218 protein-coding genes and 8 tRNA genes (2 of these 226 running past the window's edge) are annotated in these 227898 nt (G+C 56.4%); 117 read left to right on the top strand and 109 right to left on the bottom strand.

Translation table 11 applies throughout. The annotated features are described in order from the left end of the window. From AC2FH6_RS03385 to AC2FH6_RS03350, 8 genes are all read left to right on the top strand, one after another. Positions 1–210, top strand: the 3' portion of a protein-coding gene (locus AC2FH6_RS03385) for a nuclear transport factor 2 family protein (RefSeq protein WP_142633450.1). The gene continues 153 nt to the left of window position 1, outside the view; 210 of the gene's 363 nt are visible here — the last part of the coding sequence; its start codon lies off the left edge, out of view; it ends in the stop codon at positions 208–210. 74 nt (positions 211–284) lie between these two features. Next, positions 285–1064 carry an SDR family oxidoreductase gene (locus AC2FH6_RS03380; RefSeq protein ID WP_496701513.1) on the top strand — a complete coding sequence of 260 codons (780 nt, stop codon included), beginning with the start codon at positions 285–287 and terminating at the stop codon, positions 1062–1064. A 2-nt stretch (positions 1065–1066) separates the two neighbouring features. Continuing rightward, entirely contained in the window at positions 1067–2179 is a 1113-nt protein-coding gene (locus AC2FH6_RS03375) for a YhaZ family DNA alkylation repair protein (RefSeq protein ID WP_496701178.1), read from the top strand. 90 nt (positions 2180–2269) lie between these two features. After that, on the top strand, positions 2270–3316 hold the full coding sequence (locus AC2FH6_RS03370; protein ID WP_496701176.1) for a methyltransferase domain-containing protein: 1047 nt from the start codon (positions 2270–2272) through the stop codon (positions 3314–3316). A gap of 62 nt (positions 3317–3378) precedes the next feature. Continuing rightward, on the top strand, positions 3379–4482 hold the full coding sequence (locus tag AC2FH6_RS03365) for an ABC transporter ATP-binding protein (RefSeq protein WP_496691139.1): 1104 nt from the start codon (positions 3379–3381) through the stop codon (positions 4480–4482). A gap of 121 nt (positions 4483–4603) precedes the next feature. Then, positions 4604–5386 carry a 5'/3'-nucleotidase SurE gene (gene surE, locus AC2FH6_RS03360; RefSeq protein WP_496701174.1) on the top strand — a complete coding sequence of 261 codons (783 nt, stop codon included), beginning with the start codon at positions 4604–4606 and terminating at the stop codon, positions 5384–5386. After that, positions 5383–6033, top strand: coding sequence for a protein-L-isoaspartate(D-aspartate) O-methyltransferase (locus AC2FH6_RS03355; RefSeq protein WP_142633458.1), 651 nt, complete (start codon positions 5383–5385; stop codon positions 6031–6033). The genes surE and AC2FH6_RS03355 overlap by 4 nt, the downstream gene beginning before the upstream one ends. A 63-nt stretch (positions 6034–6096) precedes the next feature. Continuing rightward, positions 6097–7248, top strand: a complete 1152-nt coding sequence (locus AC2FH6_RS03350; RefSeq protein WP_496701172.1) for a peptidoglycan DD-metalloendopeptidase family protein — start codon at positions 6097–6099, stop codon at positions 7246–7248. 63 nt (positions 7249–7311) lie between these two features. Here AC2FH6_RS03350 and AC2FH6_RS03345 read toward each other — a convergent pair whose 3' ends face one another. Beyond that, the gene (locus AC2FH6_RS03345) at positions 7312–7983 is read right to left on the bottom strand and encodes a helix-turn-helix transcriptional regulator (RefSeq protein WP_142633463.1); all 672 of its coding nucleotides are present in this window, start codon (positions 7981–7983) and stop codon (positions 7312–7314) included. A gap of 21 nt (positions 7984–8004) precedes the next feature. Continuing rightward, positions 8005–8310: a hypothetical protein gene (locus AC2FH6_RS03340; RefSeq protein ID WP_496700470.1), complete on the bottom strand. Its 306-nt coding sequence runs from the start codon at positions 8308–8310 to the stop codon at positions 8005–8007. Between the two features lie 219 nt (positions 8311–8529). Between AC2FH6_RS03340 and AC2FH6_RS03335 the strand changes: the two genes are divergently transcribed. From AC2FH6_RS03335 to AC2FH6_RS03320, 4 genes are all read left to right on the top strand, one after another. Beyond that, on the top strand, positions 8530–8745 hold the full coding sequence (locus tag AC2FH6_RS03335) for a twin-arginine translocase TatA/TatE family subunit (protein ID WP_142633467.1): 216 nt from the start codon (positions 8530–8532) through the stop codon (positions 8743–8745). A gap of 6 nt (positions 8746–8751) precedes the next feature. Next, a complete protein-coding gene (gene tatB / locus AC2FH6_RS03330) occupies positions 8752–9210 on the top strand; it encodes a Sec-independent protein translocase protein TatB (RefSeq protein ID WP_496701170.1) in 459 nt (152 codons plus the stop codon). Continuing rightward, the gene (gene tatC, locus AC2FH6_RS03325; RefSeq protein WP_142633471.1) at positions 9207–10124 is read left to right on the top strand and encodes a twin-arginine translocase subunit TatC; all 918 of its coding nucleotides are present in this window, start codon (positions 9207–9209) and stop codon (positions 10122–10124) included. The genes tatB and tatC overlap by 4 nt, the downstream gene beginning before the upstream one ends. 117 nt (positions 10125–10241) lie before the next feature. Further along, the gene (locus AC2FH6_RS03320; RefSeq protein WP_496701168.1) at positions 10242–11084 is read left to right on the top strand and encodes an ATP-binding protein; all 843 of its coding nucleotides are present in this window, start codon (positions 10242–10244) and stop codon (positions 11082–11084) included. A 60-nt stretch (positions 11085–11144) separates the two neighbouring features. Here AC2FH6_RS03320 and AC2FH6_RS03315 read toward each other — a convergent pair whose 3' ends face one another. From AC2FH6_RS03315 to AC2FH6_RS03285, 7 genes are all read right to left on the bottom strand, one after another. After that, positions 11145–11789 carry an SDR family NAD(P)-dependent oxidoreductase gene (locus AC2FH6_RS03315; protein WP_496701166.1) on the bottom strand — a complete coding sequence of 215 codons (645 nt, stop codon included), beginning with the start codon at positions 11787–11789 and terminating at the stop codon, positions 11145–11147. Positions 11790–11831: 42 nt separating this feature from the next. Next, positions 11832–12080 carry a hypothetical protein gene (locus AC2FH6_RS03310; protein ID WP_496688283.1) on the bottom strand — a complete coding sequence of 83 codons (249 nt, stop codon included), beginning with the start codon at positions 12078–12080 and terminating at the stop codon, positions 11832–11834. Between the two features lie 251 nt (positions 12081–12331). After that, entirely contained in the window at positions 12332–13855 is a 1524-nt protein-coding gene (gene purF / locus AC2FH6_RS03305; protein WP_281994533.1) for an amidophosphoribosyltransferase, read from the bottom strand. Between the two features lie 616 nt (positions 13856–14471). Continuing rightward, complete coding sequence (locus tag AC2FH6_RS03300) at positions 14472–15077, bottom strand: CvpA family protein (protein WP_142633482.1); 606 nt, start codon at positions 15075–15077, stop codon at positions 14472–14474. A 41-nt stretch (positions 15078–15118) separates the two neighbouring features. Continuing rightward, positions 15119–16480, bottom strand: coding sequence for a DNA repair protein RadA (gene radA, locus AC2FH6_RS03295; RefSeq protein WP_496700467.1), 1362 nt, complete (start codon positions 16478–16480; stop codon positions 15119–15121). Positions 16481–16601: 121 nt separating this feature from the next. Further along, complete coding sequence (locus AC2FH6_RS03290) at positions 16602–17381, bottom strand: DNA repair protein (RefSeq protein WP_142633486.1); 780 nt, start codon at positions 17379–17381, stop codon at positions 16602–16604. 148 nt (positions 17382–17529) lie between these two features. Further along, positions 17530–17982 carry a paraquat-inducible protein A gene (locus AC2FH6_RS03285; RefSeq protein WP_271947376.1) on the bottom strand — a complete coding sequence of 151 codons (453 nt, stop codon included), beginning with the start codon at positions 17980–17982 and terminating at the stop codon, positions 17530–17532. 118 nt (positions 17983–18100) lie between these two features. Here AC2FH6_RS03285 and AC2FH6_RS03280 point away from each other — a divergent pair, with 118 nt between their 5' ends. Next, positions 18101–18511: a hypothetical protein gene (locus AC2FH6_RS03280; protein WP_496701164.1), complete on the top strand. Its 411-nt coding sequence runs from the start codon at positions 18101–18103 to the stop codon at positions 18509–18511. Here AC2FH6_RS03280 and AC2FH6_RS03275 read toward each other — a convergent pair. From AC2FH6_RS03275 to alr, 3 genes are read right to left on the bottom strand one after another with little or no spacing between them, the layout of a single operon-like run. Next, positions 18508–19254, bottom strand: a complete 747-nt coding sequence (locus tag AC2FH6_RS03275; RefSeq protein ID WP_496675882.1) for an ABC transporter ATP-binding protein — start codon at positions 19252–19254, stop codon at positions 18508–18510. The genes AC2FH6_RS03280 and AC2FH6_RS03275 overlap by 4 nt on opposite strands. Beyond that, positions 19251–20033 (bottom strand): MlaE family ABC transporter permease, encoded by a 783-nt coding sequence (locus tag AC2FH6_RS03270; protein WP_142633494.1) that lies wholly within the window; start codon positions 20031–20033, stop codon positions 19251–19253. The genes AC2FH6_RS03275 and AC2FH6_RS03270 overlap by 4 nt, the downstream gene beginning before the upstream one ends. Continuing rightward, complete coding sequence (gene alr, locus AC2FH6_RS03265) at positions 20030–21064, bottom strand: alanine racemase (RefSeq protein ID WP_496701162.1); 1035 nt, start codon at positions 21062–21064, stop codon at positions 20030–20032. Before alr ends, AC2FH6_RS03270 begins: the two co-directional genes overlap by 4 nt. A gap of 232 nt (positions 21065–21296) precedes the next feature. Between alr and AC2FH6_RS03260 the strand changes: the two genes are divergently transcribed. Beyond that, entirely contained in the window at positions 21297–21839 is a 543-nt protein-coding gene (locus tag AC2FH6_RS03260) for a GNAT family N-acetyltransferase (RefSeq protein ID WP_496701160.1), read from the top strand. A 3-nt stretch (positions 21840–21842) separates the two neighbouring features. On the opposite strand, the gene AC2FH6_RS03255 is transcribed toward AC2FH6_RS03260, so the two are convergent. The 6 genes from AC2FH6_RS03255 to AC2FH6_RS03230 form a co-directional block, all read right to left on the bottom strand. Next, the gene (locus tag AC2FH6_RS03255; protein WP_142633499.1) at positions 21843–23333 is read right to left on the bottom strand and encodes a replicative DNA helicase; all 1491 of its coding nucleotides are present in this window, start codon (positions 23331–23333) and stop codon (positions 21843–21845) included. A gap of 225 nt (positions 23334–23558) precedes the next feature. Next, a complete protein-coding gene (locus tag AC2FH6_RS03250) occupies positions 23559–24239 on the bottom strand; it encodes an orotate phosphoribosyltransferase (protein WP_496695630.1) in 681 nt (226 codons plus the stop codon). A 127-nt stretch (positions 24240–24366) separates the two neighbouring features. Then, on the bottom strand, positions 24367–25548 hold the full coding sequence (locus AC2FH6_RS03245; RefSeq protein ID WP_496701158.1) for an ammonium transporter: 1182 nt from the start codon (positions 25546–25548) through the stop codon (positions 24367–24369). Positions 25549–25696: 148 nt separating this feature from the next. Further along, positions 25697–26176, bottom strand: a complete 480-nt coding sequence (locus AC2FH6_RS03240) for a CinA family protein (protein ID WP_496695626.1) — start codon at positions 26174–26176, stop codon at positions 25697–25699. After that, a complete protein-coding gene (locus AC2FH6_RS03235; protein WP_496701157.1) occupies positions 26173–26670 on the bottom strand; it encodes a phosphatidylglycerophosphatase A family protein in 498 nt (165 codons plus the stop codon). Before AC2FH6_RS03235 ends, AC2FH6_RS03240 begins: the two co-directional genes overlap by 4 nt. Continuing rightward, a complete protein-coding gene (locus AC2FH6_RS03230) occupies positions 26667–27797 on the bottom strand; it encodes a bifunctional 2-C-methyl-D-erythritol 4-phosphate cytidylyltransferase/2-C-methyl-D-erythritol 2,4-cyclodiphosphate synthase (protein ID WP_496701156.1) in 1131 nt (376 codons plus the stop codon). Before AC2FH6_RS03230 ends, AC2FH6_RS03235 begins: the two co-directional genes overlap by 4 nt. Positions 27798–27981: 184 nt before the next feature. Here AC2FH6_RS03230 and dusB point away from each other — a divergent pair, with 184 nt between their 5' ends. The 5 genes from dusB (at position 27982) to ntrX (ending at position 35233) form a co-directional block, all read left to right on the top strand. Beyond that, on the top strand, positions 27982–28965 hold the full coding sequence (dusB, locus tag AC2FH6_RS03225) for a tRNA dihydrouridine synthase DusB (RefSeq protein WP_496695622.1): 984 nt from the start codon (positions 27982–27984) through the stop codon (positions 28963–28965). Continuing rightward, on the top strand, positions 28962–30029 hold the full coding sequence (locus AC2FH6_RS03220) for a two-component system sensor histidine kinase NtrB (protein ID WP_496701154.1): 1068 nt from the start codon (positions 28962–28964) through the stop codon (positions 30027–30029). Before dusB ends, AC2FH6_RS03220 begins: the two co-directional genes overlap by 4 nt. A 42-nt stretch (positions 30030–30071) precedes the next feature. Next, positions 30072–31439: a response regulator gene (locus AC2FH6_RS03215; RefSeq protein ID WP_282021919.1), complete on the top strand. Its 1368-nt coding sequence runs from the start codon at positions 30072–30074 to the stop codon at positions 31437–31439. 99 nt (positions 31440–31538) lie between these two features. After that, a complete protein-coding gene (locus tag AC2FH6_RS03210; RefSeq protein WP_496701150.1) occupies positions 31539–33827 on the top strand; it encodes a sensor histidine kinase NtrY-like in 2289 nt (762 codons plus the stop codon). After that, the gene (ntrX, locus tag AC2FH6_RS03205) at positions 33824–35233 is read left to right on the top strand and encodes a nitrogen assimilation response regulator NtrX (protein WP_496675862.1); all 1410 of its coding nucleotides are present in this window, start codon (positions 33824–33826) and stop codon (positions 35231–35233) included. Before AC2FH6_RS03210 ends, ntrX begins: the two co-directional genes overlap by 4 nt. 11 nt (positions 35234–35244) lie before the next feature. On the opposite strand, the gene AC2FH6_RS03200 is transcribed toward ntrX, so the two are convergent. Beyond that, positions 35245–35628 carry a hypothetical protein gene (locus AC2FH6_RS03200; RefSeq protein ID WP_282027378.1) on the bottom strand — a complete coding sequence of 128 codons (384 nt, stop codon included), beginning with the start codon at positions 35626–35628 and terminating at the stop codon, positions 35245–35247. 192 nt (positions 35629–35820) lie between these two features. Here AC2FH6_RS03200 and trkA point away from each other — a divergent pair, with 192 nt between their 5' ends. The 4 genes from trkA to hflX all read left to right on the top strand — a co-directional run bounded on the left by trkA (position 35821) and on the right by hflX (position 40372). After that, entirely contained in the window at positions 35821–37197 is a 1377-nt protein-coding gene (gene trkA, locus AC2FH6_RS03195) for a Trk system potassium transporter TrkA (RefSeq protein WP_496695617.1), read from the top strand. Further along, positions 37197–38735, top strand: coding sequence for a TrkH family potassium uptake protein (locus tag AC2FH6_RS03190; protein ID WP_142633526.1), 1539 nt, complete (start codon positions 37197–37199; stop codon positions 38733–38735). The genes trkA and AC2FH6_RS03190 overlap by 1 nt, the downstream gene beginning before the upstream one ends. A 126-nt stretch (positions 38736–38861) precedes the next feature. Then, positions 38862–39101: an RNA chaperone Hfq gene (gene hfq / locus AC2FH6_RS03185; RefSeq protein WP_010440340.1), complete on the top strand. Its 240-nt coding sequence runs from the start codon at positions 38862–38864 to the stop codon at positions 39099–39101. Then, a complete protein-coding gene (gene hflX / locus AC2FH6_RS03180; RefSeq protein ID WP_496691157.1) occupies positions 39101–40372 on the top strand; it encodes a GTPase HflX in 1272 nt (423 codons plus the stop codon). The genes hfq and hflX overlap by 1 nt, the downstream gene beginning before the upstream one ends. Positions 40373–40424: 52 nt before the next feature. On the opposite strand, the gene AC2FH6_RS03175 is transcribed toward hflX, so the two are convergent. From AC2FH6_RS03175 to hemB, 4 genes are all read right to left on the bottom strand, one after another. Beyond that, positions 40425–40817: an SgcJ/EcaC family oxidoreductase gene (locus tag AC2FH6_RS03175; protein WP_496701147.1), complete on the bottom strand. Its 393-nt coding sequence runs from the start codon at positions 40815–40817 to the stop codon at positions 40425–40427. A 106-nt stretch (positions 40818–40923) separates the two neighbouring features. Next, complete coding sequence (locus AC2FH6_RS03170) at positions 40924–43386, bottom strand: penicillin acylase family protein (protein WP_496701145.1); 2463 nt, start codon at positions 43384–43386, stop codon at positions 40924–40926. Between the two features lie 173 nt (positions 43387–43559). Then, positions 43560–44135, bottom strand: a complete 576-nt coding sequence (locus tag AC2FH6_RS03165; protein WP_142633534.1) for a lipid-binding SYLF domain-containing protein — start codon at positions 44133–44135, stop codon at positions 43560–43562. A gap of 141 nt (positions 44136–44276) precedes the next feature. Beyond that, positions 44277–45275: a porphobilinogen synthase gene (hemB, locus tag AC2FH6_RS03160; RefSeq protein ID WP_496701143.1), complete on the bottom strand. Its 999-nt coding sequence runs from the start codon at positions 45273–45275 to the stop codon at positions 44277–44279. Positions 45276–45394: 119 nt separating this feature from the next. Between hemB and AC2FH6_RS03155 the strand changes: the two genes are divergently transcribed. Together AC2FH6_RS03155 and mfd are read left to right on the top strand one after the other, a co-directional pair. Next, entirely contained in the window at positions 45395–45922 is a 528-nt protein-coding gene (locus AC2FH6_RS03155; protein ID WP_142633539.1) for a component of SufBCD complex, read from the top strand. A gap of 18 nt (positions 45923–45940) precedes the next feature. Continuing rightward, the gene (mfd, locus tag AC2FH6_RS03150; protein ID WP_496701142.1) at positions 45941–49396 is read left to right on the top strand and encodes a transcription-repair coupling factor; all 3456 of its coding nucleotides are present in this window, start codon (positions 45941–45943) and stop codon (positions 49394–49396) included. Here the strand turns inward: mfd and AC2FH6_RS03145 are convergent. The 5 genes from AC2FH6_RS03145 to AC2FH6_RS03125 form a co-directional block, all read right to left on the bottom strand. Next, positions 49393–50061 (bottom strand): SH3 domain-containing protein, encoded by a 669-nt coding sequence (locus AC2FH6_RS03145; protein ID WP_281972017.1) that lies wholly within the window; start codon positions 50059–50061, stop codon positions 49393–49395. The two genes, mfd and AC2FH6_RS03145, sit on opposite strands and share 4 nt — an antisense overlap. Next, entirely contained in the window at positions 50058–51722 is a 1665-nt protein-coding gene (locus tag AC2FH6_RS03140) for a hypothetical protein (RefSeq protein WP_282021926.1), read from the bottom strand. Before AC2FH6_RS03140 ends, AC2FH6_RS03145 begins: the two co-directional genes overlap by 4 nt. A gap of 57 nt (positions 51723–51779) precedes the next feature. Next, positions 51780–52988: a multidrug effflux MFS transporter gene (locus AC2FH6_RS03135; protein ID WP_496701140.1), complete on the bottom strand. Its 1209-nt coding sequence runs from the start codon at positions 52986–52988 to the stop codon at positions 51780–51782. Positions 52989–53063: 75 nt separating this feature from the next. Further along, complete coding sequence (locus AC2FH6_RS03130) at positions 53064–53723, bottom strand: DsbA family oxidoreductase (protein WP_496701138.1); 660 nt, start codon at positions 53721–53723, stop codon at positions 53064–53066. Next, positions 53720–55237 (bottom strand): class I adenylate-forming enzyme family protein, encoded by a 1518-nt coding sequence (locus AC2FH6_RS03125; RefSeq protein ID WP_496701137.1) that lies wholly within the window; start codon positions 55235–55237, stop codon positions 53720–53722. The genes AC2FH6_RS03130 and AC2FH6_RS03125 overlap by 4 nt, the downstream gene beginning before the upstream one ends. Positions 55238–55302: 65 nt before the next feature. Here AC2FH6_RS03125 and AC2FH6_RS03120 point away from each other — a divergent pair, with 65 nt between their 5' ends. After that, positions 55303–55926, top strand: a complete 624-nt coding sequence (locus tag AC2FH6_RS03120; protein WP_142633550.1) for a helix-turn-helix domain-containing protein — start codon at positions 55303–55305, stop codon at positions 55924–55926. Here AC2FH6_RS03120 and AC2FH6_RS03115 read toward each other — a convergent pair. Continuing rightward, positions 55915–56151, bottom strand: a complete 237-nt coding sequence (locus AC2FH6_RS03115; RefSeq protein ID WP_142633552.1) for a hypothetical protein — start codon at positions 56149–56151, stop codon at positions 55915–55917. The genes AC2FH6_RS03120 and AC2FH6_RS03115 overlap by 12 nt on opposite strands. 561 nt (positions 56152–56712) lie before the next feature. Beyond that, positions 56713–58539, bottom strand: coding sequence for an extracellular solute-binding protein (locus AC2FH6_RS03110; RefSeq protein ID WP_496701135.1), 1827 nt, complete (start codon positions 58537–58539; stop codon positions 56713–56715). 291 nt (positions 58540–58830) lie between these two features. Between AC2FH6_RS03110 and AC2FH6_RS03105 the strand changes: the two genes are divergently transcribed. Continuing rightward, a complete protein-coding gene (locus AC2FH6_RS03105) occupies positions 58831–59604 on the top strand; it encodes a 3-hydroxybutyrate dehydrogenase (protein ID WP_496701134.1) in 774 nt (257 codons plus the stop codon). Between the two features lie 18 nt (positions 59605–59622). Next, on the top strand, positions 59623–60648 hold the full coding sequence (locus AC2FH6_RS03100; protein ID WP_496701132.1) for a patatin-like phospholipase family protein: 1026 nt from the start codon (positions 59623–59625) through the stop codon (positions 60646–60648). On the opposite strand, the gene AC2FH6_RS03095 is transcribed toward AC2FH6_RS03100, so the two are convergent. From AC2FH6_RS03095 to AC2FH6_RS03080, 4 genes are all read right to left on the bottom strand, one after another. Continuing rightward, the gene (locus AC2FH6_RS03095) at positions 60649–61326 is read right to left on the bottom strand and encodes a DUF502 domain-containing protein (protein WP_142633557.1); all 678 of its coding nucleotides are present in this window, start codon (positions 61324–61326) and stop codon (positions 60649–60651) included. Between the two features lie 64 nt (positions 61327–61390). After that, positions 61391–62305: a pseudouridine-5'-phosphate glycosidase gene (locus tag AC2FH6_RS03090; RefSeq protein WP_496675820.1), complete on the bottom strand. Its 915-nt coding sequence runs from the start codon at positions 62303–62305 to the stop codon at positions 61391–61393. Continuing rightward, complete coding sequence (locus tag AC2FH6_RS03085; RefSeq protein ID WP_281972023.1) at positions 62302–63195, bottom strand: PfkB family carbohydrate kinase; 894 nt, start codon at positions 63193–63195, stop codon at positions 62302–62304. The genes AC2FH6_RS03090 and AC2FH6_RS03085 overlap by 4 nt, the downstream gene beginning before the upstream one ends. Positions 63196–63251: 56 nt before the next feature. Continuing rightward, complete coding sequence (locus AC2FH6_RS03080; RefSeq protein WP_496675816.1) at positions 63252–63872, bottom strand: thiamine phosphate synthase; 621 nt, start codon at positions 63870–63872, stop codon at positions 63252–63254. A gap of 153 nt (positions 63873–64025) precedes the next feature. On the opposite strand from AC2FH6_RS03080, the gene AC2FH6_RS03075 reads away from it, so the two are divergent. The 4 genes from AC2FH6_RS03075 (at position 64026) to AC2FH6_RS03060 (ending at position 68366) form a co-directional block, all read left to right on the top strand. Next, complete coding sequence (locus AC2FH6_RS03075) at positions 64026–64769, top strand: RNA methyltransferase (RefSeq protein ID WP_281972025.1); 744 nt, start codon at positions 64026–64028, stop codon at positions 64767–64769. A gap of 62 nt (positions 64770–64831) precedes the next feature. Beyond that, positions 64832–65977, top strand: a complete 1146-nt coding sequence (gene ctaA / locus AC2FH6_RS03070; RefSeq protein WP_496701130.1) for a heme A synthase — start codon at positions 64832–64834, stop codon at positions 65975–65977. Between the two features lie 5 nt (positions 65978–65982). Beyond that, positions 65983–67452, top strand: coding sequence for a carboxypeptidase M32 (locus AC2FH6_RS03065; protein WP_496701129.1), 1470 nt, complete (start codon positions 65983–65985; stop codon positions 67450–67452). A gap of 17 nt (positions 67453–67469) precedes the next feature. Then, entirely contained in the window at positions 67470–68366 is an 897-nt protein-coding gene (locus tag AC2FH6_RS03060; protein ID WP_496701127.1) for a CE1 family esterase, read from the top strand. A gap of 61 nt (positions 68367–68427) precedes the next feature. On the opposite strand, the gene gyrA is transcribed toward AC2FH6_RS03060, so the two are convergent. Then, positions 68428–71121: a DNA gyrase subunit A gene (gene gyrA, locus AC2FH6_RS03055; RefSeq protein WP_496701510.1), complete on the bottom strand. Its 2694-nt coding sequence runs from the start codon at positions 71119–71121 to the stop codon at positions 68428–68430. A gap of 224 nt (positions 71122–71345) precedes the next feature. Here gyrA and AC2FH6_RS03050 point away from each other — a divergent pair, with 224 nt between their 5' ends. Beyond that, positions 71346–71615 (top strand): usg protein, encoded by a 270-nt coding sequence (locus tag AC2FH6_RS03050; RefSeq protein WP_142633572.1) that lies wholly within the window; start codon positions 71346–71348, stop codon positions 71613–71615. Positions 71616–71718: 103 nt separating this feature from the next. Further along, positions 71719–72414, top strand: coding sequence for a lipid-binding SYLF domain-containing protein (locus AC2FH6_RS03045; protein ID WP_496691173.1), 696 nt, complete (start codon positions 71719–71721; stop codon positions 72412–72414). On the opposite strand, the gene AC2FH6_RS03040 is transcribed toward AC2FH6_RS03045, so the two are convergent. After that, the gene (locus AC2FH6_RS03040) at positions 72415–73368 is read right to left on the bottom strand and encodes a radical SAM protein (protein ID WP_496701125.1); all 954 of its coding nucleotides are present in this window, start codon (positions 73366–73368) and stop codon (positions 72415–72417) included. Between the two features lie 163 nt (positions 73369–73531). Here AC2FH6_RS03040 and zwf point away from each other — a divergent pair, with 163 nt between their 5' ends. The 4 genes from zwf (at position 73532) to AC2FH6_RS03020 (ending at position 79037) form a co-directional block, all read left to right on the top strand. Then, positions 73532–74980 carry a glucose-6-phosphate dehydrogenase gene (gene zwf, locus AC2FH6_RS03035; RefSeq protein ID WP_496701123.1) on the top strand — a complete coding sequence of 483 codons (1449 nt, stop codon included), beginning with the start codon at positions 73532–73534 and terminating at the stop codon, positions 74978–74980. Next, positions 74977–75648, top strand: a complete 672-nt coding sequence (gene pgl, locus AC2FH6_RS03030) for a 6-phosphogluconolactonase (RefSeq protein ID WP_142633575.1) — start codon at positions 74977–74979, stop codon at positions 75646–75648. The genes zwf and pgl overlap by 4 nt, the downstream gene beginning before the upstream one ends. A 4-nt stretch (positions 75649–75652) precedes the next feature. Beyond that, a complete protein-coding gene (gene pgi, locus AC2FH6_RS03025) occupies positions 75653–77266 on the top strand; it encodes a glucose-6-phosphate isomerase (protein ID WP_496701121.1) in 1614 nt (537 codons plus the stop codon). A gap of 151 nt (positions 77267–77417) precedes the next feature. Further along, a complete protein-coding gene (locus AC2FH6_RS03020) occupies positions 77418–79037 on the top strand; it encodes a long-chain-fatty-acid--CoA ligase (RefSeq protein WP_496691177.1) in 1620 nt (539 codons plus the stop codon). A gap of 83 nt (positions 79038–79120) precedes the next feature. On the opposite strand, the gene AC2FH6_RS03015 is transcribed toward AC2FH6_RS03020, so the two are convergent. The 4 genes from AC2FH6_RS03015 to AC2FH6_RS03000 form a co-directional block, all read right to left on the bottom strand. Further along, positions 79121–80584, bottom strand: coding sequence for a flavin-containing monooxygenase (locus AC2FH6_RS03015; RefSeq protein ID WP_496701119.1), 1464 nt, complete (start codon positions 80582–80584; stop codon positions 79121–79123). A 317-nt stretch (positions 80585–80901) separates the two neighbouring features. Beyond that, positions 80902–80976 (bottom strand) — tRNA-Asn (locus tag AC2FH6_RS03010). A 127-nt stretch (positions 80977–81103) separates the two neighbouring features. Then, positions 81104–81178 (bottom strand) — tRNA-Asn (locus tag AC2FH6_RS03005). 80 nt (positions 81179–81258) lie between these two features. Next, on the bottom strand, positions 81259–82173 hold the full coding sequence (locus tag AC2FH6_RS03000) for an MBL fold metallo-hydrolase (protein WP_496701117.1): 915 nt from the start codon (positions 82171–82173) through the stop codon (positions 81259–81261). A gap of 44 nt (positions 82174–82217) precedes the next feature. On the opposite strand from AC2FH6_RS03000, the gene AC2FH6_RS02995 reads away from it, so the two are divergent. Then, a complete protein-coding gene (locus tag AC2FH6_RS02995) occupies positions 82218–83537 on the top strand; it encodes an ATP-binding protein (protein WP_142633580.1) in 1320 nt (439 codons plus the stop codon). 245 nt (positions 83538–83782) lie between these two features. On the opposite strand, the gene AC2FH6_RS02990 is transcribed toward AC2FH6_RS02995, so the two are convergent. After that, positions 83783–83859 (bottom strand) — tRNA-Ile (locus AC2FH6_RS02990). Positions 83860–83966: 107 nt separating this feature from the next. Here AC2FH6_RS02990 and purM point away from each other — a divergent pair. The 3 genes from purM to rnd all read left to right on the top strand — a co-directional run bounded on the left by purM (position 83967) and on the right by rnd (position 86877). Beyond that, positions 83967–85013 (top strand): phosphoribosylformylglycinamidine cyclo-ligase, encoded by a 1047-nt coding sequence (gene purM, locus AC2FH6_RS02985; RefSeq protein ID WP_496701115.1) that lies wholly within the window; start codon positions 83967–83969, stop codon positions 85011–85013. Continuing rightward, the gene (gene purN, locus AC2FH6_RS02980) at positions 85010–85606 is read left to right on the top strand and encodes a phosphoribosylglycinamide formyltransferase (RefSeq protein WP_496695576.1); all 597 of its coding nucleotides are present in this window, start codon (positions 85010–85012) and stop codon (positions 85604–85606) included. Before purM ends, purN begins: the two co-directional genes overlap by 4 nt. 113 nt (positions 85607–85719) lie before the next feature. Beyond that, positions 85720–86877, top strand: coding sequence for a ribonuclease D (gene rnd / locus AC2FH6_RS02975; protein WP_496688199.1), 1158 nt, complete (start codon positions 85720–85722; stop codon positions 86875–86877). Between the two features lie 6 nt (positions 86878–86883). Here rnd and AC2FH6_RS02970 read toward each other — a convergent pair whose 3' ends face one another. Then, the gene (locus AC2FH6_RS02970) at positions 86884–87408 is read right to left on the bottom strand and encodes a hypothetical protein (RefSeq protein WP_496701114.1); all 525 of its coding nucleotides are present in this window, start codon (positions 87406–87408) and stop codon (positions 86884–86886) included. Positions 87409–87547: 139 nt separating this feature from the next. Between AC2FH6_RS02970 and AC2FH6_RS02965 the strand changes: the two genes are divergently transcribed. Beyond that, a complete protein-coding gene (locus AC2FH6_RS02965; protein ID WP_496700428.1) occupies positions 87548–87958 on the top strand; it encodes a SufE family protein in 411 nt (136 codons plus the stop codon). Here AC2FH6_RS02965 and AC2FH6_RS02960 read toward each other — a convergent pair. Further along, positions 87955–88617 (bottom strand): DUF1638 domain-containing protein, encoded by a 663-nt coding sequence (locus tag AC2FH6_RS02960; protein ID WP_496691185.1) that lies wholly within the window; start codon positions 88615–88617, stop codon positions 87955–87957. The two genes, AC2FH6_RS02965 and AC2FH6_RS02960, sit on opposite strands and share 4 nt — an antisense overlap. A 154-nt stretch (positions 88618–88771) precedes the next feature. Then, on the bottom strand, positions 88772–89470 hold the full coding sequence (locus tag AC2FH6_RS02955; RefSeq protein ID WP_271947279.1) for a corrinoid protein: 699 nt from the start codon (positions 89468–89470) through the stop codon (positions 88772–88774). A gap of 280 nt (positions 89471–89750) precedes the next feature. Between AC2FH6_RS02955 and AC2FH6_RS02950 the strand changes: the two genes are divergently transcribed. After that, positions 89751–90836, top strand: coding sequence for a PA0069 family radical SAM protein (locus AC2FH6_RS02950; RefSeq protein ID WP_496701112.1), 1086 nt, complete (start codon positions 89751–89753; stop codon positions 90834–90836). A 53-nt stretch (positions 90837–90889) separates the two neighbouring features. Here the strand turns inward: AC2FH6_RS02950 and gltA are convergent, their stop codons facing one another. Together gltA and gltX are read right to left on the bottom strand one after the other, a co-directional pair. After that, the gene (gene gltA / locus AC2FH6_RS02945) at positions 90890–92185 is read right to left on the bottom strand and encodes a citrate synthase (protein ID WP_281972039.1); all 1296 of its coding nucleotides are present in this window, start codon (positions 92183–92185) and stop codon (positions 90890–90892) included. Positions 92186–92306: 121 nt separating this feature from the next. Next, positions 92307–93707 carry a glutamate--tRNA ligase gene (gene gltX / locus AC2FH6_RS02940; RefSeq protein ID WP_496701109.1) on the bottom strand — a complete coding sequence of 467 codons (1401 nt, stop codon included), beginning with the start codon at positions 93705–93707 and terminating at the stop codon, positions 92307–92309. Between the two features lie 78 nt (positions 93708–93785). Here gltX and AC2FH6_RS02935 point away from each other — a divergent pair, with 78 nt between their 5' ends. After that, entirely contained in the window at positions 93786–95801 is a 2016-nt protein-coding gene (locus tag AC2FH6_RS02935; RefSeq protein ID WP_496701107.1) for a ComEC/Rec2 family competence protein, read from the top strand. 3 nt (positions 95802–95804) lie between these two features. Here AC2FH6_RS02935 and lexA read toward each other — a convergent pair whose 3' ends face one another. The 6 genes from lexA to AC2FH6_RS02905 all read right to left on the bottom strand — a co-directional run bounded on the left by lexA (position 95805) and on the right by AC2FH6_RS02905 (position 100629). Continuing rightward, positions 95805–96503 (bottom strand): transcriptional repressor LexA, encoded by a 699-nt coding sequence (gene lexA / locus AC2FH6_RS02930; RefSeq protein WP_282021212.1) that lies wholly within the window; start codon positions 96501–96503, stop codon positions 95805–95807. Between the two features lie 77 nt (positions 96504–96580). After that, on the bottom strand, positions 96581–97753 hold the full coding sequence (locus AC2FH6_RS02925) for a molybdopterin molybdotransferase MoeA (protein WP_496701105.1): 1173 nt from the start codon (positions 97751–97753) through the stop codon (positions 96581–96583). Next, the gene (gene moaC / locus AC2FH6_RS02920) at positions 97750–98223 is read right to left on the bottom strand and encodes a cyclic pyranopterin monophosphate synthase MoaC (RefSeq protein ID WP_282021214.1); all 474 of its coding nucleotides are present in this window, start codon (positions 98221–98223) and stop codon (positions 97750–97752) included. Before moaC ends, AC2FH6_RS02925 begins: the two co-directional genes overlap by 4 nt. After that, positions 98223–99035: an indole-3-glycerol phosphate synthase TrpC gene (gene trpC, locus AC2FH6_RS02915; RefSeq protein WP_282021215.1), complete on the bottom strand. Its 813-nt coding sequence runs from the start codon at positions 99033–99035 to the stop codon at positions 98223–98225. The genes moaC and trpC overlap by 1 nt, the downstream gene beginning before the upstream one ends. Next, positions 99032–100051 carry an anthranilate phosphoribosyltransferase gene (gene trpD / locus AC2FH6_RS02910; RefSeq protein ID WP_496700419.1) on the bottom strand — a complete coding sequence of 340 codons (1020 nt, stop codon included), beginning with the start codon at positions 100049–100051 and terminating at the stop codon, positions 99032–99034. The genes trpC and trpD overlap by 4 nt, the downstream gene beginning before the upstream one ends. Next, entirely contained in the window at positions 100048–100629 is a 582-nt protein-coding gene (locus AC2FH6_RS02905) for an anthranilate synthase component II (protein ID WP_142633613.1), read from the bottom strand. Before AC2FH6_RS02905 ends, trpD begins: the two co-directional genes overlap by 4 nt. A gap of 193 nt (positions 100630–100822) precedes the next feature. Here AC2FH6_RS02905 and AC2FH6_RS02900 point away from each other — a divergent pair, with 193 nt between their 5' ends. Beyond that, positions 100823–102214 (top strand): divergent polysaccharide deacetylase family protein, encoded by a 1392-nt coding sequence (locus AC2FH6_RS02900; RefSeq protein ID WP_496691190.1) that lies wholly within the window; start codon positions 100823–100825, stop codon positions 102212–102214. A gap of 50 nt (positions 102215–102264) precedes the next feature. Here AC2FH6_RS02900 and trpE read toward each other — a convergent pair whose 3' ends face one another. From trpE to fabI, 5 genes are all read right to left on the bottom strand, one after another. After that, positions 102265–103776, bottom strand: coding sequence for an anthranilate synthase component I (trpE, locus tag AC2FH6_RS02895; protein WP_281994570.1), 1512 nt, complete (start codon positions 103774–103776; stop codon positions 102265–102267). Between the two features lie 14 nt (positions 103777–103790). Continuing rightward, positions 103791–105632 carry a peptidylprolyl isomerase gene (locus tag AC2FH6_RS02890; RefSeq protein WP_496688185.1) on the bottom strand — a complete coding sequence of 614 codons (1842 nt, stop codon included), beginning with the start codon at positions 105630–105632 and terminating at the stop codon, positions 103791–103793. A gap of 81 nt (positions 105633–105713) precedes the next feature. Continuing rightward, a complete protein-coding gene (locus tag AC2FH6_RS02885; protein WP_496701102.1) occupies positions 105714–106889 on the bottom strand; it encodes an aminotransferase in 1176 nt (391 codons plus the stop codon). A 36-nt stretch (positions 106890–106925) separates the two neighbouring features. Next, entirely contained in the window at positions 106926–107435 is a 510-nt protein-coding gene (gene gpt, locus AC2FH6_RS02880) for a xanthine phosphoribosyltransferase (protein ID WP_496688181.1), read from the bottom strand. A gap of 3 nt (positions 107436–107438) precedes the next feature. Further along, positions 107439–108245 (bottom strand): enoyl-ACP reductase FabI, encoded by an 807-nt coding sequence (gene fabI, locus AC2FH6_RS02875; protein ID WP_496701100.1) that lies wholly within the window; start codon positions 108243–108245, stop codon positions 107439–107441. Positions 108246–108380: 135 nt separating this feature from the next. Here fabI and pdxH point away from each other — a divergent pair, with 135 nt between their 5' ends. The 4 genes from pdxH (at position 108381) to AC2FH6_RS02855 (ending at position 110229) form a co-directional block, all read left to right on the top strand. Continuing rightward, a complete protein-coding gene (gene pdxH / locus AC2FH6_RS02870) occupies positions 108381–108986 on the top strand; it encodes a pyridoxamine 5'-phosphate oxidase (protein ID WP_496700415.1) in 606 nt (201 codons plus the stop codon). A gap of 142 nt (positions 108987–109128) precedes the next feature. Beyond that, the gene (locus AC2FH6_RS02865; protein ID WP_282021219.1) at positions 109129–109635 is read left to right on the top strand and encodes a cold-shock protein; all 507 of its coding nucleotides are present in this window, start codon (positions 109129–109131) and stop codon (positions 109633–109635) included. Positions 109636–109641: 6 nt separating this feature from the next. Continuing rightward, positions 109642–110109: a DUF192 domain-containing protein gene (locus AC2FH6_RS02860; RefSeq protein WP_281972048.1), complete on the top strand. Its 468-nt coding sequence runs from the start codon at positions 109642–109644 to the stop codon at positions 110107–110109. A 43-nt stretch (positions 110110–110152) separates the two neighbouring features. Next, positions 110153–110229, top strand: a tRNA-Pro gene (locus AC2FH6_RS02855). Positions 110230–110241: 12 nt separating this feature from the next. On the opposite strand, the gene AC2FH6_RS02850 is transcribed toward AC2FH6_RS02855, so the two are convergent. Further along, a complete protein-coding gene (locus AC2FH6_RS02850) occupies positions 110242–110676 on the bottom strand; it encodes a hypothetical protein (protein ID WP_281972049.1) in 435 nt (144 codons plus the stop codon). 533 nt (positions 110677–111209) lie between these two features. Between AC2FH6_RS02850 and AC2FH6_RS02845 the strand changes: the two genes are divergently transcribed. Together AC2FH6_RS02845 and AC2FH6_RS02840 are read left to right on the top strand one after the other, a co-directional pair. After that, positions 111210–114830, top strand: coding sequence for a vitamin B12-dependent ribonucleotide reductase (locus tag AC2FH6_RS02845; RefSeq protein ID WP_496701097.1), 3621 nt, complete (start codon positions 111210–111212; stop codon positions 114828–114830). A 539-nt stretch (positions 114831–115369) separates the two neighbouring features. After that, positions 115370–115615 carry an EF-hand domain-containing protein gene (locus AC2FH6_RS02840; protein ID WP_271947247.1) on the top strand — a complete coding sequence of 82 codons (246 nt, stop codon included), beginning with the start codon at positions 115370–115372 and terminating at the stop codon, positions 115613–115615. Between the two features lie 53 nt (positions 115616–115668). Here the strand turns inward: AC2FH6_RS02840 and AC2FH6_RS02835 are convergent, their stop codons facing one another. After that, positions 115669–117213: a trimethylamine methyltransferase family protein gene (locus AC2FH6_RS02835; protein ID WP_271947245.1), complete on the bottom strand. Its 1545-nt coding sequence runs from the start codon at positions 117211–117213 to the stop codon at positions 115669–115671. A 394-nt stretch (positions 117214–117607) separates the two neighbouring features. On the opposite strand from AC2FH6_RS02835, the gene AC2FH6_RS02830 reads away from it, so the two are divergent. From AC2FH6_RS02830 to AC2FH6_RS02815, 4 genes are all read left to right on the top strand, one after another. Next, complete coding sequence (locus tag AC2FH6_RS02830) at positions 117608–118135, top strand: outer membrane protein (protein WP_496688174.1); 528 nt, start codon at positions 117608–117610, stop codon at positions 118133–118135. A 318-nt stretch (positions 118136–118453) separates the two neighbouring features. Then, a complete protein-coding gene (gene cysS, locus AC2FH6_RS02825) occupies positions 118454–119851 on the top strand; it encodes a cysteine--tRNA ligase (RefSeq protein ID WP_496701095.1) in 1398 nt (465 codons plus the stop codon). Next, entirely contained in the window at positions 119851–121485 is a 1635-nt protein-coding gene (cimA, locus tag AC2FH6_RS02820) for a citramalate synthase (RefSeq protein ID WP_496701093.1), read from the top strand. The genes cysS and cimA overlap by 1 nt, the downstream gene beginning before the upstream one ends. A gap of 2 nt (positions 121486–121487) precedes the next feature. Beyond that, complete coding sequence (locus AC2FH6_RS02815) at positions 121488–122264, top strand: squalene/phytoene synthase family protein (RefSeq protein WP_496701508.1); 777 nt, start codon at positions 121488–121490, stop codon at positions 122262–122264. 3 nt (positions 122265–122267) lie between these two features. On the opposite strand, the gene AC2FH6_RS02810 is transcribed toward AC2FH6_RS02815, so the two are convergent. Next, positions 122268–123494 carry an MFS transporter gene (locus AC2FH6_RS02810; protein WP_142633649.1) on the bottom strand — a complete coding sequence of 409 codons (1227 nt, stop codon included), beginning with the start codon at positions 123492–123494 and terminating at the stop codon, positions 122268–122270. Positions 123495–123590: 96 nt separating this feature from the next. Between AC2FH6_RS02810 and AC2FH6_RS02805 the strand changes: the two genes are divergently transcribed. From AC2FH6_RS02805 to AC2FH6_RS02790, 4 genes are read left to right on the top strand one after another with little or no spacing between them, the layout of a single operon-like run. Then, a complete protein-coding gene (locus AC2FH6_RS02805) occupies positions 123591–124223 on the top strand; it encodes a DNA-3-methyladenine glycosylase family protein (protein ID WP_496701091.1) in 633 nt (210 codons plus the stop codon). Continuing rightward, complete coding sequence (locus AC2FH6_RS02800; protein ID WP_496700409.1) at positions 124220–124885, top strand: alpha/beta hydrolase; 666 nt, start codon at positions 124220–124222, stop codon at positions 124883–124885. The genes AC2FH6_RS02805 and AC2FH6_RS02800 overlap by 4 nt, the downstream gene beginning before the upstream one ends. A 3-nt stretch (positions 124886–124888) precedes the next feature. Then, the gene (locus tag AC2FH6_RS02795; RefSeq protein ID WP_281972058.1) at positions 124889–125392 is read left to right on the top strand and encodes a GNAT family N-acetyltransferase; all 504 of its coding nucleotides are present in this window, start codon (positions 124889–124891) and stop codon (positions 125390–125392) included. Continuing rightward, positions 125386–125688: a putative quinol monooxygenase gene (locus AC2FH6_RS02790; protein WP_496701089.1), complete on the top strand. Its 303-nt coding sequence runs from the start codon at positions 125386–125388 to the stop codon at positions 125686–125688. The genes AC2FH6_RS02795 and AC2FH6_RS02790 overlap by 7 nt, the downstream gene beginning before the upstream one ends. 2 nt (positions 125689–125690) lie before the next feature. On the opposite strand, the gene AC2FH6_RS02785 is transcribed toward AC2FH6_RS02790, so the two are convergent. Together AC2FH6_RS02785 and AC2FH6_RS02780 are read right to left on the bottom strand one after the other, a co-directional pair. Next, positions 125691–126116, bottom strand: coding sequence for a VOC family protein (locus AC2FH6_RS02785; protein ID WP_496701087.1), 426 nt, complete (start codon positions 126114–126116; stop codon positions 125691–125693). Positions 126117–126147: 31 nt separating this feature from the next. After that, entirely contained in the window at positions 126148–126753 is a 606-nt protein-coding gene (locus AC2FH6_RS02780) for a pseudouridine synthase (protein ID WP_496701085.1), read from the bottom strand. A 210-nt stretch (positions 126754–126963) separates the two neighbouring features. Between AC2FH6_RS02780 and AC2FH6_RS02775 the strand changes: the two genes are divergently transcribed. After that, positions 126964–127551: an HNH endonuclease gene (locus tag AC2FH6_RS02775; RefSeq protein ID WP_142633663.1), complete on the top strand. Its 588-nt coding sequence runs from the start codon at positions 126964–126966 to the stop codon at positions 127549–127551. Here AC2FH6_RS02775 and AC2FH6_RS02770 read toward each other — a convergent pair. Continuing rightward, the gene (locus AC2FH6_RS02770; RefSeq protein ID WP_271947233.1) at positions 127548–128015 is read right to left on the bottom strand and encodes a disulfide bond formation protein B; all 468 of its coding nucleotides are present in this window, start codon (positions 128013–128015) and stop codon (positions 127548–127550) included. The two genes, AC2FH6_RS02775 and AC2FH6_RS02770, sit on opposite strands and share 4 nt — an antisense overlap. Next, positions 128012–128590, bottom strand: coding sequence for a YqaA family protein (locus tag AC2FH6_RS02765; RefSeq protein WP_496700406.1), 579 nt, complete (start codon positions 128588–128590; stop codon positions 128012–128014). The genes AC2FH6_RS02770 and AC2FH6_RS02765 overlap by 4 nt, the downstream gene beginning before the upstream one ends. Before the next feature lie 145 nt (positions 128591–128735). Here AC2FH6_RS02765 and AC2FH6_RS02760 point away from each other — a divergent pair. From AC2FH6_RS02760 to AC2FH6_RS02745, 4 genes are all read left to right on the top strand, one after another. Further along, positions 128736–128821 (top strand) — tRNA-Leu (locus tag AC2FH6_RS02760). Between the two features lie 398 nt (positions 128822–129219). Further along, positions 129220–130188 (top strand): TAXI family TRAP transporter solute-binding subunit, encoded by a 969-nt coding sequence (locus tag AC2FH6_RS02755; protein WP_142633669.1) that lies wholly within the window; start codon positions 129220–129222, stop codon positions 130186–130188. 101 nt (positions 130189–130289) lie between these two features. Beyond that, positions 130290–133028 (top strand): TRAP transporter permease, encoded by a 2739-nt coding sequence (locus tag AC2FH6_RS02750; RefSeq protein WP_496701082.1) that lies wholly within the window; start codon positions 130290–130292, stop codon positions 133026–133028. Further along, entirely contained in the window at positions 133025–133456 is a 432-nt protein-coding gene (locus AC2FH6_RS02745) for a universal stress protein (protein WP_496701080.1), read from the top strand. Before AC2FH6_RS02750 ends, AC2FH6_RS02745 begins: the two co-directional genes overlap by 4 nt. Position 133457: 1 nt before the next feature. Here AC2FH6_RS02745 and AC2FH6_RS02740 read toward each other — a convergent pair whose 3' ends face one another. Genes AC2FH6_RS02740 through AC2FH6_RS02730 form a run of 3 tightly spaced genes read right to left on the bottom strand, consistent with a single transcriptional unit; the run spans position 133458 to position 137546 of the window. Further along, positions 133458–134498 carry a lipocalin-like domain-containing protein gene (locus tag AC2FH6_RS02740; protein WP_496701078.1) on the bottom strand — a complete coding sequence of 347 codons (1041 nt, stop codon included), beginning with the start codon at positions 134496–134498 and terminating at the stop codon, positions 133458–133460. Further along, on the bottom strand, positions 134488–136902 hold the full coding sequence (locus AC2FH6_RS02735; protein ID WP_496701076.1) for an ABC transporter permease: 2415 nt from the start codon (positions 136900–136902) through the stop codon (positions 134488–134490). Before AC2FH6_RS02735 ends, AC2FH6_RS02740 begins: the two co-directional genes overlap by 11 nt. Next, positions 136899–137546 (bottom strand): ABC transporter ATP-binding protein, encoded by a 648-nt coding sequence (locus AC2FH6_RS02730; RefSeq protein ID WP_496701074.1) that lies wholly within the window; start codon positions 137544–137546, stop codon positions 136899–136901. The genes AC2FH6_RS02735 and AC2FH6_RS02730 overlap by 4 nt, the downstream gene beginning before the upstream one ends. 161 nt (positions 137547–137707) lie before the next feature. Here AC2FH6_RS02730 and AC2FH6_RS02725 point away from each other — a divergent pair, with 161 nt between their 5' ends. Beyond that, positions 137708–138142: an ion channel gene (locus AC2FH6_RS02725; protein ID WP_496701072.1), complete on the top strand. Its 435-nt coding sequence runs from the start codon at positions 137708–137710 to the stop codon at positions 138140–138142. On the opposite strand, the gene cls is transcribed toward AC2FH6_RS02725, so the two are convergent. Continuing rightward, complete coding sequence (cls, locus tag AC2FH6_RS02720; protein WP_496701070.1) at positions 138139–139551, bottom strand: cardiolipin synthase; 1413 nt, start codon at positions 139549–139551, stop codon at positions 138139–138141. The two genes, AC2FH6_RS02725 and cls, sit on opposite strands and share 4 nt — an antisense overlap. Before the next feature lie 59 nt (positions 139552–139610). Continuing rightward, positions 139611–140699 carry an AI-2E family transporter gene (locus tag AC2FH6_RS02715; RefSeq protein ID WP_496691208.1) on the bottom strand — a complete coding sequence of 363 codons (1089 nt, stop codon included), beginning with the start codon at positions 140697–140699 and terminating at the stop codon, positions 139611–139613. Between the two features lie 147 nt (positions 140700–140846). On the opposite strand from AC2FH6_RS02715, the gene AC2FH6_RS02710 reads away from it, so the two are divergent. Both AC2FH6_RS02710 and AC2FH6_RS02705 read left to right on the top strand, forming a co-directional pair. Further along, positions 140847–141710 (top strand): YihY/virulence factor BrkB family protein, encoded by an 864-nt coding sequence (locus AC2FH6_RS02710; protein ID WP_142633688.1) that lies wholly within the window; start codon positions 140847–140849, stop codon positions 141708–141710. 120 nt (positions 141711–141830) lie between these two features. Next, positions 141831–142016: a hypothetical protein gene (locus AC2FH6_RS02705; RefSeq protein ID WP_142633690.1), complete on the top strand. Its 186-nt coding sequence runs from the start codon at positions 141831–141833 to the stop codon at positions 142014–142016. Between the two features lie 2 nt (positions 142017–142018). Here AC2FH6_RS02705 and AC2FH6_RS02700 read toward each other — a convergent pair whose 3' ends face one another. Further along, positions 142019–142735: an RlmE family RNA methyltransferase gene (locus AC2FH6_RS02700; protein WP_142633692.1), complete on the bottom strand. Its 717-nt coding sequence runs from the start codon at positions 142733–142735 to the stop codon at positions 142019–142021. Beyond that, on the bottom strand, positions 142735–143847 hold the full coding sequence (locus AC2FH6_RS02695; protein WP_142633694.1) for a Ppx/GppA phosphatase family protein: 1113 nt from the start codon (positions 143845–143847) through the stop codon (positions 142735–142737). Before AC2FH6_RS02695 ends, AC2FH6_RS02700 begins: the two co-directional genes overlap by 1 nt. A 241-nt stretch (positions 143848–144088) precedes the next feature. On the opposite strand from AC2FH6_RS02695, the gene AC2FH6_RS02690 reads away from it, so the two are divergent. From AC2FH6_RS02690 to AC2FH6_RS02675, 4 genes are all read left to right on the top strand, one after another. Continuing rightward, a complete protein-coding gene (locus tag AC2FH6_RS02690) occupies positions 144089–144385 on the top strand; it encodes a virulence factor (protein ID WP_142633696.1) in 297 nt (98 codons plus the stop codon). 26 nt (positions 144386–144411) lie between these two features. Continuing rightward, a complete protein-coding gene (locus AC2FH6_RS02685) occupies positions 144412–145338 on the top strand; it encodes a methylenetetrahydrofolate reductase (protein WP_496691345.1) in 927 nt (308 codons plus the stop codon). Positions 145339–145347: 9 nt separating this feature from the next. Next, on the top strand, positions 145348–146409 hold the full coding sequence (locus AC2FH6_RS02680) for a methyltetrahydrofolate cobalamin methyltransferase (protein WP_496691210.1): 1062 nt from the start codon (positions 145348–145350) through the stop codon (positions 146407–146409). 132 nt (positions 146410–146541) lie between these two features. Next, positions 146542–146615: transfer RNA gene (locus tag AC2FH6_RS02675), tRNA-Gly, on the top strand. A 1-nt stretch (position 146616) separates the two neighbouring features. Here the strand turns inward: AC2FH6_RS02675 and AC2FH6_RS02670 are convergent. Then, positions 146617–147474, bottom strand: a complete 858-nt coding sequence (locus AC2FH6_RS02670; RefSeq protein ID WP_496691211.1) for a class I SAM-dependent methyltransferase — start codon at positions 147472–147474, stop codon at positions 146617–146619. A gap of 24 nt (positions 147475–147498) precedes the next feature. Then, the gene (locus AC2FH6_RS02665) at positions 147499–149544 is read right to left on the bottom strand and encodes an ASKHA domain-containing protein (RefSeq protein WP_496701068.1); all 2046 of its coding nucleotides are present in this window, start codon (positions 149542–149544) and stop codon (positions 147499–147501) included. A gap of 217 nt (positions 149545–149761) precedes the next feature. On the opposite strand from AC2FH6_RS02665, the gene guaB reads away from it, so the two are divergent. The 3 genes from guaB to AC2FH6_RS02650 all read left to right on the top strand — a co-directional run bounded on the left by guaB (position 149762) and on the right by AC2FH6_RS02650 (position 154844). Then, complete coding sequence (gene guaB, locus AC2FH6_RS02660) at positions 149762–151210, top strand: IMP dehydrogenase (RefSeq protein ID WP_496701066.1); 1449 nt, start codon at positions 149762–149764, stop codon at positions 151208–151210. A 78-nt stretch (positions 151211–151288) separates the two neighbouring features. Further along, on the top strand, positions 151289–152446 hold the full coding sequence (locus AC2FH6_RS02655) for an RsmB/NOP family class I SAM-dependent RNA methyltransferase (RefSeq protein ID WP_496701064.1): 1158 nt from the start codon (positions 151289–151291) through the stop codon (positions 152444–152446). Between the two features lie 106 nt (positions 152447–152552). Continuing rightward, positions 152553–154844, top strand: coding sequence for a hybrid sensor histidine kinase/response regulator (locus tag AC2FH6_RS02650; RefSeq protein ID WP_496701062.1), 2292 nt, complete (start codon positions 152553–152555; stop codon positions 154842–154844). A gap of 4 nt (positions 154845–154848) precedes the next feature. On the opposite strand, the gene AC2FH6_RS02645 is transcribed toward AC2FH6_RS02650, so the two are convergent. After that, entirely contained in the window at positions 154849–155442 is a 594-nt protein-coding gene (locus tag AC2FH6_RS02645) for a sulfotransferase family 2 domain-containing protein (RefSeq protein ID WP_281972075.1), read from the bottom strand. Between the two features lie 192 nt (positions 155443–155634). Between AC2FH6_RS02645 and recA the strand changes: the two genes are divergently transcribed. The 4 genes from recA to AC2FH6_RS02625 all read left to right on the top strand — a co-directional run bounded on the left by recA (position 155635) and on the right by AC2FH6_RS02625 (position 160830). Then, a complete protein-coding gene (gene recA / locus AC2FH6_RS02640) occupies positions 155635–156699 on the top strand; it encodes a recombinase RecA (protein ID WP_142633714.1) in 1065 nt (354 codons plus the stop codon). A 175-nt stretch (positions 156700–156874) separates the two neighbouring features. Further along, positions 156875–159547, top strand: a complete 2673-nt coding sequence (gene alaS / locus AC2FH6_RS02635; RefSeq protein ID WP_496701060.1) for an alanine--tRNA ligase — start codon at positions 156875–156877, stop codon at positions 159545–159547. Between the two features lie 4 nt (positions 159548–159551). Next, positions 159552–159839, top strand: a complete 288-nt coding sequence (locus tag AC2FH6_RS02630) for a DUF1330 domain-containing protein (RefSeq protein WP_142633718.1) — start codon at positions 159552–159554, stop codon at positions 159837–159839. 316 nt (positions 159840–160155) lie between these two features. Next, positions 160156–160830, top strand: a complete 675-nt coding sequence (locus AC2FH6_RS02625; RefSeq protein ID WP_496701059.1) for a transglutaminase-like cysteine peptidase — start codon at positions 160156–160158, stop codon at positions 160828–160830. Between the two features lie 78 nt (positions 160831–160908). Here the strand turns inward: AC2FH6_RS02625 and AC2FH6_RS02620 are convergent, their stop codons facing one another. From AC2FH6_RS02620 to AC2FH6_RS02610, 3 genes are all read right to left on the bottom strand, one after another. Continuing rightward, the gene (locus tag AC2FH6_RS02620) at positions 160909–161511 is read right to left on the bottom strand and encodes a hypothetical protein (protein WP_496701057.1); all 603 of its coding nucleotides are present in this window, start codon (positions 161509–161511) and stop codon (positions 160909–160911) included. A gap of 434 nt (positions 161512–161945) precedes the next feature. Beyond that, the gene (gene typA / locus AC2FH6_RS02615; RefSeq protein WP_496701056.1) at positions 161946–163763 is read right to left on the bottom strand and encodes a translational GTPase TypA; all 1818 of its coding nucleotides are present in this window, start codon (positions 163761–163763) and stop codon (positions 161946–161948) included. 76 nt (positions 163764–163839) lie between these two features. Further along, positions 163840–164175, bottom strand: coding sequence for a DMT family transporter (locus tag AC2FH6_RS02610; RefSeq protein ID WP_142633723.1), 336 nt, complete (start codon positions 164173–164175; stop codon positions 163840–163842). Between the two features lie 175 nt (positions 164176–164350). On the opposite strand from AC2FH6_RS02610, the gene AC2FH6_RS02605 reads away from it, so the two are divergent. After that, positions 164351–164482 (top strand): hypothetical protein, encoded by a 132-nt coding sequence (locus tag AC2FH6_RS02605; RefSeq protein ID WP_271947174.1) that lies wholly within the window; start codon positions 164351–164353, stop codon positions 164480–164482. 54 nt (positions 164483–164536) lie between these two features. Here AC2FH6_RS02605 and AC2FH6_RS02600 read toward each other — a convergent pair whose 3' ends face one another. Genes AC2FH6_RS02600 through AC2FH6_RS02590 form a run of 3 tightly spaced genes read right to left on the bottom strand, consistent with a single transcriptional unit; the run spans position 164537 to position 166589 of the window. Then, on the bottom strand, positions 164537–165694 hold the full coding sequence (locus tag AC2FH6_RS02600) for an HD domain-containing protein (RefSeq protein ID WP_496701054.1): 1158 nt from the start codon (positions 165692–165694) through the stop codon (positions 164537–164539). Continuing rightward, positions 165691–165936 carry a hypothetical protein gene (locus AC2FH6_RS02595; RefSeq protein WP_142633727.1) on the bottom strand — a complete coding sequence of 82 codons (246 nt, stop codon included), beginning with the start codon at positions 165934–165936 and terminating at the stop codon, positions 165691–165693. The genes AC2FH6_RS02600 and AC2FH6_RS02595 overlap by 4 nt, the downstream gene beginning before the upstream one ends. Then, positions 165936–166589, bottom strand: a complete 654-nt coding sequence (locus AC2FH6_RS02590; RefSeq protein WP_142633729.1) for an alpha/beta hydrolase — start codon at positions 166587–166589, stop codon at positions 165936–165938. The genes AC2FH6_RS02595 and AC2FH6_RS02590 overlap by 1 nt, the downstream gene beginning before the upstream one ends. Positions 166590–166767: 178 nt before the next feature. Here AC2FH6_RS02590 and iscR point away from each other — a divergent pair, with 178 nt between their 5' ends. The 9 genes from iscR to AC2FH6_RS02545 all read left to right on the top strand — a co-directional run bounded on the left by iscR (position 166768) and on the right by AC2FH6_RS02545 (position 174427). After that, positions 166768–167226 carry a Fe-S cluster assembly transcriptional regulator IscR gene (iscR, locus tag AC2FH6_RS02585; protein ID WP_142633731.1) on the top strand — a complete coding sequence of 153 codons (459 nt, stop codon included), beginning with the start codon at positions 166768–166770 and terminating at the stop codon, positions 167224–167226. A gap of 48 nt (positions 167227–167274) precedes the next feature. Then, a complete protein-coding gene (locus tag AC2FH6_RS02580; protein WP_496701053.1) occupies positions 167275–168354 on the top strand; it encodes a cysteine desulfurase family protein in 1080 nt (359 codons plus the stop codon). An 18-nt stretch (positions 168355–168372) separates the two neighbouring features. Then, complete coding sequence (gene sufB / locus AC2FH6_RS02575) at positions 168373–169893, top strand: Fe-S cluster assembly protein SufB (RefSeq protein ID WP_142633735.1); 1521 nt, start codon at positions 168373–168375, stop codon at positions 169891–169893. A 72-nt stretch (positions 169894–169965) separates the two neighbouring features. Further along, positions 169966–170721 (top strand): Fe-S cluster assembly ATPase SufC, encoded by a 756-nt coding sequence (gene sufC, locus AC2FH6_RS02570; RefSeq protein WP_496701052.1) that lies wholly within the window; start codon positions 169966–169968, stop codon positions 170719–170721. Beyond that, positions 170721–172001, top strand: a complete 1281-nt coding sequence (gene sufD / locus AC2FH6_RS02565; protein WP_271947165.1) for a Fe-S cluster assembly protein SufD — start codon at positions 170721–170723, stop codon at positions 171999–172001. The genes sufC and sufD overlap by 1 nt, the downstream gene beginning before the upstream one ends. Further along, positions 172001–172486, top strand: a complete 486-nt coding sequence (locus tag AC2FH6_RS02560; protein WP_282027397.1) for a YIP1 family protein — start codon at positions 172001–172003, stop codon at positions 172484–172486. The genes sufD and AC2FH6_RS02560 overlap by 1 nt, the downstream gene beginning before the upstream one ends. Next, positions 172483–173049 carry a YIP1 family protein gene (locus AC2FH6_RS02555; RefSeq protein ID WP_496695491.1) on the top strand — a complete coding sequence of 189 codons (567 nt, stop codon included), beginning with the start codon at positions 172483–172485 and terminating at the stop codon, positions 173047–173049. The genes AC2FH6_RS02560 and AC2FH6_RS02555 overlap by 4 nt, the downstream gene beginning before the upstream one ends. Before the next feature lie 14 nt (positions 173050–173063). Beyond that, positions 173064–174284 (top strand): cysteine desulfurase, encoded by a 1221-nt coding sequence (locus AC2FH6_RS02550; RefSeq protein WP_496701050.1) that lies wholly within the window; start codon positions 173064–173066, stop codon positions 174282–174284. Positions 174285–174350: 66 nt separating this feature from the next. Continuing rightward, a tRNA-Arg gene (locus AC2FH6_RS02545) sits at positions 174351–174427 on the top strand. Between the two features lie 165 nt (positions 174428–174592). On the opposite strand, the gene mepK is transcribed toward AC2FH6_RS02545, so the two are convergent. After that, positions 174593–175162, bottom strand: a complete 570-nt coding sequence (gene mepK / locus AC2FH6_RS02540) for a peptidoglycan L,D-endopeptidase MepK (RefSeq protein ID WP_142633747.1) — start codon at positions 175160–175162, stop codon at positions 174593–174595. 355 nt (positions 175163–175517) lie between these two features. On the opposite strand from mepK, the gene AC2FH6_RS02535 reads away from it, so the two are divergent. The 4 genes from AC2FH6_RS02535 to AC2FH6_RS02520 are packed head-to-tail and all read left to right on the top strand — an operon-like array spanning position 175518 to position 179758. Continuing rightward, positions 175518–177122 (top strand): L,D-transpeptidase family protein, encoded by a 1605-nt coding sequence (locus tag AC2FH6_RS02535; RefSeq protein ID WP_496701048.1) that lies wholly within the window; start codon positions 175518–175520, stop codon positions 177120–177122. Positions 177123–177158: 36 nt separating this feature from the next. Further along, the gene (gene lpxD, locus AC2FH6_RS02530) at positions 177159–178250 is read left to right on the top strand and encodes a UDP-3-O-(3-hydroxymyristoyl)glucosamine N-acyltransferase (RefSeq protein ID WP_496701046.1); all 1092 of its coding nucleotides are present in this window, start codon (positions 177159–177161) and stop codon (positions 178248–178250) included. Positions 178251–178282: 32 nt separating this feature from the next. After that, positions 178283–178540, top strand: a complete 258-nt coding sequence (locus AC2FH6_RS02525; protein WP_142633752.1) for an acyl carrier protein — start codon at positions 178283–178285, stop codon at positions 178538–178540. 9 nt (positions 178541–178549) lie between these two features. Continuing rightward, positions 178550–179758, top strand: coding sequence for a beta-ketoacyl-[acyl-carrier-protein] synthase family protein (locus AC2FH6_RS02520; RefSeq protein ID WP_271947157.1), 1209 nt, complete (start codon positions 178550–178552; stop codon positions 179756–179758). Positions 179759–179798: 40 nt separating this feature from the next. On the opposite strand, the gene AC2FH6_RS02515 is transcribed toward AC2FH6_RS02520, so the two are convergent. Further along, positions 179799–180416, bottom strand: coding sequence for an invasion associated locus B family protein (locus AC2FH6_RS02515; RefSeq protein WP_282027399.1), 618 nt, complete (start codon positions 180414–180416; stop codon positions 179799–179801). 433 nt (positions 180417–180849) lie between these two features. Here AC2FH6_RS02515 and AC2FH6_RS02510 point away from each other — a divergent pair, with 433 nt between their 5' ends. Next, entirely contained in the window at positions 180850–182391 is a 1542-nt protein-coding gene (locus AC2FH6_RS02510; protein WP_496701044.1) for a helicase HerA-like domain-containing protein, read from the top strand. Between the two features lie 36 nt (positions 182392–182427). Here the strand turns inward: AC2FH6_RS02510 and AC2FH6_RS02505 are convergent, their stop codons facing one another. The 7 genes from AC2FH6_RS02505 to AC2FH6_RS02475 form a co-directional block, all read right to left on the bottom strand. Beyond that, on the bottom strand, positions 182428–182679 hold the full coding sequence (locus AC2FH6_RS02505) for a hypothetical protein (RefSeq protein ID WP_142633761.1): 252 nt from the start codon (positions 182677–182679) through the stop codon (positions 182428–182430). A gap of 176 nt (positions 182680–182855) precedes the next feature. Then, positions 182856–184298 (bottom strand): branched-chain amino acid ABC transporter permease, encoded by a 1443-nt coding sequence (locus AC2FH6_RS02500; protein ID WP_496700311.1) that lies wholly within the window; start codon positions 184296–184298, stop codon positions 182856–182858. Then, positions 184295–185305, bottom strand: coding sequence for a branched-chain amino acid ABC transporter permease (locus AC2FH6_RS02495; RefSeq protein ID WP_496693159.1), 1011 nt, complete (start codon positions 185303–185305; stop codon positions 184295–184297). Before AC2FH6_RS02495 ends, AC2FH6_RS02500 begins: the two co-directional genes overlap by 4 nt. 1 nt (position 185306) lies before the next feature. After that, positions 185307–185855, bottom strand: coding sequence for a hypothetical protein (locus AC2FH6_RS02490; RefSeq protein ID WP_496701042.1), 549 nt, complete (start codon positions 185853–185855; stop codon positions 185307–185309). 2 nt (positions 185856–185857) lie between these two features. Continuing rightward, positions 185858–186688 (bottom strand): ABC transporter ATP-binding protein, encoded by an 831-nt coding sequence (locus AC2FH6_RS02485; protein ID WP_142633769.1) that lies wholly within the window; start codon positions 186686–186688, stop codon positions 185858–185860. Beyond that, positions 186685–187473 (bottom strand): ABC transporter ATP-binding protein, encoded by a 789-nt coding sequence (locus tag AC2FH6_RS02480; RefSeq protein WP_142633770.1) that lies wholly within the window; start codon positions 187471–187473, stop codon positions 186685–186687. Before AC2FH6_RS02480 ends, AC2FH6_RS02485 begins: the two co-directional genes overlap by 4 nt. 130 nt (positions 187474–187603) lie before the next feature. Then, positions 187604–188785 carry an ABC transporter substrate-binding protein gene (locus tag AC2FH6_RS02475; RefSeq protein WP_142633772.1) on the bottom strand — a complete coding sequence of 394 codons (1182 nt, stop codon included), beginning with the start codon at positions 188783–188785 and terminating at the stop codon, positions 187604–187606. A 153-nt stretch (positions 188786–188938) separates the two neighbouring features. On the opposite strand from AC2FH6_RS02475, the gene AC2FH6_RS02470 reads away from it, so the two are divergent. Beyond that, a complete protein-coding gene (locus AC2FH6_RS02470) occupies positions 188939–190036 on the top strand; it encodes a PQQ-dependent sugar dehydrogenase (protein WP_496701040.1) in 1098 nt (365 codons plus the stop codon). On the opposite strand, the gene AC2FH6_RS02465 is transcribed toward AC2FH6_RS02470, so the two are convergent. Continuing rightward, on the bottom strand, positions 190033–191037 hold the full coding sequence (locus AC2FH6_RS02465) for a GlxA family transcriptional regulator (RefSeq protein ID WP_496691228.1): 1005 nt from the start codon (positions 191035–191037) through the stop codon (positions 190033–190035). The two genes, AC2FH6_RS02470 and AC2FH6_RS02465, sit on opposite strands and share 4 nt — an antisense overlap. A gap of 169 nt (positions 191038–191206) precedes the next feature. Between AC2FH6_RS02465 and AC2FH6_RS02460 the strand changes: the two genes are divergently transcribed. Further along, positions 191207–192577, top strand: a complete 1371-nt coding sequence (locus tag AC2FH6_RS02460; protein WP_142633778.1) for a class II 3-deoxy-7-phosphoheptulonate synthase — start codon at positions 191207–191209, stop codon at positions 192575–192577. Between the two features lie 73 nt (positions 192578–192650). Here the strand turns inward: AC2FH6_RS02460 and AC2FH6_RS02455 are convergent, their stop codons facing one another. Beyond that, the gene (locus tag AC2FH6_RS02455) at positions 192651–193325 is read right to left on the bottom strand and encodes a PAS domain-containing protein (protein ID WP_496701038.1); all 675 of its coding nucleotides are present in this window, start codon (positions 193323–193325) and stop codon (positions 192651–192653) included. Between the two features lie 243 nt (positions 193326–193568). On the opposite strand from AC2FH6_RS02455, the gene AC2FH6_RS02450 reads away from it, so the two are divergent. The 12 genes from AC2FH6_RS02450 to AC2FH6_RS02395 all read left to right on the top strand — a co-directional run bounded on the left by AC2FH6_RS02450 (position 193569) and on the right by AC2FH6_RS02395 (position 205333). Further along, a complete protein-coding gene (locus AC2FH6_RS02450; protein ID WP_281972091.1) occupies positions 193569–194459 on the top strand; it encodes a YicC/YloC family endoribonuclease in 891 nt (296 codons plus the stop codon). 16 nt (positions 194460–194475) lie between these two features. Beyond that, the gene (gene gmk, locus AC2FH6_RS02445; RefSeq protein WP_496691230.1) at positions 194476–195117 is read left to right on the top strand and encodes a guanylate kinase; all 642 of its coding nucleotides are present in this window, start codon (positions 194476–194478) and stop codon (positions 195115–195117) included. After that, the gene (locus AC2FH6_RS02440) at positions 195114–195638 is read left to right on the top strand and encodes a gamma carbonic anhydrase family protein (protein ID WP_496691231.1); all 525 of its coding nucleotides are present in this window, start codon (positions 195114–195116) and stop codon (positions 195636–195638) included. The genes gmk and AC2FH6_RS02440 overlap by 4 nt, the downstream gene beginning before the upstream one ends. A 34-nt stretch (positions 195639–195672) precedes the next feature. Next, on the top strand, positions 195673–196719 hold the full coding sequence (locus AC2FH6_RS02435) for a sensor histidine kinase (protein WP_496701036.1): 1047 nt from the start codon (positions 195673–195675) through the stop codon (positions 196717–196719). A 195-nt stretch (positions 196720–196914) separates the two neighbouring features. Beyond that, complete coding sequence (locus tag AC2FH6_RS02430) at positions 196915–197955, top strand: substrate-binding domain-containing protein (protein ID WP_142633790.1); 1041 nt, start codon at positions 196915–196917, stop codon at positions 197953–197955. A 78-nt stretch (positions 197956–198033) separates the two neighbouring features. Next, positions 198034–199506 (top strand): phosphate ABC transporter permease subunit PstC, encoded by a 1473-nt coding sequence (gene pstC, locus AC2FH6_RS02425; protein WP_496695461.1) that lies wholly within the window; start codon positions 198034–198036, stop codon positions 199504–199506. Further along, the gene (pstA, locus tag AC2FH6_RS02420) at positions 199503–200864 is read left to right on the top strand and encodes a phosphate ABC transporter permease PstA (protein ID WP_496700305.1); all 1362 of its coding nucleotides are present in this window, start codon (positions 199503–199505) and stop codon (positions 200862–200864) included. The genes pstC and pstA overlap by 4 nt, the downstream gene beginning before the upstream one ends. Before the next feature lie 12 nt (positions 200865–200876). Continuing rightward, positions 200877–201674 carry a phosphate ABC transporter ATP-binding protein PstB gene (pstB, locus tag AC2FH6_RS02415; protein WP_142633794.1) on the top strand — a complete coding sequence of 266 codons (798 nt, stop codon included), beginning with the start codon at positions 200877–200879 and terminating at the stop codon, positions 201672–201674. A 16-nt stretch (positions 201675–201690) separates the two neighbouring features. Further along, positions 201691–202392 carry a phosphate signaling complex protein PhoU gene (phoU, locus tag AC2FH6_RS02410; RefSeq protein WP_271947126.1) on the top strand — a complete coding sequence of 234 codons (702 nt, stop codon included), beginning with the start codon at positions 201691–201693 and terminating at the stop codon, positions 202390–202392. An 11-nt stretch (positions 202393–202403) separates the two neighbouring features. Continuing rightward, positions 202404–203093: a phosphate regulon transcriptional regulator PhoB gene (phoB, locus tag AC2FH6_RS02405; protein WP_142633798.1), complete on the top strand. Its 690-nt coding sequence runs from the start codon at positions 202404–202406 to the stop codon at positions 203091–203093. Positions 203094–203214: 121 nt separating this feature from the next. Next, positions 203215–204444 carry an acyl-CoA dehydrogenase gene (locus AC2FH6_RS02400; RefSeq protein ID WP_496701034.1) on the top strand — a complete coding sequence of 410 codons (1230 nt, stop codon included), beginning with the start codon at positions 203215–203217 and terminating at the stop codon, positions 204442–204444. 121 nt (positions 204445–204565) lie between these two features. Further along, positions 204566–205333, top strand: a complete 768-nt coding sequence (locus AC2FH6_RS02395; protein ID WP_496701032.1) for an SDR family oxidoreductase — start codon at positions 204566–204568, stop codon at positions 205331–205333. Here the strand turns inward: AC2FH6_RS02395 and AC2FH6_RS02390 are convergent. Together AC2FH6_RS02390 and AC2FH6_RS02385 are read right to left on the bottom strand one after the other, a co-directional pair. After that, complete coding sequence (locus tag AC2FH6_RS02390) at positions 205330–206199, bottom strand: acyl-CoA thioesterase (RefSeq protein ID WP_496701030.1); 870 nt, start codon at positions 206197–206199, stop codon at positions 205330–205332. The genes AC2FH6_RS02395 and AC2FH6_RS02390 overlap by 4 nt on opposite strands. A 49-nt stretch (positions 206200–206248) precedes the next feature. Further along, positions 206249–207466 (bottom strand): serine hydrolase domain-containing protein, encoded by a 1218-nt coding sequence (locus tag AC2FH6_RS02385; RefSeq protein ID WP_496701029.1) that lies wholly within the window; start codon positions 207464–207466, stop codon positions 206249–206251. Positions 207467–207649: 183 nt separating this feature from the next. Between AC2FH6_RS02385 and AC2FH6_RS02380 the strand changes: the two genes are divergently transcribed. After that, positions 207650–208261, top strand: coding sequence for a 2-hydroxychromene-2-carboxylate isomerase (locus tag AC2FH6_RS02380; RefSeq protein ID WP_496701027.1), 612 nt, complete (start codon positions 207650–207652; stop codon positions 208259–208261). A 12-nt stretch (positions 208262–208273) separates the two neighbouring features. On the opposite strand, the gene AC2FH6_RS02375 is transcribed toward AC2FH6_RS02380, so the two are convergent. Continuing rightward, entirely contained in the window at positions 208274–209293 is a 1020-nt protein-coding gene (locus AC2FH6_RS02375) for a phosphotransferase family protein (RefSeq protein ID WP_496701025.1), read from the bottom strand. A 25-nt stretch (positions 209294–209318) separates the two neighbouring features. Then, positions 209319–210137, bottom strand: coding sequence for an SDR family NAD(P)-dependent oxidoreductase (locus AC2FH6_RS02370; protein WP_496701023.1), 819 nt, complete (start codon positions 210135–210137; stop codon positions 209319–209321). A 151-nt stretch (positions 210138–210288) separates the two neighbouring features. Here AC2FH6_RS02370 and AC2FH6_RS02365 point away from each other — a divergent pair, with 151 nt between their 5' ends. The 3 genes from AC2FH6_RS02365 (at position 210289) to AC2FH6_RS02355 (ending at position 212609) form a co-directional block, all read left to right on the top strand. Next, positions 210289–211284 (top strand): NADPH:quinone oxidoreductase family protein, encoded by a 996-nt coding sequence (locus AC2FH6_RS02365; RefSeq protein ID WP_496701021.1) that lies wholly within the window; start codon positions 210289–210291, stop codon positions 211282–211284. Between the two features lie 123 nt (positions 211285–211407). Further along, a complete protein-coding gene (aroQ, locus tag AC2FH6_RS02360) occupies positions 211408–211848 on the top strand; it encodes a type II 3-dehydroquinate dehydratase (protein WP_496701019.1) in 441 nt (146 codons plus the stop codon). A gap of 5 nt (positions 211849–211853) precedes the next feature. Further along, the gene (locus tag AC2FH6_RS02355) at positions 211854–212609 is read left to right on the top strand and encodes a LuxR family transcriptional regulator (protein WP_142633818.1); all 756 of its coding nucleotides are present in this window, start codon (positions 211854–211856) and stop codon (positions 212607–212609) included. Between the two features lie 394 nt (positions 212610–213003). Here AC2FH6_RS02355 and tsf read toward each other — a convergent pair whose 3' ends face one another. From tsf to AC2FH6_RS02330, 5 genes are all read right to left on the bottom strand, one after another. Then, positions 213004–213879, bottom strand: a complete 876-nt coding sequence (gene tsf / locus AC2FH6_RS02350) for a translation elongation factor Ts (RefSeq protein WP_142633819.1) — start codon at positions 213877–213879, stop codon at positions 213004–213006. A 77-nt stretch (positions 213880–213956) separates the two neighbouring features. Further along, positions 213957–214748, bottom strand: a complete 792-nt coding sequence (gene rpsB, locus AC2FH6_RS02345) for a 30S ribosomal protein S2 (RefSeq protein ID WP_142633821.1) — start codon at positions 214746–214748, stop codon at positions 213957–213959. Between the two features lie 167 nt (positions 214749–214915). Beyond that, positions 214916–215752, bottom strand: coding sequence for a lyso-ornithine lipid O-acyltransferase (olsA, locus tag AC2FH6_RS02340; RefSeq protein ID WP_271948058.1), 837 nt, complete (start codon positions 215750–215752; stop codon positions 214916–214918). 4 nt (positions 215753–215756) lie between these two features. Further along, positions 215757–216512, bottom strand: a complete 756-nt coding sequence (gene olsB, locus AC2FH6_RS02335; protein ID WP_496688091.1) for an L-ornithine N(alpha)-acyltransferase — start codon at positions 216510–216512, stop codon at positions 215757–215759. Positions 216513–216609: 97 nt separating this feature from the next. Further along, a complete protein-coding gene (locus AC2FH6_RS02330; protein ID WP_496701017.1) occupies positions 216610–216792 on the bottom strand; it encodes a DUF3553 domain-containing protein in 183 nt (60 codons plus the stop codon). Positions 216793–216834: 42 nt separating this feature from the next. On the opposite strand from AC2FH6_RS02330, the gene AC2FH6_RS02325 reads away from it, so the two are divergent. Then, positions 216835–217431: a histidine phosphotransferase family protein gene (locus AC2FH6_RS02325; RefSeq protein ID WP_496701015.1), complete on the top strand. Its 597-nt coding sequence runs from the start codon at positions 216835–216837 to the stop codon at positions 217429–217431. Here the strand turns inward: AC2FH6_RS02325 and AC2FH6_RS02320 are convergent. The 9 genes from AC2FH6_RS02320 to AC2FH6_RS02280 all read right to left on the bottom strand — a co-directional run bounded on the left by AC2FH6_RS02320 (position 217428) and on the right by AC2FH6_RS02280 (position 224804). Next, positions 217428–218690, bottom strand: coding sequence for a glutamate-5-semialdehyde dehydrogenase (locus AC2FH6_RS02320; protein ID WP_496701013.1), 1263 nt, complete (start codon positions 218688–218690; stop codon positions 217428–217430). The genes AC2FH6_RS02325 and AC2FH6_RS02320 overlap by 4 nt on opposite strands. A gap of 24 nt (positions 218691–218714) precedes the next feature. Further along, the gene (gene proB / locus AC2FH6_RS02315) at positions 218715–219821 is read right to left on the bottom strand and encodes a glutamate 5-kinase (protein WP_496701011.1); all 1107 of its coding nucleotides are present in this window, start codon (positions 219819–219821) and stop codon (positions 218715–218717) included. After that, the gene (gene obgE / locus AC2FH6_RS02310) at positions 219809–220843 is read right to left on the bottom strand and encodes a GTPase ObgE (RefSeq protein WP_496691244.1); all 1035 of its coding nucleotides are present in this window, start codon (positions 220841–220843) and stop codon (positions 219809–219811) included. The genes proB and obgE overlap by 13 nt, the downstream gene beginning before the upstream one ends. 37 nt (positions 220844–220880) lie before the next feature. After that, positions 220881–221417, bottom strand: a complete 537-nt coding sequence (locus tag AC2FH6_RS02305; protein WP_142633834.1) for a GNAT family N-acetyltransferase — start codon at positions 221415–221417, stop codon at positions 220881–220883. Next, on the bottom strand, positions 221414–222022 hold the full coding sequence (locus AC2FH6_RS02300; RefSeq protein WP_496688076.1) for a LysE family translocator: 609 nt from the start codon (positions 222020–222022) through the stop codon (positions 221414–221416). The genes AC2FH6_RS02305 and AC2FH6_RS02300 overlap by 4 nt, the downstream gene beginning before the upstream one ends. Positions 222023–222115: 93 nt before the next feature. Then, on the bottom strand, positions 222116–222385 hold the full coding sequence (gene rpmA / locus AC2FH6_RS02295; protein WP_120635433.1) for a 50S ribosomal protein L27: 270 nt from the start codon (positions 222383–222385) through the stop codon (positions 222116–222118). A gap of 11 nt (positions 222386–222396) precedes the next feature. Further along, positions 222397–223014, bottom strand: a complete 618-nt coding sequence (locus AC2FH6_RS02290; RefSeq protein WP_271947092.1) for a 50S ribosomal protein L21 — start codon at positions 223012–223014, stop codon at positions 222397–222399. Between the two features lie 210 nt (positions 223015–223224). After that, the gene (locus AC2FH6_RS02285) at positions 223225–224022 is read right to left on the bottom strand and encodes a DUF2059 domain-containing protein (RefSeq protein WP_281994622.1); all 798 of its coding nucleotides are present in this window, start codon (positions 224020–224022) and stop codon (positions 223225–223227) included. Beyond that, complete coding sequence (locus AC2FH6_RS02280) at positions 224022–224804, bottom strand: DUF2059 domain-containing protein (RefSeq protein WP_282021541.1); 783 nt, start codon at positions 224802–224804, stop codon at positions 224022–224024. The genes AC2FH6_RS02285 and AC2FH6_RS02280 overlap by 1 nt, the downstream gene beginning before the upstream one ends. A gap of 183 nt (positions 224805–224987) precedes the next feature. On the opposite strand from AC2FH6_RS02280, the gene AC2FH6_RS02275 reads away from it, so the two are divergent. From AC2FH6_RS02275 to AC2FH6_RS02260, 4 genes are all read left to right on the top strand, one after another. Next, positions 224988–225077: transfer RNA gene (locus AC2FH6_RS02275), tRNA-Ser, on the top strand. 344 nt (positions 225078–225421) lie between these two features. Further along, positions 225422–225943: a hypothetical protein gene (locus AC2FH6_RS02270; protein ID WP_281972111.1), complete on the top strand. Its 522-nt coding sequence runs from the start codon at positions 225422–225424 to the stop codon at positions 225941–225943. 201 nt (positions 225944–226144) lie between these two features. Beyond that, the gene (locus AC2FH6_RS02265) at positions 226145–227173 is read left to right on the top strand and encodes a zinc-binding dehydrogenase (protein WP_496701009.1); all 1029 of its coding nucleotides are present in this window, start codon (positions 226145–226147) and stop codon (positions 227171–227173) included. 74 nt (positions 227174–227247) lie between these two features. Next, positions 227248–227898, top strand: partial view of a branched-chain amino acid ABC transporter permease gene (locus tag AC2FH6_RS02260; protein WP_282027411.1) — the 5' portion only. The gene runs 225 nt beyond the window's last position; only the first 651 of its 876 coding nucleotides appear in the window; the start codon lies at positions 227248–227250; its stop codon lies beyond the right edge, outside the window.

The following is a 227898-nucleotide window of genomic DNA, read 5'->3' as shown; positions in this document are numbered from 1 at the left end:
ATCCGTGGCAAGCACGATTGGTGGGAGAGTTCGACCGAAGTGACGGGCGGAAACGTCAGTGACCCGATGGTGCATGGTGAAGACCGTTTTGCCGTGATCTTTGAGGTGCAGGGCAAGTTCAAGGAAAGCGGTGAGAGCTTCGATATGCGCGAAGTTGCGCTGTATCACGTCGCGGATGGCAAGATCGTCCGGGAAGAGTTCTTCTACTAACCCCTTGTCATCAATCTGTCTTCCCTATCTGCTGGGTGCAAGACATGCGGATAATCACAGATGGGGAGGAACAGATGGATCTGGGAATAGGTGGAAAGCGCGCGCTGGTCTGTGCCAGCAGTAAAGGTTTGGGTCTGGGCTGCGCCGAGGCTCTGGCGGCGGCTGGTGTGAATCTGGTGATGAACGCGCGAGGGGCCGACGCGTTAGAGGCTGAAGCCGCGCGTTTGCGCTCGGAATTTGGTGTCGAAGTGCAGAGTGTTGCGTGTGATGTGACCTCAGAAGAGGGGCAGGCGCAGGTGATTGCTGCCGCGCAGGGCGTTGATATTCTTGTGACAAATGCTGGCGGTCCGCCTCCGGGCCTTTGGTCGGATTGGCAGCGCGAGGACTTCATCAAGGCGTTGGATGCCAACATGCTGACCCCGATTGCCTTCATGAAGGCCCTGTTGCCCGGCATGATGGATAAGGGCTGGGGCCGGGTGGTGAACATCACCTCGCAATCCGTACGGGCGCCGATTGCAGTGCTGGGCCTGTCGAACGCGGCGCGGACCGGGTTGACCGGCTATGTGGCCGGAACCTCGCGGCAGGTCGCGCCGCATGGTGTGACAATCAATAACCTGTTGCCGGGGATACATGCGACGGATCGAGCGGATTCTCTGGACGGTGGTGTGGCTGCGCAGCAAGGCATTTCCGTTGACGAGGCACGCGCGCAGCGTGAGGCAACCATCCCCACGCGCCGCTATGGCTCGCGGCAGGAGTTCGGGGCAACCTGCGCGTTTCTGTGTTCGCAGCATGCGGGCTTTATCGTCGGGCAGAACATCCTGTTGGATGGTGGCGCGACCAATCTGACGATGTGACCATGGCGCAAGGATTTTCACTGAAGGATCAGCTGTTTAATGCGGAAAAAACCCGTTATCTGGCGGGGCTTTTTGCCGATGCTGATCCAGGGTTCGATGCACAGGCGTTTCAAACGCAGGTGATGTCACGCCTTCTCGAGCTTGAGTTGAAAGAGCGGATGGCGTGGATCGCCGAATGCCTGCAGCAACAGGTTCCGGGTGAGCTGCCAACTGTCGCTCCGACCCTTTTACGGGCCTTGCCGCCGCCGCTGGATCCGAACAAGACCGACGACGATTTTGGCGATTTCATCTTTGCGCCGCTGGGGGATTGGGTCGTGAATGTCGGCCTTGACCACCCCGACCTCGCGCTGGACGTGCTGGCTGAACTGACGCAGAGGTTTTCGATGGAATGGGCCATTCGCCCCTTTCTCAATCGTCACCCCGAACACGTCATGGAGCGGCTGGAGGATTGGTGCGGACATGACAGCTATCACGTGCGGCGTCTGGTGTCCGAAGGAACCCGCCCGCGTTTGCCATGGGGGCAGGCGGTGGGGCTGGAATTGACCGATCCGCTGCCTCTGCTGGATCGGCTGCATCAGGACCAAACGCGCTATGTGACGCGGTCGGTGGCCAACCATTTGAACGACATCTCCAAAAAAGACCCGGATCTGGTACTGGACCGCCTGCTTGACTGGTCTCGTTTACAGCGTCAGGAAACGGACGAGCTGCGGTGGATGACCTCTCATACCCTGCGCGGACTGATTAAGGCCGGGCATCCGCGCGCGATGAAGATGCTGGGCTATGACCCTGATGCGGACATACAGGTCTCAGTGATGATAAATGGTCAGGCGCGGATTGGCAGGGCGCTTGAGTTTGACGTTTCTTTGGCTGGCGCTGCAGATCATCCGGTTCTGGTTGATTATATCATTCATTTCCAAAGACCTGGAGGAAAAACCTCAGCTAAAGTTCACAAACTGAAACAGGCCGCCTTGCGGAATGGGGTTTTGACGCTGAGCAAGAAGCACAAGCTCAAAGGCGATGCGACGACGTTCAGGCTTGTTCCAGGCGCGCATCGTTTGGAGATACAGGTGAACGGCCGGGTGCGCGCGGATCTGGATTTTGAGCTGCTGGGCTAGCTCAACCTTTCGTCAGATTGCTCGGCTTTTTATTGCACGGTGCGCGGTGCTGGGTTAGCTCAACATCAGTCAGATCAGGGGATGACAGCGATGAAGCATGAATCGGTGCAGAACTATTATGGCGAGGTCCTGCAAAGCAGCGCGGACCTGCAGACCAACGCGTGTTGTACGCCCGACGATATGCCGGATCATCTGAAAAAGATCCTCGCCAAGGTCCATGATGACGTGCTGACCCGCTATTACGGCTGCGGGCTGATCGCGCCGCTGGATCTGGAAGGGATGAGGATCCTTGATCTGGGCTGTGGTGCCGGTCGGGATGTATACGCCCTGTCTGCCATGGTGGGCGAGAGAGGGCGAGTGGTCGGCGTGGATATGACGCCCGAGCAGTTGGATATAGCCCGCGCGCATCAGGAATATCACGCCGAAACCTTTGGATATGCCCAAAGCAACGTGGAATTCCATCACGGCTACATCGAAAAGCTGGATGAACTGGACTTAAAGGCGGGGTCTTTCGATATCATCGTTTCGAACTGCGTGATCAACCTGGCCACCGATAAAGAGGCCGTTCTGCGCGGCGCGCATCGCCTGCTTAAGGACGGCGGAGAGATGTATTTCTCGGACGTTTATGCGGATCGTCGCGTACCGCAGGCAATGGCCGAGGATGAGGTTCTGTATGGCGAGTGTCTGTCCGGTGCGCTGTACTGGAATGACTTTCTGTCGATGTCTCGCAAAGCCGGTTTCGGCGACCCGCGTCGAGTCACGCACCGCCCCTTGACCATCGAAAATCCGGTTCTTGAGGACCGCGTGGCACCGCTCAAATTCCTGTCAGCCACCTATCGTCTGTTCAAGTTACCTGCGTTGGAACCCGCTTGCGAAGATTATGGTCAGGCCGTGATCTATAAGGGCACTGTCCCCAATGCGGCGCACATGTTTGAGCTGGATGACCACCACGCAATCGCCGCGGGTAAGGTATTTCCGGTGTGCGGCAACACATGGATGATGCTCAAAGACACCCGGTTTGCACGGCATTTCGAGTTCATCGGTGATTTCTCAACCCATTACGGCATCTTCGAAGGCTGCGGTGGTGAAAGCCCATTTGAGGCGACCGGGCAGGCCGAAACGGGCGGCTGCTGCTGATCCCTTGCACCCAAAGGGAGGGGTTGCTATCCCCGCCCAAGCCCGATTGATTTGATCGGGTAATGCTACGGGGTCCATCGGTGACAGTAAACGCAACTCCTCCGCGTCTGGAAATTCGCAATCTGGTCGCCCGGTACGAAGGTCGGGTGGTGGTTGATGACGTCTCGCTGACCGTGCAAGCGGGGCAGGTGACATGCCTGTTGGGGCCGTCAGGGTGCGGCAAGTCGACGACGCTGCGGATGATTGCCGGTGTCGAGATGCAAGAGACAGGCCAGATCTATGTCGATGGCAAGCTGATCTGCGATACGGTGTTCCGTGTCCCGCCTGAGCGGCGCGAGATTGGCCTGATGTTTCAGGACTTTGCCCTGTTCCCGCATCTTAGCGTAGCTGACAATGTTGCCTTTGGCCTGAAGGGTAGCAAAGATGAAAAACGCGCACGCGTGGATGAGTTGCTGGCCAAAGTCGACCTGATGCGTTTCGCAGACAGCTTTCCACATCACTTGTCGGGCGGTGAGCAACAGCGGGTGGCTCTGGCGCGCGCATTGGCCCCACGCCCCCGGATCATGTTGATGGATGAGCCGTTTTCGGGGCTCGATAACCGGTTACGCGATGGAATTCGGGACGAAACTCTGGCGATCCTCAAGGAAGAGGACGCCGCAGTCCTGTTGGTTACCCATGAACCCGAAGAGGCAATGCGTATGGCCGATGAGATCGCCCTGATGCGCCGTGGCAGAATCGTTCAACAGGGTGCGCCTTACAACGTCTACACCCGTCCTGCGGACAAAGCTGCAGTTGCATTCTTTAGCGATATAAATGTGTTAGGCGCGCAAGTTAACGGAGCTTTGGCCGATACGCCATTTGGTCAGTTTCTTGCTCCGGGTGTGCCGGATGGAACGAATGTTGAGATTGTATTTCGGCCTCAGCACGTCCGTTTGGATTTTGATCGCAATGGCAAAGGTCCACTGCCGACACCGACGGACGGGGTAGCCGCGCGTGGTGTGGTCGAACGGGCGCGTTTTCTGGGCAACGAAAGTTTGATTGAATTCCGTATGGACTATGATGATTCAATCTTGAAAGCGACCGTTCCCAACGTGTTTGTCCCGCAAGCGGGGCGGGTCATGTGGCTGACCATTCGCCGCGATCGGTGCTTTGTATTCCCCAAATAGGGTCTAAAACTGCAGTTTAGGCGCAAGTGGTGCGTGAAAGCCTCAGATTGCGCCTGCGGGTTGCTTGCCGCAGTGCGGGGCTGGGTCTATCAAGGAAAAAACGCTGCGGTGGATGGGGCATATGCGTATTCTTCTAACCAATGATGACGGGATCAATGCGCCGGGGCTTATCGCACTCGAGGCGATTGCTGCCGATCTGGCCGGACCGGATGGTGAGGTCTGGGTCGTAGCGCCCGCGTTCGAGCAATCCGGCGTGGGGCATTGCATCAGCTACACGCACCCGATGATGGTTGCCAAGCTGGGAGAACGCCGTTTTGCTGCGGAAGGATCACCAGCTGATTGTGTCTTGGCTGGTTTGCACGATGTGATGAAGGACGCGCCACCCGACCTGGTATTATCTGGTGTGAATCGTGGGAACAACTCGGCCGAGAATACGCTGTATTCTGGCACAGTCGGGGGCGCGATGGAGGCGGCCCTGCAGGGCATCCCTGCGATTGCACTGTCTCAGTATTTCGGTCCGCGCAATCTGGGGCTGGATGACCCGTTCGAGTCTGCAACCCATTTCGGTGCCGATCTGGTGCGCAAGATTCTGGATGCGACGCCGACGGAACAAGGCGATTACCGTTTGTTTTACAACGTCAATTTCCCCCCAGTGCCTGCGGATGAAGTACTGGGCACCCGGATCGCCCCTCAGGGTTATCGGCGTGACACACATTTCTCGGTCGAGCCGCACAGCTCACCTTCGGGGCGGCGGTTTCTGTGGATCAAGGGCGGGTATCAACACAATCCGACTGCACCTGGGACGGATGCTGCCGTCAATCTGGCAGGCTATATCTCGGTCACACCAATGCGTGCGGATCTGACGGCGCATGACGCGTTGGAAGCGTTGAAGTCGATCGAATGAGCGGACTGGACCCTGAAACAACCATGCAGTTCCTGTTTGCCCTGCGTTCGCGCGGGGTGACGGATGCACGTGTGCTGGCAGCAATGGAGCAGATAGATCGCGGCAGATTTGTCAAAGGCCTGTTTGCAGAACGCGCCTATGAGGATACGCCGCTGCCGATTGCGTGCGGCCAGACGATCAGCCAACCGTCTGTCGTTGGGCTGATGACGCAGGCGCTGGAAGTACGTCCGCGTGATACCGTGCTCGAGATCGGGACCGGATCGGGCTATCAGGCCGCGATCCTGTCGAAACTGGCACGCCGGGTATACACGGTCGAGCGCCATAAGCGACTTGTGCGCGAAACCGGCCAGTTGTTCCGTGATTTGGGGCTGACGAATGTGACGGCAATGTTGTCGGATGGTTCGTTTGGTCTGCCCGAGCAAGCCCCGTTTGATCGTATCATCGTGACTGCAGCTGCAGAGGACCCGCCCGGGCCGCTCTTGGCGCAGCTCAAAATCGGCGGTATCATGGTTTTGCCGGTGGGGCAGTCGGATACGGTCCAGACGTTGATCAGGGTCCGACGCACCGAATCCGGTTTGGACTATGACGAATTGTTGCCTGTCCGTTTTGTGCCCTTGTTAGAAGGGCTTGGGAAGGATGGAGCTTAAAGGAATATTCTGCAAAATGCGCCGGAACCCCGATGAACAGGGGCAGGTGTCGAGGACAATAAAATGAGAGCAGTTTCCAAATCAGCAATGCGCCGCTGTGCGTTAGGAGTGGCTAGCCTTGCAATCCTGGCTGGGTGCGAAGGGCCGCTGGACTATGATCTTCGCGGACAGGTAGGCGGTTTTTCCACCGCCGAAGCAGCACAGTCGGCGACGACCAACCGGCCCGCACCGGATGCCAGGGGTGTCATCACATATCCGACCTATCAAGTGGCGATTGCTCGCCGCGGTGACACTGTCAGAGACTTAGCCGCAAGGGTTGGTTTGCCTGAAGGAGAGCTGGCGCGTTTCAATGGTCTAATGCCTACCGATTCCTTGCGCGAGGGCGAAGTTGTGGCACTGCCCCAGACGGTCGGTTCCGCAAGCTCTGTCGATATTGCGACGATAGCTGGTACGGCAATCGACGAAGTCCCCGCAAATGGCTCGGTCCGTACATCAACGCTTGAACCCGCAAAACCTGCGGCGGCACCGGCACCAACCGGTCCCGAACCGATCCGCCACAAGGTGAAACGTGGTGAAACGGCATTTACAATTTCACGCCTCTATGACGTTCCCGTTGAGGCGCTGTCAGACTGGAATGGATTGGATTCCGATTTTACCGTCCGCGAAGGCCAGTTCCTTCTGATCCCGGTGAAAAGCCAACCCGCACCGCGCAAAGCTGCTGTGCCTGCAACGAATGTGACACAGCCCGGCCAGGGGTCTCCGACACCGACGCCGCCCAGTGCTACGCAGCCCTTGCCTGACGAAACCATTTCCCCGGCCACTCCGGCGCCTGATGTGACCGCCGAGGCACCAACAAACCAAAGCAATTCGGCGCTTGGGCTTCCTGTGAACGGTACGATTATCCGCACCTATCAAAAGGGAAAGAACGAGGGGATCGACATCGCAGCGGCCGCAGGATCGCCTGTAATGGCGGCAGAGGCGGGAACTGTTGCGGCGATCACTGCTGATGCAGATCAGGTTCCGATCATCGTTGTTAAACACAACAGTGATCTGCTGACCGTCTATGCCAATGTGGCAGATATCACGGTCAAGAAAGGGGATCGCGTGCGACGAGGGCAGAAGATTGCCTCGCTGCGGAGCGGGGACAACGCCTATGTCCATTTCGAAGTGCGCAAAGGCTTCGAATCTGTAGATCCAGAGCCCTATCTGAAATGATAAGAATGGCCCCGTCAGGGCCATGCCGCTGGCAGGGATAATCCCAACCCGATGACGGCAGGGTTAAGCGTATGGGTCGTAATCGCTTAGACGCTTTCCCGGCTCGTCTGCAAAAATCTCGGGCAGGGGAAGGACGGTTTCGATCAGGTCAATTCGGAAGACCCGGAAACCATCGCGGAGTTCACACCAGGAAGTCAGCGTCCAGACTCGTCCCCAATACTCCATATGCAATGGCCGAATGGTGCGCTCGGTCAGCACGCCGTCGATCCTGCGGTAACTCAGACGTAATTTTTGTCGTGATTTGATGGCGGCGCGGATCGGGGCCATATGCGCCAGCCCGCGTGCGGCATCGGCAAAGGGGTATACCGCAAATTTCCAGCTGTCAGCCTCGGAAATCACCTGGGTCGGCAGCACGGCGTCGATCTTTTCAGCCAAAGACTCGGCGGCGGTTTTCAAGTCGGGGTCGGCGGCCTCGGCCACGATTGCCATGCCAAGGTTCAGCGCTTCCAGTTCGGCCGGGGTCAAATTCAGCGGGGGCAGGGTGATCTGCTCACGCACCATATAACCCACGCCGCGCTCACCTTCGACCGGAACGCCCGAGGCGGCCAACGTATCCATGTCGCGATAGATCGTGCGGACCGACACCTCGAGTCGATCCGCAATGTCCTGCGCACGGTGCAGTTTGCCGTCGCGCAGGATCTGGATAATGTCGAACAGACGATCAGTACGGCGCATGACACGCCGCTCTGACCGGGGTTATGCGGTCATGTTCCATAGCACGTTCTCGTGGCGCATCTGCATGCCTTCGGGGTTGATCGCTGCGATCAGTGCGGGCGCAAAACCCTGCTGCGGGAACTGCGCAGCTGCGTCCTGTGCGGCCTTCATATCGGTCCAGATCACGTAGTCAGTCCAGCGCCCGTCTTGGCCTTGACTGAGTTGACGATGGGCAAACCCCGGAGCTGCGCGTACAAAGGCTTCGGACGCTTGGCTGAGTTTTACAAACTCTTCCGGGGTTGTCCCGTTGGCGAGGGTGAAGGTGACGATTTCTGCAACATGGGTCATGTGAATCTCCGTTGACCAGGTTTCGATACCGCCTACCTAGCCCCTACCAACTGACACAAACCTGTCAGTTGATCAATCTGAGGCCGTAAAAAACATCGGATCGGATCAAATTTGAACGCAGATTTGAACCAACTCACTTTTGCAGGCGGGCCAGCGGGCGTAGACACGGACCCAGATCACATTTCCGGCGTACGGCGCCGATGTTATAGGAGAAGAGAGATGCTCAACAATATTGGCCTTCCCGGCATTCTGCTGATCGCAGTTGTGGTTCTGGTGCTATTCGGCCGTGGCAAAATCAGCTCGTTGATGGGCGAAGTGGGCAAAGGCATTACGTCATTCAAGAAGGGCGTCAAAGAAGGCGCAGAGGAACTGGATCAGGACGCATCCGAGCTGGCCAAGGACGTCACGCCCGAGACCGACAAAGACAAGGTCTGATCCGGTATGTTTGATCTGGGCTGGACCGAGCTTCTGGTCATCGGCGTCGTTGCCCTGATCGTTGTGGGGCCAAAGGATCTGCCGGTTTTGTTCCGTAATGTCGGTCGTTTTGTCGGCAAGGCCCGTGGCATGGCGCGCGAATTCAGCAGTGCCATGAACGATGCGGCGGATCAGGCCGGTGTAAATGACATCAAAAAAGGTCTCAACGCGGCCACTAACCCTGTAGGCAGCGCCATGGATGGTGTGAAAGAAGCCGCGCAGGACCTGGCCAAAAGTATCGACCCCACCAAGTTTGACCCCGATAGCGAGACCGGTAAGCTGGCCGCCGAACGGGCCGAACAGGCCAAGAAGATTCAGGCCTCGACCGCACGTGCTGCGGCTGAGCGTAAGGCGAGAGAAGCCGCCGAAGCGATGGCCAAGGCTGAAGAGGCCGAAGCCGCGCTGAAAACCGAAGGCAAATCATGACCGACACAGACGAGATCGAAGACAGCTCGGCCCCATTGATCGAGCATCTGGCGGAACTGCGCACCCGGCTAATCCGCGCGGTCATTGCCTTTGTAATAGGCATTGTCCTGGCCTTTACGGTCGCGGAACCGATCCTGCAATTCCTGGTCCAACCAATCGAGGCAACGCTGCGCGATCTGGGCGATCCTTCTCCGACTTTGCAATATACCTCGCCACAGGAATATCTGTTTACGCTGTTTCGAATTTCGATGGTGTTTGGGTTTGCGCTGGCCTTCCCGGTGATCTCCTATCAACTCTGGCGCTTTGTGGCGCCCGGTCTGTACAGGTCTGAGAAGGGCGCTTTCCTGCCATTCCTGGTCGCCTCGCCGTTCATGTTCCTGCTTGGGGCATCATTTGCACAATTCGTGGTAACGCCGCTGGCCATGCAGTTCTTTTTGGGCTTTGCGGATGTCAGTTCGATTTTCGCCAATCTGTTGTCGGCGACTACCGGAGATGTTCCAGAAGAGATCGTGGTTGTGCCCGAAACCACCGAGGGCGTGAAGATCACGTTCTTCGGCAAGGTGAATGAATCGCTGGATATCACGCTGAAATTCATCCTTGCCTTTGGTCTGTGTTTCCAACTGCCTGTGCTGCTGACCTTGATGGGTAAGGCCGGACTTGTCAGCGCCGAGGGTTTGGGCAGTGTCCGAAAATACGCCATGGTAGGTATTCTGGTGCTTGCTGCCCTTGTGACACCGCCAGACGTGATCACTCAGATCATCCTGTTTGTCGTGGTCTATGGCCTCTATGAGGTGTCGATTTTTCTTGTCGCCCGAGTTGAGAGAAAGCGCGAGGCCGAGTTGCGCGCAGAAGGATACTATGACGACGAAGAAGAGGCGGATGCCGATATCATCCACGAAGAAGACGGCAAATAAAGCTGCGATCAAGCAATGAACAGGCGCGCCCAGCCCGGCGCGCCTTTTTCATGCGCCGCTCTTGTCGCGCCGGGCGGAACATGGTTTGAGACCCTGCAGACACGACCGGAGGCCCCAATGGATGACCAAGCTCTGAACCGTATTGCCGACGCGCTGGATCGCATTGCCCCGGCGCCTCTGGCCGCGCCCGATTTTGCCGCAGCTCCGGCTTTTGTCTGGCATGTCGAACCCGACCGCCTGGAACCGGTTAAGCAGGTCAATCGGGTCGATTTGGATCTCTTGGTGGGTATCAACCGGTCTCGCGATACACTATTGGACAATACACGCCGCTTTGCCGCTGGATTTAAGGCCAACAATGCGCTGCTCTGGGGCGCGCGTGGTATGGGCAAATCCAGCCTTGTCAAAGCGGTCCACGGCACCCTGCAGAACGAACATCCTGATCTGAAACTGGTTGAGCTGCAGCGCGAGGATATGGGCTCGGTCGCGCGTCTGCTGAACCATCTACGTGCAGCGCCGCATCGGTTCATCCTGTACTGTGATGACCTGTCCTTCAGCCACGATGATCAGCACTACAAATCGCTCAAGGCAGTGCTGGACGGTGGCATCGAAGGTCGCCCGGAAAATGTGGTCTTCTACGCCACCTCAAACCGCCGCCACCTGATGCCGCGGGATATGATCGAAAATGAACGTTCCAGCGCCATCAACCCGTCTGAGGCCGTAGAAGAGAAGGTCTCACTGTCGGACCGGTTCGGGCTATGGCTGGGTTTCCATCCTTGCGATCAGGACGAATACCTTGCCATGATCGACCGCTATTGTGCTTCTTACGGCGTCTCGGTCGACGCAAACACCCTGCGCGCCGAAGCGATCGAATGGCAAGCCACACGTGGCGCGCGCTCGGGCCGTGTGGCATGGCAATTCTTCGTCGATCTGGCCGGAAGAAACGGTGTTCACATCGCGTAATCCGCCGGCTTCATCTGGCTAAAAATACCTCCGCCGGAGGCATGGCCCAATGGGCCATTCCTATAACAGAGCCAGAATGCGCGCCGCTTCATCTGCGGTGCTGGTCAACCCATCCCGATCCTCACCGGGATGAAACCGGGCACGCACGGCAGTAGGCATGGCAGCCGGTTCCACGATGCTCACACGCGGCCCGGTGCGCTCAGTTTCCAGCGCCCAGCTACGGGCCAGAGCCATCTGCGCCGCCTTGGTGGCACCGTAGATGCCATAGAATTTCTCGCCCGCCTTCGGATCATCGAAAAATACCGCATGGCCGGCCTCACCCAGCAAAGGCGTAACATAGGGGATCAGGACCGACGTGGCGGTTGCGTTGGTGTTGATGGCTTTGGTCCATTCCTTGGGGTCAATGAAATGGGTCGGCGTCAGGGCCGAAGTGTGAACCGCAGTATGCAGCCACAGGTCCACCTTGCCCCAGCGATCATGGATGCCACGACACAGTGTCGCCATCGCATTCGGATCTGCAATATCCATCGGAGCCAGGGTGGCTGAACCGCCCTTTACTTTGATGCGGTCGTCCAGTTCTTCCAACCCGCCGGTGGTGCGGGCGACAGCGACGATGTGGTACTCTGGTGCCAGCGCCTCGGCCAGGGCAGCGCCCAGCCCGCGTGAGGCCCCGGTGATGAGGGCGATTTTAGTCTGATCGGTCATGACTGCGGTTTGAACCCAAGCGCGCAGCGCGTCAAGACAGGATTAGCTGCCCGGGATCGCTATGCGCGTCGTCTGACCGCTTTGTCGCAGCATGATGCCCTCGGCATCAATGGCCACAATAGTACCTGAAGACACACGGCTGCCCAGCTTGACCTCTTTGACCCGGCCAGAAGACATCCGCATCAGCGCGCGCATATCGGCTTTTGGCCCAAACACCCCAAGCAGGGTGACAGAGTTTTTGCTAAGCGCGCCCTGTTGCGTGGCCGCGCTTGTGACGGTTTTGTTTGACATAGAGTGCGGCTGCGGCACACGGCCCCAACCCCTTTTGATGAGTGGTTGGAGGCGGACTATCAAACGCAACAAGGGAACAAAAGGTCCGGTGAATTGTCCGTTCCGTCACTTTCAAAAGGCAGTCGGTGAACCCATTGCGATTGCATTTCCTTCGCCAAAAAGTTGTGCGCGGAAACTAAGCGAATTTACACCGATGCAGTCGGAAACCGCCCGGCTTGAACCGGGCAGAGAGCTACCGATTCGCCGGGAACTTATCCCGAAGCCAGCTTGGCCGCGTTCCAGGATCCGCCGGGCACCTGCATGTCTTCACGTTTCTTACTAACGCGTGAACTGCTCTCGAGCGTATCCAGATAGTCTTTGCTGACGCTTCCGGTGATATATTTTCCGTCAAAACACGAACAGTCGAACGCTTCGATTTCTGGATTTCCTTCCTTGGCGGCCCAGATCAGATCGTCCAGATGCTGATAGATCAGGGCGTCTGCACCCAGCTCCTGCCGGATTTCCTCGACCTCTTTGCCATGGGCAATCAGCTCATGTTTGGTGGGCATGTCGATGCCATAGACATTCGGGTATTTCACCGGCGGTGAGGCGCTGGCAATGTAGACCTTCTTGGCTCCAGCCTCGCGGCACATTTGCACAATCTTCTTGATCGTGTTCCCGCGGACGATGGAATCGTCGATCAACAGAACATTGTGGCCGTCAAACTCTAGCGGAACCGCATTCAGTTTGCGGCGCACGGATTTCTGACGTTCGGCCTGACCGGGCATGATGAACGTTCGTCCGACATAGCGGTTCTTTACCAGTCCTTCGCGATAGGGGATGCCGGTGATCTTGGCCGCCTCAAGCGCGACGGGGCGGGCGCTGTCTGGGACCGGGATGATCCGATCAATCTCAAGCCCTGATTCCTGGATCTGTTTGGCCAGCGTCTGCCCCATACGCATCTGCGTTTTATAGACAGAGACGCCGTCCAACAGAGAATCCGGACGCGCGAGATAGACATATTCAAAGATACAGGGTGTCAGCTTGCCTTCGACCGCCTGGAATTCGTGCATGTTGCCGTCCAGGTCGATCAGGATCGCTTCGCCAGGGCGCAGGTCGCGCATCTTGTTGAAGCCGTTGATGCCAAAGGCCACATCTTCCGAGGCAAACGCAAAGTCGTCGCCACCGCTTTCGGTTTCGCGGATGGCCACCGAGAGCGGGCGAATTCCGTGCGGGTCGCGGAAGGCCAGCATTCCGACACCTGCTATCAGGCAGATCACCGAATAGGCGCCCTGTACCCGTTCCATCGTCATCTTCACACCGGCAAAGATATTCCGAATGGGCTCGGCGTTGCCATTGACCTTGATTGCGTCAGCAACCTTGTCCGCCAGAACGTTCAGCAGAATTTCCGAATCTGACGTTGTGCGCAGGTGGCGGCTGTATTTTCCGGTGACCTTCTCACGCTGTGCGGCAGTGTTGGTGATATTGCCGTTATGAACCAGGTAGATGCCATACGGGGCATTCACGAAGAACGGCTGCGCCTCGGCCGCGCTGAGCGACCCGGCAGTCGGATAGCGCACATGGCCAATGCCGACCTTTCCAAGCAGGGTATCGGCGTCCTGAGCGTTAAACACATCCTTGACCAGCCCGTTGGCTTTCTTTTCGCGGAAGAACTCTCCGGTATAAGTGACGATACCCGATGCATCCTGACCCCGGTGCTGTAGCATCAAAAGCCCGTCATAGATTTCCGCAAACACATCATGTGTTCTGCTTGCGATCCCCAAAATCCCACACATGTACGGGCTCCAAATTACTATGACGATTTAAGTTGTGGCGGTGTTCGGAACATCAGCATGGCGGTGTCTTTGCCTGATACTTCCCATAGATCTTGGGATGCAGACGCGCCCTGGTCGCAAGCGGCAGGCGCGAAAGAAAACAGATACAGCAAGATCGGCAGCTCCGATTCCATGTCAGTTCGGACTTCACATAAAGCCTTACGGAGGCTGTGTCATCAAAGGATCACATTTGCGATTTGACGCAGGTGGAATTTGCCACAATGGCCGAACAAAAGGTGACAGGTTTCGCAGCTTGTGCTGTCATAGAGGAAACAATCCGAAACAATAGTTTCTTCAAGCCAAGCGGATTTCAGACATGTGGCAAAACAATCAAGGTCAGAAAAAGCAAGAACCGGTAAAACGCCGGTGCCACCGATGCCGTGGAATGGGGCGCGCACCCTGTCAGATTTGCGGAGGCGCAGGTGAAGTGATCAAAAGTCGGGACATTTTTGGCAAGCCCGTCATGTCCCGTTGCGAAGGGTGCTTTGGGCTGAAAAACATCAGATGCACCGTTTGCGCCGGAGAAGGGTTTGTCTAAGTCGAATTGAAAAAGCCCGGCTTTGACCGGGCTTTTGCTTTATTCCGCTGCAGGTGCTTCAGGGGCGGCAGGTGCGTCGGATGGATCGGCGCTTTCACCACAGCTGGCTACCAGTTCTTCATATTGGGATGTTACCCACCCCAGCGCGGCTTCGGGGTTTTGCTCTTCGATTTTGTCGCTGAATTGTTCGAACACTTTGGCTGACCGGCTTTCATCGACGATGGTGTAGGATTGGCCCGTCATGACTGTGTCATAGACGAAGAAGGCAATCGCCACCAAAAGGATGCCGCGCGCGATTCCAAAGAAAAACCCAAGTGCCTGATCCAAGCCGCCCAGTGCAGACCGTTGCACAAGAGATGAGAACAGTGGGGTGAATATACTAACCACGATCAGGGCAATGGCAAACACGCCAGCGAACCCGGTGATAACCGACAATTCACAACTGTCGCGCAGGAAATCTCCGACAACGGGGATTTCTTTGACCAGTGGAACAGCCTGTGGTGCGAAAATGAATGCCAAAACTGCCGCCGCAACCCATCCCGCGATCGCGAGAATTTCCCGCAACAGGCCACGGGAATAGGCCAGCAGACCCGATATAACGATGATCAGGGCAACTACCCCGTCAATTATTGTAAAACCTTCCATGGCCCTCGCCCGTAATTTTTTCTGCCCCTCAAGGCGTTACCTTAACCTGCTCCGAAGGTTTCGCCAACAAACCCTACCAAATCAGAGGGCCGGGTGAGTGTCAGACCTGCCACAGTACCGGTTTTCCCGCCTGCCGGAGCTATGGCGGATGTGAAACCAAGTTTTTGGGCTTCTTTCAACCTGTTTTCTGTCTGAGGGGCCGGTCTAAGTGCCCCGGACAACGAGATTTCTCCGAAAACGACGGTGTCCGTTGGCAGGGCTGTGTCCTCGCGCGCGCTGAGTAGCGCGGCAGCAACGGCAAGGTCCGCGGCTGGCTCGGTGATTTTAAGCCCACCTGCGACGTTGAGATAGACATCGAGCCCGGCAAAGGGGATGCCGCAGCGGGCTTCGAGCACGGCAAGGATCATTGCCAGCCGTCCGCTGTCCCAGCCGACGACGGTTCGGCGAGGCTGAGAGTGGGGGGATGGGGCAACCAGCGCCTGAAGCTCGACCAGAACCGGCCGTGTCCCTTCGATACCAGCAAATACGGCCGATCCGGGGCTGGGCTTGCCGCGTTCAGATAGAAACAGGGCCGACGGGTTTGTGACTTGTGCCAGACCCTTGCCTGTCATCTCGAACACGCCAATCTCATCGGCTGGACCAAACCGGTTCTTGACCGCGCGCAGAATGCGGAACTGATGCCCGCGTTCGCCTTCGAAATAAAGAACGGTATCGACCATGTGTTCAACCACGCGGGGGCCAGCGATCTGACCATCTTTGGTGACATGGCCAACCATGATGATTGAAACTCCGTGTCGTTTCGCAAACGTGGTCAATTCATGTGCTGCGGCGCGGACTTGTGACACTGAACCCGGTGCGCTGTCGACGTTGTCGGCCCACATGGTTTGAATTGAGTCGATGATTGCGAGACCGGGTTTCTCGGCTTCCAACGTGGTGAGGATGTTACGCAGGTTGGTTTCGGCGGCCAGTTGCACAGGCGCATCTTCAAGCCCTAACCGGCGCGCGCGCATCCTAACCTGCGCGCTGGCTTCCTCGCCCGAGACGTAAATGGTTTTCACACCCGCACGCGAGAACCGGGCCGCGGCCTGCAGCAAAAGGGTGGATTTGCCGATGCCCGGATCCCCACCTACCAGTAAGGCCGAGGCGGGGACGAGTCCGCCTCCCAGCACGCGATCCAGCTCCTCGACCCCGCAGAGCGTGCGGGGAGGGGGAATTTCCTCGGTCGACAGGTCCGTGAGTGTGATGGACTGGCCACGCTTGCCGCCGAGGGATTTTTTGGCCGGGCCAGCCGAAAGGGGTACGTCTTGCGTGATGGAATTCCATTCACCGCAACCGTCACAGCGCCCGGACCACCGTGAATGAGTGGCACCGCAGGCCGAGCATGAAAAAGTTGTCTTTGCCATGGCGCCCTTGGTGCCCGAGGAATGGCGGTTCTTCAAGCCCTCGTGGGCCTTCATCTCCACCGGTAGCGCGCCATATCCTCAGGCCCGTTTGGGCCATCGTCCATGGCGGGCGCTGTCGCGCCTATTCGGCGGCGCGAGGTGGCGACATAGCTATGACGCTCGACGGCTTCGATGCACCGTCCTTGGGCTGCTGCAGTTGCGCTGACAATTCCGGCAACAGTTCGAAAAGTTCGTCGCGCAGGCGGGTTAGCTGAGAACGAGCGATGGATTCTTCGATTTCAACATCATGGGTCCACTGGCGCAGCTCGTGCTGAATGGTTTGCGCCTCTTCCAGCCGTTGCTGAAACAGTTCGATCTCTTCCTGGCGTTGCTGCAGGAATGTGCGGGCACGGGCGATGCGGGTATCCCCGTAAGTTTCGGCCAGTTCTTGGCTGATCTGGCTCATCTGCGCGGCCAGCTCCAGAATCTCTGGTTCGAGCGATTGTAGGTTGGGATGTTGGCGCAGGAAGGCCATCCGCTCTTTGACCGCATCAAATTCGGACGACAGGATAAATGCCCCGCTGCGGTCCTGCGCATGGGCCAGCTGATAGGCATGGGCGATGTCGTGCATGTTCAGCGCAAATTTACGGTGCGCGTTTTCCAGGGCCATCATCCGGGCATTCGCAGGAAGGTAGAAGGCCAGCATCAGGATCAGAGCGGTCAGGCCAATCTGAACATAGATCCCGGCGTCGATGATGGTACCGCCTGCCAGTCCGGCTTGCATGGAAAGCCATGGCAGCACGCCCAGGGCGGATAGCATAGTGGTTGCGACGGCCAGAAAAGCCGCGGAACAAATCAGAAAAAATGTCAGTCGTAAAAATGCGTTTTGAAACTGTAATGTTAACGTGTGGAGTGCGGTCATGTTCGACGATCTCCTTCTCAAACCGATACATATCGGGCCGAAGCGGACAAAGGTTGAACATAAATTTTGATCCGCTACGGACCGATCACTACAAGAAACTGGCTGCTCGAAATATTAAGATGATACTCAGATAAGTGTTTTCAATCAATTAGGTCTGATGATTTCGTGATCTGGATGTCATCTCGGTAATAATACCTAGGGCGATTGAGGCCAGAATACAGGCCGTAAACAGGTAAAGCCCCCATGCGGTTTCGATGGTCGCGTAAGAGATGCCTTTGGCCAGAGTGATATAGAGCGCGATCAGGAAAATGTCGGCCATCGCCAGCTTGCCGAGGATGTTCAGCGCCGGCTGAACGCGCGCATCCAGCAGGTCCCATTGGATCAGGGCGGTGCCGATGGTTTTCAGATAGGGGGCAAAAAGGGCAAAGACGGTGACGATCAGCGCGAGGAAGATATCGGACTTCCAAAGGGACTGGAGCCCGGTGATGACGCTGATTTCGCTGAGGCCGAAGATGGGCAGAAATCCCGCGCGCATCAGCGGAGCGAACCACGCGATGGGGTAGAGGATCAGCAGAGAGAGGGTGACGAGGCGGAGGGTCATTATAGATACTCTTCGGAACTTTTCGATAAGGTGAATATTTAACCTCAGTCTGTATTGTGCCTATACCGATATCCGAAACGCTATTGATACACATCACTTTGTTTACGAAAAAATTTATATGGCTGAACCTGTTATAAAAATTGTCGAAGGCCCGTCCCCAACCCAGAAGGGGGTTAGCGAGGCTATAGCTGTTGGCCTCGCGGGGGTTCTTTCAGCGGGAAGTGTCGCTGCAGACATTATGCCATTTGATCGCGAACAGTTGTTTGGCGTAATGCATTTTCGCCTCCAGGAAGCGCTGCAGGCGCAACGCAGGGCGCGTTGGTTCGGTGGAAAAATTTACAATCGATTTTCAGGGCAAGATCCCAATTACGTTCTGTTTTCGGGAACTCATCTGGGTCAAACATTGGCGCTTGCCCGGATTCAGACGCCAGATTTTGTGGTCCCGCGTGGGAAATATTTGCTGCGGCTAGATTATGTAAAAGAAGCCTACGAGAACTTGAAACAAGAAAGGAAAGGTGCGCCTGTCTAACGCACCGCCTCTATCGGCCCCTCAGCACTACCGCTGATGAACTGTTCCACATAGGGGTCGCCCGAGGCGTCCATCTGCCCGACGGGGCCGGTCCATTGGATCACGCCTCCGTGCAGCATAGCGACGTTATCGGCAATCGCGCGGACCGAGCTCATGTCGTGGGTGATGGTCATCGCGGTGGCGCCCATTTCGGTAACGATCTCGCGGATCAGGTCGTTGATGACACCGGACATGATGGGATCAAGGCCGGTGGTGGGCTCATCGAAGAAAATGATCTCGGGCTCGGCGGCGATGGCGCGGGCCAGGCCCACGCGTTTTTGCATACCGCCCGACAGTTCGGCCGGGAAACGATCGGCCACATCCGCTTTCAGGCCCACGCGGCGCAGTTTCTCGACGGCGATCTCGCGCGCCTCGTCCACGGGACGTTTGAGCGAGCCGCGCAGCAGGCGGAAGGCGACGTTTTGCCAGACGGGCAGCGAGTCGAACAGCGCACCGCCCTGAAACAGCATTCCGAACCGGGCCAGAAAGGCATCGCGGTCGCCTTTGGTGGCGTCTTTACCGTCTACATAGACCGTGCCGCTATCGGGTTTGATCAGGCCAAGAACGCATTTCAGTGCCACCGATTTGCCGGTGCCCGATCCGCCGATGATGACCATCGAGGTGCCCTTGGGGATCTCGATATTGACGCCTTTGAGGACCTGATTGGACCCAAAGGCTTTATGTACATTCTCCATCCGGATCATATCGAGAAGAACACCCCTGTCAGAACGAAGTTTGCAGCCAGAATCATGATTGCGGCAGCCTCGACCGAAGATTTGGTCGCAGCGCCAACGCCCTGCGCGCCCCGGCCCGAATTCATGCCGTAGTAGCAGCCCATGGTCGCAGTGATCAGGCCAAAGGCCGCGCCCTTGGTAAGCGAGGAGACGATGTCATGAAATTCGAGGAAATTCATGGTGTTTTGCAGGTAGGCCGCGGCGTTGAAGCCCAGGCTTTGGGTCGCCACGATATATCCGCCCGCAATGCCGATCACATCGCCAACCGCAACTAGAATCGGCACTGTGATGACGGCGGCCAGCACCCGCGGCGCGGTGAGGTATTTCATCGGATGGGTGGACAAAGTTACCAGCGCGTCGATCTGCTCGGTCACTTTCATGGTCGCGATTTCGGCGGCGATGGAGGATGTGACCCGCGCCGCAATCATCAGACCACCCAGAACAGGCCCAAGCTCGCGCACCATGCCAATCGCTACGATTTGTGGCACCACAGCTTCGGCATTGAAACGCGCACCACCTGCATAGATCTGAAGCGCCAATGCACCGCCAGTAAATATCGCCGTCAGGCCGACCACCGGCAGGGACATCCAACCGATATTCATCAAAGCGACCGCAAATTCGCGCGGATAATAGGGGGGGCGGAAAATATGTGAAATCGCGTCCACAAAGAACAGAGCGACCTTGCCGAAATTTGCAAGCAAAGACAGGGCTGTACGTCCCAACCCGCCCAGCATTGAAAGAGGGTTCATTCGATATAGCCCCGAGAGTAGCGCGCGCCTAGAGATGTCAGAATTTCATACCCGATGGTGCCGGCGGCCTCGGCCAGATCATCTACTGTCTGGTGACCGTTGAGAATACGCAGGCGTTCCGGATCCTCGGGCAGATCCGTTACGTCGATGGTGATCAGATCCATTGAGATCCGGCCAACGACAGGGCAGGGCCTGTCCGCCACAAAGGCATCAATGCCGCCTCCGATAGCGCGGTGAAGCCCGTCCGCATACCCGGCCGCAACCGTGGCGATACGGGATTTGCGCCGCGCGACCCAGCTATTGCCGTATCCCACACTTTCGCCGGGCTCGACCTCGCGCACCTGAATGACCGGAAGGTCGACGGTGACGACGGGTTTCGCATCGGCAAAGGGTTGTCCGCCATACATCCCGATACCGGGACGGCAAAGGTCGAAGTGATAGTCGCTGCCCAGAAGGATACCGCCGGTGGCCGCAAGCGATCTGGGGGCCGCACTTCCATCGGTCAATTCGTGGAACACGCGCAGTTGGTGGCGATTCATCGGGTTGTCAGGCTCATCCGCACAGGCGAGATGCGACATCACCAGCGACGGATTAAGCGGCTCAATCTCGGTGCGCAACGCGGCCCAGTCCGCAGGCTCAATCCCCAAGCGATTCATGCCGGTATCCAACTGGATTCCAAAGGCGTGTTCAGGCAAGGCCTGACGATGGCGGCGGAACTGTTCGGACGAATTCAGCAATGGCGTCAAATTGTGTTGGAGCAGTAGGTCGCTGTCGCCTTCCATATGCCCGGAAAAAACACTTATCGTTGCGTCGGGCCCGACAGCCTCGCGCACGGCAGCGCCTTCTTCGGCAGCCGCGACAAAGAAATTTCTGACACCTTCTTCAGCAAGTGCGGCAGAGACAGGACCAGCGCCCAGGCCATAGGCGTCGGCCTTGACCACGGCACCCGTTTCACAGGACGTCTTTGCATCAAGCGCCTGCCAGTTGCTGGCCAGCGTATAAAGATTGATCGTTAAGCGTGCAGTACTCATGCGTCTGTTCATGACATTGGATCGCGTCAGGTCAAGGGGGGTCGCAGCGATAATTGACCTGTACGTTGCGCATAACGGCACCTTGAGGCCGGGAAGCGGGTTGAAACAGCGTAAATCTGCGTATTGAACATCTGAGGGCGCCAAATCACTATTGTGCGCACATCGTGGTCAACCATGATCGGGTCAAGGTGATCGTTCACTAATGCCCAAAGGGGCCTGTTGGGATGAAAACATGATTGAACTCTCGTTTGGGTACAAAAACCAGAGCAGTAGGTTGCCTGATTTCTTTTACGATGTGTTCTCTGCCTCAGAGGGGGGCGAGGAAGGACGGGCCATTCAATCTTTGATCAGGGAATTGCTGAAAACCGAGCCCGATCAGGATCTGCAGGGATGTGTTGCGACTGATGGGGGTGATCTTCTGGGATGTATCATGTTCTCGCGCCTGACCTTTGATCAGGATCCGCGACGGGTGTTTCTGATGTCGCCCGTGGCCGTGCGGACGGATCGGCAACAGGGTGGGGTCGGGCAGAAGCTGATCACCTTTGGTCTGGACCAACTGCGGGCCCAAGGCGTCGATTTTGCAATAACCTACGGAGATCCGTCATATTACGGCAAAACCGGTTTCCTGCCCATTTCTGAGGCATTCGCGCAGCCGCCAATGCCGCTTAGCCAGCCGATCGGATGGCTAGGGCAATCTCTGTCTGGTTCACATGCTGATCCGATAGTGGGGCCGTCACGCTGTGTCAGCGCGTTTGACCGACCTGACCTTTGGTGACGGTCAGTAGCCTTCGATCTGACCGTCCTGCTGCCAGGGTTTGACGAGGTTCCCAAAGCGGGTGAACTGTGCTTCGAAGGACAGCTCGACCGTACCGATGGGGCCGTGGCGCTGTTTGCCAACGATTACTTCGGCCTTGGCGTGCAGGCGTTCCATGGCCTGCTTCCACTCTTCCATCTTCTCCAACTCATGATCGCCGGGCTTTTCACGTTCTTTGTAGTATTCCTCGCGGAACACGAACATCACCACGTCAGCATCCTGTTCGATCGAGCCTGATTCCCGCAGGTCGGACAGTTGAGGGCGCTTGTCGTCTCGGTTTTCAACCTGCCGGGATAGCTGAGACAATGCGATGACCGGGATGTTCAGTTCCTTGGCAATGGCTTTCATACCCATCGAAATCTCAGCGATTTCGTTGACGCGGTTTTCGGCCATGCCGCGGCACAACTGCAGATAGTCGATCACCAGCAGGTCCAGACCGTGAGTCCGCTTCAACCGCCGTGCACGCGCGGCGAGCTGTGAAATCGGTAGTGCCGGGGTGTCGTCAATGAACAGCGGGCAGGCTTCCAACTCCTTGGCCGCATCAACAAAGCGGCGAAACTCACCCTCGGTCATGTCACCCTGGCGGATCTTGTGGCTCGAGATTTCCGAGGCTTCGGCCAGAACCCGGCCCGCCAACTGCTCGGCGCTCATTTCCAATGAGAAGAACCCGACAACGCCGCCGTCAATCGCGCCTTCGGTGCCGTCGGGTTTCAGCCCGCGCTTGTACGCTTTGGCCACGTTGAACGCCACGTTTGTCGCCAATGAGGTTTTCCCCATCGACGGACGCCCGGCCAGAATGATCAGGTCGGACGGGTGCAAGCCACCCAACTGTTTATCCAAATCGGTCAGACCGGTGGAAATCCCGGCCATTCCACCACCGCGCTGATAGGCCTCGTTGGTGACGTTGACAGCCTCGGTGACCGCCTTGAGGAAGGATTGAAACCCCTGTTCTGTCTGGCCTTGTTCAGACAGCTGATACAACTGCTGTTCAGCCTCAACGATCTGTTCCTTGGGCTCGCTCGCCACATCGACCCGCGCCGCCTTGTCCGAGATATCGCGGCCAAGCCGGATCAACTCGCGCCGGATGGCAAGATCATAGATCATCTGGGCATAGTCATGCACCGCAAAGGCGCTGATCGAGGCCCCGGCCAGCTTGACCAGATAGGCCGGACCGCCCAGTTCCTTCAGGCCTTCATCCTCGGCCATGAAAGATTTCAGCGTGACGGGCGAGGCCAGCGCGTTCTTGGCGATACGGGTCGCGGCGACCTCGTAAATACGCGCATGGACCGGATCATAGAAATGCTCGGCTCCGATGATCGAGGCGACCCGGTCATACAGATCATTATTGGTCAGGATCGCACCCAGAAGCTGTTGTTCAGCCTCTATAGAATGCGGCATGGTATCGGCGTTTTGGATCTGTGCCGCTGCCTGCTCGATGCTGCTTATCTCGTTCATTTTGTCCCCGCTGCCCGTCCCGAGGTTCTACACGCGAAACGCCTTTGCAAGCTATCTGGAAATACCTGTGGCTAACTGGGGGTAAGGCCTAGGGATAACTTTCCAGACAGTTTGGACGATGTGGTGTGCTTGGCCTATTATGTAGGAAAGCGGGGAAAAGTCACCAGATATCGTATATGCTCAGCCGATTCTTTGGCGCTTATCCCCAATCCATCCACAACAGGTTTAGGAAGGTTTGTTGGTCTCTTGCCAGCCGCGCGGGTCGTTCAGGAAGGCTTCGACACCGTCAAGTGTTTCCGTATCAAAGGCTTTCTGCGCTTTGGCCTCGGCCAGAACATCCCACCAGGTGCACAGCGAATGCAGTTTCACCCCATGATCACCCAGAGTTTTCTCGGTTTCTGGGAAGATCCCATAATAGAAAATCACCGCGGTATGCCCGCAGGTCGCGCCGGTTTCGCGGATCGCATCGACGAAGGACAGCTTGGATCCGCCATCGGTGGTCAAATCCTCGACCAGCAACACGCGTTCTCCCTCGCTCATCGCGCCTTCGATCCGCGCATTTCGTCCATAGCCTTTGGGCTTTTTACGCACATATGTCATCGGCAGGGCCATGCGTTCAGCGACCATCGCGGCAAAGGGAATGCCCGCAGTTTCGCCGCCAGCGATATTGTCGAACGCTTCAAAGCCCGCATCCCGCATCACTGTAACGGTCAGGAAATCCATCAGAGTAGACCGGATGCGCGGGTACGAGATCAGCTTTCGGCAGTCGATATAGGTCGGGCTGGGCAGTCCGCTGGCCAATGTGAATGGCTCGCGCGAATTGAAGTGAACAGCCTTGATTTCCAGTAGCATCCGCGCGGTCAGACGGGCGATTTCGGTGCTGTCGGGAAAGGAACTGGGGATCATGGCGGGACCTCTGAGCTGAAAAACCTTCGGGGCTGATAGCCTGCTGCTGCTGCCAGAGTCGAGAGGGCAGGCAAAAGAAAAGCGGGCCCGAATGGGGCCCGCTGTCAGCTTGCACAATGTGATGCGCTTAGCTGCTCATGTCATAGGCGCGTTCGCCGTGGACCGACAGGTCAAGGCCGTTGGTCTCGGTCTCGGCATCCACACGCAGCGGCGTGATGGCTGAGACCAGCTTGATCAACACAAAGGTCACCACCGCGGTAAAGATACCCACGATTGCCAGACCGCCCAGCTGTGCGGTCCAGGTACCCATGCCGAACAGGGCGATCATGATTGTGCCAAAGATGCCGCCAACGCCATGCACCGCAAACACGTCCAGCGTGTCGTCGATTTTCAAAATGTTGCGCATGACATAGACCGCTTCCTGACACAGGATACCTGCGACTCCGCCGATGATCAGCGCCTGAACCGGGCCGACAAAGCCCGACGCCGGGGTGATCGAGGCCAGACCAGCGATGGTCCCGGTCACAAGACCCACCATCGAGGCTTTGCCAAAGCGAATTTTCTCCCACAAGGCCCAGGTCAGAGATGCAGTGGCCGCCGAAAGATGCGTCACGGTCATCGCCATCGCCGCACCACCATCTGCCGCCAGTTGCGAGCCGCCGTTGAACCCAAACCAGCCGACCCACAGCATTGCGGCGCCGATCATGACATAGCCCGGATTATGCGGAGGCGTCGTGCGATTGCGGCGCGGGCCGAGTACAACGGCAATGATCAATGCGGCCAGACCTGCCGTTTCATGCACCACGATGCCACCGGCGAAATCTCGCACACCAATCTCGCCCAGAATGCCGCCATCGCTCAGCATTCCGCCGCCCCATATCCAATGGACCACGGGCGCATAACACAGCAGCATCCACAGGGCAGAGAAGGTCAGAACAAAGCCAAAGCCAACCCGCTCGACATAAGCACCGACGATCAGGGCGGGGGTGATAATGGCAAAGGTCATCTGGAAGGCAAAGAACAGAATTTCGGGCAGGGTGCCGGCCAAGCTGTCGGCATCAACACCATTCAGAAAGGCCTTGCCCAACCCACCCCAAATCCCGCTTTCACCGGGGCCGAAGGCGATGGAATATCCTGCGACCAGCCAGAGAATGCTCATCAAGCAGGCGATGCTAAAGCAGTGCATGAACACGCTCAGCACGTTGCGGGCGCGTACAAGGCCGCCATAGAAGAGGGCCAGGCCCGGAAGTGTCATGAACAGGACCAGTGCGGTTGCTACTATGATCCAGGCGGTATCGGCTCCATTCATCAGCCACTCTCCTTTTCAGAATGCGTGGCGGGGCTTGAAGCGGATTGCGACTGGGGAAAAAAGAGGCAGAGCCCAAAAAAGCAGCCTATTTCAGGGGCCTTTTTTGAAGAGTTGATTAATTGGGCGTCAAATTGTCGAGCATGCCCGATTATTGGGCAGTGCTGAAAAGTGCCTTTGACAGCAGTGCCAGCGCGTGATCCCGCGCAGCGCGGCGCACCCGATCGCGGCCCAATGCGCCGAATTCGACGGTTTCTGTCATGGGTGGTATGCCGTCACCGGCCACACCAAAACATACCCTGCCTTCGGGTTTAAACTCGGATCCGCCCGGGCCTGCAATGCCGGTAACCGAAACTGCCAGATGCGCCTGTGAATTCCGCAAGGCACCCTCGGCCATTTCGCGCGCGACCTGTTCAGAAACCGCGCCATGGGCATCCAATGATTCCTTGCGGACTCCCAACATTTGCTGTTTGGCAGTATTTGTGTAGGTCACAAAACCGCGCTCAACGACCGCAGAGCTGCCGGGGATGTCGGTCAGAGCCGCAGCGACCATCCCGCCAGTGCAGCTTTCGGCGGTGGTGATCATCACCCCTTTCGCTTTGGCGCTTTCTAGCAGGTCGGAAACGGTCACAACCCCAGAACTCCGTGGCTGAACCCGGCGGCCAACATGATGCCTATGGCCGCGAATACCCCGGCAATCACATCGTCCAGCATAACGCCCATCGGATCGCCGCGCCGGTCGGCCCAACCCACGGGGCCGGGTTTCAGGATGTCGAACAGGCGGAACAGTACAAACCCAGTTACCCAACCTGGCCACAGCGCCGTAATGTCGATCCCGTGCGCCCAACTCGGATAGGATATCGCCCAAAGCGCGAGGAACTGACCTGCGACCTCGTCAATCACAATCTCGGAAGGGTCGTGGTCTTCTTGCCCGGCGGTCAACACCCGCGTGGCCCACAGACCGCCGAAAAACACCGCGACTGTCGCGACCGCCAGTAAGGGGAAGCCGCCCAGAGTATGCAGAACCCATACCAAGGGCAGGGCAACCAAAGACCCCCAGGTGCCGGGGGCGGGTCGCAGATATCCGACGCCACAAACAGTGCCAATCAGTTGTGCAACGGTCATGATTTCACCAAACAAGCTGTTGCAATAGAAGCAATTCCTTCACCACGCCCGGTAAAACCCAAACGCTCGGAGGTTGTGGCCTTGACCGAAATCTGATCCTGGCGCAATTCCATGATCTTCGCCATCTCTGCCCGCATGGCCGCGGCGTGAGGCCCGACCTTGGGGTATTCGCAGACCAGCGTGCAGTCGACATTCGAGATACGATATCCCATCTGCCCGGCCAACTCGACCGCGTGGCGCAGGAAAATTTCGCTTGCCGCGCCTTTCCATTGGGGATCTGAGGGCGGAAAGTGCTGTCCGATATCCCCTTGTGCCAATGCTCCGTAAATCGCATCGGTGACTGCGTGCATACCGACATCCGCATCAGAATGCCCCTGAAGCGATCGGTTATGCGGAACTTTGATACCGCACAGGATTACGTGATCCCCGTCACCAAAACGATGCACGTCGTAGCCGTTCCCCAGCCTTACATCCATATCCGTTCCCAATATGCGTTCCGCCCTGGCAAAATCCTCGGGTCGGGTGATTTTCAGGTTGTCCGTATCGCCCGGCACGATGCAGACGTCCAGCCCGGCGGCGCGCGCGACTTCCACGTCATCCGCTGAACCTCCGGGATGCGCGGTGTGGGCAGCGACGATTGCGTCATAGTGAAATCCCTGCGGGGTTTGCGCTGCATGCAACCCGGATCGATCCTGCGTGCCAGTGACCATAGTGTCGCTTGCTGTCCACAAGGCGTCCGTCACCGCAAGGCCAGGTGCGGCACCGGGGAAATTGTCCAGAGCGGCCAGAACGGCACCAATGATCTCGGTGCTGACACAAGGACGTGCGACATCGTGGATCAAGACGCGGGTCACATTCATCCCGTTCAACGCCGACAACCCGCTGCGCACCGATCCTGCTCTGTCTGACCCGCCTTCAGCGAGGATCAGACCGGCGCTTTCAAATTCTTCCCAGGCGGGGGCATCCTCTTTCGAAAGCACAAGGACGATGTGATCGACTTGCCTGCGGAATCGGTCGATGGTCCAGTCGGCCACCCGACGACCTGCCAGATGGCGCCACTGTTTTGGTGTGCCGCCTCCGGCGCGTTGACCGCGTCCTGCGGCGACAATGATAGCTGCGGTCGTCATGTGTCGTGCTCTCCGACGAGTTAAGGGCAATGTTTAGGGTGCGGTGAAAGCAGAGGCAATCACTCGGTTTCATCTGCTTAAAAAATAGGCAAAAGATGATTTTGCATGCTTATTCATGGCCGTTTTGTTGTTCATATGCACTCAATTCGATATCAAAGCTGCAACTGCTCAAGGATTAAGCACGTTGACTCTGCGACTTGCCGACAAAGATTTGAACCCGCCCGTACTACTGGCGCCCATGGCCGGAATCACTGATCGCCCGTTTCGCGATCTGGTGATGCGCTTTGGTGCCGGTATGGTGGTCAGCGAAATGGTGGCTAGCCAGGAAATGGTGCAGGCCAAACCCGGTGTGCGCGAACGGGCCGAGCTGTCTGCGGATGTGGAAAACACTGCCGTCCAGCTTGCCGGACGCGAGGCGTATTGGATGGCCGAGGCGGCCCGCCAGGTCGCTGATCGGGGTGCGCGCGTGATTGATATCAATATGGGCTGCCCGGCCAAGAAGGTGACAAATGGATATTCGGGCTCGGCCCTACTGAAGACACCTGACCACGCGCTGACATTGATCGACGCCGTTGTCAGCGCCGTGGACGTGCCCGTGACGCTGAAAACCCGGTTGGGATGGGATGACAAATTGCTGAACGCGCCCGATGTGGCAAGGCGGGCGCAGGATGCTGGGATACGAATGGTCACGATCCATGGCCGCACACGTTGCCAGTTCTACAAAGGGCATGCCGATTGGAGCGCAATCCGGGCGGTCAAAGAAGCGGTCTCGATTCCGGTGATTGCGAATGGTGACATTGTTGATTCTAGCGCTGCACGCATAGCGCTGGATCAGTCCGCCGCCGATGGGGTTATGGTTGGGCGCGGGGCGCAGGGTAAACCGTGGCTTCTGGCGCAGATGGGGCATGAGTTATACGGGGCAGAGGCGCCAGTCATTCCCGCTGGTAGTGATCTGATCGACATGGTTCGTGCCCATTATCAGGCCATGCTGGGGTTTTATGGTTTGGATCTGGGCCTGCGCGTCGCTCGCAAGCATCTCGGCTGGTATATGGATGAGGCTGGAACACCGGCCCCGTTGCGCCGGGCGGTGCTGACATCGCGCAACACGGATGAGGTGATGCACCTGCTGAGTGTTGCGCTTGGCAGTGATGCAGAGGTGGCGGCATGACCTCGGATCACAGCATCTGGACCTCGCTGCCCGTTCCTGCCTTTGTCATAGATGCAGATGACCGGATCGCAGACATAAACTCCGCCGGTGAAGGGTTCCTGAATGCCTCGCGCAAATCCGTGATCGGGCATCCCGTCTGGGATCAGATTGCCGTGGACGCTCCATTAGAAGAATCGTTTCTGAGAGCGCGTCAGCAAGGTACGCCACTATTTGTGAACGATGTGGATGTAGGGTCAGGCAACCGCGCGCCGTTGCAATGTGCGCTTCAGATCGCGCCGCTTGTCGGACATCCGGGGTCAATGATCATGATCATCACGCCGCGTGAACTTGCTGGGCGTATGACCCGTGGAAACACGGTGAAATCTGCTGCGCAATCGGCGATCGGCATGGCCGAGATGCTTGCGCATGAAATTAAGAACCCTCTGGCAGGAATTACCGGCGCGGCGCAGCTTCTCAGCATGAATATCTCGCAGCAAGACCTTGAATTAACAGATCTTATTGTCGAAGAGAGTCGCCGTATCGTAAAACTGTTGGAGCAGGTTGAACAATTCGGAAATCTCTCTGAGCCCGATTTCAAACCGGTCAACATACATGACGTGCTGGATCGGGCACGGCGGTCGGCCCTGTTGGGTTTCGGTGCCCATATGACGATCATCGAGGATTACGACCCGTCGTTGCCACTTGCTTATGGCGACCCGGATCAGTTTCTGCAGGTCATCTTGAATTTGTTAAAGAATGCCTCGGAAGCCGCTGACCCTAAAGGGGGAACCATACGTTTAAGGACGTATTTTGAACATTCTTTCCGCCTGCGACGCAGCGACGGGTCAGGTCATTCTCTGCCACTGCAAATCGAAGTGACCGATGACGGCCCCGGTCTGCCGGAGAAGATTCGGGGCGAGATATTCGACCCGTTTGTGTCGGGCAAGGAAAACGGCACCGGCCTGGGGCTGGCGCTGGTCAGCAAGATCATTTCGGACCACGACGGCTGGATTTCGGCCGAGTCGGTTCCGGGACGAACGGAATTTCGCATCTCTCTGAGGCGCGCGCCGCGTGACGCGAAATAGTCAATAAATCGCCGGAAAGAGCAAGAATAAGGAAAGCACCTGATGGATGGAACAGTACTGGTTGCAGATGACGACCGCACAATTCGGACCGTTCTGACACAGGCCCTGACACGCGCTGGGTGTAAGGTGCATGCAACCTCGTCGTTGACCACTTTGATGCGTTGGGTGGCCGAGGGCAAAGGCGACGTGGTCATATCCGATGTAGTTATGCCGGATGGCAATGGGCTCGAGATGTTGCCAAAAATCGCACAGGACCGACCGGGATTACCGGTCATCGTGATTTCGGCGCAAAACACGATCATGACGGCCATCCAGGCAGCCGAGGCGGAAGCTTATGACTATCTGCCGAAACCCTTCGACCTGCCGGATTTGATGAAGCGTACCGCGCGCGCGCTGGAACAGAAACAGCGCACGCCGTCAGATGCCGGTAACACGTCCCAAGAGCGTCCGGAAGAGCTGCCTCTGGTGGGGCGGACACCAGTGATGCAGGCGCTGTATCGCTTGGTGGCGCGGGTGATGAATACCGATCTGTCGGTCATGATTTCGGGCGAGAGTGGAACGGGCAAGTCGTTGATCGCCAAAGCGATACATGATTTTTCCGATCGCAGGACGCTGCCATTTGTAACGGCCACTGCCGCCGACCTGCTGGATCTTGAAGGCCCGGCGCGCGTCATGGCACGGGTGCGGGGCGGTACGCTGCTTATCGACGAGATCGCGGATATTGATGACGAACTACAGGCGCGTCTCGTTCGGATGATGGACACTCCAGGCGATCATGTTCCTCGGTTCATGGCTACGAGCCAATCGGACCTGACCGAAGCCATGGAGAACGGGCGCGTCCGGCAAGACCTGTATTATCGCCTTTGCGGTGCGACAGTGCATGTTCCGGCCCTTCGCGAAAGGGTCGATGATATCACCTTGCTTGCCGATCATTTTCTGGCGCGTGAAGAACGCGAACATGGCGCGAAACGCTGGTTCAGTCCGGATGCGGTCGAGCTGGTACGGCGCTATTCCTGGCCCGGAAATGTACGGCAGCTTGAAAATGCGGTCCGTCGTTTGAGCCTGACCAGCCGCGCCGATGAAATCTCCAAAACCGAGGTCGAGTCGGTGCTGGGCAGCCAACCCGAAGCCGAGCCGGTGCTGGGCAATGGAGAACGCGAAAAGCTCTCGGCTTCGGTCGAACGCCACCTGCGCCGCTATTTCGATCTACATGGAAATATGTTGCCACCTCCGGGGCTGTATCAGCGTATTTTGCGTGAGGTTGAGGCGCCTTTGATTGAACTGGCCCTGGATGCGACCGGGGGAAATCAGGCAAAATGTGCTGATCTTCTAGGGATTAACCGGAATACGCTGCGCAAAAAGATAACAGAGCTCGATATTCAGGTGACACGGCGGCGCAAACTGATGTAATATCGCCACACAAAGCGTGGCATCCGGGTTTCGACCGGGCAACGACCACGACATATGGCGGTAAGTCGCGCAAGCGGCACATCAGGATGAGGGCAGACGGTGGCAACCCGAGCACAGAGCGGGCTGATTTTATCAGTCAATCGGTGGCGAAAATCCCGAAGGCTGCGCAATTTTGGAACTTTGGGTCTGGTTTTGCTGGGCCCGGTGCTGGCTTTGACCACCTATCTGGTCATTGGTCCATTCGATCTGGGGGCAACCGCGCCCTCATTGCGCCTGATCCTGCTTGCGGATCTGGTCTATGTTCTCGTGGTTGCGGCGCTGGTTCTGGGTCAGGTAGGCAACCTGATTGCAGCACGCCGGGCCAAATCCGCGGGGTCCCGTTTGCACCTGCGACTGATCGGAGCTTTCACGCTGTTGGCTCTGGTGCCGACAGTCACGGTTGCAATCTTTGCCGGTCTGACGGTGAATATTGGTCTTGAGGGCTGGTTTTCCGACCGCGTAAGGCAGGTTGTCGGATCCTCGCTTACTGCTGCGGAAGCTTATGAACAGGAACACCGAGAGGGCCTGACTCAGGACGCCGTCGTATTGGCGCTTTTTCTGGACAATGCCCGGACGCGTGATTTCTATATTTCCGATGCTGAACTGCGAGAGGTTCTGGCGCAAGGGCAGGCGCAAATCCAGCGCGGTCTGCGTGAGGCCTATGTCATTGATGGAAATGGTGAAATCCGATCCCGGGGGGATCGCTCTTATCTGTTCAACTTCGAAAAGCCGACCTCTGAACAGATGGCCCAAGCGACTGAGAGTGAATTGCTGATCATTGCCGATTGGCAAAACAGTGAATTCAGGGCGCTTGTGCCTTTGAAGGCTTATCTTGATCGGTATCTCTATGTCAGCCGGGAAGTGGACGGGCAGTTGCTGACGCTGCTGGACGATACCAAGGAAACAGTTCAGTTCTATCAACAGCTTGAAAGTGAACGCGGACGGGTATTGTTTGAATTCGGCCTGCTTTATCTGGGTTTTGCCGTGATCCTGATCCTGGCCGCAGTGTCGCTGGGAATGTGGTTCGCCGAGCGTCTCTCGCGCCCGGTTGGACGCCTGACCACCGCTGCGCAGCGTGTCGGGGCAGGCGATCTGGGCGTTCAGGTTATCGAAGAAGCCACCGATGACGAAATTGCGATGCTGGGCCGTTATTTCAATCAGATGACCCGACAGTTGAAAGGGCAGCGCGATACTCTTTTGGAGAACACACGGCAGATCGAACGCCGGCGTCGGCTGTTCGATTCGGTTTTGACCTCGGTCACATCTGGTGTTGTTGGTGTCGACCCTGATGGTTGCGTGACGTTTGTGAATCGATCCGCCGAACGCCTGTTGGATTGGTCCCGTGGAGAGGAACATCTTGCCATTGGAATTGCGGTGCCCGAATTCATGCCTTTGTTCGAAAGTCTCAAGGACAGCGGGCAAGAGGCTGTGCAGGGTGAAATCAAGGTCACGCGAAAAGGCCATTTGGAAAACCTGTTGGTCCGCATGGCGATCCGCCGCGGCGAAGATGGCGGGCTTGAAGGTTATGTGGTTGCCTTTGACGACGTGACCGATCTGGTCAGTGCACAGCGAATGGCAGCCTGGGGTGATGTGGCGCGCCGCATCGCACATGAGATCAAGAACCCCTTGACCCCGATCCAGCTGAGCGCCGAGCGGATCAAACGAAAGTTTTCGTCCAAACTGGATGAGGATGATTGCGATATCCTTGTATCCATGACTGATGTGATTGTTCGCCAGACGAATGACCTGCGGCGGATCGTGGATGAATTTTCAAAGTTTGCGCGCATGCCGGAACCGGATCGGCACGAAGAGAATCTGGTGGGGTTGGTGCGCGAGGCAGTTCTTTTGCAGCAAGCCGGTCAGCCGGATGTCGAAATCGAAGCGATGCTTCCAGATCAGCCGATTTCAGGTGATGTAGACGCAACAATGCTGAATCAGGCGCTGACCAATCTGATCAAGAATGCAGGCGAAGCGATTGAAACGCTGAAACAAAAAGGGGCACCTGAGAACCTCAAGCCTCAGATCAAGGTTACTGTGATCGGCGACGATGCGGGCACGGTAATTACCATTGCCGACAACGGTATCGGCTTGCCGGAAGATCGTGCGCGGCTGTTTGAGCCTTACGTGACCACACGCGACGAGGGCACCGGGTTGGGGCTGCCGATCGTCAAAAAGATTATCGAAGAACATGGCGGGGTGCTGACACTTGAGGACGCCCCCGTATTTGACGGACAGGACCATTTTGGCGCAATGGCCGTGATCCGTTTGCCCGGGAGCAATACTTCCTCAAATTCAGCGCCGAAAAAGCAGGCAATTGATACAAACAAACTGAAAGCAGGCCAAAGATGAGCGACATTCTGATTGTAGATGACGAGCGTGATATTCGCGAGCTTGTGTCCGATATTCTCGAGGACGAAGGCTATTCCACCCGGCTGGCTGGCAACTCGGACGAGTGTATGGCAGCCATCAATTCCGAACCTCCGGGGCTTTTGATCCTGGATATCTGGCTGAAAGACAGCCGGATGGACGGGATTGATATTCTGAAGACTGTAAAGCGCGACAACCCAGACATTCCGGTGGTGATCATTTCGGGCCACGGGAATATCGAAATCGCTGTCGCTGCGATCAAGCAGGGGGCGTATGACTTTATCGAAAAGCCCTTTAACATCGACCAGCTGATGGTTGTGATCCGCCGCGCGATGGAAACCTCGCGCCTGCGCCGCGAAAACGCCTCGCTAAAGCGGAAAGAGGTCACAAGCTCGGATATGATCGGCAAATCGGCCTCGTTCCGGGCAATGCAGAGCCAACTGGACAAGGTAACCAAGTCCAACGGGCGTGTGATGCTGACAGGCCCTGCCGGTTCAGGCAAGGAAATCGCCGCGCGCTATATCCATGCAGAATCGAACCGGGCAAATGCGCCCTTCGTGACCGTGAACTGTGCCGGGATCGAGCCGGAGCGCGTTGAAGAGGTTCTGTTCGGCCGTGAAACCACCGAACGCGGGGTTGAGGCAGGCCTGTTGGAAGAGGCCCATGGTGGCGTCGTCTACTTTGATGAAGTGGCAGATATGCCCATGGGAACCCAGTCAAAAATCCTGCGGGTTCTGGTTGATCAACAGTTTCAACGGGTTGGAGGTACCGACAAGGTCCGGGTCGACCTGCGGGTGATCTCTTCGACCAATCGTGACCTTGATGCAGAAATCGCCGCTGATCGTTTTCGGGAAGAACTCTATCATCGTCTGAATGTTGTGCCTATTTCGGTGCCTTCGCTAGAAGATCGGCGCGAGGATATTCCGGTTCTTGCCGAGTTTTTTATTGAAATGTGCAATGAATCCCAGGGCCTGCCGGTGCGCGAGATTTCAGACGAAGCTGTCGCGTTGCTGCAGACCATGACCTGGCCGGGCAATGTGCGTCAGCTTAAGAACCTGATCGAACGGGTGCTCATTCTGGGTGACGGTACGGGCCCGATCGAAGCGCGTGAGCTGCCAAACGAAGAAGAAAAAGCCGATGAATCAGGTCGCGTCGTGCTGTCCGGGGCATTGGCGACCTTGCCGTTGCGCGAAGCTCGCGAGGCGTTCGAGCGTGAATATCTGCTGACCCAGATCAACCGGTTCGGGGGCAATATCAGCCGCACCGCCAGCTTTGTCGGCATGGAACGCAGCGCGCTTCATCGTAAGTTGAAATCTCTGGGCGTAGTGACCTCGAACAAATCGGGGGCGCGGATCGCGCAACTGGACGAGGCTGAACCGGCGGAGTGATCCGCCGGCCTTTACCCTGCCTGACCTGGGGTAATGATCTGAAACGTTCCGTTGTCGAATTTGACGAAACATGAATCTGTGCTGAGCGGTGGCAGCTGTGTTGTTGGGACCGCAGCAACACGCGACTTTACGCCCTGCTTGCAAGGCGGAAGGCTGACCGGGCGATAGCCTTTCTGCGCCATGCATTGTGCTTCCAGCTTGTTGCGCAGCCCTTTGTTCACATCGACCGTATAGATCTGACCGGGCTGCCACCAGCCTCCGGTGCGATGACACCTTCCCCGACCATCGCAGTAGGTGCGACCTGGCCAATAGGTTGGTGCCCCTTGTCGCACCTGATTGGCCACGGGGGCGTCTTTGAGGGACTGAACCTGACATCCAGTCGTTTCAGACTGCATTTGCGAAACTGTCTCGCCCTCTTGATAATACAGGGAAAGCGGCCCACACGCAGTTAGCAACAGAGTCAAAGAAATCGTGAGAGCTATTGTTTTCATACGCTTACCTTGCCTCAGCTTTGCTTGTGTTACAAACTAATTGACCGTCTGGGGGGCATCTGTCATTCAAAGATTTCAGGCAGAAGGGCCAATAGCATGAAGGTCATCATTTGCGGTGCGGGTCAGGTTGGCTGGCAGATTGCACGGCATCTTTCAGGCGAGTTGAACGACGTTACTGTGGTTGACAACAATCCTGATCTGGTGCGACGGGCGACCGAAACCTTGGATGTTCAGGGGATTGCGGGATTTGCAAGCTATCCGGATGTTCTGAACCGAGCGGGCGCGCGCGATGCGGATATGATTATTGCTGCCACCCATTCGGACGAGGTGAACATGGTCACCTGTCAGATGGCACATTCGGTTTTCTCCATTCAGCGCAAAATCGCCCGGCTTCGGTCGAAATCCTATCTCGAGGCGATTCATTCGGATCTGTATCGCCGCGATCACCTGCCGATTGATGTGGTGATCAGCCCCGAGCGCGAGGTTGCCGCAGCGGCGATGCGCCGGTTGTCTGCCCCATCCGCATTTGACACCGAGATGTTCATGGACGGCAAAGCGCAGTTGCTTGGCATTCGCATCGCCGAGGATTGCCCGATCGTGAACACGCCATTGCGGCAACTGACTGATCTGTTTTCGACGCTCAGCTCTATCGTGGTGGGTGTCCGGCGCGAGGGTACGCTGTTTGCCCCGGAATCCGAGGACCAGCTGTTTGTCGGTGACGAATGCTATGTCTTTAGCAATGTCAAAGACGTGGACCGTACGATGGAGGTTTTCGGCAAGGCGCAAAAACGGCAGGACCGGGTGGTGATTGTCGGCGGCGGTAATGTCGGTCTTGAAGTTGCTCGGACATTGGAAGAACGTGAAAGCCGCGTGCGTGCTAAGATAATTGAACGAGACCGCCACTGTGCGGAAGTGGCAGCCGAAGCGCTTGAGCGAACGATTGTCCTTCACGGTGATGGTCTGGACGCGGCGCTGCTGCGCGAAGCTGGCATCGAACGCGCGGATGCAATGTTGGCCGTCACGGATGATGACCGTGTAAATATGTTGGTTGCCGTGCGTGCCAAAGCCGAAGGCTGTGCTCTGGCGATTGCACTGATCAATGATCCCAGCATGGTTGCCCTGATGGGGCCGCTGGGTATCGACGCCTATATCAACCCCCGCGCCACCACCGTCAGTTCGATTCTGCGCCATATTCGGCACGGACGCGTGCGGCAGGTCTACTCCATCGGAGATGCAGAGGCCGAAGTGATCGAGGCCGAAGTACTTTCAACCTCTCCTATGGCCGGGCAGAAGCTGCGCGACATTGATTTCCCCGAAGGTGTGCTGGTTGGTGCCGTACGCAAAGGCGATGAGATGTTGCGTCCCACAGGCAGCCTGAGGATCGAAGAAAAGGATGTGGTGGCGATTTTTGCCTTAGCCAAAGACGTGCCTGAGGTGGAACGGCTGATGCAGGTCTCGATCGATTTCTTCTGATGGCGCATGCACGGAAAAAACAGGTTAGCCTCATTCGGCGATTGCCGCTGTTTCTTCTGCTCTGGGGTATTTTTGCCGCCGCTATGTGGATGCCTGCCATATTTGCGCTGGTGCTGGATGATCACGAAACGTCCCGGTCGTTCTTCTATTCCGGGTTGCTGGGGTTGTTCGTGGTCGGGATAATCTCGCTGGCAACATCCAACAGAATGCCGCGCCGAGGGACATTGGGCCAGTTGGCGGTCTTGTTAGGCTGTTTCACCGTATTGCCCTTGTTTCTTGCGATCCCTCTGCATGATGCGTTGGGTAATACGAGCTTTCTGAACGCCTATTTCGACATGGTCAGCGCATTGACCACTACCGGGGCTGATTTGTTTCCTGATCCAGACCGGTTGTCGGCACCGTTACACCTTTGGCGGGCTCAGGTCGGATGGATGGGCGGGCTTTTGATGTGGATTTCAGCAGCCGCGATCCTCGCGCCGTTGTCGCTGGGCGGGTTCGAGGTGACGGCCCGCGGTCAACCCGGTCGCCCGGTTTCAGGCGTGGCGCAAAGCGAGATGGTAGACCCGCGCGGGCGTCTTATCCGCGTCACGCTGACTTTGACGCCGGTTTATGTCGGGCTGACCGCTGTAATTTGGCTGTTGCTCGTGATCGCAGGAGAGCAGGGCCTGACCGCCATCTGTCATGCGATGTCGACCATGGCCACATCGGGTATCTCACCGGTTGGTGGGCTTGAGGGAGCGCAGGCCGGCGTAACCGGTGAGGCCATCCTGTTTCTGTTCCTGTTCTTCGCTTTGTCGCGGCTTACCTTTTCCTCGGACACAGCTACCTCAGGATATTCGCGGCTGGATAAGGACCCCGAGTTCCGGATCGGGCTCATGATCGTTGCAGGCGTAGCGGCGCTGCTTTTCTTCAGGGTTCTTGCCGGCGTCAGCGAAATTGGCGGCCAGATGGAACCTCTTCAGGCGTTGAGCGTAATTTGGGGCATGATTTTTACGGTCTTGTCATTTCTGACAACCGCGGGGTTCGAAAGTGCGAACTGGGATGATGCCCAGCAAATTTCCGGTCTGGGCACCCCGGGATTGATCCTGATGGGGCTTGCGCTGATCGGCGGTGGAGTTGCAACAACGGCGGGCGGGGTAAAGCTGTTGCGGGTTTTTGCTCTGTACCTTAACGGCGCGCGCGAAATTGACCGTTTGATTTATCCGTCTTCGGTCAGCGGAGTAGGTGGTGGAAACCGCCGCATCCAAAGCGATGGGGCCTTTATAGCTTGGATATTTTTCATGATGTTTGCCCTGACAGCTGCTGTGTTCAATGTGTTGCTTGCTGCCATGGGTACGGGGTTCGAACACGCTATGGTGCTTAGCGTTGCCGCGCTGAGCACGACAGGGCCGTTGATCGAATTGGCAACCGATGTTCCTATCCGATTGATCGACCTTTCGGGCGGTGCCAAGCTGACCATGTGTGCCGCTATGGTGATCGGCAGATTGGAAACGCTGGCGATTATTGCCTTGATCACACCCGCTCTATTGAGGGGTTAAGAAACAATAACCATGCTAGTGACTGATTTTTCATCTGGAATATCGGTTAACGACACTCCATACTCCGCCGGAGGGAGCGCGTTGGTCCGCAGCGCGTAGCAAGAACAATGGCGAGATTATAAGAATATGGCTTCGGACAGACAGAATCTGCAGGACGCGTTCCTGAATAATGTACGGAAAGCAAAAGTCCCGGTCACAATTTTCCTGATCAACGGTGTGAAATTGCAGGGTGTGATCACCTGGTTCGACAACTTCTGCGTATTGTTGCGCCGCGACGGACAGTCGCAGCTGGTCTACAAACACGCGATTTCGACCATCATGCCATCGCAGCCGATCAGCCTGTATGAGGGCGAAGACGCCTCTTGATGGAACATGAAAGGGTGCGCACCCGAGCGTGGGTGCTGCATCCGGAAATCAAATCAGATGAACAGCGCCGCGTTCCAGGACCGGCGCTGGCAGAAGCGGTGGCGCTGGCCGCTGCATTGCCCGACCTTGATGTGATCGGATCCGAAGTTGTGCGCTTACCTCGAGCGCAGGCCGGTTTTCTGTTCGGTAGCGGCAAGATCGAGGAACTGGCCGAACGGTTGCACGAGAACGAAGTCGAGCTGGTTTTGATCGACGGATCGGTTACGCCCGTTCAGCAACGCAATCTTGAAAAGGCGTGGAAGGTCAAGATCCTCGACCGGACCGGGCTGATCCTCGAAATCTTCAGCGACCGTGCGCGCACCCGTGAGGGCGTTTTGCAGGTGGAAATGGCCGCGCTGAGTTACCAGCGGACCCGGCTGGTGCGTGCCTGGACCCACTTGGAACGGCAGCGGGGCGGATTGGGCTTTGTGGGTGGCCCGGGTGAGACCCAGATCGAAGCGGACCGCCGGGCCATTGATGAACAACTGGTGCGGCTGCGGCGTCAGTTGCAGAAGGTGGTCAAGACCCGCACGCTGCATCGCGCGGCGCGGGCCAAGGTGCCATATCCGATTGTGGCGTTGGTAGGCTATACCAACGCGGGCAAATCAACCCTGTTCAACCGCCTGACCGGGGCTGATGTTATGGCCAAGGACATGTTGTTCGCCACGCTTGACCCTACCATGCGTCGGGTCGAACTGCCTGACGGTCCCGAAGTGATCCTGTCGGACACGGTGGGGTTCATTTCGAACTTGCCCACCGAGTTGGTCGCCTCCTTCCGTGCGACGCTGGAAGAAGTTCTGGGCGCTGATATCGTGGTTCATGTGCGCGATATCAGCCACGATGAATCTGAGGCGCAGGCGAAGGATGTCGAAACTATCCTGACTTCACTGGGTATTGACGATACGCGGCCCAGGATTGAGGTCTGGAACAAGATCGACCTGCTGTCCCCGGATGAGCGCGAAGCCGCGATGGCGCGGGCAGAGCGGGATCAGGGGATTTTCGCGATTTCAGCCGTCACCGGCGAAGGGATCGCCCCGCTTTTGGCGGAAATTGCCGTCACGCTGCAGGGCGTACGTTCTGAGGTAACGCTGGAACTGGGATTTGCCGAAGGCAACAAGCGCGCGTGGTTGTTCCGCCAGGAGGTCGTGCAGTCCGAAAAGCAGACCGAAGATGGCTTTGTGATCGACGTGCTGTGGACAGAGAAACAAGCTTCGCAATACGCAGCGCTTTGAACCCTGACTGGGGAAGAACTTTCCTATACCCATCGAACAAAGTGGTCCGTGATCAGCCGTCAATCTGGCGCTGAAAATCCTCGGCATCGAACCAACCCAAAGAGTTCTGGACCTGGTTGGTGTCGGTCATTTCCCATTCTTCCCAGCCCCGCGTCACGACGTGATTGCCGGTTTTGGAATGGTGCCCTTCAAGTGTCCAGACAAATATTGCGTGGCTTCCCGCCCAGCGAAACATGTCGCAGCGGACCTCAAGATCGGGGAAATCAGTGTAAAACCCGCGCGCCATTTCCGCCACCGCGGCGCGGCCTATGATCGGTTCTCCACGGTTGATCGTGATCTGTCCGTCGGGCGCATAGAAACCGGCGACAGCCTCGGGGTCGCCCGAGCTCCAGGCGATCGCATAATCCCGCGCGAGATTGTTCAGCTTATCCCGGATACTGGCCATTTGGTCCCCCGCACACAAATCCTAGGCCTTTGGATCGTATGCCAAACGCCATTCAGCGTCCACGCGATGGAAAATAAACGGGCGAGGTCTTGCCGAAGCACGGAACTTAGCGGGGGATAAGGGTGGTCACTCCGACAGCGGCTGCATGTGCCAGGTCAAGGTCCAGGGACATCGGGATGTATTCACCCCGACGCCAAAGCTGGGCCTGATCGTCATAGTAGCGTGAAAGGAAGTGACCCGACTGGCCCGTAGCCGTGATAAACACCGAGCTGTCGGGATCCGCAAAATCATATACGCCACGATAGCCTGCACCGTGCACGTTCTGAAACGGATCAGGGCCTTCGCCCGATGTTCTGCCACGCAGCAGGGTGTTGTCGCCACCACTGGTGGACTGTCGGATATTCACAAAGAATCGCAGCACCGGAACCGATCCCAGAACCGGGTGGTCATGCGTCGCCTGATGCGCGTCACCCCAGCGCAGGGATTCCAGTGATCCTCCGTATTTTTCGGAAATCCAGATCAGCGCATCGTCCAGTGCCATGCGCGCCATATCGGTGCAGGTCTCTGTCGGCGCGCTCTGACGCACATTACACCAAGCCGAAGCTCCGTCGATGTCGCGATAGACACGTTCGATGAACAGTGGTTCGACATGTTTGTATTCAGCCGCCAGGGGGCCAAGCTCATCTGCGATCAGCCGGATTTGCAGCGCCCGAACCCAAGCAGCATAGATCAGGGGTTCTGGCAGGTGTTCATTCATCTCGCCATTCCACTCGGCCAAAAGGTTCAGCGCGATCTGGCGCTGGCGTTCCTGGGTGCCTTCGGGGGCAGAGGCGCCGGTGTACCACAGATCAGCCCCGATCAGCGGAAGTAGAGAGCGCGCGGTAAAGCTGACGGTGTCCAGCTGTGCCTCGATAAAGCTGTCGCGCGTGTGTACCTCGCGCGATTGCATTAGCCGTTCCCAGCGATGGATGCGCTGCGTATCCCCCCATTCATATGAGACATGTTCGGGAAATGGCCGGTCGATGATCTTGTTGTTTGTGTTGCCCAGAATGCCGCCCGCAGGTGCGACGAATTCGGGGTTGTCAGCATAGGGCAGGCGGCCTTGCCACCGGTTTTCGGCCAGCCAGCCAGGCGTCGGAATACGTCCGCGGCTTTGGTTCTGTGCGGCACGGCGCGGCATTGCACCGATCAGCTTCATCCCGATGGTGTCCTTGTCGACCAGTGACAGGTTCTGAGATGGCGCCATGAACAGCTCGGCTGCGGTGATGGCTTGTCGGACAGTGTCCGCATTCATCAGCGCCATTGAGGCTGACATGGATGTGTCCTGTGCGCTCAGGGCTGTCCAGGACAGCGAGGCGACATGACCCGGCGGCGTGATCGTCCCAAGATCGTAATGGGTACCCGGCAGAACGGGTCCGTTCTCGGTCCAGCGCAGGGTCAGGGTGATGGGGGCTTCGTCTTTGATCTCGATGATCGAAGGGCGGCTGCGAAAGGTCTTGTATCCTTCGGGGGTCAGGTATTCCTCGGGGTTTTCTGGGTTCAACTGCTCGATATGGATGTCCTGATCATCCAGATAGGATGAGGTCAAACCCCAGCCCAGTCGATCACTGCGTCCAGTCATCACCGCCGGGATGCCGGGGATCGTGGCACCGATCACGCCGCCCTTGGCCAGTTCCAGACGGGCCAGATACCAGATGCCCGGCGCTGTGAAACCCAAATGCGGGTCATTGGCCAGAAGCGTCCCTCCGCTGGCAGATCTTGTGGGCGCGGCAGACCATGCGTTCGATGCTCCGGCCAATCCGCGCTTTGGAAAGGGCGAGATGGGCATGTCCGGCATCGACGATCCGGCCGCATATCTGGGCAGGTTGGGAAACAGGGCGGCGTATTCGGGCAGAGCGGCGATTCCCGGCCCGGGAACATCAGGCAGAATATCCGCCAGTCGGGCCTGGTCATCCAGCATAAGCGATGTGCGCGCGCGCAGCACTTCATCCTCAAGATGGCCAGAAAGTTGCAGGCTCATGAGTTTGATGACCGCCAGGCTGTCGCCCGGTTGCCAGGGCGATACAGGCGCGTTGAACAAAAACATCTCTGGCGCACCACGGCCCAATGCGTTTTCGTTAATCTCGGCCAGTCGTGCATTCACCCCGGCAGCATAAGCGCGCAGGGCCTCTTTGGTATAGTCGTCCTGGGCTTGTACCGACCGGTGTGCAAGCCCGTACAGATCAAACCGCCGCAACAGCTTGTCGATATGAACAGTGCGAGCGCCAAAGACTTCGGACAATCGTCCCTGCGCTGTCCGGCGCAGAACGGTCATCTGCCAGAGGCGATCCTGTGCATGGGCATAGCCAAGCCCAAAGAAGACATCCGGGTCTGATGCGCCCAGAATATGGGGAACATTCGCTGTATCCCTGACAACCTCAACCGGCGCAGTCAGGCCATCAACTTTAACGGTCTGATCGTAGTCCGGCAGGGACTGGCTGGCCAGAAAATACACCAGCAACACAGCCGCCAATGTCAGCAGAACAAGACCCGAGGCGATACGCACTAGCCAGCGAAAGACAATTCCCATCAGCGGTCACATTTCCGTTCACTCTATGATTGTGCAGACACTAGAGGATGGCTGGACGGATCGAAAGAGGAACTGCATGAGAACATGCGTGTTTACCGCGGTTTGAATGAAAAACCCCGCCTCAGGCCTGATGCCGAAAGCGGGGTGTCTTGAAGGGGGAGGGTAGTCCGGTATCAGGGAATGATGCGGGTGTATTTCGTGCCTTCGACCGTCGCGCCGAACTTTAGCCCTGCCTGTCCGAAGACCGCCGCCAGAACCGGCGAACGCAGGGTGGTGGTGTCGGTCGACAGAGAGTCGCCCGTCGCATCGACCACGTAGCCGACTTCGGCCCCGGCGGTCCATCCGCTGGAACGGCGGAAATCGTTCAACGCATCCTGTGTCATGAAGAACAGGACATGCGCATATTGCTGGGCACCGATTTGCAGGCCGGCGGTTCCCGAAATTGCGGAATAGTAATCAACTGTCGCGCCCTGAATGCGTAGCGCGCCTGTGCCGTAGGCACCGCCAAAGACGATTAGTCCGGCATCGGTTATCAGAGGCATGACCAGCATGCCGTTGGCCTTGTTCGCGATTTCGAGCGTGTTGGGGTAGGTGGCGTACATCTGGTTCAATGTCGCATCCACACGGGCGTCAATCGTCGCTGCGTTGGAACTGCCGACGCCATTGCCGCAGGCGGCGGTCACTGACAGACCGGCCATGCCAAAAGCAAAGCCACGACGGCTTAATCGAGTAGGTTTGGAACTGCTCATGTTTTTTATCTCTGTATAAATGCCTGATTGTCGGGTGCTCCCGATCTTGTCCGCAAGAATACGCCGATTGTCGCCTCGTGTCACGGGAAAGCTGCCGGGTGACCAAAGATAGTCGGCGAAAAATCGCGGAAACGCGGGGGATTAGCCCTGCAGGATCCGGGCGGCCTGAGGCGCGAAATAGGTCAGGATCCCGTCGCATCCCGCGCGTTTGAACGCCAGCAGACTTTCGAGCATGACCTTCTCTCCGTCGATCCAGCCGTTCTGAGCCGCGGCTTGTATCATCGCGTATTCGCCCGAGACTTGATAGGCATAGGTTGGCGCACCGAACGTGTCCTTGACCCGGCGGCAGATGTCCAAATAGGGCATGCCGGGTTTGATCATGACCATGTCTGCGCCTTCGGTCAGGTCACGCTCGATCATGCGCAGCGCCTCGTCCGAGTTTCCGGGGTCCATCTGATAGGTCTTTTTGTCCCCCGTCAGCGCGCCCGAGGCGCCCACTGCATCTCGGAACGGTCCGTAGAACGCACTCGCATATTTGGCCGCATAGCTGAGGATCATCACGCTGTGATGGTCTGCGCCTTCCAAGGCGCGCCGCATTTCACCGATCCGGCCATCCATCATATCTGACGGTCCGATGATGTCGGCGCCCGCATCTGCTTGCGCCAGCGTCATCTTTACCAGCGCCTCGATCGTTTGATCGTTTATGATCTCACCATCGACCACATAACCGTCGTGGCCGTTGATATTGTATGGGTCCAGCGCCACGTCCGTCATCACCGCGATATTGGGTGCGGCTTTCTTGATGGCGCGAATGGCTCGGTTGGACAGGTTATCGGGGTTCCACGCTTCGGCGCAATCTTCGGTCTTTAGGGATGCGTCGGTGTAGGGAAAGATGCAGATTGCCGGGATACCCAGGGCCTGCGCCTCGACCGCAGCCTGTGCGATCAGATCGACCGAGCGGCGCGTGACACCAGGCATCGAGGGGACAGGCTCTTCAATACCTTCGCCGTCTCGGACGAAAACCGGCCAGATCAGATCATCGGTGGTCAGTGTATTCTCGCGGACCAGCGCCCGCACCGCCTGTGATTGGCGTGTTCGACGAAAACGGGCCAGAGGATAGGGGGCAATGGTCGGTTTCATGACGCGCTCTCCTTGTAAATTCCAGCATTGGGTGGCATGAATTCCGTGTAGTCTCAAGGGTAACGATGGACGCGTCTTTGCGAAGAAGGTCCCTGAAGACGGAAATTAAGGGCTGACGCGTGGACTTATACTCTTCGATTTTTGAACTCATCGACATGCGCAGCTTTTCGAATCTCTGGTATTGGATCGGGCTTGCGGTGTTGTGGTCATCGGCCAGCCACTGGGCCATGGGCGTGCCGTATGACCTTGTTGTGCGCGCACGGCGGGTAGGCGGGCAATCGGAACAGGATTTGATGGATATCGTCCGCATTAACGGAAACCGATTGCTCTATATATTGGATGTATCCGGCCTCGCGATATTAGCGTTTAGTTGTTTTCTGTTCACGGGTCTCGCCACTTTGGGGTTCTATTACGGTGTCGAATTCGCGCAGGCCGTGTTTTTGTTGCTGTTTCCGATTTGTCTTGTCGTGCTGATCAATGTATCAGCCGCGCGGAAACTGCGCCGGGAAACACCCAGTCTGGAGTATATTTCCAAGATTCTTACGCGCTGCCGGATCTATACCCAGATAGTTGGTATGATTTCGATCTTGATCACTTCGCTTTGGGGCATGTACCAGAATTTTTCCATCGGCGTCCCGGGTTGGTAAAATCAGAAAGGCTTGGCGATGTCGGGTCCGAACCAAGTAATCGTTGGCGGCGCCCCCGAAGGGTTTGACGCGCAGCTTGTCCTGAATGAGCTGGCGCGCTCGGGCGGGCCGGTGTGCCATGTTGCGCGTGATGACAAACGGCTTGAGGCGATGCGCGCGGCGCTTGCCTTTTTTGCGCCTGACATGCCGGTATTTGTGTTCCCGGGTTGGGATTGTCTGCCATATGATCGGGTATCGCCCAATGCCGATATCTCGGCTGCGCGTGTGGCCACCCTTGCCGCACTTGTGCACCAGATGCCGCAGCAATATGTGCTGCTGACAACTCTGAACGCCGCAACCCAACGCGTGCCCGCCCGTGCGGTGCTGCGAGAGGCGGCGTTTACCGCCCGTGTCGATCACCGCATTGATGAAACCGCGCTGCGGAATTTCCTTGTGCGCATGGGGTTCACCCAAAGCCCGACCGTGATGGAGCCTGGCGATTATGCCGTTCGAGGGGGTATCATCGACATTTTCCCGCCCGGCGAATCCGGGCCGGTGCGGCTGGACCTGTTCGGGGATGTTCTGGATGGAGCACGTCGGTTTGATCCGGTGTCGCAACGTACGACCGAAAAGCTGGCTGTTGTGGAGCTGGCGCCAGTGTCCGAGGTCATTCTAGATGACGCCGCCATCACCCGGTTTCGGCAGAATTATCGCATCGAGTTTGGTGCGGCGGGCACCGATGATCCCCTGTACGAGGCCGTCAGCGCAGGCCGAAAGCATCAAGGCATCGAGCATTGGTTGCCGTTCTTTCACGAAAAGCTTGAAACGCTGTTTGATTATCTGCCTGGTGCCACAATCTCGCTGGATGATCAGGTCACGCCTGCCCGTTTGGCACGTTGGGAAACCATTGCCGATCAATACGAAACGCGGCGGCTCGCGCTTGAGAACCGGTCGCGCATGGACACGGTGTATAAACCGACACCACCGGGCCTACTGTATCTGGATGACACTGCTTGGGAACAAGCTGTCGGCGATAGGCGCGTTCTGCAATTCAATGCATTGCCTCAGGCCCTTGGGCCCGGGGTGATTGACGCAGGTGGACGGATTGGACGGAATTTTGCGCCCGAGCGGCAGCAGGAAAGCATCAGCTTGTTCGGAGCACTGGCCAGCCATATCACGGACAAAATGGCAAAGGGGCCGGTTCTGATTGCGTCTTACTCCGAGGGTGCCCGCGAACGTCTGACTGGGCTGATCGAGGATGAAGGCCTTGCCGAAGCGATCCCTGTGCCCGACGGTACGCGCATCGGCAAACGCTGGCTGCATCTGGCCGTCTGGGCGCTGGAGCACGGGTTCGAAACGCCCGACCTGACCGTGATCGCCGAACAGGATGTGCTGGGCGATCGGCTGATCCGGCAACCCAAAAAGCGCCGCAAGGCCGAGAATTTCCTGACCGAAACCCAATCCCTTAGCCCGGGTGATTTGGTGGTCCATGTGGATCATGGCATCGGGCGTTATCTGGGGATGGAAGTCGTGACGGCGGCCGGTGCCGCCCATGAATGTCTGCTGCTGGAATACGCAGAACAATCCAAACTGTACTTGCCAGTCGAAAATATCGAACTGCTGTCGAGATACGGTCATGATGAGGGTCTGCTGGACCGATTGGGTGGCGGCGCGTGGCAGGCCAAGAAGGCCAAGCTGAAAGAACGTATCCGCGAGATGGCGGATAAGCTGATCCGCATCGCTGCCGAACGGGCCTTGCGCAAGGCCCCGATCATGGACCCGCCTCCGCACGCGTGGGAGGAGTTCAGTGCGCGCTTTCCCTATCAGGAAACTGACGATCAGCTGCGCGCAATCGGTGAGGTCATGGAAGACATGCATTCCGGCGCGCCGATGGATCGTCTGATTTGTGGCGACGTGGGCTTTGGCAAGACCGAGGTCGCAATGCGTGCCGCTTTCGTTGCCGCAATGTCGGGCGTGCAAGTGGCGGTGATCGCACCGACAACGCTGTTGGCGCGTCAGCACGCGGCCAGCTTCAAGGATCGCTTCCGGGGCTTCCCGCTTGAGGTGCGGCAGCTGTCCCGCTTCATCTCGGCCAAAGAGGCGCAACAGACCCGTGATGGGTTGGCGCGCGGCACGGTAGATATTGTAATCGGCACCCATGCCTTGCTGGCAAAAGCGATACGGTTTAACAATCTGGGTCTGCTGATCATCGACGAGGAACAGCATTTCGGTGTTGGCCACAAGGAGCGTCTGAAACAGCTGCGCAGCGATATCCACGTCCTGACCCTGACCGCGACGCCGATTCCACGAACGCTGCAACTATCCCTGACCGGCGTGCGTGACCTGTCGATCATCGGCACACCTCCCATCGACCGGCTGGCGATCCGCACCTATGTCAGTGAGTTCGACGCGGTCACGATCCGCGAAGCCCTGCTGCGTGAACATTACCGTGGTGGGCAGAGTTTCTATGTCGTCCCGCGCATCTCGGACCTACCCGAGATTGAGGAATTCCTGAAAGAGCAACTGCCAGAGCTGACTTATATGGTGGCGCATGGGCAGATGGCGGCGGGGGAACTCGACGATCGGATGAATGCGTTCTACGACGGCAAATACGATGTCTTGCTGGCCACCACGATTGTGGAAAGCGGGCTGGATATCCCGACTGCAAATACGATGGTTGTGCACCGGGCGGATATGTTCGGCCTGGCACAGCTCTATCAGATCCGCGGCAGGGTCGGGCGGTCGAAGACCCGCGCCTATGCCTATCTGACCACAAAACCGCGCACCCGTCTGACTGCCACGGCCGAAAAACGCCTGCGCGTTCTAGGCTCGCTCGACACGCTGGGGGCGGGGTTCACGTTGGCGTCTCAGGACCTTGATATTCGAGGGGCGGGTAACCTGTTGGGCGAGGAACAGTCGGGCCAAATGCGCGATGTGGGCTATGAACTCTACCAGTCGATGCTGGAAGAGGCGATTGCCAAGATCAAGGCCGGTGAGATGGAAGGCCTGTCTGATGCAGATGATCAATGGGCGCCGCAGATCAATCTTGGCGTCCCGGTCCTGATCCCAGAGGATTATGTGCCCGATCTGGATGTCCGCCTGGGCCTGTATCGCCGTTTGTCGTCGCTGTCGACCAAGGTGGAATTGGAAGGCTTCGCCGCTGAATTGATCGACCGCTTTGGCACGCTGCCGAAAGAGGTCAACACCCTGATGCTGGTCGTGCGCATCAAGGCGATGTGCAAACGGGCGGGGATTGCAAAGCTAGATGGCGGGCCCAAAGGCGCGACTATCCAGTTTCACAACGACAAATTTGCCTCGCCTCAGGGGCTGGTCGAGTTCCTCCAGAACCAGCGCGGGTTGGCCAAGGTCAAGGATAACAAGATCGTCGTGCGCCGCGATTGGAAGAAGGACAGCGACAAGATCAAGGGGGCCTTTGCCATCGCCCGTGATCTGGCGGAAAAGCTGGTGGCCGAAAAGAAACGAGCCAAAGCCTAGTCACCGCTGACAAAGGTGCACAACTGCCATTCGCCAGTTTCGGATTTTGCCAATGCTGCCCGGTAACCAGTCATAGGCCACAGGAAATCGCTGTGCATATAGCCCTGGCCGCCGTCTGTCAGCAGAACCCTCTGGTACTGCGCGATGGGGGAGAAGTCGCGGATGATGACGACCTCATAGCTGATGAGGTCCAGTATCGCCGCGCCTCGATTTGGTGCGTTGCGCAGAGTTACATCCTGAGCGGTCACAAAATAGGCCAACGCCGGATCCAGCGAAGCGGGTAGGGTGAGCTGCCATTGGTGGGGCATCCAGAACTCGCCATCTTCGTTGAAATAGCCAGGCTGTGTCAGGGTATTTTCCAGATCGGACCAAAAGGTTTCAACGACCTTTTCCCTGTCATCATCATCTTGCTCTGACGTTGCCGGTCCGGGAGTAAGATACTCGCGCAGCTCGTCCGGGCCGCCATTGCCGCCGTGGCTAAGGTAAATATCCGGGCAGGCAACAGACAGCACGCCTTCGATGTCGCGCTCGGCTACCATGTTCAGCAGGTTTGCCCGGAACGAGACGAGGGTGACATCCCGCTCGGCCTCGTTGACCGGCGGAAAGGATTGTCGATCCGCCAGCGCCGGGTTGCAGAGCAAAGCGAGCAGAAAGGCGTATCTCATTCGGCGGCCCTCATGGCGGCTTGAGCACAGAAACAGGACGCGCCAACAGCCCGGTCCGCACGAGCCAGAGCCAAATCCAGCCGTTGCCTGATCTGCACGATCTCAACCGTCTCACCGCGCGCCTTCAGGCAGTCATGCAGGCCCTTGAGGCTCCAGACATTGTCAGGATGGACAGAGGCACGGCTGAGCGTACCGCCCAACCCCAAATCCTCGCGGTATATGGCCTCGGCTTCGGCGGTATGCCCTTGTTCGAACAGCAATGCACCCAACGCGTGTCGAGTGGGCTGCATCCATCCCCATGGCTCGTCATAGGGCAAGGTGTCGTCCAGTTCGACCGAGCGGCGCAGATGGGCGTAGGCCGCATCGTAGTTTTCCATGCGATACTCGATTTCGCCACGCAGCATTTCGCGGGCAATGTCCAGCAGGTCGATCACGCGGTTATTGTGCAGCAATCGCGTTTCTGGCACGCGGGCCTTGGCAGCGAGGAACAACTGCTCTTCGGCTTCGGCTTCGCTGACCTGCCCAGTGGCGGCAAAAGCAATGGCCCGGGCATAATGCGTGGTTGCCGTGAGAGTGCAGTACAGTTCGGGGTCCGAGGGCAGCTCAAGCGCCATTGCCTCTTCCCAACGGCCAAACCGGATCAGGATATGCGGGCCCATTGACATGTAACTTTCGAAGAAATCCGCCATAGGCGGGCTTTCTATGCGCAGCATGTCTTCGGGTGTGGTGTCCCACAATCCCTGATTGGCCCGCAGAGCCGGTTCCATCTGTCCCAGAAATAGGGCGCCATATATGACAAAATGATAATTGTGCTGGCGGTAGCCGGTGTAGATGTTGAACGCGCCTTCGCGTTCGTAATATTTCAGGTCGGCCTCAACGGCTTTTTGGTTCCAGTGGACGACGTTCTGGTAATGGCCGCACAGCACATCGATATGGGTGGGCATATGCACCAAATGGCCCGCATCGGGAACCAGCGTCCGCAGAACATCCCCCGCTTTCAGCGCTTTTTCCGGGGTCGGAGACATCTCCATCAGGTGGACATAAAGATGCAGTAACCCGGGATGAGACATCGCTGCTGGATCATCAGCCATCGCCTCCTCCAGCGCTTTTTGCGCCTCGACCGTGGCGGCCCCTTCGGCGGGCTGGCCGGTCGTCAAATCCCACATTTGCCAGGGAGTGAGGTTCAAAAGCGCTTCGACATAGATCGTGCGCAGGTCCAGATGAGCGGGCTGCGATGCAAACGCTGCGCGCATAGCATCGGCAAAATCGTTATCCCAGTTGTGCATGTCGTCAATGGCTTCGCGCTGGGGATAGCGGGCGGGAAGCGCGCGGATCAACGCTCGTTCAACCGGCGTACATTCGCCCACAAGAGACATGGCCAGCTGCGTCGCATCATAGGCCAGCGTCAGCGCCTTTTGCCTGCCTGCGTCATCGTGCAGGTCCCAGGGCATGTTGTAATTCGGCCCCGCCGCATAGGCGACGCCCCAATGGGCCATGGCGCAGTTCGGGTCATGCTCTAGCGCGCGCTGAAAACAGACGACGGCCTCTTCGTGGTTATAGCCATAGGTCCAGACCAGCCCCCGGTCGAACCACAGTTGCGCATCGGGCGAAGAGGTGCTTACCGGACAGGAATGGGTGCCCAGATCGTAGTAGTCGCTCATTGAAAATCTCCCCTCGAAACAAGGGGAGGATAACGTGTTTCACGCGCTCTGCACAGATCAGGCGGGCAATCTGTCTTCTATCCGGCCCATATACAGCATCAGGCCGAACCCCATCGTGCACATAGTCAGGACACCTACTGCCAAGGGCAGGATCGATCCGTCAAACAACTGTCCCAAGGGGGCTGCTACTGCAGCGGCCAGAACGGTTGACACCGCGCCTATGACTGACGCTGCCATGCCCGCAATATGGCCCATCGGCTCCATCGCGATGGCATTCAGGTTGCCCATCGTCATACCGGCCATGAAGAACACGGCAGTCTGCCAACTGACAAAAAGCGCAAATGAGGCGCCATCAGAAAGGTCCAGACCATTCATTACCATGACAAAACACGTAAAGATGATCTGTGCGCCCAAAGTCCAGGTTACAATCCGGCGCATCCCCAATCGGATGACCAAAGTCGCGTTCAACAAACTGGCCGAGCCAGCCATCAGAGCAACGAAGCCAAACCAGAATGGGAAACTGTCTGCTCTGTCGTAGATGATGTCATAAACAGGTTGTACCATCGTCAGCATGGTGAACAGCATCCCAAGGCAAAGCGTTTGCACCATGATCGAAACCCGCACAGTCGGGTGTGCAAACATCTGCCGCGCGGCATCAATCATGAGCGGCAGGCGTAGGGGACGGCGATTTTCGGGTGCCAGAGGTTCGCTCAGACGCAGGCCCATCCACGTGATGGTGATCAAAGAGAACAACATGAACGAAGCGAAGATGCCACGCCACCCGGCCAGAGCGATCACCCCGGCACCCATCATGGGCGCGATGGCGGGAACCAGCGTAAAGATCATCATGGCAATCGAGACGATGCGGGCCATCTCACGGCCGGAATAAAGGTCACGGATAATGGCCATTGCCACCACGCGTGGGGCCGCGCTGCCGATGCCTTGAAAGATGCGCGCAATCAACAGCATCTCAAGCGAGGAGGTGGCCCAGGCGACTGCGGCAGACAGGATATACAGCGCAGAGCCGACGTAAATTACCGGTTTGCGCCCGAATGCATCCGACAGAGGGCCGGTGAAAAAGGTGCCGATCCCCATGCCCAGCACAAATGAGGTCAGGATCAACTGCGCCTTGTTTGCATCACCGGGGCTGAGTTGCGCGCTGATCTGCGGCAGGGCGGGCAGCATCGAGTCGATAGAAAACGCGATTGTCGCAAACATCATTGCGATCAAAGCGACAAATTCTCCGCGCGGCATGCGATTACTCATGGGGCTCTCCTGACCCGTTCGCGCTATCACAGCGGATTGGGCACGGCCAGTGATCAGAATGCACAGGAGGCTGTGCTATTTTGCAGGGGAAGCCTCGATTTGAGACATGATTTCACTGATCACGCGTTCCCACATTTCCGGTGGTTGCGCGCCGGGGACAGCATGTTGGTTGGCAACGATAAAAGTCGGTACCGACGTCACACCCATCTGCCGGGAATGCGCGTCACGGTTGCTGATGTCGGTGCGGTCGGCGTCGGATTTCAGCAGCTTCATGACGACGGCGGCGTCCATCCCCTGACTGTCGGCAATATCCGCCAGAACCTCGTGGTCGCCGATATCGCGACCCTGTACAAAATAGGCCTGAAACAGGGCATCAACTATAGCGTTCTGCTTGTTTTCGATCCCGGCCCAGTGGATCAGCCGATGAGCATCCAGCGTGTTCGGGGTGCGCTTCATCCCCTCAAAGTCGATGCCCAACCCTGCATTTTCGGCATGCTCGACCACCGGGGCATACGCACGGATGGCTCCGTCTTTGCCGCCGAATTTGCGCTCCAAGTATTCACGCCGATCAATGCCTTCGACCGGCATATCGGGGTTCAGCTGAAAGGGGTGCCATTCAATGATGAATGGATGATCCGGAGTTGCAGCCAACGCTTTGTCCAGATGAGTCTTGCCAATATAGCACCAGGGGCAGATCGGGTCAGACATGATGTCGAGCTTGACGGTCTGGGTCATGTATTGGTCGCCTTGAAATAGGCCGGCAGCGCCCGGCGCAAAAGTTTGCCATTGCCGCCTGTTGGCAGCTGAGGCAGATGGATAAAGGCGCGCGGTTGCTTATAGCGCGCCAGATTTGTCTCGACATAGGCGCGCAGGGCGTCCTCGTCCAGCTTTTCCGGCCCGGTATAGAATGCCACTATGACAAAACTGTCCTGCTTGACCTCAACGGCGGCCGCGCCGACCTGCGTGATGCCGGGATATCGGGACAATGTGGCCTCGACCTCGATCGGTGAGACCCGGTAGCCGCCTGCATTCATCATATCATCGTCTCGGCCAAGATAGGTGATCTGACCATCAACTGCCATTGCACCCTGATCGCCGGTCAGAAACCACTCGCCCTGCATCCTGGCCAGCGCTTCGTCCGGCGCGTTGAGATAGGTCAGCATTAGGCCGGGGTCTGATCGGTGGATGGCAATGGTCCCTTCTTTCCCCTGTGGAACCGGCCCGTCTGGACCCAGAATTGCCACACGCCGCCCCGGTTGTGGTTGCCCCAGTGCATCGCCACGTGCCGGATAGGCTGGGCTTGAAGAGATGAAGGTCGAGCATTCGGACATTCCAAAAGCTTCATACAACTCGCGCCCGGTGATCCGTGTCCATTTCTGGTGCAGATGCCGTGAGAGTTTTTCACCAGCGCAAAGACCGTGCCTCAGATCGGGAAGGTGCAGATCGTTTGCTTCGTTCAAAATTTTCCGAAACACGCCAGGAGCTGCAGCAAAAATCGTGGCACGGTGATTGCGCAGCATATCGGGTAGGGTCGACAGATCGGTGCCGGGCTCCGGTATCAGCGCTGTCGCGCCAATGGTCCAGGGATCCATCAGTCCTGTCCCCAACGTATAGGTCCAGTTGAACGCACCTGCATGGCACAATCGATCCGTTTCCTGCAGGCCGTACCACCCATCCACCATCATCTGCCGCGCCCAAATTGCACGATGGGCATGTGCAACGGCCCTTGGCTTACCCGAGGTGCCAGAAGTATAGACCACATAAGCCATGTCTTCGGGGTCGCCCATCCGAAACTCGGCCAGAGGTAGATCGCGCATCTCGCGCAGTTGGCTCAAAGATATTTGGTTCGGGTGATCCGCGCTGGCGATATCGGGATCGCGGAGTATGGCGGCGGGCTTCAGATCTTGGATGATCTTTGCCGTTTCCGGCTGTGTCAGCTGTGACGATGTCGGCACGGGTACAATGCCGACCGCGATTGCACCCAGATAGGTTATTGGGAAATCAACCGTGTTCCCCAAACGCATCAAGACCAGATCGCCCGGTTTCAAACCGGCCCGCAGCAGACCTGTACCGGTTGCAAGGATCGCGCGTTTCAACGCAGCAAAGCTCCAGTTCTGTGCCGACGTTGCGCCAAGTACCGACAAGGCAATCTTGTCGCCATTGCGATCTGCTTGACGCAACACATGCGCGGCCAGATTGAAAGGGGTGGGGCAGGCCTTGGGCGGGCCTTGATCGAACAGGGAAAGCATGGCGTCTGGCTAACGCGGCAACTGCTGCGTTGCAAGCGGGACAGGCTGGCCCTATAGAGTGGCGCATGAGAACCAAAGAGCAGACATCTCTGATCCGAATTGCCCGAAACTCGGGCGAGCATACAGAGGTCGAACCGCTGGACCTTGGCGTCCGTGTGCGTGAATTGCGCAAGGCGCGTAACTGGACTTTGGAACAAGCGGCCAATCAGGCGGGATTGGCGCGTTCAACGCTCAGCAAAATCGAAAACGGGCAGATGTCGCCTACATATGATGCGCTGAAGAAGCTGGCGATCGGGCTGGAAATCTCTGTTCCGCAGCTGTTCACGCCGCCACAGCGCGAGCAGGTGATCGGGCGTATGGCCGTGACCCGGATGGGGCAAGGTACCAGCCACGCAACCACAACATACGAGCACGAACTGCTGGCTGAGACGCTTACGAAAAAGCAGATGCTGCCCTATCGCGCCCGTGTACGTGCCCGGTCGATGGATGAGTTTGACGGGTGGGTCCGCCACGATGGCGAAGAATTCCTGTACGTGCTGACGGGTGTTGTTCGCCTGTATACCGAGTTCTACGAACCCGTCGAAATGCGCCGCGGTGACAGCGCCTATTACGACGGCAGCATGGGGCATAATGTCGTTTCGGTCAGTGAAGAAGACGCGATGATCCTGTGGGTGACGTCACTTACCTAGATGTTTGGTGACTTCACGAGTTAGCGCTTCGGTGAACAGGAAATCCTCAAGCTCTTCATGTGCCTCGTTCACCGTCAGATGATGACGTTCGGCCAGATAAGCCTCGAATTGCGCACGGTCGCGCCCTACCGCATCCATGTCTCGGTCGCGCAAATTGGGAAACCGCCGTTTTGCACGGGCGTACATTTCATTCCAATCTTGCGTCAGATCGTTCCACTTAAACATCTATTGGGCTTTCTGTTTGTCTGGCTACAGATCTGCTCGGCCCTGAATTCAGGGTACGAATGGTGTTTGCAGGTAGGGCTATGGCAAAATGTCGCACCTTGAGCGTGCGAAGTTTAAATCAGTTAGGCCCGCCACAGGAAATCTGAGACGGGCCTACGGACCAAATAGTTTTGAGTGAGTGGAGGCTGGTCCGAAAATACTGTTCCTGATGTTGTAACACAGCTATGTGTCGGTAATGTTTGGCGTAATTCAAATTGGATACATTTGTACTAGTCGCAGGCTATATCTTTCGAACCCGTTACGTAAAGCCCCTTGTTGAAATTTTTCAAATTTGTCTGAAACTAGGGATCGCATCAATTTATAGCGGAATGCCCACAGCATTTACCTGCATGTCGTGGTACTGCGGGTCTGTGCCAGAATCCGCCGAAGGGTATGAGACCCACACAGCAAACGCCGAACGGGTCTTATTGCATCACATCTGCAGCGGTTGCGATCCTCTTGAACGAGATTGGCACGGACAGTTAGCAATTAGGAAAGGACGGGGCCGCCTCTTTTGAGGCGCTATTCCTCGTACCACCAGACCTGCGGCATGTATTCCGGCCCGTCACCGTATATGGGCAGGGTTTCCGGCTGTTTCAGCTCACGCGCATGTGCAATCCGGCCGACGTCAAAGCTCCAGATCGGGATGACATACCGGCCAGCGGTTAGAACGCGATCCAGCGCGCGGGTCGCAGACACGAAATCTTCGTGGCTTTCAGAGGCCAGCATCGTATCGATTAAACCGTCCACTGCTAGTGACTGAACCCCCATCAGGTTACGTGTTCCTGCCGTGTCGGCATTTTCACTGCCCCAATACAGGCGTTGTTCGTTGCCCGGCGACAGGGAAAGAGCCCGGCGAAATGGGGTCATGTCAAAATCATGGGCATCCATCCGAGAGGTGTATTGTGCGTCGTCGATTTTTTCGACTGTAAGCTCGATGCCAAGCCGTTCAAGCGTACGCGCATAGATTTCTGCGATGGTTCCGACATTCTGGACAACGTTGAGGCTGCCCTGGCTGATGACCATGTCAACGATGAACGCTTCGCCATCTGCGTTTCGCAACACGCCATCCTGAACTGTCCAGCCAGCCTCTTGCAGCAGCTTGGTTGCCTTGCGCAGATTGGCCCTGTTGCGTTCCGAACCGTCACCTTTCGGAAGCTCGTAACCTTCCAGTGTACCGGGCAACAGTGTATCGGCGTATGGCTGCAGCAGCTCAGCCACCTGACCGGTGGCAGTACCGGGCTGCATCGCCAGATCCGAGCCCGAGAAATACGAGGTTATCCGCGGTTGCGCGCTTCCGGTGACGGTGTCGTTGATGAATTCGAAATTGAAAGCCAGAGTCAGAGCCTCGCGCACGCGCCAATCATCGAAGGGTGGCTTGCGCGTATTCATGACAAATCCGGTCATGCCCGAAGGCTTGCGATGCGGGATTTCGGTTTTCACCACATCGCCGCGCTGTACCGCGGGGAAGTCATACTGGTTGTTCCACTTATCGGCGTTAAACTCGCGCACGGCTGAGAGCTCGCCTGCTTTGAAGGCCTCGAATGCGACTGTGCCATCCCCGTAGAACTCGATCCGCATCTCATCCAGATTCATGGTGCCGCGCCGAAACGGAATGTCAGCGCCCCAGTAATCCGGATTGCGACGCAGGTTCACATACCGTCCAGCTTCGTACCCGTCGATGACATACGGTCCAGACCCCAGAGGGATGTCTTGCAGCGGCGCGTCGGCAAAGTCTTTACCCTCCCACTGTGCCTTCTGAAGGATCGGGCGCATCCCGGCGATCAGCGCAAGCTCGCGGTCGGGGTCGTTAAACGTGATGCGAACGGAACGCGGTCCGGTTTGTTCGATACTGTCGATCTTTCCCCAAAGGCCGCGATATCTCAGATGCCCTTCGGTTCCCAAAGTCTCATATGACCAGATGACATCCTCGACAGTGACCGGTGATCCATCCGAGAATCGGGCGTTCTCTCGCAGGGTAAATTCGACCCAGGATCGGTCCGGAGCCGTCTCAACTGATTCGGCTAACAACCCGTAAAGAGTGAAAGGTTCGTCCCAGGAACGCCCCATCAGGCTTTCATGGGTCCAAAATCGCAACTGCCAGGGTGACGTGCCTTTTTGCACAAACGGGTTAAGACTGTTATAGCCGCCGGTATTTCCAAATACGACTTTGCCGCCTTTGGGTGCATCAGCATTGACATAGGGTAGCGACACAAAATCCGGTGGAAGGGCAGGGTCACCATACATAGCTATGCCATGGGTCGATTCTGCATGGGCTGCTGCAACGGCAAAAACACTAACGATTCCCGCGATCATAGGGCGAACGGGGCGAAGAAAATCGGGGCTCATTTTGGAAACAATCCTGCTCTGGCCTTATTTTGTTGGGATTCACCGTAGCCATGATTTTTCATATTATCAAACTTTTAGCTTGGACGAAGGCGTGGAATTGCTTATAAAGGGCGTACTGCTCGATAGGTTTCTTGCCTGTATGAAACCTGCCTCAATAACTTAACGCCCGCTTCGTGCGGGCGTTTTTTTTGTGCGATTTTCACTGATACAGCGCGGCCAATCTTTCCCCGTTTTCTTTGCAGGTGCAGCATGGCACTGTGCCGTCAACACGGAATCTGACGGAGAGCACCCATGAGTCTTTCAGGCAAAACAGCAATCATCACAGGATCGAATTCGGGCATCGGGCTGGGCATCGCCCGCGAGCTGGCCAAGGCCGGGGCGGATGTGGTGCTGAATTCGTTTACTGACCGCGACGAAGATCATGCTCTGGCCGCAGAGATCGGGCAGGAAACCGGAACCAACGCGCGCTATATCAAAGCGGACATGTCCAAGGGTGACGAGTGTCGGGCGCTGATCGAAAAGGCTGGAGCCTGCGATATCCTGGTCAACAATGCCGGCATTCAGCATGTGGCGCCGATTGATCAGTTTCCAACCGACAAATGGGACGCGATCATTGCGATCAACATGAACTCGGCCTTTCACACCACTGCCGCCGGGTTGCCGATGATGCGCAAGGCGGGCTGGGGACGGGTGGTGAATATTGCATCGGCCCATGGGTTGACGGCATCGCCTTTCAAAGCCGCCTATATCGCGGCCAAGCACGGTGTAGTCGGGATGACCAAAACCGTAGCCCTCGAGACCGCACAAGAGCCGATTACCTGTAATGCGATTTGCCCGGGATATGTGCTGACGCCGCTGGTCGAAGAGCAGATACCCAATACGATGAAAGAATACGATATGAGCCGTGAGGATGTCGTGAAGAATGTCCTGCTAAAGCGGCAACCTTCGAAAGAATTCGCTACGGTCGAACAACTGGGCGGTACGACGGTCTTTCTGTGCTCGGATGCGGCGGCGCAGATCACCGGCACGACGATTTCAGTTGATGGCGGGTGGACCGCGCTCTGAGCCTTGGGGAGTAGGGCAGTGAAACGTATCAATCTGGCTTTGCAGGGCGGCGGCGCGCACGGAGCGTTCACTTGGGGTGTGCTGGATCGTCTGCTGGACGAAGATGATATCGAAGTCGCGGCGATCACCGGAACATCGGCAGGCGCACTGAACGGTGCGGCCTATAAGTCCGGCATGGTACGGGGCGGCCGGGAGGGCGCGCGCGCCAATCTGGATGCGCTCTGGGCCCGTATGGGGGCCGTCGACGATACGAACCTGACCAACTGGATGCGTGCGTTTGAGCCCTCACATATCGCACAGTCCATCGAAAATTCGCTGCCGTTTGCTGTAGGCGACGCCTGGTCGCGGTTGGTTTCGCCTTATGCCTATGGGCCGTTCTACCGTAACCCCTTGGAGCCCGTGGTTGAGCGCTTTGATTTCGATGAAATATGCGCTGCCGAAGGTCCGCGACTGTATGTCTGCGCGACTTGCGTGCGCAGCGGAAAGATACGGGTGTTCACAGGGGATGAGCTGTCGACTGAGGCCATCCTTGCGTCCGCCTGTTTGCCAACCCTGTTTCAGGCGGTCGAGATATTCGATCCAAAATCGGGCCGGACCGAGGCTTACTGGGATGGCGGATATACCGGTAATCCAGCTCTGTATCCCTTGTTCAATTCCGATCTGCCCGAGGACGTGGTGATCGTGAACATCAACCCCCTGGAACGGGAAGAAATCCCCAAGACGCCGCAGCAAATCCAGAACCGGATCAATGAGATCGGCTTTAACTCATCGCTGTTTCGGGAACTGAGGGCCATAAGCTTCGTTCAGCGCTTGCTGGAGGATGGCAAGCTGAAAGCGGGCGAAATGAGCCGTGTTCTGGTTCACATGATTGCCGATGACGCGTTGATGAATGACCTCTCGGTCGCGACCAAGACAGTGCCCAACCCTGTGGTCCTGCATAAGCTCAAAGAAGCTGGCCGCAATGCAGCTGATCAGTTTTTGACAGATCACAAGGCCGATCTGGGTGCACGCAGCACGGTCAATCTGCCGGAAATGTTTGGATAATCACTCTGGTGGCTGGGTCGGGTCTTTGTCGTTCGGGTAAACAAGACCGGCCGAAATCACTAGTTTGGCGGCATCTTCGATCGACATGTCCAAAAGGATGACGTCCTCGATCGGAAAGAACAGCAAGAACCCCGATGTCGGGTTGGGTGTCGTCGGAATGAACACGCTGTACAGATCGCCACCCGCTTCTGCGCGTTCGTTGACTTCTCCCTTTGCGGTGGTCGAGACGAACCCGATGGCCCAGATGCCACGGCGCGGATATTGAACCAGACAGGCTTTTTCAAATGACCGTTCAGTCTGGGCAAAGACGGTCTCGGAAATCTGCTTGATGCCTGAATAGATGGACCGGATGACTGGCATCCTATTCACCAGGCTTTCGGTGAACGAGATAAAGGATCGGCCCAGGATGCCCTTGGCAACCCAGCCAACCACGACGGTGAACACCAGAAAAAAGATGACACCTACACCGCGCAGGTTGATGCCAACATATTGTTCAGGCTGGAATTGGTGGGGAACCAGCGGCAGAACCGCACTGTCGATCCAGCCGACAACAGACCAGATCAGCCAGATCGTCAACCACACCGGCGCAATAACGACGATGCCCGTCAGAAAGGACGCGCGCAGCCGTGAGAACAGGCCGGGCTGTCGGTTGGGTTCTTCGTCAAAAGGAGTGTTCATTACGGTCCTGAGTGGCTTGCGAATTTAGTTAAGCAGTCCTTGGCCTTGGTACAATAGCTATATGTTAATCCGCCTTGGCGGACAGGGCGCGGGCGATCCCGGCTGCCAGACGGGCATTGTTGCGGACCAATGCGATATTGGCGGTCAGAGAACGACCTTCGGTCTGCTCATAAATCCGTTGCAACAGGTAGGGTGTGACCCCTTTACCGCTGATCCGATGCACATCTGCATCCGCCTGTGCCGAGGCGATGATCGGGGCCAGTTCCTCGGATGGGATCTGATCGGCCTCCGGGATCGGATTGGCGACAAGTTGGCCGCCGGGCAGGCCAAGCGCGCGTCTGGTCGCATGTGCGTGCGCGATGTCTTCCGCACTGTCCATGCGCAGAGGGGCTGCCAGCGGGGATTTTGCCGACCAGAAGGCCGGAAATTCGTCCTGGCCATAGGCAATGACCGGAACGCCCAGTGTTTCCAGAACCTCAAGCGTCTTGGCCAGATCGAGGATGGCTTTGGCGCCTGCGGCAACAACCGTGACCGGGGTATGGGCCAATTCGTGCAGGTCAGCAGAGATATCGAACGAGGTTTCAGCCCCTTGGTGGACGCCTCCAATACCGCCGGTGGCGAAAACGTCGATCCCGGCGTGATGGGCGGCGATCATGGTTGCGGCGACCGTTGTTGCACCGGTGCCACCGGTTGCCATGCAGGCTGCCATATCGGCACGGGACAGTTTGGCGACCCCATGCGCTTGGCCCAGCGCTTTCAACTCTTCGGCTTCCAGACCGACGTGAAGCGTACCATTGATCACCGCCATGGTGGCTGGCACAGCGCCCGCGTCTCGGATGTCTTGTTCAACCTGTGCCGCAACCTCGATGTTCTGCGGGTAGGGCATACCGTGGGTGATGATCGTGCTTTCCAGCGCAACGATAGGTTGGCCTGCGTCTTTGGCGGCGCGGACCTCGGCAGAATATTGAATGTTGATCACAGTGGGGTTTCTCCGGAAACGTAAGTTGCGGCGGCATGCAGGGCACGTGACAGGGCCTCATCGCTTGGGGCACCGGTGGCCTCGGATGCGATATGCGCCGCCATGAATGTATCACCCGCGCCGGTCACACGGGTGACCAGAACGGATGGGGGTTTTTGGGTCAAGATTTCCTCAGCGCTGGCAACGGTTGCTGAACTGCCGCCATCGGTCACAAGCACGCGCAGCGCGCCGCGATCCAGTAGCCCCTTGGCGGCGCTCGCCGAATCCGCGAATTCGCGCTGGCACAGGATGCCAGCCTCTTCGAGGTTCACATAAAGCGTCGCGCGGGCATGCTTGAGGAAAGGCAGCAGGCGATCGGCCTTGCCGGGTGAGGCCGGTGCCACGCGCAGGTCGGCCCCGGCGAAGGCTGGGCTTTGCGCGATTTCTTCCAAAAGCGACAGCGTCAGGTTGCCATCCAAAGCAACAGGACCATCAAATGGCATGGTCTCTGTGCCTAATGGGCCTTGCATCAGGGGTTTCAGAATTTTTGCCCCAGCGGCCTCAAGTGAATGAGCGTCCGCTATCGCGGCAATCAGCCCATTGGCGCCCTCGACAGCCATATATCGGTCGGTCGGCAGGTCCTGCGAGCGATAGATGTGATCGGTTACCATCCCCAGTCGGGCGCAAGCGTTGACCAACTCGTCCCCTTCGGGATCGCGGCCAATGGCGGTCAACAGGGTGGGCGTCATGCCAAACCGCACCAGCGTCATGGCAATGTTCATTGCCACGCCTCCGGGCAGGCGGGTGATCCTGCCGGGAACATCCGACCCCTGCCGCATGGCGCTAGCAGAACGTCCGATCACGTCCCACAGGACAGAACCGATACAAAGAATTTCGCTGTTCTGAGTCATGTCGACGTCATGCCGCAGCCCCGGCGTGGGTGCAAGGGTTAACGCTCACATCCTGCTCAGCCCATGGCGGTGATCAGGTCGTTCAGTCCAGCGGCCGGGTCATCCTGTGACCAGATCTCATCCCCGATGCCGAAGAAATCGGTGCAGGGGCTGAGGTCACGGATCAATTCGGGGGTCAGGCCGCCTTCTGCCACAACCGGCACTTCGATCATCTCGGACCACCACTGGAACAGATCGTGCTCGGCCACGGTTCCGTCACCCAAGGAGGACGTGCCAACCGGGCCAAAGGCCACATAATCCGTCCCGGCCTCACCAGCCGACATGCCGTCATGGCTGGAGGTGCCGCAGAAGCAGCCGACAATGGCATCGGCACCCAATTCCTTACGCACATACCGGACCGAGCGCGCGCCGTCATCCAGATGCACCCCATCCAGACCCAGACGCTGCGCCAACAGGACGTGGTTGGAAATCACCAGCGCCACGTCCCGCGTATGTGCCACCTCGCGGCAGGCATCAGCGGCGCGGGCAATCGTATCCTCGTCATTCCCGGCAAGGGCCAGACGGATGCAGGCGATTTCGGTGCTGTCCAGAACGCGGGCCAGTTGGTCGGGGAACGTGCTCAACGTGATGGTCGGCGGGGTGATCAGGTAAATCTGCGGCTGCTCGGGGGTGTCCATCGGCGCGTCCTTAGCTTTAAGTCTTTTGCGCGGTTTAGCGGATTGCGGGCCGGAAGCAAACTTTTATGCCTGTTTCAGGCAGAATTGGCGCCGCCAATGGCTTGCCCTGCGTTGGCGCGACGATTACAGCAGGCGCAGTTTTCGGAGACAACCATGCCCAGCGACAAATCCCAGCCCTCATTTGTGCTCGTGCGCCCGCAGATGGGTGAAAACATCGGTGCCGCCGCGCGGGCGATGTGGAATTTCGGGCTGGACCGGATGCGGATCGTGGCCCCACGTGATGGCTGGCCAAACCCCAAGGCAGTGGCGATGTCCAGCGGTGCGGGCCGTCTGCTGGATGAGGCGCAGCTGTTTGACGATCTGGCTGGCGCGCTGTCTGACAGTACCTATGTCTTTGCTACTACGGCCCGCCAGCGCGGGTTGACCAAGCCGGTCTTCAGCCCCGAACGCGCTATGCAGATCGCGGCCGAAAAGGTCGCTGCGGGCGAAAAAGTCGCCGTGCTGTTTGGCCCGGAACGGGCAGGGCTTGAGAATGAGGATATCGCCAAGGCCAATGCCATCATCTCTGTCCCGGTGAATCCGGAATATGCCTCATTGAACCTTGGGCAATGCGTGTTGCTGACCGCCTATGAGTGGATGCGCCAGACAGGCGACGTCGTGCATGAGGCAACCGATCTGGGCAAAGGCGACTGGGCCACAGGCATCGAGGTTGAAAAACTGGTCGAACATTATGAAGACCGGCTGGAAGAGGCGGGGTTCTTTTACCCCCCCGAAAAGGCCGAAAGCATGAAGACCAATCTGCGCAATCTGTGGTCACGGATGCGGATGACGCGGGCGGATGTGCAGATGTTGCACGGGGTCATGCGTCAGATGGTCCGTTGGAAAGACAAAGGGTAAGGCTGGACCTCGTCCCATGGTGGTCCTAGCTTGCAACGAAATTCAAGACACATGAGGAACGCATGAGCGGCAAGCGCAGCATCTTCGAAGAGGTCTCAGACTCTGAAAAACAACAAGCGGTTCAACCTGGTATGATTGACCGGGGCCGCGGTGGTGCGCGTAAGGCTATCCGGGCCTGGCTGATGATCCTGTTTGCGCTTGTGGTTGTGATGATTGCGGTCGGTGGGCTGACCCGCCTGACCGATAGCGGGCTGTCGATCACCGAATGGCGCCCGCTCACTGGGGCTGTCCCGCCGATGACCGAAACCGACTGGCAGGCCGAGTTCGACAAGTACAAGCAAATCGACCAGTGGCGCATCCAAAACCAGTGGATGGAGCTGGCGGATTTCAAATCCATCTATTGGTGGGAATGGGGCCACCGGCAACTGGGCCGCGTGATCGGGCTGGTCTGGGCTCTTGGGTTCTTCGGGTTCCTTATTGCGCGCAAGATACCCACCGGCTGGACCGGCAAGCTGGTGATCCCCGGAGCTTTGGGTGGGGTACAGGGCGCTGTTGGCTGGTGGATGGTTGCCTCAGGCGTGACACAGGGCGAGGGGATGATCGCCGTTGCCAGCTATCGCCTGGCGATCCATCTGGGTCTGGCCTTTGTGATCTTGGGTTTCCTCGCCTGGTATATGTTCGAACTTGGCCGGGATGAGCGTGACCTGATGCAAGCCCGCCGCGCGAAAGAGGCCAAACTGTTTTCCCTGTCTACCGGCCTGATGCATTTCGCATTCCTGCAGATCCTCATCGGTGCACTTGTCGCAGGTATCGACGCTGGGCGGTCTTATACCGACTGGCCATTGATCGGCGGGCAGATTTTCCCGCCGGACGCGGCGATACTGGAACCGATGTGGCGGAACTTTTTCGAAAGCCCGGGGCTTGTGCAGTTCATCCATCGTTGCGCGGGTTATCTGCTGTTCATCTTTGCCATCGTTGTCTGGCGTCGTGGCAATTCCAGTGCGCATCCGCAAACGCGCTTTGCCTTCAACACGATGTTCGCAGCCTTGTCGCTGCAGGTGGTTGTTGGGATCATGACCGTGATCTACGCGGCCCCCTGGCAGATCGCCATTTTCCACCAGTTCATGGCCGTGATCGTGTGGACTCTGACCCTGCGTGCGCGCTTCCTGACAGCCTATCCCATCGCAACTTCGATCCGCGGAGCCTGACCCAGATGACTGCCTATGATGAACTGATGGCCTTCCAACGTGAAACCTCGGCACTTGGTCAGATTGCCGGGCGTCTGGGATGGGATCAGGAAACAGTGATGCCCCGCGGCGCAGCACCGCAGCGCGCAGAAGAAATGGCCGCGATCGAATCTGTTTTGCATGCCCGACGGTCTGATCCGCGTGTGGCAGAGTGGCTGGAGCAGGCCGACCCGCAGGACGATGTCGCCCGCGCGCAACTGCGCGAGATACGCCGGTCCTATGAGCGGACCGTGAAAGTGCCCGCCGATTTGGCCAAGACCATCGCACGCGTTACCTCAGCCGCGCAGGGCACATGGGCACAGGCGCGCGCCGATGAGGATGTGGCGGCCTTTTTGCCCGTACTGGAAGAGGTTGTGGCGCTCAAACGTCAGGAAGGTCAGGCCCTGGCACAGGGCGGCGATGTCTATGACGCCATGGTCGAAGATTACGAGCCCTATACGACCGGCACTCAGATCGCTGCGATCTTTGACCAGATGCGTCCGCGTCTGGTGGCATTGCGAGCAGCCGTACTGGATCAGCCCGGACCGGCCGCCCTGACTGGGACGTTTGACTCAGCGACCCAGATGCGCCTGTCACAGAAGCTGGCCACCGGATTCGGTTACGACCTGAACACTGGCCGGGTCGACAAGGCCGTTCACCCGTTCAGCTCGGGCAGCGGATTGGACGTGCGGATCACCACGCGCACCAGCGAGACCGATCCGTTCAACTGTTTCTATTCAACCATTCACGAGGTCGGCCACGCCGCCTATGAACAGGGCATCGACCCAGCCTACCTTTTGACCCCGCTGGGGCAGGGCGTGTCGATGGGCGTGCATGAAAGCCAGAGCCGGATTTACGAAAACCAACTGGGTCGATCACGCGCCTATACTGGCTGGCTGTTTGGCCAGATGGTCGAGGCTTTTGGCAATTTCGGCGTCGCCGATGCCGATGCGTTCTATGCCACGGTCAACCGGGTCCATAATGGATATATCCGCACCGAGGCGGATGAGGTGCAGTACAACCTGCACATCATGCTGCGCTTTGACCTTGAGCGCGAGTTGATGAGCGGTGATCTGCAGGTCAGCGACCTTGAGGGCGCATGGAATGACCGGTTCAAGGCCGATTTCGGCTATGCGGTTGATAAGCCCTCGAACGGGTGTCTGCAGGATGTCCATTGGTCCGTCGGTCTGTTCGGGTATTTCCCGACCTACTCGCTGGGCAATGTCTATGCCGGATGCCTGAACCAGGCTCTGCGATCCGCGCTGCCCGATCTGGATACTCGACTGGCCGAGGGTGACACGTCGGGCGCCACCGGTTGGCTGCGCGAAAACCTCCAACGCCATGGCGGCCTTTACGCCCCCCGCGACATCATCCAACGCGCCAGTGGCATGGAACCTGGGCCGGAGCCTCTGCTGGACTATCTCGAGGCGAAGTTCCGGGCCTTGTACAAATTTTAATCGCAAAGAAACCTGCATTGGTCGTCAGGCTGGTTACAATCTGCATCGCAGCACTCGCTGGTTATTTGGCGTTGCGTGGCAATAGGCCAAACGCGTCCTTTTCCGAATTGTATCAGGTGACCGACTGCGGTGGTGCCGACATGCCTTGTCAGGTTTCAGACCGACACTATAACGCCCTGATCCCAATCGGGGATGGACCTTTTCCAGCCATCGTGTTCTTGCATGGCTCAAACGGAAGTGGTCAAAAAACGGTAGAAAACATTGATTTGGTTCAACCTTTTCTGAATCGTGGTTATGCGGTGATCGCACCAACAGCATTGGAGATCGAATATCGAAACGGCCCCGGTACTGGGTGGGTGTGGGATTCTACCCGATACAGCCGGGATGATTTCCGGTTTGTCGCGGATGTCGTCGAAGATGCAATTCAAAGGTTTTCCATCCAACCGGATGGCATTCTAGTCGCGGGACATTCTCGTGGCGGTTCATTCGCCTGGTATTTGGCTTGCTCCGAGGTTGATCCGCGCCTTAAGACCTTCGCGCCAATAGGCGGGACGCCGATGCGCCGTCAGCCTGGCCCCTGTGCCACGGCCAGTTTCGACTTTGATTTGCTTTATATGCATGGCTACGCAGACTCTGTCATTCCATTTGCCGGGACAGACTCATCCCTTCGGGCACATGACTATATGGGTGCTGTCGAAGCTGTAGACGGAATGGCCTATAAATTGGGGTGCGATACGGTCGATCTAACCCAAGGAAACGGCTTTGATCAAAGAACTTATCACGGATGCCGTTCGGTTGTAGAAAAAGAAAGGTCCTTGTCAGTGATTGGTTTTCAAGGCGGACACAGTGTTCCAACCGGATGGGCGGATCTGATCCTGAACTGGTTTGAGAGCCTGGCTGACCACGGCCAATAGCCCCAAACATAAAACGGATCGCGGAAACAGGTTCCACGATCCGCAATTCTAGACGGCCGCGTTACTCTTCGGTTTCCTCGTCACCCTGATCGGCGATCCAGGCGACGCTGACAACCTCTTCGCCTTTGCCGGTGTTGAACACCTTCACGCCACCTGCTGACCGCGAGCGGAACGAGATGCCTTCGATCGGGACCCGGATCGACTGACCCTTGGACGTGGCCAGCATGATCTGATCTTCGATATCGACCGGGAACGACGCCACAAGTGCCCCGCCGCGCATCGCCTTATCCATCGCCGCGACACCCATGCCGCCGCGTCCGCGGACCGGGTAGTCGTGGCTGGAGCTCAGCTTGCCTGCACCGCCAGTGGTAATCGTCAGGATCATGTTTTCGGCCGCAGACATCTCGGCATAGCGTTCTTGCGTGATGGTGCCGGGGGTTGCTTCATCCTCATCCGTCTCACCGTCATCGGCGATGCCTGCCACTGCGCGGCGCATCTTGAGATAGGCGGCGCGTTCATCCGGATCAGCTTCAAAGTGGCGGATCACCGACATCGAGACGACACGGTCGCCACTGCTCAGCCTTATGCCCCGAACACCGGTGGATTCGCGTGAGTTGAACACGCGCACATCAGTGGTGCGGAATCGGATTGCGCGGCCCGAATTGGTGACCAGCATCACATCTTCGTCTTCTGAGCAGATGCGTGCATTCACCAGTTCGATGCCTTCGGGCAATTTCATCGCAATCTTGCCGTTGCGGCGGACATTGGTGAAATCCGACAGTCGGTTCCGGCGCACATCGCCTGCGCTGGTGGCAAAGATGATCTGCAGGTTTTCCCATTCTTCGTCCGGCACATCCACGGGCATGATCGCCGCGATGGACACCCCGGTCGGAATCGGCAGGATGTTGACAATGGCCTTGCCCTTGCCAGTGCGCCCCGACTGCGGCAGACGCCAGGTCTTGAGCTTGTAGACCATCCCGTCAGTGGTGAAGAACAACAACTGTGTATGCGTGTTCGCCACGAAAAGGTTGGTAACGACGTCCTCTTCCTTGGTCTGCATTCCCGACAGGCCCTTGCCACCACGTTTTTGCGCCCGGAAATCGGCCAGCGGAGTACGCTTGATGTAGCCGCCCGACGTGACGGTCACGACCATATCCTCACGCTCGATCAAGTCCTCGTCTTCCATGTCGCCGGACCAATCGACGATCTCGGTGCGACGGGGCACGGCAAACTGTTCACGAACGCTGCGCAGCTCATCTCCGATAATCGACATGATGCGCTCTCGTGAGGACAGAATATCGAGGTATTCCTGGATCTTACCCGCCAGTTCTTCCAGTTCGTCCGTAACCTCTTTGACACCGATCTGGGTCAATCGCTGCAGGCGCAGGTCGAGGATCGCGCGGGCCTGAACTTCGGTCAGGTTATAGGTGCCGTCGTCGTTCATCATGGACAGAGGGTCGTCGATCAGGCGCAGATAGCTTTCGATCTCAGCCGCGGGCCAGCGGCGGGTCATCAGCTTTTCACGCGCTTGCGCGGCGTCAGCGGATGAGCGGATGGTTGCAACCACCTCATCCACATTCGAAACTGCCACGGCCAAACCGCACAAGATGTGACTGCGTTCGCGGGCTTTGCGCAGGTCGTACGCAGTGCGACGGGCGACGACGTCCTCGCGGAAGTCAATGAAGGAGGTCAGGAACCGGCGCAGAGTCAGTTGCTCGGGTCGCCCACCATTCAGCGCCAGCATGTTGCAGCCAAACGAGGTTTGCATCGGCGAAAAACGGAAAAGCTGGTTCAATACAACTTCGGGCGTGGCATCACGTTTCAGTTCGACCACCACGCGTACGCCGTTACGGTCGGATTCGTCCTGAACGTGGCTGACGCCTTCAATCCTCTTCTCACGCACGGCCTCGGCGATCTTTTCGATCATCGAAGCCTTGTTCACCTGATATGGAATCTCATCAACCACGATGGCATAGCGGTCTTTGCGGATTTCCTCGACGCGGGTCTTCGAGCGAATTATGACGCTGCCGCGCCCTTCCAAATAGGCTTTGCGCGCGCCGGACCGGCCCAGCATTACGCCGCCGGTCGGGAAGTCGGGGCCTGGAACATACTCGATCAGCTGCTCGGACGTCAGATCGGGATCGTCGATCAGGGCGAGGGTGGCGTCGACCACCTCACCAAGATTGTGCGGCGGGATATTGGTCGCCATGCCCACGGCAATGCCGCCAGCGCCGTTGACCAGCATGTTCGGGAACCGTGCGGGCAGGACTGTCGGCTCTCTGTCTTTGCCGTCATAGTTGTCCTGAAAATCGACGGTGTCTTTCTCGATATCCGCCAGCAGAGAGGCGGCGGGCTTGTCCATCCGCACTTCGGTATAGCGCATGGCCGCCGGGTTGTCGCCGTCCATCGAGCCAAAGTTGCCCTGACCATCCAGCAGCGGCAACGACATAGAGAAGTCCTGCGCCATCCGCACCAGCGCGTCATAGATCGCGCTGTCACCGTGGGGGTGGTATTTACCCATCACATCGCCGACCGGACGGGCCGATTTGCGATAGGATTTGTCATGGGTGTTTCCGGTCTCGTGCATCGCGTAAAGGATGCGCCGATGTACCGGTTTCAACCCATCGCGCAGATCAGGAATCGCACGGCTAACAATGACCGACATCGCATAGTCCAGATAGGACGTGCGCATTTCGGATTCGATGGAGACCGTCGGGCCACCGTAAACGGGGCGTTCTGGTGGGTTTTCATCCATATTTTCAGGAACTTCTGGCGTATCGCTCACGTAAACTGCCCGTTCTGTATGCAGACTCTATATCTTGTGGATACACCTTATCAGACCCGGCACATAAGGTGCAAGCAAGCAACCATTTTGCAAGTGAGAAACTCCGGTAACATCACGGTAACATATTGTTAACTAAGGATTAGGGTGTTTTCGTGATACAATAGGGGGACCTTGCAATTAATATTGAGGTCGAAATGGAGCGCAGCGAAACGGAATTGATGCTTAAAGGTTATGGGCTGACAACGGCGGAATTATTCTACCACATGCCCGACTATATCCATGTTCTGAACACCTTCATCTGGCAGGAATACGATCTGGCGCCGGATCATCCGAAACTGTTCGAGTTCATTGATTTCTGGCAGCGAGAGATCGAAGGGCCCTTACATTCCGTAAAATTCACGCACCGTAAGATGATCGCGCCCGGAGAGTGGCGCAATCAAGTTGGCGAGTTTCGGGTGAATTAGCCGCCCTGACAGATTATTGGCTGTGTAACGAAAGGGCGTGTTCCATTTGATTTTCTTAGGCTAGGGTCGTGTCCAAGCCATTGATCAGCTAAGGAAATGCCGCATGCCCAGAATGTTGCTGTTTGTCGCCGCCGTTTTGCTTGGTGGGCCAGTCGCCGCTGAGGGAGTTTTGGACAAGATCAAAAAAGGCGCGGCAAACGCGGCTGACGTTGTCGGGCAAGGGGCCGAAACCGTTGGCGAGACAATCGATAAAGGCGCGAAAGCTGTTGAGGGTACGGTCGACTCGACCACCGAATTGCTAAGCAATGAGGCCACTCCGGAAGAGACGCGCGCCAAGCTGGACACATTGGCCACGCAGATTCTGGATCAGTTGCTGGCCGAAAATCCCGAAGCGCAATCACTGTACGAGGTCTGTGCCGGCTATGCCGTGTTCGACTCGCGCAAGGTTACGGTGTTTCCAGTCTCGGCTGGGTATGGGCGGGGTGTGGCGGTGTCAAAGGACACCGGCCAGCACACATATATGAACATGGGAACAGGCGGCGTGGGTGGAGCGATCGGCATCGGCGGTTTTGAATCCAAATTTGTGATCATGTTCGAAACATCTGCTGATCTGGATAAGTTCATCACTCAAGGCTATGACGCGACCGCCGAAACCGGTGCCATGTACGGCGACGAAAACACGACGGAAATCGTGCGATTCAGCGACGGTCGGTCCTTTTTTGCATTGTCCAAGACAGGGTGGCGTGTGGCAGCGGGCGCGTCGGGTACAAAATTCTGGAAATCGCCGGAACTGAACTGATCAACCCGAGCAGCTGGCCCCGCCCAGAACGCAGAATTTGGCACAATGCGGATGGTTAAGGTGCACGTCCGCTTCCGCCTCGGCCAGCGTATGCCCCATCTCGAATTCCGGCTCATAAGGCAGCAACGTGCAGGCCAGAACGGCCGGTTTTTCAGCGCCCTTGCGTTTGACCACCATCCGGGCACTGGCGCACATCACAGTCGCGGGTGATTTGTCCAAGATACCCCAGCAGGCGGTGGTAATTTCCGGCACTTCGACGGTTTCGTCCATTTCAGGGAAAAGGACCGTTCGCGCACGGTCATGCGCGTCGATGCCAAACCCGTGGCGGTTGAATAACGTAGCATATCCCTGACGGCTTTTTTCATCGTCCTCGCCCCATACGGTTCTGCCGGCAACAGCCATCCGGAATCCGCCATCGCGTAGCCACTTCATACCTTCCACGGTTTTGTCAAAACTGCCTTTGCCACGTTCCTTATCGTGCAGGTCGGCACGATAATGGTCGAGCGATACCCGCAGCGTCAGTTTCCCAGCGTAGTCGCGCTGAAGTTCAGTCAATCCCTCGCGCATCTTCTGGCGCATCATTGGCCGCATCGCGTTGGTCAGTATCAACACCTCATAGCCGCGTTCCAGCGCAGCGCGTGCCATCTCGATCATGTCGGGGTTCATGAACGGCTCACCACCGGTAAAGCCAATCTCACGCACGGGCCAGTTTCTGTCTTCGATCTGGTCCAGATAGTCCCGCACTTCACCCGCCGAGATATAGACCAACGCATCATTGGTCGGGCTGCTTTCGATATAGCAGTTCACACATTCGATGTTGCACAGAGTCCCGGTATTGAACCAGAGCGTCTCGGGGTTGGTCAACGCCACCGAGGCACGAGTCTGGCCATCCGCTGTCACCAATTTGTTTTGAAACTTGCCGATATTGACGATCTGAGGGGCGTTGTCTTTCATTCCGGTTTCCGGTTCTTTTCTGTTGTCACCTTGAATTAGAGGTTTCAGACCGTTTCGCAAAGTGAGACATGGGTGAACTGACAGAGAATTGATGTCGCGGAAATCCGCAATAATGGTTGCGCTAACATTGGACATTGAGCATAGGGCAAGGTAAGGAAAACACATGGTTTCTCGCGTCATACCTGTAGACCCCTTTGATCTGGTCATTTTTGGCGGAACCGGCGATCTGGCGCAGGGTAAAATCCTGCCCGCTCTGTTTCGCCGGTTTTGTGCTGGCCAGTGGGCTGAAGGCGCGCAAGTAATCGGGGCGGCCCGAACGGATTACGATCGTGACAAGTTCCGCAATTTGGTCCGCAACTCGCTTGAGTCACATGCCGGACGACACAGTCAGGACACCGCTGCACTGAACGCGTTTTTGCAGCGGGTTGATTATGTGACATTGGATGCTGTTGCGGATCATGGCTGGGCCGAGCTTGCGCAGAAACTTCAGCCGGATCGGGTTCGGGCGTTCTATTTTTCGGTGGGGCCGCGGTTGTTTGGCCCTCTGGCGGAACGGATCGAGGCGTATGATCTGACAACGCCGCAGACGAGGATCGTGGTTGAAAAACCCTTTGGCCATGATCTGGAAAGTGCGCGGGCTTTGAATGCCACGCTGGCCGCGCATTTCAGGGAAAGTCAAATCTATCGAATCGACCACTATCTGGGCAAGGAAACCGTCCAAAACCTGATGGCTGTACGGTTCGGCAACATGTTGTTCGAACCACTTTGGAACAGCCAATATGTCGACCATATCCAGATCACCGTAGCCGAATCCGTCGGAATTAACGGCCGTGAAGAGTATTACGAGCGCGCAGGCGCGATGCGCGACATGATGCAGAACCACCTGATGCAGCTTTTGTGCCTGATCGCCATGGAACCTCCGGCCAAGTTCGACCCGGATGCGGTGCGTGATGAAAAGCTCAAGGTCATTCGCGCTCTGGACCCGGTAAAGCCGCATCATATCGTGCGGGGGCAGTTTGAGGGCGAAAGTTCAAGTTACCGCAATGCCGTTGGAAATCCGCGCTCGACCACGGAAAGCTATGTGGCGCTGCGGGCGCATATCAGCAACTGGCGATGGGCGGGAACACCGTTCTACTTGCGCACGGGCAAGCGCCTTGTGGCCCGGTCTTCGGTGATCAATGTGATGTTCAAAGACGCGCCGCACTCGATCTTTGGAGCGGATGCCGGGCGTCATGCGAATGCGCTGTCGATCCGCCTGCAGCCAAATGAGGGCATCACGCTGAAAGTAACGATCAAAGAGCCCGGGCAAGGCGGCATGCGTTTGGTCGACGTGCCCTTGGACATGAGCTTTGCCGAGGCCCTGGGCGCCGAGAACCAGGACCCGCCAGACGCCTATGAACGTCTGGTGATGGATGTGATCCGAGGCAATCAGACGCTGTTCATGCGCGGTGATGAGGTCGAGGCCGCCTGGGCCTGGACAGACCCGATCATCGCAGGATGGCAGGCGCGTGGCGATGTGCCGAAACCTTATGAGAGCGGCAGCACTGGGCCAGGCGACGCCGAGCTGCTGATGAAACGGGACGGTCGCCGTTGGCAAGGGATAAACCCATGAAAATTCAGGAATACGCCGACCGGGATATGCTAGCCATCGACGTGGCCAATGCTATCGCCGGAGATCTTGAGGCGGCGCTGCTGCATCACGATCTGGTCTCTTTTGCTGTGCCGGGCGGTACCACACCCGGGCCGGTCTTTGACGGATTGTGTGCCGCTGATTTGGATTGGGACCGGGTCCGAATTCTGCCAACGGATGAACGGTGCGTGCCCAGCGACAGCGATCGCGCAAATGCGCGGCTGATCCAAGAGCGTTTGCTGACCAATCGCGCCTCGGTCGCGCAATATGTGCCGCTGTATCTGGATGGCAAAGATCCGGAATCGGTGCTGCCCGAAATTGAGAGCTTGATTGCGCCTGTGCTGCCTCTTTCGGTTCTCATGCTGGGTATGGGCGAAGATATGCACACCGCCTCGCTGTTTCCGGGGATGGACGGGTTGGCCGCCGCATTGGACGGGCATGCGCCACCTTTGGCCGTGGCCCGACCCGAAGTTCAGCCCGAGGCGCGGATTACATTAACGGCTCCGGTCTTGGACGGCGCATTGTCTAAGCATCTGGTGATTTTTGGGGAAACCAAACGCAAGGCGCTGGACCGGGCCATGTCCCTGCATCCCAAAGAGGCGCCGATTGCTGCTGTGTTGGGCGGCATGACGGTCCATTGGGCGGAGTAGAGTTATGAACCTGGATACTCTCAAGGCATTTGCGTCAGATGGCGGTCGTTCCATTTTGGACTTGTTCGAACAAGACGTGGATCGGGCACAGGTTTTCTCGACCTCAACGGGCGATATGCTGTTTGACTATTCAAAGACGCAGATTGACGCAGACATTCGCGCAGCCCTGATCCGCCTATGCGACGAGGCGGGGCTTGCCGACAGGCGCGACGCGATGTTTGCGGGTGCCAAGATCAATGAAACCGAAGAACGCTCGGTTCTGCATTCGGCATTGCGGAATCTGGATGGCGGTCCGGTCGACGTGGATGGTCTGGATGTCATGCCTGGCGTTCTGGATACGCTACAGCGGATGCGTGTCTTTGCCGAAGAGGTCCGTGGGGGGGCCGTGTCCGGGGCAGGGGGCAGCTTTACCGATGTGGTGAATATCGGAATTGGTGGGTCTGATCTGGGACCGGTTATGGCCACGCATGCGCTGGCTCCGTATCACGACGGGCCGCGGCTGCACTATGTCTCGAATGTAGACGGGGCACATATTGCCGATGTTCTACGGCAGTTGGATCCGACGCGGACACTTGTGATTGTCGCGTCCAAGACGTTCACGACCATTGAAACCATGACCAATGCCCGCACCGCGCGCGCCTGGATGGTCGATGGCGGTGGGGAGCCGGCCCGACAGTTTGCTGCGGTTTCCAGCGCTTTGGACAAGACTCAGGCCTTTGGCATTCCCGAACAGCGCGTGTTTGGTTTCGCCGATTGGGTCGGGGGGCGTTATTCGGTTTGGGGGCCTGTGGGCCTGCCGGTGATGATTGCCGTAGGCTCGACGGCCTTTGACGCGTTTTTGCGTGGTGGACAGGCAATGGACGTGCATTTTTGCGCCGCCGATTGGTCCGAGAATATGCCGGTGATGTTGGCTTTGACCGGTGTCTGGCATCGGCAGGTTCTGGGATATGCCAGCCGGGCCGTGCTGCCATACGATCAGCGTCTCCTGCGCTTGCCCGCATATTTTCAGCAGCTCGAGATGGAGTCGAATGGCAAATCCGTTGCCATGGACGGCAGTGCGCTGACCATTCCTTCGGGTCCGGTGGTCTGGGGTGAGCCTGGTACCAATGGTCAGCATGCGTTTTATCAGCTGATCCATCAGGGCACAGACGTTATCCCTTGCGAATTCATGGTCGCTGCCGAGGGACATGAACCTGAGCTGACCCACCATCACCGTCTGCTGCTGGCCAACTGTCTGGCCCAGTCCGAGGCGCTGATGCGCGGCCGATCGCTGGACGAGGCGCGGCAGCGCATGGCCGACAAAGGGTTGACGGGTGAAGAATGCGAACGTCAGGCCCGACATCGGGTGTTTGCTGGCAATCGTCCCTCGACCACGCTGATGTACCCCAAGCTAACGCCTTTTGTTCTGGGGCAGATCATTGCGCTGTATGAGCATCGCGTATTCGTCGAAGGGGTCCTGTTGGGGATCAACTCTTTTGACCAGTGGGGCGTTGAACTGGGCAAGGAACTGGCGACTTCACTGGGGCCAATCGTGGACGGTGCAGAAGGTACCGAGACCAAAGACGGGTCAACCGCCGCCCTTGTTGCCTATGCCATGTTGCACCGGGAAACCGAATAAAAGCCAGCTTTGCCGCCCTGGCATGACGCATTCTTCTATTGTCAGACAATTAAATGCTTGGCAGGATTTCTTTTGACCGCGCCGATTGCAGAAGATGCGTGGCAAACAAGAAGGTGCTGCAAAAAGCGGCCCCGACACAGGGAGGATGTCCATGCTGGGACAAATGATGACGCAACCGTTGCTGATCTCGTCACTGATCGAACATGCCGATCGCTATCATGGCCAAACCGAGATTTATTCTGTCGAAACTGACGGCAGTTTGACTGAAACAAACTGGTCGCAAGTCGCCGAGAACGCGCGAAAATTGGGTTCTGCACTGTTAGGTCTTGGGTTGGAACCGCACGCTCGGATAGCGACATTGGCATGGAACAACCGCCGCCATCTGGAAATCTACTATGGCACTTCGGGTGCTGGATTCGTCTGCCACACCGTAAACCCCAGGCTGTTTCCAGAGCAGCTGACCTATATCATCAATCATGCGCAGGACCGGGTTCTGTTTTTCGACGCCACATTCATCCCGCTTGTCGCCGCTTTGAAGGACCACCTGACAGAGGTGCAGCATTTCGTGTTTATGGGTCCGCGGAATGATGACGCAATCGTGCAGGTTCCAGGGGTGCAGTTCTATGATGAGCTGATCGAAACCGGTGATTCCGGCTATCAATGGCCCAGACTGGACGAAAACACAGCCTCAAGCCTTTGTTACACCTCGGGCACAACCGGAAACCCCAAGGGGGTGCTCTATTCCCATCGCTCGACAGTTTTGCACAGTTTTGGGTCCAACACGCGTGACGTGATCGGGTATTCGGCGATGGATGTGGTACTGCCAGTTGTACCGATGTTCCATGTGAACGCTTGGGGATCGCCGTACGCTTGCGCGATGTCGGGGTCTCGGATGGTATTACCGGGACCAGATTTGCATGGCGAGGCATTGGTCAATTTGATTGACAACTATGGGGTGACACTGGCCATGGGTGTGCCGACGATCTGGCAGGGTCTGCTGGCCTCTGCCAAGAAGTCGGGCAGTCAACTGTCCAGTCTTGAGCGCACAGTTATTGGTGGGGCCGCATGTCCGCCGTCGATGATCGAGACGTTCCGCGAAACCTACGGTGTTGATACAGTCCACGCCTGGGGGATGAGCGAGATGAGCCCGCTGGGAACCGCGAACCAGCCCTTGGCGAAACATGGAAAACTGCCCAAAGAAGAGCAGTATGGGCTTCGGGAAAGTCAGGGCCGTCCTTGTTATGGGGTCGAATTAAAAATCGTTGATGATCTCGGCAATGAGCTTCCGCGTGACGGTGAAACACAGGGAGACCTGATGGTGCGCGGATACTGGGTATTGGACAGCTATTTCATGATGCAGGATCAGGGTCTGCTGCAAGACGGTTGGTTTGCCACTGGCGACGTGGCGACACTGGACCCGGACGGGTATATGACGATCCGAGATCGCTCAAAGGACATCATCAAATCCGGCGGTGAATGGATCAGTTCGGTCGAGCTCGAAAATATCGCGGTGGCACATCCAAAGCTGGCAGGCGCAGCCGTTGTGGGTGTGCCGCATCCGAAATGGGACGAACGGCCCGTTCTTGTGGCGGTGAAAGCCGAGGGGGCAAACCCAAGCGAAGAAGAATTGCTGGCGTTTTTTGGTGGTAAGATCGCCAAGTGGCAGATCCCGGACAGGGTAGTCTTTGTGGACGCGCTGCCACTGAACGCGACTGGCAAGATCCTGAAACGCAACCTGCGGGAAGACTTCAAAGATGTGCTGAGTACCTAGCGCAAGATCACTGGTCTGGCAGACACAAGCGCGATGGTTTGCCGGGTTTTCTGACTTCGCGGCGAACGTAGATCTATAGCCCCTCAGCCTTCTGAAGTTCCACGCCTGAAATCTGCCAGTTTGGGTTTCCTCGTGCGCCTGAAATACTCGAACGAACTGCCTGGCCAGTTGGTGGTTATCCGCTCGCCATCTTTGTAATAGCTGCGCTTGATCCGCGCCCACTGACTTTTGGCAAGACGCTGTTGCATCTCGTCATCGAAACGCAATGCCGCCTCAGGTTTTACTTCGATCGTGCCGTGATCGGCCGCCTTGATAAGTTGGATGACAAAACCGATTTGCGCTTCGATCATGGCCAGTACCGTCGTGTGGCCAAGGTTTGTGTTTGGTCCGTAAATTATGTGCAGATTAGGGAATTTGGGAACCGAGATACCAAGATAGGCCCGCGCACCACCTTCATCCCAAACATCGCGCAACAAGATACCATCACGTCCCTTGATATCAATAGCTTGCAGGAAGGGGTTGGATTGGAACCCGGTGCCAAGAATGACCACATCATGGTTGCGTTCGGTACCGTCTGTGGTCTTGATCCCATCTTTGGTGAAACAGTCGATTCCCTCCGTCACCAACTCAACCTTGTCCTGGTTCAGGGTCTGATAGTAGCTGTCCGAGACCAAAAGGCGACGCGCGCCGGGCGGGTATTTGGGCCGAAGCGCCTCGCGCAGTTTTGGGTCCGATATCGTCTTTTCCAGATGCCGGTTCAGTATGTTCTGCATCAGCATCTCGTGCAGTTTCGATCCTTTCATGACTGGAAAGATCTTGAATTCATTCTCGGCCCAAAGGCGGAAGCGATAAAGTTTTTGAAGGAAGGGCATCGAACGCATCAGCGACTTGAAGCTCTCGCCATAGGTCTTGTTGCCTTTGGGCATGACCCAATTTGCCGTGCGTTGATAAACTGTCAGAATGTCTGCCTGTTTGGCGATCTCTGGGATGAACTGCAGCGCGCTGGCTGCATTTCCAATCACAGCAACCGATTTGTCCTTCAGGTCGATATCATGGCGCCATTCGGCAGAATGGAATATGGTTCCCCCGAAGAGCTTCATCCCCGGTATCCCAATACGGTTGGGAAAGTGCAACTGACCAACCGAGCAAACCACGTGGCGGCAGAGATAGGTTTCATCTCCATTGCCCTTGGTCGTTACAGTCCACATTTCACTTGTCGGATCGAAGCTTGCTGAAGTGACGGCGCAGCCAAGGCGTAAATGCGCGATCACTCCGAATGTTTCCGCACAATCCCGGATGTAATCCAGAATCTCTTTCTGTCCCGACCATTTTCGGCTCCAGTCCGGCGTTTTGCTGAAAGAGTAAGAATACAAATGCGAGGGCACATCGCATTCCGCACCGGGATAGGTGTTATGCTGCCAAGTGCCCCCAAATTCAGTGGCCTTGTCGAGTATTGCGAAGCTGTCGATTCCCGCTTGTCTGAGCTGGTAGCCCATACCAATGCCGCCAAAGCCAGCACCTATGATCAAACAGTTCACCTGCTTCATGATACTTCCTTATGCTCGTATGTCCGTTTCGCGACTTACCAGTGGCGTTTCTGATCTACCTGGTTTGGCTTTGGGACAAGCGTGACCGGCATAAAATCTTCTTTCAATTTATCTCAAGTTCACCTGAGCCTGCTAATAACTTGGGCCCAGACTAAGTCCTTCAATGCAAATGTAATTGGGAACTTATCCCTCAACTTTGAGTTGAAGGGAATGAAAAAATTAGAGGATGAACCTTTGAAACCGTTTATCATCTGCCTTGAGTTATGGCGCACGGCCTGAGGCAGGGTGTTTTTATAGTCGTGAAGATTTTGGAAGATTGGCTCCGGCGGTAGGGATCGAACCTACGACCAATTGATTAACAGTCAACTGCTCTACCGCTGAGCTACGCCGGAACGGTTCGCGCCGTATAGCAACCCGACTCTTCGCCGTCCAGAGGGGGGTGTGAGTTTTTTCGTCGAAAAAACATGCACACAGCGAAGGCGGGCATCCATGATAATTTGCGGTGTGTTTTGGGGAAATTGGCTCCGGCGGTAGGGATCGAACCTACGACCAATTGATTAACAGTCAACTGCTCTACCGCTGAGCTACGCCGGAACGGTTCGCGCCATATAGCAACCCGAAATTTCGCCGTCCAGAGGGGAAGCGCGGTTTTGGAAAAAAAATTACCTCGGCATCTATGGGGTTCTGGCGAAGATCGCGCCGACGGATAATTTTGACTGCGGTGCAATCAGAAATCGGCATGTAAGATCAACGAGATGGGCGAATACATTCCGTTCGGCAGCGGGCAACAGGGCAGCGGGGGTTTCGGTATAGATTCGCTCGGCCAATTCCCGGGCGGTTCCTGGCCTGGTTTCCAATGCGGACAGAATCTGTTTTTCCCGGGCGCGCCGGTGGGTGATCAACCAATCGAGCCTTTTGGCAGGGTCGTTAATCGGTGCGCCATGCCCTGCGTGGAATACGGACCAGTTATGTTGTCCTAGCTTTTCGCAAGCCGCCATGAAATCGGTCAGATCACCATCAGGTGGTGACACCAATGAACTGGCCCAACCCATCACATGATCGGCGGTAAAGCAGACATCCCCCCAACCCAGCGCAATATGGTTACCAAGATGACCAGGCGTATGGATCACATTCAACTGCCACCCTTCGGCGGCGATTACATCACCATCTTCGACTTCGATATGCGGGCGGAACGCCGTGTCGATCCCTTCACCTCCGCCTGCGAGCCCCTGATTGGCCAATTCGGACATCACCTCACTGCGGCCTGCTTCAGGGCCTCCGAAAGCAATGATCTTTGCTTGCGTTCGTTCGGCCAGCGGTGCAGCCAGCGGAGAGTGGTCCAGATGAGAATGTGTGACAATGATGTGGCTGATCCGTTGTCCGGGTTTAACCGCGTTCAGGATTGCATCCAGATGGTCCGCATTGGCAGGGCCGGGGTCAATCACCGCAAGATCGGTTTGGCCAAGCAAGTATGTATTGGTGCCGCGATATGTCATCGGAGACGGGTTGGGGGCGAGAATCCGCCTTAGGCCCGGTTGTAATTCGTCATCTCGACCTGGCATTGGATTGAAATCGTCCGGTGCTTGCATTCTGCACTCTTTCTCTCGTCTGAACAGCCCGTTAGGTTTAACCCATGACGACGCAATGGCTCAAACTTTATATGCCGCGCAGCCTGTACGCTCGGGCGGCTTTGATTCTCATTTTGCCGGTGGTGGTGATGCTGCTGGTGATCAGTGTCGCCTTTTTGCAAAAGCACCTGGAAGATGTCACCGCGCAAATGACTCGTGCCGCATCGCGTGAGGTTACGCTGGTTACGGATGTGATAGAACATTCTGAAACGCAGCATCAGGCGGTGGCCGAACTTCGGCCCGATCTGGCCGCGCTTGATATGAAACTGCGGTTTCTCGGGATAAACGAAACGCCAGTCATCGGGAATCGCCGCTGGTATGATTTCATTGCACCTCAAGTCGAATCCGAGTTGCGCGCTTTGCTTCCCGATCTTGTAGCGGTCGCCTTGCCAAGCGGGCAGGAGGCTCGATTGTATCTGCAGACGGATTTGGGTGTATTGCAGCTAACTTTCGACCGTCGGCGATTGTCCCCAACCGCGCCGCATCAGTTGATTGTGACCGTCTTGTTCTTTGCGATCATCATGACAACCATTTCGTTTTTGTACATGCGCAACCAGCTACGACCGATCACCCGTCTGGCCGAGGCTGCACAGGCGTTCGGACGCGGGCGGGTTGTTCCTTATTCGCCAGGCGGCGCGATCGAGGTGCGGGCCGCTGGCAGTGCGTTTCTGGATATGCGCGCCCGGATTGAGCGTCAGATGGAGCAGCGCACCATGATGCTGTCCGGTGTCAGCCACGATTTGCGAACGCCTTTGACGCGTCTCAAGCTTGGGCTGTCTTTGTTGCCCGAAGGTGAGGCAGCGCCATTGCAACAGGACGTGGATGAAATGCAGCTATTGCTGGACGCGTTTTTGGACTTTTCCAAAGGAGCGGCAGAGGTGGCGCCGGAATCCGTAGACCCTGAGAGGTTCCTTCGGCAGATCGTCAAGGATGCGTGCAGGGCAGGGCATAAGGTCGAATTGGTAAAGGTTGATGGCGCAGGAACCGCGATGTTGCGCCCGACGGCTATTCGTCGCGCGGTAGAGAACTTGATCGGGAATGCGGTCAGGTACGGAAATCGCGCTGAGATCAGCCTGTCGGTCTCCTCCAAATCGCTGCGTATCCGCGTCGAAGATGATGGTCCGGGTATTCCGCCCGAGCAGCGCACCGAAGCGGTCAAACCTTTCTCGCGATTGGATCCTGCGCGCAACCAGAATCGGGGCAGCGGTGTTGGTCTGGGGTTGGCCATTGTGGCAGATGTCGCCCGAGCCCATGGCGGCGTGCTTCGATTGGGCAAAAGCGAACATCTGGGCGGTCTGTGTGCCGATATTATCATCGGTCGCTAGAGCATCGTGCACCGGACCTCTGCTCTGCCAAATCTGGTGTGAGTTCATCTTGGATTGTCGGATGTTCAGTGACCGATAAACTGATTCAAGCGCCTGAAAAGTTACCGGGATATCCCGGGCGGGAATCGAAGATATGTCCTGAAACCGTGGGGCACTTGCCTCGCAACCTATTGTTAGGTCGTGGAGCATCTCTCTCTATTTTCGGGCTGATCGATCGTTGTTTCTAAAGGAAAATTTGCGGAATTTGGTAGGCCCGGAGGGACTCGAACCCCCAACCAAAGCGTTATGAGCGCTCTGCTCTAACCAATTGAGCTACAGGCCCGCCTAGGCGCTTTGCCTATCATGGTGAACGCCCGCGTCAAGCCTGACCGTTGCAACATCTCCAACAATCGACTAACCCGCGCGGGAACCATTCAAAAGAGGTTGGCCATGACAGCGGGCAAAAACGGAATCACCTACGCGGATGCGGGCGTTGATATTGATGCGGGGAATGCTCTGGTCGACCGGATAAAACCTGCTGCCAAGCGGACCAATAGATCCGGTGTGATGAGCGGGCTGGGCGGGTTCGGCGCATTGTTCGACCTGAAGGATGCAGGTTATCGGGATCCGATTCTTGTCGGCGCCACCGACGGTGTTGGCACCAAGTTGCGGATCGCGATTGATACAGGCCTGGTCGATGGCGTCGGTATCGATCTTGTGGCCATGTGCGTCAACGATCTGATCTGTCAGGGTGCCGAGCCACTTTTCTTCCTCGACTATTTCGCAACAGGCAAACTGGATACCGAGACCGCCGCACGGATTATTGAGGGCATTGCCGAAGGCTGCGTTCAATCGGATTGCGCATTGATCGGTGGCGAAACTGCCGAGATGCCGGGCATGTATCCCGATGGTGATTTCGATTTGGCCGGGTTTTCGGTCGGTGCGATGGAGCGCGGCGCACACCTTCCTGCAGATGTTCAACAGGGTGACGTGTTGCTTGGGCTGGCCTCAAACGGGGTGCATTCCAATGGCTATTCGCTAGTGCGCAAGCTGGTCGAGCTTTCGGGCTTGGGTTGGGATGCGGCATCTCCCTTTGGGGATGGATCGCTGGGCGAGGCACTGCTGACCCCGACGCGCCTTTACGTGAAACCTGCGCTACAGGCGATCCGGACAGGCGGGGTGCATGCGCTCGCCCATATCACCGGCGGTGGCCTGACCGAAAACCTGCCCCGCGTGCTGCCTGAAGGGTTGGGTGCCCAGATCGACTTGAGCTCCTGGGATCTGCCACCCGTATTCCGCTGGATGGCCGAAACCGGCGGTATTGCTGAATCCGAGATGCTCAAGACCTTCAACTGCGGCATCGGCATGATCGTGGTTTGCGGCGCAGAGCAGGCCGACGACCTGTCGGCACTGCTGGCCCAAGCTGGTGAGACGGTTTCGCGGATTGGCACCGTAACCGACACCGCAGGAGTGGCCTATTCGGGCAAATTGCTGTGAGCCATAAGCGCGTCGCCATTCTGCTCTCAGGTGGGGGGTCGAATATGGTCTCTCTGGTCGACAGCATGACCGGTGACCATCCGGCCAGACCTTGTTTGGTCTTGTCGAACGATGCTGAGGCTGGGGGACTGAAGAAGGCAGCTGATCGGGGAATTGCAACGGCAGCCGTAGATCACCGGCCATTCAAGGGCGACCGCGCAGCTTTTGAGGCCGAGCTGCTGAAACCGTTAGAGCAAGCACAACCGGACATCGTGTGTTTGGCTGGGTTCATGCGGGTGCTGACCGGTGATTTCGTCTCGCGCTTTCAGGGTCGGATGCTGAACATCCACCCGTCACTGTTGCCAAAATACAAGGGTCTGAACACCCATGCCCGTGCGATTGCAGCAGGTGATATCGAGCATGGTTGCTCGGTTCACGAAGTGACCGCAGCGCTGGACGATGGCCCAATCTTGGGGCAAGCCCGCCTGAATATTGAGGCTGGAGACACTCCTGAGACTTTGGCGGCGCGCGTTCTGACCTACGAACACAGGCTTTATCCGGCCGTATTGCGCCGCTTTGCCGGAAATGACCGCACGCCGGTGCTTTTGCCGTGAATCCCGCGGGGTGATTTACACGCGGTTGCCATTCGGCCTATGGTTCGCCCGACGGCCCGGAAACGTGTAGGACTGACGGGTGATTAAAAACAAAAGCAAGAATAGCACCACGAATGAAAACCCTCACGACGACGCAAGAGCTGGCCGATTTCTGCAAAGCGGCTGCGGCCTTTGATTACGTAACCGTAGATACCGAGTTCCTGCGCGAACGGACCTACTATTCAAAACTTTGCCTGCTTCAACTGGCGGTCCCGTCGCCCGACGAAGACAGCGCCGTTTTGGTCGACCCGTTGGCCGAAGGGATGACTCTGGAGCCTTTGTACGAGCTCTTCGCCGATGAAAGCGTGGTCAAAGTATTTCACGCAGCCCGTCAGGATCTTGAGATTTTCTGGGTTGAGGCGGGTGTGTTCCCCAACCCTCTGTTCGACACGCAGGTCGCTGCTATGGTCTGCGGATTTGGCGAGCAGGTTGGCTATGAAACCCTGGTGCGCAAGATTTGTAAGGAAGGCGTGGACAAGACCTCTCGATTCACCGACTGGTCACGCCGCCCGCTGTCCGAGGCGCAAAAGACCTATGCGCTGGCGGATGTAACGCATCTGCGGAAAATCTATGAATATCTGGCGGCCGAGCTGACGAAAACCAAGCGCAGCCATTGGGTCGCCGAAGAGCTGCGCACGCTGACGCAATCCGGCACCTATGAGATCCAGCCCGAAAACGCGTGGAAGCGTATCAAAACCCGGACGAACTCGGCCAAGTTTCTGGCCGTTGTTCGCGAGTTGGCCGAGTTCCGCGAAGCCTATGCGCAGGAAAACAACGTACCGCGCAGCCGTGTGTTCAAAGATGACGCGCTGATCGAACTGGCATCGACCAAGCCGAAATCTTTCTCAGATTTGGGTGGATCGCGCCTGCTGCTGCGCGAGGCCCGCAAAGGGGTCATTGCGGATGGGATTCTGGCCGCCGTCAAAAAGGGTGTTAATTGCCCACCAGAAAAATTGCCCAAGATTGATACCAGCCGTGACAAGTTGAAGGTAAATCCTGCGCTTGCCGACCTATTGCGGGTGCTGCTGAAATCAAAAACGGAAAGCTCGGGCGTGGCCGCCAAACTGATTGCTACCAGTTCCGAACTGGATCAGATCGCAGCCGGTGAACGGGAATTACCTGCAATGTCCGGTTGGCGGTTCGAGGTATTCGGCGAAGATGCCCTGAAACTGTGCGATGGCAAAATCGCCCTGGCAGCTAAAGGGCAGACCGTCACGGTCGTAGAGCTTTAGCAGGAATTATCTGCGGCGGGATTCCAGGGCATTTTGTTCCCCTTTGACACGGACCAGCCGAATGTTTGCAAGCTCGTCTCGGCTGATATTGATTGCATTGGATACCCTTCGGGACCGTTCGGTCCCCTGGCTTGTCGCATATGACGGGTAGTCGACACGGAACGTGAATTCGAGAATGCCGTTTTTTGCATTCTCTTCGCTTTCAACACGAACAAGCCGCGCATTATATGCACCCTGCCTTGCAGCAATCCCAGTCGTGTAAACGATAGCTCCATTCGGAATTGGATCGATCCGCAATTCTTCGATCTTGGCGATCGGGAAGCTCTTATCCTCGGGTGGCTTCTTGGAAAACAGGCCAACACCATCGTCTGTCTGGGGAACCAGCGCATTTGCATCGTTCACCGAGACTTCAGAGGGTGCCGGAGTTCTGGACCCAAACCAGTTTGTCGGGTTGACCCGAGAATCACGCCAAGCGCTGCAAGCCGACAGGGTCAAGGCAGCAGCCAAAAGAACAGACAGTGATTTCTTCATCGTCACAACACCCAGAGCAGTCTATATGGCAATGAGTTATAGCACTTTTCCGGGTTTGAAAAGCCACGTGGGGGGCTGGACAGATGCTGGTCAGGATCATAGTTCAAAAATGTGAACCCAATGAGAGGACAGCCCCGAGATGGCGACACCTGCTTTTGAAGAAATCGTCGAAGATTTCGAATTCCTGGAGGACTGGGAAGACCGGTACCGCCATGTCATCGAGCAGGGGAAAGCGATGGCGCCATTGGATGATGCGTTGAAGGTGCAGGCAACCAAAGTCCATGGTTGCGCCAGCCAGGTCTGGCTGCATCCCAGTGTCGAGGGAGGGACCTTTCATTTTGACGGCGACAGTGATGCTCTGATCGTGAGGGGGCTGATTGCGGTTCTGCGATCCCTATATAACGGCCTGCCGGTTCAAGAAGTCCCGCAGGTTGACGCAGGAGGCGAACTGGCGCGGCTGGGGTTAAACGATCATCTTTCCGCGCAACGATCTAACGGTTTGAGGGCGATGATCGACCGTATCCGCGAGGTCGCGATAGAGGCCGCCTAAAGCGGGCGGTTGGCCCAGTCGCTCAGCGTGGATTGCAGATCACCATAACCGGTAAAACGGCGCTCGAAAGCCAGGCCCATTCGGTCTGCGCACTCCTTGGCCCGTTCGGTCAGAACCGCATCATCAGTCTGTGCCTGATAAACCAGTTTCGTGTAGTTGCCGAAATACATTTCCCTAAGCTCGGGGTGGCGATCCAGCCCCAGCGGCTTCCAGACGAAGGCATCGAATTGACGTGCCAGAAAATCTGTTAGGTAGAACGCTGTAGTTTCATCCTCGCCGCGATTTTCAAAGACCTGGTTCCCCTCGAAGAAAGAATAGCAGTGGGGCCCTTTAATCATCTCCACGCCCATCTCCCCGCAGGCTTTCTGCAACAGGCCACCGGTGCCGCAATCTGCGTAGACGACATAAACTTTATCGTATTGGTCGCGGTGTTTGGCAACGGCCTCTTCCACCGCCTGCGTGATCCGTTCCGGGTGGATGTGCAAGATGGCGGGCAAGCAGGTCAGTTCCATATGATCCCAGCCATTACGACGCTTTAGGTCCAGGATTTCCCGCGCCAGCGCACCGCAGGCCAATAACAGAATTCGCCCTGCGCCGTGATGGTCTGAATAGCCCTGTGTTGTCAGGCTGGCGTCGTCGGGAAGTTGGTCCTGAGTCATTTCGCGCCTCTTTCTCGTTATCTAGAAAATCGGCTTATTCGGTGGCTGGCAAGCCCGTATTCGACACATAATGTCGGCTTCGGATCAGGGTAGGGTGAATAAATGAAAAAGGCCGCCCGAAAACCGGACGGCCCTGAAATGGTTTAGATGTCGATCAACCCGCCAGCTGATTGTGCTTGCGCGAGACAAAATCCTTTGCCGTCTCAACAGCTACGGCCGCGTCACGGCAATAGGCATCAGCACCGATCGCCTTGCCGAACTCTTCGTTCAGGGGCGCGCCGCCAACCAGAACGATATAGTCGTCGCGCCGACCCTGTTCGATCAGTGTGTCGATCACGACTTTCATATATGGCATGGTCGTCGTCAGCAGGGCCGACATGCCCAGGATATCGGGCTGTTCGGTATCAAGCGCTTCCAGATAGTTTTCGACGGGGTTGTTGATGCCGATATCAACAACCTCGAATCCGGCGCCTTCCATCATCATTGACACCAGGTTTTTGCCAATGTCGTGAATGTCGCCTTTAACAGTGCCGATCACCATTTTACCAACGCGCGGTGCGCCGGTTTCGGCCAGCAGCGGCTTGAGGATAAACATGCCGCCCTTCATTGCGTTTGCGGCCAGCAAGACCTCGGGTACGAACAGAATGCCGTCACGGAAGTCGTGGCCCACAACCGTCATGCCGCCGACCAGTGCCTTGGTCAGGATGTCATAAGGTGTCCATCCGCGCTCCAGCAGGATGTTCACACCTTCTTCGATTTCTTCTTTCAGACCGTCGTAAAGGTCATCGAACATCTGTTCGACCAGTTCGTCGTCGTTCAGTTCGGACAGGACGATGTCTTCTTCATCGGACATGGGGCGTTTCCCTGAGCTGTTCGGGCCTTGCGCCCGTGGTGGCATTTTTTCCGTTTTGGCCATTTCGCCGTAATACTACTGTGACGATTGCGACCTTGGCAGTTCCGAGACCGACCTATAGGCCAAATTTGTCGTTATCTCGACGTCATTTTACACATGAACATCCTGCAATTCGTTCAAATGCACCAAATGTCCAGGGGCTGATTGGGGCTCTGATGATGCCTCAGAAAGGTAAATGTGCCGCTTGCCGGACCGGTCGATATTCCATATACCAAATGGCATGAACAAAAGTAGAACAAACCTTCCTTCGGCCATTGCCAAGGGGCGAGCAGCCACGGAAAATACGGCAGGCAGATTCGAACGGTTTGACACAATCCCCTGCGATGACGGCTGGGGGTATGATGACGATCTTCCTCCGTTGCGGACTGAAGTCAGGCACGAGACGGCACGCAGCATAATCACTTATAACCGCTCCCCCGACTTGCCATTTGATCGTTCGATCAACCCCTATCGGGGGTGCGAGCACGGCTGCATCTATTGCTTTGCACGGCCCAGCCACGCCTATCTGGGTCTGTCGCCGGGGCTGGATTTTGAGACGCGCTTGATTGCCCGACCCAATGCGGCCGAGCTTCTTCGCAAAGAGCTTTCTGCGAAAGGTTACAGTGTTGCGCCGATTGCGATTGGAACCAATACAGACCCTTATCAGCCTGTTGAAAAAAACCTGGGAATCACAAGGTCTTGTTTGTCGGTGCTTACTGAGTTTCGCCATCCGGTTGCGATTGTGACCAAGGGGGCATTGATCGAACGTGATCTCGATCTGTTCGCACAGATGGCGGAACAGGGTTTGGTTCGGGTCGGGATATCTCTGACCACGTTGGATGCGGATTTATCGCGCCGAATGGAGCCACGGGCACCCGCGCCAAATCGGCGCCTGAAAATCATTCGCAGGCTGACCGAAGCGGGGGTTCCGGTGCGGGTCATGACCTCTCCTTCAATTCCCGGTTTGACAGATCATGAGATGGAAAGCCTGCTAGAGGCGGGCAGGGATGCCGGGGCGGATGCAGCAAGCTGGATTATGCTGCGGTTGCCGCGCGAAGTTTCGGAACTTTGGCAAACCTGGCTGCAAGAGCAAGAGCCAACGCGCGCCGAAAAAGTCATGTCCAAGCTTCGGCAAATGCACGGGGGCCGGGACTATGATCCGCGTTGGGGCCACCGAATGCGCGGTGAGGGCGAATATGCCGAGATGGTGGCTAAACGGTTTTCACTGGCTGTAAAGCGGCTAGGCCTTGCAACGCGCACCCCGAAGCTGCGGTGCGATTTGTTCGATATCCCGCCCCAAGCCGGGGACCAGTTGACGCTGTTCTAACAAATCAGCCCCGGATTCTGGTCCGGGGCTGTTTGGTTTGTTGGGAATCGAAATCAGCGTTTTTCGATGTCCACGTAATCGCGACTGGTTTCGCCCAGATAGAGCTGGCGCGGGCGGCCGATTTTGTTCTGTGGATCTGCGATCATCTCTTTCCACTGACTGACCCAGCCAACGGTGCGCGACAGTGCGAAAATTGGGGTGAACATCGACGTCGGGAAACCCATCGCCTCGAGGATGATTCCCGAATAGAAGTCCACGTTCGGGAACAGTTTCTTTTCGGAGAAATACGGATCTTCCAACGCCTGTTTTTCCAACGCCTTGGCGACTTGCAGCTTGGGATTGTCCTCAATCCCCAGCAGATCCAACACTTCGTCGGCGGATTGCTTCATAACCTTGGCGCGCGGGTCAAAGTTCTTATAGACGCGGTGACCAAAGCCCATCAGGCGGAACGGATCGGCCTTGTCTTTGGCGCGGGCGATATATTCCGGGATACGGTCAACCGTGCCAATTTCTTCCAGCATTTCAAGGCAGGCCTGGTTTGCGCCGCCATGGGCAGGGCCCCAAAGACACGCGATACCAGCGGCAATGCACGCAAACGGATTCGCCCCCGAGGACGAGGCCAGACGCACGGTCGAAGTAGAGGCATTCTGTTCGTGATCCGCGTGCAGAGTAAAGATGCGGTCCATCGCGCGGCTGAGGATTGGGTTCACCTCATATTCCTCGGCAGGGACGCTGAAGCACATGCGCAGGAAGTTTGACGCATAATCCAGATCGTTGCGCGGGTACACGAAGGGCTGACCGGTGTGATACTTGTAAGCCCAGGCAGCGATGGTCGGCATCTTGGCGATCAGACGATGGGATGCGACCTCACGCTGATGCGGGTCGGAAACATCGGTCGAATCGTGATAGAACGCAGACATCGCGCCCACGACACCGACCATGATCGCCATCGGATGCGCATCACGGCGGAAGCCACGATAGAAATACTGCATCTGTTCGTGCAGCATGGTGTGGCGGGTGATCGTGGTTTCAAACTTTTCCAGTTCCTTGGCCGCCGGCAGCTCTCCGTAAAGCAGCAGGTAGCACACTTCGAGGAAATGCGATTTCTCGGCCAACTGGTCGATCGGATAGCCACGGTGCAGCAGTTCACCTTTTTCGCCGTCGATATAGGTGATGGTGCTGTCGCAGCTGGCTGTCGAGGTGAAGCCGGGGTCATAGGTGAACACATCCGCTTCGCTGTACAGCTTGCGGATGTCGATGACATCAGGTCCCACGGTAGGCGAATGAACCGGCAACTCGTATGTTTTACCATGTACGGTCAAAGTGGCTGATTTATTGCTGTCGGTCATAATGTCCCTTCCTCATTCATACGTGAAACGGATCGTCGTCCGTTTCGGCGGGCAACGGTTGCGCACAGGGGCGCAGCCCGGGTGTTAGCGGAGCAGCGTTACCCAAATGTGAAACCTTTGGTTATGTCGCTGCGTCGGAGAGCCGTGCCAGGGTTTCATCCCGCCCAAGCACAAGCATCATATCAAAAACCGAAGGCGTTACAGCCCGACCAGCCAATGCAGCGCGCAATGGCCCTGCCAGCTTGCCAAACTTTAGCCCTTTCGCTTCTGCAAACGAGTTCAGGGCACTCTCCAGTTCGTTCCGGGTCCAGCTAGCATTTTGCACGTGCGGCGTCAATTCACTCAGTATACCGTCGGATACAGAGGACAGCGCCTTTGCAGCCTTCTCATCAGGTTTGATCGGGCGTGACGTCAGCACAAAATGCGCTTTTTCAAGGAGTTCCGGGAATGTGCGTGCCCGATCCTTGAGGCAATACATCGCACGTTCCAGATCACCTGATTGTGCATTGGTGAGAGCGGGCAGTCCCGCCGCCGCCAGGTATCCCTGAATTTCCTGCCGCAACGCGGCATCGACAGTGATTGGAATATGCTGACCACATAGATTCTCGAGCTTTTTCAGATCGAACCGTGCAGGGCTTTTACCGATTCCAGTCAGATCGAACCACTCTTTCGCCTGCTCATCTGTAAAGAATTCGTCATCCCCATGGCTCCAGCCGAGACGGGCTAGATAGTTGCGCATACCCGCGGCCGGGTACCCCATCGCCTGATATTCTTGGGCACCCAAAGCTCCGTGACGTTTGGATAGTTTCTTGCCGTCCGGACCATGAATCAACGGAATATGTGCCCAGACCGGAACATCCCAACCCATGGCTTCATAGATCATCATCTGGCGTGCGGCATTGTTCAGGTGATCGTCGCCCCGGATAACATGGGTCACACCCATGTCGTGATCATCCACAACAACCGCCAGCATATAAACCGGTGTTCCGTCCGAGCGCAGCAGGATCATGTCGTCCAACTGATCGTTGCGGATTGTCACGTCGCCCTGAACCTGATCGCGGATCACGGTGACCCCGTCCCGCGGTGCCTTTATGCGGATCGCATATGGGGCGTCAGGTTGGGTCGAAGGGTCAGCGTCGCGCCAGGGGCTCTGGAACAGCGTCGATTTTCCCTCTGCACGCGCCTGTTCGCGAAAGGCTGTGATCTCGTCCTGGGTCGAAAAACATTTGTAGGCTTTGCCGTCCGCTAGCAGCTGATGTGCCACTTCAGCATGACGCGGGGCGCCTTCGAATTGGCTGATCACATCGCCATCATGGTCCAGGCCCAACCAGGACATCCCCTGAAGAATTGCTGCAGTAGCCTCTGGAGTTGAGCGTTCGCGGTCCGTGTCTTCAATCCGCAATAAGAACTTGCCACCACGTCCCCGAGCAAAGAGCCAGTTGAACAATGCAGTGCGCGCGCCGCCGATGTGAAGAAAACCAGTGGGTGAAGGTGCAAAACGGGTGACGACCTGATCGGACATAGTGTGGATTAACCTTTTGGTAACCGTGTCGGGCTTAACTTGGCGCCTGTCTAACGAGCCCGAAGGACGGGGGCAACCATGCGTGTTCTGGCACGGGTCGAGACCGCATTGCTGAACCAGACAGGCTATTTGTTTCAGTGGTCACCAGTGTGCTTGGCCATTGGCATCGGCCTGTATTTCGCGCTCCGGTTCGAGCCGGGGTGGCAGATTTACATTTGTTTCAGCGCGGTGATTGTTGCGGCTATGGGGATGGCCCGCAAATCGCGGTCTGGCTGGGCTTCGTTGGCAATCGGGGGGACGCTGATCGCTGCCGGGTTTATCCTGGCCGGCGCACGTGCCCATACGGTGGCAGAGCCGGTTCTGTCTTGGCGGTACTATGGCCCGGTCGAGGGACGTGTTGTCGCCATAGACCGCTCTGCGTCGGATGCGCTGCGGGTGACGCTCGATCGGGTGCGATTAGGGGACGTGCCCTTGGATCGACGACCGCGGCGCGTCCGACTTTCCCTGCATGGTGGGGATGTCGCGCTGGTTCCTGGGCAAAGGATCATGACAACAGGTCATCTGTCGCCGCCTCAGGGGCCGGTAGAGCCCGGCGGTTTCGATTTCCGTCGCCACGCATGGTTTCAACGTTTAGGGGCAGTCGGATACACGCGCGTACCGGTATTGTCGGTTGCCCCGCCGGACAGGACCAATCTCCGCATCACGGCGTGGAGGATGGCGATTTCTGAACATGTGCGCGCATTGCTGCCTGGAGAGGTCGGAGGTTTCGCCGCGGCTGTCACGACGGGTGATCGCAGCGGAATGGGGCAGGAAACGCTGAACAATCTACGGGCATCTAATCTGGCTCATCTGTTGGCGATATCCGGATTGCATATGGGGTTGTTGACAGGTTTTGTTTATCTGATCTGCAGGGTCACGCTGTCTGCTGTCCCGGTGCTCGCTCTTAGACTTCCGGTCCGCAAGATTGCAGCGGTTTGCGCCTTGGTCGCGGCGGTTGTTTATCTATTGCTGTCTGGCGGGAATGTCGCAACAGAGCGGGCCTTTATCATGGTCAGCGTAATGCTGGGGGCCATTTTGATCGACAGAAGGTCAATTTCGCTACGCGCGGTGGCCGTCGCTGCCCTTATCGTGCTGTCGTTGCGACCAGAATCTCTGTTAAGTCCCGGTTTTCAGATGTCCTTTGCTGCAACAACGGCACTGGTGGCCGTTTTCGGAGCCTTACGTGGTTTCGGTTCTGCTTTCGGGCCAAAATGGCTACGGCCCATTATCGGGGTGTTGATGTCATCTGCCATAGCGGGGCTTGCCACCGCACCGATTGGGGCGGCGCATTTCAATTCACTGTCTCACTATGGGCTGGTTGCGAATATGCTGTCGGTCCCGGTGATGGGAACCGTCGTGGTTCCTGCGGCCGTTATTGCCGCAATCCTGGCGCCATTCGGGCTTGAGTGGTTTGGGCTGGCGGTCATGGGGGCAGGGTTGGAATGGATTCTGGCGGTTTCAGACTGGATCTCGAGACTGGAAGGTGCGCAAGGTTATGTGGTCAGTCCACCGTCCTACGTCTTGCCCATATTTGCATTGGGCGCGCTCTGGATCGCCTTGTGGCGCGGTGGGGCAAGGTGGGTCGGCGTCGCACCTTGCATGGTGGCGATTGCGCTTTGGGGGCAGGGTAACCGTCCGGAAGTTTTGGTCGCAGACTCCGGTGGGTTAGTTGGTGTGATGACTGATCAGGGGCGCGCGCTGAGCAAGGAAAAGGGCAGCAAATTTATTGCAACCGTATGGCTTGAAAACGACGGAGACGGCGCGAGCCAGAAAACTGCCGCAAATCGCTGGCCCGATGGGAAAGATCTGTCGCAAAGATATTTCTGGCAGGGCAAAGAGCTGATTCACCTCACTGGCAAACGATCTGCGCGCGAATTCAGCGAATGTGGAGATGACCAAATCGTCATCTCTGCTGTTCCGGTCCAGCTGTCCGGCACCTGTATGGTGATTGATCCCGAGTTGTTGAACAAGACAGGAAGTATTGCACTGTCCGGCGGAAACGTAATGACCAGTGCCGAAGTCATAGGCAAAAGGCTGTGGTCGCCAGACAACTAAAGATCAATAGCTTCGGATCAGCCCAACCAAACGGCCCTGAACCTTGACCTTATCTTCGGGCAGTACACGCGTTTCATAGGCCGGGTTGGCAGCCTCAAGCGCTATCGCCTGACCTCTCCGATAGAACCGTTTGAGCGTTGCTTCCTGATCTTCGACCAGCGCGACAACGATATCGCCATTATCAGCCGCGGAGGTTTCGCGGATGACGACCACATCGCCGTCGTTGATGCCAGCGTCAATCATCGAATCGCCGCGTACTTCAAGTGCGTAGTGCTCGCCTCTGCCGGAAACCATGCTTCCGGGGACGGCAACGCGGTGCGAGACATGGCTGATCGCCTCGATCGGAACACCTGCTGCGATGCGTCCCATGACCGGCAATTCCATTGCGTCTACGGTCACTGGTTCGAAATTCGCGGGGCGTTTGCCTTCGGGCTTGTCACCTTCGATAACACGGGGTTTGAAAGCGACTGTTGGCTCTCCTCCCAGGCTTTCAGGAAGTTTGACGATTTCGATGGCACGGGCACGATGGGCCAGACGACGGATAAAGCCGCGTTCTTCAAGCGCTGTGATCAACCGATGGATGCCGGATTTGGACCGCAGGTCCAGCGCAGCTTTCATTTCATCGAAACTTGGGGGGACGCCATCCGCCTGAACGCGTTTATGGATGAACTCCAACAAATCCAACTGCTTCTTGGTCAGCATTGCTCACACCTCGTCGCTCATGCGTTTTCTTTTGTTCTACGCATGTTCACGTTTTGTGTCAATGATCTTGTAGGGACTCAGATCGGAAGGAACATCACTTCGTCTCCGGCCAGGCGTGCCGGGTCATTGGGTTGCCGAACCAAAAGCGCGTTTGCTTCGGCAAGCACGCTGAGCAGCGAACTGTCCTGGTTTTGGCAGGCTTTAATTCCATCACCAGTCACGATAGCGCGCATGTAATGCTCGCGCGGCCCATTCGCTGGGATAGCCTCAGTTAAATTGGCGCTTTGAAGCGGGGTCAGAACCTGTTCCAGGCCCAGCATCTTACGGATCATCGGGGCAAGAAACAGATAGCTGCAAACCATTGCGCTGACCGGATTACCCGGAAGTCCAACCATCACGCTATCGCCCAAGCGACCGGCCATCAGCGGTTTGCCGGGGCGCATGCGGATTTTGTAAAAACTCCGCTCCAACCCCAGTGCGGTGGTGACCTGAGAGACAAGATCATAATCCCCAACCGAGGCACCGCCGATCGTAACCACCAAATCAACGTCGGCTGCTAGGGCAAAGGCGGTCTCGAGGGACGAAACCGTGTCAGAGGCGATGGGCAGAACCCGCACATGCGCTCCAACATCCTCTAGCAAGGCTTTGATACCAAAGGTGTTTGAGGCGATTATCTGATCCGGTCCCGGTGTTTCGCCGGGCATGATCAATTCATCCCCGGTTGCGATCAGCGCGACCACGGGTTTACGTGCAACCGGCACCATGGGGATATTCATCGCCGCCAAAAGCGCCAGATCCTCGGGGCTCAAACGACGTGGAGCCGTAATCTTGGCGCCAATTTCGAAATCGACGCCTTTTGGACGAATGTTGGATTTAGGGCCCGGCAGATCAGAAATGGTGATCAGGTCACCTCGGCGATCAACATTCTCTTGAATGACAACAAAATCTGCACCTTCAGGAATAGGGGCGCCAGTGAAGATCCGAACCGCCTGTCCGGGTCCAACCTGACCGTCAAATCGCCGACCGGCCGCAGCCTCGCCAATGACTTTGAACATGGCGTGCAGCTCGACCTCGGTCGACTTTACCGCGTAGCCATCCATCGAAGACGAAGCGAATGGCGGCTGATCGCGTGTGGCTGCTACATCCTCGGCCAGTACTCTACCCGCCGCATCCATCAAGGGAGCCGTCTCCGAGGGGAGGGTGTTTACAAGATCGAATAGCTGCGCCCGGGCGCTTTCAACGGTTATCATTTCGCCTCGTAACGGCCTGACTTACCACCATCTTTTAGCAAGACGCGAATGCCGCCAATTTCCATTGCCTTATCGACGGCTTTGGCCATGTCGTATATGGTCAGTGCGGCAGTTGAGGCCGCTGTCAGCGCCTCCATTTCCACGCCGGTTTGACCAGATGTCTTGACGGTTGCTTGTACCTGTATGCCGGGTAATTCTGGGTCCAGTGTCAGGTCTACGGTAACTTTGGTCACTGGCAGTGGGTGACATAGCGGGATCAGATCGGGTGTCTTCTTTGCCCCCATGATACCGGCCAGACGTGCCACCCCCAAGACGTCACCTTTTTTGGCGCGACCTTCTGCGATCAAGTCGAACGTATCTTGTGCCATCGTGATACGAGCCGCTGCGACGGCGACACGATCCGTGATGGGCTTGTTCGACACATCGACCATATGAGCCTGTCCCTGGGCATCGAAGTGAGTCAGCGGCATCACATCACACCCGGGCTGAGCGGACGCGACAGCAGATCGTGTGTCGCTGCTGCGACGTCTTCCTGACGCATCAGGCTCTCGCCAATTAGAAAACAACGCGCACCGTAACGGGCGATATCGGCCAAGTCTGCTGGTGTGCTCAACCCGCTTTCGCAAACGATGGTCCGGTCAGCGGGAACTAGTTTTGACAGGCGGCGTGTCGTATCAAGAGTGGTCTCGAAGGTCTTGAGATTACGGTTGTTTATCCCAATCAACGGGCTTTTGAGCTGCGTTGCACGTTCCAGCTCGGCTTCATCATGAACTTCAATCAGAACGTCCATGCCCCAGTCAAAGGCGGTCTGTTCCAATTCAGCCGCCTGGCTGTCATCAACCGATGCCATGATGATCAGAATACAATCCGCCCCAAGAGCGCGGGCTTCAGCCACCTGATAGGGATCGTACATGAAATCTTTGCGTAGAACCGGCAAAGAACAGGCTGCGCGTGCCTGAACCAGAAACTCTTTGGCACCCTGAAAGCTGGGCGTGTCGGTCAACACGGAAAGGCAGGCAGCGCCGCCTTCTTCGTAAGCTTGTGCAAGTGCTGGTGGATCAAAGTCAGCGCGGATCAGACCTTTGGAGGGGCTGGCTTTTTTGACTTCTGCAATCAGCCCGTACCCGCTACGTACAGCCATTTGCAACGCCGATGCGAATCCGCGCGGTTCAGAGGCTGATCTTGCTTCGTTTTCAACAGCTTCCAGAGACTTATTGGCCTTGTCCGAAGCGACCTCTTCGAGCTTGTAAGCTTTGATTTTGTCCAGAACCGTTTCGGTCATGCGGCCTCCTGAGTAATGCGGGCCAGGGCCGCGATCTTGTCTTTGGCTTTTCCGCTGTCGATACTTTCAGCGGCTTTTGCGACACCTTCGCGCAGATCAGCAGCGGCCTCTGCGACGACCAGGGCTGCTGCGGCATTCAACAATACCGCATCGCGATAGGCGGAGGCCTCACCGTCTAGAAGAGCTCGGAAGGCTACTGCGTTTTCCTCGGGGGTTCCGCCGAGAATGTCCTCGAAGGGATGTACCGGCAGCCCTGCATCTTCTGGGTGAAGCTCGACCTCTTTAATTGTGCCGTCTTCGAGGGCCGCAATCCAACTGATACCCGTGATGGTCAATTCGTCTGTGCCGTCCGATCCGTGTACCAGCCATGCGCGGTCGGACCCAAGCAGGCCCAACGTTTCGGCCATCGGGCGGATCAACTCTCGGCTAAAGGCTCCGGTCAACTGCCGCTTGACGCCTGCCGGATTGGTCAGCGGACCGAGAATGTTAAAGATCGTCCGTGTCCCAAGCTCTTGCCGGGTGGGCATGACATGCGCAATCGCCGGGTGATGCATGGGGGCCATCATGAATCCGATGCCGACATCTTGCAGTGCATTTTCAACGGTTTGCGGGCCGACCATAACATTGATACCCAGCTGGCCTAGCGCATCTGCGGCTCCGGATTTAGAACTCAGGTTCCTGTTGCCGTGTTTGGCCACGGTGACACCGGCACCCGCAACCACAAAGGCGGTCGCGGTCGAGATATTCAGCGTTCCCTTGCCGTCACCGCCGGTGCCTACGATATCCATCGCGCCAGCTGGTGCCTGAACTGCATTGCATTTTGCACGCATCACGGCAGCGGCGGCGGCATATTCATCGACGGTCTCACCGCGTGTGCGCATAGCCATCAAAAGCCCGCCGATCTGGCTGGGTGTTGCGGCGCCGTCAAACAGGATCCCAAAGGCTTCTTCCGCTTCGGCGCGTGTCAGGGGGCGGTCGGCGGCAACTCCGATCAGCGGTTTCAGGGCGTCGCTCATGCGGGAACTTTCATCTCGGACAGGAAATTCTTGAGCAACGCGTGGCCGTGCTCGGAAGCGATGGATTCCGGGTGGAACTGTACGCCATGAATGGGCAGTTCGCGGTGCTGGAGGCCCATTATGGTGCCATCTTCCAATTCCGCCGTAATCTCCAGGCAATCGGGCAGGGTATCGCGGTCTACAATCAGCGAATGATAGCGCGTCGCCTCAAACGGCGTGGGCAGGCCCGCGAACACACCTTTACCGGTGTGGTGCATTGTTCCCATTTTGCCATGCACAATCTCATGGCAACGCGTGACTTTTCCACCGAAAACCTGACCTATGGTCTGATGGCCAAGGCAGACACCCAACAAAGGCGTCCGTGTTTCGGCGGCTGCCTCGGTCAGGGCAAGGCAAATGCCTGCCCGGTCAGGGTCGCAAGGGCCAGGGCTGAGCAGGATGCCAGCGGGGTTCATGGCCATCGCTTCTTGCACGTCCAGCGCGTCATTCCTTCGAATGACCATTTCCGAGCCAAGTTCGCCTAAATAATGTACGAGGTTGTAGGTAAATGAGTCGTAGTTGTCGATCAGCAGCAGCATTTGGCTCTTGTCTCGTGTTGGTCATTTCGGGCTGGCGATGCAACCCAAGGCCACGGTATAGTGTTGGCACATACATGCTCAGGCTTGTGGGGCAGCGTCAAGGGTGCATCCCGAACTTGGCGGTCCTGCAGGCAGGTGCCACAACAGATGGTGCAAGGGCAAGGCAGCAGGACTAAGGCGAGAGGCAAATATTATGGGCGGATTTGTCGGCGGAATGATCGCAGGCGCAGTTGTCGTAGTGGTGCTGGGGGCAGTCTTATCGCTCAACGCGCCGCTGTCGAAAAAGCCGTCCATAGCGACAGTCGCACCAGAACCTGCACCGGTGCAGACGTCGGAGAGCTCCGAGGTTGTCGCTGAGGCGGGTGCAGATGCCGATCTGCTCAAACTCCCTGCGCAGACGCCCGAGAATGAAGTCGAAGAAGAGGATTCTCTGGCGGGTTTATCCGAAGCTGAGAACGCCCCGGACAGCCAGCCGGTAGTGAATGACGTAAGCGTTCCGGTCGAAGCGCCGACGCCGAGCGAGGCGGATTCCGTAAGCATCTCGAGTGAGGCCCCGGTCGTTCCGCGAATGCCTGTCCCCGTTCAGCCTGCGCCGCTTGCCGACCTCAGCCCAGATGCCGAAGAAGATGCCCCTGAGCCACCGGCTGATCAGGTTGCTCTTGCCGAGCCCTTGCCCGAAGTCTCGCCTTCGGAATCAATCGAGCTGGAGGTGAATCCGGAGGATAACCCAATCGCAGTGGAAGGGGACGAGGACACGCTGCCCAGTCAGCCGCTACCGCGTATCGCCTCGGTTCCGCAGATCGGCGCAGAGGACAACACGTCGGGAAATACCACTATCGGGCGTCGTGTAGTGCCTTTGACTGAACGAGATGATGAAGCAGCCCAAGATCCGCAGGAAGAGGTTCCTGTAGGTAAACCGATCGAGGCCTTCGCAGAGAAGTTTGACAATCCGGATTCCAAACCCCTCATGTCGATCATTCTGATTGACGATGAGGGTGCATATGGCGCCGAGGCGCTTCAGGATTTCCCATATCCGCTTACGTTTGCGGTGCGCCCATCAGACCCCGATGCAGCTGAGAAAATGGCTCGACATCGGGCGGCCGGGTTCGAAGTGATGGTCACTGCTGACCTGCCCAAGGCGGCCAGCGCACAGGATGCTGAGGTATCGCTTTCGGTGTGGCTTGAAGCGTTGCCCGAAACGGTAGGAATTCTTGAAGGTGATGGATCCGGCATCCAGGGTAACCGGAAACTGGCGGATCAGGTCGCCGCCATCGCCGGTGGAACGGGTCGAGGACTGATCACTCAGGATAACGGGCTCAACACGGTTCAGAAGTTGGCCTCCCGTAATGGAATTCCGTCTGCGGTAATTTTCAGGGATATCGACGGCGCGCGGCAGGATGCAAAAATCATGCGACGTTTCCTGGACCAGGCTGCGTTCCGGGCCGGGCAGGAAGGCACTGTTGTCATGTTGGGCCGGTTGCGCCCGGATACCATATCCGCCTTGCTGCTTTGGGGTCTGGAAGATCGCGGAGGCCGCGTAGCAATGGCGCCTATTTCGGCGGTGATGATGCAAGGGGCACAATAAGCCCGATCACATCCTTCCCCGAAACAGGCAGCCCAGACGGGCTGCCTTTATCAATTCTTGCCGGACAGCGTAAATCGGGCCGCGTCAGCCGCAGCGCGTCTGATGGCGTTGGACTTGTGGACGGTTTCCATGAATTCAGCCTCTGGATCGCTATCATACACAACGCCACCACCGGCCTGAATATATAGCTTTTGATCCTGAACGATGGCCGTTCGCAGGGCGATACACATGTCCATGTCTCCGCCGGCACTGAAATAGCCGACGCCGCCGCCGTAGACACCGCGTTTTTCCGGCTCAAGCTCATCAATGATTTCCATGGCTCGTACCTTGGGGGCGCCCGAGACAGTCCCCGCGGGCATTCCCGCAAAAAAGGCGTCCAGCGCATCTTTACCCTCGGCCAACTCACCCACAACGTTTGAAACGATGTGCATAACATGGCTGTACCGTTCAATGATGAACTCTTCGGTCGGGCGCACCGTTCCGATCTTTGAAACCCGCCCGGTGTCATTGCGGCCTAGATCCAACAGCATCAGATGTTCGGCCAGTTCTTTCTTGTCGGCCAGCAATTCAATTTCGTAAGCTTTGTCCTCTTCCGGGGTCGCTCCACGTGGACGCGTCCCGGCGATGGGTCGTATGGTGACTTCATTGCCAAACACGCGCACCAGGATTTCCGGGCTGGCACCGATCACCTGAAACCCGCCAAAGTTGAAATAGAACATGAAGGGCGACGGGTTTGTTCGCCGCAGCGACCGGTACAACGCAAATGGAGGCAGCGGGAAATCCTGCGTCCAGCGCTGCGCTGGCACTACCTGAAAGATATCACCAGCGCGGATGTATTCCTTGGCTTTCTCGACCGCCTCTAGATAGCCGGATTTGGTAAAATTCGAGACGGGCGGGGCGACTTCGTACGCATCGCCAAGGTCACGTGTTTCAGCAGGCATCGCCCGCTCCAGATCGCGCACTGCGTCCATGACGCGCTCGGCTGCCTGGGCATATGCAGCCTTGGCCGACTGGCCATCGCTGACCCAGGCGGGGGAAACGACCGTGACTTCGCCCTTCACACCATCCAGAACCGCGACGACAGAAGGGCGCAGCATGACGGCATCCGGCAGGCCCAAAGGGTCGGGGTTGATGTTCGGCAGATACTCGACCAAGCGCACCATGTCGTAACCGAGATAGCCAAATAGTCCTGCCGCAGCTTGTGGAAGGTCGTCAGGCAGCTCGATCCGGCTTTCGGCCAGAAGCGTCCGAAGGTTGTCCATCGGATCGCCATCCTGCGCCGTGAAAGCGTCCGGGTCGAACCGGGCCGAGCGGTTCAGTTCCGAGGTCTCAGCGCGACAGCGCCAGATCAGGTCGGGTTTCATACCGATGATCGAATACCGTCCGCGGACCTCGCCACCAGTCACCGACTCGAGCATAAAGGCGTCTTTTTGCGCGCCGGTCAGTTTCAGCATCAAGGAGACAGGCGTATCAAGATCGGCTGCCAGACGGGTGTAAACGACCTGGTTTTCGCCGGCCTCATAGGCGCGGGCGAAGCTGTCAAACTCTGGGGTCAGGGCCATATTCGGTCTCTTAATTAATAGCTCGCCTGAACGGCGTTCAGTGCTTGCTGATCCACCACAGGACGGGCGCGGGCCTGGGCGTCGCGAACATAGGCATCGAAAATGTTCTGTGCCAGAGCCTGATTCAGCTGAGCGGCCAGCGCTTGTTGAACCTGACGGCGTTCATCGGTCTCGGCAGGGGGCAACAATTCGTCAAGTCGAACGATCAACGCGACCCCAGCACCGGGAACGACGCGATAGCTTCCTAGTTCCATGTCGAACACTTCCGGCATGAACCCTGCGGGTACATCTTCTAGAAATGCAGTTCGTGTCAGAGCGTTTTCCACGCGGTGAGGCAGGCCGGTCGTGGTGAAATCCCCGTTCTCCTGCAACTGCTCCAACACGGCATTCGCGTGGTCTTCCAACGCTTTGTCAGTTTGAACCTGTGTCCAGGCCGCCGCAACGCGATCACGCGCTGATTCCAGCGGTTCAGGCCGACGAGGCAGCGTTTCGTTCAGGCGCAGCGCAAAGATCGAACCGTCCTCAAGGAATGCAATCTCGGGAAAATCTCCGTCTTGCACGGCTTCGGCTGCACTGCGGAAACCGTCATATGCGGCCACGCCATCCTGACTGGCGCGAGTCCAGTCGATCTGTCCCAGCTCCATCCCGGTCTCGGCTGCCAACTCCTCAAGTGTTGCCCCGCCTGCAAGCAGGTCATTGATGTCTTCGGACTGAGCCTCGATCTGGCGGCGCGCACGGTCTGCGGCCAACTCTTCGCGCAGAGCTGGGGCGGCGTCTTCGAAGGGAGTGTTGTTCTCAGCCAGCGAGCCGTTGATGCGGAAAAGGGCAGGGCCGAATACCGAGGGTAGAGGTCCAACAACAGTGTCCAGTTCAGCCGCGAAAATGGCCTCGGCCGCATCGCCCAGGTCGTCGCGGGTAACGTCGCCCAGATCCACGTCGCTCAGCTCAAGCTCACGGTCACGGACAAGTTGTTCGAAGGTTGTCCCGCCAACTTCAATCTGTGCCATGGCATCTTGCGCAGCGGCGTCATCAGAAAAAGAAAGGCGTTCAACAAGGCGGCGTTCGGGTTGCTGAAACTCGTCTGCGCGCTGTTCGAAAAGCCGGAGAACTGAATCTTCGTCCACCTCGACACTATCCAGCAGCATATTGGGCGACAGAATCGTATAGGTCAGCTTTTTGGTGCGAGGCAGGGAAAACTGGTCCTGGTTCTCGTCGTAATAGGCCTGGATTTGTTCATCGGTTGGGGTTGCAACCGGCTCTGCCAAAGCTTCGGGTGAAACGGTTGCAACAGTAAAGCTGCGGCGCGCACCGACAAAGTCTGTCAGAACTTCAGTTAGGATCGAGGGCATTTCTACTCCGCTGACCACGGCATCCTGCACGATGGTCCGTGCGGATTCTTTCCTCAGATCGGTTTCAAACTCGGTGTCGGTCATGCCAACCTGTTCAAGCTGAAAGCGATATGCCTCACGGTCGAAAGAACCATCAGGCCCCTGAAACGCAGGGATCGAGACGATTTCTTCCTGCAAATTTTCATCGCCGATCGAAATACCCAGCAGACCAACTTCGTTATCCAGAGCCGCCAGCGCGGTGAGGCGCGACAGAGCCAGCTGGTCCAAGCCAAAATCGCGGGCCTGTGACATTTGCAGGGGCTGGCCGGTCTGGCTTTCGACCGCGCGGATTTCTCGCTGAAGTTCGCGGACGTAATCGTCAATCGAGATATCTTCGTTGCCCACCTGCGCCACAGTGTGCACAGTTCCAGTCAGGCTGGTCGCGCCAAATCCTGCAAGGCCCAGCATCAAAAGACCCATGAGGATCCAGACAAAGGTCTTTGATAGATTTTTCATGCCTGCGGCCATGGTGCCCTCTTGTTTTATTCGGCGAGTATTTGCCCTGTCGGTTGCGGCCCTGAATACGACGCGCACCGCCGGGGGGCAAGCTTAGAAGGAGAGAGTGTGCAGGCGGTCAAACAATTCCGTAATTCCGTTGCGATCAAGATTGGCAAATGCGATGCGGACTTGTCGTTTCCCGGCCGGGTCGTGATCGGGCATGAACATCGTGCCTGGCAGCAACAGAATGCTGGCATCCGTGACCAGCCGACGGGCCAAATCATCCGAAGAGATGTCAAACGGGTGTTCGAAATAGGCAAAATAGGCGCCCAACCCAAGCAACCGCCATCCTTTACTGGTCAGTTTGGGAAGTTGTCTTGTAATGACAGCGCGACGGTCGAGGATTTCCCTTCGTTCATCGGCCAGCCATTGCGACAGGTTTTGCATCCCCCAAAGCGCACCAAACTGACCGATTTGGTTTGGACAGATCGCGACGGTATCCAGAAATTTCTCAATCTCAGACAGCAGCGACGGACTGGTCGCAACAGCACCTACTCGGTGACCAGTCAGACGGTAGGCCTTTGAAAACGAATATAGATGAATCAGAGTGTCATCCCAGCCCGGCTGAGCGAACAGATCGTGGGGCGGGCCGCTGCGGCTGTCGAAATCGCGGTAGGTCTCATCAACCAAAAGCTTAATTCCGGTTTCGCGCGACAGTTCGAAAAACGCGCGCAGCAGCTCAGCCGGGTATTCGACACCGCCGGGATTGTTCGGGGTGACCAGAGCAATGGCGCGGGTCTTATCCGTTATCAAATCCCGCGCCGCGTTCACCTCTGGCAACAGTCCATCATCAGTTCTCAGATCAATGGCGTTAACACCTGTCATATCCAGCCACATTTTATGGTTGAAATACCACGGCGTGGGCAGAATGACTTCATCCCCTTGGTCTGTGATGGAGGAAATCGCAGCGGCGAAGGCCTGATTGCAGCCAGAGGTAATGGCAACCTGTTCCTGTACGACAGGTGCGCCATAATGCTCCGAAATCTGGCTGGCAAGCTCAGACCTGAGGGCGCTGTTGCCCAGAACCGGGCCATAGAGATGAGCGGAATCCTCGGTCGACGCATAAGCCGCCATCGCCTGACGCATCTCAAGTGGAGGCGGATCGACGGGGGCCGCCTGACTTACATTTATCAAGGGCCGCTCTTCAGGGAAGGTCACGCCTTCGATCCACCGGCGCGCCTCCATGACTGGGGGCGGAAAGGTGGCGGCGGTGCGTGTCCGGGTCATCTCAGCGCCCCAGTCAGTTGCTGCGCTTGGGCCGGATCAATCCGTGCCCCGGTAGGGTTCGACATATTGCAAAGCCATATCCCACGGGAAGAAAATCCAGGTGTCCTGGCTGACTTCGGTGATGAAAGTGTCAACCATCGGGCGGCCTTTCGGCTTGGCATAAACCGTTGCGAAATGCGCCTTGGGATACATCGCCCGTACCAGTTCCAGAGTTTTGCCACTGTCGACCAGATCGTCGACGATCAGGATTCCAGTGCCGTCGCCCATAAGGTCAGCGTCGGGCGCTTTGAGCACTTCGGCTTCGCCTTGATCCTGATGATGGTAGGAGCGCACGCTGATCGTGTCGACTGTGCGAATGTCCAGCTCGCGGCTGACAATCATCGCCGGTGCCATGCCGCCACGGGTAATGGCAACGACGCCACGCCAGGCTCCATCATCCGGACCTTGCCCATCCAGCCGCCAAGCGAGCGCTCGGGAATCGCGGTGAATCTGATCCCAGCTGATGTGAAAGCCTTTTTCGTGGGGCAGGCGGTCCTTGGCACTCATGATTCAACCCTTCTCAACGTCTGGAGCATCAACGGCTTTCATACCGACGATGTGGTATCCCGAATCCACATGCAAGTTCTCACCAGTGACACCGCCGCTTAGATCGGAAAGCAGATAAAGCGCCGAGTTGCCAACATCGTCGATGGTCACATTGCGGCGCAGGGGTGAGTTATACTCGTTCCACTTCATGATATAGCGGAAGTCGCCGATACCGCTGGCGGCCAGCGTCTTGATCGGCCCGGCCGAGATTGCATTCACACGAATGCCGTCCTTGCCTAAATCCTCGGCCAGATATTTGACCGATGCTTCCAGCGCGGCTTTGGCAACGCCCATGACATTATAATGCGGCATCACCTGTTCGGCGCCGTAATAGGTCAGGGTGATGGCGCTACCGCCTTCGGTCATCATCTTTTCGACACGCTGCATCACGGCGGTAAAGGAATAAACCGACACGTCCATCGTGAGGTTGAAATTCGCCCGCGACGTATCAACGTAGCGCCCACGTAGCTCATTCTTGTCTGAAAAACCGATTGCGTGGACAACAAAGTCCAGCTTTCCCCATTTTTCGGACAGCGCATCGAACAATCCGTCGATCGAGGCTTCATCGCTGACATCGCAAGGCAGGACGATTTCACTGCCCAGCTGTGCCGCCAGAGGGTCAACGCGCTTTTTCAAGGCATCCCCTTGATATGAGAATGCTAACTCGGCCCCGGCCTCGGACAAGGCGCGGGCGATTCCCCATGCGATTGATTTGTCATTGGCCAGTCCCATGATGAGGCCGCGCTTTCCGGCCATCAACTGATTTGACATGTTCGGTTCTCCGCCTGTCTTCGCGTTATGTTGCGTTGGTTTATGCCATTGGCTGGTCTGCTTCAAGGCCGTGCACTCTTGCCCGTGGCGGGAACTCGCCCTAGGGTATCCCTCAATAGTTTCCAGGGGATGGAAATGAGCGAACGTGATGGCATCTTCGCAGGAACCGACCCATTTGCAATAGCAGGGCGGTGGCTGGGCGAAGCTGTGAAGAGTGAACCCAACGATCCTAACGCGATTGCACTGGCAACCGTGGGCGAAGATAGTATGCCCAATGTACGAATGGTGCTGTTGAAAGAGATCGAAGCCGACGCCTTCGTTTTCTACACAAATTACGAAAGTGCCAAGGCAGGCGAGTTGGACAATGCTGGCAAGGCGGCCTTCGTGATGCATTGGAAATCTTTGCGGCGTCAAATCCGCGTTCGTGGTACAATCACGCGCGAGGATGGACCAAAGGCTGATGAATATTATGCCTCTAGGTCACTGAAAAGTCGGCTTGGTGCATGGGCGTCTAAGCAATCTCAGCCGCTTAGCAGCCGTTCCGCGCTGATGGCGGATGTGGCGAAAGTGACCGCAAGGCTTGGCCCTAACCCTCCGCGCCCTAAATTTTGGGGTGGTTACCGGCTTGTGCCGACGGAAATCGAATTCTGGGCAGACGGCGCATTTCGTCTGCATGACAGGTTCAGGTGGTGCCGGGATGACGCTGCTTCCGAATGGCAGATTCAGAGGTTGAATCCATGACGTTCACGTGTCGCGAATTGCAATGCGCAGATAACAAAGGGATTTTTCACCTTGAATTTGCGCGTCAATCCCATACACATCGGACCCTTAATAAAGTGAAAAAAAACGCAGTGGGACCACAGTGCCAGAAGATCTGAACAACATGTACCGCGTCCGAGGACACGTTAAATGGTTCGACCCTGCCAAAGGATACGGCTTTGTCGTATCGGATGAAGGTGGGCCGGATATTCTGCTGCACGTAAACGTTTTGCGTAATTTCGGTCAAAGCTCGGTTGCAGACGGGGCGGGCATCGAAATTATGACGCATCGCACTGATCGCGGTGTGCAGGCTGTCGAAGTCATCAGCGTCGATCCGCCAGCGCGCGCCGATACGATGATGCTCGCGGATTTTGCTGAACTTGATCCAGTTGAGATTGCAGCGGCCCCTTTGGTGGCTGCGCGGGTTAAGTGGTTCGACAAGGGCAAAGGGTTTGGCTTCGCTAATGTATTCGGGCGTGGCGAGGATGTGTTCCTGCATATTGAGGTTCTACGCCGTTCGGGGCTTGCGGATCTGCAACCCGGTGAAGCATTGGCCATGCGGGTCATAGACGGACAGCGTGGTCGGATGGCGGCCCAGGTTATGGCCTGGGAAGCAGCTATGGATGACTGATCTGTCATGGCAGGGCTTTTCAAGGTTCTGACTGTTGTCCTGTTACTTTGGGCCGGTGGCGCAGACGCCGCCTGTCGTACAGATCGTGTTAGCCTGAAAAATGATAAGTCCCAAATCGGCTTTGATATTGAACTCGCCGTGTCGCCACAGGAGCGATCGCGCGGACTCATGTTTCGAGAATCGCTTCCGGTACGTTCAGGAATGCTGTTTGTATTCGACCCGCCGCAACCTGTTGCGTTCTGGATGAAGAACACGCTGATTCCTCTGGACCTGATCTTCATAGATAAGACGGGTATGGTAACGAAAGTTCATCACAACGCGATTCCCGGTGATTTGACCCCCATCGGAGGGGGCGATTCGGTATTCGCGGTGTTGGAAATCAACGCTGGTCTCGCAGATCGTTATCTGATCACGCCTGGAACACAGATCCAGCACAAAGTTTTTTCACATGGTCCGGCAATTTGGCCCTGTTAGGGCTTTTCAAATCAGAACGGCACGGTTAGGAAGGCGCACGGTTCGGGGCGTGGCGCAGTCTGGTAGCGCACCTGTTTTGGGTACAGGGGGTCGTAGGTTCGAATCCTGCCGCCCCGACCACTTCTTCAAAAATTAAAATGGCGACCCACCCATCGTTCGATAGATGGCGCTAAGGGTTTTATCCAATTCTTTGCTTTCTACAGGGACTTTTGCAGCAGGCCCTGTTTCGCGCGGCACATTAAAAAACAGATCCGCTTCAACCAGATAGCCACCTGTATTTTTTTCGGCGGTCAGCCGAGTCACACTTTTGGGTAGGTTCTGTGGATAGCCGTCATAGTTGAGAATCAGGTAGGCTGTGGTCTTCGGAGGCAGAAGTTCCTGACACTCGAACTGACGATTTCCGATTTTCCTAAATTCCTCACCCGGGCCGTTGCAAGATGTCTCGAACGTAGCAAACAACTTGTCGGGAAAGGCTGAGAACTGCGCGCTGCGCGATGTGGCGGGCGTTTCTTGTGGTGTGCAGGCCACGATCAGGGCAAACAGGGAAATTATTCGAAACGCGGTCATTGATCGGTCTGCCCTTTGTTGGATGTGCTTTTACGCGCACCTCTGAATAATGTCGAAATCGGCCGGATGCTGATTCTATTTCAGCTTAGACATCTTAAGGCTGGTTTATCAAATCGCGATAAGTAAGCCGGAAAGAACGGTTAATCGTATTGCGGACTTGGCTAGGTGATGGCGAACCATAGCGGATAACTCTGTGGAGGAATCGGAAACTGTCCTTCACCATTTTGTCTGTGCGGATCGGTCAACATAAAAGATTCCAAAAATGGCGGAAAAAGGCCGTTGACGATCTATGTGTGAATACGCCAGATTGTATAGGCCGAAAGTGCTGCCACTAAATCTGGTAGAAAATCCAGAACGTGGCACAGGGCGAGGGCTGGAGAGCACATCATACTTACGTGCGTCCGTCGGAACGGGGTCACGCTGCTTCGGGCAGCGGCCGGTTTCCTGCGCCCAAGATTTTCGGTTAGGGCAGATGGTCCGTTTATTGGGATCAAAAGCCAAGGGACAAGTTGATTGAATCTAGGGCGGCGGACATGAAGATTGACAGAAAATTTACCAAATCGGGACAGGATGCTTATGCAGAGCTTAAGTTCGCTTCTGCGACGTCAGAAATCCGAAACCCGGATGGGACCATCGTTTTCCGCCTGGACGATATCGAGGTTCCTACCAGCTGGAGCCAGGTCGCAAGCGACGTCATCGCGCAGAAGTATTTCCGCAAGGCAGGCGTTCCGACCAAGCTGAAGAAGGTCAAGGAAAAGGATGTCCCTGAATTCCTGTGGCGTTCTGTTCCGGCTGAGGACGCTGAATTTGGGGGCGAAATCTCGTCCAAGCAGGTGTTTGACCGTCTTGCCGGCGCCTGGGCCTATTGGGGCTGGAAAGGTGGCTATTTCTCGACCGAGGATGACGCGAGCGCCTATTTCGACGAGATGCGTTATATGCTGGCGACTCAGCGCGCTGCGCCGAACAGCCCGCAATGGTTCAATACCGGCCTTCACTGGGCTTACGGAATCGATGGCCCGGCACAGGGGCACCACTATGTCGATTATAAGACAGGCAAGCTGACCAAATCGAAATCCGCCTATGAGCATCCGCAGCCGCATGCGTGTTTCATCCAGTCCGTAGATGATGATCTGGTGAACGAGGGTGGCATTATGGACCTGTGGGTCCGCGAGGCGCGCCTGTTCAAATACGGAAGCGGAACCGGGACCAACTTTAGCCACCTGCGTGGCGAGGGCGAGGCACTGTCGGGTGGCGGTAAATCTTCGGGTTTGATGGGCTTTCTCAAGATCGGCGACCGCGCCGCTGGCGCGATTAAATCAGGCGGCACGACCCGTCGAGCAGCAAAGATGGTCATCGTCGATGCAGATCACCCAGACATCGAGAAATTCATCGAATGGAAGGTGATCGAAGAGCAGAAGGTGGCCTCGATCGTTGCCGGATCGAAGATGCACGAGAAGATGCTGAACGGCATTTTCGAGGCCATCCGCAGCTGGGACGGCGCGCAGGAAGACGCGTATGATCCCAAGACGAATGACAGCCTGAAAAAGGCGGTTCGCCAGGCGAAAAATGTTGCGATCCCCGAGACTTACATCAAACGCGTTCTGGATTACGCCAAGCAGGGTCACGATAGCATCGAATTCCCGACCTACGATACGGATTGGGATTCGGAAGCCTACAGCTCGGTTTCGGGCCAGAACTCGAACAACTCGATTCGCGTAACCAACGCCTTCCTGACCGCTGTCGAGAAGGACGCGGACTGGGAGCTGGTCAACCGCACAAACGGGAAAGTCGCCAAGACCGTCAAGGCGCGCGACCTGTGGGAAAAGGTTGGCCACGCGGCCTGGGCCTGCGCCGATCCCGGCATCCAGTTTCACGACACAGTCAACGAGTGGCATACATGCCCCAAAGATGGGGAGATTCGCGGATCGAACCCGTGTTCGGAATATATGTTCCTCGATGATACGGCCTGTAACCTTGCGTCGATGAACTTGCTGACTTTCCTCAAAGATGATGAGTTCCAGGCAGTGGACTATATGCATGCCTCGCGCTTGTGGACTCTAACGCTGGAGATCTCGGTGACCATGGCGCAGTTCCCGTCCAAGGAAATCGCGCAGCTGTCCTATGACTTCCGCACTTTGGGTTTGGGCTATGCCAATATCGGCGGTCTGCTGATGAACATGGGCTATAGCTATGACTCGGATGAAGGCCGCGCGATCTGTGGCGCGCTGACCGCGATCATGACCGGTGTTGCCTATGCAACCTCGGCCGAGATCGCCGGCGAACTGGGGCCGTTCAATGGCTATGAGCGCAACGCCGATAACATGCTTCGGGTCATCCGCAACCACCGACGCGCATCTCAGGGTGTGACTGAAGGGTATGAGAAATTGGCAGTGAAGCCTGTACCTCTGGACCATGGCAACTGCCCGGATAAACGTTTGGTTGATCTGGCGATGTCAGCTTGGGACGAAGCGCTGAGCCTGGGTGAACAGAACGGTTATCGCAATGCGCAGGCCACTGTGATTGCGCCAACCGGAACCATCGGTCTGGTAATGGATTGCGACACCACTGGGATCGAGCCGGATTTTGCTTTGGTGAAGTTCAAGAAACTGGCCGGTGGCGGGTATTTCAAAATCATCAACCGCTCGGTGCCTGCAGCGCTGGAAAAGCAGGGGTATTCCTCGGCTCAGATTGAAGAGATCGTCAGCTACGCGGTTGGTCATGGCACCATCGGCAACGCTCCGGGGATCAACCACACCTCGCTGTCGGGTCACGGCTTTGGCCCCAATGAACTGGCCAAAGTGGATGCCGCGCTGGAAAGCGCCTTCGACATCCGGTTCGTGTTCAACCAGTGGACTCTGGGCGAGGATTTCTGCACCGGCGTTCTCGGCATTCCTGCGACCAAGCTGAATGACCCGACCTTCGATCTGCTGCGCCATCTGGGCTTTACCAAAGCGGATATCGACGCGGCCAACGACCACGTTTGCGGAACCATGACGCTGGAAGGTGCACCGCATCTGAAGGAAGAGCATTATTCGATCTTCGACTGTGCCAACCCGTGCGGCAAGAAAGGCAAGCGTTTCCTGGGTGTTGACAGCCACATCACCATGATGGCTGCAGCGCAGAGCTTCATTTCGGGTGCGATCAGCAAGACGATCAACATGCCGAATGACGCCACCATCGAGGATTGCCAGAAAGCTTATGAGCTGTCCTGGTCGCTGGGTGTGAAGGCCAACGCGCTGTATCGCGACGGCTCTAAACTGTCGCAGCCATTGGCAGCCGCGCTGGTCGAGGATGACGAAGAGGCAGCAGAAGTTCTGGAAACCGGGACGCCGCAGGAAAAAGCCGTCGTTCTGGCCGAGAAGGTGATCGAGAAGGTTGTGGTCAAGGAAATGATCCGCAGCCATCGCGAAAAACTGCCCCATCGCCGCAAGGGCTATACGCAAAAGGCGATTGTCGGCGGCCACAAGGTCTATCTGCGCACTGGTGAGTTCGAAGACGGACAGTTGGGCGAGATCTTCATCGACATGCACAAGGAAGGCGCGGGCTTCCGGGCGATGATGAACAACTTTGCCATCGCCGTGTCGGTTGGCCTGCAATATGGCGTGCCGCTGGAAGAGTTTGTGGATGCCTTTACCTTTACCAAGTTCGAACCCGCTGGGATGGTGCAGGGCAACGACTCGATCAAGAACGCGACGTCGATCCTGGACTACATCTTCCGTGAACTGGCCGTGTCCTATCTGGATCGTACTGATCTGGCCCATGTGAAACCAGAAGGCGCAAGCTTTGATGATCTGGGCCGGGGCGAGGAAGAAGGTGTCTCGAACGTGTCCGAGATCAGCGAAAGCGCGGCGTCCAAGTCATTGGAAGTGCTGAAACAAATCAGTTCGACTGGGTATCTGCGCAAGCGGATGCCGCAGGAGCTGATGGTTCTGAACGGCGGACAGAACGTGGTGAACGGCATGGCCGAAACCGCAGCCACATTCGAAGCGCCGGTGGCCGAAACCGCCGTAGCAACCGGGATGGACGCCCGCACCAAAGCCAAGATGCAAGGCTATGAGGGCGATCCCTGCGGTGAATGCGGAAACTACACGCTGGTGCGCAACGGCACCTGCATGAAATGCAACACCTGCGGCTCAACAAGCGGGTGTAGCTGAGTTAAGCGCCCCGGCAACCCGGGGCGTAGGGGTCGGAAGCTGCCACAGTTGCCGGCCCCGACGAATACGGATCAAGGCGCAGAGACTTACCTTCGATGCCTTGGTCCACTCGGCCGACATGCCCGTGTTGGCCGGGAACAGGGTGGGGCGGAATATTTGCTCTTTCCCACTCTTTCACGGAACGGGTGCGCTCGTTCCATGCGACGTCCAGGCCGCAGGCAAACAAAACACCGGGCGGTCAACGAATGGAGCCTGGATGGCGAAACTGACAGGGGGCTTCGGCCCCCTTTCTTTTTGTCCTAAAGCCGTTAACTCGGCAGAGCCTCGCCATATTGCCTGTTTCCCATCGGGCAAGAACCGCCGACCGTGTTTGGGGGAGTTTTACCCAGCGACAGATCGCGGATGCGACTCTGGCAAACGCGCGGAGTTTGGCGCGAAATCAAAACGATGGCACTCAGTGGCTGACAACTGGTGGTGATTGCGTGTTCTTGATGCTTGTCCGGACACAAAACACACAAACTCTATCAGGAGGCATCACAATGAAACTGAATACTCTGGTCACATTTTCTGCACTTGCTTTTGCTCTGCCGACTTTGGCTGTCGCGCAGTCTGCGGCGGATACCAATGGGGACGGCGTTCTGACAATCGAAGAAGTTCAGGCCGTCGTGCCGGACGTTGACGCAAACGGATTTGCAGCAATGGATGCAAATGGCGACGGCGCGCTGGATCAGGATGAAATTGCAATCGCGCAGGAAGCCGGGTTGCTGCCATCTACAAACGGCTGATTAACAAATTTTCAAGGCGGCCAGACGAAAATTCTGGCCGCCTTTCTAAGTGTTTATCGGGGTAGGTGAATGTTGAATTTATTGCGAATCTGTGCATCCAATGCCGGATCGAACTGTGCTGGCGAAGAGGTCGACAGGATTTCCAGCTTTCGCGCGGTCGCTTTTTCGATCAAGTCAGGTTTGCCAAGCTCGACCCATTCTTTCGGAGACGTTCGATCTCCATGTGCGGGATACACATAATCGGCCTGCATGCGCCCAAGTGTGGCATCGGTTCCCAAATAGTGACCGGGTCCACCAAGGCAAACCTCGGCCATCTGATCCAATGCCAGTGTTTCGTCAGATACTTCGATCCCGCGAACGCAGCGCATCGCCTGTCCGATAAGATCATCCCCTAAGATCAAGCTTTCAAAGCAAAAACCCAACAGAGACGAGTGCATTCCAGCGGATTCATAAACCATGTTCAGGCCCGACAGGCCGGCCATGACGTTCGAGCACATCTGCTCCCATCCCGCTTGCATATCAGGCAATTTGGAATCCGATGCGCCTGCGGCGGCTCCGCCTGGCAGATCATAAAACTTGTGCATTTGGGCACAGCCTGCGCTAAGCAGAGCCTGTTCACCTGATCCTACGGACATGGCGCCTGTCCGAAGGTCCAACCCAAAGGGCCAGGTTCCAAAAATCGCCGGGGCACCTGGCTTTACGGCATTTACATAAACCAAACCGGCAAGACATTCTGCAGTTGCCTGGGCAATGGCGCCTGCGATTGTGGACGGAGCAGTTGCACCTGCCATTCCGGCCGAAAGAAGAAGAACAGGCATTCCTGCCTTGATGCATTCCTCCATCACCTGACAGCTTTCAGTGGCAAACTTCATGGGCGGTACGACAAAGCAGTTCGAGTTCGAGATGAATGGCCGCTCGCGCCACTTGTCTTCACCGCCTGCGATCATGTGGATTAACTCCATCGCTGGCGCGACATAACTAGGATCGGTGAATGATGTGCCGATATGCTTGTAAGTACCAGAACTACAAGCGTAAATTGTGTTCAGGTCCATCTCGAGATTGTCGGAAATATCGCGACAAACCATCGGGCGTTGGACAAAATGGATGTTGTCCAGCTGTTGGCAAATCCGCGCGGCATCGTGCAGATCCTGCACAGTCGAATCGCGGTATTCGCGGCCGTTGACTTCAACCATACTGACAGCGGCACCGGCGGTCCCATAGTGAACCTTTGCCCCCGACAATTCCAGGTCAGTTTGACCATCCCGGCTGAACAATGTGACCGAGCGGTTGGCTTTGGCAATGGTGTCTTCAACCAGCGCGCGCGGAAACCGGATGCGTCCGTCGTCGCCAAGTGTGCAGCCCGCGCCAACCAGATAGTCGATCCCGCTTTGCGGAGCATCCGCCAGACCTATGGTTTCAAGCGCCTGCAGCGCGGCCTCGTGAATGCGTTCGACTTGTGGCTGAGTCAGTGGCTTGTAGCGTCCGCCCTCCATTCCCGGGCGGATAGGGCGCAGATGATCAGGCAGAGCAGATGCGCGGGCAGCACGACGCGCAGCACGTCCGCCACTGCGGGAAGAGTTACGGGGTTGGTCGTTCATGTTTAGGATCCAATAGTGAGAAACGTATTTTGAGAGGCCTTACAAAAAGCCTGACGGCCGCCCCCTGGCAGCACGTCCCCGATCCGCGCCGATTGTGCGGCTGATCAGGTGGATTTTCCAAAATTCGTTCTGCATTTGGTTCCTCATCCAGTGGCCGCAGTGTTCCAATTCAGAACGGCATTATCTGTTCTATTTGCGACCTTGATGCCGAAAAGCGAAGCAAATTCTCAAGTGATTGTTGCCTAAAGATATTTTTCCCCGAGGCGGTCGAAATCTGCTATAATTCCTGTGCTTACTTGAATTGGGCCTCTAGGCTAAACACTTTTTTAACGAATGCGGCCCAGTTTGTAGCAAATTGATCTGAATACTCGAAAGCATTGCTGAAAGGTTTTTGGTGAATCGTAGGAAGGTGCATATCGCATTAATTGTTGCTCTGGCGACATCCGGCTTCTCACCGGCTTTGGCCGAGGATTGGAGCGGTGCCTATGCGGGATTCAGCTTTGGCTATGCTGATGCAGACGGGCCGAATGGTTCAAGCGGTAGCGACACCAGCTTTGGTCCTCATCTCGGGTATGACTTTGATTTCGGCAAGTTCGTGTTGGGTGGTGAGCTTGAGTATAACCGGCTGTCGCTGAATCTTGGTCAGGGCGAAGGCAGTCTGGATAGCATGACCCGGCTGAAACTGCGCGGCGGATACGATTTCGGTAATGCGTTGGGATATGTAGTTATCGGTGCGGCGCGCGTGGATTCCACGGTCGAAAACGATACCGCAGCGGTTTATGGCATTGGTGTCGCTTATCCGATTGGCAATAATTTCGTCATCAGCGGTGAGGCGCTGCGCCAGAATTTCAATGACGTTACCCGATCGAATGGGGGGCTGGATTCGAATGTGTTCAACCTGCGTACGACATTCCGGTTTTAGCAAGATTTCCAGATTGAATATGATCTGAGCTGCCGAATTCACGACCAAGAAGGTCAGGTGTTTGCGGAACATGGCGTCAATTTCCTATTCCAATTCAAGGCGTTCGCCAATCACTCCCTGGTCATGATAGAACGTAAGGCTTGGCGCGGCGGGATAGCCGTGCTAGAGGATGATCCATGAACCGGATGACCTGCATCATTATCTGCTGCATTACCTGCTGATTTATCAAGCGGGCCGGTTTCTTTCGTTTTCTTCCCTGAGACAAGTTGCTAAGCCCGCGCCAACGCGAGACGCTATGCCGTTCTTAGGAGCCGACAGATGAAGACGATCAAACTGCACAACACACGGACACGGACAAAAGAGGATTTCGTTCCGATCAGCGCCGACAATGTGCGGATGTATGTCTGTGGACCTACCGTCTATGACCGTGCCCATCTGGGTAACGCGCGGCCCGTGGTCGTGTTTGATGTGCTCTATCGTTTGCTGCGGTATGTTTATGGCGCAGATCATGTGACCTATGTGCGCAATTTCACCGATGTGGATGACAAGATCAACGCGACCGCCCTGGAACGCCAAAAGGCGGGGGCCGCGGGGACGTTGGAAGAGTTGGTGAAAGAACGGTCGGACGAGACCATCGGCTGGTATCTGCGCGACATGGGTGAGCTTGGCGCGCTAAAGCCCGATCATATGCCGCGCGCCACTGAATTCATCGCGCAGATGGTCGCGATGATCGAGGATCTGATTGCCAAGGGTCACGCCTATGCGGCCGAAGGGCATGTTCTGTTCGCGGTGGACAGTTGGAAAGAGAAATACGGTGCCCTGTCGGGCCGGTCCGTCGACGACATGATCGCCGGAGCGCGGGTCGAGGTTGCGCCGTATAAGAAGAACCCGATGGATTTTGTGTTGTGGAAGCCTTCGACCGATGAGCTGCCAGGTTGGGACAGCCCATGGGGCCGGGGGCGTCCGGGCTGGCACATCGAATGCTCGGCCATGAGCTATGAGCTGTTGGGTGAGAGCTTTGACATCCACGGCGGCGGCAACGACCTGATGTTCCCGCATCATGAGAATGAGATCGCCCAGAGCAAATGCGCGCACCCGCATGGCGAGTTCGCACGCGTTTGGCTGCACAATGAGATGCTGCAGGTCGAGGGCAAGAAGATGTCCAAATCGCTGGGCAATTTCTTCACCGTGCGTGATCTGTTGGAACAGGGCGTGCCGGGTGAGGTGATCCGCTTTGTGTTCTTGCAGACCCATTATCGCAAGCCGATGGACTGGACTGAGAAAAAGGCACGCGAAGCCGAAGCAACGCTGCGCAAGTGGCGGGCGCTGACAGCGGGCATCGAGCCCGCCGCCAGCGCGGCACCCGCAGTCATCGCTGCGCTCAGTGATGACCTGAACACGGCGGGTGCCCTCGCTGAACTCCACCGTCTTGCGGCGGATGGGGACGTTGCCGGTTTGTTGGCTAGCGGGCGGTTGCTGGGTCTGTTGACCCCTGAGATGGGGGCGTGGGCAGACACGGCATCGGTGGACCTGTCCGCACATGCGGATCGGTTGGCGGACGCACGGGCAGGGGCGATGCAGAGCAAGGACTTCTCGGAAGTGGATCGCTTGAAGGCCGCATATGTGGCCGCTGGTTTGGAAGTGCGGATGAGCAAAGATGGCGTTGAACTGGTGCCCGGCGCTGGTTTCGATGCTGCGAAGCTGGAGGAGGTGTGATGCCCAAGGAACGCCTTTACCTCTACGACACCACGCTGCGCGATGGGCAGCAGACGCAGGGCGTGCAGTTCTCGACCGCTGAGAAGGTGCAGATCGCGCAGGCTCTGGACGAGTTGGGTGTGGATTACATCGAAGGCGGTTGGCCTGGGGCGAACCCGACTGACAGTGCATTTTTTAATGCTGCGCCGAAAACTGCGGCGCGGTTGACTGCTTTTGGGATGACCAAACGCGCGGGCCGGTCGGCTGAGAATGACGATGTTCTAGCGGCGGTGATGAACGCAGGCACGAAGGCAGTGTGTCTTGTGGGCAAGTCGCATGATTACCACGTGACCCAGGCGCTGGGGATCACTCTGGAGGAGAATGTCGAGAACGTGCGCGCCTCGGTTGCGCATATCGTGGCGCAGGGGCGTGAGGCGTTGTTTGACGCCGAGCATTTCTTTGATGGCTACAGGGACAATCCCGGATATGCGGTCCAGGTTTGCAAGGCCGCTTTAGAGGCCGGAGCTCGCTGGGTTGTTCTGTGTGACACCAATGGGGGCGCATTGCCCGGTGAAGTGTCGCGGGTTGTATCCGAGGTGATTGCCGCAGGCTTGCCAGGTGATCGTTTGGGCATTCATACCCATAATGACACGGAAAACGCGGTTGCGTGCTCGCTCGCTGCTGTGGATGCGGGCGTGCGTCAGGTTCAGGGAACCCTGAACGGGTTGGGCGAACGCTGCGGGAATGCAAATCTGACGGCTTTGATCCCCACTTTGCTGCTGAAAGAACCTTATGTGTCGCAGTTTGATATTGGGGTCAGCGTCGAGGCCTTGGCGGGTCTGACACGGGTCAGCCGTATGTTGGACGAAATCCTGAACCGGGTTCCCAGCAAGCAGGCGGCCTATGTGGGGGCGTCTGCTTTTGCGCATAAGGCAGGGCTGCATGCCAGCGCGATCCTGAAGGATCCGTCGACGTACGAACATGTCGATCCGGCGACTGTCGGCAATGCACGGATCATCCCGATGTCGAACCAGGCGGGGCAGTCGAATCTGCGTAAACGCCTGACTGAGGCCGGCCTGAGCGTGGAAAGTGGTGATCCGGCGCTGGGGCGCATTCTTGACCGGATCAAGCAGCGCGAGGCCGAAGGCTATTCTTATGACACCGCCCAGGCCAGTTTTGAGCTGTTGGCGCGCGATGAGCTGGGTCAGTTGCCCGCCTTTTTCGAGGTCAAACGCTATAAGGTCACGGTTGAGCGGCGGAAGAACAAGTATGACAAGATGGTCAGCCTGTCCGAGGCGGTTGTCGTGGTGAAGGTCGACGGGGAAAAGAAGCTGTCGGTCAGTGAATCTCTGGACGAAGATGGCAGCGACCGAGGACCAGTGAACGCTTTGGCCAAGGCTCTGGCCAAGGATCTGGGGCAATATTCGCGGATATTGGACGACATGCGTCTGGTCGATTTCAAGGTGCGGATCACCCAAGGTGGAACCGAGGCCGTGACGCGGGTCATCATCGACAGCGAAGACGGGCAGGGGCGGCGCTGGTCAACTGTCGGGGTCAGCGCGAACATAGTGGATGCGTCGTTTGAGGCCCTATTGGATGCGATCCAGTGGAAGCTTGTACGGGATTGCCGTCCTCGGGCGGTGGTGGCCGAGTGACGGTGCAGTTCAATGACGATCTGAAGGCTTGTGCTGCATTGGTGCATCGCGCCGATCCGGACCGGTTCATGGCGGCGATGGCCGCGCCGGTTTCCGCACGTTCGGTTCTGTTTCCGATCTATGCCATGAATGTCGAGGTCGCCCGAGCGCCCTGGGTCACGCAAGAGGCGATGATTGCCGAGATGCGCCTGCAATGGTGGCGCGATGCATTGCAGGAAATTGCTGAAGGTCCGACTGTGCGTCGACATGAGGTCGTGACGCCGTTATCGCAGGTTCTTTCTCCACATCTGGCGGTGATGCTGGATGAATACGTGGCCGTAAGGCGCTGGGATATTTATCGCGATCCTTTTGAGGACGAGGCCCATTTCGAGGCCTACCTAAATCACAGCTCGGCCAGTTTGATGGTGGCGTCGGCGCAATCTTTGGGTGAGGCCGACGAGCCTGTGTTACGAGATTTCGGCTATGCCGTTGGCGTGGCGAACTGGTTGCGCGCAATCCCGGATCTTGAGGCGCGCGGGTGTATTCCTTTGTTGGATGGAACACCCGATGCAGTGCGCGATCTGGCGCAAAAGGCTCTGAACCGGTTACGGCGCGCACAGGGACAGCGTCTGGCGATTTCACCAGAGGCGCGCCCGGCGCTTTTGGCGGGTTGGCAATCTGACTGGGTGTTGCGCAAGGCGATTGCTCAGCCAGATCGCGTGGCCGCAGGGAATTTGATGCAGGGTGAGGTTCGGCGCCGGGTTTCCCTGATGTGGAAGGTGGTCCGGGGTCGCTGGTAGACCTCAGACCGTTTCGGGATCGGACGGGCGCAGAACCAACCAAAGCAATGCGCCCCCGGCCAGAGTCAACAAAGGAACCATGGCAAGGTTTACCGCGGTCCAGCCTTCAACCGGTGAGCCGCCAGAGCAGTTCATCAATCCACCCGAAGCAAGCGAAGCCAGTGTTACACCACCGAATACCAGCAGGTCGTTCAGACCCTGCATACGGCCACGCTCGTTGATGTCATGCGATGCCGCCAACATGGTGGTCGCGCCAATAAAGCCAAAATTCCAACCGACGCCCAGCAAGATCAGAGCGATGAAGAAGTTCTCAAGCTCAACCCCTTGCAAGGCGACAACGCCAGCACCGGCAAGGATTGCGAGACCAAGAGCTACGATCTTTTCGACGCCGAAACGGGCAATCAACTGGCCGGTGAAGAAACTGGGGATGTACATGGCGAGAACGTGAAAAGAGACCACATCTGCCGCGTCATTGGCTGTATAGCCACAACCAACCACTGCCAGCGGAGTGGATGTCATGACCAGATTCATCAACGCATAAGAAACCATTGCGCAGATGATGGCCACGGCGATGCGCGGCGTCTTTAGCATCTCAAGCCGGGTGCGTCCGGTCGGGGCCCCCTCAGCGGCTTTTGCAGGCGTGGGGATGTCCAGAAAGAAAAACAAGACCGAGCCCAGAATGTTGAGCACAATCACCGCCAGATAGGTGCCTAGGAATGGAATCACATAGGCGGTTGAGGTCAGCTTAACGATTTGGGGGCCAATGAGCGCGGCGGCCAGACCGCCGGCCATGACGTATGAGATTGCCTTAGGGCGAAAGGCGTCCGAGGCTGTGTCCGCGGCGGCAAAGCGATAGAATCCGTGCGCGCTCATATAGATGCCGGTCAGCAGACTGCCCGCCAGGAAGACCGGGAACGAGGCCAGATACAAACCGTAGGCCCCAACCAGCCCCCCGCAGGCACCTGCCGTTGCCCCAACCAGAAACCCTGCGCGCCGTCCCCAGCGTTGCATTATGGCCGAAATCGGTGTTGCCGCCAGCATTGACCCCAGCACGATCAACGAGATGGGCAGGGTTGCTAGACAGGCATTGGTGGCCAGCGACTGCCCGGCCAGACCGCCAACAATAAAGATCATCGGCATCTGCGATCCCAGAATGGCCTGAGCTGCGACCAGAACAGCGACATTACGCTTGGCCTGACTGTTATCCGGGATCGTGGGTGTCATCGTCATGCGCCAATGCGTAGCGATGAAAGCAGGGTCATACAAGACGGTTGCATCTGCGACAAAGCACCCTAACGTGCTGCTGACCAATTTGCCGGAGCGCGCATGTCCGTCGGACGTATCATTGAAACCCCCGATTGCGTGGCCGAGGGGGCCAAGTGGCTGGCCGAGACCTGTCCGCGCATGGCCTATGCGATGGACCAGACAGGGCCTTTGCCGCTGCGCCGTAAGCCTGACGGGTTTGCCCAGCTGCTAAGTGCGATTGTCAGCCAACAGGTCAGCGTGGCCTCGGCGAACGCCATCTGGAAACGACTGCAAGATGCAAAACTGACGGACCCACGCAAAATCATGTGGGCCACCGATGAGGATTTGCGTGCGGTGGGCCTGAGCCGCCAAAAGATCAGATATGCCCGAGCGCTTGCGGAGGCTCGTATTGATTACAAGGCGTTACGCGACGCACCTGATGAGGATGTTGTGGCGATCCTGACCGAAGTTTCAGGCATAGGCGTCTGGACTGCCGAGATTTACGCGATGTTTTCTCTGGGCCGTGCCGATGTGATTGCGCCGGGCGACCTTGCGCTGCAAGAGGCCGCGCGCATCCTCTATGATTTACCCAAGCGACCTACGGATAAAGAACTGCGCCAGATGGCCGAAGCGTGGTCACCCTGGCGGTCGGTTGCAGCGCGGGTGTTGTGGGCCTATTACCGGGTCGCAAAAGAACGAGAAGGGATCAGATGACACGGGTTTTGAATGCGCTCCGAAAAGAGCCGGTTTCGGGCGATACGCGCTCGGTCGTGGTGTTCGTGCATGGCTATGGCGCCAACGGGGCCGACTTGCTGGGGCTGGCCGATGTGTTAGGTGAGCATCTACCGGACACTCTGTTCGTTGCCCCTGACGCGCCCGAGCAGATCCCGGGTATGCCCAATGGCTTTCAGTGGTTCCCGATCCCTTGGATTGATGGCTCTTCCGAAGAAGAATCGCGCCGCGGGATGGAAATGGCGGCGGATGACTTCGACGCTTTCCTCGATGCGTTGATGGTGGACGAAGATGTTCTGCCCGAGCAGGTGGTTCTGTTCGGTTTCTCGCAGGGCACGATGATGAGCCTGCATGTCGCCCCGCGCCGCGAGGACCCAGTGGCCGGGATAGTAGCCTTTTCAGGACGCCTTCTGGAACCCGATCTGCTGCCGGATGAAACAGTCAGCCGCATGCCGGTCCTACTGGTACATGGCGACGCCGATGACGTCGTGCCGCCACAATCCTTGCCCGAAGCCGCCGAGGCCCTGCAAGCGGCTGAGTTCAAAGAGGTCTATGCCCATGTCATGAAGGGCACCGGCCACGGTATTGCCCCGGATGGTCTTAGCGTCGCACTGGCTTTCATGCGTGACAAGCTGAGCCTTTAAGCGATGATTGCGGTCCGCCCCATGATGCCCGAGGATGTCGCAGCAGCTTGCGATTTGCTCAACCAGATCATCGCCATTGGTGGTACGACTGCGTTCGAAACCCCTTTCTCCGAGGCGCAGTTTGCGCAGAGTTATCTATTGGGTCTCGATAAGATTTGCAGCCATGTGGCGATGGACGCGCAAGGTGAGGTTGCCGGGTTTCAATGGCTTGGGGTGAATGACGCACTGCCCGACGATTGTGCTGACATTGCGACCTTCACCCGCCGCGAACCGGTTTTGAAGGGGGCAGGGCGTGCCTTGTTTGAAGAAACCGCCAAATTTGCCGTAGGGGTTGGGCTCGGTTCCATCAGCGCGACAATAAGGGCTGATAACCGGATGGGCCTGAACTATTACGAGAAGATGGGATTCCAAGATTACTCGGTTGATTTTGGTGTGCCCCTTCGTGACGGCACGCCGGTCGATAGGATTACCAAACGGATTGATCTGAGATTGGAGATACCATGCTGATCGTAACCGGAACTATCGAAATTACGCCGGAAGGTGTCGAGGCTGCCAGAAAAGCTGCGCAAGAGATGGTCTCCGAGACAGTCAAGGAATCGGGTTGTCTGGTTTATGAGTTCAGCCAAATTCTGGGTCATGCCAATCGGTTTCGGATCTACGAAGAATGGGAAAGCCAGGCCGCGCTCGAGGCGCATTTTGCCACGCCGCATATGGCGAGGTTTCAGGCGGTTTTGGGCACGGTCGGAGTGACCGAAAGTCAGATCTATCGCATCACCGGCGGCGACAAGAAGCCGCTGCGGTGATCCTAACCCCATAAGGTGGGCTCGGCGAATTCGATGGAGTTTCCGGACGGGTCGCGAACGTAAAGTGACAATGCTCCGTTCGGCCATTCGAATTCAGCGTCTACGGGCACGTTCCAATCAATCAGATGTTTTCGCATCACCGCGATTTGCGCGCGCGCCATGCCAAAGCAGGCATGACCCGGACCTTGGGCGCCATGGGCGGGAACAGGCAGGCGCGGGTTGTCCGGAGGTTTTTCGGTCTCTGCCGCATTGAATAGCAGCAACACTGAACCACCCACCTTGTAGAACACATGTCGGTTGGCGACACGCTGGATTTGCTCAAGCGCCAGAACGTCCCCATAGAAATGCTCTGCAGCATCCAGGTCGTCGACATAAAGTGACGCTTCTAGAAGGCCGGTTGGCTGCGGAATGTCAGGTGATACCTTCATTCCTCTATCCTATCACAAATAGGCGTTTCGGTCACCGACGTGGGCGCTGGTCCCGTTTGCGCGAAGAAGATGGCGCAAGGGCAGGCATAGATAGGCTATCCCATTGCCCCGGCTCAAGCCCGCCCAATGTCCAGTCGCCAATCCGGGCGCGGATCAGTCGAAGTGTCGGGTGCCCAACGGCCGCCGTCATCCGGCGCACTTGCCTGTTTCGACCTTCTCGAAGGACCAGTTCGACCCAACAATCCGACACCGTCTGCCGCACTCTGATCGGCGGGTTGCGCGACCACAATGCCTCGGGCTGATCCATCAATCGCGCCTTGGCAGGGCGGGTCAAGCCCTCCTTCAGCTCAACACCATCGCGCAGGGCTTTTAGGGCGGAGGCGTCTGGCTCCCCTTCGACCTGCACCCAATAGGTCTTAGCCATTTTATGCTTGGGATCGGCTATCTGCGCCTGAAGGCGGCCATTGTCGGTCAACAGCATCAAACCTTCGCTATCGCGGTCCAATCGCCCGGCGGGATACACGTCCGGCAGATCAATGAAATCCGACAGCGTACTGCGCGGAGACTCCGCATTCGCGCGATCCGTGAACTGCGGCAATACATTGAATGGTTTATTGAAGCGGATGAACCAGGACATTACCCGCCATAGCCCGGCGATCGAATTGGTGCAACCTGTGGATAACTGTCATCGGCCTGTTACGGATTCGGAATACTCAATCCCCGAGATATTGTGGAAACTCAGGGCTTGTCAGAGCTTTGACACGATATATAGTAAAGCTAAGGCCGGGGCGGGGGTTCTCCGCTCTGATGTCAAAAGAGGCAGAGCAGAGCGTGGAGCGATTCTGATATGGACGGAGACTTCAGGACCGAATTTGTCAGGGAACCCGGTGCGCTCAAGCATCATCCGGCATTGGTTTTGAACGCCGATTACCGCCCCTTGTCCTACTATCCACTATCGCTCTGGCCGTGGCAGGAGGCCATAAAAGCTGCCTGGCTGGACAGGGTGGATATCGTCGCCGAATATGACGAAGTTGTCCGAAGCCCGAGCACCGAGATACGAATACCCTCGGTCGTTGTGCTGAAAGATTATGTAAAACCCAGAAAGCGCGTGGCCTTCACGCGCTTTAATTTATTTCTGAGGGATGAATTCCGCTGCCAATACTGTGGCAGCCGTGGGGATCTGACCTTTGATCATGTGATCCCGCGCGCGGCGGGCGGGGTGACAAGCTGGCAGAACGTTGTTGCGGCCTGTAGCCCATGTAACTTGCGCAAAGGGTCTAAATCACTGCGGCAAGCAGGAATGACATTGCGCAAGCCTCCGCGGCAGCCGGATGCCGAGGCTTTGCGCAACGTTGGACGAAAATTCCCACCGAACCACTTGCATGACAGTTGGATCGACTTTCTCTATTGGGATGCGGAACTGGACGAGCTCTAACGGCCTTCACGCCACGCGGCGAACCAGAGCAGAACCAGAACGAAAGACAAAGCGGCATTCCATCCGGCCATGGAAACACCAAATAACTCCCATGGAATATCATCACAGCGTACCAGTGGTGCCGACATGATCTGATCCAGCAGTTCTTCTGCCGACAGACCGCCGATGCTGCTTGATGTGCAGCTTGACGGACCTTCCCACAAACCGCGTTCTACACCAGCGTGATAGACACCAATGACCGCAGTGGTCAGCGCCGCCATGACGCCTAAAAGAGGGAGGATCGCCAGCCGAGGTAGCGCAAGCGCCGCAGCACCGATCAGGATGGCGACAGCATGCGGATAGCGTTGCCAGATGCACATTTTGCAGGGTGGAAGCCCGCCGAGATACTGAAACGCAAAGGCCCCAAGCAGCAATGCCACAGATCCAAACGTGGCAACCAGGACCAGTAAATTTCGTCTTGTCATAGGAATCTCACCGCTAGGAACCCGCCGAACAAAAGGATGATGAACAGGGTAAACATAAGGCCCAGCCGCTTTTCTATGAAGGTGCGGATCGGCTCTCCGAACCCCCAAAGCAGACCGGCGACGATGAAGAACCGGATCGCTCGGGCCAGAATCGAGGTGGCAATGAAGGTGCCCAGGGGCATCCCTGTCCAGCCGGACATGATGGTGATGACCTTATAGGGAAAAGGCGTAACCCCAGCGGCCAGAACGGCCCAGAAACCAAAGTCATTGAACCGTGTGTTGAACTCTTCCATGGCGTGGGCCTTGCCCATGGATTCAAGGATGGGCTGGCCGAGGCTCTCATAAAAGAACGCACCGATTGCATAGCCTAACATTCCGCCCAAAACCGAAGCTACCAGTGCCACAGAAGCAATCAGCCAGGCCCGGGAGGGTCGGGCAAGGATCATGGGAATCATCAGAACGTCCGGCGGTATCGGAAAGAAAGAGCTTTCGATGAAGGAAACAATAGCCAGCGCCCACAGGGCATTCGGGTGTTCTGCCAGACGAATGGTCCAGTCATAAAGAGGTCGCAGCATCAGGTGCAATTTCCCTGTACATGTGTTGGGTAAGCCAAATCATGCGCCCCGCAGGCCGTCAACCTTGCAGGCTGGAACATTCCTCAATCAGGGTGTTTTTTGCCTCTGGACCTTCTCGATTTTGAACGCTAATTCAGTGTCCGTGGCCCAAGTGGCGGAATGGTAGACGCAGGGGATTCAAAATCCCCCGGTAGTGATACCGTGCCGGTTCGAGTCCGGCCTTGGGTACCAAAGTAAAAACAGAGGGTTAGGGGAACCTGCCTTCTGTTTTTTCTTTCCGGCAGTTCTAATTGCTCGCATTCCCAACTCGCACTTTCGCGTTCTGGTCAGAATTCCCGATGTCAAAAGCGCATAATTGGATGTGTTTGCGGTCACTGCGGGGCAGATGCGCAAGAAAAGCTTCAAAGGCGGGGAAAATTCAGGGGGGCTTGTCAAATCTGAGGATACGCCTGCTTTGGTGACCTGCTGGCCTTGACAAGCTAATGCTCAGAATGAAACCTCTTACGGGTTGGGAGATTCTGAAAAATCAAAGATATGCCTGCTGCATAGCGGGCGTTGTTGCATATCGCAGGGCCATTTATCCGGCGCTTTGATGTGTCTCCCACCAGAAAAATAATGGGAGTTCACTTATGAAAAACAGCAGCAAGCTTAGCCTCGGCGCGGTTGTCACGGCGGCTCTGATGGCGCCTGCGGCCTATGCCGAAGAGTTTATCACGATCGGCACAGGTGGCGTGACCGGGGTGTATTACCCAACTGGCGGTGCAATCTGTCGTCTGGTCAACAAAGGGCGTAAGGAACATGGTGTGCGCTGCTCGGTCGAATCGACCGGCGGTTCTGTGTACAACATCAACACCATTCGCGAAGGCGAGCTGGAGTTTGGTGTTGCGCAGTCCGACTGGCAGTACCATGCCTATAACGGCAGCTCGAAATTCGAAGAGGCAGGCCCGTTTGAAAACCTGCGCGCCGTCTTCTCGGTTCACCCCGAACCGTTTACCGTTGTGGCCCGTGCCGATTCCGGTGTGACCAATTTCGAAGACCTGAAAGGCAAGCGCGTAAATATCGGTAACCCCGGTTCCGGTCAGCGTGGCACCATGGAGGTTCTGCTGGGCGAAATGGGCTGGTCCACTGACGATTTCGAACTGGCGACCGAGTTGAAGGCGGCGGAACAGTCTGCGGCGCTTTGCGACAACCAGATTGACGCAATGGTCTATACCGTGGGTCACCCCTCGGGCTCGATTCAAGAAGCCACGACGGCTTGCGACTCGGTTCTGGTCAATGTCAGCGGCGAGGCCGTGGACAAGCTGGTCAACGACAACTCGTTCTACCGTACAGCTACCATTCCCGGCGGCATGTACCGCGGGTCGGATGGTGATACAGCGACATTCGGCGTTGGCGCGACCTTCGTGACTTCGGCGGATGTGTCGGATGATGCGGTTTATGCGGTTGTCAGCTCGGTTTTCGAGAACTTCGATGACTTCAAAAAGCTTCACCCGGCATTTGCCAACCTCAAGCCCGAAGAGATGATCGCGGACGGCTTGTCAGCCCCGCTGCATCCGGGTGCCGAGAAGTACTACAAAGAAAAAGGCTGGATTCAATAAGCCAGACCTGACGCGGGGTGCCCGTCGGGCGCCCCGCACAAAACCTGTATCAAGCGGGTGATTCAGAAGGCCGCAAATGGCCACGACGGGGAGACATTTTCATGAGTTCCGAGACACAATCGAACCGCCCGCTATCCGAAGAAGAACTACAGGATCTGGTCGCATCTTCAGATGCCGGAGGGCGTAATCCGGTTGGGAATGTAGGCGTTTTCCTTGCGATCGTGGCGGCGATCTGGTCGATCTTTCAGGTCGTACTTGCTTCGCCCCTGGCGAACTATGTGTTGCCCGGCAGCGTGGTTAACAATTCGCGTCAGTTTCACCTGGCCTTTGCGATGTTTCTGGCCTTTGCAGCCTATCCGGCGCTGAAATCCAGCCCACGGGATTATATCCCTGTGCAGGATTGGATCATGGGCCTTCTGGGCGCGTTTGTGGCGCTGTACGGATATTTCTTCTACACCAAGATCGTTGATGCCGGAGGGCTGGCAGACGATACAGACAAATGGATCGCTCTGGGCGGTCTGTTGCTGTTGTTCGAGGCCGCGCGTCGTGCACTTGGCCCGGCGATGGCGATCATTGCGACGATCTTTCTGGCCTATGTCTTCTTCGGATCAGGTTCTGGAATAGAAAACAACTTGTTTAGATGGGCGGCTGCCGCGGGATTGGTTGTCGCGTCCTATCTGGCCTATCGTTTTGTAAGCATAGCCCTCGCTATTCCCATTTTAATCGTCGGTGCCATGATCGTCTTTGGCTTGCCGGAGGTTATCCAGTGGAAGGGCGCCAGCCTGAAAAAGGCGATGAGCCATATGTGGATCACCTCCGAGGGCGTGTTCGGTATCGCCTTGGGTGTTTCGACCAAGTTTGTATTCCTGTTTGTTCTGTTTGGCGCCTTGTTGGATAAGGCCGGGGCAGGGAACTATTTCATCAAGATGGCCTTTGGCGCGCTGGGTCACCTGCGCGGCGGCCCCGCCAAGGCGGCGGTTGTGGGCTCAGCTGCGACCGGTCTGATCTCGGGCTCGTCCATCGCAAACGTTGTGACCACCGGCACCTTCACCATTCCGCTTATGAAACGCGTTGGGTTTAGCAGCGAACAGGCGGGTTCGGTCGAGGTCGCCAGTTCGGTGAACGGGCAGATCATGCCACCCGTTATGGGCGCTGCAGCCTTCTTGATGGTAGAATATGTGGGTATTTCCTATGTCGAGGTGATCACCCACGCCTTCCTGCCAGCGGCGATCTCATACATTGCTCTGGTCTATATCGTGCATCTCGAAGCCGTAAAGCGGAACATGCCCACGTTGGGCGACCGCGAAGTGAAGCTGGCACGTACCGTGGTTGGTATGTTCTCGTTCTTCATTGTTTTTGCTGGGCTCTGCTATGGCTCTCAATTCCCTGTGGACGCAGTGACAAATTGGATGCCGAACTCGGCCGGTCTGGTCCTCAGCCTGATCATCTGCGCAATTTACGTGGCGCTGCTGTATCTGGCCGCACAGGTGCCCGATCTGGAACCCGATGACCCGAATGCCAAAGAGGTGACGCTGCCGGTCATTAGCGAGATCTACAAGGCGGGCCTGCACTACCTTCTGCCGATCATCGTGCTGGTCTATTTCCTGATGATTGAACAGAAATCGCCCGGTCTTTCGGCCTTTTGGGCCACGTCATTGCTGTTCGTGATCCTGCTGACGCAGAAACCGCTGAAGGCGATGTTCCGGGGGCAAAGCAACCTCTACAACGCGTTCATCGACGGTGTCGCGGATCTGTGGCAGGGCATGATCGACGGCGCGCGCAACATGATCGGTATCGCGCTGGCGACGGCCACGGCGGGTGTGATCGTTGGTACCGTGACTCTGACCGGTGTGGGCCAAGTGATGGCCGATCTGGTCGAGTTCCTGTCGGGCGGCAATCTGATCCTGATGCTGATCATGGTTGGTATCCTAAGCCTGATTCTGGGTATGGGCCTGCCGACCACTGCGAACTATATCGTCGTCAGTTCTTTGATGGCCGGTGTGGTCGTGGAGCTGGGCGCGCAGAGCGGGCTGATTGTGCCGCTGATCGCGGTGCATCTGTTTGTCTTCTACTTTGGCATCATGGCGGATGTGACACCGCCCGTGGGGCTGGCCAGTTTCGCGGCTGCGGCTGTATCGGGGGGCGATGCGATCAAGACTGGATTCATCGCCTTCTTCTATAGCCTGCGCACGGTCGCGTTGCCGTTTGTCTTCATCTTCAACACAGACCTTCTGTTGATTGATGTGACCTGGGTCGAAGGGATAATCGTTGCGATATTTGCGACGATAGCGATCCTTGTCTTTACGGCGGGCACGATGGGCTACTTCCTGACCCGCAGCCGGATCTATGAAAGCGTTGCCTTGGTCGCGGTTGCTTTCGCACTATTCCGTCCGGATTACTTTATGGACAGGATTTCACCTCCATATCAGACCGTTGAACCGGCAGCTTTCACCGAAACGATCGGGGAAACACCGCCCGGAACCGAGGTGCGTCTGGTCATCAGCGGCCCGGATTTCGACACGCTTGAGATGGTGGATACCACGGTTGTCGTCTCGGTCGGCGACGAAGACGGCGGTCCTGCACGGGTTGATGCGATGGGTCTACTGCTGATCGAAGAGGACGGTCTGATCAAGCTGGAAGAGCCGTTGTTCGGCGCGCCTGTTGCCGATGATTTGGGCAACTTCGACTATTACGGGGATGAGGCCGTGCGCCTGACCTCGGTCAGCCTGCCGTCAAGCCAGCCACCCAAGCAGCTGGTCTATATCCCGGCGATGATCCTGTTGGGTCTGATCGCCTTCCTGCAACGCGGCCGTGCCGCCAGACAAGGGGTGCCCGCATGACACGTTCTGTTCTGTGTGCTGTTGATATCAGCAATGGCAAAATTGATGGCCCGGTCCTTCAAAAGGCCGCTGCATTGGCCGATTTGGAGGGGGCGCAGCTGGATGTGGTCAGTGTTCTGCCGGATTTTGGAGAAAGCTGGGTGTCCGGCTTTTTCCAGGCGGATTTCCATGAAAAGGCTTTGGCTGAGGCGCAGAAACAACTGACCGAGCTGTGCGCATCAACATTGGGCCGTGAGCGCAATGAAAAGATCCGCCATGTGGTGGCCACGGGCACGGCCTATCAGGAGATCCTGAAAACCGCAGAAAGCGCCGGATCTGACCTGATCGTCATTGGGGCGCATAAGCCGGACTTCAAGGACTACCTGCTGGGTCCGAATGCTGCGCGCGTCGTGCGGCATTCGACAGTCTCGGTCTACGTGGTGCGATGATCTAATACCCGGTCATTTCAAGATAGCCACGGCCTGAATGGGTGCCTGAGGCCGTAACGGGCCCCTCCCAATAGGCAAAGCGCGTTGCCATCCAGGCTTTGGGTGTCAGGGCGCTGACGACAACATCCACCCCGCGGGCGGGGAGTGTGACACGCCATTCAATCGGGATATCCCGGTCGGCAACTTGGGCGGTCTGGAGCGGTTCAAAAAAGACGGAACCATCGTCAAGCGCGGTGGTTTCGCCATCCTTGCCAATCCAGGTGGCAGAGGTGAAATCGTCGGCCTCTCCGCGCAGGCGAAAGGCCATCAGCTTGTCGCCGCCCTCAAAGCTGAGCGAGAACCAATCCCATCCGCTTTGATCCTCGGCCAAAGGTTGCGAGGACCATTCCCGGTCCAGCCATCCCTGTCCGGTTACCGCAACATCCCCATCCGGCAGATGCAGGGTGCCTGTCAGGTCGAAAAACGGCTGTGAGTAGTAATGGCTTGCCTGCCCCTGCGCAGATTTGACCGAATACCCGGCATTGCCGTGAAAGACCAAAGGCCCCGTTGCGCGCAGTGACAGATTGTAGCCGAAATCGGAACCGTTGGCCCTAATCTTCAGCGCATTAAAGTCGGGTCCGCGCATGTACCATTCGTCGATCCAGGCTTCGAATGGGGTGGCGGTTACCCCGGCCTGACCGATACCGCCCCGCGACAGGCGTTCAGCAAAGTAATGGGCATCAGGGGTGGTCAAGGCGGCATGGCCCAACCACAACTGCGGACTTTGCCAGGATTGCTCTTCATAGGGTTTCAGCGCCGAGCGGAACAAAGTCCATTGCACTCCGTAATCGCGCCCGTCTTCTCCTTTCAGGTTCGCGGTCAGATACCACCATTCGATCTTGAAAGTGGGATGGGGACCGTGATCCTGCGGAAAGCTCAACTGATACCCAAGCTGGGGGACGTCGAACCCCTCGGCCTCACCTCCAAGACCGGCAAAGCCCTGCGCCCGAAGTTGGGCGGGCAATAGCAGGGCCAGAATTAGGAACCAGGCTTTAGCGTTCATTGGCAAACACTCTTAACAACTCGGCAGGAGGGATGCGCAGCAACCGAAGGGCTGGAACCGCAGCGGCGATAACAGCGGCCAGTAAGGTCAGAAGAAATAGATAGAACCAGTCGCTTGGGAATAGGTACATTGGTAACCGCCAGCCAAACGCCTCGACATTGATGACCGTCAGCAACGTCCAGGCCAGAACCAACCCAAGCGGCAAGGCCAGCGCGGCGGTCAGAGAGGCGAGAAGCACGCTCTGCGTCAGTTCAAACCGCGCCAGTTGCGCCCGCGTCAGGCCAAGCGCCCAGACCGGTGCGATCTGAGGCAGCCGTTGTGTCCAAAGCGTCAGCAGGCTGGTCAGGATTGCAAATCCAGCAACCCCAAGCGTCAGGATATTCAGCGCAGAGGTCACCACAAATGTGTCCTCGAAGATTTCCGTGGATCGGGCCTTCATGTCCGCTTGATGAACGACTGCCTGCGGAGGAAGGTCAAATTCCGCCCGAAGCCTTTCGGCAACATCGCTGGCCTGATCAGGGGGCATGCGAACGCCATATCGCCGTTCCTCGGTATTGGGTGCGATATCTTCCAAAAGCTCCATCGACACGATGGCTTGTCCGGTTGGATTGCCATAATCAGAATAGACCCCTGCAATGACAAGCTTGTGACCCGGGCGGAGCGTGATTTGATCTCCGGGCCACAAATTGGATCTGCGCGCAAGCTGTTCGTTGATCAGAACGGCGGTTCCGGACATCACCTGATCCCATACTCCGGGCACTGAGGCGATCAGCGGCCAATTTTCTTGATAAACCGGGTTGTTCACCACACCGTAAAGAAACAAGGGCCCGCTTTCATGCGTCAGCTCGACGTTGCGGATTGGCAATACGGCATCGACCTGCGGCAAGAGCCATTGCTTGATGTCCTGCGCCTGCTGTTCGTCGGCTGCGGTCACATACAGCTCGGAAGTCAGCCTTTGGTCAAGCCATCCGGTAAAGGTCAGCCGAAAGCTCGACACCATGGTGCCCACGCCGATATTTGCGGCCAGAGCCAACATCAACGCCATCAGGGCCAATGAAAGCCCGGGCAGTTGCGCCTGCATGTCGGCGAATACCCATTGTCTGACCGGGCCGTTCTGTAGCTTCTGAAGTCCGGTTACTGCGATCAGCAAGAGAAACGGTAAAATCAACGCAGAACCCGTCAGGATTCCGGCAACCAGCACGAACCCTGCGACCAAACCGTCGGCCACAAAGATTGAAACGATCCCCAACCCAATCAGGAATACTCCGATCAGAGCCAATCTTTTGGTTGCAGTGTCATCCCCCCGCCAGGCCTGCGGACCCGGGCTTGATAACAGCGGCAGCCGAGCCAATCGGAACAAAGCCTGAGAACTGGCCAAGAGCGTTCCGAACAGGGCCATGGCCAAGCCCGCGAGAACCCAGTGCAGTTGAAGCGATAGCTGACCTTCAACTGGTGCACCATACAACCCGCGTAGGGTGGATGCCACGTCGGGCAGCAAGGCCCCGGCCAGCAAGAACCCCAGGACCAGACCGGCGCCCCCTCCAATCAGGGCCAACAGCGACAGTTCGGCCAGGATGATCCAGATGATCCGGCGCATCGATACGCCCAGCGCACGGATTGTCCGGATGATCGCTCGGCGCTGCGCAAAAGCCAACCCGACGGTGCCATGGACGATGAACAGCCCGACGGCAAAGGACAAAAGCGCGAAGGCAGAGAGGTTGAGGTGGAAGCTCTCTGTCAGTTGTGCCGTGTCCAATCTGGTTGAGGCTGCAATTCGTGTCAGATCAGGAGCGATCTGCTCAAGCGGCGGGATCGCTCGGGGTTGATCAGGCAGGATGACCAGACGTGAAATCTGCCCCTTTTTGTCAAGCAGCTGCTCGGCGATGCCAATATCGGTAAAGACCAGATCAGGCGGCAGCGCGTCGCTGGACAGGATCGGCGGCAGGTCGCTGGCTTGCTCCAGAACCTGGACCAGTTCCGGCGCGACCAGTATCCTGCCGGGCGCGGTCAGCATGTCTGCGGGATCGGGCGGCGTATCGCTTTGTTCCAGACGGCTGAGGGCGGGCAGGGGTGGAAAGGCGACCAAGTCGACCCCCATGACCTGCAGATTGCGCCCGCTATGGCGCCAACGCCCCTCAAGCACCGCGGCGACCTGCCAGCCAGCCCGACGCAAGCTGACATAATGGTCGATCGTCAAATTCCCCGAGGTGGCGTGCAACTCATCGTATTGACCAAATGAGAGCTGATCATTGGCCCGTTGATAGCTTGCCCGGGCCTCGGAATTTATGGCTTGAACTGCCGACCACAGCCCGGTCGCAAGCGCAATGCCGGTCAACAAGGTCAATAGCTGAAGCCAATGGGTGCGCCAGTGGGACACCAACGCCTGTATGATGGCCAAAGTCACGAGATAAGGCCGCCGGACAGGCGGACCTGTTGGTCCAGACGGGCTGCTATGTCCTGCGAATGTGTCACCAAAAGCAGGGCTGCGCTGGTTTCGGCGACTAGCGCAAGCATCAAATCCAATACATTGGTGCTTGCGACCTCATCCAGATTTCCTGTTGGTTCATCCGCGAGCAAAAGACTGGGGCGCGGCGCAAGGGCGCGCCCGATGGCAACGCGTTGCTGCTGGCCGCCGGACAGGTTCTCGGGAAAGCGGTCCAGCAGGTCCCGCAATCCCAGTTTGTCGGCAAGATGATCGCACCAGTCCGGATCATGTTTACCGGCAAGCCGGGCATGGAAGGACAGGTTTTGGCCGACCGTCAACGACGGGATCAGATTGAACTGTTGGAATACCAGGGCCACACGCTCGCGCCGAAGGGCTGCGCGCCCGGTATCGTCTAGTGTGGACAGGTTGGTTCCGCCCAGTGAGATTTCGCCCGCATCGAATATGTCCAGCGCACCTGCGAGATTTAGAAGCGTGCTTTTGCCACTGCCACTTTCCCCGGTTAGGGCAAGCGTTTGGCCATGATTCAACGACAGAGATACTCCGTTCAAAATCGGTCGACCGTTTGCATATGATTTATGGACATCAGTTATTGTAAGCAGCATTCATAGGCGCCCTGTATTCTGCCACTCACAATTTGCAGCCGACCGAAGCGGTGTCCAGTTCAATGCTGCTTTCGTTTCCATTCGTCGCAGACCGCAGGGTTGCTCGGTCAGGCATTTGAGGCGATTGTGACTGGACGTCTAAAAAGAGGGGATGGGCACCGGTGACCTTATCCGAACAGATTATCTGGGGCAGCATATATTTGGGTATCTGCTTTTTGATAGAAATTGCCCTGCTGACCTGGTGCATGCAGATCATCCGCGTGATGTCGATCAAACTGGAAAAAAGCAAAAGGTTCGTCACCATTGCAAGCCCGCTGACTATCGCGCTGATTTTTATCGTGATGATCCATACCTTTCAGGTCTGGCTTTGGGCGATTGTCTGGGTCTTTGGGGATGTTTTGGCGGACTGGAACTCGGCGCTGTATTTCTCTCTGGTTACGTTCACAACGCTGGGCTACGGCGACATTGTTCTGGACGACGGGCTGCGCATTTTTGGTGCCTTTGCCTCGGTCACCGGGCTTTTGGCATTTGGGCTGTCCACAGCCTTTTTGGTCGCGGTCATGTCGCGGGTGCTGCAGGAAGAGTCGATCCTTTAAAGGATTGGTGCGAACAACCGCGCCAGAGGCGAGCCGAACCGAATATAGGCCGGTTGTTCGGGCAAGGTTTTGTCCAGCTCATAGCTGGATTCAAAGTCCATCAGCAGCATGTTGTGAACCGCATGGGCCGCGTCCTTGTCAAAGAACAGGGCCATCGCCTCAAAATTCAGGCGGAAAGAGCGATTGTCCAGATTGGTGGTCCCAACAGCGGTCAGAGTGTCGTCCACCAGAAATACTTTTTGATGCATGAATCCATCAGTGTACCGGTAGACCCGCGCGCCGCATTCCCTGATCTCGTCGAAATAGGCAAAGGCCGCCAGCCAAGGCAAGCGGTGATCAATCACGTCGGGAACCAGAATGCGAACATCTACCCCGCGCATTGCGGCGTGGCGTAGTGCGGTCATGATGTCGATATCAGGAACGAAATAGGGGGATGCGATCCACAATCGTTCCTTTGCTTCCGTGATTGCAGAAAAGAACATCATGGCGCCGGTTTCGGTTTCGTCCCCCGGACCTGTGGCGACGAGAAGGGCGTTCATGTCCTGATCAGATTCCTGACCCGCCCAGGCCAGTTGATCTATCAGGTCTTCTTGATGCGCCCAGTACCAGTCCTCCGTAAAGATCAGTTGTAGTTGGCGCACGATATGTCCAGTCAGCCTAATGTGTGTGTCCCGCCAATGTCCGAACTTTGCGGACTGACCGAGATATTCGTCGCCGACATTGTGGCCGCCGATAAAGCCGATCTCACCGTCTATGATCACCGTTTTCCTGTGATTGCGATAGTTTAGCTGAAATCGCTGTCCTGGATGGCGCTTTTCATGCTGACCGGCAACGTGAATTCCCGCCGCGCGCAGCGACGTGATGTAGCTTGTCGGTAGGCCATAACTGCCTACGGCGTCGGTCATAAAGCGAACTTGCACGCCGCGCTCTGCGGCGGCGATCAGTTTGCTTTGCAGTTGCCGCCCCAATCCGTCATCACGCACGATGTAGAATTGGACAAGCACATAGTCCTGAGCCGCGTCGATAGCCTGAAAGATAGCGTCAAAAGTTGCCTGCCCATCGACAAGCAATTCTGCACCGTTGCCGCGTGATATGGGTAGATGCGCAAGCTCTTCGAAAGGGAGTGGGTTGATCGAAATCATGCCCGGATCTGGGCGCGAAAAATCCGCAAAGCTCTTTATCCCTTCGACAACAGTCTCAGCGTGCTTTCGGGCCAGGCGATACCCGCGAAAACGATGATGTCCCAGAAACAAGTACAGCGGTACGCCAGCTATCGGCGCCGAGATCAAAAACACCACCCATCCCACGGCACCCTGCGGTGTGCGCGCTGTTTGAGCCGCGCGTATCGAAAAGACCGCGGCAGTCAGGTACAAACATAGGACAAAGAGGGAAACAAAGAGTGTCAGCATGGAGGATTCGATCCTGGCATTTTCCTTAGTGTTTCAAGTTGCATTGGGGATTGGCCTGTTCAGACTGTATTCCCCGATGGTGGCCCTTCGTCGCCGAGTTCACCATTCAGGGACATTAAAATTGCGATCGGGCGCAATGCGGGTATATGGCTGAAGATGATCAGGATGCAGACGGTCAGCGGAACGCTCAGAAAGGCTCCGATCAGACCCCAGACCGTGGTCCAGAACATAAGTGCCAGAATGACCAGAAATGTCGACATGTTCAGCGATCGGCCCAGCATGGCCGGGTCCAGAAAATTACCGATCATGAACTGAAGTGTGCCACAGCCGAAAACTATGATCAGAAACGGCCCGATACTTTCAAATTGAACCAGTGCAATCGCGGCTGGAAACAGAACCGCAATAATTGACCCAATCGAGGGTATGAAATTCAAGGCAAAGGTCAGCACGGCCCATGTCTCGGAATACTCAAGACCAAGGGTTTTGAAGACCACATAGCTGATTCCAGCCGTTATCAGGCTGATAAAGGTCTTCACTCCGACATAACGCTGCAGACTAAAGGAAATCGCGTCCAGAACCAAAGCGAACTCGGCACCGGTTTTAGGGTCACCGGCGGCCATTCGGATCTTTTTGCGGAACGCCAGACGTTCGGCCATCAGGAAGGCAACGTAAAGGCTGATGAGGAAAAACTGGTTCAGCAAGGACGTCGCGCTGCCCAGCAACATCCGGGCGACGAAAGACATATCAATGTTGACTAGATTGTCCCTGATGAAGGCCGTGATATCGTTGCCCACAAGGTCGTTTATGCGGTTAACGGCCTCGTCGAACTGGCTTTCGTATGTATTGATCGAGCGTGCAAACTGCGTCGCCTGATTGCCCAGAATATACATGATCATGAACAACCCGACCAAAACCACGGTCACTCCAGCCAGGTTAGCCAACCAGACCGGAGCCTTGGTCAGCGCAATAACCCGGTCACTCAGCGCGATGATCAGGACGTTGATCAGCAAGGCCATGGTCAGCGGGATCAGAAAAGCCGAGCCTGCATAAAGCCCCAATACGATCAGTGACACTACAATCGCGGTGTCGCGGACAACCGAAAGGCGCAACCTGTTCGGTATGCTTGGGTTCTGGTCGCTGGTTGGCATATTTCGCCCGGCTTTGTGTAGGTTCCGTTTCGATCCTGCACGGGACAAAGGGATTATGCAATGCAACCAAACATTTGGAGTTGGTTAATTGCGTCCAGTCGGGTTTTGCCGGTTCTGGTTCGAATACAGTCAGGGTAGAGTTTTCGGATGACGACAAGTTTGATTCCCCTGACTGGAAGAGTAATTCGAGCCCTTTGGCTGGCCTTGGGGCGATTTGGAGCCAAAAACGGCATGGTCATGAGCAGCCACGTTGCCATGTCCCTGATGCTGGCCCTGTTTCCGTTTGTTCTGTTCACTGTGGCACTGGCTGGTACGCTGTCTCAGGATTATGTCACGGACGAGCTGATCGAACTGATCTTTGGCGCTTGGCCAAAAGATGTCGCCGGCCCGATTGTGGGAGAGTTGCGCTCGGTCCTGGCGGAATCAGGTTCGGGGGTAATCACCCTGGGCGGTTTGCTGGCCATTTTCTTTGCCTCAAACGGCGTAGTTGCGGTGCGGGCGGCCATGAACCAGGCCTATCATGATCATGACGCCTGGCCATTCTGGAAGACACGCTTGCTGTGCCTGGGATTGGTGATTGTTGGCGGGGCGGCCATTCTGGCCATCGCCGCCGTCGAAGTCGTCTTGCCGGTCTACACGCGCCTCGTGTCCGAAAAGACGGATGTTAACGTGTCAGACTGGTTGTCTGTGGATCGATTGCGCTGGACCTTTACTGTCGCGGTTCCTGCGGGCACGGTTATCGTTGCACATCTTGTGCTGCCGACGCGCCGCCATCGGCTGTGGCAAATCCTTCCGGGCGTTGTTCTGACACTCGCTCTGTGGGCGATGGGCGGTTGGGGCTTTTCGATCTATATCGGACAGTTCGCCTCGTACAGCGCTACTTATGCTGGCCTTGCTGGGGCGATGGCTGCGTTGATTTTCCTGTATCTATGCGCGGCCATCCTGATTCTGGGCGCTGAATTCAACGGCGCGCTGATGGATTTGCAGGATCAAAGTAACGGACAAACCTGAAGGGCAGGGTGGCTGGGGTTGTGAAATAGCAACTCAAAGCCCGGTTTGCGTCATGAAATCGGCACGTTTCTTACCCAAACTGCATGGACTGTGACCCCGTACGCATCAAGGTGAGGCCTCATGACCAAACTGCCCGAAAGCGCGAAATCGCAAAATCCATCGTCGCTGACCCGGCGGATTGAAGAATTACGGGCCAAACCGGCGACGGATATCAGTCACGGTGAGGCATTGTTGTTGCAAGGAAACGCAATATCTTCGCTGCGTGAACAGCGCCTTGCGCGATCTCTGGCTGACTTCGCAGATTAACTTCAGCCGCGAAATCCTGTTGCCACAACGAATTTTTCCGAACTGTCGGCGCGGGATGCCGGTGGTTTAACATGCGCTACCTTGTCAAACTTCTGTTTCAGAATCTTCTGCAGATCCCCTTCGGCTCCTCCGGCCAAAACCTTGGCGACAAATGTGCCGCCCTGTTCCAGCACATCAAAGGCAAAATAGGCGGCGGTTTCGCACAGGGCCATGATCCGCAAATGGTCTGTCTGTTTATGCCCCGAGGACGCAGCGGCCATATCTGACATCACCACATCCGCTTTGCCACCCAACCAGTCTTTGACCTTCTGGTCGGCATCGTCCTCCATAAAGTCCAACTGATGAACCTCGGACCCTGCGACCGGCTCGACCTCTTGTATGTCGACACCCAGAACGGTGCCGATTTTCTTACCGCTTTTCTCACCCAATGCATTAACGCGCTGGACCGCAACCTGCAGCCAGCCGCCTGGGGCGCAACCCAGATCGACGATGCGCGCACCTGGAACCAGGAAGCGGAATTTATCGTCCAGTTCCAATATCTTGAACGCTGCACGCCCACGATAGCCTTCGACCTGCGCGCGCTTGACATAGGGGTCATTCAGCTGACGTTCCAACCACCGGGTCGAGCTGATTTTGCGCCCGCGGGCGGTTTTGACCTTAACCTTCAGGTCGCGCTGCCCGCGGCCCGAATTGTTTTTGCCAGTAGGTGTCTTCGCCATCAGAACGGTCCGTCTTCCAATACACCGTCCGCGCTCATCTGCGCATAAAGCAGGCCTTCGCGCAGCCCCCGGTCCGCCACTGAAAGACGGTCGGTTGGCCAACATCGTAACAAAGCCTGCAATATGGCCGAGCCGGACATGATCAGGGCCTGGCGGTCATCGCCGATACGCGGATCTCTCCGCCGCCCCAGTGGGCCGAGTTCTAGATACCCGCGTATCACTTTGTCAATCTGATCGCTTGTCATGCGCAAACCGTCTACCTTGGTCCGGTCATACCGCTTCAATCCCAGATGTGAGGCTGCGACTGTCGTAACCGTGCCACTGGTGCCGACGATCTGAAAACCTTCGCGGGCTTGTTCATCCTTATAAGGCGCAAAATCGGCCAGGTTTTCTTCGAAAAACCAGCTCATCAAAGCAAACCGCGCCGCATCATCTTCGACATCATGGAACTGATCGCGCAGCGTCGCAACGCCGAGGGGAACACTGATCCAATCCACAACCTTGGCTGCAGGAAACGGGCTATCTGTTGTATGAAATCCATTATGCAGACGCATAATCGCCGCCGGGCGATCCCGACGCGGAAGCGAGGATATGTCGATCCAGACAAGCTCTGTCGAACCGCCGCCAATATCCACAACCAACAACTGTTCTGTCTTAGTGGACACCAGCGGAGCACAGGATATTACGGCCAGACGCGCTTCTTCCTCGGGCTGGATGATCTCAAGCGTCAACCCGGTTTCACCCTTTACCTGGCGAATGAATTCACGTGAATTTTTTGCACGGCGACAAGCCTCGGTTGCGACTAGACGCATCCGCTTGACCTTGTTGCGTTTCAGCTTTTGCTGGCAAATGCGCAACGCCTGAATGGTGCGCGCCATCGACGACCGAGACAAACGCCCCGTCCGCTCTAAGCCCGCGCCCAACTGCACGGATTTAGAGAAACTGTCCACCACATGAAACCCGCTGCCCTTGGGCTGGGCAATTAACATGCGACAGCTATTTGTTCCCAAATCCAGCGCGGCATAAAGCGCATCAGGATCGGGTCTTGCCGGCGCGGGGCTTTCGACCGCCTTCGGGAACGCGCCCGCACCTTTGGGACGCTTGGGCGCCATCTTCAACGCCCTCCGATTTACGAGTTACCCCGACCATAGGTCGGCCTTTTGGTTCGTGCAAGATACTCATTAAAGTGATGAGAATTTTGAGGTGCGGTTTACAGGAACAATTCGTTACAAGCCGTGTATCCCGTTGTAGGTGAAAACGTCGTTTGAAATGCGCCTTGTGTCGAAAATCGACCGACCTGCGTCCACATTGAAGTTTAGAACCGGTCCATCTGGTTAGGAGGAATCAAAGCAGATGCCTGACGTCACCATCGTATACTGGCGCGACATTCCCGCCCAAGTCATCGTCGGCAAGGGCCGCCGGGGCGCAAAACGGCAGTTGGAAGAACGGTTCGAGCAAGCCATTGACCGCGCCGCCATGAAGGTGAACGCCAAGGATAGCGATGCCTATCTGGCCGAATGGCGCAAGGCCGCGCCTTTCGCGGTTGAGGGCGATCCGTCCGAAATTGCCGAACAGCAGGCTGTGCGTTTGGAAACGGAATATGATCAGGACCGTATCAAGGCTCTGATCGCCAATGACGGTTGGGCATGAGCTCGAAATCTATATGGGAGGCCGCTATGGCTTTGCTGAACTTCAAGAAACGTGATGCCGCCGAAAACGGTCCGGTAAATCCAACCGTCGAAGCCTTCCTGCAGGGCTATTCGATTGAGGTGATGCCGCGCACCGCCGAGAAGGTCGAGGATTTTCGCGCTTTGTTGCCTGAAGGCACACGCGTCTATATTGCCCATATCGAAGGCACTCCGATCGAAGACATGGTCAAGACCGCCAAGCGCATCGCGGTGGACGGCTATCCTGTTATGCCGCATTTCCCGGCGCGGATCATTAAAGACACGGCGACGCTGGAAAACTGGATTTCCATGTACCAGGGTGAAGCAGGTGTGGATCAGGCGCTGTTGCTGGCCGGTGGTGTCGCGAATCCTCATGGTGATTTCGACAGCTCGATGCAGCTGCTGGAATCCGGCCTGTTCGACAAAGCGGGCTTCAAGCGTCTGCACGTCGCTGGCCACCCTGAAGGCAACAAGGACATCGACCCTGACGGATCGACCAAGAATGTCGATGACGCGCTGCGTTGGAAACAGAAGTTCTCTGAGACCACGGATGCCGAAATGGCGCTGGCCACTCAGTTCGCCTTTGACGCCAAACCGATCATCGCCTGGGCCGACAGCCTGAAAGAGGCGGGGATCGACATTCCGGTTCATATCGGCATCGCCGGTCCGGCAAAACTGCAAACACTGATCAAATTCGCCATCGCCTGCGGCGTTGGTCCATCGCTGAAGGTTCTGCAAAAGCGCGCCATGGACGTGTCCAAGCTGCTGCTGCCTTACGAGCCCACGGATGTGATCACCGAGCTGGCCAACCACAAAGCGGCCAACCCGGATTTCAACATCACAAACGTACATTTCTTCCCGCTTGGCGGCATCAAGACCAACGCCAACTGGGCCATCAACAACGGCGGCGCTTCGGCAAAGCCTGTAAACTCCTAAGGATCGGACATGACCCGTACAGTCGTAGAATCAAAAACAAAAACCGCCGTCCTGGGCTTTGACGAACCGTTCTGCGTGATCGGTGAGCGGATCAACCCGACAGGCCGCAAGAAACTGGCGGCGGAACTGGAAGCAGGCGATTTTTCGACCGTCGAAAAGGACGCCCTCGCGCAGGTTGCCGCTGGCGCGACCGTTCTGGATATCAACGCGGGCGTTGTCTACAACTCGAACCCCAACCCGAACGAGACCGAACCGCCGCTGATGCGCAAGATCGTTGAAATGGTGCAGGGGCTGGTCGAAGTGCCGCTGTGCATCGATTCATCGGTTCCGGGAGCTCTGGAAGCGGGTCTTGAGGCGGCAGAGGGCCGTCCTCTGTTGAATTCGGTCACAGGCGAAGAAGATCGTCTGGAGCTGGTTCTGCCGCTGGTCAAGAAATACAATGTCCCTGTGGTGGCGATCTCAAATGACGATACAGGGATTTCGGAAGACCCCGATGTGCGGTTCGAAGTGGCCAAAAAGATTGTCGAACGGGCCGCTGATTTCGGCATCCCGGCCCATGACATCGTGGTCGATCCGCTGGTGATGCCTATTGGCGCAATGGCAACTGCCGGTCAGCAGGTGTTTGCTCTGGTTCGTCGTTTGCGTGAGGAACTGGGCGTGAACACCACTTGCGGGGCGTCCAATGTCTCGTTCGGCCTGCCGAACCGCCATGGTATCAACAACGCCTTCCTGCCGATGGCGATGGGCGCCGGCATGACCTCAGCGATCATGAACCCCGTTGCCTTGCCGGTTGGTCCCAAGAAACTGGCCGAGAAGAAGGCTGAGGTTGAGGCCAAAGGCATCATCCTGCCTGCGGACATGGATGATGAGACCTTCTGCCAGCTGTTTGGTCTGGGCTCGACCCTGCCGCGCGCGGGCAAAGAGATGGAGGCCATCCGCGCCGCCAACCTGCTGACCAACAACGATCCGCATGGCGGCGCTTGGATCAAGTTCAACAAAGCCCCCAGCGAAGCCGGTGCCGAGGGCACTGGTGGTGGTCGTCGTGGCGGTGGCCGTCGCCGTCGCGCATAAGTGATATAAAACAACATGCTGGCCGGATCTTTTGATCCGGCCTTTTTTGTCTTCGCCGTCGCAAATAGCCTGACGGTTTGGATCAAAACCGCTTGAACCTGATCTTGTACCGGTGATATTCAGCTAGCAGCGGCGGGTATGATGTAATGGTAGCCTGTCAGCTTCCCAAGCTGAACGCGCGGGTTCGATTCCCGCTACCCGCTCCATTCAGTTCGATCGACGCGCTTGATACAGGTTTATCACCGCCGGGATGTGCAGGCCGGTTTCGGATGTGAACTGGGCGAATTCCTGACAGACCTCGTGCTGGATTGCTGCTGCGTCCTGTTCGGTGCCTTCGAAATGCGCGATGGTTCGCGCGGCGGGGCCGACGCGGGTGCACAAGGCGGCTATTTCCTCTGACCCGCCAGCGCCGGGCAGATTTACGGAGATGGCTTGGGCCTGAATGTCCGACAGCCCCGCCTGTTGCATCATGCCGGTGACGTGATCCAGATCGTGAAACGCCAGCGGACCCGGCGCGTAACGATCTACCCGAGGCGGCTGCCCAAGGCGTTTTACCGCAGCAATATGGGGTATTTTGAACCACGGGTTGCCATCCAATGGCCCCCAAGCTGCAAAGGTCATCTGCCCGCCGGGTTTAAGTGCGCGGGCGATATTGGCGAATGCAGCAACCGAATCGTCAAAGAACATCACGCCGAACCGTGAAATCGCTGCGTCCAACTGATTGGCAGGAAACCCGAATATCTGCGCGTCAGCATGTTGGAAGCTGATGTTGCTCAGCCCGTTTTCCGAGGCTCGGGCGCTGGCACGATCAAGAAACGCTTGCGATATATCGGCGGCCAGAACATCGCCATCCGGCCCGACCAATCGCGCGGCTGCAAGAGAGCTTTCGCCAGTGCCACAGCCGATGTCGAGCACATGCATTCCTAGTTTAAGCTGGGCATTCTCCAGCACAAGGTCCAGAACCGAAGCCATCAGTTGATCCAACTGATCCTGATATGTCAGCCATTTGGCTCCGGATTCGGATTTTCCCCAGTATTCTGCCTGTTCCTCATTCACCGACTGCATCGTACCCCTCCGTGGTTGCCGCGACTATGACCTCCGGCGACGGCGGCGGCCAGAGTTTTCCTGATCTCCACCACCGGTGTTGAACGAGGGCGCGGGCAGGGTGACCACCTGTGCCAATTCCGGGAATGGGTCGGTTTTGTGGGGTATCGCGTTCGCTGCCACGAAATGATCCTGAAACTTGGGCTCGATGGCGGTTTCAACCTTGGTGATTTCGCGCACTACACGTTCAATTTCACTCCGCGACCCGATGTTGCAAAGGGCGATCCGGGCGCCCGTACCGGCGGCGTTGCCCGCGCTTGAGACCTTGTTCAAGGGCGCATCGGGGATCATTCCCAGAACCATGGCATGTTTGGTCGAGATATGCGCGCCGAAGGCACCAGCAAGAACAATGCGGTCGACAGTATCCACGTTCATTTCGTCCATTAAAAGCCGCGCGCCTGCATAAAGCGCGGATTTCGCCAGTTGAATCGCGCGAATATCGCCCTGAGTGACTGTGATACGTGGGCCGCCTTCGGCGCTTGCGTCGTGGATCAGATAGGAATGGGTGCGCCCCTCGGGGACGTTGCGTGATGTGCCCGTTTGTTCTGCGGATCCGATCAGGCCACTTTCATCCAGCAAACCCGCCATACGCATTTCCGCCACCGCTTCAATAATGCCTGATCCACAGATGCCGCTGATGCCAGTGGTTGCGATGTCTTGATCAAAACCCTCTTCATCCGACCATTTCTCGGACCCAATGACGCGAAAACGGGGTTCTTTAGTGACAGGATCAATCTCGATCCGCTCAATCGCACCGGGGGCGGCACGCTGACCAGAGCTAATCTGCGCGCCTTCAAAGGCCGGGCCGGTCGGTGAGGAGCACGCCAGAACCCGGCTGGTATTGCCCAGCAAAATCTCGGCATTGGTTCCGACATCTACGATCAGAACCAGATCTTCGGATTTGTCGGGCTCTTCCGACAAGGCAACCGCCGCACAATCCGCACCCACATGACCCGCAATGCAGGGCAGGATGTAGACCTGCGCACGTGGGTTCATGTTGGTCAGATCCATCTCGCGCGCGGGCAAAGACATGCTTTCGGACGTAGCCAAGGCAAAGGGCGCTTGGCCCAGCTCGACCGGATCCAGCCCAAGCAGCAGATGGTGCATGACCGGGTTACAGACGAACACCGTTTCGACAATCAGGTTGGCGTCAATCCCGGCCTCATCCGCGATGGATGTTGTCAGATCGTTTATCGCTTCGCGTACGGCTCGGGTCATCTCTTTGTCGCCGCCGGGGTTCATCATCGAGTAGGACACGCGGCTCATCAGGTCTTCGCCAAAGCGGATTTGGGGGTTCATCAGGCCCGAAGATGCCTTGACCTCGCCTGTGTCCAGATCGGTCAGGTGAGCTGCAATCGTGGTAGAGCCGAGGTCGATGGCCAGACCGAAAAGTCCGTTCTCGTGCAATCCAGGCCAGATTTCCACGATCCGTGCGACCTCGTCCTTGTGGCCTTTATGCACCGCAACGGTGACCTCCCACTTACCCTTGCGCAATATGGGCTGCAGTTTGGACAACAAGGAAAGATCAGCCGTTACGGCGTCGACGTTCCATTGCTCGCGTAGCGCGCGTTCCAGACGTTCCAGATCGCCGGTTGGTGAATGCATGTCGGGTTCTTCTACCGCAACAAAATACAGCCGGGTGGCCGGATCCATTGTGATGGCGCGTGCTGTGGCGGCCTTGCGTACGACCTGACGGTGCACCTGGCTTTCTGGTGGCACGTCGATCACCACATCCCCCTGAACCGTGGCCTGACATCCAAGACGGCGGCCGGGTTTCAATCCGCGCTTGTCGTCATAGCGCTGTTCAACCGCGTTCCATTCGCTTAGTGCACCGTCGGCTACGGTCACGCCGTGCTTGGGAAACTCGCCATAGCTTGGTGTGATCTGGCATTTCGAACAAATCCCGCGTCCACCGCAAACGGAATCCAGATCCACACCCAGTTGCCGTGCCGCAGTCAGAACCGGAGTGCCTACGGGAAAGTGCCCGCGTTTGCCCGATGGGGTAAAGACAACAAGAGGGTCGGTGGTCATGATTGGCCTGCCTTTTATATTCGCGCCTATGTCGGGCAAGATATGGTTTTGTACGCAAAGGGAAAGGCCATTCAGCGGCACGTTTTGTGTGCGTTGCGTCGTTTTTTGTCGCAGCATCGACCAGCAGGTAAAAACTAGTTTATGTCGGGGGCTTTTCCTTAGATGCAATCCATGCAATAGGGTCACCGTCAAACGGGCTTTTGCATGGGGTTAACAAATGCAGATTCGTGAGGCACTCACCTTTGACGACGTTCTTCTGGTTCCGGGCGCATCTTCTGTGCTGCCGGCCACGGCGGATACGACCACGCGCGTGACGCGGGAAATCACCATGAACATCCCGCTGCTCAGCTCGGCGATGGACACGGTGACCGAGGCGCGCATGGCCATCGCCATGGCGCAGGCGGGCGGCATCGGCGTGGTGCACAAGAACCTGTCGATCGAAGAACAGGCCCGAGAGGTTCGGCGGGTCAAGAGATTTGAATCCGGTATTGTTTACAACCCGGTGACACTGCGGGTGGATCAGACGCTGGCGGACGCCAACGCGTTGGTGCAGCGTTATAACTTCACCGGCTTTCCCGTGGTGGACGAAGAAGGCCGCGTGGTCGGTATTCTGACCAACCGTGATATGCGTTTTGCGACTTCGGATGATACGCCGGTTCACGCGATGATGACCTCGGACAATCTGGCGATGCTTCAGGAACCCGCCGATCTGGAAGAGGCCAAAAGCCTGATGCGCGCGCGACGGATCGAAAAGCTTCTGGTTGTGGACGGGGCGGGCAAGCTGACGGGTCTTCTGACTTTGAAAGATACCGAACAGGCGGTGCTAAACCCAACGGCCTGCAAGGACCGGCTGGGGCGTCTGAGAGTCGCGGCAGCGACGTCGGTTGGTGCCTCTGGTTTCGAACGATCCGAACAACTGGTGGATTCCGGTGTCGACATTATCGTTGTAGACACCGCTCATGGGCATTCTCAAGGGGTGCTGGACGCGGTGAAGCGGGTCAAGACCCTGTCGAACGAGGTGCAGATCATTGCCGGTAACGTCGCCACTGGGGACGCAACCAAGGCGCTGATCGACGCAGGCGCGGATGCCATCAAGGTGGGGATCGGGCCGGGTTCGATCTGTACTACGCGGATGGTGGCCGGTGTGGGCGTGCCGCAGCTGACTGCGATCATGGATTGCGCCGCGGCCGCCGGCGATGTGCCGGTTATCGCAGATGGTGGTATCAAATTCTCGGGCGATTTTGCCAAGGCGATTGCGGCGGGTGCGTCCTGTGCCATGGTTGGCTCGATGATCGCAGGAACAGATGAAAGCCCGGGCGAAGTGATCCTGTATCAGGGCCGGTCGTTCAAATCTTATCGCGGCATGGGCAGTCTAGGCGCGATGGCACGTGGCTCTGCGGATCGCTATTTCCAGAAGGATGCCGCCAGCGACAAGCTGGTGCCCGAAGGGATCGAAGGGCAGGTGCCTTACAAGGGCTCGGCCAGCGCGGTTGTGCATCAACTGGTCGGCGGCCTGCGCGCAGCCATGGGCTATACCGGCTGCGCCACGGTCGAAGAGATGCGAAAGAACTGCAACTTCGTCAGAATCACAGGGGCTGGCCTGAAGGAGAGCCATGTGCATGACGTGCAAATCACACGCGAAAGCCCGAATTATCGAGTGATGTAAATTGCCGGAACCTGAACTGCGGCGCCCCGGTGAGGGCGCCGCTTTGCGTTTTTGCCCTGCACCATATCGGAGAATGAAATGACCCCCGCCGCACGTGTTCAGGCCTCCATCGAAATTCTTGATCAGATTCTCTCGGGTGCCCCGGTCGAAAAGGCCCTGACAGGTTGGGCGCGGCGAAGCCGTTTCGCCGGTTCCAAAGACAGGGCTGCCATTCGCGACCACGTGTTTGGTGCTTTGCGGTGCAAAAGGTCATTTGCGGCGGCAGGTGGGGTGGAAACCGGTCGGGGGTTGATGATTGGCGCGATGCGTATGCAAGAAGTCGATCTGGATCAGATATTCAATGGCGTAGGGTACGCTCCGGCAAGTTTGGAAGAACACGAACAGGCTAAACCATTTGATTCTGACGCCCAGCAATACGACATACCGGAATGGCTTTGGCCAACCTTTCAAGAGTCTTTGGGTGATTTGACCCTTCCAGTGGCCGAGGCATTGCGCGCTCGGGCCCCGGTTCATTTGCGGGTCAATCTGATTAAGTCGAGAGTCGATCAGGCGGTCTCGGTCTTGCTGGCGGACGGCATCCAAGCGAGGCCACATCCCGCTTGTCCGACTGCACTCGAAGTAGTCGAGGGCGAGCGGAAAATCTCGGGAAGCCGCGCCTATACTGATGGCTTGGTCGAACTGCAGGATGCGGCGAGCCAGGCCGTAGTTGAATCATTGGACCTAAACCCCGGAATGCGGGTTCTGGACTATTGTTCCGGTGGTGGCGGCAAAGCCTTGGCCTTGGCCGCGCATCACGGTGTAGATGTGTTCGCGCATGACGTTAAGGCGGCGCGAATGCGTGATTTGCCCGCCCGGGCCGAGAGAGCGGGTGCACAGATAACACTTCTGACCACTGACGAGATCTTTGCGCAGGCACCATTCGACATTGTGCTGACGGATGCTCCCTGTTCTGGCAGCGGATCCTGGCGTCGCGCCCCGGCGGGAAAATGGTCTCTTACACAAGATGGACTGAACCGGCTTACGGAAACACAGCGGACGATCCTTGATGATGTCGCGCCTTTGGTGGGGCCAGCGGGTGTTCTTGCCTATGCAACCTGTTCCATGCTCGAGGTCGAAAACGGTGCAGTGGTCGATGCGTTCGTGGCCGCGCACTCCGAATGGACCGAGACGTTTCGCAAAACGTGGTATGTATCACACGGTACTGACGGGTTTTTCACGTCACACTTGACGCGGTAGTCGGCGGACAAATAGCAACCTAAAGGAGAATTGCTCACTTTGTTGGTTAAGTGGGCGTTAACCCTTTTGCGTTGGGTTACACCTAGCCCGGCAAGTTGAGTATTTAATGTCCGATACCGCAGATTTCTATTCTGACCCAAAGTTACGAAATACACCAAGTGGTTTGCGTCTAGCACCATTGGTTGCGCTAGGGGTGTTGCTCTCACTGCTGCCGCTGGCAGGAATCATCCCCCAAGCTTGGAATCTCGGCCTTGTGGTGGCAGGTGTGTCTTTGCTTGCTGCATCACTGTTGGTCGTGGTGAGGGCGCTGATTTCCGACGACTCGGTACGTCGAGAGCTTAGGGTTATGGAGGTTTTTGCCGAAGAAGAGCTGTACCCTTGCGCGATTGCCAATGCACAGGGTGATGTTCTGATTTGCAATTCTCATGCCCGGGCTCAGCTTCATGTTTTTCCCGGCAATCGGCTGGATGAAGGTCTAAAGTCTATTTTTGCCAATCCGTCGGCAATTCTGCTGCGCCTGCAGTCTTTGGCCGAGATCCATGGCCGTGCAAGAGAAGACGTTGTCACTTTAGAGACAACCGTACCGATTTCTGTTCTCGGTGTTGGGAATAACTTTTTCTTTTGGCGGTTTCATCTGGATGGAACAGGTCAGTGGGATGCTGTGCCTGTACCCATTTTGACCGAAGGCAGAAACGGAGCATTGCTGCGGATCAACGGGGCGGCGGAACAAATCCTGGGACAACGACCCGACAACCTTGCACAGGTTCTGACTGGCGCGCAGCCCGAATTGGGTGAGGTTGTGCAGGTACAGACGGCACAGGGGCCAATTCCGGCTACGATGGCCGTACTGTCTCGGTCGGGAACCACGCGCGATCTGCTTGTTCTACCGCTTGATCGTGCACAGGAAAGTGGAATTGGCGCGTCATTTGTGGATCTTCCGGTCCCGGTAATGACCCTGTCTCCCGACGGGAGCATCCTTGAGGCCAACAGGCTGGCAACGCGTCTTGTCGGAAACATAGAGCCCGGAGAATCCAATGTTGTGCATATCATGCATGGTCTGGGGTATCCGGTTCTGGACTGGCTGACGCAGGCTTCAAATGAGGGCGCCGTTTCACGATCTGAATTCCTGAGGCTGACACGGGAAGACCGCGAGATATTCGTACAGGTCACATTGAAACGTGTGCTGATCGAGGGAGAAGTCAGACTGATTGCGGTTCTGAATGATGCTACCGAACTCAAGACTTTAGAGGCGCAATTTGTGCAGGGACAAAAAATGCAGGCCGTTGGCCAACTGGCTGGGGGTGTAGCGCATGATTTCAACAATTTGCTAACGGCGATTTCCGGACATTGCGATCTTCTGCTTTTGCGGCACGACCAGAATGACCCTGACTACGGGGATCTTGTACAAATCAATCAGAACGCAAACCGTGCTGCAGCTTTGGTGAGCCAACTGCTGGCCTTTTCGCGCAAACAGACTTTGCAGCCGGAAATTCTGGATCTCAGAGATACGATCTCAGACCTTATTCATCTGCTAAATCGTCTGGTCGGAGAAAAGGTTAAGCTGACACTCAGCCACGATCCCGTTCTGAAAGCGGTTCGTGCGGATAAACGCCAGCTAGAGCAGGTGTTGATGAACCTTGTCGTAAATGCCCGCGATGCAATGCCTGAAGGTGGTGAGGTCAGGATCGAAACCGAAGTGGTCGTGCTGACAGAACGCTTCACAAGGGATCGCGCTACGGTACAACCTGGTGAATACGTCACCGTCAAAGTCATTGATAGCGGTACGGGGATTGCCCCCGATAAGCTACAGAAAGTGTTCGAGCCTTTCTTTACAACCAAACGCACGGGTGAGGGGACAGGTTTGGGCCTGTCGACTGTCTACGGAATTGTAAAGCAAACCGGCGGTTTTATTTTTGTCGACAGCATTCAGGGGAGAGGGACCGAGTTTATTGTGTACCTGCCGGTTTCAACCGCCCCCAAAAAAACCGAGGCAGCGCCTGCGCAATCCCCTGAGAATCCAACGGTTCGCCAGGGTGAGGGTGTCGTGCTGCTGGTCGAAGACGAAGCCCCGGTTCGGGCCTTTGCTACCCGCGCACTGAGGTTGAAAGGCTACACTGTGCTCGAGGCCGATTCGGGAGAAGAGGCTCTGAGGCTTCTCGAAGATGGCACATTGAATGTTGACGCATTCGTCACCGATGTGGTCATGCCCGGATTGGATGGTCCGACCTGGGTTCGTATGGCTAAGCAGAACAGGCCAGATGTCCGGGTCATATTCATGTCTGGATACACAGAGGGTGCGTTTGGCGATTCGGGGCCAGAGATTTCCGATTCAACTTTCCTGCCCAAACCATTTTCACTAAACCAACTGACCGAAGCTGTTTTTCAGCAGATCAATTAGGGTTTCAAAGTGCCGAGGCGTGGCAATCGAATTCCGCGGAGTGTGTGTTGCGGAACTTGGTCAATGTCTCTGCGCCCAGTGTTAGGTCTCGTGTGGGTGACACGTTTTCGCGTTGCAGCCGGATATCCATATTCAAGCGGTTTTGCAGGAAATCGAGAATTTTGTCCTGGTTTTCATATTTGAAGACATGGGTGGCGCCACGCCCGTTGTTGCGGGTGCGAAAAAATTGGCTCTGACTGCCGACATCGGCAAATTCAGGTCGGGGTGTGCGCATATAGGCCTGGATGAAATCATCAAAGCTCAGGTCATGTGTTGAATGCGGGTGGTCAAGACGCTCTTGGCGGCCGCGAAACCTGTACCAACTGCCCAGCCAATCGACCGGTTCACGAACAACCGCCATGATTTCCATCTCAGTATCGTACATTTTACGGAAAATGTTCTGGAAAAACCGATCATACCGGCGGACAGGTGCGTGTTTCAGATCTGGCGGATCGGTGACAACCAGATCGGCACGGTCCCGCAAAGCCGTATGATAAGCGGTGCTGCCGGTTTTTGGGACAGCCAGAAACGCAAGGCGTTCTTCATAAAAAACAAGCATTTATTCGTCCATCGGCAGTAATTATCTCCAGCTCAGATTGGCGTAAACGACTCTTTAATACAATTACAGAACAGTAAGTAATGTAAGTTTTAGTTGAAATGTTCTCTTTTTGGTCCCATAAGGAACAAGAGGCGAACAAAGCAGCGATTGCCGCCCGTTCAAGGGTGTGACAAAAGGGAAGGCGACAGGACAATGGCGGATCTTCTGACGATGAGCGACAAGAAAAACGCAGATAAGCAAAAGGCGCTCGACAGCGCGCTGGCACAGATCGAACGGCAGTTCGGCAAAGGCTCGATCATGAAGCTGGGCGAGGATTCCAAGCAGGACATCGACGCCAGTTCGACCGGATCTCTGGGTCTGGATATCGCTCTGGGAATCGGCGGCCTGCCGATGGGCCGGATCGTTGAAATCTATGGCCCGGAAAGTTCGGGCAAAACAACGCTGACACTGCACTGCATCGCAGAACAGCAGAAACATGGCGGTGTATGCGCATTTGTCGATGCGGAACATGCGTTGGACCCGCAATATGCGCGCAAACTGGGCGTCGATCTGGACGAGTTGCTGATTTCGCAACCTGACACTGGCGAACAGGCGCTTGAGATTACCGATACGCTGGTCCGTTCGGGCGCGGTTAACATGGTCGTGGTTGACTCGGTCGCGGCGCTGACGCCGAAATCTGAACTCGAAGGCGATATGGGCGACAGCAGCGTTGGTGTGCAGGCCCGGCTGATGAGCCAGGCAATGCGTAAACTGACGGGTTCGATCAGCCGCTCGAACTGTATGGTGATCTTCATCAACCAAATCCGGATGAAAATCGGCGTGATGTTCGGCAGCCCGGAAACCACCACCGGTGGTAACGCCCTGAAATTCTACAGCTCGGTCCGTTTGGATATTCGTCGGATCGGTGCGATCAAGGACCGGGATGAGGTTGTTGGCAACCAGACCCGTGTGAAGGTCGTTAAAAACAAAGTGGCACCGCCCTTCAAGCAAGTTGAATTCGACATCATGTATGGCGAAGGCATCAGTAAAATGGGCGAGCTGCTGGATCTGGGCGTCAAGGCCGGTGTGGTCGAGAAATCGGGTTCGTGGTTCAGTTATGGTGATGAGCGGATCGGGCAGGGGCGTGAGAATGCCAAGCAGTATCTGCGCGACAACAACCGCATCGCGTTTGAGATCGAGGACAAGATTCGCGCGGCACATGGGCTGGAATTCGATGTACCGCCCGGCGCGGAAGAGGATGATATCCTCGAGGCATAAGTGGTTCGGGAAGAAAGTGATTTTCGCAGCTCTTTCCTAAGAACGAACCATATTCCGAACAAGGCGGTCCGTCGGGGCCGCCTTGTTCCGTTCTGCAACGCTCGCCTGTGGACTATCCCGGGGGAGGCGGATAAACCCTTTTTGAAACAAACTGATTGCGCGCCGAGAGAGCCCTATGTCAACGTTGAACGAAATCCGATCGACCTTTTTGAACTACTTTGCCAAACAGGGGCACGAAGTAGTGGCATCCAGTCCCCTGGTGCCGCGCAACGACCCAACATTGATGTTCGTCAACTCGGGTATGGTGCAGTTCAAAAACCTGTTCACCGGTGTCGAAACCCGTGACTATCAGCGCGCGACGACAGCACAGAAATGTGTTCGGGCCGGTGGCAAGCACAACGACCTGGATAATGTCGGCTATACTGCGCGTCACCACACATTCTTTGAGATGCTGGGCAATTTTTCGTTCGGCGATTACTTCAAGCCCGAAGCAATTCCATTCGCATGGGAATTGATCACTAAAGAATTCGGGGTCGATAAAAACCGCCTTCTAACAACGGTTTACCACACCGATGACGAAGCGTTCGAGATGTGGAAGAAGGTGGGCGTTCCCGAAGATCGGATCATCCGTATCGCAACCAGTGACAATTTCTGGCAGATGGGGCCGACCGGCCCGTGCGGTCCCTGCACCGAGATTTTCTACGACCACGGGGATCATATCTGGGGCGGCCCTCCGGGTTCGCCCGAGGAAGACGGTGATCGGTTCATCGAAATCTGGAACATCGTTTTCATGCAGAACGAACAGTTCGAAGACGGCTCGATGGTCGAGCTCGACATGCAGTCTATCGACACCGGGATGGGGCTGGAGCGGATTGGTGCCCTATTGCAAGGAAGCCATGACAATTATGACACCGATCTGTTCAAGACCCTGATCGAGGCCTCGGCGAGTGCCACCAATGTCGATCCCTATGGGGATCAAAACGTACATCACCGCGTGATTGCGGATCACCTGCGGTCGACCTCTTTCCTGATTGCAGACGGGGTAATGCCCAGCAATGACGGGCGCGGCTATGTGCTGCGGCGGATCATGCGTCGCGCGATGCGGCATGCACATCTGTTGGGTGCGAAGGATCCGGTGATGTATCAGCTGGTACCGACATTGGTCCAACTGATGGGTGCCCAGTACACCGAACTTGGCCAGGCTCAGTCGCTGATCGAAGAGACGCTGTTGCTGGAAGAAACCCGCTTTAAGCAAACATTGGATCGCGGCCTGAAGTTGTTGGATGACGAGGTCTCTGACCTGCCAGAGGGTGCGGCACTGTCTGGAGAGGCCGCTTTCAAGCTGTATGATACATACGGTTTTCCGCTTGATCTGACACAAGATGCACTGCGTGAAAAAGGCCGGACGGTTGATACCGACGGGTTTGATACGGCGATGGCCGAGCAAAAGGCCAAGGCACGCGCTGCCTGGGCTGGATCGGGGGAAGCAGCGGATCAAGCCGTCTGGTTTGACGTTCTGGACACAGCAGGCGCAACGGATTTCCTTGGATACGATACAGAAAAGGCCGAAGGGCAGGTCGCGGCTATGGTTGTCGATGGCGCTTTGGTCGACAAGATCGAAACGGGCAATTCCGGCTGGGTCATCGTGAACCAGACCCCGTTCTATGGCGAATCCGGTGGCCAGATTGGCGACACCGGCGAAATACGCCGTCTGGAAGATCGTGACGATGTCGCTCGGGTCGAGGACACCCGGAAATTTGCGGATGGCAAAATCTATGCGCATCGGGTCACGGTCGATCACGGTACCTTGTCCAAGGGAGACGCAGTTGAGCTTGAGGTGGACCATGTTCGCCGCACCGCCATCCGGGCCAACCATTCGGCCACACATTTGCTGCACGAAGCATTGCGGGAAACACTGGGTGACCATGTTGCGCAGCGCGGCTCTTTGAATGCGGCTGACCGGCTGCGGTTCGACTTTAGCCACGCGAAGGCGATGAGCCCCGAGGAAATTCGGCAAGTTGAACGCTCGGTCAACGCTTTCATCCGCCAGAACTCGACCGTCGAGACCCGGATCATGACACCAGATGATGCCCGGGAACTGGGTGCGCAGGCCCTTTTCGGTGAGAAATACGGCGACGAAGTTCGCGTGGTTTCGATGGGCAAAGCGCCAACTGGCAAAGGCCAGGATGGTGAGACCTGGTCGATCGAACTGTGTGGTGGAACGCATGTTCGCCAGACCGGTGATATTGGCGCGCTTGTTGTATTGGGGGATAGCGCCAGCAGTGCCGGTGTCCGGCGGATCGAAGCGCTTACCGGTGACGAAGCCATGGTTTACCTGACCGACCAGGACCAACGTTTGGGGCAGATCGCATCTGAACTGAAAGCGCAACCGGATGACGTTGTATCTCGTGTCAAAGCTCTGTTGGATGAACGTAAATCCCTTCAAAATGAAGTTGCGCAGCTGCGCCGCGATCTCGCGATGGCTGGTGGTTCGGGGCAGGGCGGTAGCGCTGAGGCCAAAACGGTAAACGGTATCTCGTTCTTGGCTCAGTCCCTTACTGGCGTATCTGGCAAGGACTTACCCGCGCTGATCGACGAACACAAAAGCCGACTTGGATCGGGTGCTGTGTTGCTGATAGCGGATACGGGCGGCAAAGCAGCCGTCGCGGCCGGTGTCACAGCTGATCTGACGGATGCAATCTCGGCCGTGGATCTGGTTCGGGCGGCGGTTGCTGAACTTGGTGGAAAAGGTGGCGGTGGACGCCCTGACATGGCGCAGGGTGGTGGCAAGGACGCTTCGAATGCTGATGCCGCGATCAAGGCTGCAAAGAATATTCTTGGAGGTTAACAAAATGTCCGCACTTTGGATTGCACATGTCAGTGTTACCGACGCCGAATCCTATGGAAAATATGCCGAGCTCGCCGGGCCTGCGATTGCCAAACACGGTGGTGCGTTTATCGCGCGTGCTGCGCGATACGTGCAGTTGGAAGGCAAAGAACGGCCGCGCAACGTTGTCGCCAAATTCCCCTCATTGGAAGCCGCTGTAGAGTGTTATAATTCGGTGGAATATCAGCAAGCACTGGATCACGCGCGTGGTGCAAGTGAGCGGGAATTGGTGGTCGTAGAGATCACAGATTAGAATCACCCCGTGCGATCAGGGATTTAATACCCCTGTCAGCTTATTCATTGGGCGGTTTTCAGCCAAAAGATGGCCGCCCAATTATGACGTTGCGGCAAGCGTCGACCTGAAGTCCCATAAATTTTTTATTTACAAGTAGTTAGCGGGTCTTGATGTCGGGCCTGCCAAGGGGTTCGTGTTTCGAATGTGGCGAGCAGCGCCAGATTCTTACCCAAAAATGCCATTTTCAATGACGGAATTCCGCCTCTTTTAGTTGCAAGATTTGAGACAGATTGCACAATTAGGCGTGTTTACCGATAGTTTCGGAAAACGGAATATGGTCCTGTTTTGCGGCAATCGCAGGGAAAACACGGATCGAGGGACAGGCATGGCGACCATGGGTACGGAATTTAGGGCCGTTAATGCGCGGATCTGGACTGGTTTTGGTAGAACTTTAGGAATCCTCGCATTGGCGTTGGGGACCTCGGTTGTGGCACCAGATGCGCAAGCGCGGGAAGGCAACTTCATCCGCACAGTCGCATCTTCGCCCCCGCCGTCTGGAGCGCGGCAACTGTGCCGTCAATACTCTTGGGCATGTTCCAGCAAGGCTTCGAATTCAATGTCGAGCCAGCAAGAGATGCAGATCATCAAAAAGGTCAACCGGCAGGTAAACGCAACCACCCGCTCGGTTACAGATCAGGCCCAATATAGAACTCGTGAACGTTGGGCACTGCCGACTTCGCGCGGTGGAGATTGCGAAGACTTTGCTCTGTTGAAGAAAAGGGATCTTATCCGTGCGGGCGTCGATCCGAGCAAACTTTTGATCGCAACTGTACTGGATACGCAGCGAAATTCTCATGCGGTTTTGGTTTATCGCTCGGCCAGTGGCGATCTGGTTCTGGATAACTTGACCAACCGCATCAAACCCTGGTCGGCGACGCGATATCTGTTTCTGCGGATGCAGGACCCTCGGCGGCCCAGTAAATGGGTCGGGGTCTTCGGCAGAAGCTGAGGAAAGCTAATCTCAGCTGGTTAGAATGCAAAAATGGCGAAGCAGCAGCTTCGCCATTTTCTGTAGTACTAAATTAGCTTACTTGGGGTTGCCCGGATTGTTGGTACCGTTCGGGTTCTGAGATTGGCCGCCTGGATTGGTTCCGTCGCTATGGCCAGAACGGTTGCCCTTGGGTCCACCGTCACCACCTTCGCCGCCGTCACCACCTTCGCCGCCGTCGCCACCTTCGCCGCCGTCGCCACCTTCGCCGCCGTCGCCACCTTCGCCGCCGTCACCACCTTCGCCGCCGTCACCACCTTCGCCGCCGTCACCACCGTCGCCGCCGTCGCCACCTTCGCCGCCGTCACCACCGTCGCCGCCGTCACCACCGTCGCCGCCGTCACCACCGTCGCCGCCGTCACCACCGTCGCCGTCGTCACCATCGTCGCCGTCGTCACCATCGCCGCCGCCGCCGCCGCCGGTACCACCGCCGCCGCCGCCGCCGGTACCACCGCCGCCGCCGCCACCGCCTGAACCACCACCGCCATTTTCATCAGCAGGGCCGTCTCCTGATCGTTGCTCATTTCCGAGAATAGATGCGGTTGGAAAGTCAGTCAGAACTGCTGCAAAAGCTGGGCAACTCTCCAATGTACGGGACAAGATGTCCTCGAAATCTGAGCGTCGCTGCAAATAGCGCAGCATCCGGGCGTCTACAACAGAACATGCACAAAGCGTTTCAGTCGATACCGACTGTTTGGCTGTTCGTATTGTACACATGTCTGAAGCTGAAGCGGATACAGCTGAAATAACTGGGAATGTTGCTGAAACAAATACTATTGAAAGTAAGCGAGACTTAATGCGCATGGCGCTACTCCTTGATACTCATTACTCAAAACTTGGCAGGCAAACAGGTGCCATACTTTGGACACAAATACATCCCTTTTGAGCCAGAATTACAAGTTTCCTAAAATTGTGAATGTTAAAAGTGAAACAACTTAAAGAAGAAAGTGTAGGTAAAACAAAAAGAAGGCCCGCTTTGAGAGCGAGCCTTCCAGGATGGGCCTTAATACGCGTGTGCGCAAATATGTCACGATTGTGTTATTGTTTCCAATCTGTGAACTGCATCACTGCAATGATCAGGCAGATCTTGCCATACGCTTGCGCTCGTGCGGATCCAGAAAGCGTTTGCGCAGACGGATTGCGTTCGGGGTCACTTCGACAAGTTCGTCATCGTCGATATAGGCGATCGCCTCTTCCAACGAGAACTGAATATGGGGTGTCAGGCGCACAGCGTCATCCGATCCGCTGGCCCGGACGTTGGTCAGTTTTTTCCCCTTCAGCGGGTTAACCTCAAGATCGTTGTCGCGCGAATGCTCGCCGATAACCATACCCTGATATACATCGGTCTGAGGGCTAACAAACATGCGGCCACGCTCTTCGAGGTTCCAAAGGGCATAAGCAACTGCCTGTCCGTTCTCCATCGAGATCAGAACGCCTGCGCGGCGGCCCGGAATTTGTCCTTTATGCGGTGCCCAGTCGTGGAACACACGGTTCAAAACGCCAGTACCGCGTGTATCTGTCAGGAATTCACCGTGATAACCGATCAACCCGCGTGACGGCACATGGGCGATGATGCGGGTTTTGCCTGTACCAGCAGGCCGCATCTCGGCCAATTCACCTTTGCGGACACCTGTTATCTTTTCAATGACCGAGCCGGAATACTCGTCGTCCACGTCAATGGTGACTTCTTCGATGGGCTCCAGGCGCTGTCCGTCTTCTTCGCGGAACAGGACCTGTGGGCGAGAGATACTCAGCTCGAACCCTTCGCGGCGCATGTTTTCGATCAGAACACCCATCTGCAATTCGCCGCGTCCCGCAACTTCGAAGGCCTCACCGCCCGGAGTGTCGGTAATGCGAATGGCGACGTTTGATTCTGCTTCTTTCATCAAACGGTCGCGAATGACACGGGACTGAACCTTTTTACCGTCTCGGCCGGCAAGGGGCGAATCGTTGATACCAAAGGTCACTGTGATGGTCGGCGGGTCGATCGGCTGCGCGGGCAGAGCGTCTTCGACCTGTGGGGCAACAAGCGAATCTGCCACGGTCGCTTTGCTCATACCTGCGATGGTGACGATATCGCCCGCCTCGGCCACATCAATGGGTTGCTGCCCCAAACCGCGGAAAGCCAGGATTTTTGAGGCGCGGAAGTTCTCGATAAGTGTTCCGTCCCGGCTGAGCGCCTTGAGAGTGTCACCTGCCTTGAGCGTACCACTTTCGACACGGCCAGTCAGAATGCGGCCGATGAACGGGTCGCTGCCCAGTGTCGTGGCAAGCATCCGGAAGGGTTCGTCCTTGCGTTCGATCTGTTTGGGAGCTGGGACGTGGTCAACGATCAGGTCGAAGAGTGCTGACAGATCCTTGCGGGGTCCTTCCAGCTCCATATCTGCCCAGCCCGACCGGCCTGAGGCGTACATTGAAGGGAAATCAAGCTGATCGTCATCCGCACCAAGGTTTGCGAACAGATCAAAGCATTCGTCCAGCGCGCGGTCTGGTTCGGCGTCGGGCTTGTCGACTTTGTTCAGCACCACAATCGGACGCAGACCCAGCGCCAGCGCCTTGGAGGTCACGAATTTGGTTTGCGGCATCGGACCTTCGGCAGCATCGACCAGCAGGACAACGCCGTCGACCATGCTAAGGATGCGTTCAACCTCGCCGCCGAAATCGGCGTGGCCCGGCGTATCGACGATATTGATCCGCGTGCCTTTCCACTCCACCGAAGTGGCCTTTGCAAGGATGGTGATACCACGCTCACGCTCGAGGTCATTGCTGTCCATGGCGCGTTCTGCGACAGCTTGATTTTCCCGGAACGCACCGGATTGTTTTAGCAGCTCATCGACCAGCGTTGTTTTGCCGTGGTCCACGTGAGCGATGATTGCGATATTGCGCAGGTCCATGAGAGGTCAGCCTTTGAACGGGAAGTTGACGCGCGCATAACGCGGCTCGGCGAAATATGCCAGCCCTAACCGATCGTCAGTGTCCTGCTGTACCGGAAAAGAGGTGTATGATTAGTATTCCACCCAAAATCATGCTGAGTCCAGCGATCCCGGGTAAATCCAACCTCTGACCAAAGACAATGAAACCGATGATGGCAATCAGCACGATTCCAAGGCCGGACCAGATTGCATAGACGATACCAACCGGCATGTATTTGAGCGTGAGGGCCATCAGATAAAAGGCAATTCCATAGCCAACAACCACAAGCACTGACGGCCAGAACCGGCTGAATTGCTGGCTGGCCTGAAGTGCAGTTGTACCAATCGTTTCGGCAACAACTGCCAACAGCAGTAGAAGATATGCTTTGGGCACGGTGGTCTCGCATTCAATAAGGTTGCATTGGGTTGAGCACGAAATGACCGATACCCGCAAGCGATAGCAGGAGTTTTCTGGCATCCGTCAGGGGTCAGGATTACCCGACTATGTGGATTTTCGGCAATGTGATACTTTGTCCGCGTTTTATCGTGTTTTTTTTATGAGTATCGCCATGACGAAATTTGCAAAATACGTCATCGCTCTTTCGGCACTTATTGTTGCGCTTGGGTGGCTTGCTGGCGGGGGGTCCGTCGAAACAAAAGCAGCCCGAAATGTTGAGCGATTGATTGGTACATCGGTTTAAGCGACTGCCGAATACAGGAAAAAGGGGTGTTATGCTCCTTTTTCCGCTGTGTTTTCAGCTTTCTGCAGTCTCAGAAAAGTAACCCCGAAGTAACGGATCCAGCCATGCCCACAGGGCTGGTGCACCGGGAATAATCACCGTGCCGACACGGCTGTGGATTTGTTCGTATGTGACGTTGTAATCAATCCAGGAACCGCCTCCTGTCTCGAGGTTGCCAACCGGGGTCTGGAAGCGATCAATCGCTTTGGCGAAACAGGCATCGGGGCTTTCGGCCTGTTCAAACTCCTGCCAGATCGACATGAATTCTTGATTTTGCACCTCTGGGAGCATTCCAAACAACCTTTGCGCCGCAGCAAGTTCCTCGGCGGCTTGTGCCGCGTGGTCGACCTGCCCATGAATTGGGTGATCACCGGCGTCAATTTCAACAATGTCGTGCAGCAAAAGCATTCTGAGGGCGCGGTTTACAGAAACGGAAGGGGCTGCATATTCGGACAGGACCCAGGCAAAAAGCATGATGTGCCAGGAATGTTCGGCTGAATTCTCAAACCGGTCATCATAGAGCAGACGCGATGCGCGCTGAACCGATTTGAGTTGGTCAGTTTCGGACAAGAAACCCAAACGCAAAGAAAGCTCGGAGGTTTCGAGTTTGCCTCCATTCAGCAGTGCTTGGGCAAGATTATATGCGTCCGGGAAAGCTTGTTGCAGATAGGCAGCGCGACCTTGTTTCAGGTTGTCATTCACGACAGCTAAATGCTCTGGGTTTGGCCGTTCTGCACACAGCACCTGAAACATCGGTTGCGACCGATCCAGAATCTTGGCGAATTTCGCGTCCGGAGTGGTGTCGGCCTCGAATTCTTGCCAAAGAGCCAGAAACGTCGTGGCCTGATCAGCAGGCAGCATGCCAAACAGCTCTTCAGCAGCTGTTTGTTCCGCCAATTCCAGTGCTTTCCAATCTGTTTTCAGGTGAATCGGGTGATCGCCTACGATGATTTCGACCAGATCATGCAGCAGTAGCATTTTGATCACGCGGTCGATATTCACGTCTGGCCCGGCAACCGGTTCCAAAACCAGGGCCCAAAGCGCCAGTTGCCAACTATGCTCAGCCGCGTTCTCTGGGCGAGACTGATCCAACAAGGCGTTGGCACGATTGACAGATTTCAACCTGTCCGCGCGTTTAAGAAAGTCGATTTGCGCGGACAGTCTTTGCGTCATTGTTTTTCTATAGCTTTCAGTTTTGACCGATGTTCGGTCAATTTTTCGACGACAAACTTGCGGGCCTTACGTTCGGCCATCCGGACACGGATCTCGGTCAGGAATGCTTCTTCCAATGTTTGTGAGGACGCCCCGATCACTTCGCCAACTTCCATGAAGAAGCGGTCGTTTCCTGTTTCGTCCATCACTTTCATTGTGTCTTCGGCCAGCTTGGAAGCAAGCCTGATGATCGTGTCGGACATTAGCGCGTGTTCTCTGTCAGCCGCCGTTTCACATAGTCACTTACGTCAGTGATCAGCGTATCCATGTGGCGATCCTGAAAGAAGTGGTCAGCCCCCTCAACTTCGTTATGGGTGATTGTGATGCCCTTCTGTTCATGCAGCTTGTTAACCAATGCAGTGGTGTCTGCAGGCGGGGCTACCCGATCAGAGGATCCGTTGATAATCAGACCCGAAGAGGGGCAGGGCGCCAGGAACGAGAAATCATACATGTTGGCTGGCGGAGAAACGCTGATGAAACCGGTAATCTCAGGGCGGCGCATAAGCAGTTGCATCCCGATCCAGGCTCCGAACGAGAACCCTGCGACCCAGCAGTGTTTCGAATTGTTGTTCATCGACTGCAGGTAGTCCAGTGCCGATGCCGCATCACTCAGCTCGCCTACGCCCTGGTCATATTCGCCCTGGCTGCGGCCAACACCGCGAAAGTTGAACCGCAACACGGTGAAACCCATGTTGTAGAACGCATAGTGCAGATTATAGACCACCTTGTTGTTCATGGTCCCGCCAAATTGAGGATGCGGGTGCAACACGATGGCGATCGGTGCGTCTTTTTCCTTTTGCGGGTGGTAGCGGCCTTCCAGGCGGCCTTCGGGTCCGGGAAAAATCACCTCGGGCATGTGTGCATAGGTCCTGTCTTTTTCTTCTGGGTGTCCGGAAATACTTGACGATAATCGTCGGACACCTTAGAACGGTTCTAATTGTGTTAGTCGGCGCAAGGGCGCTGTCAGTCGGAGATACGCACTGGCAGCGGCGGCGTCAATGATTTCGCGCGTTAACTGCCATAAGGGAATGAGAATGAAGCTTTCGACCAAGGGTCGTTACGCGATGGTGGCCTTGGCTGATATCGCTCTTCAGTCTTCTGACGGACTGGTAACGCTGAGCGAAATTTCCGAACGGCAGGACATCTCGTTGCCTTATCTTGAACAGCTGTTCGTAAAGCTGCGCCGGGCCGAGCTTGTCTCGTCAGTGCGTGGTCCGGGCGGAGGTTATCGGCTGGCGCGCCCTGCGTCGGAAATCCGTGTAGTCGAAATTCTGTCCGCCGTCGACGAAACTGTAGACGCGTTGAAAAAAGGGGCAGGGGCATCCGGGGCCTCATCGGGCAGTCGTGCGCAATCGCTGACCAACCGATTGTGGGAAGGGCTGAGTGCCCATGTTTATGTGTTTCTGCATCAAACGCGGCTTTCTGATGTGATCAGGAACGACTTGGCACCCTGTCCGGCTGTTCCCAATCTGTTCGCGGTCGTGGACGAGTAAGATGAATTTGCTTTGTCCAAGTCCCTTTGGTTGCCAAAAGGTGCATCCATGAATCGTGTTTACCTTGATCATAACGCCACAACGCCAATTCGCCCCGAAGCGCGCGATGCGATGATCACGGCAATGGATCAGATCGGTAACCCTTCCTCGGTTCACGCTGAAGGACGAGCGGCAAAGGCCATGGTCGAGCGTGCACGGGCGCAGGTGGCCGAAGCTGTCGGGTGCCGACCGCAGGAAATTATTTTCACCTCAGGTGCGACCGAAGCGGCTCGGGTCCTGCAGAATAGACCGAATAATTGCGATGTGTTCGTCGATGCAACGGCGCATGACGCGCTTTGGTCGCATCTTGATCTATCGAACTGCAACGAACGCCCGTTCGGACCTGGTCACATCTTAGCAATGGGGTTGGCGAATTCGGAAACAGGTATCGTTACCTTGCCACCGAAAAAGGTCGAAGGTCAGTGGCCCTATGGCGCACGGCGCGCCGATTGGTTGTTGCTGGATATTACACAGGCTGTTGGCCGTATTCCCTTTTCCTTCGCCTGGAGCGATGCGGATATGGCGGTTCTTTCGGCGCATAAAATCGGCGGTCCTAAGGGTGTTGGCGCCCTGATCCTAAAACAAGGGCTGGACATCAACCCGCTTGCGGTTGGCGGCGGGCAGGAAATGGGCCGGCGCTCCGGGACGGAAAACGTTGTTGGAATCGCGGGTTTTGGTGCCGCTGCCGAGGCTGCAGTGAAAGATCTGGCTAACGGTGTTTGGGAAAATGTTGCTAAATTTAGAAATATTCTAGAGAACGCACTTGAGGCCGGATCGAAAGCGACTATTTTTGTCGGGAAAGATCAGGAGCGACTCCCCAACACTTTGTGTTTTGCAACTCCCGGATGGAAAGGGGAGACGCAAGTTATGCAGATGGATCTGGCTGGATTTGCGATCAGCGCAGGTTCGGCCTGTTCAAGTGGCAAGGTAAAGACCAGCCGAGTTCTGTCGGCAATGGGATATGACGAGGTAACGGCAGCCAGCGCAATTCGGGTATCGCTCGGCCCTTGGACGACAGAAGATGATGTGCTGCGTTTCGCGGATACGTGGCTGGAAAAAGAGAAAAAGCATCGCGCGCGTGCCGCGTGATCTGACGGAGGATAAGTCATGGCCGCTTTGGACCAGACTCAGGTAAAAGAAGGTGTCGATCAGGAAACCGTTGATGCGGTGCGCGAGGCCGGAACTTATAAATACGGCTGGAACACCGATATCGAGATGGAATACGCCCCAAAAGGCGTGAACCCTGATATCGTCCGTCTGATCTCGGACAAGAATGAAGAACCGGAATGGATGACCGAATGGCGTCTGGCCGCGTTCGAACGCTGGACCAAGATGGAAGAGCCGAAATGGGCGATGGTCAGCTATCCCGAAATCGACTTCCAGAACCAGTATTACTATGCCCGTCCGAAATCGATGGAGGTAAAGCCGAAATCGCTGGATGAGGTGGATCCGAAGCTGCTGGCCACTTACGAAAAGCTTGGTATCCCATTGAAAGAACAGATGATTCTGGCTGGCGTCGAAGGTGCTGAGGATATGCCTGCTGAGGGCCGCAAGGTGGCCGTGGATGCGGTGTTCGACTCGGTGTCCGTTGGCACAACTTTTCAGGCGGAATTGAAAAAGGCAGGTGTGATCTTCTGCTCGATCTCTGAAGCGATCAGGGAACACCCCGAGCTGGTCAAGAAATACCTGGGCACCGTGGTTCCGGTATCCGATAATTTCTATGCCACGCTGAACTCGGCCGTGTTCTCGGACGGGTCATTTGTCTACATCCCACCGGGCGTACGCTGCCCGATGGAGCTGAGCACCTATTTCCGCATCAATGCGGAGAACACCGGTCAGTTTGAACGTACCCTGATCATTGCCGATAAAGGCAGCTATGTCAGCTACTTGGAAGGCTGTACTGCGCCTCAGCGCGACACTGCGCAGCTGCATGCTGCCGTGGTCGAAATCATTATCGAGGAAGATGCCGAGGTAAAATACTCGACCGTTCAGAACTGGTACCCCGGGGATGAGAATGGCAAGGGCGGCATCTATAACTTTGTGACCAAGCGCGCGGATTGCCGCGGCGACCGGTCCAAGGTGATGTGGACGCAGGTTGAAACCGGCTCGGCCGTGACGTGGAAATACCCGTCCTGCATCCTGCGCGGCAATGAAAGCCAAGGTGAGTTCTATTCGATCGCGATTGCCAATAACTATCAGCAGGCCGACACTGGCACCAAGATGATCCACCTCGGCAAGAACACCAAGTCTCGGATCGTTTCGAAAGGGATCAGCGCGGGTAAGGCGCAGAACACCTATCGCGGGCTGGTCTCGATGCATCCGAAAGCCAAGGACAGCCGGAATTACACCCAGTGTGACAGCTTGTTGATCGGCGACAAATGCGGGGCGCATACGGTGCCCTATATCGAGGTCAAGAACAACTCATCGCGCGTCGAGCATGAAGCGACGACGTCGAAGGTCGATGATGATCAGCTGTTCTATTGCCGTCAGCGCGGAATGGACGAGGAAGAGGCCGTGGCCCTTGTTGTCAACGGGTTCTGCAAGGACGTGCTACAGGCACTGCCGATGGAATTTGCGATGGAGGCCCAGCAGTTGGTGGCCATCAGCCTCGAAGGATCTGTGGGTTAATCCCGACCTTACCTGAATTCAGAACATACGAGGGGGGCATGACCCCCTTGCGATACGCCAAAGGAATAAAACATGCTGGAAATCAAAAACCTGCACGTCAAACTTGAAGAAGAAGACAAGCAAATCCTCAAAGGTGTGGACCTGACGGTTGAGGCCGGCAAGGTACATGCGATCATGGGGCCGAATGGCTCGGGCAAATCGACACTCAGCTATGTGCTGTCCGGACGGGATGGGTATGAAGTGACAGGAGGCTCGGCGACCCTTGGTGGTGAGAACCTGTTCGAGATGGAACCGGAAGAGCGCGCAGCAGCCGGTGTTTTCCTGGCGTTCCAATATCCGGTTGAAATCCCGGGCGTTGGCAACATGACCTTTCTGCGCACCGCTGTGAATTCACAGCGCAAGGCCCGCGGGGAAGATGAGCTTTCGGCAGCCGATTTCCTGAAAGAGGTGCGCGCCAAGGCCAAATCGTTAAAGATCGATGCGGATATGCTGAAGCGCCCTGTGAATGTTGGCTTTTCTGGCGGTGAGAAAAAGCGCAACGAAATACTGCAAATGGCCATGCTCGAGCCCAAAATGTGCATTCTGGACGAGACAGATTCTGGTTTGGATGTAGACGCGATGAAACTGGTTGCCGAGGGCGTGAACGCGCTGCGCGACGAAGCGCGTGGCTTCCTTGTTATCACGCATTATCAGCGCCTTCTGGACCACATCAAACCTGATGTCGTGCATATCATGGCCGATGGGCGGATTGTAAAAACTGGCGGTCCCGAGTTGGCACTTGAGGTTGAAAACAACGGTTATGCCGACATTTTGGCCGAGGTGAACTGATGGCGTTGCCCCAAGCAAAACAGACTGCGACAGAGGAGCGGCTGGCCGTCCTGTCGTTGCCCGATGCCGGATGTACTCGCGCTGCGCGCGAGGACGCGATTGCCCGTGTGCGTCAAATGGGCTTGCCCAGTCGGCGCGACGAGTACTGGAAATACACCCAACCCGATACGCTCGTATCGGCTGATGCAGCGCATGCGGCGCTGTTCGAGTCGGACGAGCCGCAAATGTTCGATGAATTCGACCGCTTGAAGATTGTCTTCGTTGACGGAGTGTTCAATCCCGAAGAGTCCGATGATCTGACGCTCGAAGGTGTTTCGATCGACCGACTTGAAGATATTTGCTGCAAAGATATCCATTGGGCCAAAGACTTGTACGGCGTTCTTGAAGCGAATGGACAAGTTCCGGTTCAGCGCCCGCTGGCCGCATTGAACACCGCATTTGCATCAGACGGCGTGGCCATCCATGTGACCGGTAAGCCATCGAAACCGATCAGCCTGATCTATCGCCATGCGTCCGAGGATTCGGATGCGATCCTGCATCACGTAGTACGGGTCGAAACTGACGCCGAGGTTACCATTCTCGAAAACGGGCCGGCGGCATCGCGTTTCAACAAATGTATGGAAATTGACATTGCCGATGGTGGCTCGCTGCACCATGTGCGGGCCCAGGGTCGTGACCACGAGCGTCGTGCGGCGACGCATATGTTTACACGGTTGGGTGCCAATTCGGTCTACAAATCCTTCACCCTGACCATGAACGGTGTTCTGACCCGGAACGAACAGGTGATCGAATTGACCGGCGATGATGCGGTGGCGCACGTGGCCGGTGCCTGCGTCGGAGATGGCGACTTTCACCATGACGACACGGTATTCGTCACCCATGACGCGGTTGGTTGCGAAAGCCGCCAGGTGTTCAAGAAGGTGCTGCGGAACGGCGCGACCGGCGTGTTTCAGGGCAAGATCCTTGTGAAAGAGGGCGCCCAGAAAACAGATGGGTATCAGATCAGCCAGTCTTTGCTACTGGATGATGATAGTCAGTTCCTCGCCAAGCCCGAGCTTGAGATCTATGCCGATGACGTTGTCTGTTCGCACGGTTCGACATCAGGTGCGCTTGATGAAACGGCTCTGTTCTACCTGCGGTCTCGGGGTGTGCCCGTCAAAGAGGCAACAAATTTGCTGACCTTGTCGTTCCTGGCCGAGGCTGTGGAAGAGATCGAGGATGAAGGCCTTGCGGAGGCTATGGTTGACCGCCTTGAAGGCTGGCTTTCTCGGCGAAGCTGATGCCGGTAACGTCGGATATAGTGGCCACATACCGTGGACCAGGCCGGGTTGTAAGCCGGCTTTTGGATTTGGGCGAACGTGAGGACCGCGCTTTGGTCTTTGTAATGGCGTTCTGCGTGGTGGCATTCATTGCGCAACTGCCACGTTTGTCCCGACAGGCGCATCTCGAAGACCTCGAGCTTAACATGCTGTTGGGCGGTGCCTTGCTTGGAACGGTCATTATCTTGCCGCTGTTCTTCTACCTTCTGGCCTTCGTGTCCCACGGTGCGGCGCGTCTGTTCGGCGGAAAGGGGACTGCCTATGGCGCAAGGTTGGCTCTGTTCTGGGCGTTGCTATCCTCGACGCCGTTGATTTTGCTGAACGGCCTTGTCGCTGGTTTTATCGGTCCGGGGACAACCATGACCACTGTCGGGTTGGTCTGGTTTGTCGTATTCCTGTGGTTCTGGTTTTCGGGCCTTAGGCAAGCGCAAAGGTATGCGGAATGAATCCGGCCGTGCTGAGTCAGATTGCTGTTCTGACCCTGACCAACCCTGCCGAAGCGGCAAGACGGTTGCTGGATCTGCGTCCCGGGCGTGAAGTTGTCTGGCTGGCATTCTTTCTGGCTGTCGTTCTGAACGGTGCCATCCAAATTGGTATTGAACAGATGGTCCCTGTCCCGCAGGGTGAACCGCTTCCCGTTTCTGATCCTGTTATTCTGAACCTTCTGCGTTCGTCAGGCGCGATGCTGCTCAGCGTGGTGGCTCTTCTTTTTGTTGGTCGTACTATCGGGGGCGTTGCGACATTCAAAGATATCCTGATCCTGACGATCTGGCTGCAATTCCTTCAGATCGCAGCGATGTCGGTGACGCTGATCGTTTCGATGGTTGTTCCATTTATGATGGTCATGTTTTTGCTGGCGACCGCACTTGTCAGCCTTTACGTCTCAATGCATTTCCTGAATGAAGCTCATAAGTTCAACTCGATGCTGAAATCTTTTGGGGTCATTCTGTTATCCGCACTGATTTCAATCTCATTTGTCCTCATGTTCACACCCAACGGCCCGGTCTAGGGAAGAAAAATACGATGTTCGATCTGCAGAAAATTCGCGCTGACTTTCCGATCCTGTCCCGAGAGGTAAACGGCAAGCCGCTGACCTATCTGGACAATGGAGCATCAGCTCAGAAGCCACAGGTTGTCATTGACGCTGTGACGCGGGCTTATACCGAAGAATATGCAAATGTGCATCGCGGGCTGCACTATCTGTCCAATCTGGCGACCGAGAAATACGAATCCGTTCGTGGAACTATTGCCCGATTTCTGGGCGTAACGGATGAAGATGAAATTGTTCTGAACTCGGGCACGACCGAAGGCATCAATCTGGTCGCCTATGGCTGGGCGATGCCGCGTCTTCAGGCCGGGGACGAGATCGTTCTGAGTGTGATGGAGCATCATGCAAACATCGTACCCTGGCATTTCCTGCGCGAGCGTCAGGGAGTAGTGCTGAAATGGGTGGATGTGGATGCGGATGGCGGGCTTGATCCGCAAGCTGTCATTGATGCCATCGGTCCAAAAACCAAGCTGGTCGCGGTGACCCATTGTTCGAACGTGTTGGGCACGGTTGTGGATGTCAAAGCAATCACAGAAGGCGCCCATGCCAAAGGCGTCCCGGTGCTGGTGGATGGCAGTCAAGGCGCCGTGCATATGCCGGTCGATGTCCAGGATATCGGCTGCGATTTCTACGCCATCACCGGGCATAAGCTTTATGGCCCATCGGGATCGGGAGCGATTTACATCAAATCTGGCCGGATGGCCGAAATGCGCCCGTTTATCGGTGGCGGTGACATGATCAAAGAGGTCAGCAAGGATCAGGTGATCTACAATGATCCACCGATGAAATTCGAGGCGGGAACTCCTGGCATCGTGCAAACCATCGGACTGGGCGTCGCTCTGGACTATCTGATGGATTTGGGGATGGACAACGTTGCTGCTCATGAGGCCGGGATCCGAGACTATGCGATGCAGAGGTTTGCGGGGCTGAACTGGATTCAGCTTCAGGGGACACGGCCGGACAAAGCGGCGATCTTTAGCTTCACTTTGGACGGTGCAGGCCACGCGCATGACATTTCGACGATTTTGGATAAGAAGGGCGTCGCCGTTCGGGCCGGGCACCATTGTGCTGGACCATTGATGGATTTCCTCGGAGTCACCGCGACATGCCGCGCCAGTTTTGGTCTCTATAACTCGAAAGATGAGGTCGATACCCTGATCGAAGCGCTTGAACTTGCGCATGATCTGTTCGCGTGAAACCTGTTTGATCCGGGTCGATTTTCAGTTGCACCCGGCCCGGAACAAGGTTAGCTAACGGCTCAGGCACCTGTAGCTCAGCTGGATAGAGCGCTGCCCTCCGAAGGCAGAGGCCAGAGGTTCGAATCCTCTCAGGTGCGCCATTTCTTGAATATTTGGGCTCGTATTGAAGATCACCTGCAACAGCCGGTTTGCGCAGGATTTATGAGGCTGCCTGAGTAGAATGGCACCTCCACAATGGCAGATAAATCTGCTCATTCAAACGGTTACGTGACCGACAAACTTCTCTTGACGACGGGCGGGGCGGATCAACCGCCCCAGCTTCTTACCACACCGCAATCCATATGCACGAAGTTCGAGCGGTGGTATTTGCCAACACCACCAGCACGGCAAGACATCGCCGCTTTGGCCATTTGCGAGACCGAACGAGATGACAGGCGGAGGTCGGCTGCCTGGCCTTTCATGTGCAACGAATTCTTGGCAACACGGCGCGACCGTGACCGCAGCATCGCGTTGGTCTGCGGCGAGCGATAGCCCGACAGCAGCATATAGGGTTCGTTGACATCCAACAGATTATGCGACGCCGCCATGATGTCGATCGTGCGGAGGTCCATATCTTTGGCCTGGTCGGTGCGCCAATCGCGCATGAAGTGGTTCACTTCTTTGACCGCGTCTTTGATGTATTTACCGTCAACCCAATAGATCATATCGATCCGCTCGCCAGTGCGTCCGGAATACATGCGAATACGGCGAATATCACCACCGCCACGAAGGAATCCTGCTGCATTGGAGTAGGTTGGAGTTGCTACAACTGCTGTAGCTGCGAATGCGCCCAATAAAGCACGCCGGGTCAAACCCGAGGAACTGCTCGTCGTCATTTTGTGTTTCGTCCCGTACTGTTCCTGCCTGCACACGATGTTACGCGCGCTGTATTAATTTATTCCCATCCCAGATGAGGGATTTATGACACACTCGTGAAGGGCGGCCAAGAAGTCTTTCAAATTCATCTTTTCAAGGGGGAATTTTCGGCAGTTTTTTGCGCAGGTGGTGCAAAATGGCAAAGATCCAACGTCTTAGGCCGTCGCCGAAATCTGTCCGATGCAAACAAGCATCACGCTTGGGTATAAGCACGAAATTGATGCATTTGTGAATAGACAATGGGTTTCAAGCAAAACCATAATTGTTCGGCATTGCCTGAAACGGCGTATTATATTGAAAATTCAAGGGCTCCAAATGTTCTCTGTTCTTCGTGCAAGCACCGGTATTGCTTTGGCCGCATGTTTTCTAACGTCTTCGGCGATGGCGAACACTGAGGCCAAGCCTGACACCGCATTCCAGATGGCGGTTGCCGAATTTGCACCTTCCGGGTCTGAGATTGCCGATTTCTACCGTGAAAGAGGATTCGTGCCTGTTTGGGTTGGCGACACGGCTGCACATGCTGAACGTCGTCAACGGTTGATTGAGGGGCTTTCTGCAGTCGAATTACACGGGCTACCCGCGAACGCCTATGATGCGCAGGGCTTGGTTGACCGACTTCAATCAGCAAAATCAGCGCGTGAGCTTGGGGCCGTCGAGGTCGAGTTGACACGCGTTTTTGCAGCCTATGCTCAGGACATGAGGACAGGCCTTTTACGACCATCCGATATAGACGATGGATTAGTCAGGAAGGTCGAGCCGACCTCGACAGCAGGGCATCTGCGTGGACTGACGACCTCGGAGGATGCAGCCTATTTCGATCAGTTGGCGCCAAGCTCGACCCAGTACCGGGCTTTGATGAAGCAGAAACTTGCGCTGGAAGAATTGGTTCGCCAAGGCGGTTGGGGAACTACTGTTCCACAAGCAAAGCTAGAGCTGGGAGATACGGGACCCGCCGTAATAGCGATGCGTAACAGATTGGTTGAAATGGGTTTTATGAACCCAACAGCCAGCCCTGTTTTTGACGATGCCTTGCTGGCAGGTGTTCAACGGTTTCAAATCGCACATGGTCTTGCCGCAGATGGCGTCGCGGGTCCGGGCACAATTACTGAATTGAACCGCACTGCTTCGGATCGTCTGAAGGCCGTCTATGTCGCGCTGGAGCGTGAGCGCTGGTTGCCGCGCGAGCGCGGTGAACGCCACATTCTGGTCAATCAGGCTGATTTCTCAGCCAAGATTGTTGATGACGGCTTTATTACCTTTGAAACCCGCGCTGTGATCGGCAAGAACACCCATGATCGTCGGAGCCCCGAGTTTTCCGACAAGATGGAACATATGGTCATTAACCCCAGCTGGTATGTCCCACGCTCGATCATCACCAAGGAATACCTGCCGCAGCTGCAGTCCAACCCAAATGCCGTTGGGCATATTCAGATTACCGATCGCAGTGGTCGCCAGGTCAATCGCGGGGCAGTAGATTTCACTCAGTTCACCGCAAGCAACTTTCCTTTTGCGATGCGCCAACCGCCCAGCAAAAGCAATGCCCTGGGGCTGGTGAAGTTCATGTTCCCCAACAAGCACAACATCTATCTGCATGATACACCGCAGAAAAGTTTGTTTGCTCGGGAATCTCGTGCCTTCTCGCATGGTTGTATCAGATTGGCTCAGCCTTTCGAATTCGCTTACGCACTGTTGGCGAAGCAAGAAGAAAACCCAAAGGCATTTTTCCATCGGATTCTCGCGACTGGAAAAGAGACCACTGTGAAACTTGAGCAGCATGTTCCTGTCCACTTGATTTACCGCACTGCCTTTATTGGCCCGAAAGGTGAGGTACAGTACCGACGCGACGTCTATGGCCGTGATCAGAAAATCTGGAATGCTCTGCAGAAAGCAGGGGTGGCCCTGCCGGACGTTCAGGGGTAATCACCGGGGGCAGGTCCTAGTTCCGGGAAGCCCCACATGAAATATACAGTTCAACAAATCGCAGATGCCCTTGACGCTGAGTTCCAGGGCGATGCCGGCCTGGTCGTACATGCTGCTGCTGAACCGTCGGATGCAACTGCCACTGATCTGGCGATGGCGATGTCGCCGAAATATGCCGAGGATCTGGGATCGGGTTCGGCGCAGGTCGCCATCCTTTGGGAAGGTGCTGACTGGCAGGCGTTGGGGCTTAAGGCAGCAATATTCGTTCGGCGACCGCGGATGGCGATGGCCGGGATCACCTCCATGCTGGATAAAGGGCAGGGCTTTGGATCCGGGGTTCACCCTTCTGCAGTCATCGACCCGACTGCGGATGTGGCAGATGGGGTCTCAATCGGCCCTCTGGCAGTCATTGGTGCACGGGCCCGGGTCGGCAGAGGGGCGAATATCGGACCGCATTGCGTCATAGGCATGGATGCTGTGTTGGGCGAAGACGCCGTTCTGCGCGAAATGGTCAGCATTGGTGCCCGTGTGCAGATCGGGGATCGTTTTATCGCGCAACCAGGGGCAAGGATCGGTAGCGACGGGTTCAGTTTTGTTACGCCCGAAGTATCGGGGGTAGAGAACGCGCGCAAGACCTTGGGGGATGCAGGAGACGCCAGCGCGCAAAGCTGGCTGCGCATTCATTCACTGGGTTCTGTGGAAATTGGCGACGATGTCGAGATCGGTGCGAATTGCACGATCGACAACGGGACCATTCGTAATACTCGCATCGGGAATGGCACAAAACTGGATAATCAGGTCCATATCGGCCACAACACGCGCGTTGGTAATGACTGTCTGCTGTGTGGTCAGTCTGGTATTTCCGGTTCGGTTGAGCTTGGCAATAACGTGGTTCTGGGTGGGCAATCAGGCGTCTCGGACAATATTTTCGTTGGCGACCGGGTGATTGTCGGCGGTGGTACCAAAATCCTGTCAAACGTACCTGCCGGTCGTGTGTTGATGGGCTACCCGGCTGTGAAGATGGAAACCTTTACTGATGTCTATAAGGCGCAGCGCAGATTGCCGCGGATGCTTCGTGACGTGGAGGCGTTGAAAAAGGCTGTTTCCAAACAGCCTCCGAGCGATTAAATCACATTCAACGTGATAATCAGAGGATCGATATGAGCATCACCGACCGCGTCATTGCCATCATTGCCGAACAAGCCGTGTTGGAGCCTTCGGATGTGACGCCCGAAAGTACGCTCGAAGATCTGGGGATCGACAGCCTGGGGCTGGTCGAGAGTATCTTTGCCATCGAAGAAGAGTTCGACATTACCGTTCCGTTCAATGCCAATGAACCAACGGCCAGTGACTTTGACATCTCAAATGTCGCCGCGATCATTGCTGGGATCGAAAAGCTTGTGGCAGAAAAGGTCTGACCCAAGCAAATGAAACGGGTAGTAATAACCGGGGCAGGCACGATCAATTCGCTTGGTCATTCAGTTCCAGATACGCTTGAGGCGATGCGGGAAGGCCGTTGTGGCATTTCGGAACTTGAATTTCGAGACGTCGACAGGTTGGCGATCAAGATCGGTGGGCAGGTCCGGGGGTTCGAAGCCGAGGGTCGGTTCAACCGCCAACAGATGACTCTGTATGACAGGTTTACACAGTTTACCCTGACCGCGGCCAAAGAGGCCATAGATCAGTCCGGGATCGAATTCCACGGTGAGTTGGCTGCACGATCTGGCGTGGTTCTGGGAACAGCAGGTGGTGGCGTTTCGACCTGGGACGACAACTACCGTTCAGTCTATGAGGACGGGAAGAACAGGGTCCATCCATTTGTTGTACCAAAACTTATGAACAACGCGGCGGCAAGCCACGTATCGATGGAACATAACCTCAAAGGTCCCAGCTTTACGGTATCGACTGCTTGTGCCTCATCGAACCATGCGATGGCGCAAGCCTTTCAGATGGTGCGCAGCGGGGCGGCCCCTGCGATGATCACCGGCGGCTCAGAATCCATGTTGTGCTTTGGTGGCGTTAAGGCCTGGGAAGGGCTGCGGGTGATGTCCAAGGATGCCTGTCGTCCTTTTAGCGCCAACCGAAACGGTATGGTGCAAGGAGAGGGAGCGGGCATCTTCGTGTTCGAGGAATACGAACACGCGAAGGCGCGTGGGGCAGAAATTTTGTGCGAAGTTGTTGGTTTCGCGATGACCTCGGATGCATCAGACATTGTAATGCCCAGCAAGCAGGGCGCAGCCCGTGCGATGTCAGGGGCGTTGTCTGATGCTGGCCTGAATGCCAATCAGGTGGGTTATATCAACGCCCATGGCACAGGTACTGCGGCCAATGACAAAACGGAATGTGCCGCTGTAGCTGGCGTTTTCGGCCCGCATGCGGACGAACTTTTGATCTCATCCACCAAGTCGATGCATGGTCACTTGATTGGCGGAACCGGCGCGGTAGAGCTTTTGGCCTGTATCATGGCCCTGCGAGATGGGGTGATTGCACCGACGATTGGCTACGAAGAACCAGATCCGGAATGTGCTTTGGACGTTGTGCCCAACGAGGCACGCGATGCGAAAGTCGAGGTTGCGCTAAGCAACGCTTTCGCTTTCGGAGGTCTGAACGCAGTACTTGCCTTGAAGCGGGTTTGAGAAAGCCGCTGGGTTAAACGGCTTTCTCGAAATGTAGTCTTCAGTTGGTTGCGACATCAACAATGTCGTAGCCTGCAGTAAACCCGGACAAAGACAGGTCAAGTTCGATCACCTGATCCGGCGCGGGCGCTGGAACGATGGTCAAAGTCGCCTTGCTACCCTGCTTCATTGCGTCGATATCCCCCTGGGTCAGGCCGATTTGGGCAACACAGCCAACAGGGTTACAAAACGAATAGTTGTAGCGTTTGGCAGGCGCCCCGTCGATTGAGAGGGTCAGCTGCGCTTGCAACAGGGTTTCAAGCGGAACCAAGATATTTGCTCCGGCTACAGCCGAACCGCCTTCGGGTAGGCGGAACATGGAAAACTCAGCCATAGGCACATCTTGCGGGCCATTTATGACTTGCAGCAGCGAACACAGATCTTTGCCCGCGTTCATCTTCAAACAGTTCAGGCTCCAGTCGCCGAATTTTTCTTTGTCATAGCGCTGTCCGACCTTGACGGTTTCATCGACCGGCTGCCCCAGGTCGAGACCATTGTCCACCTGCTCGGTCGTAGGGGATTCGGTGGCAGGTTCTGCCGTGTCGGTGGTCTCTTGCGCCAGGGCGGCGCCGTTGAAAAGAAAAGCTGCCGCAACAAGCTTTATCGGTGTCCTGAACATAATTGCCTCGTGATTGTTGATGTGGCTTTTCGCCGGGTCTAGCACCACTGGCGCGCAGTGTCAGGCATTATGCAGCGTAAAAAGACAGAAGTGATCGGAATCTCGCCTGAGGCCCCGTGGGCAACACGTGTGGCCAAGATAAAAGGGAGCCGGTGGAGCGGCTCCCTTTCATGAATTTTTCTCCCCGTCGGACCGGCCGACTTAATTATGTGCAGACGTTACGAGAGGGCGGCGCGGTGGTCAACTGCTAACCTGAAAATTTAATTATGAAGCTATGGTGGAAAAAGGGCCGCGCGTGAACGCGCGGCCAGTCGACAGGGAGGAAGTTTGTTGACCGCGCAATTCTCATACACGAACAACCAGAAAACTATCGCAGCCAAAGGTTAACTTTGTATGCTGGGCGGAGATCGGTAGGAAACAGGGCCTTAAACATATGAGTGAGAACATATTTCTTGGCGGTGGTGGCGCAGATTACAGCCAACCGCAGACGTTGTCGTTGAAATACGCCAACCGCCACGGCCTGATTGCCGGTGCGACCGGTACTGGCAAGACCGTGACGCTTCAGATCCTGGCCGAGGGGTTTTCCAAGGCCGGGGTGCCGGTGTTTCTGTCTGACGTCAAAGGTGATCTGTCTGGTTTGGCGTTGGCGGGCAGTGAAAGTCACAAGCTACATGGGGCATTTCAGAAGCGTGCCGAAACCATCGGATTCACGGATTACGAATATGCCGCTTGCCCGGTCACTTTCTGGGATCTGTTCGGTCAGCAAGGCCATCCGGTTCGAACCACAGTATCCGAGATGGGACCTTTGTTGTTGTCCAGGTTGATGGACCTGAGCGAAGCACAAGAAGGCATTGTTAACATTGCATTTCGGGTTGCCGATGAAGAAGGTATGCCCCTGTTGGATATGAAAGATCTGCAAGCCCTGTTGGTCTGGATCGGAGAGAACAGAGCAAATCTTTCGCTGCGCTATGGGAATGTCTCAACCGCCTCGATCGGTGCCATCCAGCGACGGTTGTTGGTTCTTGAAAATCAAGGGGGCACCAATCTGTTTGGCGAACCTGCCCTGGAACTGGCCGATCTTATGCGCACCGATGCCAACGGGAATGGCATGGTGAACATCCTGGCCTCTGACAAGCTGATGGGATCACCTCGTCTGTATGCGACGTTCCTGTTATGGCTGCTGAGCGAACTGTTTGAAGAGTTGCCCGAAGTCGGCGATCCGGACAAACCCAAGCTGGTATTTTTCTTTGACGAAGCGCATCTGTTGTTCGAAGACGCGCCCAAAGTGCTTGTGGACAAGGTCGAGCAGGTCGCCCGCCTTATCCGATCAAAGGGCGTAGGGGTCTATTTCATCTCGCAAAACCCGGCAGACATCCCAGAAGACATTCTGGGTCAGTTGGGTAACCGGGTACAGCATGCTTTGCGAGCTTTCACCGCCCGAGACAGGAAAAACCTTCGCCTTGCGGCTGAAACCTACCGCGAGAATCCAACCTTTGATACAGAGGCCGCCATCCGTGAGGTTGGCGTGGGCGAGGCGGTTACATCCATGCTGCAAAAGAAAGGGGTTCCGGGCATCGTCGAACGCACTTTGATCCGTCCCCCTGGGTCACAGTTGGGGCCGATTACCGCTGCCGAACGGCAAACGGTAATGAATGCGTCTCCGATGAAAGGCAAATACGAAACCCGCATAGATCGCAGATCAGCCTTTGAGATGCTCCAGGCGCGGACTGATGCCGCAGCACAGGCCGCAGCCGAGGCAGAAGAACAGCTTGAGTCTCAATCGATTGCAGAACGCGAATTTGCCACGGCTCGCCGATACTCAGCTAGCAAAGTATCGCGGTCTTCTTCGCGGATCGTGCGAAAGAAGGACACCTTTGCCACCGCCATGAGCGAGGCCGTCATTAAAGAGCTTAAGGGAACAACAGGGCGCAGGATCGTCCGAGGCATTCTGGGCGGGTTATTTCGTAATCGTTGAATGGCGGGCCGGGCTGATTGCCCGGCCACACAACGGTTACTTCAGGCGGCGTTGGCCTTCTTGTCTGCAATATGCATCAGCCTCGGGGACGGACATTTTTGTTGCCGGAAAGTCGATTGCCCGGTCCCAGTCCACGCGGTTCTGCCGGTAGAGCTGGCATGTCACCACGCCCTTGGGGGTCTGGACCTTGACCGGAGTGGTTTCCAGATCTTTTGGTGACGGAATACATGCGGTCAAAGAGGCAAGAACCGGCAGCAGAATGAGTGTCTTTGTAAGAGTGGTTTTCATCGGTGTTTTCTATTCCCTGCGGGCAAATGGTAGTAGTCTGCACAAAGGCAAATATTTGGTGAACACGACTGTGAAACTTGTCAGGCCGATGAGTTGCTCTAGTAAGTTCCTCACTCAAAAGCAAGAAACCGCACCAATTTCTTGACGCGGTTCCATATATTGGAGGTTCTGTGGCCCTATTTCTCGGGGATCAGCCCTCTTGGACTGAATCTAAGAACAATCAGCAGAATCAACCCCATCGTGAACAGTCGCATATGGGCCGCGCTGTCGATCAGATGCGTCTTGAGCGCACTGCCATCGGGCATTCCGGACGTGATCAGGTTCATAATCCACAACCCAATCGGTTCGACCTGGACCCACAGGAACCAGATGAGGAATGCGCCCAGCACAGCACCAAAGTTATTGCCCGATCCGCCCACGATCACCATGACCCAGACCAGAAATGTAAAGCGCAGAGGGTTGTAGGTACCCGGCGTCAACTGCCCGTCCAGCGTTGTCATCATCGCGCCCGCGATACCGCAGATGGCAGAGCCCAGAACGAAGATTTGCAAATGGCGGCGGGTGACATCTTTACCCATCGCCTCGGCTGCAACCTCGTTGTCACGGATGGCGCGCATCATGCGGCCCCAGGGGCTGCGCAGCGCCATCTGGGCCATCCACAGCAGGATCAGAAGAACAACCATGAACAGCAGGGAATAGCCCAGCTTGACCGACAGGGTCGAGGCGATGACAGGGTCCAGCCCAAACCAATCGGCACGGGCAATGAAGGATGGATCCTGCTGCAGCTCAACCTCATAGCCGACCACGGGCGAGGGGCGTGGGATGCCGTAGACATTCTTGACACCTCGGGCCAGCCAGTCCTCGTTTTTCATGATTGCGATGATGATTTCGGCAATCCCAAGCGTCGCAATCGCCAGATAGTCCGAGCGCAGGCCAAGGGCTGTTTTGCCGATCAACCAAGCAGCACCGGCGGCCAACACACCGCCCGCGGGCCAGGCCAGCAGAACCGGCAGATTCAACCCGCCAAGGTTGCCCGCAACGGCTGGGTCAATGGCTTCGACACCAGCAACGCTGGGGTCAAACACCGCACGGTAAATGAAAAACCCGGCGATCAGAATCGCGACGATGGCAATCGTCTGTACACGGCCCCTCGGTATTTTTGTTGCCACCAGAACCGCCGCAACGACGGTCGCAGCCCCCAACAGCAACGCAAGGACGATCCCGTATCCTCCGGATGACCACGCGCCGGGTGTCGGCGGGGTTGAGACCAGCACAACTGCCAGCCCGCCCAGCGCAACAAAGCCCATAACACCAACGTTAAACAGGCCCGCAAAGCCCCATTGCAAGTTCACCCCAAGCGCCATGATAGCCGAGATCAACCCCATGTTCAGGATCAGGATTGCTGTGTTCCATCCCTGCACCAAGCCAGTTGCCAGTATTAGAACGGCGACCGCAGCAAAAAGAACCGAGTTTTTCAGCCGCTCGTTGTCCGTTTGCACAGCATATCGGTACGTCCATCCTAGGGCGACCTCCGCGATTCCGGCAATCAGTCCGACGGTGCCAATAGTTGCTCCGGCGATCAGAGGAATAGCAATCGATGCAATGAGACTTAGGATCATACCGCTTTCCCCTTAAACAGACCTGTGGGCTTAAACAGAAGCACGATAAGCAAGATAACAAAGCTGACCGCGAATTTGTAATCGGTGGATAAGAATTGGACCAATCCCGAGGGCTCTAGATGTTCCGGTGCCATATAGGTCAGCACCTTTTTCCACGCATAGGTGATCGTCACCTCGGAAAACGCGATGATGAACCCGCCCGCGATAGCGCCCAGCGGGTTGCCGAGGCCGCCGACGATGGCCGAAGCGAAGATCGGCAGCAGAAGCTGGAAATAGACAAAGGGCTTAAAGCTCTTGTCCAACCCGTAAAGCACACCCGCAGTTGTCGCCAGCGCCGCGACAAGGATCCAAGTGATCATCACCACACGTTCAGGGTTGATGCCGGACAGCAGCGCCAGATCCTCGTTATCCGAATACGCGCGCATCGACTTGCCGGTACGGGTTTTGTTCAAAAACCAGAACAAAAGTGCCACGGCGACAACGGCCACAACCACAGTGATGCCCTGAGAGGTCTTGATCGCCAACCCCTCACGCAACCCGGTCATTGCCTTGAATTCCCGCGCTGAAACGATGAACCGCTCACCGTCCGAGAACCTTTGATCATCCGGCCCGATTATGAACCGCACCAGCCCGTTCATTATGAACATCACGCCCATCGAGACGATCACCAGAATGACCGGCTTGGCCTTTTGTTCCCGGTAGAACCTGTACACCAGCCGATCCGTGATCAGAACCAGAACGATACAGCCCAGAATGGCAAAGGGCAGGGCCAGCAGAGCGGTTGGCAGCGGCCCGAAACTGACCCCGGCGGCCTGCAGGCCCCATGTGACCAGCACGGCGATCATCGCACCAAAGGCCATCGTGTCGCCATGGGCAAAGTTCGAGAACCGCAGGATGCCATAGATCAGCGTCACCCCCAGCGCACCCAGCGCCAACTGGCTGCCATAGGCGATTGCGGGAACAAGAACGAAGTTGGAGAGCGCCACAAGGGCGTTTAGGAAGTCCATATTACTCACCATACTCCGGACAGATTATCTTGATTGTTTCAAACTGCGCTTCGGCGCTGTTCCGCATTATATACAGCCTGAACCAAAAGTTTCTGTTCTCCCAAAGATCAACAACCTCATCGTCGTTGCTTGCATTCGCTTCGAAGACAAAAGCATATGACTGTTCGTCGTATGGTGAGACCTGCTCGCCAGAGAGCCAATCAGTTAAATTAAATTCCATTGGTTCACCTGAATCGAAATCGAATTTGAACCAAATTGGGAGAGGAACAGGCACTCTTGAATAGCGTGCAAAGTCGACCCAAGCGATTTCTTCCACTCTGTCAATAAGCTCGTATGGATTGTTTCCATTCTGCTCGTTTATTGGTGCCATGAAGACTGTCGTTGTAACGATCAGTTCGCTTTTTTCCTGTGTTAATTGGCAGAGATTTTGAACGTCACATCTTTCAACAATCACACAATCATATTTCTCGAGACCGCTCACAGGCCCTATGAATGCCATAACTGTCTGGGGAAAAATGCTCAGAAATAATGCGGAAACTGTTTTGAACATCCTCACCCCCCCAAGAAACTCTTACGGACCTCTGGATCGGCCAGCAGTTCCTTGCCCGTGCCGGTATAGGCGTTCCGCCCTTGAACCAGCACATATCCCTTATCTGCGATCTCCAACGCCTGACGAGCGTTCTGCTCAACCATCAGGATCGGCAACCCGGTGCGGGAAACCTCGATAATCCGGTCGAACAGCTCATCCATCACGATGGGTGAAACACCGGCGGTGGGTTCGTCCAACATCAGCACTTTGGGCTGGGTCATCAGCGCGCGGCCCACGGCAACCTGTTGGCGCTGACCGCCCGACAGCTCTCCGGCGGCTTGGTTGCGTTTGTCACGGAGAATGGGAAAGAGGTCATAGACCTGTTCCATCGTGTCTGAAAAGTCGTCACGACGGATGAAGGCACCCATCTCAAGGTTTTCTTCGACCGTCATCGAAGTGAAGATGTTCGAGGTCTGAGGAACAAAGCCCATCCCCTTGATCACCCGATCCTGGGGCGACAGGTTGGTGATGTCTTCTCCGTCCAGTCGCACAGATCCCGCGCGGACATCCAGCATCCCAAACACGGCCTTCATTGCAGTGGATTTACCGGCGCCGTTGGGGCCAACGATTACAGCGATTTCACCGGCATCGACTGAAATCGTGCAATCATGCAGGATATCCGGGCCCTTGCCGTAGCCTCCGGTCATGGTGTCGCCGATCAGGAATGGGCCACCTTCGACGCGGTGCGTCTTTCCGCTTTTGCGATGTGCGGGCGTCATCGTGCCCATGCCGTGTGTATTGGTGATCGAGGCATCCTTGTTGCCGTGGTCATCCTGATAAGGATTATCGCTCATGCCCCGGCCTCCAGCTTGTCTTTGTTCTTCAGGCCGGTGCCCAGATAGGCTTCGATCACATGCTCATTGGCTTTGATCTCGTCCAGAGTGCCCTGGGCCAGAACCTTGCCCTCGGCCATACAAATGACCGGGTCGCAGATTTTGCCGATGAAATCCATGTCGTGTTCGATGACTACAAACGTATAGCCGCGTTCCTTGTTCAGGCGCAGGATCGTGTCGGCGATGGTCATCAGCAGGGTGCGGTTCACACCCGCGCCGACCTCGTCCAGAAACACGATCTTGGCGTCGACCATCATGGTACGGCCAAGTTCCAGCAGCTTTTTCTGCCCGCCCGAGACCTGACCGGCCTTGTGATCGGCCAGATGTTCGATGGTCAGAAACTCCAACACCTCATCGGCCTTAGCCATTAACGCGCGCTCTTCATTAGCGATGCGTTTGCGGCCGAACCAGGTGTTCCAAAGTGATTCCCCGGATTGCGCGCCGGGCACCATCATCAGGTTCTCTCGGCAACTCATCGAGGAAAACTCATGCGCGATCTGAAAAGTGCGCAGCAGACCTTTGTGAAACAGATCGTGTGGTGGCAAGCCGGTTATGTCCTCGCCATCCATGAACACGCGTCCAGAGGTGGGCGGGAGTACACCCGCGATCACGTTGAACAGAGTTGTCTTTCCGGCCCCGTTCGGCCCAATCAGGCCGGTGATCGAACCCTTCTGGATTTCCAGCGATGCCCCATCCACCGCATGAAACCCGCCGAAATGCTTATGCACGTCCTCGACGACGATCATCTTTTCCCCTAGCCGCCGTTTTCGGCGTTCTTGTTTTCACACCCTCATTGAAGAGGTGCGGTCTTTTTTCACTGAAGCAGCCCGGACACAAGGTCCGGGCTGCTTATTTTCAGGTCTTCTCAGGTCAAAATCAACGGAAGTTGACGGTCTTGTTTTCGCCGTCGGTGACTTCGATCTCGCGATACGAACCTGCGCTTTCGCCGGGGCCGATCAGCTCAACGCCGGACGCGCCGACATAGTCGATGTCCTGACCAGCGGCCAACAGTTCCAAACCTTTGGCCAGCTCACCCGGATAGATCTTCTCTCCTGGAGCGTTGGCAACATCTAGGATCTTGCTGCCGTAGTCGGCCGGGTTGGTCGAACCAGCGGCCTGCATCGCCAGCATGAACAGCGCTGCGGCGTCATAGCTTTCAGGCGAATAGGGCGACGATCCGTCAAAACCGGCGGCTTCGGCCATGGCAAAGTACTTTTCAGCACCTTCACCACCTGAACCGGCGATCTGACCGAACGAGCCGTTCAGGTCGGGGCCGACATTTGCGGGCAGCGAGTCACCGATCATGCCGCCGGGCAAGCCGAACGTGTCGAATGCACCGCTGTCCAGCGCCGACTGAATGATGCCCAATCCGCCCTGATCGAGATACCCGGCTACAACCAGAATGTCGCCACCGGCCGAGGCCAGCGCGCCAACTTCGGCCGAATAGTCTGCTTTGCCATCCTCATGCGCTGCCACGATTGTGACTTCGCCGCCCGATGCCTCGAACGAGGACTGGATCGCGTCTGCCAGACCCTTGCCATAGTCGTTGTTGGTGTAGGTCAGTGCGATTGAAGTGATCCCGCGATCATTCAGGATATCTGCCATCACCTGACCTTCACGTGCATCCGACGGGGCGGTGCGGAAGAACAGGCCGTTATCCTCCATGGTCGACAGACCGGGCGAGGTGGCCGAGGGCGAGATCATGACCATCCCGTTCGGGATCGCGACATTCTGCAGGATCGCTCCGGTCACGCCAGAGCAGTCACCGCCAATGATGCCGGCAACGCCGTCGGCAATCATGCGTTCACCGTTCGAGGTGGACAGGCCGTTGTCGATACAGCCGGTATCAGCGCGCGATGCAGTGACGGTAGAGCCATCCAGCAATTTGCCGGATTCGGTGACTTCGGCCATCGCCATCTCGGCGCCTGAACCCATAGCGGGTGCCAGCGATTCAATCGGTCCGGTAAAGCCGAACAGAACACCCAATGTGACGTCTTCGGCCATAGCTGCGCCCGAAAGAAGGGCGGTTGCTGCAGTTGCTGTAAGCAGCTTTTTCATATGGTTACTCCCAGTTGTGAACGTATTCGTTCTGGGCACGACCCTAGGCAAGCTGTTCGAAAAAGAAAAGTCCTAACGCAAACGTGTTTTTGTGGCGCACAGTTCTAGTTGTTCAGATGTGCCCGGCGCGGTGTTTTCGGTAAGGAGAACGAGATGTTTAGACTAGCTTTGATCTTCATCTTTTCTGTTGTTTCAGGGTTGGCAGGGGCAGAATCGCTAACTACCAACTCCGGATCGGCGCGTGTGACGGCGATGGTGAAGGGGCTCGATACGCCCTGGGCAGTCGGCATCCTGCCTGACATGTCCTTTCTGGTAACTGAGCGCGACGGTGATCTTCTGTTCGTGTCGGAGGGAAACATAGTTCGCGTCAAAGGCACTCCCAATGTGGTTGCAAAGGGGCAGGGCGGTTTGCTGGACGTAACCGTTGCCAGGGATTTTTCGCAAAGCCGTGAGGTTTTCCTGACCTATTCCAAGCCTCAACCAAAGGGGGCAGGCACTGCACTTGCGATTGCGCGCCTGTCCGAAGACGGATCAAAGCTGACCGATCTGCGCACGATTTTCGAAGCTGAAAATGGTGGGGATTCTGGGCGTCATTTTGGCTCTCGTATTGTCGAGGCAAGGGACGGGACATTACTTGTCACTATCGGCGATCGTGGTGATCGCCCGACCGCCCAGGATCGATCGAGTCACAACGGCTCGGTGATCCGTGTGAACCGGGACGGCTCGGTGCCGGCTGATAATCCATTTGTCGGACAACCCGGAATTCAGCCTGAGATATTGTCTTATGGCCACCGGAATCCCCAAGGTGCAGGGCTGGATGCACGGGGGCATCTATGGGTATCGGAACATGGAGCCAAGGGAGGAGATGAAGTGAACCTAATCCGGCCGGGGCGGAACTATGGCTGGCCGGTGATTTCCTATGGCAAGCACTATTCCGGACAAACAATCGGCGAGGGGACGGCGAAACCGGGGATGGTGCAGCCTGAATTCTATTGGGACCCTTCCATCGCCCCATCCGGCCTTTTGATTTATTCAGGCAAGCTTTGGCCCGAATGGAAGGGTGATCTATTCGTCGGGTCGCTCAAATTCGACTACATTGCTCGGCTTGAAGGCACTCCATTGACTGAGGTCGAGCAGATCAAGGGCCCTCATACGGAACGCGTCCGCGACATTGTCGAGGCACCGGATGGATCAATCTGGTTTATTTCCGTCGGGCAGGGCGCTGTCTTTCGCATGACCCCCAGCGATTAAACAGACAAGCGCCCGCTTTGCGCACCGCGCTCACGATAGGGCGTGGTGTTATAATGCGCCCGGTAGCATTTCGAGAAATGGCTAGGCGAGGCAAACCCGCATGCTAGCGCCACGTTGATCACGCTCATGTCGGTCTGCATCAGCAGGTTCCGGGCCTTATGCAGGCGCAGCTCCATATAATAGCGTTTAGGCGACCGGCTGAGGTAACGGCGAAACAGACGCTCTAGCTGCCGCGTGGACATGCCGACCTCTTTGGCCAGAATCGAAGGCGAGATCGGCTCTTCGATGTTTTTCTCCATCATCAGGATGACCTGGCTCAGCTTGGGATGGCGTACCCCAATCCGTGTTGGGGTCGACAAACGCTGTGTGTCCTGATCGGTGCGGATCGAGGAATAGATCAACTGATCGGCCACCGCGTTGGCAAGGTCTTCCCCGAAATCCTCGGCGATGATTTTCAGCATCAGGTCGATAGAGGAAGTGCCACCGGCTGTTGTCATCCGGTTTCCGTCAATCTGGAATACGGATTTGGTCAGTTCGACCTCATCAAATTCTTCGGTGAAACTGTCTGAGTTTTCCCAGTGAATTGTCGCACGCTTGCCATCCAGTAAACCGGCCTTGGCCAAGGTATAAGCTGCCGTACACAGCCCACCAATGCGCAATCCCCGGCGTGCTTCGCGGCGGACCCAGTTCAGAATTTTCTTGGTGGTAGCGGCTTGAACATCGACACCGCCGCAGATCAGCACGACGTCATCGCGCTGCAGCTCGGCTAGATCAGCGTCCAGTTTGAACTCGGTCCCGGCGGAGCATTTGATCGTCTCGCCGCCTTCGCCAGACAGGCTCCAACTGTAAAGCTCTTTGTCGGCCATGCGGTTTGCGATGCGCAGGCTATCCAGCGCGGATGCGAAACACAGCAGCGAGAATTTGTCCAACAGGACAAACACGAAATGACGAGGGCTGGCCGCAGTGGTTTCCACCGTGACAACTTGGCGTTGCTCTTGCATGGCGAGGTGTCCTTGATTCGGCGCCGTTTGACCCTACGTCCGGCGACAGATTTGACCGCCACCATGATCAAAGCTTGTTTGCGACGTCAAGAGGTCCAAATCGTATATGGCCTCTCATCAAACGTTTTTGTATAGAGGCGACTTGAATACTTCAGCGGAGATCAAAGCTATGACCGAATGGCAAAAAACGAACTGGCGCAACAAGCCCCGGGTTCAGATGCCAGACTATACCGACGCAGCCGCGCTGGCAAAAGTCGAGGCTCAGCTTTCGCAGTATCCGCCGCTGGTGTTTGCAGGTGAGGCACGTCGGCTCAAGCAACATCTTGGTGCTGCGGGGCGGGGTGAGGCTTTCCTGCTGCAGGGCGGCGACTGTGCTGAAAGCTTTGAACAATTCAGCGCGGATGCGATCCGCGACACCTTTAAGGTGATGCTGCAGATGGCCATGGTTTTGACCTATGGCGCAAAGGTGCCGGTGGTCAAAGTGGGCCGTATGGCTGGACAGTTCGCCAAACCGCGCAGCGCACCGACAGAGGTGGTGGATGGCATTGAGCTGCCCAGCTATCGCGGCGATATCATCAACGAGCTGGATTTCACGCCCGAGGCGCGGATTCCGAATCCGTCCAAGATGTTGCAAGCCTATACGCAGGCAGCGGCAACATTGAACTTGTTGCGCGCCTTTTCGACCGGTGGTTTCGCCGATATGAGCCATGTGCATTCGTGGACACTCGGCTTTGCCGATGGCCAGGATGTTCAGAAATACTCTGAAATTGCTGACCGAATTCAGGATTCGATTGATTTCATGGGGGCTGCGGGCATCACCGCGGACACAACGCATGAATTCTCGTCGGTTGAATTCTATACCAGCCACGAAGGTCTGCTGCTTGAATACGAAGAGGCGCTGACCCGTCTTGATTCTACATCGGGCAACTGGTTGGCCGGGTCCGGCCACATGATCTGGATTGGCGACCGCACCCGTCAACCTGATGGCGCGCATGTTGAATTCTGTTCCGGCGTTCTGAACCCGATCGGTCTGAAATGCGGTCCGACGACATCTGCCGAAGACCTCAAAGTTTTGATGGCCAAACTGAACCCGGAAAACGAAGAAGGGCGTCTGACCCTGATCGCGCGGTTTGGTGCAGGCAAGGCAGGAGAGCATCTGCCGCGTCTGGTCAAAGCAGTCAAGGAAGAGGGCGCCAAGGTGACCTGGGTCTGTGACCCAATGCACGGCAATACGATCAAATCGGCCACCGGCTATAAGACCCGGCCCTTTGATTCCGTGCTGCGCGAAGTTCGCGACTTCTTTGGTGTGCATCAGGCCGAGGGCACGATCCCCGGCGGTGTGCATTTTGAGATGACGGGGCTAGACGTGACCGAATGCACTGGAGGTGTACGCGCTGTAACAGAAGAAGATCTGTCAGACCGTTACCACACTGCCTGCGATCCACGTTTGAACGCGTCGCAGTCGTTGGAACTGGCCTTCCTTGTTGCGGAAGAACTGACAGATCTGCGCCGGAACCGCGGCAAACGCGCAGCCTCCTAACCACTTGGTCAGACGATCTTAAAAAGGCGGGTCTAATTGGCCCGCCTTCTTTACATTTAACACGCGTTACTCGTTACTTATCCCGTGATACGACCAATCGAAGGTGAGATCCGGGACGTTTGAACTCTTGTTGTTCTTCGGCAAATCCTTCGACAACAGGCTGAACCGGTTGTCGAGGCGCCTGTATTTCTGACACAGCACGCAGTTTATGATGGCTTACATCAAAGCGCCGAGGGGTTGCCCCAATCGTCCCGTCACTGACCATGACGCCAAGAACACGGCTGACATCGCCCAAATCGCTTTTCAGCGGCAAAAGGATCATTCGCGCTTGAAGATCCGTGCGCCCAAACCCACCGGTCGAGGCCAATTCAAGTTCAGCAATGGCAGGGCCGGCAAAAACCTGTTCAAGGATTTCGGTAACCTGAGTTCGCGCGCTGGGTTCGAAAAAAGCGGTCAGAGGCATTCCCCGAACCTCCATACCCGCCAGTGTGTTCAAGTGACTGCCGGCCAGACGAAACCGGGCCAGACCGGGTGCAATGCGTTCAAGGATGAAGGTGTTAGGCAGGATATTCTCAAGCCCGCGCGGGTCGATCTGAGATCGCATGGGAACACCATCGCCGGACAGCAAGGCTGTCCAGTACGCTTCGGCCTGTTGTATGGGCGATAGACTGCGCCCACTGTCAAAACGATCCATTGCGACGATCTTTCCAAATTTAGTCCCGGAACCGTTACCGAAAAAGATCTTCATTTTCATCACCCTAACTGCAATCGACCGTCATTTTCATAAAATGCAAGATACCGGGAGCTTTTGCGCCTTGTCGGTACTTGCCTAGACGAGATTGGCACGGGTTGAGTCAATTTTGGAGTAATTCTTTAATGAATGGTTAACCTCTGTCCGACGCTGTCATTCTCAGCAAACTCTTGCCCTGCACACGAGGATGGCATTAGGTGCGGACAAGAACACTGGGCGGGCAAAGCGGAGAAGACAGGCATGATCAGATCCATGACCGGATTTGCCTCGGGCAAGGGAACACATGGTCCACATAGCTGGACCTGGGAGTTGCGCAGCGTAAACGGCAAAGGGCTGGATATGCGTCTGCGGGTGCCTGAATGGCTCACCGGGCTCGAAGCCGCGCTTCGTTCGCGGATTTCGAAAAGCCTGGGCCGGGGGAATGTGACGCTTTCGCTCAAGCTGAGCCGCGAGGAAACGACAGCCGATCTTGTGCTGAACCCGGTTGCGATGGCCGCTGCTCTGGATGCTCTGGCGCGAACGCAGACGATGGCAGAAGAACGGGGACTAGCGCTGGCCCCGTCGACGGCGGCCGAGCTTATTGCTGTCAAAGGCATGTTGGAAACCGGTGGGGATGCGGATGATCCGGCCCCCTTGGTCAAACATCTGACCGGCGCGTTTGATGATTTGCTGAGCGATTTCATTAAGATGCGTGAATCCGAAGGCCGGGCCCTGGCCGATGTGCTTGAGGCGCAGCTATCGCAGGTTTCAAGCCTTACGGAGCAAGCCGCCAAGCTCGCTGAAGAGCGCCGGGATAAAATCGCTGAAAACTTACAAGAAAATCTGCAGCGCGTGATGGATAATGCGCAAGGCGCGGATCCGGACCGGGTTGCACAAGAGTTGGCTCTGATTGCAGTCAAGTCGGATATAACGGAAGAAATTGACAGGCTGAAGGCCCATGTCACTGCCGCACGCGATTTGCTTGCACAGGATGCCGCCGTGGGGCGCAAGCTTGATTTTCTGATGCAAGAGTTCAATCGCGAGGCCAATACGCTGTGTTCCAAGGCACAAAGCGCCGATTTGACATCGGTTGGGCTTGAGTTGAAGGCGGTAATAGATCAGATGCGCGAGCAAGTGCAGAACGTAGAATAATGACAGGAGCGCCCTGATGGCGGATCGACGCGGCCTATTAATCATTCTGTCCTCGCCTTCGGGCGCAGGGAAATCCACGTTGGCCAAGCGTCTGATGCAATGGGACACGGATCTGGAGTTCTCGGTTTCGGCCACAACACGCGCGCCCCGGCCTGGGGAAGAACATGGGCGTGAGTATTATTTCCTGACCGAAGATACCTTTCGACAGCAGGTGTCCGAGGGACAGATGCTGGAACATGCCCATGTATTTGGCAATTTCTACGGCTCTCCGGCTGGGCCAGTCCGCGAGTCCATCAATGACGGCAAGGACGTTCTGTTCGATGTCGACTGGCAGGGCGAGGTGCAGATTAGGAACTCGGATCTGGGCAAACACGCCCTGTCGATTTTCATCCTGCCACCGTCGATCCCCGAATTGCGCCGCCGATTGGAAAGCCGCGGTCAGGACAGTGAAGAGGTTATTTCCAAGCGGATGCTTAAAAGCTGGGATGAGATCAGTCATTGGGGATATTACGACTATGTGCTGGTCAATGACGATCTGGACGAGACCGAAGAAAAGCTGAAAACCATCGTCAGTGCCGAGCGAATGCGGCGTATCCAGCAACCCAAGCTTCAGGATCATGTCCGTACGCTGCAAAACGAATTCGAGGAGCAGTCATGACCATCTATGCACTTGGCACTCACGCACCGCAAATCCACGAGGACACATGGGTCGCCCCAGACGCCAATCTGATCGGCAAAGTCGTGCTTGAACAGGGGGCCTCGGTCTGGTTCGGCTGCACGATCCGCGCTGATCACGAAGAAATCCGGGTTGGTGAGGGCAGCAATGTTCAGGAAAACTGCGTGATGCATATTGATGCGGGGTATCCTCTGACCATCGGGAAGAACTGCACGATTGGGCATAAGGTCATGCTGCATGGCTGTACGATCGGGGATAATACCCTGATCGGAATGGGGGCCATCGTGTTGAACGGTGCCAAGATCGGCAAAAACTGTCTGATCGGGGCAGGGGCTTTGGTGACCGAAGGAAAAGAGATACCGGATAACTCTCTGGTCATGGGCTCACCGGGTAAAGTCGTGCGCGAGATCGACAATGCGACCGCCCAGAAGCTGACCTTCAGCGCCTTGCATTATCAAGAAAACATGCGTCATTTTCGCGATACAATGCGAGAGCTATCCTAGCGTCCAACTGCGTTGCTAAGAGAACTGCCCCTATATGACCAACGACCAACTTGAAGAAATTGTAACCGCCATCCCGATGCCCGCGCTGATGGTTGACCAGACGGAACGGATTATTGCGGTCAATACCGAAGCAAAGACGTTGTTGGGCCAGAATATCCTGCAGCGGCATTTCGCGACCATCCTCAGACAGCCGCAGGTTATCGAAGCGATTGAACAAAGCCTGCGCACGAAGGGAACGTCCAACACTCGGCACCTGTCCAATGACGGTGCCCAGGATACAACTTTCGAAGTTCAGTGCCGGTATATGAATGGGGTCGGTGCAGTATCCGGCGGTGCGTTGCTTGCTGTATTTCAGGACGTTACGCATGTTGAGCAAGCAAATCAGATGCGACGTGATTTCGTCGCGAATGTCAGCCATGAATTGCGGACCCCACTGACGGCATTAATGGGCTTTATTGAAACCTTGCGCGGTCCGGCCCGAGATGACGAGGCTGCCCGGGATCGTTTTCTTCAGATCATGAACGACGAGGCAAATCGCATGAACCGGCTTGTCGGCGATCTTCTGTCTTTGAACCGCGTCGAAAGCGAAGAGCGGGTTCGCCCGAAAGAACAACTTGAGCTGACAGCACTTCTTAAATCGACCCTCAATTCTCTGCGCCCATTGGCAGATGGCGCGGATGTAGTGCTGAGCCTAGATGCGCCCGAAGACAAAATAATGCTAGTTGGCGACAGCGACCAGTTGCTCCAAGTATTTACCAACCTGATCGAGAACGGAATTAAATACGGCGGCAGCGGTGGTCGGGTAGAAGTTCGCGTCAAATCTTCGGATCACGATACCGCCATGCGCGGTCCCGGCGTTCGCGTTCAGATCGTGGATAGGGGACCTGGAATCGACGCGAAGCATGTATCGCGTTTGACCGAACGATTCTATCGCGCGGACAGTCATAGGTCACGGCAACTGGGTGGAACCGGGTTAGGCCTTGCGATTGTAAAACATATTCTAAACCGCCATCGCGGCAGATTGCGGGTGGAAAGCGATCTTGGAAAAGGCTCTGTTTTTACAGTGATTTTGCCGCGCTGATCGCTCGGATCAAACCAGTTGTCGGATCTGTTTTGTTTCTTTCACAGCATATGTCCCGTGGCGTATCGGCTGAAAATCCAAACGTGTCATGAAACCGTTACACACTTGTCACAAAAGGCTTACGCACGACTTTTAGAGGTTCGGCCAAGATCATCATGAGGATGATCCAGAAACATATTTCTCAAGGAGACTGAAATGTCCTTTGTAAAACTGTCGGCTTCGGTTCTGGCTATCGCTGCTGTTTCGGCCACTGCGGCCACCGCGCGTGATCAAGTTCAGGTTGCTGGTTCTTCCACCGTTCTGCCCTATGCTTCGATCGTTGCAGAAGCCTTTGGCGAAAACTTTGACTTCCAGACCCCGGTTGTTGAATCGGGCGGATCTTCGGCCGGCCTCAAGCGGTTCTGTGAAGGTGTTGGTGAAAACACCATCGACGTAGCGAACGCTTCGCGCCAGATCCGTGAAAAAGAGATCAAAGCCTGTGCCGAAAACGGTGTTACCGACATCATCGAAGTTCAGATCGGCTATGACGGCATCGTTTTCGCATCCGACATCAACGGCAACTCGTTCGAGTTCACGCCGGAAGATTGGTACAAAGCGCTGTCCGCTCAGATCGTGGTTGATGGCCAGCTGGTCGACAATCCCAACAAGACCTGGGCCGACGTGAACCCAGCATTCCCTGCGCAGCCGATCGCAGCCTTCATCCCTGGCACCAAGCACGGCACGCGTGAAGTGTTCGAAGACAAGGTGATCCTGGCCGGTTGTGAGCATCTGGGTGACTTTGATGTCTACAAAGCCGCAAATGGCGACGACAAAAAAGCCGCTGAAAAAGCCTGTATCGCTCTGCGTACCGATGGCGTTTCGGTCGACATCGACGGCGACTATACCGAGACCCTGGCTCGTATCGACAGCAACAAAGACGGCATCGGCGTCTTTGGTCTGGCGTTCTACGAGAACAACACCGACAAGCTGCAGGTTGCGACCATGGCAGGCATCGTGCCTTCGACCGAATCCATAGCAACCGGCGAATACCCGGTATCGCGCCCGCTGTTTTTCTATGTGAAAAAAGCACATATCGGCGTTATCCCCGGGCTGAAAGAATATGCAGAGTTCTTCGTCGCTGATGAGGTTGCAGGCCCCGATGGTCCTCTGGCTGCATACGGTCTGGTATCAGACCCAGAGCTGGTCAAGGTTCAGGAAATCGTAGCCAGCGAAACCACTTTGGGCGGCGGTTCCTAAGCTTTCACACGACTGAACCGGGGCGGTGTCTACGCCCCGGTTTTCTTAAATCCACTCCTGCCGCTTGACGGAGTTCTCATGGCACTAACCTGGCTGCTGCTCATTTTGCTGGCGATTGCTGTTCTTGGCTATTTTGCGGGCCGGTCCCGCGCGATGGCCAGCGCGGACGGAAACCTGCGCAATCTGCACTCTCTTCCATCCTATTACGGCTATAACGTTGCTCTGACGGCGCTGATACCGGGGTTCGTTTTGCTGGTCATCTGGTTGCTGGCGCAGCCCTTGATCGTCAGCAATTCTGCCTCTGGGTTGCTGCCGGACTCGGCAATCCCCGAGGGGTCGACCCGCGGCTTGCTGATGAGCGAAGTGCGCCGGGTCGCCAACGGCCTGGACGGCGCGGTTGCCGCAGGCACCATGACCGAAGACTTTGCCCGCAGCGCGCATGAGGATTTTGCCGATGTGACCGCGCGACTGAAAGAGGCTGGCCAGATTATTACGCAAGAGGTAACCGCACCTATTCTGCTGGCGGCGCAGAAATATCGCTCGATGAGCGCAAGCGGAACCATTGCGATGCAGATCGCGGTTTTGGTTGTGACGCTGATCGGGGCCTCATTTGCCTATATCCGCACTCATAAAGAATTTCGCGCCCGAAATGTTGTCGAACAAGGCATTCTGGCGCTGCTGCTGCTGGCCGCTTCGATCGCAGTTCTGACCACAGTCGGCATCGTCCTGTCCATGTTTTTTGAAACGATGAATTTCTTCGAACTTCATTCGTGGAAAGACTTTTTCTTTGGAAGCACCTGGGCCCCGAACTTCCGGGGCGGAAGTGAACTGTCGATCCTCCCACTGCTGTGGGGGACTTTGTATATTTCTCTGATCGCGTTGCTGGTTGCGGTTCCGATTGGGCTGTACGCTGCGATCTATCTTTCCGAATATGCCTCGAGCGTGGCAAGGTCTGTGGCCAAGCCTTTGCTGGAAATCCTCGCCGGTATCCCAACCATCGTTTACGGTCTTTTCGCGCTGCTGACGGTCGGTCCGGCACTGGTATCTGTGTTCGGGCAGGGGGGAGCTTTGGGCGTTGGTTGGATGGCCAGTTCGAACGCTGTACTCACGGCGGGTCTGGTCATGGGCATCATGCTCATCCCGTTCGTGTCGTCACTTTCTGACGACATCATCAACGCGGTGCCCCAGTCGATGCGAGACGGATCGCTAGGCCTAGGCGCAACGCATTCCGAAACTGTCAGGCAAGTCGTCCTGCCGGCAGCTTTGCCCGGGATCGTAGGGGCAATCTTGTTGGCCGCCAGCCGCGCAATCGGTGAGACGATGATTGTCGTGATGGCCGCCGGTGCGATTGCCAAATTCTCGGGAAACCCTTTCGAAGCCATGACCACAATCACCACTAGGATCGTCAGCCAGCTGACCGGGGATACTGATTTCGCAAGCCCGGAGACTCTTGTGGCCTTTGCCCTGGGTCTGACCCTGTTCATCATCACGCTGGGGCTGAACATCTTCGCCCTCTATATCGTGCGCAAATACCGGGAGCAGTATGAATGACTGACATGTCCCAAAAACAAGACGCAGCACCTGCCGCTAAACACAAAGGGGCTTCGCTGTTCAATCAGGACACGCGAACCAAGCGTCGCAATGCGGCCGAAACCCGGTTCAAATTGTACGGCATCGCGGCCATTGGTATCGGTCTTGTGATGTTGATTGTGTTGGTGACTAATATCGTCACCGCTGGTACGGGAGCTTTTCAACAAAGCTTCCTAGAGCTGACGGTAGAGCTGAAGGCAGACAAGCTCGACAAGAAAGGTAACCGTAACATCGACGACATCAGGAAGGTTTCGACCTTTGGATACGCGCCCTTGATCGCATCTGCGCTGGAAGTCGAAGTTAAGAAACTGGGTATAGAATCCGATCTACCGCCGAAGGAGATGGGGCAAATCCTTTCCAAATCCGCACAGGCGGACCTGCGTGATTACGTCATCTCGAACCCGGATGAGATCGGAAAGTCGGTCAGCTTCCGCTTTTTGGTGAACAGTCGCGTTGATGGCTATCTGAAGGGCCGTGTGACACGTAATTCAATCGCAAATGACAAAAGCATCTCTGTCGCACAGCTGGACTTCGTGGATCAGTTGCGTGCTGCTGGTGTGCTGTACAAGGCGTTCAACCCTGACTTTATCTTCGGGGCGGACGCCTCCGATCAGCGGCCCGAGGCTGCCGGGATCGGAGTATCCATGCTGGGTTCTCTGTTCATGATGCTGGTCGTGTTGGCGCTGGCCCTGCCGATCGGGGTTGCCGCCTCGATCTATCTGGAAGAATTCGCGCCTCAGAACCGGTTTACCGATATCATCGAGGTGAACATCTCGAATCTGGCGGCCGTTCCTTCGATTGTATTTGGTATTCTGGGCTTGGCCGTGTTCATCAATTATATGCATTTACCGACCTCTGCGCCGCTGGTTGGTGGTCTGGTTCTGACGCTGATGACGCTGCCAACAATTATCATTTCGACCCGAGCTTCACTCAAGGCGGTGCCGCCGTCGATCCGGGACGCTGCGTTGGGGGTAGGGGCCTCGAAAATGCAGGCGGTGTTCCACCATGTGCTGCCGCTTGCGGCACCCGGCATCCTGACGGGCACCATCATTGGTCTGGCACAGGCGCTTGGCGAAACCGCTCCGCTGCTGCTGATCGGGATGGTGGGCTTTATCGCCTCGAACCCGCCCGACGGGATTGTCGAGGGCTTTCTGTCACCAAACTCGGCCATGCCCGCACAGATTTACGAGTGGTCCAAGCGCGCGGACCCGGCCTTTTACGAGCGCGCATGGGGGGGCATCATTATCTTGCTGCTTTTCCTTGTCACTATGAATGCAATCGCAGTTATCCTGCGCCGCCGCTTTGAACGCCGCTGGTAAATGGGGGCCATTATGAACGATATGACACGAGTGGAGAGAACCGTGGACGCCAAAGACATCAAGATCGCCGCGAACAAGGTTCAGGTTTATTACGGTGAAAATCACGCCATCAAAGACGTCGACGTCAGGATCGAAGACAAGACCGTCACCGCCTTTATCGGCCCCTCGGGTTGCGGAAAATCCACCTTCTTGCGCTGCCTGAACCGGATGAACGACACGATCGACATCTGCCGTGTCGAGGGCGATATCCTGCTGGATGGCGAAGATATCTATGACAAACGCGTCGACCCGGTTCAGCTGCGTGCCAAGGTTGGTATGGTGTTTCAGAAACCGAACCCGTTTCCCAAGTCGATCTATGACAATGTGGCCTACGGCCCGCGTATCCACGGGTTGGCCAGAAACAAAGCTGAACTGGACGAGATTGTTGAGAAATCACTGCGCCGCGGCGCCATCTGGGATGAGGTCAAAGACCGTCTTGATGCGCCTGGAACCGGCCTGTCCGGCGGTCAGCAACAGCGCTTGTGCATCGCCCGTGCGGTGGCTACGGAACCTGAGGTCCTGCTGATGGACGAGCCGTGCTCGGCCCTTGATCCGATTGCGACTGCGCAGGTCGAGGAACTGATCGACGAATTGCGGTCGCGATACTCGGTGGTGATCGTTACCCACTCGATGCAGCAGGCCGCTCGCGTCAGCCAGAAGACCGCGTTTTTCCATTTGGGCAACCTTGTCGAGTTTGGTGAAACCGGACAGATTTTCACCAACCCCGAAGATCCCCGCACCGAAAGCTACATCACCGGCCGTATCGGCTGAACATAGGTATTCAGAGATGACAGAACAACATATCGCATCCGCCTTCGACCGGGATCTGGAAGCCATTCAGGCGCATATCATGAAAATGGGCGGCCTCGTCGAAGCCGCAATCATGAGCGCGGCACGGTCGCTTGAGTCGCGCGATGTCGAACTCGCGCAAGAGGTGCGTCAGGGCGACAAGGCCATTGATGCGTTGGAAGAGCTGATCAATGAAGAAACTGCGCGTTTGATCGCGCTGCGTGCGCCAACAGCAAGCGATCTTCGTCTGGTCCTATCGGTATTGAAGGTTTCCGCCAACCTGGAACGCATCGGCGACTATTCAAAGAACATAGCCAAACGCACGACCGTCCTGGTCAATACCAGTGAGATCAATGGCAGTGCCGCCGCCTTGCGACGTATGGCACGTGAGGTCGAGCGGATGCTCAGGGACGCTTTGGACGCCTATGTCCAGCGCGACGCTGAGCTGGCGGCGGATGTCATCGAACGTGATGAGGAAGTCGACCAGATGTATAATGGTCTGTTCCGAGAATTCCTGACTTTCATGGCAGAAGACCCGCGCAACATCTCATCCTGTATGCACCTGCATTTCATCGCCAAGAATATAGAACGTATGGGCGATCATGTGACGGCCATTGCCGAGCAGGTCGTCTATCTGGTGACCGGAGAGCGCCCGACAGAAGCGCGTCCCAAAGCCGATTTTACATCGCAATCCGTCTAGGAGATTTGAGAATGTCCGCTGATCAACCGACCGTTCTGGTTGTCGAGGATGAGCCGGCTCAGCGCGAAGTCCTGGCCTATAATCTCGAGGCAGAAGGTTTTCGCGTATCCAAAGCAGCCAATGGTGAAGAGGCCATGTTGTTGGTCGATGAAGACAGTCCGGACATTATCGTACTGGACTGGATGATGCCCAATCTCAGCGGGATCGAGGTTTGCCGCCGGCTGAAAACCCGCTCCGACACGCGGTCAATCCCAATTATCATGCTGTCGGCCCGGTCGGAAGAAATCGACAAAGTACGAGGTCTGGAAACCGGGGCTGATGACTATGTGGTCAAACCCTATTCGATTGTCGAGCTTATGGCCCGGGTACGCACCCAGTTGCGGCGTGTCCGGCCTGCGACTGTAGGAATTAGGCTGGAATTCGCAGACATCGTTTTGGATTCTGAAACTCATAAGGTCAGCCGCGACAGCAAACCACTAAAGCTTGGCCCAACCGAATTTCGCTTGCTGAGCACATTCATGGAAAAGCCGGGCCGCGTCTGGAGCCGAGAACAGCTATTGGATCGCGTCTGGGGGCGGGATATTTATGTCGATACACGAACGGTCGACGTTCATATCGGCCGCTTACGCAAAGCACTAACGCAGTATGGTGGAGATGATCCGGTTCGCACTGTTCGCGGTGCGGGATACGCGCTGGGTTGAACGCGTGGGGTAGGCGGCTGCAAGCTATGAGTTTTACTCAAGGGTGGATGCGAAACTCTTACTGTTTTTTGGCGGGCCGACGGGTTAGTTTGCCGCGAAGCTGACAAAGCGGAGACGCACCATGAATGCCCCTGACATCAAGCCGACATTACGCGCCAAAGATGCGCCTGACATGGGCCAGTTCGCCTGGGATGATCCGTTCCGCCTGTCAGACCAGCTAGACGAAGACGAACGTATGATTGCGGCCAGTGCGCAAGCCTATGCGCAGGAAAAGCTTCAGCCGCGGGTGACAGAAGCATTTCAGAACGAAGAAACTGACCCCGAGATTTTTCGTGAAATGGGTGAAATGGGTCTGCTGGGCACTACGATCCCGGAAGAATACGGCGGGCTAGGGGGCGGATATGTCTCTTACGGCCTTGTCGCCCGAGAAGTGGAACGCGTGGATTCGGGCTATCGCTCGATGATGTCTGTACAAAGCTCGTTGGTGATGTATCCGATCTATGCCTATGGCAGCGAGGAGCAGCGCCGGAAATACCTTCCGAAACTGGCCAGCGGCGAATGGATCGGGTGTTTTGGTCTGACCGAACCTGATGCGGGCTCTGATCCGGCAGGTATGAAAACGCGTGCGGAAAAGATCGACGGTGGATATCGTCTATCTGGCAGCAAGATGTGGATATCGAACGCCCCGATTGCGGATGTGTTTGTTGTTTGGGCCAAATCTGATGTACATGACGGAAAGATCCGTGGCTTTGTCCTTGAAAAAGGCCTCAAAGGTCTGAGCGCGCCGAAAATCCAGAACAAGCTGAGCTTGCGCGCCTCGATCACCGGTGAAATTGTGCTGGAGGGTGTCGAAGTCACCGAGGATGCTTTGCTGCCTCATGTTCAGGGCCTGAAAGGCCCGTTTGGATGTCTTAACCGCGCACGCTACGGAATCAGCTGGGGTGTTATGGGCGCTGCCGAAAGCTGTTGGCATGCGGCGCGCCAATATGGGTTGGACCGGAAACAATTTGACAAGCCATTGGCGCAGACGCAGCTTTTCCAGCGCAAATTGGCGGATATGCAGACAGAAATTGCTCTGGGTCTTCAGGCAAGCCTGCGTGTCGGGCGACTGATGGACAAGGCCGAAGCCGCGCCCGAGATGATATCGATCATTAAGCGCAACAATTGCGGCAAAGCCCTGGATATTTCACGTCATGCGCGTGACATGCACGGCGGCAACGGCATTTCGCTAGAGTTTCAGGTCATCCGACATATGGTGAACCTAGAAACGGTCAACACCTACGAGGGGACGCATGATGTTCACGCGTTGATCCTGGGGCGTGCACAGACGGGATTGCAGGCGTTTTACTAAGTTTCCAGAATTCGTGTAATTGGTATTATGTTAAAATATAGCCAATGCGCTTGGAAAACTTTTCAAATCCTCACAATACCTTACGATCTGTTCCTGACACCTACTGCATCATGAGGATCGAATGGAATTGAACGGAAAGATCGTTGTTGTGACCGGTGCCGCTGATGGCATCGGAAAAGGTTTGGCACAGCGATTTGCTCGTGAAGGTGCCACGGTTGCCTGCGCTGATATCAACAAAACCGGCGCAGACGCTGTCGCAAAAGAGATTGGCGGCCATTCATTCCATTGTGATGTTTCGCTTGAGGCTAATACAGCCGAGTTGATCGAAGCTGTAGAAAGCTCGGTTGGCCCTATCGATCTGTATTGTGCAAATGCCGGGATATTGACGATTGGTGGCTTGGAGGTTCCGGATGAAGACTGGGATCGTATCTGGAAAATCAACGTGATGTCCCATGTTTGGACCGCGCGGCATTTGGTGCCCAGAATGCTGGAGCGTGGCGAAGGCTACATCATGACCACGGCGTCTGCTGCGGGATTGTTAAACCAGCCAGGTGCCGCGCCATACGGCGTCACAAAGCACGCAGCAGTTGGGTTTGCTGAATGGTTGTCGCTTACATACGGGCATAAAGGTTTGCGGGTCTCGGTACTTTGCCCACAGGCCGTACGGTCCGATATGACGCGCGGGCACGAAACTTCCGTGGCTTCGATTGACGGAATGTTGGAACCTGAAGAAGTTGCCGAGGCTTGCGTAGAGGCAATATCTTCTGAGCAATTTCTGGTACTGCCTCATCCACAGGTTCTGGACTACATTCGCCATAAATCCGGAGATTATGACAGGTGGATTTCAGGAATGCAGAAGTTAAATCAGAAGTTTATCGAAGAAACTTAACTTTTGTTCTGAGGGCGCCTCATCAGGCCTTCCTGGGCGACTGATGCAACCAGAACGCCATCTTCGGAATAGATTGATCCACGGTTGAAGTTGCGCCCTCGTCCGCTCCATGGCGAATCCATGGAATACAGATGCCAGTTCTCGAACTTGAGCGGCGCGTGAAACCAAATCGCATGGTCTAGGCTGGCGCCGTTCACTTCACCAGTAAACCAGCTTAGGCCGTGCGGGCGCATTCCCGAGCTCATGAGATACATATCTGAAGCATAGGCCAGCAACAGATGCTGCGTGACCGCATCGGCATTGGCCGCGGCGCCCATTCGGAACCAAATCTGGTTGCGGTCATCCGATTTCTCTGGGTTGAAAGGATCCAGATGACCGACCTCGCGGACTTCGATCGGGCGCTCGCGTGTTAGTTCTCCGCGAAAGCTGGGCGGTACTTTGTCCAGATATTTCTTCTTGAGCTCTGATCGCGATGGGTAGGTTTCGGGCGCTTCCATCTCAGGCATGTCGTGCTGATGATCCCAACCTTCGTCCTGAATGTGGAATGAGGCGGACATGTTTAAAATCTGCTTACCATGCTGAATTGCAACCACACGGCGCGTCGTGAAGGAACCTCCGTCACGGGCCCTATCAACTTGATAAATTACGGGAATGCTTGGGTCGCCCGGGCGGATGAAATAGGCGTGCAGGGAATGACACAGGCGGTTGTCGACGGTGCGATATGCTGCGGCTAGTGCTTGTGCGATGACCTGACCGCCGAAAATCCGTATAGGTGTTTCGCCGCCCGACCCTGTTCCCCGAAACAGGTCCACTTCCAGTCTTTCAACGTCCAGAAGATCCAGAAGAACTCTCTCTGCTTCGGTCATATGCGGTACTCCGATTAATCTTGGCGAATGGGTATCAGCGCGCCGAATGTCATTCAATGATTGACCCGAGGGTGAGCGCCTTCAATTCTGCGCGGGAGGGATAAGAGCTGGATGGTGACAGTTGGGTGAAAAAGATCGCTGTAAAATCGTTCTGACGATCAACCCAAAAGAAGGTCGATGCCATACCACCCCAGCTGAAATCCCCCATGCTGCCCGGAACACAGGTTCTGCCGGGGTTAATGACGACAGCGCCACCAAGGCCAAAGCCCATGCCCTCCATGGGTTGTTCCGCAAAACTCTGCGGTCCCATCGAGGCAATATCGCCGGGTAAGTGGTTGTGAAGCATGAATTCTACAGTTTTTGGTGCAAGAATCTGTTGATCACCGAACCTTCCGCGATTTCGGAGCATCTCTGAAAATCTAGCAAAGTCATCAATGGTTGAAACCAACCCTCCGCCCCCAGAGTACATTGTTGCCGATTCAAAGGGCGATGCGTCGGCATTGTCGACCAGACGCAAAGTCTGCTCACCCGTACGGGCTTCGTTCAGCGCCATCGCATTGCCCGCCAAAGGCGTATAGAGCGAGGCAAACCGATCCCCTGCTCCCGCCGGAACCCTGAACCCGGTCTGGGACATGCCAAGAGGTCTGAAAATCTCTTCCGCAAGGAATTGCTCCAGAGATTGGCCAGAAAGAACTTCTATCACGCGACCAATAACGTCTATCCCTACCGAATATTCCCATCGCGTTCCTGGCTGAAAGGCAAAAGGCAAAGTGGACAGCAAAGATACTCTTTCGGCCAAAGACCCTTCTTTAGGGCCGAAAACAAGATCAAGTTCGTCCATTGCCGCAGCCAGGATCCCGGGGTTGAAAGGATAGCTCAGGCCACTTGTATGGGTCAGCAGCTGATGAAGCGTTGGTGCAGGTGCAGGTTCGGTCTGATCCAACCTTGTGGCGCCGGGTACCAGCGCCTGTGTTGCGGCGAAATCAAATATATATTCAGACACTTGAGCGCCGAGGTGAACCTCACCGCGTTCAACAAGGATCATCAGGGCCGCAGTGGTTATCGGCTTGGTCATCGAATAGATGCGAACGAGGGTATCCCGCTCGAATGGCCGATTGTTCTCAACGCTTCTAAGCCCGCAGGAATGAAACAGAACCTCCCTGCCCTGATGCATCATCAAGAATGAGCTTCCGGCATATTTGCGATCATCCACATAGGATTGCATCCAATCGCAAATACGATCTAGCCGGGCTTGTTCGAACTTCATCTGTGTGTGCTCAACTTTGAGAAATTAACGTATCTTTCCCGGATATTGCGGGGTTAAGCGGAAAAAGGACAGCTAAATCACCTCAATCCAACGATGTCCCTGTACGCCAAAAGGGTTTTGCCTGCTAATGTGGTCGCAGATAGATTCGTGTCCGGTTCGACTCTCGCCTGATGGAGGAGAAATATGCCGCAACATATAGAATTTGTTTATGATTTTTGCAGTCCGAACGCCTTCCTCGCGCAGAAGATGATATCTGATATCGCTGCAAAGCACGAAGTCGGTGTTACATATGTTCCGGTTCTGCTGGCCACTGTTTTCAAAGCCACCAATAACCAAAGCCCGTTTAAGGCTTTTTCAGAGAACCGGCAGAAGACGGCCTATTTGACCCGCGATCTCCATCGCTTTGCGCGTCACCGTGGGTTGAGCTTTCATATGAGCCCACATTTCCCGATGAACACCAAATTCGCCATGCGCGGGGCTTTGTTAGCATCCGGTAAATCATGGGAAAACAAATATATAGCGTCCATATTTGATGCAATTTGGGTGCACGGCCAAAAAGTGGATGAGCTGGGTGTCCTTTGCGACATTCTTCAGGATAACGGCTTGCCTATACGAAAACTGCGCGAGGCCATGACCAATCTGAACGTAAAGCAAAACCTGAAAAACCAAACCAAGGCTATGGTCAAGCGAGGTGTTTTCGGTGTCCCCAGCATGTTTGTAGACACTGAGATGTTCTTTGGCAAAAACAGCCTGGCCAACCTTGAGCTTGAATTGTCGAGATTTCATGCGCCCTAGGCGGTTTCATCCTCAGCCCAATGCAGTCAGCCCTCGTTGTGCAAACTTAGGAACGTAACTACCAAAAATCTGAGCTCTTTTCGGATCAGAGGCGTTTCCGTCAAGCGCCCGCTTATAAACACCCTGCAAGATCGCGGCCATTCGGAAGAAATTGAACGCCAGATAGAACCCAAAGTTATCAATTCCGGGCAGGTCGCGGCGCTCGCAGTATTGATCAATGAAAGCCTGATCGGATGGCAGGCCGAGCGAGGACCGGTCTATGCCAGCCAGACCCCGCCCCTCTTTTCCAGGTGGCATCTGCCATTGCATGATAACGGCTGCGAGATCGGCAAAGGGATGCCCGATTGTCGACAATTCCCAATCCAGTACGCCCAGACAGCGGGTGCCCTGCTTTTCGAACATCAGATTGTCGATGCGGTAATCGCCGTGAACCAGCGTTCTCTGACCATCATCCTTGGGGGTTGCGTTGGTCAAAGCCTCGATCAAGGCATCCATATCCGGAATCTGAATGGTTTCGGACGCCCGAAATTGTTTCGTCCACCGCCCGATCTGACGCTCAAAATAGTTTCCCGGCGGGCCATAGTCGGACAGGCCAACAGAATCGATATCGACCTTATGCAGCGCCGCCAGAACGCGGTTCATCTCGTCGATAATTGCCGTGCGGGTTTCGGTTCTTTCGCCAAGCATTGTGGGTTCAAGAAACGTCCTACCGTCGAGATGCTCCATCACATAAAACGCCGACCCGATGACGTCATCATCCTCGCAAAGCAGCAGCATTTTGGGTACAGGCACATCGCTTTCGGCCAGAGCACTTTGAACCCTGAACTCGCGGTCAACGGCATGGGCGGATTTCAGCAACACTCCGGGCGGCTTGCGGCGCAGGACATAGGAATTCTCAGGCGTTTTTAACTCAAAAGTTGGGTTTGATTGGCCAACCTCGAATTTTTTCGCCTCCAACGGACCCCGATACCTTTTGAGATGCGTGCCGAGATAGGCATCGACGCGTTTCAGATCCAGAATTGCGCTGTCCATTTTGTGGCTCCCTTTGGCCGATGCTTCAGAGTGCTTCAGCAAAGATGTTGCCGGCGGTGACAACATTGATCCCGCCCGAAACCGGGATCACCGCGCCGGTGACATAGCTGCCACCCAGACCGCACAGGAACAGCATACAGCCTGCGATATCCTCGTCACGTCCAACGCGACCCAAGGGTACGGATTTGCCGACTTTTTTGCGCGTCCCTTCGTCAGATGTGGCAAAGGCCGTCATCCGAGAGACAAAGGGTCCAGGCGCCAGCGCATTGACGGTGATGTGATGCGGAGCAAGTTCTTTGGCCATGATTTTGGTCAGATGCAGCACAGCCGCCTTTGAGGCAGAGTAGCTATACGCACCGTCGCCCATAGGAACTTCACCCATAACCGATCCAACATTGACGATGCGCGATGGATCTTCGGCAGTCCCGGAAGACATCAGAATCGGCAACAGTTTTTGGGTCAGTTCGAAGATTCCTGTCACATTGACTGACATGACTTTTTCCCAGGCTTCGTAGGGAAACTGACCCATCGGTGCGCCCCAGGAAACACCGGCATTGTTCATGAGGATATCCAGCCGGTCCGTGCGCTTGAGCACTTCGGCCACCTGATTGTCGACACCCTCTTTTGATCCGACATCACCGGCAAACCCTTCGGCGGTTCCTATGGCGTCCAGTGCGTTCAATTCGGCCGCGACCGCCTCGCACGCGTCACCTTTACGAGATGCCAACAGTACACGTGCACCCGCCCGGACCAGCGCCTCGGCTGCCATTCGGCCAATTCCGGTGGCCCCACCCGTGACCAGAGCGGTTTTGCCCTGCAATGAGAAAAGAGTTTCGGGGGTCATGACCTGCTCCTCGGTTTTTGATTTTGGCAAACTGTCTCATTTGTCGGTCAAGAGTAACGCCTAACCCGGTTGTGCCGGGTGGTTTCTTGACAACTCAGAACAGTACGCCAAAAGTTCCTCCTTACCGAATAACAGGGACATTAGCGTAAACATGCAAGCCTTACTCAGCGTCGCTCCGGGCGGGCCGGAGACATTGGAACTGACCACCCTGCCCGATCCGTCGCCGGGCAAGGGCGAATTGCTTGTTCGCGTGCGGGCCGCAGGCGTTAATTTCCCGGATACACTGATGATACGCGACCTGTATCAGATAAAGCCACCAAGACCGTTTGCCCCCGGAGGTGAGATCGCTGGCGAGGTTATCGGGCTGGGCGAAGGTGTTTCGGGCTTTAACGTTGGCGACCGTGTGCTGGCTCTGACCGGACACGGAGGATTTGCCACACATCTGGCGGTCAAAGCGGCGACAGCTGTTAAATTCCCGAGCTCAATGCCGTTTGAGGACGCGGCGAGCTTTATCTTCACCTATGGCACCTCATATCACGCCCTGAAGGACCGCGCTGCGCTGCAACAAGAGGAAACGGTCCTGGTTCTGGGTGCAGCAGGCGGAGTTGGTACGGCTGCGATTGAGCTAGCCAATGCCATGGGGGCTCGGGTTATTGCGGCAGTCTCATCGCAGGACAAAGCAGATTTCTGTCGTCAGATCGGGGCGGACGAAACGATCATTTACGCGCGCGACATGGACAAACCGGCGCAGAAGGCCTTTGGATCGGACATCAAGGCCTTAGCCGGTAGTCAGGGCGTTGATGTCGTCTACGATGCCGTTGGCGGTGCCTATTCAGAGCCAGCGCTGCGCAGCTTGGGGTGGAAGGGGCGATTCCTGGTCGTCGGTTTCCCAGCTGGAATCCCTCAGATACCATTGAACCTCCCTCTGCTTAAGGGTTGTCAAATTGTCGGTGTTTTCTGGGGCGCCTCGGTGTATCGCGACCCGAAGGGACATGGCAAAAACATGGAAGATTTGTTCGGGTTATACGCCAAAGGGCAGATCAAACCACAGATCAGTGCGCAATTCCCTCTGGATCAAGCCCAAAAGGCGCTAGACCTTCTGGCCAGCCGAAAGGCCCTTGGGAAAATTGTCGTGACCATGGCATAGCCAGCCAATATCTGAAACTTCAGCCTCGTGTCCTATAGGCCGCGGTTCTGACGCATGATCCAGGTTCGGTGGACATCTCTACCTGTTCACGTTTAAGAACCTTGTTATGGGGACAGTATAACAATGCATAAAGCTCTTATTCTGAATGGTCCGAACCTCAATCTGCTGGGCACGCGACAGCCCGAGGTTTACGGAAGCACAACGCTGCAAATGGTCGAGGATATGTGCCTCGACCACGGTAAGTCTATCGGGATGGAAGTGACTCATTTCCAATCCAACCACGAAGGCGCGTTGATTGATGCCATTCATGCCGCCAAAGGTGTGCAGGACGGCATTGTTTTGAACGCAGGTGCCTATACGCACAGCTCGATTGCCCTGATGGACGCAATCGCCTCGGTTGAGCTGCCGGTCATCGAGGTTCATTTGTCCAATATCCACGCGCGTGAGGAGTTTCGACACCGATCCTATATCTCACGTGTGGCTGTAGGCATGATTTGCGGATTGGGTCCGCAGGGATATGTGCTGGCGCTGGATGCGTTGCGGTTCCATTTACAGGGTGAATGATCGCTATGAAGCTTTCTGAGTATCTGAATTTCCTCAGCTATACCAAAACCCTGGAAGAGCTCTGGGATGCCCATTGCCGGCAAATGGCAGAATATGGGTTCGATCGTTTGCTGTACGGATATACGCGATATCGCACCGAAACGTCGCTGGGGGATCCCGAGGATTTTGTAATCCTGACCAATCACAGCAAAGATTACCTGGATGGGTTTCTGGGAGGCGGGTTGTATTTCCATGCTCCAATGCTGAAATGGGCTTTGCATAATGAAGGGGCCGCAAGCTGGAGGATCGCCCAGGATCTGATGACTGATGGCACCCTGACCGCAAAAGAGCGAGACGTCATCGAGTTCAACAAAACCAAAGGTGTCGTCGCCGGCTATACGGTCAGTTTCGACTCGGTTTCGGTTCGGTCAAAAGGGGCAATTTCGCTTTCAGCGCATGGATCGCGTACACAAGACGATGTGGATGCTGTCTGGGAGGAATTTGGCCAGGATATTCTTCTGATGAACAACGTTGCTCATCTGAAAATCCTCACCCTGCCCTATAACGCACCAAATCGTGCCCTGACAAAACGTCAGCGTGAGGCGCTTGAGTGGGTCGGCGACGGCAAAACAACTCAGGACATTGCGATTCTGATGGGGCTGACTTCGGCCACTGTCGAAAAGCATCTGCGTCTGGCGCGCGAGGCCCTCGTGGTCGAGACAACGGCGCAGGCAGTTTTGAAAGCATCTCTTCAAAATCAGATGTTCATCGTTGGGGTTTGACTCAGGGAGTGACGCGAATATGCGTCAATTTACCTAGGGTAAGGAAAACATGACTTTCCGAATCTAACGCTAAAGTTGCAAAGTGGTATTGTTCCGTGAGTGGTGGCTTTAGCCTGGGAACATTTGGTCGGATCTTTGCAATAACAAAGCTCTCCGATCGCTCTGACAATAGGGCGCCTATTTGTCCGCGTCTCTTTGTCGGAATTTTGGGGGGCCTCGTCCATCCCCATCTTTGCGGGGCCCCTCATTTAAACTAGGTTTAACTTGTGGACGCTTTCGGCGTCCTTTTTCGTTTCTTGGCATCATTTCTACACTAAGGGCAAAGAAAAACCGGATACGCATGGCGTACCCGGTTTCTCAGATTGATACAGGCCCTGTTCAGGGCCTGTGATGCTTAGCCCTGAACTGCTTTTGCAACTTCAGCGGCAAAGTCTTCTTTTTCGACAACGATGCCTTCGCCAACTTCCAGACGCACGAATCCGGTGACGGTCGCGCCTGCTTCTTTGGCAGCGGCCTCAACGGTCAGGTCAGGGTTTACAACGAACTGCTGGTTCAACAGGGTCGATTCAGCGACGAACTTCTTCATGCGTCCAACGATCATCTTTTCGATGACCTGCTCCGGCTTGCCGGATTCGCGCGCGATGTCCATCTGGACCTGCTTTTCTTTCTCGACGATCGCCGGGTCCATGTCTGCCTCGGACAGAGCTGCCGGGTTCACAGCCGCGATATGCATCGCAATCTGCTTGCCGATGGCTTCGTCACCGCCGGTCAGAGCGACCAGAACGCCGATCTTGCCCATGCCGTTAGTGGCTGCGTTATGGACGTAAGATACAACAGTGTCGCCCGACAGTTTGGACATACGGCGCACCGACATGTTCTCACCGATGGTGGCGATCTTGTCGGTCAGCGTTTCCGCAACGGTTTTGCCACCCAGATCAGCTGCCAGCAGAGCTTCGACATTGTCGACGCCTTCTGCGGCATATGCGATCTTACCAACCATTTCCTGGAATTCGGCGTTTTTCCCGACGAAGTCGGTTTCCGAGTTCACTTCAACTGCAACACCATTGTTGCCGTTTACGTGAACGGCAACCAGACCTTCCGCCGCGGTACGACCCGATTTCTTAGCCGCTTTGGCCAAGCCTTTGGTGCGCAGCCAATCAACGGCTTCGTCCATGTTGCCGCCGGTTTCGGTCAGCGCTTTTTTCGCGTCCATCATGCCTGCGCCAGTGGTGTCGCGCAGTTCTTTTACCATTGCTGCTGTGATTGCCATCTTTTGGCTCTCCTCAATTCAAACGGAATTGGGGCAGGTCATACCCTGCCCCAGATGTCATTTACGTGACGGGCAGCTTACGCTTCGGCAGGTGTTTCTGCTGCTGCGGGTGCTTCTTCCGCAACGACTTCTTCAACCGGTGCTTCTTCGAATGCGCCAAGATCAACGCCTGCTGCACCCATCTGAGCGGTCATGCCGTCCAGAGCGGCACGTGCTGCCAGATCGCAGTACAGCGAGATCGCGCGGGCTGCGTCATCGTTGCCAGGGATGATGTAATCGACACCATCGGGCGAGCAGTTGGTGTCGACAACTGCCACGACCGGGATACCCAGCTTGTTGGCTTCGGCGATGGCCAGTGCTTCTTTTTTGACGTCGATGACGAACAGCAAGTCCGGGACGCCGCCCATTTCGCGGATACCGCCCAATGAAGCCTGCAGTTTGCCCTGGTCACGTTCCATGCCCAGACGCTCTTTCTTGGTCAGGCCTTCGGCGCCCGATTCCATGGCTTCGTCAATCTGGTTCAGACGGTTGATCGACTGGGAAACGGTTTTCCAGTTGGTCAGCGTGCCGCCCAGCCAGCGGTGGTTCATGTAGTACTGGGCTGACTTTTCAGCTGCTTCGGCGATTGGGCCTGCGGCCTGACGCTTGGTGCCTACGAACAGAATGCGGCCGCCCTTGGCAACAGTGTCACGAACAGCCTGCAGAGCCTGGTCCAGCATCGGAACGGTCTGGGTCAGGTCCATGATGTGGATGCCATTGCGCGAGCCGTAGATAAACGGGCCCATGCGGGGATTCCAACGCTGTGTCTGGTGACCAAAGTGAACGCCAGCTTCCAACAGCTGACGCATGGAGAACTCGGGAAGAGCCATGCTTTATTTCCTTTTTCCGGTTTACGCCTCGGCGGGGGTGAAAGAAGCGGATGCTCCAACCGGCGGGCCAGATAAGGATGTCTCCCCTATAAAGCCCAAACCCCGCCTGCGGGTTTGAATGGCGCGCGTATACGGCAGGTTTTCAGGCAGTGCAAGGGCCAATCGCCCTATTTTTCAAGCCGCGCAAGGCTGTGCGCCTGACGCACGGTATCTTCGCAATAGGCGGCCAGGGCCTTTCGGTTCTCAAAGTCGCTGACCTTGGCTGGCGAATGATAAATTAGCTCTACGCCACCTTGGCGACGTGCTCCCAAAGTCTTTAACAGATGCGGTGCAAAATCCATGTCACCCCACCAGCCATAAAACCGGTCAGGCTCACCCTTAGGTGCATGGTAAACGACCGACACCGGTTGAACATACATGAAATCGCGTAGATCTTCGGTGAAGAATGCCGCAAAAAGTGTTGTTTTAAATGGTAAAATCCGTAGACCGTCGGTCGACGTACCCTCTGGAAAAAACAGCAGCTTGTGACCGGCTGTCAGGCGCTCCTGAAACAGAAGTGTCTGTTCGCGTGCCTTCTTGCGGTCGCGCTCGATGAAAACAGTACCTGTCGCTCGCGCCAGCCAGCCTATACCGGGCCATTTGGCTACCTCGGCCTTCGAGACAAAATAGATCCTTTTACGGGCATTCAGCGCAAAAATATCAAGCCACGAGGAATGGTTCGCAACAACCGCACCACGCTGGGTCATAAGCTCGCCGGTTGTACGGTAGCTAATCCCGAGAATCCGGAACGCATTACGGCATACGAACTGCGTGATGAAGGGCGTGACCGGACGGTGAACCCCATAGAGCGGGCGCTCGATCATGCGAAGGATCAGCAGGACAATCAGCCCGCTGAATACAAATACAGCAAGTGGTAAACCCCGAAGGAAGACCAATAGCCATCCGCAGACCCCCAGATTGATTGGGTCAGGTGCGTCTTCACTGTGCCATGAGGCGTCACTCATCACGTTACGCTCCACCATAGATGCGCCGTTGTCGCTCATTCATCCGCGCCGTGTCGAGGATAAGGCAAACATCGGTGGTATTGAACATATGGTCGATAAAGGCACCCTCGCCCACAAACCCGCCGAGACGCAGGTATGCTTTTATCAGTGCTGGAACCTGCACCATCGCTGCGCGCCGATCCAGTTTATCGCTATCCAGCATATCCATGGGCTGGAACACTTCGGGCTGAGCCCGAACCCGAAGGTCCGGAGGCGCAAGGTGATTGTGATGTAACATGGACAAAGGCTGAGCCAGAGCTTGAGGATCGGTGCCGTGGAAACTGGCGACGCCGAACAAGACCTCGATCTCGCGCTCGGCAACATAGGCGGCCAACCCGTTCCACAGGTGATACATTGCTGTGCCGCCGCGATAATCGGGATGTAGACATGAACGTCCCAACTCCAACAGCTTGCGTCCGCCTTGTTTCAAGATGGAAAGATCGTATTCATCTTCGGAATAGAACTGTCCGATTTCAGAAGCACGATCACCTGGTAACAGCCTGTAAACGCCAACAACTTTGCCAGATTGATCGTCAACCGCCAACATATGATCGAAATAGGGATCGAACCTGTCACGTTCCAGCCCGGCATCGTGGTCGACCATTTCCCCACCGCCGCCCAGTTCACGTATGAACACGTCATAGCGTAACCGCTGTGCAGCCCGCAATTCGGTGTCATTTTCGGCGAGTTTGACGGTGAAAGAAGGGCCTGCGTCCGGCATCAGAGGTTCCGTGTTGTTTCCGCGCTGATACCGCAGGTTTCAGGGGAATGGCAACATAGAGCACTTCGATCAAACGTTAACCTTTCTTAAACCAGTTTCACGGATCAAAGACCGGCATCAGGGCGATGCGTGTCCCGTCGATTACCACTTTTCCCTGCTCGCGGAAGTTTACGGTGATCTTATCTGCGATGTTGGATTGTACCTGTCCAATGCCCCAATCGGGGAAATCGGGGTGGCGGACATACATGCCCGGTGCGAGAATGGCATTCAGATCTGTCATCAAGGGGCTCCGGTCCGGCGGCAGATACAGCAGGAGGTACGCATGAGCGACTTGGACGTCAACCTGGCCGAACTGATCGGCTCGCGGATCTGCCACGATCTGATCAGCCCGATCGGGGCGATCACCAACGGCTTGGAGCTGCTTGAAATGGTTGGCGCGGTGCAAGGCCCCGAGATGGAACTGATCGCGGGAAGTGTCGGCAGCGCCGGCGCACGCATCCGCTTTTTCAGGGTCGCTTTTGGGTCGGCCAGCGATCATCCCCTTGGGCGGGCCGAGGTTTTAGAGCTGTTGAATGATGTCGAACGCGCAGGTCGTGTTCGCGTCAACTGGAACCTGACCGAAGCCGTACCGCGTAATCAAGTGAAACTGGCCTTTCTGGCGTTGATGTGCTGCGAAAGCGCGATGCCATTTGGCGGGGATGTAACGATCGTAAACGACGGGAAGAACTGGTCTGTGACAGGGACCGCGGACAAATTGAAGCTGGAAGCCGAGCTATGGAAGAACCTGCCCAGCGGACGGTTTACCAACAAGATCACCCCGGCGCAGGTTCAATTTGCGCTGCTGCCTGAATCCGCATCGTCGATGGGACGGCGGGTCGCGACCGATACGGCCTCAACCCGCGTCGAAATCCGGTTCTAAGACCGAACAGTCCCTGAACCGCGCACCAGATACTGAAAACTGGTCAGTTGAGCCGCCCCTACGGGGCCGCGCGCGTGCATCTTTCCGGTGGCGATGCCAATCTCGGCCCCCATGCCAAACTCACCGCCATCGGCGAATTGGGTTGAGGCGTTATGCATCAGGATCGCGCTATCAAGCCGTTCAAAGAACCGGGCGGCTGCAGCGGGATCCTCGGTCATGATGCAATCGGTATGGTTCGACCCAAACCTGCGGATATGAGCAATGGCGGCGTCGATATCAGTCACCGGCTTGGCCGCGATGATACTATCCAGAAACTCTTTGCCCCAATCATCAGAAGTGGCCGCGATAGTGCCATCAACGGCCAAAGTACCTTCGGCGTGTACTTCGACACCTGCGGCCAGAAGCGCCGATATGACATCCCTTCCCAGCGTTTCAGCGATATCCTGATGGATCAGCAGACATTCGGCAGCACCGCAGATTCCGGTACGACGGGTTTTGGCGTTCAAAACCACCTCCAGCGTCTTTTGGGGGTCAGCGGCCTTGTCGATATAGATATGCACAATGCCTTCCAGATGGGCAAACACGGGCACGCGGGCCTCGCGCTGGACTAGCCCGACCAGCCCTTTGCCCCCACGGGGAACGATCACGTCGACATAATCGGTCATGGTCAGTAGTTCCTGAACCGCCGCCCGGTCGCGGGTTGGGATAAGCTGAACGGCATCCTCGGGCAGGTTCGCCGATTTCAAGCCCTGAACTAAACAGGCATGGATGGCTGTCGAGGAATGGAAACCCTCTGATCCGCCACGCAGGATGACCGCGTTCCCGGATTTCAGGCACAACGCTCCCGCATCCGCCGTGACATTCGGGCGGCTCTCATAGATCACGCCGATCACGCCCAGAGGCGTGCGCACACGCTGGATGTTCAGGCCCGAGGGCATGTCCCATTCGGTCAGAACCTCACCAACAGGATCGGCCTGCTCTGCAACGGCGCGCAGCCCGTCGACCATGCCCTGAATGCGGGCCTCATCCAGCATCAGGCGATCCATCATCGCCGGGCTCAACCCTTTGTCGCGCCCGAATTCCATATCTTTCTTATTGGCCGCAATGATTTGTTCACGATTGGCCCAAACGGCATCGGCGGCACCGATCAGGGCAGCATGTTTACGCTCGGCGCTTGCAAATGCCAGCTCGGCAGCGGCGGCCTTGGCGCGTTTCCCAAGATCGGTCATCAGGTCGGGGATGCTGTCGAAATCCTTCATCTCAGGTGCCTTTCAGTCAATTTGTCAAACAGCCAGATCATCGCGGTGGATCAACACCGCGCGGCCAGGATAGCCTAGAGTGGCTTCTATCTCGGTCGATTTGCGCCCCTTGATAGCGTCTGCTTCTTGCGCGGTATAGCGGCTGAGCCCCTGCGCAAGCCGTCGCGCCTGTGGGTCCATGATCGAAACAGGATCACCGCGCCCGAAATCTCCGGACACTTCGACTATTCCTGCTGGCAACAGGCTTTTGCCATTGCTCAGCGCCTGCGCAGCCCCCGCGTCTACAACGATCTCACCCCGGGGTTTCATCGCTGAAATCCAGCGTTTGCGTGCGGCATGCGGATCAACAGTCGCGATGAACCATGTGCAGTTCGCGCCGTTTTCAAGCGTTTTCAACGGGTTCAGAGGGGAACCTTCGGTGATCGCCATGTCGCAACCAGCAGCCGTGGCCATTTTTCCCGCCAACAGTTTGGTCTTCATCCCGCCCTTTGATAGGCCGGAACCGGCATCACCCGCCATCGCCTCAATCTCGGGCGTGATGTTTTCGATGACGTCATACCGCCTGGCAGAGGCATCCTCATTTGGATTGGCCGAGTAGAAGCCATCAACATCCGACAGCAGGATCAGCTGATCAGCGCCAACAGTGACGGCGATCTGAGCGGCCAGACGATCATTGTCGCCATATCGGATCTCATCTGTGGCGACTGTATCGTTCTCGTTGACAATCGGAACGACTCCAAGCCCCAGCAGCGTTTCCAAGGTGGCGCGTGAATTCAGATAGCGGCGACGATCCGCGCTATCCTCCAGCGTGACGAGCACTTGTGCAGTGGTAATGTTGTGAGGCGTCAGGGCTTCTTCATAGGCGCGGGCCAGCCGGATTTGCCCGACAGCGGCGGCGGCTTGCGACTGTTCCAACGGAAGCGTGGCCATGGGCAGACCCAAAACGCCACGCCCCAACGCGATTGACCCCGATGAGACCAGAATGACGTCGGTCCCCTGCCCCTTTAGCCATGCGACGTCCTGAGCAAGCGAATGTAACCAATCAGATCGCAGCAACCCTGTGTTCCGATCCACCAGCAAGGCGGATCCGATCTTGACCACGAGGCGTTTGGCTGCGGTCAGGGTTGCCAAGGCAGTTCCTCCTCGGCGGGTTTCTGGCGCACGCGGTCATCGTCTATCCGACCGCGCAAAGCCCGCAGGACGTCGGTTACACCCAGATGTGCCACACCAGACATTGCCATTACGGAGCCTCCGACGGCCTCTTCAAGCTCGGTCTTGGCCAGTTCGCGTTCCTCGTCATCCAGGGCGTCGACCTTGTTCAAGACGGTGATGCGAGGCTTATCGGCCAACTCACCACCATAGGCTTCAAGCTCGTGAATGATCGTGCGATAGTCTTCGGCCACACTTTCCGAGGTGCCATCAACCAAATGCAGCAATACCGCGCAGCGTTCGACATGGCCCAGAAAACGGTCTCCGATGCCACGTCCTTCATGTGCGCCCTCGATCAGACCGGGGATGTCGGCCACCACGAATTCCACATTGTCGACACCCACCACGCCCAAATTGGGGTGCAAGGTGGTAAAGGGGTAATCGGCAATTTTGGGGCGTGCGTTCGATGTCGCAGCAAGAAAGGTCGATTTGCCGGCATTAGGCATCCCCAACAGACCGACATCGGCAATCAGTTTCAGGCGCAGCCAGATCGTGCGGTCGATACCTGCCTGACCCGGATTAGCCCGACGAGGAGCTTGGTTAGTGGCCGATTTGAAGTGCAGGTTGCCAAAACCGCCATTGCCGCCCTTGGCCAGAAGGACCCTTTGGCCCACCTCTGTCAGATCGCAGATAACCGTTTCTTCGTCTTCGTCCAGGATCTCAGTGCCGACCGGGACGCGAAGAATGATGTCATCACCATCTTTTCCGGTGCGCTGCTGCCCACGGCCAGGCTGACCGTTCTTGGCAAAGAAATGCTGCTGGTAGCGAAAGTCGATCAGGGTATTCAACCCATCCACAACTTCGACCCAGACAGAGCCACCTTTACCGCCGTCCCCGCCATCGGGACCGCCGTATTCAATGTACTTTTCGCGCCGAAAACTAACGCAGCCGCCACCGCCGGCCCCGGACCGGATGTAGACCTTTGCAAGATCGAGAAATTTCATGACTGTCCCCTACTGCAAAGGCCCCACCGGCCACAAGTCAGAGTTTTTTACTGTATGTCCAAGTGGGCACGTTCGCATCACGCGCCACCGAATAGATTTCGGCATCACCCAGGTATTCGAAACCACAATGCGTCAGCACCCTGGCTGAGGCTGGATTGTCCTGAAATACGCTTGCGAACATCGACGTGTTTTCAAGCGGATTGGCGACAACCAGTGCTTCGACTGCCAGAGATGCGATCCCGGTGTTCCAATAGACAGGAGCCACCCAATAGCCGACCTCGGATTGGTTGCGATCCAGGCGTTCCAGCGAGATCAGGCCTATCAGCTCCGGACCGCCATCCTTGGTCGCGTCCATCGCCCAGACATCCTCGCTGCGGTCTTCGGCCATGGACCGGGTCACAAAGGCCTCAACCGCGCCGGGCGGCAAAGGGTGCGCAATCCTTGTCGTCATACGCGCAACCCGCTCATCTCCGGCATAATGTTCGATGAGACCCAGATCCGACCGGCGCAGAGGGCGCAGATCGAACCGCTCGGTTTCTATGACCGGCTGGTTTATGATCGTCTCAAGTTTCATAGGTGCGTTCCTCCTCCGAACAACACAAAAAGTACAGACGCAACAGTGAGACCTGCTAACGTCCACATCAGATATTTTTCCATCGGCCGACCTTCAACCGCGTGGGCAATTCTATCTCCGGCAAATGTCCAGATTGGATGAAGAATCACCTGACAAATCAACAAACAAGCCGCGATTGCGAGCGTTGCCTCAAAAGTTGGTGTTCCGACGGCGACAAACCCCGTGAACCCCGCAACGATCATGGCCCAGGCCTTGGGATTGAGCGGATGAACAATCAATCCAGCCAGAAACCCTGGCGCTGCGCCATCAGCCTCTTGCCGGGACAGCCGCGTGTTGGCGATCTTCCAGGCCAGCCACATGATATAGGCCGCCGAGGCGTATTTCAGAACAGCAAACACCGCCGGCGCCTGATCCGCCAATTGCAGCAACCCAAAGCCCACCGGCCAGATGATTAGCTGCTTGCCCAGAATGACGCCGCCCACAAAAGGCAGCGCTGCCCGAAACCCGTAACGCGCACCGGTTCCCAGCAGGACCATATTGGCCGGTCCCGGCGTGCCGACCTGACTGGCGGCAAAGATCAGGAAACTGGTGGTTGCGACTGTCATCGGACTGTTTGATCGAACCTGCGTTAAAACGAAAAAAGGGACCGGCATTTTCTGCCGGTCCCCCAAGAATTTTCAAACCTTATGGGTTTCGGCTTACTCTGCGGCCTCCGCCACTGGCAGGACCGAAATAAAGGTGCGGTTTTTGAGGCCTTTGTGGAACTTCACAGCGCCATCAACAGTTGCAAAGATGGTGTGATCTTTGCCAATGCCTACGCCTTCGCCCGGCCAGAACTTGGTGCCGCGCTGACGCACGATGATGTTGCCTGAAATGGCGGCCTGGCCACCATACAGTTTCACGCCAAGGCGGCGACCAGCTGAGTCGCGACCGTTACGGGAGGAACCGCCAGCTTTTTTATGTGCCATTCTCTCTCTCCTTAGCCTTTAGCAAGCTCTTTGGCCTGCTCAACCCATTCGGGCTTCACTTTGACCGTTTCGATAGCAGCAATCTGCTCGTCCGACAAGGCGGCCAGAGCGGCAAAGCTCTCGATACCGGCCTCGTTCAGCTTTTTGGCAGCGGCAGGGCCGACACCGTTCAGCGCGGTCAGATCGTCTGCAGCAGCAACAGCGGCGGGTGCCTCTGCTTTGGCTTCTGCTTTCTTGGCGGGCTTTTTCGCTGCGGGTGCAGCTTCGCCAGCCGGCGCGGAACCGGTTGCAGCTTTGATGCCCGACTTGTCAGCGCCCGACGACAGGATGTCGGTGATCTTGACCAGGGTCAGCTTCTGACGGTGGCCAACGGTACGCTTCGAGCTGTGCTTACGACGGCGCTTGACGAAGTTGATGACCTTGTCACCCTTGATCTGTTCGATCACGTCGGCCTGAACGGCTGCACCATCTACAAACGGTGCACCAACAACCGGAGCGTCACCGCCCAGCATCAGAACATCGTTGAATTGAACTTTTTCACCTGCGTCGGCAGCCAATTTTTCAACGCGGAGGATATCACCCGCCTGAACCTTGTACTGCTTGCCGCCAGTCTTGAGGACCGCAAACATGCGTCTTTCCTTTGTCTAACCCGCGTTCTGTGGTCCCCTTGCGGGTGTTTTCGGCCTCAGCCACCTCGAACAGCGCGCCCTTTTTCGGGCTGTGTGAATGACCCATGGATCAGCCCCTTGGGTCAATAATAACGATACCCGGCGCGGAGATTCCGGCCGGGATGGGCGCTTATCCAAAGATTGCAGAGGAAAGTCAACATGAAATGGCGACTAAAGATCAGAGCCCTGTAAGACAGCCGCAACCGCCTTTCCCAGATCATAATAGATCTGATCATACATGCTGTCGAAGCTTTCGAACAGTGAGCTGTTCAGCGCTTGCCCTGTATCCGTTCGAGAAAACGCGATGTTCTTGCGCATTTGGGCGTTGCTCAAAGGGTTATAGGCCATCAACAGAAAGGAATACAGCCAGGTTTCTGTCTCTTGCTCGATCCCGTCCTTTTGCAGCAGAAGGTTGTCCAGAAGGTCGCTGTCATCGAGAACTTGGCCGTCATTTATCCCCCTGAAAAAGTTGTAATCCGCGCTCAAAGCGCTCCGCACATTCTGTTTGATCAGGTCGTTGGCCAGTATGTACTCTTCGACCAGTTTGAACTGCATGCTGTCTTTGGTGTTTTCGAAATAGGCCTGTTTTGCCAAGTCTTCGATTGCCGGATCAACAAATGCAAGCCGTGCGGAATTCTCAAGGGAAACGATGGTCTGGCCAAGATCGCTTTCAAAAAAGGCGATGGCGCGTTCCAAATGCACTTCATCCAGGCTTTGCCGGAATCCCTGGACCAACTGATCATACATCCAATCGGGATCATAAATCGCCTCGACCCGAGTTTCGAACAGAGCGCCACCGTTGCCATCCAACAAAGTGGCGTCCATCTCTTGGCTCATCTTTCCGCCTTCGGACAGGAGGATTTCGATCAGGTTCTCCAGACGCATTGCTTGCGCCAGCCGATCCGCTTTTTCCACGGCGCCGGATGATGTGGCCCAGAAGATCAGGGCAAAAACGATCAGAATGCGCATCAGATGTCCTGTGCGGGGTGAAGCTCGGCCATTTTGGTTGCCAGGACTTCGAATTTCATAGCCATTATCTCATACTGAATGGCGTTCAAAAGTTCGTAGACTTCCTGCATTAAAGGCTGTTCCAACGCCTCGACATAGGTGATGACATCCGCATCCGAGAAATCCTGATAGGTATAAGCAGCACCGGCAAGTGCAGAAAGCTGTAAGGCCTGTCGCATCCCGGTTTCGTTCTGTTTCATCATTGCGCGCAATTCATCTGCATCCAACTGCAGTTCGATCACACCTGAAGCGCTGGCGGCGAGGAGGAACCGGATTTGTATTTCCTGAAGGGCGCGCAAAGAAGTACCGCTTGAGTCGATGGCAGTGTTCATCCTTTTTAGACTCTCAACACGTTGAGAGCCTTCGCGGACAAGTTGAGCGACTATCTCTTGCCCCTGCTGTTGTTTCGCTTCGTCATCCTCGATCAGATGGGAAGCGTTTTCAGCAGAGACCAGTCGTTGACCCAGATCTGATGCATAGAATTCTACCGCGTGATTTAGCGCCTGATCGCTAAGCGTCTGCTCTAAAATCGAAACTGCAGTTTCATGCATGTCTTTGGTATCGAAAACTTCTTCGGTCAGCCGCGCCCAGTCCGACCCGAATCCATCGGGGTCAAAACCCAGCATCTGAGGTGCCGAGGCCGAGGCCAGAGCAATACTTTCAAGGGCAACGTCGAAACCGGTTGTGGTCAAGAATGCCTCGATCCTATCGCGCCCGGCAGCGGATGCCGGGATTGGCAGCATGAATACTGTGAAAAGAAACAGCGAAAGGGCGGTGGTGATGTGGTGCGTAAAATGTCTCATGTACAGAAGCCTAGGGGTTTTGCGGCATCTGGCAACGGAAAATCCTGGGATTGCTAAATTATGAAACTTTCTGCTTGCACCCCCGGGTGTTCATCACTAAATCCCCCCCTCACAGACCCCCGCGGAGAGGTGCCGGAGTGGTCGAACGGGGCGGTCTCGAAAACCGTTGTGGGTGCAAGCCCACCCAGGGTTCGAATCCCTGTCTCTCCGCCATCAGCCATTTAGCGCATGATTGGTAACCAGCTTTCCGGAATTTAGCTCAAGCACCTGAAATGCAGGCCTTTGTCGCCTTATTCGCTTTGCGCGCGTTCCTACGAGAATTCTTAGTTTCTGTGCTTCCCTGCTGAACAGGCATTTGTGCGACCCTGTGGGTCGGTTGACAACAATGGCATCTCGGCCACTGGTTGTTCAACGTTGGCGTGTTATTGCCATGGGATCGGCCCAGATCGGCGTACACTGGCTCAATCCCTTGTTCTGAGAGGATGTTCCACGAATTCCCCTTTCCAGTCCGCTAGTTTCCCCCCATCTCGGCGACACATATTTCAAAGGAGAATCCCATGTCGCGTATAATCTTGCTAGGGGTCGTCGTCGCCGGCGTTGGCGCCGCAATCTATTACTATCTGAATCAACCTGCCGCTCCGGTCGAACAGCCGCAAGCCGCCGCTGAAGAAACCGGAAACGCCGTGTCCGAAGCCGTAGAATCGGTTACCGAACAGGCTGGCGAAGCTGCGTCTTCCGTTACGGAACAGGCGGCTGAAATCGTCGAACAGTCCAGCGAAGCCGCGTCTGACTTAGCCACTCAAGCTGGTGAAACAGCGACTGAGCTGGCTGATCAGGCTGGAGAAGAGGTCGCTGCCCTCACCAACCAGGGGCAAGAGCTGCTGAATTCCTGGGTTGAGAGCGGCGCTATGAGTGTTGATAACTTTGACTATGACGCCATGGTGGCCTCAGTTCAGGAAAGCACACTGGCAGAAGAACTGAAGGTAAAAGCGGTTGGTATTCTCGATGATATCAAAGCCTCACCTGCAACAATCGCGCTGAAAATTCAGGAACTTCAGGCCCTGTTGACTGGTCAGTAAGAATTAGAAAGACCGCCGAAACAGGCGGTCTTTCCCTACGTCAAAGAATAGTTCGATTGACGCGCCTTTGGCCATTTGCTTGGCTGATCTGAACACATATGCCACGGTTGATGTCGATCATGGCCATTATTTTCGAAATAGTTGGTTCGATGCAGTCAAGCAGGACCCGACAGTTTCCAATCGTTCAGAAAAGGTACGTTCATGACCCCCCTTCCCTCTTCCATGTTTGCGATCGTTCAAACTCATGATGGGTATTCGGGCAAAGCCACTAGTCCCAGCATCCAAAATGCGTCTGATTGGCTGGCCGAAACGGAAATGCCTGTGCCCGAGCCGGGCGCAGGACAGGTTCTGATCCGCCTGAGGGCATCATCGGTTAATCCGTCCGACCTGCATTTTATCAAGGGTGAATACGGGCAGCCTAGGGAAAAGGGATCTCCGGCTGGGTTTGAGGGATGTGGAGACGTCGTCGCCACCGGTGCCGGAGCCGAGGGTTTGCAGGGACAGCGCGTGGCATTCATGGCCACTCTTTCCGGTGCCTGGGCCGAGTACGCTCTGACCGATGCACAAATGTGTATTCCACTGCGCCCGGATATCTCGGATGACGATGGGTCAGCACAGATTGTGAACCCGATGACGGCCATGGCGATGGTCGATCTGGCGCGTCAGGCCGGAGATGCTTTTATTGTATCTGCCGCAACCAGTCAGTTGGGCAAGCTTATGTGCAGCCTCGGTCGCGATCTTGGGCTCAAGCCGATTGCGATCGTGAGACGCGCTGAGACCGTTGCTGCATTGAAAGAGCTGGGCGCTCATGACGTGCTGGTAACATCAGACCCCGACATGCTGCAGAAATTCGCAGCGCTTAGCAAAGAGTTTAAACCTCGGGTCTTTCTGGATGCCGTCGCCGACCAGATTTCCGAACAGATTTTCTGTGCGATGCCGAAAGGTGCGCGCTGGGTGTGTTATGGCAAGCTCAGCCCTGAACTGCCCAAACTAACGCAGACGGGACAGCTCATCTTTATGGGTAAGAAAATCGAAGGGTTTTGGCTGACACGATGGATGACAGCGACGCCTCGCGAAGATGTGGTACGTGTCGTTGCCGAGGTTCAGGCCCGCTTTGCGGACGGGCGTTGGAAAACAGATGTTTCAGAAAAGCTCACATTAAAAAATGTTATGTCCGGGCTGGTCGATGCACTGCAAAAGAGTGACGGAAAGGTAATTATCACGCCATAGTAGTACAAACCCCGGGCTAAGGAGGAGGCCCGGGATCTAAATGAACCCGGAGCAACCGGTATAGGGAGGTGAGTTTGGATAATGCGCAGCTGCTGATTAGCGGGCTGGCGAATGGCTGTGTCTATGGGCTGATCGCGCTCGGATTTGTTCTGATTTACAAGGCGACCGAGGCAGTGAACTTCGCACAGGGTGACCTCATGATGCTGGGCGCCTTTGTTACCATCGGGCTTACAAATGCCGAATATATGGGGCTGCCTTTTTGGCTGGCCTTGCCGATCTCGTTGGGGATCATGGGCGCGCTGGGGTACTTGCTGGACCGGTTGATCATTCGGCGACTTTTCGGGGAAAGCCAGACGGCCGTGGTCATTCTGACCATCGCCCTGGGCTTTGTAATCCGCTTTGTGGCCGGTCTGATCTGGGGGCACGAACCGCAGACGCTACAGAATCCACTGGCCGGAAAAGAAGTGCATTTCGGCGGCCTTGTACTGGGGATGGAGGACGTGGCGGTTATCGTCGTGACCGTTCTGCTGACCTGGGGGCTGTACCAGTTCTTCAGTCGCACCAAGCTTGGGCTTGCAATGCAGGGTGCCTCACAAAATCAGCTGGCGGCCTATTATATGGGAATCCCGGTAAAACGAGTGCAGGGTTTCATCTGGGCGTTGGCCGGCATGGTTGCGGGTATCGCAGGCATTTTGTTTGCCGCCAAAGGATCCGTGGACCCGGCA

The organism is Ruegeria sp. CDSC045 (genome assembly GCF_059610725.1).
This window is presented reverse-complemented; position numbering and strand designations above follow the sequence as displayed.

Coding starts and splice junctions, on each gene's coding strand:
- AC2FH6_RS03380 (WP_496701513.1), top strand. CDS start 285: ATGGATCTGGGAATAGGTGGAAAGCGCGCGCTGGTCTGTGCCAGCAGT.
- AC2FH6_RS03375 (WP_496701178.1), top strand. CDS start 1,067: ATGGCGCAAGGATTTTCACTGAAGGATCAGCTGTTTAATGCGGAAAAA.
- AC2FH6_RS03370 (WP_496701176.1), top strand. CDS start 2,270: ATGAAGCATGAATCGGTGCAGAACTATTATGGCGAGGTCCTGCAAAGC.
- AC2FH6_RS03365 (WP_496691139.1), top strand. CDS start 3,379: ATGCTACGGGGTCCATCGGTGACAGTAAACGCAACTCCTCCGCGTCTG.
- surE (WP_496701174.1), top strand. CDS start 4,604: ATGCGTATTCTTCTAACCAATGATGACGGGATCAATGCGCCGGGGCTT.
- AC2FH6_RS03355 (WP_142633458.1), top strand. CDS start 5,383: ATGAGCGGACTGGACCCTGAAACAACCATGCAGTTCCTGTTTGCCCTG.
- AC2FH6_RS03350 (WP_496701172.1), top strand. CDS start 6,097: ATGAGAGCAGTTTCCAAATCAGCAATGCGCCGCTGTGCGTTAGGAGTG.
- AC2FH6_RS03345 (WP_142633463.1), bottom strand. CDS start 7,983: ATGCGCCGTACTGATCGTCTGTTCGACATTATCCAGATCCTGCGCGAC.
- AC2FH6_RS03340 (WP_496700470.1), bottom strand. CDS start 8,310: ATGACCCATGTTGCAGAAATCGTCACCTTCACCCTCGCCAACGGGACA.
- AC2FH6_RS03335 (WP_142633467.1), top strand. CDS start 8,530: ATGCTCAACAATATTGGCCTTCCCGGCATTCTGCTGATCGCAGTTGTG.
- tatB (WP_496701170.1), top strand. CDS start 8,752: ATGTTTGATCTGGGCTGGACCGAGCTTCTGGTCATCGGCGTCGTTGCC.
- tatC (WP_142633471.1), top strand. CDS start 9,207: ATGACCGACACAGACGAGATCGAAGACAGCTCGGCCCCATTGATCGAG.
- AC2FH6_RS03320 (WP_496701168.1), top strand. CDS start 10,242: ATGGATGACCAAGCTCTGAACCGTATTGCCGACGCGCTGGATCGCATT.
- AC2FH6_RS03315 (WP_496701166.1), bottom strand. CDS start 11,789: ATGACCGATCAGACTAAAATCGCCCTCATCACCGGGGCCTCACGCGGG.
- AC2FH6_RS03310 (WP_496688283.1), bottom strand. CDS start 12,080: ATGTCAAACAAAACCGTCACAAGCGCGGCCACGCAACAGGGCGCGCTT.
- purF (WP_281994533.1), bottom strand. CDS start 13,855: ATGTGTGGGATTTTGGGGATCGCAAGCAGAACACATGATGTGTTTGCG.
- AC2FH6_RS03300 (WP_142633482.1), bottom strand. CDS start 15,077: ATGGAAGGTTTTACAATAATTGACGGGGTAGTTGCCCTGATCATCGTT.
- radA (WP_496700467.1), bottom strand. CDS start 16,480: ATGGCAAAGACAACTTTTTCATGCTCGGCCTGCGGTGCCACTCATTCA.
- AC2FH6_RS03290 (WP_142633486.1), bottom strand. CDS start 17,381: ATGACCGCACTCCACACGTTAACATTACAGTTTCAAAACGCATTTTTA.
- AC2FH6_RS03285 (WP_271947376.1), bottom strand. CDS start 17,982: ATGACCCTCCGCCTCGTCACCCTCTCTCTGCTGATCCTCTACCCCATC.
- AC2FH6_RS03280 (WP_496701164.1), top strand. CDS start 18,101: ATGGCTGAACCTGTTATAAAAATTGTCGAAGGCCCGTCCCCAACCCAG.
- AC2FH6_RS03275 (WP_496675882.1), bottom strand. CDS start 19,254: ATGATCCGGATGGAGAATGTACATAAAGCCTTTGGGTCCAATCAGGTC.
- AC2FH6_RS03270 (WP_142633494.1), bottom strand. CDS start 20,033: ATGAACCCTCTTTCAATGCTGGGCGGGTTGGGACGTACAGCCCTGTCT.
- alr (WP_496701162.1), bottom strand. CDS start 21,064: ATGAGTACTGCACGCTTAACGATCAATCTTTATACGCTGGCCAGCAAC.
- AC2FH6_RS03260 (WP_496701160.1), top strand. CDS start 21,297: ATGATTGAACTCTCGTTTGGGTACAAAAACCAGAGCAGTAGGTTGCCT.
- AC2FH6_RS03255 (WP_142633499.1), bottom strand. CDS start 23,333: ATGAACGAGATAAGCAGCATCGAGCAGGCAGCGGCACAGATCCAAAAC.
- AC2FH6_RS03250 (WP_496695630.1), bottom strand. CDS start 24,239: ATGATCCCCAGTTCCTTTCCCGACAGCACCGAAATCGCCCGTCTGACC.
- AC2FH6_RS03245 (WP_496701158.1), bottom strand. CDS start 25,548: ATGAATGGAGCCGATACCGCCTGGATCATAGTAGCAACCGCACTGGTC.
- AC2FH6_RS03235 (WP_496701157.1), bottom strand. CDS start 26,670: ATGACCGTTGCACAACTGATTGGCACTGTTTGTGGCGTCGGATATCTG.
- AC2FH6_RS03230 (WP_496701156.1), bottom strand. CDS start 27,797: ATGACGACCGCAGCTATCATTGTCGCCGCAGGACGCGGTCAACGCGCC.
- AC2FH6_RS03220 (WP_496701154.1), top strand. CDS start 28,962: ATGACCTCGGATCACAGCATCTGGACCTCGCTGCCCGTTCCTGCCTTT.
- AC2FH6_RS03215 (WP_282021919.1), top strand. CDS start 30,072: ATGGATGGAACAGTACTGGTTGCAGATGACGACCGCACAATTCGGACC.
- ntrX (WP_496675862.1), top strand. CDS start 33,824: ATGAGCGACATTCTGATTGTAGATGACGAGCGTGATATTCGCGAGCTT.
- AC2FH6_RS03200 (WP_282027378.1), bottom strand. CDS start 35,628: ATGCAGTCTGAAACGACTGGATGTCAGGTTCAGTCCCTCAAAGACGCC.
- trkA (WP_496695617.1), top strand. CDS start 35,821: ATGAAGGTCATCATTTGCGGTGCGGGTCAGGTTGGCTGGCAGATTGCA.
- AC2FH6_RS03190 (WP_142633526.1), top strand. CDS start 37,197: ATGGCGCATGCACGGAAAAAACAGGTTAGCCTCATTCGGCGATTGCCG.
- hfq (WP_010440340.1), top strand. CDS start 38,862: ATGGCTTCGGACAGACAGAATCTGCAGGACGCGTTCCTGAATAATGTA.
- hflX (WP_496691157.1), top strand. CDS start 39,101: ATGGAACATGAAAGGGTGCGCACCCGAGCGTGGGTGCTGCATCCGGAA.
- AC2FH6_RS03175 (WP_496701147.1), bottom strand. CDS start 40,817: ATGGCCAGTATCCGGGATAAGCTGAACAATCTCGCGCGGGATTATGCG.
- AC2FH6_RS03170 (WP_496701145.1), bottom strand. CDS start 43,386: ATGGGAATTGTCTTTCGCTGGCTAGTGCGTATCGCCTCGGGTCTTGTT.
- AC2FH6_RS03165 (WP_142633534.1), bottom strand. CDS start 44,135: ATGAGCAGTTCCAAACCTACTCGATTAAGCCGTCGTGGCTTTGCTTTT.
- hemB (WP_496701143.1), bottom strand. CDS start 45,275: ATGAAACCGACCATTGCCCCCTATCCTCTGGCCCGTTTTCGTCGAACA.
- mfd (WP_496701142.1), top strand. CDS start 45,941: ATGTCGGGTCCGAACCAAGTAATCGTTGGCGGCGCCCCCGAAGGGTTT.
- AC2FH6_RS03145 (WP_281972017.1), bottom strand. CDS start 50,061: ATGAGATACGCCTTTCTGCTCGCTTTGCTCTGCAACCCGGCGCTGGCG.
- AC2FH6_RS03140 (WP_282021926.1), bottom strand. CDS start 51,722: ATGAGCGACTACTACGATCTGGGCACCCATTCCTGTCCGGTAAGCACC.
- AC2FH6_RS03135 (WP_496701140.1), bottom strand. CDS start 52,988: ATGAGTAATCGCATGCCGCGCGGAGAATTTGTCGCTTTGATCGCAATG.
- AC2FH6_RS03130 (WP_496701138.1), bottom strand. CDS start 53,723: ATGACCCAGACCGTCAAGCTCGACATCATGTCTGACCCGATCTGCCCC.
- AC2FH6_RS03125 (WP_496701137.1), bottom strand. CDS start 55,237: ATGCTTTCCCTGTTCGATCAAGGCCCGCCCAAGGCCTGCCCCACCCCT.
- AC2FH6_RS03120 (WP_142633550.1), top strand. CDS start 55,303: ATGAGAACCAAAGAGCAGACATCTCTGATCCGAATTGCCCGAAACTCG.
- AC2FH6_RS03115 (WP_142633552.1), bottom strand. CDS start 56,151: ATGTTTAAGTGGAACGATCTGACGCAAGATTGGAATGAAATGTACGCC.
- AC2FH6_RS03110 (WP_496701135.1), bottom strand. CDS start 58,539: ATGAGCCCCGATTTTCTTCGCCCCGTTCGCCCTATGATCGCGGGAATC.
- AC2FH6_RS03105 (WP_496701134.1), top strand. CDS start 58,831: ATGAGTCTTTCAGGCAAAACAGCAATCATCACAGGATCGAATTCGGGC.
- AC2FH6_RS03095 (WP_142633557.1), bottom strand. CDS start 61,326: ATGAACACTCCTTTTGACGAAGAACCCAACCGACAGCCCGGCCTGTTC.
- AC2FH6_RS03085 (WP_281972023.1), bottom strand. CDS start 63,195: ATGACTCAGAACAGCGAAATTCTTTGTATCGGTTCTGTCCTGTGGGAC.
- AC2FH6_RS03080 (WP_496675816.1), bottom strand. CDS start 63,872: ATGGACACCCCCGAGCAGCCGCAGATTTACCTGATCACCCCGCCGACC.
- AC2FH6_RS03075 (WP_281972025.1), top strand. CDS start 64,026: ATGCCCAGCGACAAATCCCAGCCCTCATTTGTGCTCGTGCGCCCGCAG.
- ctaA (WP_496701130.1), top strand. CDS start 64,832: ATGAGCGGCAAGCGCAGCATCTTCGAAGAGGTCTCAGACTCTGAAAAA.
- AC2FH6_RS03065 (WP_496701129.1), top strand. CDS start 65,983: ATGACTGCCTATGATGAACTGATGGCCTTCCAACGTGAAACCTCGGCA.
- gyrA (WP_496701510.1), bottom strand. CDS start 71,121: ATGGATGAAAACCCACCAGAACGCCCCGTTTACGGTGGCCCGACGGTC.
- AC2FH6_RS03050 (WP_142633572.1), top strand. CDS start 71,346: ATGGAGCGCAGCGAAACGGAATTGATGCTTAAAGGTTATGGGCTGACA.
- AC2FH6_RS03045 (WP_496691173.1), top strand. CDS start 71,719: ATGCCCAGAATGTTGCTGTTTGTCGCCGCCGTTTTGCTTGGTGGGCCA.
- AC2FH6_RS03040 (WP_496701125.1), bottom strand. CDS start 73,368: ATGAAAGACAACGCCCCTCAGATCGTCAATATCGGCAAGTTTCAAAAC.
- zwf (WP_496701123.1), top strand. CDS start 73,532: ATGGTTTCTCGCGTCATACCTGTAGACCCCTTTGATCTGGTCATTTTT.
- pgl (WP_142633575.1), top strand. CDS start 74,977: ATGAAAATTCAGGAATACGCCGACCGGGATATGCTAGCCATCGACGTG.
- pgi (WP_496701121.1), top strand. CDS start 75,653: ATGAACCTGGATACTCTCAAGGCATTTGCGTCAGATGGCGGTCGTTCC.
- AC2FH6_RS03020 (WP_496691177.1), top strand. CDS start 77,418: ATGCTGGGACAAATGATGACGCAACCGTTGCTGATCTCGTCACTGATC.
- AC2FH6_RS03015 (WP_496701119.1), bottom strand. CDS start 80,584: ATGAAGCAGGTGAACTGTTTGATCATAGGTGCTGGCTTTGGCGGCATT.
- AC2FH6_RS03000 (WP_496701117.1), bottom strand. CDS start 82,173: ATGCAAGCACCGGACGATTTCAATCCAATGCCAGGTCGAGATGACGAA.
- AC2FH6_RS02995 (WP_142633580.1), top strand. CDS start 82,218: ATGACGACGCAATGGCTCAAACTTTATATGCCGCGCAGCCTGTACGCT.
- purM (WP_496701115.1), top strand. CDS start 83,967: ATGACAGCGGGCAAAAACGGAATCACCTACGCGGATGCGGGCGTTGAT.
- rnd (WP_496688199.1), top strand. CDS start 85,720: ATGAAAACCCTCACGACGACGCAAGAGCTGGCCGATTTCTGCAAAGCG.
- AC2FH6_RS02970 (WP_496701114.1), bottom strand. CDS start 87,408: ATGAAGAAATCACTGTCTGTTCTTTTGGCTGCTGCCTTGACCCTGTCG.
- AC2FH6_RS02965 (WP_496700428.1), top strand. CDS start 87,548: ATGGCGACACCTGCTTTTGAAGAAATCGTCGAAGATTTCGAATTCCTG.
- AC2FH6_RS02960 (WP_496691185.1), bottom strand. CDS start 88,617: ATGACTCAGGACCAACTTCCCGACGACGCCAGCCTGACAACACAGGGC.
- AC2FH6_RS02955 (WP_271947279.1), bottom strand. CDS start 89,470: ATGTCCGATGAAGAAGACATCGTCCTGTCCGAACTGAACGACGACGAA.
- AC2FH6_RS02950 (WP_496701112.1), top strand. CDS start 89,751: ATGAACAAAAGTAGAACAAACCTTCCTTCGGCCATTGCCAAGGGGCGA.
- gltA (WP_281972039.1), bottom strand. CDS start 92,185: ATGACCGACAGCAATAAATCAGCCACTTTGACCGTACATGGTAAAACA.
- gltX (WP_496701109.1), bottom strand. CDS start 93,707: ATGTCCGATCAGGTCGTCACCCGTTTTGCACCTTCACCCACTGGTTTT.
- AC2FH6_RS02935 (WP_496701107.1), top strand. CDS start 93,786: ATGCGTGTTCTGGCACGGGTCGAGACCGCATTGCTGAACCAGACAGGC.
- lexA (WP_282021212.1), bottom strand. CDS start 96,503: ATGCTGACCAAGAAGCAGTTGGATTTGTTGGAGTTCATCCATAAACGC.
- AC2FH6_RS02925 (WP_496701105.1), bottom strand. CDS start 97,753: ATGATAACCGTTGAAAGCGCCCGGGCGCAGCTATTCGATCTTGTAAAC.
- moaC (WP_282021214.1), bottom strand. CDS start 98,223: ATGCCGCTGACTCACTTCGATGCCCAGGGACAGGCTCATATGGTCGAT.
- trpC (WP_282021215.1), bottom strand. CDS start 99,035: ATGACCGAAACGGTTCTGGACAAAATCAAAGCTTACAAGCTCGAAGAG.
- trpD (WP_496700419.1), bottom strand. CDS start 100,051: ATGAGCGACGCCCTGAAACCGCTGATCGGAGTTGCCGCCGACCGCCCC.
- AC2FH6_RS02905 (WP_142633613.1), bottom strand. CDS start 100,629: ATGCTGCTGCTGATCGACAACTACGACTCATTTACCTACAACCTCGTA.
- AC2FH6_RS02900 (WP_496691190.1), top strand. CDS start 100,823: ATGGGCGGATTTGTCGGCGGAATGATCGCAGGCGCAGTTGTCGTAGTG.
- trpE (WP_281994570.1), bottom strand. CDS start 103,776: ATGGCCCTGACCCCAGAGTTTGACAGCTTCGCCCGCGCCTATGAGGCC.
- AC2FH6_RS02890 (WP_496688185.1), bottom strand. CDS start 105,632: ATGGCCGCAGGCATGAAAAATCTATCAAAGACCTTTGTCTGGATCCTC.
- AC2FH6_RS02885 (WP_496701102.1), bottom strand. CDS start 106,889: ATGACCCGGACACGCACCGCCGCCACCTTTCCGCCCCCAGTCATGGAG.
- gpt (WP_496688181.1), bottom strand. CDS start 107,435: ATGAGTGCCAAGGACCGCCTGCCCCACGAAAAAGGCTTTCACATCAGC.
- fabI (WP_496701100.1), bottom strand. CDS start 108,245: ATGTCAAATCAGTTGATGGCCGGAAAGCGCGGCCTCATCATGGGACTG.
- pdxH (WP_496700415.1), top strand. CDS start 108,381: ATGAGCGAACGTGATGGCATCTTCGCAGGAACCGACCCATTTGCAATA.
- AC2FH6_RS02865 (WP_282021219.1), top strand. CDS start 109,129: ATGTACCGCGTCCGAGGACACGTTAAATGGTTCGACCCTGCCAAAGGA.
- AC2FH6_RS02860 (WP_281972048.1), top strand. CDS start 109,642: ATGGCAGGGCTTTTCAAGGTTCTGACTGTTGTCCTGTTACTTTGGGCC.
- AC2FH6_RS02850 (WP_281972049.1), bottom strand. CDS start 110,676: ATGACCGCGTTTCGAATAATTTCCCTGTTTGCCCTGATCGTGGCCTGC.
- AC2FH6_RS02845 (WP_496701097.1), top strand. CDS start 111,210: ATGAAGATTGACAGAAAATTTACCAAATCGGGACAGGATGCTTATGCA.
- AC2FH6_RS02840 (WP_271947247.1), top strand. CDS start 115,370: ATGAAACTGAATACTCTGGTCACATTTTCTGCACTTGCTTTTGCTCTG.
- AC2FH6_RS02835 (WP_271947245.1), bottom strand. CDS start 117,213: ATGAACGACCAACCCCGTAACTCTTCCCGCAGTGGCGGACGTGCTGCG.
- cysS (WP_496701095.1), top strand. CDS start 118,454: ATGAAGACGATCAAACTGCACAACACACGGACACGGACAAAAGAGGAT.
- cimA (WP_496701093.1), top strand. CDS start 119,851: ATGCCCAAGGAACGCCTTTACCTCTACGACACCACGCTGCGCGATGGG.
- AC2FH6_RS02810 (WP_142633649.1), bottom strand. CDS start 123,494: ATGACGATGACACCCACGATCCCGGATAACAGTCAGGCCAAGCGTAAT.
- AC2FH6_RS02805 (WP_496701091.1), top strand. CDS start 123,591: ATGTCCGTCGGACGTATCATTGAAACCCCCGATTGCGTGGCCGAGGGG.
- AC2FH6_RS02800 (WP_496700409.1), top strand. CDS start 124,220: ATGACACGGGTTTTGAATGCGCTCCGAAAAGAGCCGGTTTCGGGCGAT.
- AC2FH6_RS02795 (WP_281972058.1), top strand. CDS start 124,889: ATGATTGCGGTCCGCCCCATGATGCCCGAGGATGTCGCAGCAGCTTGC.
- AC2FH6_RS02790 (WP_496701089.1), top strand. CDS start 125,386: ATGCTGATCGTAACCGGAACTATCGAAATTACGCCGGAAGGTGTCGAG.
- AC2FH6_RS02785 (WP_496701087.1), bottom strand. CDS start 126,116: ATGAAGGTATCACCTGACATTCCGCAGCCAACCGGCCTTCTAGAAGCG.
- AC2FH6_RS02780 (WP_496701085.1), bottom strand. CDS start 126,753: ATGTCCTGGTTCATCCGCTTCAATAAACCATTCAATGTATTGCCGCAG.
- AC2FH6_RS02775 (WP_142633663.1), top strand. CDS start 126,964: ATGGACGGAGACTTCAGGACCGAATTTGTCAGGGAACCCGGTGCGCTC.
- AC2FH6_RS02770 (WP_271947233.1), bottom strand. CDS start 128,015: ATGACAAGACGAAATTTACTGGTCCTGGTTGCCACGTTTGGATCTGTG.
- AC2FH6_RS02765 (WP_496700406.1), bottom strand. CDS start 128,590: ATGCTGCGACCTCTTTATGACTGGACCATTCGTCTGGCAGAACACCCG.
- AC2FH6_RS02755 (WP_142633669.1), top strand. CDS start 129,220: ATGAAAAACAGCAGCAAGCTTAGCCTCGGCGCGGTTGTCACGGCGGCT.
- AC2FH6_RS02750 (WP_496701082.1), top strand. CDS start 130,290: ATGAGTTCCGAGACACAATCGAACCGCCCGCTATCCGAAGAAGAACTA.
- AC2FH6_RS02745 (WP_496701080.1), top strand. CDS start 133,025: ATGACACGTTCTGTTCTGTGTGCTGTTGATATCAGCAATGGCAAAATT.
- AC2FH6_RS02740 (WP_496701078.1), bottom strand. CDS start 134,498: ATGAACGCTAAAGCCTGGTTCCTAATTCTGGCCCTGCTATTGCCCGCC.
- AC2FH6_RS02730 (WP_496701074.1), bottom strand. CDS start 137,546: ATGCTGCTTACAATAACTGATGTCCATAAATCATATGCAAACGGTCGA.
- cls (WP_496701070.1), bottom strand. CDS start 139,551: ATGCTGACACTCTTTGTTTCCCTCTTTGTCCTATGTTTGTACCTGACT.
- AC2FH6_RS02715 (WP_496691208.1), bottom strand. CDS start 140,699: ATGCCAACCAGCGACCAGAACCCAAGCATACCGAACAGGTTGCGCCTT.
- AC2FH6_RS02710 (WP_142633688.1), top strand. CDS start 140,847: ATGACGACAAGTTTGATTCCCCTGACTGGAAGAGTAATTCGAGCCCTT.
- AC2FH6_RS02705 (WP_142633690.1), top strand. CDS start 141,831: ATGACCAAACTGCCCGAAAGCGCGAAATCGCAAAATCCATCGTCGCTG.
- AC2FH6_RS02700 (WP_142633692.1), bottom strand. CDS start 142,735: ATGGCGAAGACACCTACTGGCAAAAACAATTCGGGCCGCGGGCAGCGC.
- AC2FH6_RS02695 (WP_142633694.1), bottom strand. CDS start 143,847: ATGGCGCCCAAGCGTCCCAAAGGTGCGGGCGCGTTCCCGAAGGCGGTC.
- AC2FH6_RS02690 (WP_142633696.1), top strand. CDS start 144,089: ATGCCTGACGTCACCATCGTATACTGGCGCGACATTCCCGCCCAAGTC.
- AC2FH6_RS02685 (WP_496691345.1), top strand. CDS start 144,412: ATGGCTTTGCTGAACTTCAAGAAACGTGATGCCGCCGAAAACGGTCCG.
- AC2FH6_RS02680 (WP_496691210.1), top strand. CDS start 145,348: ATGACCCGTACAGTCGTAGAATCAAAAACAAAAACCGCCGTCCTGGGC.
- AC2FH6_RS02670 (WP_496691211.1), bottom strand. CDS start 147,474: ATGCAGTCGGTGAATGAGGAACAGGCAGAATACTGGGGAAAATCCGAA.
- AC2FH6_RS02665 (WP_496701068.1), bottom strand. CDS start 149,544: ATGACCACCGACCCTCTTGTTGTCTTTACCCCATCGGGCAAACGCGGG.
- guaB (WP_496701066.1), top strand. CDS start 149,762: ATGCAGATTCGTGAGGCACTCACCTTTGACGACGTTCTTCTGGTTCCG.
- AC2FH6_RS02655 (WP_496701064.1), top strand. CDS start 151,289: ATGACCCCCGCCGCACGTGTTCAGGCCTCCATCGAAATTCTTGATCAG.
- AC2FH6_RS02650 (WP_496701062.1), top strand. CDS start 152,553: ATGTCCGATACCGCAGATTTCTATTCTGACCCAAAGTTACGAAATACA.
- AC2FH6_RS02645 (WP_281972075.1), bottom strand. CDS start 155,442: ATGCTTGTTTTTTATGAAGAACGCCTTGCGTTTCTGGCTGTCCCAAAA.
- recA (WP_142633714.1), top strand. CDS start 155,635: ATGGCGGATCTTCTGACGATGAGCGACAAGAAAAACGCAGATAAGCAA.
- alaS (WP_496701060.1), top strand. CDS start 156,875: ATGTCAACGTTGAACGAAATCCGATCGACCTTTTTGAACTACTTTGCC.
- AC2FH6_RS02630 (WP_142633718.1), top strand. CDS start 159,552: ATGTCCGCACTTTGGATTGCACATGTCAGTGTTACCGACGCCGAATCC.
- AC2FH6_RS02625 (WP_496701059.1), top strand. CDS start 160,156: ATGGTCCTGTTTTGCGGCAATCGCAGGGAAAACACGGATCGAGGGACA.
- AC2FH6_RS02620 (WP_496701057.1), bottom strand. CDS start 161,511: ATGCTGCGCTATTTGCAGCGACGCTCAGATTTCGAGGACATCTTGTCC.
- typA (WP_496701056.1), bottom strand. CDS start 163,763: ATGGACCTGCGCAATATCGCAATCATCGCTCACGTGGACCACGGCAAA.
- AC2FH6_RS02605 (WP_271947174.1), top strand. CDS start 164,351: ATGACGAAATTTGCAAAATACGTCATCGCTCTTTCGGCACTTATTGTT.
- AC2FH6_RS02600 (WP_496701054.1), bottom strand. CDS start 165,694: ATGACGCAAAGACTGTCCGCGCAAATCGACTTTCTTAAACGCGCGGAC.
- AC2FH6_RS02595 (WP_142633727.1), bottom strand. CDS start 165,936: ATGTCCGACACGATCATCAGGCTTGCTTCCAAGCTGGCCGAAGACACA.
- AC2FH6_RS02590 (WP_142633729.1), bottom strand. CDS start 166,589: ATGCCCGAGGTGATTTTTCCCGGACCCGAAGGCCGCCTGGAAGGCCGC.
- iscR (WP_142633731.1), top strand. CDS start 166,768: ATGAAGCTTTCGACCAAGGGTCGTTACGCGATGGTGGCCTTGGCTGAT.
- AC2FH6_RS02580 (WP_496701053.1), top strand. CDS start 167,275: ATGAATCGTGTTTACCTTGATCATAACGCCACAACGCCAATTCGCCCC.
- sufB (WP_142633735.1), top strand. CDS start 168,373: ATGGCCGCTTTGGACCAGACTCAGGTAAAAGAAGGTGTCGATCAGGAA.
- sufC (WP_496701052.1), top strand. CDS start 169,966: ATGCTGGAAATCAAAAACCTGCACGTCAAACTTGAAGAAGAAGACAAG.
- sufD (WP_271947165.1), top strand. CDS start 170,721: ATGGCGTTGCCCCAAGCAAAACAGACTGCGACAGAGGAGCGGCTGGCC.
- AC2FH6_RS02560 (WP_282027397.1), top strand. CDS start 172,001: ATGCCGGTAACGTCGGATATAGTGGCCACATACCGTGGACCAGGCCGG.
- AC2FH6_RS02555 (WP_496695491.1), top strand. CDS start 172,483: ATGAATCCGGCCGTGCTGAGTCAGATTGCTGTTCTGACCCTGACCAAC.
- AC2FH6_RS02550 (WP_496701050.1), top strand. CDS start 173,064: ATGTTCGATCTGCAGAAAATTCGCGCTGACTTTCCGATCCTGTCCCGA.
- mepK (WP_142633747.1), bottom strand. CDS start 175,162: ATGACGACGAGCAGTTCCTCGGGTTTGACCCGGCGTGCTTTATTGGGC.
- AC2FH6_RS02535 (WP_496701048.1), top strand. CDS start 175,518: ATGTTCTCTGTTCTTCGTGCAAGCACCGGTATTGCTTTGGCCGCATGT.
- lpxD (WP_496701046.1), top strand. CDS start 177,159: ATGAAATATACAGTTCAACAAATCGCAGATGCCCTTGACGCTGAGTTC.
- AC2FH6_RS02525 (WP_142633752.1), top strand. CDS start 178,283: ATGAGCATCACCGACCGCGTCATTGCCATCATTGCCGAACAAGCCGTG.
- AC2FH6_RS02520 (WP_271947157.1), top strand. CDS start 178,550: ATGAAACGGGTAGTAATAACCGGGGCAGGCACGATCAATTCGCTTGGT.
- AC2FH6_RS02515 (WP_282027399.1), bottom strand. CDS start 180,416: ATGTTCAGGACACCGATAAAGCTTGTTGCGGCAGCTTTTCTTTTCAAC.
- AC2FH6_RS02510 (WP_496701044.1), top strand. CDS start 180,850: ATGAGTGAGAACATATTTCTTGGCGGTGGTGGCGCAGATTACAGCCAA.
- AC2FH6_RS02505 (WP_142633761.1), bottom strand. CDS start 182,679: ATGAAAACCACTCTTACAAAGACACTCATTCTGCTGCCGGTTCTTGCC.
- AC2FH6_RS02500 (WP_496700311.1), bottom strand. CDS start 184,298: ATGATCCTAAGTCTCATTGCATCGATTGCTATTCCTCTGATCGCCGGA.
- AC2FH6_RS02495 (WP_496693159.1), bottom strand. CDS start 185,305: ATGGACTTCCTAAACGCCCTTGTGGCGCTCTCCAACTTCGTTCTTGTT.
- AC2FH6_RS02490 (WP_496701042.1), bottom strand. CDS start 185,855: ATGTTCAAAACAGTTTCCGCATTATTTCTGAGCATTTTTCCCCAGACA.
- AC2FH6_RS02485 (WP_142633769.1), bottom strand. CDS start 186,688: ATGAGCGATAATCCTTATCAGGATGACCACGGCAACAAGGATGCCTCG.
- AC2FH6_RS02480 (WP_142633770.1), bottom strand. CDS start 187,473: ATGATCGTCGTCGAGGACGTGCATAAGCATTTCGGCGGGTTTCATGCG.
- AC2FH6_RS02475 (WP_142633772.1), bottom strand. CDS start 188,785: ATGAAAAAGCTGCTTACAGCAACTGCAGCAACCGCCCTTCTTTCGGGC.
- AC2FH6_RS02470 (WP_496701040.1), top strand. CDS start 188,939: ATGTTTAGACTAGCTTTGATCTTCATCTTTTCTGTTGTTTCAGGGTTG.
- AC2FH6_RS02465 (WP_496691228.1), bottom strand. CDS start 191,037: ATGCAAGAGCAACGCCAAGTTGTCACGGTGGAAACCACTGCGGCCAGC.
- AC2FH6_RS02460 (WP_142633778.1), top strand. CDS start 191,207: ATGACCGAATGGCAAAAAACGAACTGGCGCAACAAGCCCCGGGTTCAG.
- AC2FH6_RS02455 (WP_496701038.1), bottom strand. CDS start 193,325: ATGAAGATCTTTTTCGGTAACGGTTCCGGGACTAAATTTGGAAAGATC.
- AC2FH6_RS02450 (WP_281972091.1), top strand. CDS start 193,569: ATGATCAGATCCATGACCGGATTTGCCTCGGGCAAGGGAACACATGGT.
- gmk (WP_496691230.1), top strand. CDS start 194,476: ATGGCGGATCGACGCGGCCTATTAATCATTCTGTCCTCGCCTTCGGGC.
- AC2FH6_RS02440 (WP_496691231.1), top strand. CDS start 195,114: ATGACCATCTATGCACTTGGCACTCACGCACCGCAAATCCACGAGGAC.
- AC2FH6_RS02435 (WP_496701036.1), top strand. CDS start 195,673: ATGACCAACGACCAACTTGAAGAAATTGTAACCGCCATCCCGATGCCC.
- AC2FH6_RS02430 (WP_142633790.1), top strand. CDS start 196,915: ATGTCCTTTGTAAAACTGTCGGCTTCGGTTCTGGCTATCGCTGCTGTT.
- pstC (WP_496695461.1), top strand. CDS start 198,034: ATGGCACTAACCTGGCTGCTGCTCATTTTGCTGGCGATTGCTGTTCTT.
- pstA (WP_496700305.1), top strand. CDS start 199,503: ATGACTGACATGTCCCAAAAACAAGACGCAGCACCTGCCGCTAAACAC.
- pstB (WP_142633794.1), top strand. CDS start 200,877: ATGAACGATATGACACGAGTGGAGAGAACCGTGGACGCCAAAGACATC.
- phoU (WP_271947126.1), top strand. CDS start 201,691: ATGACAGAACAACATATCGCATCCGCCTTCGACCGGGATCTGGAAGCC.
- phoB (WP_142633798.1), top strand. CDS start 202,404: ATGTCCGCTGATCAACCGACCGTTCTGGTTGTCGAGGATGAGCCGGCT.
- AC2FH6_RS02400 (WP_496701034.1), top strand. CDS start 203,215: ATGAATGCCCCTGACATCAAGCCGACATTACGCGCCAAAGATGCGCCT.
- AC2FH6_RS02395 (WP_496701032.1), top strand. CDS start 204,566: ATGGAATTGAACGGAAAGATCGTTGTTGTGACCGGTGCCGCTGATGGC.
- AC2FH6_RS02390 (WP_496701030.1), bottom strand. CDS start 206,199: ATGACCGAAGCAGAGAGAGTTCTTCTGGATCTTCTGGACGTTGAAAGA.
- AC2FH6_RS02385 (WP_496701029.1), bottom strand. CDS start 207,466: ATGAAGTTCGAACAAGCCCGGCTAGATCGTATTTGCGATTGGATGCAA.
- AC2FH6_RS02380 (WP_496701027.1), top strand. CDS start 207,650: ATGCCGCAACATATAGAATTTGTTTATGATTTTTGCAGTCCGAACGCC.
- AC2FH6_RS02375 (WP_496701025.1), bottom strand. CDS start 209,293: ATGGACAGCGCAATTCTGGATCTGAAACGCGTCGATGCCTATCTCGGC.
- AC2FH6_RS02370 (WP_496701023.1), bottom strand. CDS start 210,137: ATGACCCCCGAAACTCTTTTCTCATTGCAGGGCAAAACCGCTCTGGTC.
- AC2FH6_RS02365 (WP_496701021.1), top strand. CDS start 210,289: ATGCAAGCCTTACTCAGCGTCGCTCCGGGCGGGCCGGAGACATTGGAA.
- aroQ (WP_496701019.1), top strand. CDS start 211,408: ATGCATAAAGCTCTTATTCTGAATGGTCCGAACCTCAATCTGCTGGGC.
- AC2FH6_RS02355 (WP_142633818.1), top strand. CDS start 211,854: ATGAAGCTTTCTGAGTATCTGAATTTCCTCAGCTATACCAAAACCCTG.
- tsf (WP_142633819.1), bottom strand. CDS start 213,879: ATGGCAATCACAGCAGCAATGGTAAAAGAACTGCGCGACACCACTGGC.
- rpsB (WP_142633821.1), bottom strand. CDS start 214,748: ATGGCTCTTCCCGAGTTCTCCATGCGTCAGCTGTTGGAAGCTGGCGTT.
- olsA (WP_271948058.1), bottom strand. CDS start 215,752: ATGAGTGACGCCTCATGGCACAGTGAAGACGCACCTGACCCAATCAAT.
- olsB (WP_496688091.1), bottom strand. CDS start 216,512: ATGCCGGACGCAGGCCCTTCTTTCACCGTCAAACTCGCCGAAAATGAC.
- AC2FH6_RS02330 (WP_496701017.1), bottom strand. CDS start 216,792: ATGACAGATCTGAATGCCATTCTCGCACCGGGCATGTATGTCCGCCAC.
- AC2FH6_RS02325 (WP_496701015.1), top strand. CDS start 216,835: ATGAGCGACTTGGACGTCAACCTGGCCGAACTGATCGGCTCGCGGATC.
- AC2FH6_RS02320 (WP_496701013.1), bottom strand. CDS start 218,690: ATGAAGGATTTCGACAGCATCCCCGACCTGATGACCGATCTTGGGAAA.
- obgE (WP_496691244.1), bottom strand. CDS start 220,843: ATGAAATTTCTCGATCTTGCAAAGGTCTACATCCGGTCCGGGGCCGGC.
- AC2FH6_RS02305 (WP_142633834.1), bottom strand. CDS start 221,417: ATGAAACTTGAGACGATCATAAACCAGCCGGTCATAGAAACCGAGCGG.
- AC2FH6_RS02300 (WP_496688076.1), bottom strand. CDS start 222,022: ATGACAGTCGCAACCACCAGTTTCCTGATCTTTGCCGCCAGTCAGGTC.
- rpmA (WP_120635433.1), bottom strand. CDS start 222,385: ATGGCACATAAAAAAGCTGGCGGTTCCTCCCGTAACGGTCGCGACTCA.
- AC2FH6_RS02290 (WP_271947092.1), bottom strand. CDS start 223,014: ATGTTTGCGGTCCTCAAGACTGGCGGCAAGCAGTACAAGGTTCAGGCG.
- AC2FH6_RS02285 (WP_281994622.1), bottom strand. CDS start 224,022: ATGCGCATTCTGATCGTTTTTGCCCTGATCTTCTGGGCCACATCATCC.
- AC2FH6_RS02280 (WP_282021541.1), bottom strand. CDS start 224,804: ATGCTGCCAATCCCGGCATCCGCTGCCGGGCGCGATAGGATCGAGGCA.
- AC2FH6_RS02270 (WP_281972111.1), top strand. CDS start 225,422: ATGTCGCGTATAATCTTGCTAGGGGTCGTCGTCGCCGGCGTTGGCGCC.
- AC2FH6_RS02265 (WP_496701009.1), top strand. CDS start 226,145: ATGACCCCCCTTCCCTCTTCCATGTTTGCGATCGTTCAAACTCATGAT.